Origin of the sequence: Pseudomonas bubulae (genome assembly GCF_037023725.1) — a bacterium.
Classification (GTDB): Bacteria; Pseudomonadota; Gammaproteobacteria; order Pseudomonadales; family Pseudomonadaceae; genus Aquipseudomonas; species Aquipseudomonas bubulae.
The window spans coordinates 1,448,033-1,676,285 of sequence record NZ_CP146077.1; the positions used below are offsets into that span (position 1 = coordinate 1,448,033).

206 protein-coding genes, 7 tRNA genes, 1 other RNA gene, 1 pseudogene and 1 riboswitch (2 of these 216 cut by a window edge) are annotated in these 228,253 nt (G+C 58.6%); of the genes and pseudogenes, 129 read left to right on the forward strand and 86 right to left on the reverse strand.

All coding sequences use genetic code 11. From position 1 onward, the window contains the following. Positions 1–283: the beginning of an endonuclease/exonuclease/phosphatase family protein gene (locus V6L81_RS06725; RefSeq protein WP_095018410.1), read on the reverse strand. 800 nt of this gene lie to the left of the window's left edge; 283 of the gene's 1,083 nt are visible here — the first part of the coding sequence; its start codon is at positions 281–283; its stop codon lies beyond the left edge, outside the window. A 91-nt stretch (positions 284–374) separates the two neighbouring features. Then, on the reverse strand, positions 375–1,034 hold the full coding sequence (locus V6L81_RS06730) for a YciC family protein (protein WP_094999402.1): 660 nt from the start codon (positions 1,032–1,034) through the stop codon (positions 375–377). Between the two features lie 175 nt (positions 1,035–1,209). Here V6L81_RS06730 and V6L81_RS06735 point away from each other — a divergent pair, with 175 nt between their 5' ends. The 5 genes from V6L81_RS06735 to V6L81_RS06755 all read left to right on the forward strand — a co-directional run bounded on the left by V6L81_RS06735 (position 1,210) and on the right by V6L81_RS06755 (position 5,558). Further along, complete coding sequence (locus V6L81_RS06735; protein ID WP_094999401.1) at positions 1,210–1,878, forward strand: DUF2076 domain-containing protein; 669 nt, start codon at positions 1,210–1,212, stop codon at positions 1,876–1,878. Positions 1,879–2,002: 124 nt separating this feature from the next. After that, the gene (locus V6L81_RS06740) at positions 2,003–2,479 is read left to right on the forward strand and encodes an NYN domain-containing protein (protein ID WP_094999400.1); all 477 of its coding nucleotides are present in this window, start codon (positions 2,003–2,005) and stop codon (positions 2,477–2,479) included. 28 nt (positions 2,480–2,507) lie between these two features. Then, the gene (locus V6L81_RS06745; protein WP_095018408.1) at positions 2,508–3,119 is read left to right on the forward strand and encodes a PolC-type DNA polymerase III; all 612 of its coding nucleotides are present in this window, start codon (positions 2,508–2,510) and stop codon (positions 3,117–3,119) included. 143 nt (positions 3,120–3,262) lie between these two features. Further along, positions 3,263–4,153, forward strand: coding sequence for a drug/metabolite exporter YedA (gene yedA, locus V6L81_RS06750; RefSeq protein WP_094999398.1), 891 nt, complete (start codon positions 3,263–3,265; stop codon positions 4,151–4,153). Positions 4,154–4,220: 67 nt separating this feature from the next. Then, positions 4,221–5,558 carry a DEAD/DEAH box helicase gene (locus V6L81_RS06755; RefSeq protein WP_094999397.1) on the forward strand — a complete coding sequence of 446 codons (1,338 nt, stop codon included), beginning with the start codon at positions 4,221–4,223 and terminating at the stop codon, positions 5,556–5,558. A gap of 86 nt (positions 5,559–5,644) precedes the next feature. Here the strand turns inward: V6L81_RS06755 and V6L81_RS06760 are convergent, their stop codons facing one another. Then, positions 5,645–6,886 carry a TIGR03862 family flavoprotein gene (locus tag V6L81_RS06760; protein ID WP_338660568.1) on the reverse strand — a complete coding sequence of 414 codons (1,242 nt, stop codon included), beginning with the start codon at positions 6,884–6,886 and terminating at the stop codon, positions 5,645–5,647. 223 nt (positions 6,887–7,109) lie between these two features. Beyond that, positions 7,110–8,030, reverse strand: a complete 921-nt coding sequence (locus tag V6L81_RS06765; RefSeq protein ID WP_095018406.1) for a histone deacetylase — start codon at positions 8,028–8,030, stop codon at positions 7,110–7,112. Between the two features lie 91 nt (positions 8,031–8,121). On the opposite strand from V6L81_RS06765, the gene V6L81_RS06770 reads away from it, so the two are divergent. The 3 genes from V6L81_RS06770 (at position 8,122) to V6L81_RS06780 (ending at position 10,233) form a co-directional block, all read left to right on the forward strand. Then, the gene (locus V6L81_RS06770) at positions 8,122–8,691 is read left to right on the forward strand and encodes a GNAT family N-acetyltransferase (RefSeq protein WP_338660569.1); all 570 of its coding nucleotides are present in this window, start codon (positions 8,122–8,124) and stop codon (positions 8,689–8,691) included. 85 nt (positions 8,692–8,776) lie between these two features. After that, positions 8,777–9,646, forward strand: a complete 870-nt coding sequence (tesB, locus tag V6L81_RS06775) for an acyl-CoA thioesterase II (RefSeq protein WP_094999393.1) — start codon at positions 8,777–8,779, stop codon at positions 9,644–9,646. Beyond that, positions 9,643–10,233, forward strand: coding sequence for an HAD family hydrolase (locus V6L81_RS06780; protein ID WP_095018403.1), 591 nt, complete (start codon positions 9,643–9,645; stop codon positions 10,231–10,233). Before tesB ends, V6L81_RS06780 begins: the two co-directional genes overlap by 4 nt. A 166-nt stretch (positions 10,234–10,399) precedes the next feature. On the opposite strand, the gene V6L81_RS06785 is transcribed toward V6L81_RS06780, so the two are convergent. Further along, positions 10,400–11,386: an alpha/beta hydrolase gene (locus V6L81_RS06785; protein ID WP_338660570.1), complete on the reverse strand. Its 987-nt coding sequence runs from the start codon at positions 11,384–11,386 to the stop codon at positions 10,400–10,402. Continuing rightward, a complete protein-coding gene (locus V6L81_RS06790) occupies positions 11,387–12,280 on the reverse strand; it encodes a neutral zinc metallopeptidase (RefSeq protein ID WP_095018401.1) in 894 nt (297 codons plus the stop codon). A gap of 201 nt (positions 12,281–12,481) precedes the next feature. Here V6L81_RS06790 and pcaQ point away from each other — a divergent pair, with 201 nt between their 5' ends. From pcaQ to pcaG, 3 genes are all read left to right on the forward strand, one after another. Further along, complete coding sequence (pcaQ, locus tag V6L81_RS06795; protein ID WP_094999389.1) at positions 12,482–13,411, forward strand: pca operon transcription factor PcaQ; 930 nt, start codon at positions 12,482–12,484, stop codon at positions 13,409–13,411. Between the two features lie 98 nt (positions 13,412–13,509). Then, entirely contained in the window at positions 13,510–14,229 is a 720-nt protein-coding gene (gene pcaH, locus V6L81_RS06800) for a protocatechuate 3,4-dioxygenase subunit beta (RefSeq protein WP_016779340.1), read from the forward strand. A gap of 11 nt (positions 14,230–14,240) precedes the next feature. Further along, a complete protein-coding gene (gene pcaG, locus V6L81_RS06805; protein ID WP_153380654.1) occupies positions 14,241–14,846 on the forward strand; it encodes a protocatechuate 3,4-dioxygenase subunit alpha in 606 nt (201 codons plus the stop codon). 65 nt (positions 14,847–14,911) lie between these two features. Here pcaG and V6L81_RS06810 read toward each other — a convergent pair whose 3' ends face one another. Further along, positions 14,912–15,796 carry a DMT family transporter gene (locus V6L81_RS06810; RefSeq protein ID WP_338660571.1) on the reverse strand — a complete coding sequence of 295 codons (885 nt, stop codon included), beginning with the start codon at positions 15,794–15,796 and terminating at the stop codon, positions 14,912–14,914. Between the two features lie 23 nt (positions 15,797–15,819). After that, positions 15,820–17,148 (reverse strand): MFS transporter, encoded by a 1,329-nt coding sequence (locus V6L81_RS06815; protein ID WP_094999385.1) that lies wholly within the window; start codon positions 17,146–17,148, stop codon positions 15,820–15,822. Positions 17,149–17,392: 244 nt separating this feature from the next. On the opposite strand from V6L81_RS06815, the gene quiC reads away from it, so the two are divergent. The 9 genes from quiC to V6L81_RS06860 all read left to right on the forward strand — a co-directional run bounded on the left by quiC (position 17,393) and on the right by V6L81_RS06860 (position 29,914). Next, complete coding sequence (gene quiC, locus V6L81_RS06820) at positions 17,393–19,303, forward strand: 3-dehydroshikimate dehydratase QuiC (protein ID WP_095021299.1); 1,911 nt, start codon at positions 17,393–17,395, stop codon at positions 19,301–19,303. Between the two features lie 67 nt (positions 19,304–19,370). After that, positions 19,371–20,048: a TetR/AcrR family transcriptional regulator gene (locus V6L81_RS06825; protein WP_338660572.1), complete on the forward strand. Its 678-nt coding sequence runs from the start codon at positions 19,371–19,373 to the stop codon at positions 20,046–20,048. Between the two features lie 103 nt (positions 20,049–20,151). Further along, a complete protein-coding gene (locus V6L81_RS06830; RefSeq protein ID WP_095039261.1) occupies positions 20,152–20,658 on the forward strand; it encodes an RNA polymerase sigma factor in 507 nt (168 codons plus the stop codon). Positions 20,659–20,747: 89 nt separating this feature from the next. Beyond that, on the forward strand, positions 20,748–21,746 hold the full coding sequence (locus V6L81_RS06835; protein ID WP_095039260.1) for a FecR family protein: 999 nt from the start codon (positions 20,748–20,750) through the stop codon (positions 21,744–21,746). Between the two features lie 128 nt (positions 21,747–21,874). After that, a complete protein-coding gene (locus V6L81_RS06840; protein WP_404824658.1) occupies positions 21,875–24,646 on the forward strand; it encodes a TonB-dependent hemoglobin/transferrin/lactoferrin family receptor in 2,772 nt (923 codons plus the stop codon). 102 nt (positions 24,647–24,748) lie between these two features. Continuing rightward, entirely contained in the window at positions 24,749–25,378 is a 630-nt protein-coding gene (locus tag V6L81_RS06845) for a heme acquisition protein HasA (protein ID WP_338660573.1), read from the forward strand. A 149-nt stretch (positions 25,379–25,527) separates the two neighbouring features. Continuing rightward, on the forward strand, positions 25,528–27,273 hold the full coding sequence (locus tag V6L81_RS06850; RefSeq protein ID WP_338660574.1) for a type I secretion system permease/ATPase: 1,746 nt from the start codon (positions 25,528–25,530) through the stop codon (positions 27,271–27,273). Beyond that, on the forward strand, positions 27,270–28,598 hold the full coding sequence (locus V6L81_RS06855; RefSeq protein WP_323166053.1) for an HlyD family type I secretion periplasmic adaptor subunit: 1,329 nt from the start codon (positions 27,270–27,272) through the stop codon (positions 28,596–28,598). The genes V6L81_RS06850 and V6L81_RS06855 overlap by 4 nt, the downstream gene beginning before the upstream one ends. A 29-nt stretch (positions 28,599–28,627) precedes the next feature. Beyond that, positions 28,628–29,914 carry a TolC family outer membrane protein gene (locus V6L81_RS06860; RefSeq protein ID WP_095027013.1) on the forward strand — a complete coding sequence of 429 codons (1,287 nt, stop codon included), beginning with the start codon at positions 28,628–28,630 and terminating at the stop codon, positions 29,912–29,914. 118 nt (positions 29,915–30,032) lie between these two features. On the opposite strand, the gene trmA is transcribed toward V6L81_RS06860, so the two are convergent. Both trmA and V6L81_RS06870 read right to left on the reverse strand, forming a co-directional pair. After that, the gene (gene trmA / locus V6L81_RS06865) at positions 30,033–31,121 is read right to left on the reverse strand and encodes a tRNA (uridine(54)-C5)-methyltransferase TrmA (protein ID WP_338660575.1); all 1,089 of its coding nucleotides are present in this window, start codon (positions 31,119–31,121) and stop codon (positions 30,033–30,035) included. Then, a complete protein-coding gene (locus V6L81_RS06870; RefSeq protein WP_094999374.1) occupies positions 31,118–32,413 on the reverse strand; it encodes an NCS2 family permease in 1,296 nt (431 codons plus the stop codon). The genes trmA and V6L81_RS06870 overlap by 4 nt, the downstream gene beginning before the upstream one ends. Before the next feature lie 210 nt (positions 32,414–32,623). Here V6L81_RS06870 and V6L81_RS06875 point away from each other — a divergent pair, with 210 nt between their 5' ends. After that, positions 32,624–33,061 carry a DUF4879 domain-containing protein gene (locus tag V6L81_RS06875; RefSeq protein WP_094999373.1) on the forward strand — a complete coding sequence of 146 codons (438 nt, stop codon included), beginning with the start codon at positions 32,624–32,626 and terminating at the stop codon, positions 33,059–33,061. Positions 33,062–33,163: 102 nt separating this feature from the next. Here the strand turns inward: V6L81_RS06875 and V6L81_RS06880 are convergent, their stop codons facing one another. After that, positions 33,164–34,393, reverse strand: a complete 1,230-nt coding sequence (locus V6L81_RS06880; protein WP_095018390.1) for an MFS transporter — start codon at positions 34,391–34,393, stop codon at positions 33,164–33,166. 392 nt (positions 34,394–34,785) lie between these two features. Between V6L81_RS06880 and V6L81_RS06885 the strand changes: the two genes are divergently transcribed. Genes V6L81_RS06885 through V6L81_RS06895 form a run of 3 tightly spaced genes read left to right on the forward strand, consistent with a single transcriptional unit; the run spans position 34,786 to position 37,461 of the window. Continuing rightward, positions 34,786–36,225 (forward strand): cytochrome ubiquinol oxidase subunit I, encoded by a 1,440-nt coding sequence (locus V6L81_RS06885; protein WP_094999371.1) that lies wholly within the window; start codon positions 34,786–34,788, stop codon positions 36,223–36,225. Between the two features lie 3 nt (positions 36,226–36,228). Beyond that, positions 36,229–37,236 carry a cytochrome d ubiquinol oxidase subunit II gene (gene cydB, locus V6L81_RS06890; protein ID WP_095018389.1) on the forward strand — a complete coding sequence of 336 codons (1,008 nt, stop codon included), beginning with the start codon at positions 36,229–36,231 and terminating at the stop codon, positions 37,234–37,236. Between the two features lie 57 nt (positions 37,237–37,293). Further along, positions 37,294–37,461 carry a DUF2474 domain-containing protein gene (locus tag V6L81_RS06895; RefSeq protein WP_016779358.1) on the forward strand — a complete coding sequence of 56 codons (168 nt, stop codon included), beginning with the start codon at positions 37,294–37,296 and terminating at the stop codon, positions 37,459–37,461. A 180-nt stretch (positions 37,462–37,641) separates the two neighbouring features. Here V6L81_RS06895 and V6L81_RS06900 read toward each other — a convergent pair whose 3' ends face one another. Continuing rightward, positions 37,642–38,766 (reverse strand): class I SAM-dependent methyltransferase, encoded by a 1,125-nt coding sequence (locus tag V6L81_RS06900; RefSeq protein WP_153400096.1) that lies wholly within the window; start codon positions 38,764–38,766, stop codon positions 37,642–37,644. 152 nt (positions 38,767–38,918) lie between these two features. Beyond that, a complete protein-coding gene (locus V6L81_RS06905) occupies positions 38,919–39,632 on the reverse strand; it encodes a LuxR family transcriptional regulator (protein WP_338660576.1) in 714 nt (237 codons plus the stop codon). Positions 39,633–39,999: 367 nt separating this feature from the next. On the opposite strand from V6L81_RS06905, the gene V6L81_RS06910 reads away from it, so the two are divergent. Further along, a complete protein-coding gene (locus V6L81_RS06910; protein ID WP_094999367.1) occupies positions 40,000–40,776 on the forward strand; it encodes a ferredoxin--NADP reductase in 777 nt (258 codons plus the stop codon). A 70-nt stretch (positions 40,777–40,846) separates the two neighbouring features. On the opposite strand, the gene mscL is transcribed toward V6L81_RS06910, so the two are convergent. Then, entirely contained in the window at positions 40,847–41,260 is a 414-nt protein-coding gene (mscL, locus tag V6L81_RS06915) for a large-conductance mechanosensitive channel protein MscL (RefSeq protein WP_338660577.1), read from the reverse strand. Positions 41,261–41,526: 266 nt separating this feature from the next. On the opposite strand from mscL, the gene katB reads away from it, so the two are divergent. The 6 genes from katB to yjiA all read left to right on the forward strand — a co-directional run bounded on the left by katB (position 41,527) and on the right by yjiA (position 48,693). Continuing rightward, on the forward strand, positions 41,527–43,068 hold the full coding sequence (gene katB, locus V6L81_RS06920) for a catalase KatB (RefSeq protein ID WP_095018387.1): 1,542 nt from the start codon (positions 41,527–41,529) through the stop codon (positions 43,066–43,068). A gap of 71 nt (positions 43,069–43,139) precedes the next feature. After that, positions 43,140–43,670: an ankyrin repeat domain-containing protein gene (locus tag V6L81_RS06925; protein ID WP_095021252.1), complete on the forward strand. Its 531-nt coding sequence runs from the start codon at positions 43,140–43,142 to the stop codon at positions 43,668–43,670. Positions 43,671–43,715: 45 nt separating this feature from the next. Beyond that, positions 43,716–45,083 carry a DNA repair protein RadA gene (gene radA, locus V6L81_RS06930; protein WP_083369766.1) on the forward strand — a complete coding sequence of 456 codons (1,368 nt, stop codon included), beginning with the start codon at positions 43,716–43,718 and terminating at the stop codon, positions 45,081–45,083. Between the two features lie 215 nt (positions 45,084–45,298). Beyond that, a complete protein-coding gene (locus tag V6L81_RS06935) occupies positions 45,299–47,365 on the forward strand; it encodes a carbon starvation CstA family protein (RefSeq protein ID WP_094999363.1) in 2,067 nt (688 codons plus the stop codon). 15 nt (positions 47,366–47,380) lie between these two features. Continuing rightward, positions 47,381–47,578 (forward strand): YbdD/YjiX family protein, encoded by a 198-nt coding sequence (locus V6L81_RS06940; RefSeq protein ID WP_007937254.1) that lies wholly within the window; start codon positions 47,381–47,383, stop codon positions 47,576–47,578. A gap of 146 nt (positions 47,579–47,724) precedes the next feature. Continuing rightward, complete coding sequence (gene yjiA, locus V6L81_RS06945; RefSeq protein WP_094999362.1) at positions 47,725–48,693, forward strand: GTPase; 969 nt, start codon at positions 47,725–47,727, stop codon at positions 48,691–48,693. A gap of 100 nt (positions 48,694–48,793) precedes the next feature. On the opposite strand, the gene V6L81_RS06950 is transcribed toward yjiA, so the two are convergent. From V6L81_RS06950 to V6L81_RS06960, 3 genes are all read right to left on the reverse strand, one after another. After that, positions 48,794–49,348 carry a hypothetical protein gene (locus V6L81_RS06950; RefSeq protein WP_095018384.1) on the reverse strand — a complete coding sequence of 185 codons (555 nt, stop codon included), beginning with the start codon at positions 49,346–49,348 and terminating at the stop codon, positions 48,794–48,796. A 142-nt stretch (positions 49,349–49,490) separates the two neighbouring features. Then, positions 49,491–50,744: a serine hydroxymethyltransferase gene (gene glyA / locus V6L81_RS06955; protein WP_088378929.1), complete on the reverse strand. Its 1,254-nt coding sequence runs from the start codon at positions 50,742–50,744 to the stop codon at positions 49,491–49,493. Between the two features lie 98 nt (positions 50,745–50,842). Next, positions 50,843–54,706 (reverse strand): EAL domain-containing protein, encoded by a 3,864-nt coding sequence (locus V6L81_RS06960; protein ID WP_338660578.1) that lies wholly within the window; start codon positions 54,704–54,706, stop codon positions 50,843–50,845. A 256-nt stretch (positions 54,707–54,962) separates the two neighbouring features. Between V6L81_RS06960 and ettA the strand changes: the two genes are divergently transcribed. Continuing rightward, on the forward strand, positions 54,963–56,630 hold the full coding sequence (ettA, locus tag V6L81_RS06965) for an energy-dependent translational throttle protein EttA (protein ID WP_094999360.1): 1,668 nt from the start codon (positions 54,963–54,965) through the stop codon (positions 56,628–56,630). A 282-nt stretch (positions 56,631–56,912) separates the two neighbouring features. Beyond that, a complete protein-coding gene (gdhA, locus tag V6L81_RS06970) occupies positions 56,913–58,250 on the forward strand; it encodes an NADP-specific glutamate dehydrogenase (RefSeq protein WP_094999359.1) in 1,338 nt (445 codons plus the stop codon). 46 nt (positions 58,251–58,296) lie between these two features. Here the strand turns inward: gdhA and V6L81_RS06975 are convergent, their stop codons facing one another. The 3 genes from V6L81_RS06975 to V6L81_RS06985 all read right to left on the reverse strand — a co-directional run bounded on the left by V6L81_RS06975 (position 58,297) and on the right by V6L81_RS06985 (position 61,026). Continuing rightward, the gene (locus V6L81_RS06975) at positions 58,297–58,590 is read right to left on the reverse strand and encodes a chorismate mutase (RefSeq protein WP_095021253.1); all 294 of its coding nucleotides are present in this window, start codon (positions 58,588–58,590) and stop codon (positions 58,297–58,299) included. A gap of 14 nt (positions 58,591–58,604) precedes the next feature. Beyond that, on the reverse strand, positions 58,605–60,458 hold the full coding sequence (locus V6L81_RS06980) for a DUF4105 domain-containing protein (RefSeq protein WP_094999357.1): 1,854 nt from the start codon (positions 60,456–60,458) through the stop codon (positions 58,605–58,607). A gap of 79 nt (positions 60,459–60,537) precedes the next feature. Next, positions 60,538–61,026 carry a DUF3015 domain-containing protein gene (locus tag V6L81_RS06985; protein WP_029611228.1) on the reverse strand — a complete coding sequence of 163 codons (489 nt, stop codon included), beginning with the start codon at positions 61,024–61,026 and terminating at the stop codon, positions 60,538–60,540. A gap of 273 nt (positions 61,027–61,299) precedes the next feature. Between V6L81_RS06985 and V6L81_RS06990 the strand changes: the two genes are divergently transcribed. Together V6L81_RS06990 and V6L81_RS06995 are read left to right on the forward strand one after the other, a co-directional pair. Continuing rightward, positions 61,300–63,738 (forward strand): Lon protease family protein, encoded by a 2,439-nt coding sequence (locus V6L81_RS06990; protein ID WP_094999356.1) that lies wholly within the window; start codon positions 61,300–61,302, stop codon positions 63,736–63,738. Positions 63,739–63,996: 258 nt separating this feature from the next. Beyond that, positions 63,997–64,308, forward strand: a complete 312-nt coding sequence (locus V6L81_RS06995) for a hypothetical protein (RefSeq protein WP_094999355.1) — start codon at positions 63,997–63,999, stop codon at positions 64,306–64,308. Positions 64,309–64,316: 8 nt separating this feature from the next. On the opposite strand, the gene V6L81_RS07000 is transcribed toward V6L81_RS06995, so the two are convergent. Continuing rightward, positions 64,317–66,149, reverse strand: a complete 1,833-nt coding sequence (locus V6L81_RS07000) for a hypothetical protein (RefSeq protein WP_095024964.1) — start codon at positions 66,147–66,149, stop codon at positions 64,317–64,319. A gap of 142 nt (positions 66,150–66,291) precedes the next feature. Between V6L81_RS07000 and V6L81_RS07005 the strand changes: the two genes are divergently transcribed. Both V6L81_RS07005 and V6L81_RS07010 read left to right on the forward strand, forming a co-directional pair. Next, entirely contained in the window at positions 66,292–66,780 is a 489-nt protein-coding gene (locus V6L81_RS07005) for a TIGR00645 family protein (RefSeq protein ID WP_016779412.1), read from the forward strand. Between the two features lie 124 nt (positions 66,781–66,904). Beyond that, positions 66,905–67,522, forward strand: coding sequence for an FKBP-type peptidyl-prolyl cis-trans isomerase (locus tag V6L81_RS07010; protein ID WP_016779413.1), 618 nt, complete (start codon positions 66,905–66,907; stop codon positions 67,520–67,522). A 62-nt stretch (positions 67,523–67,584) separates the two neighbouring features. Here the strand turns inward: V6L81_RS07010 and V6L81_RS07015 are convergent, their stop codons facing one another. The 3 genes from V6L81_RS07015 to V6L81_RS07025 form a co-directional block, all read right to left on the reverse strand. After that, positions 67,585–67,857 carry a hypothetical protein gene (locus V6L81_RS07015; protein ID WP_094999353.1) on the reverse strand — a complete coding sequence of 91 codons (273 nt, stop codon included), beginning with the start codon at positions 67,855–67,857 and terminating at the stop codon, positions 67,585–67,587. Between the two features lie 190 nt (positions 67,858–68,047). Next, positions 68,048–68,389 carry a zinc ribbon domain-containing protein YjdM gene (locus V6L81_RS07020; RefSeq protein ID WP_094999352.1) on the reverse strand — a complete coding sequence of 114 codons (342 nt, stop codon included), beginning with the start codon at positions 68,387–68,389 and terminating at the stop codon, positions 68,048–68,050. Between the two features lie 122 nt (positions 68,390–68,511). After that, positions 68,512–69,480, reverse strand: coding sequence for a polyprenyl synthetase family protein (locus V6L81_RS07025; RefSeq protein ID WP_095021257.1), 969 nt, complete (start codon positions 69,478–69,480; stop codon positions 68,512–68,514). Between the two features lie 240 nt (positions 69,481–69,720). On the opposite strand from V6L81_RS07025, the gene rplU reads away from it, so the two are divergent. From rplU to V6L81_RS07050, 5 genes are all read left to right on the forward strand, one after another. Then, positions 69,721–70,035: a 50S ribosomal protein L21 gene (gene rplU, locus V6L81_RS07030; protein WP_007901869.1), complete on the forward strand. Its 315-nt coding sequence runs from the start codon at positions 69,721–69,723 to the stop codon at positions 70,033–70,035. 34 nt (positions 70,036–70,069) lie between these two features. Then, positions 70,070–70,345 (forward strand): 50S ribosomal protein L27, encoded by a 276-nt coding sequence (gene rpmA / locus V6L81_RS07035; protein ID WP_003443913.1) that lies wholly within the window; start codon positions 70,070–70,072, stop codon positions 70,343–70,345. A 197-nt stretch (positions 70,346–70,542) separates the two neighbouring features. Continuing rightward, a complete protein-coding gene (cgtA, locus tag V6L81_RS07040; protein ID WP_094999350.1) occupies positions 70,543–71,769 on the forward strand; it encodes an Obg family GTPase CgtA in 1,227 nt (408 codons plus the stop codon). Between the two features lie 123 nt (positions 71,770–71,892). After that, entirely contained in the window at positions 71,893–73,011 is a 1,119-nt protein-coding gene (gene proB, locus V6L81_RS07045; protein WP_338660678.1) for a glutamate 5-kinase, read from the forward strand. A gap of 14 nt (positions 73,012–73,025) precedes the next feature. Beyond that, positions 73,026–73,487: a CreA family protein gene (locus tag V6L81_RS07050; protein WP_094999349.1), complete on the forward strand. Its 462-nt coding sequence runs from the start codon at positions 73,026–73,028 to the stop codon at positions 73,485–73,487. 274 nt (positions 73,488–73,761) lie between these two features. On the opposite strand, the gene rpsT is transcribed toward V6L81_RS07050, so the two are convergent. Next, entirely contained in the window at positions 73,762–74,040 is a 279-nt protein-coding gene (gene rpsT / locus V6L81_RS07055; RefSeq protein ID WP_003443902.1) for a 30S ribosomal protein S20, read from the reverse strand. 250 nt (positions 74,041–74,290) lie between these two features. Between rpsT and murJ the strand changes: the two genes are divergently transcribed. From murJ to ispH, 6 genes are all read left to right on the forward strand, one after another. Further along, on the forward strand, positions 74,291–75,829 hold the full coding sequence (murJ, locus tag V6L81_RS07060; RefSeq protein WP_095018378.1) for a murein biosynthesis integral membrane protein MurJ: 1,539 nt from the start codon (positions 74,291–74,293) through the stop codon (positions 75,827–75,829). A gap of 118 nt (positions 75,830–75,947) precedes the next feature. Beyond that, positions 75,948–76,898 (forward strand): bifunctional riboflavin kinase/FAD synthetase, encoded by a 951-nt coding sequence (gene ribF, locus V6L81_RS07065; RefSeq protein WP_094999347.1) that lies wholly within the window; start codon positions 75,948–75,950, stop codon positions 76,896–76,898. Beyond that, positions 76,895–79,726 carry an isoleucine--tRNA ligase gene (gene ileS, locus V6L81_RS07070; RefSeq protein ID WP_095018377.1) on the forward strand — a complete coding sequence of 944 codons (2,832 nt, stop codon included), beginning with the start codon at positions 76,895–76,897 and terminating at the stop codon, positions 79,724–79,726. Before ribF ends, ileS begins: the two co-directional genes overlap by 4 nt. Further along, positions 79,719–80,237: a signal peptidase II gene (gene lspA, locus V6L81_RS07075; RefSeq protein ID WP_094999345.1), complete on the forward strand. Its 519-nt coding sequence runs from the start codon at positions 79,719–79,721 to the stop codon at positions 80,235–80,237. Before ileS ends, lspA begins: the two co-directional genes overlap by 8 nt. Then, complete coding sequence (gene fkpB / locus V6L81_RS07080) at positions 80,230–80,667, forward strand: FKBP-type peptidyl-prolyl cis-trans isomerase (protein ID WP_086795845.1); 438 nt, start codon at positions 80,230–80,232, stop codon at positions 80,665–80,667. Before lspA ends, fkpB begins: the two co-directional genes overlap by 8 nt. A 65-nt stretch (positions 80,668–80,732) precedes the next feature. After that, on the forward strand, positions 80,733–81,680 hold the full coding sequence (gene ispH / locus V6L81_RS07085; protein WP_094999344.1) for a 4-hydroxy-3-methylbut-2-enyl diphosphate reductase: 948 nt from the start codon (positions 80,733–80,735) through the stop codon (positions 81,678–81,680). Here ispH and V6L81_RS07090 read toward each other — a convergent pair. After that, positions 81,677–82,198 (reverse strand): GspH/FimT family protein, encoded by a 522-nt coding sequence (locus tag V6L81_RS07090; RefSeq protein WP_238705557.1) that lies wholly within the window; start codon positions 82,196–82,198, stop codon positions 81,677–81,679. The two genes, ispH and V6L81_RS07090, sit on opposite strands and share 4 nt — an antisense overlap. 234 nt (positions 82,199–82,432) lie before the next feature. On the opposite strand from V6L81_RS07090, the gene pilV reads away from it, so the two are divergent. Genes pilV through thiO form a run of 5 tightly spaced genes read left to right on the forward strand, consistent with a single transcriptional unit; the run spans position 82,433 to position 85,454 of the window. Then, a complete protein-coding gene (pilV, locus tag V6L81_RS07095) occupies positions 82,433–82,675 on the forward strand; it encodes a type IV pilus modification protein PilV (protein WP_094999343.1) in 243 nt (80 codons plus the stop codon). Next, positions 82,672–83,355, forward strand: a complete 684-nt coding sequence (locus V6L81_RS07100; RefSeq protein WP_095023418.1) for a PilW family protein — start codon at positions 82,672–82,674, stop codon at positions 83,353–83,355. The genes pilV and V6L81_RS07100 overlap by 4 nt, the downstream gene beginning before the upstream one ends. 10 nt (positions 83,356–83,365) lie before the next feature. Continuing rightward, the gene (locus V6L81_RS07105; RefSeq protein ID WP_095023417.1) at positions 83,366–83,908 is read left to right on the forward strand and encodes a PilX N-terminal domain-containing pilus assembly protein; all 543 of its coding nucleotides are present in this window, start codon (positions 83,366–83,368) and stop codon (positions 83,906–83,908) included. 10 nt (positions 83,909–83,918) lie between these two features. Then, positions 83,919–84,320, forward strand: coding sequence for a type IV pilin protein (locus V6L81_RS07110; protein ID WP_095023416.1), 402 nt, complete (start codon positions 83,919–83,921; stop codon positions 84,318–84,320). Between the two features lie 33 nt (positions 84,321–84,353). Next, positions 84,354–85,454: a glycine oxidase ThiO gene (gene thiO / locus V6L81_RS07115; RefSeq protein WP_095018372.1), complete on the forward strand. Its 1,101-nt coding sequence runs from the start codon at positions 84,354–84,356 to the stop codon at positions 85,452–85,454. 154 nt (positions 85,455–85,608) lie between these two features. Here thiO and V6L81_RS07120 read toward each other — a convergent pair whose 3' ends face one another. Together V6L81_RS07120 and V6L81_RS07125 are read right to left on the reverse strand one after the other, a co-directional pair. Then, positions 85,609–85,839 (reverse strand): PP0621 family protein, encoded by a 231-nt coding sequence (locus tag V6L81_RS07120; protein ID WP_094999338.1) that lies wholly within the window; start codon positions 85,837–85,839, stop codon positions 85,609–85,611. A gap of 118 nt (positions 85,840–85,957) precedes the next feature. Beyond that, positions 85,958–86,971 (reverse strand): outer membrane protein assembly factor BamD, encoded by a 1,014-nt coding sequence (locus tag V6L81_RS07125; protein ID WP_094999337.1) that lies wholly within the window; start codon positions 86,969–86,971, stop codon positions 85,958–85,960. Positions 86,972–87,119: 148 nt separating this feature from the next. On the opposite strand from V6L81_RS07125, the gene rluD reads away from it, so the two are divergent. The 9 genes from rluD to V6L81_RS07170 all read left to right on the forward strand — a co-directional run bounded on the left by rluD (position 87,120) and on the right by V6L81_RS07170 (position 92,506). Further along, positions 87,120–88,082: a 23S rRNA pseudouridine(1911/1915/1917) synthase RluD gene (gene rluD, locus V6L81_RS07130; RefSeq protein WP_094999964.1), complete on the forward strand. Its 963-nt coding sequence runs from the start codon at positions 87,120–87,122 to the stop codon at positions 88,080–88,082. Then, a complete protein-coding gene (gene pgeF, locus V6L81_RS07135) occupies positions 88,079–88,813 on the forward strand; it encodes a peptidoglycan editing factor PgeF (protein WP_094999336.1) in 735 nt (244 codons plus the stop codon). The genes rluD and pgeF overlap by 4 nt, the downstream gene beginning before the upstream one ends. A 120-nt stretch (positions 88,814–88,933) precedes the next feature. Then, the gene (gene clpB / locus V6L81_RS07140) at positions 88,934–91,501 is read left to right on the forward strand and encodes an ATP-dependent chaperone ClpB (protein WP_094999335.1); all 2,568 of its coding nucleotides are present in this window, start codon (positions 88,934–88,936) and stop codon (positions 91,499–91,501) included. Positions 91,502–91,807: 306 nt separating this feature from the next. Continuing rightward, positions 91,808–91,883, forward strand: a tRNA-Asn gene (locus V6L81_RS07145). A gap of 9 nt (positions 91,884–91,892) precedes the next feature. After that, positions 91,893–91,969, forward strand: a tRNA-Pro gene (locus V6L81_RS07150). A 5-nt stretch (positions 91,970–91,974) separates the two neighbouring features. Then, a tRNA-Lys gene (locus tag V6L81_RS07155) sits at positions 91,975–92,050 on the forward strand. A gap of 92 nt (positions 92,051–92,142) precedes the next feature. Continuing rightward, positions 92,143–92,219 (forward strand) — tRNA-Pro (locus tag V6L81_RS07160). Between the two features lie 119 nt (positions 92,220–92,338). Continuing rightward, positions 92,339–92,414 (forward strand) — tRNA-Asn (locus tag V6L81_RS07165). A gap of 16 nt (positions 92,415–92,430) precedes the next feature. Next, positions 92,431–92,506 (forward strand) — tRNA-Lys (locus V6L81_RS07170). A gap of 118 nt (positions 92,507–92,624) precedes the next feature. Here V6L81_RS07170 and V6L81_RS07175 read toward each other — a convergent pair. Both V6L81_RS07175 and glsA read right to left on the reverse strand, forming a co-directional pair. Further along, positions 92,625–94,157: an amino acid permease gene (locus V6L81_RS07175; RefSeq protein ID WP_095001626.1), complete on the reverse strand. Its 1,533-nt coding sequence runs from the start codon at positions 94,155–94,157 to the stop codon at positions 92,625–92,627. 15 nt (positions 94,158–94,172) lie between these two features. Then, positions 94,173–95,126: a glutaminase A gene (glsA, locus tag V6L81_RS07180; protein WP_095001625.1), complete on the reverse strand. Its 954-nt coding sequence runs from the start codon at positions 95,124–95,126 to the stop codon at positions 94,173–94,175. A 171-nt stretch (positions 95,127–95,297) separates the two neighbouring features. Here glsA and V6L81_RS07185 point away from each other — a divergent pair, with 171 nt between their 5' ends. Continuing rightward, the gene (locus V6L81_RS07185; RefSeq protein ID WP_095001624.1) at positions 95,298–96,695 is read left to right on the forward strand and encodes a glutamate decarboxylase; all 1,398 of its coding nucleotides are present in this window, start codon (positions 95,298–95,300) and stop codon (positions 96,693–96,695) included. A gap of 147 nt (positions 96,696–96,842) precedes the next feature. Here V6L81_RS07185 and V6L81_RS07190 read toward each other — a convergent pair whose 3' ends face one another. The 4 genes from V6L81_RS07190 to V6L81_RS07205 all read right to left on the reverse strand — a co-directional run bounded on the left by V6L81_RS07190 (position 96,843) and on the right by V6L81_RS07205 (position 99,592). Next, positions 96,843–98,144, reverse strand: a complete 1,302-nt coding sequence (locus V6L81_RS07190; protein WP_095001623.1) for an NAD(P)/FAD-dependent oxidoreductase — start codon at positions 98,142–98,144, stop codon at positions 96,843–96,845. Positions 98,145–98,210: 66 nt separating this feature from the next. Next, the gene (locus V6L81_RS07195; RefSeq protein ID WP_088378952.1) at positions 98,211–98,384 is read right to left on the reverse strand and encodes a DUF3094 family protein; all 174 of its coding nucleotides are present in this window, start codon (positions 98,382–98,384) and stop codon (positions 98,211–98,213) included. A gap of 54 nt (positions 98,385–98,438) precedes the next feature. Beyond that, a complete protein-coding gene (locus V6L81_RS07200; RefSeq protein WP_095020318.1) occupies positions 98,439–98,966 on the reverse strand; it encodes an MOSC domain-containing protein in 528 nt (175 codons plus the stop codon). Then, positions 98,963–99,592, reverse strand: coding sequence for a DUF1780 domain-containing protein (locus V6L81_RS07205; protein WP_095001620.1), 630 nt, complete (start codon positions 99,590–99,592; stop codon positions 98,963–98,965). Before V6L81_RS07205 ends, V6L81_RS07200 begins: the two co-directional genes overlap by 4 nt. Positions 99,593–99,701: 109 nt before the next feature. On the opposite strand from V6L81_RS07205, the gene V6L81_RS07210 reads away from it, so the two are divergent. Beyond that, on the forward strand, positions 99,702–100,391 hold the full coding sequence (locus V6L81_RS07210; RefSeq protein WP_095032559.1) for an energy-coupling factor ABC transporter permease: 690 nt from the start codon (positions 99,702–99,704) through the stop codon (positions 100,389–100,391). A 112-nt stretch (positions 100,392–100,503) separates the two neighbouring features. Here V6L81_RS07210 and yacG read toward each other — a convergent pair whose 3' ends face one another. From yacG to V6L81_RS07230, 4 genes are read right to left on the reverse strand one after another with little or no spacing between them, the layout of a single operon-like run. Beyond that, positions 100,504–100,707, reverse strand: coding sequence for a DNA gyrase inhibitor YacG (gene yacG / locus V6L81_RS07215; RefSeq protein ID WP_016779444.1), 204 nt, complete (start codon positions 100,705–100,707; stop codon positions 100,504–100,506). Continuing rightward, a complete protein-coding gene (gene coaE / locus V6L81_RS07220) occupies positions 100,704–101,327 on the reverse strand; it encodes a dephospho-CoA kinase (protein ID WP_095020319.1) in 624 nt (207 codons plus the stop codon). The genes yacG and coaE overlap by 4 nt, the downstream gene beginning before the upstream one ends. 1 nt (position 101,328) lies before the next feature. Beyond that, entirely contained in the window at positions 101,329–102,195 is an 867-nt protein-coding gene (locus V6L81_RS07225; protein WP_338660579.1) for an A24 family peptidase, read from the reverse strand. Then, the gene (locus tag V6L81_RS07230; RefSeq protein WP_095032556.1) at positions 102,192–103,409 is read right to left on the reverse strand and encodes a type II secretion system F family protein; all 1,218 of its coding nucleotides are present in this window, start codon (positions 103,407–103,409) and stop codon (positions 102,192–102,194) included. The genes V6L81_RS07225 and V6L81_RS07230 overlap by 4 nt, the downstream gene beginning before the upstream one ends. 211 nt (positions 103,410–103,620) lie before the next feature. On the opposite strand from V6L81_RS07230, the gene V6L81_RS07235 reads away from it, so the two are divergent. The 4 genes from V6L81_RS07235 (at position 103,621) to V6L81_RS07250 (ending at position 106,361) form a co-directional block, all read left to right on the forward strand. Then, the gene (locus V6L81_RS07235; protein ID WP_095001615.1) at positions 103,621–104,028 is read left to right on the forward strand and encodes a prepilin-type N-terminal cleavage/methylation domain-containing protein; all 408 of its coding nucleotides are present in this window, start codon (positions 103,621–103,623) and stop codon (positions 104,026–104,028) included. A gap of 157 nt (positions 104,029–104,185) precedes the next feature. Continuing rightward, positions 104,186–104,261: transfer RNA gene (locus V6L81_RS07240), tRNA-Thr, on the forward strand. Positions 104,262–104,376: 115 nt separating this feature from the next. Further along, positions 104,377–105,867: an AlkA N-terminal domain-containing protein gene (locus tag V6L81_RS07245; protein ID WP_338660580.1), complete on the forward strand. Its 1,491-nt coding sequence runs from the start codon at positions 104,377–104,379 to the stop codon at positions 105,865–105,867. A 2-nt stretch (positions 105,868–105,869) separates the two neighbouring features. Continuing rightward, a complete protein-coding gene (locus V6L81_RS07250; protein WP_095001608.1) occupies positions 105,870–106,361 on the forward strand; it encodes a methylated-DNA--[protein]-cysteine S-methyltransferase in 492 nt (163 codons plus the stop codon). Positions 106,362–106,483: 122 nt separating this feature from the next. On the opposite strand, the gene nadC is transcribed toward V6L81_RS07250, so the two are convergent. Then, positions 106,484–107,332 (reverse strand): carboxylating nicotinate-nucleotide diphosphorylase, encoded by an 849-nt coding sequence (gene nadC, locus V6L81_RS07255; RefSeq protein WP_095001607.1) that lies wholly within the window; start codon positions 107,330–107,332, stop codon positions 106,484–106,486. Between the two features lie 402 nt (positions 107,333–107,734). Here nadC and V6L81_RS07260 point away from each other — a divergent pair, with 402 nt between their 5' ends. The 3 genes from V6L81_RS07260 to ampE all read left to right on the forward strand — a co-directional run bounded on the left by V6L81_RS07260 (position 107,735) and on the right by ampE (position 110,657). After that, positions 107,735–109,177 (forward strand): DUF1631 family protein, encoded by a 1,443-nt coding sequence (locus V6L81_RS07260; RefSeq protein ID WP_370824315.1) that lies wholly within the window; start codon positions 107,735–107,737, stop codon positions 109,175–109,177. An 83-nt stretch (positions 109,178–109,260) separates the two neighbouring features. After that, positions 109,261–109,824: a 1,6-anhydro-N-acetylmuramyl-L-alanine amidase AmpD gene (ampD, locus tag V6L81_RS07265; RefSeq protein ID WP_095001605.1), complete on the forward strand. Its 564-nt coding sequence runs from the start codon at positions 109,261–109,263 to the stop codon at positions 109,822–109,824. Then, complete coding sequence (ampE, locus tag V6L81_RS07270; protein ID WP_095001604.1) at positions 109,821–110,657, forward strand: regulatory signaling modulator protein AmpE; 837 nt, start codon at positions 109,821–109,823, stop codon at positions 110,655–110,657. Before ampD ends, ampE begins: the two co-directional genes overlap by 4 nt. Positions 110,658–110,714: 57 nt before the next feature. On the opposite strand, the gene V6L81_RS07275 is transcribed toward ampE, so the two are convergent. Together V6L81_RS07275 and cra are read right to left on the reverse strand one after the other, a co-directional pair. After that, entirely contained in the window at positions 110,715–111,497 is a 783-nt protein-coding gene (locus tag V6L81_RS07275) for a TatD family hydrolase (RefSeq protein ID WP_095001603.1), read from the reverse strand. Positions 111,498–111,499: 2 nt separating this feature from the next. Continuing rightward, complete coding sequence (cra, locus tag V6L81_RS07280; RefSeq protein ID WP_095001602.1) at positions 111,500–112,495, reverse strand: catabolite repressor/activator; 996 nt, start codon at positions 112,493–112,495, stop codon at positions 111,500–111,502. Between the two features lie 339 nt (positions 112,496–112,834). Here cra and ptsP point away from each other — a divergent pair, with 339 nt between their 5' ends. Genes ptsP through V6L81_RS07295 form a run of 3 tightly spaced genes read left to right on the forward strand, consistent with a single transcriptional unit; the run spans position 112,835 to position 118,385 of the window. Then, positions 112,835–115,696, forward strand: coding sequence for a phosphoenolpyruvate--protein phosphotransferase (gene ptsP / locus V6L81_RS07285; RefSeq protein ID WP_095026378.1), 2,862 nt, complete (start codon positions 112,835–112,837; stop codon positions 115,694–115,696). Then, entirely contained in the window at positions 115,696–116,637 is a 942-nt protein-coding gene (gene pfkB / locus V6L81_RS07290) for a 1-phosphofructokinase (RefSeq protein WP_338660581.1), read from the forward strand. Before ptsP ends, pfkB begins: the two co-directional genes overlap by 1 nt. An 11-nt stretch (positions 116,638–116,648) precedes the next feature. Then, entirely contained in the window at positions 116,649–118,385 is a 1,737-nt protein-coding gene (locus V6L81_RS07295; RefSeq protein WP_095038603.1) for a PTS fructose-like transporter subunit IIB, read from the forward strand. A gap of 452 nt (positions 118,386–118,837) precedes the next feature. Here V6L81_RS07295 and V6L81_RS07300 read toward each other — a convergent pair whose 3' ends face one another. Together V6L81_RS07300 and V6L81_RS07305 are read right to left on the reverse strand one after the other, a co-directional pair. Then, positions 118,838–121,384 (reverse strand): sulfite reductase flavoprotein subunit alpha, encoded by a 2,547-nt coding sequence (locus tag V6L81_RS07300; RefSeq protein WP_338660582.1) that lies wholly within the window; start codon positions 121,382–121,384, stop codon positions 118,838–118,840. A gap of 118 nt (positions 121,385–121,502) precedes the next feature. After that, positions 121,503–123,815 (reverse strand): TonB-dependent siderophore receptor, encoded by a 2,313-nt coding sequence (locus V6L81_RS07305; RefSeq protein WP_338660679.1) that lies wholly within the window; start codon positions 123,813–123,815, stop codon positions 121,503–121,505. 218 nt (positions 123,816–124,033) lie between these two features. Between V6L81_RS07305 and V6L81_RS07310 the strand changes: the two genes are divergently transcribed. The 4 genes from V6L81_RS07310 (at position 124,034) to V6L81_RS07325 (ending at position 127,929) form a co-directional block, all read left to right on the forward strand. Continuing rightward, a complete protein-coding gene (locus V6L81_RS07310) occupies positions 124,034–124,714 on the forward strand; it encodes a Fe2+-dependent dioxygenase (protein ID WP_338660583.1) in 681 nt (226 codons plus the stop codon). Between the two features lie 3 nt (positions 124,715–124,717). Further along, positions 124,718–125,479, forward strand: coding sequence for a tetratricopeptide repeat protein (locus V6L81_RS07315; protein WP_095018272.1), 762 nt, complete (start codon positions 124,718–124,720; stop codon positions 125,477–125,479). A gap of 155 nt (positions 125,480–125,634) precedes the next feature. Next, on the forward strand, positions 125,635–126,900 hold the full coding sequence (locus V6L81_RS07320; protein ID WP_338660584.1) for an alpha-xenorhabdolysin family binary toxin subunit A: 1,266 nt from the start codon (positions 125,635–125,637) through the stop codon (positions 126,898–126,900). 15 nt (positions 126,901–126,915) lie between these two features. Next, complete coding sequence (locus V6L81_RS07325) at positions 126,916–127,929, forward strand: alpha-xenorhabdolysin family binary toxin subunit B (protein WP_095018273.1); 1,014 nt, start codon at positions 126,916–126,918, stop codon at positions 127,927–127,929. A gap of 39 nt (positions 127,930–127,968) precedes the next feature. Here the strand turns inward: V6L81_RS07325 and V6L81_RS07330 are convergent, their stop codons facing one another. Then, positions 127,969–129,132, reverse strand: coding sequence for a type III PLP-dependent enzyme (locus V6L81_RS07330; RefSeq protein ID WP_095001593.1), 1,164 nt, complete (start codon positions 129,130–129,132; stop codon positions 127,969–127,971). A 413-nt stretch (positions 129,133–129,545) separates the two neighbouring features. After that, positions 129,546–131,780: a TonB-dependent siderophore receptor gene (locus tag V6L81_RS07335; protein ID WP_095025460.1), complete on the reverse strand. Its 2,235-nt coding sequence runs from the start codon at positions 131,778–131,780 to the stop codon at positions 129,546–129,548. A gap of 184 nt (positions 131,781–131,964) precedes the next feature. Between V6L81_RS07335 and V6L81_RS07340 the strand changes: the two genes are divergently transcribed. The 4 genes from V6L81_RS07340 to V6L81_RS07355 all read left to right on the forward strand — a co-directional run bounded on the left by V6L81_RS07340 (position 131,965) and on the right by V6L81_RS07355 (position 136,154). Beyond that, positions 131,965–132,723 carry a response regulator gene (locus V6L81_RS07340; RefSeq protein WP_095001591.1) on the forward strand — a complete coding sequence of 253 codons (759 nt, stop codon included), beginning with the start codon at positions 131,965–131,967 and terminating at the stop codon, positions 132,721–132,723. Positions 132,724–132,742: 19 nt separating this feature from the next. After that, on the forward strand, positions 132,743–134,149 hold the full coding sequence (locus tag V6L81_RS07345; RefSeq protein WP_338660680.1) for an ATP-binding protein: 1,407 nt from the start codon (positions 132,743–132,745) through the stop codon (positions 134,147–134,149). A 181-nt stretch (positions 134,150–134,330) separates the two neighbouring features. Beyond that, positions 134,331–135,206 carry an alpha/beta fold hydrolase gene (locus V6L81_RS07350; protein ID WP_095001589.1) on the forward strand — a complete coding sequence of 292 codons (876 nt, stop codon included), beginning with the start codon at positions 134,331–134,333 and terminating at the stop codon, positions 135,204–135,206. Positions 135,207–135,245: 39 nt separating this feature from the next. Continuing rightward, positions 135,246–136,154, forward strand: coding sequence for a LysR substrate-binding domain-containing protein (locus tag V6L81_RS07355; protein ID WP_198417404.1), 909 nt, complete (start codon positions 135,246–135,248; stop codon positions 136,152–136,154). A gap of 21 nt (positions 136,155–136,175) precedes the next feature. Here V6L81_RS07355 and leuD read toward each other — a convergent pair whose 3' ends face one another. The 6 genes from leuD to V6L81_RS07385 all read right to left on the reverse strand — a co-directional run bounded on the left by leuD (position 136,176) and on the right by V6L81_RS07385 (position 141,834). Beyond that, positions 136,176–136,790 carry a 3-isopropylmalate dehydratase small subunit gene (gene leuD / locus V6L81_RS07360; protein ID WP_169916834.1) on the reverse strand — a complete coding sequence of 205 codons (615 nt, stop codon included), beginning with the start codon at positions 136,788–136,790 and terminating at the stop codon, positions 136,176–136,178. Further along, positions 136,787–138,208, reverse strand: a complete 1,422-nt coding sequence (leuC, locus tag V6L81_RS07365; protein ID WP_095031994.1) for a 3-isopropylmalate dehydratase large subunit — start codon at positions 138,206–138,208, stop codon at positions 136,787–136,789. Before leuC ends, leuD begins: the two co-directional genes overlap by 4 nt. Before the next feature lie 168 nt (positions 138,209–138,376). Then, the gene (locus tag V6L81_RS07370) at positions 138,377–139,534 is read right to left on the reverse strand and encodes a betaine/proline/choline family ABC transporter ATP-binding protein (protein WP_095001585.1); all 1,158 of its coding nucleotides are present in this window, start codon (positions 139,532–139,534) and stop codon (positions 138,377–138,379) included. Then, complete coding sequence (locus tag V6L81_RS07375; RefSeq protein WP_095001584.1) at positions 139,531–140,184, reverse strand: ABC transporter permease; 654 nt, start codon at positions 140,182–140,184, stop codon at positions 139,531–139,533. Before V6L81_RS07375 ends, V6L81_RS07370 begins: the two co-directional genes overlap by 4 nt. Before the next feature lie 14 nt (positions 140,185–140,198). Further along, positions 140,199–141,092, reverse strand: coding sequence for a glycine betaine ABC transporter substrate-binding protein (locus V6L81_RS07380; RefSeq protein ID WP_095001583.1), 894 nt, complete (start codon positions 141,090–141,092; stop codon positions 140,199–140,201). Between the two features lie 25 nt (positions 141,093–141,117). Next, on the reverse strand, positions 141,118–141,834 hold the full coding sequence (locus tag V6L81_RS07385; RefSeq protein WP_095001582.1) for an ABC transporter permease: 717 nt from the start codon (positions 141,832–141,834) through the stop codon (positions 141,118–141,120). A 339-nt stretch (positions 141,835–142,173) separates the two neighbouring features. On the opposite strand from V6L81_RS07385, the gene V6L81_RS07390 reads away from it, so the two are divergent. After that, complete coding sequence (locus V6L81_RS07390; RefSeq protein ID WP_016779471.1) at positions 142,174–143,757, forward strand: peptide chain release factor 3; 1,584 nt, start codon at positions 142,174–142,176, stop codon at positions 143,755–143,757. Between the two features lie 306 nt (positions 143,758–144,063). Further along, the gene (locus tag V6L81_RS07395; RefSeq protein ID WP_095024055.1) at positions 144,064–144,348 is read left to right on the forward strand and encodes a hypothetical protein; all 285 of its coding nucleotides are present in this window, start codon (positions 144,064–144,066) and stop codon (positions 144,346–144,348) included. Positions 144,349–144,511: 163 nt separating this feature from the next. On the opposite strand, the gene V6L81_RS07400 is transcribed toward V6L81_RS07395, so the two are convergent. From V6L81_RS07400 to V6L81_RS07440, 9 genes are all read right to left on the reverse strand, one after another. Further along, on the reverse strand, positions 144,512–145,486 hold the full coding sequence (locus V6L81_RS07400) for a peptide ABC transporter ATP-binding protein (RefSeq protein ID WP_095001579.1): 975 nt from the start codon (positions 145,484–145,486) through the stop codon (positions 144,512–144,514). Continuing rightward, a complete protein-coding gene (locus tag V6L81_RS07405; RefSeq protein WP_095001578.1) occupies positions 145,486–146,454 on the reverse strand; it encodes an ABC transporter ATP-binding protein in 969 nt (322 codons plus the stop codon). Before V6L81_RS07405 ends, V6L81_RS07400 begins: the two co-directional genes overlap by 1 nt. 10 nt (positions 146,455–146,464) lie before the next feature. Beyond that, a complete protein-coding gene (locus V6L81_RS07410; protein ID WP_095001577.1) occupies positions 146,465–147,376 on the reverse strand; it encodes an ABC transporter permease subunit in 912 nt (303 codons plus the stop codon). A 10-nt stretch (positions 147,377–147,386) separates the two neighbouring features. Further along, on the reverse strand, positions 147,387–148,397 hold the full coding sequence (locus tag V6L81_RS07415) for an ABC transporter permease subunit (protein ID WP_095001576.1): 1,011 nt from the start codon (positions 148,395–148,397) through the stop codon (positions 147,387–147,389). Between the two features lie 74 nt (positions 148,398–148,471). Beyond that, positions 148,472–150,067 (reverse strand): ABC transporter substrate-binding protein, encoded by a 1,596-nt coding sequence (locus tag V6L81_RS07420; protein WP_095001575.1) that lies wholly within the window; start codon positions 150,065–150,067, stop codon positions 148,472–148,474. A gap of 88 nt (positions 150,068–150,155) precedes the next feature. After that, complete coding sequence (locus tag V6L81_RS07425; RefSeq protein WP_095024053.1) at positions 150,156–151,520, reverse strand: OprD family porin; 1,365 nt, start codon at positions 151,518–151,520, stop codon at positions 150,156–150,158. Between the two features lie 281 nt (positions 151,521–151,801). Beyond that, the gene (locus V6L81_RS07430; RefSeq protein ID WP_095001573.1) at positions 151,802–153,400 is read right to left on the reverse strand and encodes an ABC transporter substrate-binding protein; all 1,599 of its coding nucleotides are present in this window, start codon (positions 153,398–153,400) and stop codon (positions 151,802–151,804) included. Between the two features lie 297 nt (positions 153,401–153,697). Then, positions 153,698–155,323 (reverse strand): ABC transporter substrate-binding protein, encoded by a 1,626-nt coding sequence (locus V6L81_RS07435; RefSeq protein WP_095001571.1) that lies wholly within the window; start codon positions 155,321–155,323, stop codon positions 153,698–153,700. A 414-nt stretch (positions 155,324–155,737) separates the two neighbouring features. Further along, positions 155,738–156,454 carry an SIMPL domain-containing protein gene (locus V6L81_RS07440; protein ID WP_338660585.1) on the reverse strand — a complete coding sequence of 239 codons (717 nt, stop codon included), beginning with the start codon at positions 156,452–156,454 and terminating at the stop codon, positions 155,738–155,740. A 382-nt stretch (positions 156,455–156,836) separates the two neighbouring features. Between V6L81_RS07440 and V6L81_RS07445 the strand changes: the two genes are divergently transcribed. The 5 genes from V6L81_RS07445 (at position 156,837) to V6L81_RS07465 (ending at position 161,397) form a co-directional block, all read left to right on the forward strand. Next, the gene (locus tag V6L81_RS07445; RefSeq protein ID WP_095001569.1) at positions 156,837–158,099 is read left to right on the forward strand and encodes an ATP-binding protein; all 1,263 of its coding nucleotides are present in this window, start codon (positions 156,837–156,839) and stop codon (positions 158,097–158,099) included. After that, positions 158,092–158,652: a response regulator transcription factor gene (locus tag V6L81_RS07450; RefSeq protein WP_016779485.1), complete on the forward strand. Its 561-nt coding sequence runs from the start codon at positions 158,092–158,094 to the stop codon at positions 158,650–158,652. The genes V6L81_RS07445 and V6L81_RS07450 overlap by 8 nt, the downstream gene beginning before the upstream one ends. A 140-nt stretch (positions 158,653–158,792) precedes the next feature. Then, positions 158,793–160,508 (forward strand): ABC transporter ATP-binding protein/permease, encoded by a 1,716-nt coding sequence (locus V6L81_RS07455; RefSeq protein WP_338660586.1) that lies wholly within the window; start codon positions 158,793–158,795, stop codon positions 160,506–160,508. A gap of 55 nt (positions 160,509–160,563) precedes the next feature. Next, entirely contained in the window at positions 160,564–161,058 is a 495-nt protein-coding gene (locus tag V6L81_RS07460; protein WP_095001567.1) for a hypothetical protein, read from the forward strand. A gap of 51 nt (positions 161,059–161,109) precedes the next feature. Next, positions 161,110–161,397, forward strand: a complete 288-nt coding sequence (locus V6L81_RS07465; RefSeq protein WP_095001566.1) for a PA4642 family protein — start codon at positions 161,110–161,112, stop codon at positions 161,395–161,397. 262 nt (positions 161,398–161,659) lie between these two features. On the opposite strand, the gene mqo is transcribed toward V6L81_RS07465, so the two are convergent. Then, on the reverse strand, positions 161,660–163,168 hold the full coding sequence (mqo, locus tag V6L81_RS07470) for a malate dehydrogenase (quinone) (RefSeq protein WP_095001565.1): 1,509 nt from the start codon (positions 163,166–163,168) through the stop codon (positions 161,660–161,662). A gap of 693 nt (positions 163,169–163,861) precedes the next feature. Further along, positions 163,862–164,095: a hypothetical protein gene (locus tag V6L81_RS07475; protein ID WP_095018287.1), complete on the reverse strand. Its 234-nt coding sequence runs from the start codon at positions 164,093–164,095 to the stop codon at positions 163,862–163,864. 156 nt (positions 164,096–164,251) lie between these two features. Here V6L81_RS07475 and V6L81_RS07480 point away from each other — a divergent pair, with 156 nt between their 5' ends. Beyond that, positions 164,252–164,836 (forward strand): YajG family lipoprotein, encoded by a 585-nt coding sequence (locus V6L81_RS07480; RefSeq protein ID WP_095001563.1) that lies wholly within the window; start codon positions 164,252–164,254, stop codon positions 164,834–164,836. Positions 164,837–164,894: 58 nt separating this feature from the next. On the opposite strand, the gene V6L81_RS07485 is transcribed toward V6L81_RS07480, so the two are convergent. Continuing rightward, the gene (locus tag V6L81_RS07485) at positions 164,895–165,101 is read right to left on the reverse strand and encodes a hypothetical protein (protein ID WP_016779492.1); all 207 of its coding nucleotides are present in this window, start codon (positions 165,099–165,101) and stop codon (positions 164,895–164,897) included. Between the two features lie 146 nt (positions 165,102–165,247). After that, positions 165,248–166,414: a 1-acyl-sn-glycerol-3-phosphate acyltransferase gene (locus V6L81_RS07490; RefSeq protein ID WP_095020337.1), complete on the reverse strand. Its 1,167-nt coding sequence runs from the start codon at positions 166,412–166,414 to the stop codon at positions 165,248–165,250. A 105-nt stretch (positions 166,415–166,519) separates the two neighbouring features. On the opposite strand from V6L81_RS07490, the gene V6L81_RS07495 reads away from it, so the two are divergent. The 4 genes from V6L81_RS07495 to V6L81_RS07510 are packed head-to-tail and all read left to right on the forward strand — an operon-like array spanning position 166,520 to position 168,506. After that, positions 166,520–166,702: a CPXCG motif-containing cysteine-rich protein gene (locus V6L81_RS07495; protein ID WP_095001561.1), complete on the forward strand. Its 183-nt coding sequence runs from the start codon at positions 166,520–166,522 to the stop codon at positions 166,700–166,702. A gap of 12 nt (positions 166,703–166,714) precedes the next feature. Further along, the gene (locus V6L81_RS07500; protein ID WP_095001560.1) at positions 166,715–166,975 is read left to right on the forward strand and encodes a putative signal transducing protein; all 261 of its coding nucleotides are present in this window, start codon (positions 166,715–166,717) and stop codon (positions 166,973–166,975) included. A gap of 51 nt (positions 166,976–167,026) precedes the next feature. Then, positions 167,027–167,653, forward strand: a complete 627-nt coding sequence (locus tag V6L81_RS07505) for an SOS response-associated peptidase (RefSeq protein ID WP_095001559.1) — start codon at positions 167,027–167,029, stop codon at positions 167,651–167,653. A 34-nt stretch (positions 167,654–167,687) separates the two neighbouring features. Beyond that, entirely contained in the window at positions 167,688–168,506 is an 819-nt protein-coding gene (locus V6L81_RS07510) for a M48 family metallopeptidase (RefSeq protein WP_095001558.1), read from the forward strand. 105 nt (positions 168,507–168,611) lie between these two features. Here V6L81_RS07510 and V6L81_RS07515 read toward each other — a convergent pair whose 3' ends face one another. The 3 genes from V6L81_RS07515 to V6L81_RS07525 all read right to left on the reverse strand — a co-directional run bounded on the left by V6L81_RS07515 (position 168,612) and on the right by V6L81_RS07525 (position 171,452). Then, positions 168,612–169,196: a TMEM165/GDT1 family protein gene (locus tag V6L81_RS07515; protein WP_086799543.1), complete on the reverse strand. Its 585-nt coding sequence runs from the start codon at positions 169,194–169,196 to the stop codon at positions 168,612–168,614. A 91-nt stretch (positions 169,197–169,287) separates the two neighbouring features. Further along, positions 169,288–169,407: riboswitch (yybP-ykoY riboswitch) on the reverse strand. A 50-nt stretch (positions 169,408–169,457) separates the two neighbouring features. Next, complete coding sequence (locus V6L81_RS07520) at positions 169,458–170,456, reverse strand: class I SAM-dependent methyltransferase (RefSeq protein ID WP_095001557.1); 999 nt, start codon at positions 170,454–170,456, stop codon at positions 169,458–169,460. 30 nt (positions 170,457–170,486) lie between these two features. Continuing rightward, positions 170,487–171,452, reverse strand: coding sequence for a 2-hydroxyacid dehydrogenase (locus V6L81_RS07525; RefSeq protein ID WP_169916806.1), 966 nt, complete (start codon positions 171,450–171,452; stop codon positions 170,487–170,489). A gap of 80 nt (positions 171,453–171,532) precedes the next feature. Between V6L81_RS07525 and V6L81_RS07530 the strand changes: the two genes are divergently transcribed. The 3 genes from V6L81_RS07530 to V6L81_RS07540 all read left to right on the forward strand — a co-directional run bounded on the left by V6L81_RS07530 (position 171,533) and on the right by V6L81_RS07540 (position 174,939). Then, positions 171,533–172,162, forward strand: coding sequence for a LysE family translocator (locus V6L81_RS07530; protein WP_016779501.1), 630 nt, complete (start codon positions 171,533–171,535; stop codon positions 172,160–172,162). A gap of 141 nt (positions 172,163–172,303) precedes the next feature. Then, complete coding sequence (locus V6L81_RS07535) at positions 172,304–174,061, forward strand: DUF1302 domain-containing protein (RefSeq protein WP_338660587.1); 1,758 nt, start codon at positions 172,304–172,306, stop codon at positions 174,059–174,061. A gap of 155 nt (positions 174,062–174,216) precedes the next feature. Next, a complete protein-coding gene (locus tag V6L81_RS07540; RefSeq protein WP_095001554.1) occupies positions 174,217–174,939 on the forward strand; it encodes an OmpA family protein in 723 nt (240 codons plus the stop codon). A gap of 208 nt (positions 174,940–175,147) precedes the next feature. Here the strand turns inward: V6L81_RS07540 and V6L81_RS07545 are convergent, their stop codons facing one another. Further along, positions 175,148–175,582 carry a YhcB family protein gene (locus V6L81_RS07545; RefSeq protein ID WP_016779504.1) on the reverse strand — a complete coding sequence of 145 codons (435 nt, stop codon included), beginning with the start codon at positions 175,580–175,582 and terminating at the stop codon, positions 175,148–175,150. Between the two features lie 139 nt (positions 175,583–175,721). Between V6L81_RS07545 and V6L81_RS07550 the strand changes: the two genes are divergently transcribed. From V6L81_RS07550 to zapE, 3 genes are all read left to right on the forward strand, one after another. Then, positions 175,722–176,357: an alpha/beta hydrolase gene (locus tag V6L81_RS07550; protein WP_095001553.1), complete on the forward strand. Its 636-nt coding sequence runs from the start codon at positions 175,722–175,724 to the stop codon at positions 176,355–176,357. A 24-nt stretch (positions 176,358–176,381) separates the two neighbouring features. Next, the gene (locus V6L81_RS07555; RefSeq protein ID WP_095001552.1) at positions 176,382–177,737 is read left to right on the forward strand and encodes a tryptophan--tRNA ligase; all 1,356 of its coding nucleotides are present in this window, start codon (positions 176,382–176,384) and stop codon (positions 177,735–177,737) included. A gap of 91 nt (positions 177,738–177,828) precedes the next feature. After that, positions 177,829–178,923: a cell division protein ZapE gene (gene zapE / locus V6L81_RS07560; RefSeq protein WP_095001551.1), complete on the forward strand. Its 1,095-nt coding sequence runs from the start codon at positions 177,829–177,831 to the stop codon at positions 178,921–178,923. 42 nt (positions 178,924–178,965) lie between these two features. On the opposite strand, the gene V6L81_RS07565 is transcribed toward zapE, so the two are convergent. The 3 genes from V6L81_RS07565 to V6L81_RS07575 all read right to left on the reverse strand — a co-directional run bounded on the left by V6L81_RS07565 (position 178,966) and on the right by V6L81_RS07575 (position 182,368). Further along, entirely contained in the window at positions 178,966–179,988 is a 1,023-nt protein-coding gene (locus tag V6L81_RS07565; protein WP_095001550.1) for an asparaginase, read from the reverse strand. A 135-nt stretch (positions 179,989–180,123) separates the two neighbouring features. Further along, the gene (locus tag V6L81_RS07570; protein WP_169916835.1) at positions 180,124–181,059 is read right to left on the reverse strand and encodes a GlxA family transcriptional regulator; all 936 of its coding nucleotides are present in this window, start codon (positions 181,057–181,059) and stop codon (positions 180,124–180,126) included. A 268-nt stretch (positions 181,060–181,327) separates the two neighbouring features. Beyond that, positions 181,328–182,368 (reverse strand): NADP(H)-dependent aldo-keto reductase, encoded by a 1,041-nt coding sequence (locus V6L81_RS07575; protein ID WP_095001548.1) that lies wholly within the window; start codon positions 182,366–182,368, stop codon positions 181,328–181,330. A gap of 246 nt (positions 182,369–182,614) precedes the next feature. Between V6L81_RS07575 and rplM the strand changes: the two genes are divergently transcribed. From rplM to V6L81_RS07610, 7 genes are all read left to right on the forward strand, one after another. Continuing rightward, positions 182,615–183,043: a 50S ribosomal protein L13 gene (gene rplM / locus V6L81_RS07580; RefSeq protein WP_007917032.1), complete on the forward strand. Its 429-nt coding sequence runs from the start codon at positions 182,615–182,617 to the stop codon at positions 183,041–183,043. A gap of 14 nt (positions 183,044–183,057) precedes the next feature. Further along, positions 183,058–183,450, forward strand: a complete 393-nt coding sequence (gene rpsI, locus V6L81_RS07585) for a 30S ribosomal protein S9 (RefSeq protein ID WP_003216038.1) — start codon at positions 183,058–183,060, stop codon at positions 183,448–183,450. Positions 183,451–183,705: 255 nt separating this feature from the next. After that, positions 183,706–184,299, forward strand: coding sequence for a ubiquinol-cytochrome c reductase iron-sulfur subunit (gene petA / locus V6L81_RS07590; protein ID WP_083369776.1), 594 nt, complete (start codon positions 183,706–183,708; stop codon positions 184,297–184,299). Further along, entirely contained in the window at positions 184,299–185,510 is a 1,212-nt protein-coding gene (locus V6L81_RS07595) for a cytochrome bc complex cytochrome b subunit (RefSeq protein WP_016779512.1), read from the forward strand. Before petA ends, V6L81_RS07595 begins: the two co-directional genes overlap by 1 nt. Further along, a complete protein-coding gene (locus V6L81_RS07600; RefSeq protein WP_095020341.1) occupies positions 185,510–186,289 on the forward strand; it encodes a cytochrome c1 in 780 nt (259 codons plus the stop codon). The genes V6L81_RS07595 and V6L81_RS07600 overlap by 1 nt, the downstream gene beginning before the upstream one ends. Before the next feature lie 186 nt (positions 186,290–186,475). Beyond that, a complete protein-coding gene (locus V6L81_RS07605; RefSeq protein ID WP_016779514.1) occupies positions 186,476–187,093 on the forward strand; it encodes a glutathione S-transferase N-terminal domain-containing protein in 618 nt (205 codons plus the stop codon). A 17-nt stretch (positions 187,094–187,110) separates the two neighbouring features. Next, a complete protein-coding gene (locus V6L81_RS07610) occupies positions 187,111–187,524 on the forward strand; it encodes a ClpXP protease specificity-enhancing factor (protein WP_095001547.1) in 414 nt (137 codons plus the stop codon). Positions 187,525–187,577: 53 nt separating this feature from the next. On the opposite strand, the gene V6L81_RS07615 is transcribed toward V6L81_RS07610, so the two are convergent. From V6L81_RS07615 to V6L81_RS07630, 4 genes are all read right to left on the reverse strand, one after another. Next, positions 187,578–188,159, reverse strand: a complete 582-nt coding sequence (locus V6L81_RS07615) for a BON domain-containing protein (protein ID WP_095001546.1) — start codon at positions 188,157–188,159, stop codon at positions 187,578–187,580. Continuing rightward, on the reverse strand, positions 188,156–188,749 hold the full coding sequence (locus V6L81_RS07620; RefSeq protein ID WP_095001545.1) for a phosphoheptose isomerase: 594 nt from the start codon (positions 188,747–188,749) through the stop codon (positions 188,156–188,158). Before V6L81_RS07620 ends, V6L81_RS07615 begins: the two co-directional genes overlap by 4 nt. A gap of 134 nt (positions 188,750–188,883) precedes the next feature. Beyond that, positions 188,884–189,249, reverse strand: a complete 366-nt coding sequence (locus tag V6L81_RS07625; RefSeq protein WP_095001544.1) for a YraN family protein — start codon at positions 189,247–189,249, stop codon at positions 188,884–188,886. Then, positions 189,249–191,021, reverse strand: coding sequence for a penicillin-binding protein activator (locus tag V6L81_RS07630; protein WP_338660588.1), 1,773 nt, complete (start codon positions 191,019–191,021; stop codon positions 189,249–189,251). The genes V6L81_RS07625 and V6L81_RS07630 overlap by 1 nt, the downstream gene beginning before the upstream one ends. Positions 191,022–191,256: 235 nt before the next feature. Here V6L81_RS07630 and rsmI point away from each other — a divergent pair, with 235 nt between their 5' ends. From rsmI to lpxC, 18 genes are all read left to right on the forward strand, one after another. Next, the gene (rsmI, locus tag V6L81_RS07635; protein ID WP_095001542.1) at positions 191,257–192,111 is read left to right on the forward strand and encodes a 16S rRNA (cytidine(1402)-2'-O)-methyltransferase; all 855 of its coding nucleotides are present in this window, start codon (positions 191,257–191,259) and stop codon (positions 192,109–192,111) included. 140 nt (positions 192,112–192,251) lie between these two features. Continuing rightward, positions 192,252–192,605, forward strand: an RNA gene (gene rnpB, locus V6L81_RS07640) — RNase P RNA component class A. A gap of 358 nt (positions 192,606–192,963) precedes the next feature. Further along, on the forward strand, positions 192,964–193,419 hold the full coding sequence (mraZ, locus tag V6L81_RS07645; protein ID WP_095001541.1) for a division/cell wall cluster transcriptional repressor MraZ: 456 nt from the start codon (positions 192,964–192,966) through the stop codon (positions 193,417–193,419). Continuing rightward, positions 193,416–194,363: a 16S rRNA (cytosine(1402)-N(4))-methyltransferase RsmH gene (gene rsmH / locus V6L81_RS07650; RefSeq protein WP_165446504.1), complete on the forward strand. Its 948-nt coding sequence runs from the start codon at positions 193,416–193,418 to the stop codon at positions 194,361–194,363. Before mraZ ends, rsmH begins: the two co-directional genes overlap by 4 nt. Next, on the forward strand, positions 194,360–194,653 hold the full coding sequence (ftsL, locus tag V6L81_RS07655) for a cell division protein FtsL (RefSeq protein ID WP_019823808.1): 294 nt from the start codon (positions 194,360–194,362) through the stop codon (positions 194,651–194,653). The genes rsmH and ftsL overlap by 4 nt, the downstream gene beginning before the upstream one ends. Then, on the forward strand, positions 194,650–196,398 hold the full coding sequence (locus V6L81_RS07660) for a penicillin-binding protein 2 (RefSeq protein WP_095018295.1): 1,749 nt from the start codon (positions 194,650–194,652) through the stop codon (positions 196,396–196,398). The genes ftsL and V6L81_RS07660 overlap by 4 nt, the downstream gene beginning before the upstream one ends. Continuing rightward, positions 196,398–197,861, forward strand: coding sequence for a UDP-N-acetylmuramoyl-L-alanyl-D-glutamate--2,6-diaminopimelate ligase (locus tag V6L81_RS07665; protein WP_095018296.1), 1,464 nt, complete (start codon positions 196,398–196,400; stop codon positions 197,859–197,861). The genes V6L81_RS07660 and V6L81_RS07665 overlap by 1 nt, the downstream gene beginning before the upstream one ends. Then, positions 197,854–199,221 (forward strand): UDP-N-acetylmuramoyl-tripeptide--D-alanyl-D-alanine ligase, encoded by a 1,368-nt coding sequence (murF, locus tag V6L81_RS07670; protein ID WP_296300832.1) that lies wholly within the window; start codon positions 197,854–197,856, stop codon positions 199,219–199,221. The genes V6L81_RS07665 and murF overlap by 8 nt, the downstream gene beginning before the upstream one ends. Continuing rightward, complete coding sequence (gene mraY / locus V6L81_RS07675; RefSeq protein ID WP_095001537.1) at positions 199,221–200,303, forward strand: phospho-N-acetylmuramoyl-pentapeptide-transferase; 1,083 nt, start codon at positions 199,221–199,223, stop codon at positions 200,301–200,303. The genes murF and mraY overlap by 1 nt, the downstream gene beginning before the upstream one ends. 5 nt (positions 200,304–200,308) lie before the next feature. Further along, positions 200,309–201,655, forward strand: coding sequence for a UDP-N-acetylmuramoyl-L-alanine--D-glutamate ligase (gene murD / locus V6L81_RS07680; protein ID WP_095001536.1), 1,347 nt, complete (start codon positions 200,309–200,311; stop codon positions 201,653–201,655). Beyond that, positions 201,652–202,866, forward strand: coding sequence for a putative lipid II flippase FtsW (gene ftsW / locus V6L81_RS07685; protein ID WP_095001535.1), 1,215 nt, complete (start codon positions 201,652–201,654; stop codon positions 202,864–202,866). The genes murD and ftsW overlap by 4 nt, the downstream gene beginning before the upstream one ends. Continuing rightward, entirely contained in the window at positions 202,856–203,926 is a 1,071-nt protein-coding gene (gene murG / locus V6L81_RS07690) for an undecaprenyldiphospho-muramoylpentapeptide beta-N-acetylglucosaminyltransferase (protein WP_095001534.1), read from the forward strand. The genes ftsW and murG overlap by 11 nt, the downstream gene beginning before the upstream one ends. Further along, positions 203,919–205,379 (forward strand): UDP-N-acetylmuramate--L-alanine ligase, encoded by a 1,461-nt coding sequence (gene murC, locus V6L81_RS07695; protein WP_095001533.1) that lies wholly within the window; start codon positions 203,919–203,921, stop codon positions 205,377–205,379. Before murG ends, murC begins: the two co-directional genes overlap by 8 nt. Continuing rightward, positions 205,376–206,332 (forward strand): D-alanine--D-alanine ligase, encoded by a 957-nt coding sequence (locus V6L81_RS07700; RefSeq protein ID WP_088379010.1) that lies wholly within the window; start codon positions 205,376–205,378, stop codon positions 206,330–206,332. Before murC ends, V6L81_RS07700 begins: the two co-directional genes overlap by 4 nt. Positions 206,333–206,336: 4 nt before the next feature. Further along, positions 206,337–207,203 carry a cell division protein FtsQ/DivIB gene (locus tag V6L81_RS07705; protein ID WP_095001532.1) on the forward strand — a complete coding sequence of 289 codons (867 nt, stop codon included), beginning with the start codon at positions 206,337–206,339 and terminating at the stop codon, positions 207,201–207,203. Positions 207,204–207,218: 15 nt separating this feature from the next. Then, positions 207,219–208,478, forward strand: a complete 1,260-nt coding sequence (gene ftsA / locus V6L81_RS07710) for a cell division protein FtsA (protein WP_016779533.1) — start codon at positions 207,219–207,221, stop codon at positions 208,476–208,478. Positions 208,479–208,551: 73 nt separating this feature from the next. Further along, complete coding sequence (ftsZ, locus tag V6L81_RS07715; RefSeq protein ID WP_095001531.1) at positions 208,552–209,766, forward strand: cell division protein FtsZ; 1,215 nt, start codon at positions 208,552–208,554, stop codon at positions 209,764–209,766. Positions 209,767–209,878: 112 nt separating this feature from the next. After that, positions 209,879–210,790, forward strand: a complete 912-nt coding sequence (lpxC, locus tag V6L81_RS07720) for a UDP-3-O-acyl-N-acetylglucosamine deacetylase (protein ID WP_019823785.1) — start codon at positions 209,879–209,881, stop codon at positions 210,788–210,790. Positions 210,791–210,840: 50 nt separating this feature from the next. On the opposite strand, the gene V6L81_RS07725 is transcribed toward lpxC, so the two are convergent. The 8 genes from V6L81_RS07725 to V6L81_RS07760 all read right to left on the reverse strand — a co-directional run bounded on the left by V6L81_RS07725 (position 210,841) and on the right by V6L81_RS07760 (position 222,257). Next, positions 210,841–212,385, reverse strand: a complete 1,545-nt coding sequence (locus V6L81_RS07725) for a diguanylate cyclase (protein ID WP_306419315.1) — start codon at positions 212,383–212,385, stop codon at positions 210,841–210,843. A gap of 35 nt (positions 212,386–212,420) precedes the next feature. Continuing rightward, positions 212,421–213,914, reverse strand: coding sequence for a GGDEF domain-containing protein (locus V6L81_RS07730; RefSeq protein WP_150629212.1), 1,494 nt, complete (start codon positions 213,912–213,914; stop codon positions 212,421–212,423). Positions 213,915–213,999: 85 nt separating this feature from the next. Continuing rightward, positions 214,000–215,319 (reverse strand): OprD family porin, encoded by a 1,320-nt coding sequence (locus V6L81_RS07735; protein ID WP_095020347.1) that lies wholly within the window; start codon positions 215,317–215,319, stop codon positions 214,000–214,002. Between the two features lie 191 nt (positions 215,320–215,510). Next, positions 215,511–215,735: a hypothetical protein gene (locus V6L81_RS07740; RefSeq protein ID WP_095001528.1), complete on the reverse strand. Its 225-nt coding sequence runs from the start codon at positions 215,733–215,735 to the stop codon at positions 215,511–215,513. A 229-nt stretch (positions 215,736–215,964) separates the two neighbouring features. Further along, the gene (locus tag V6L81_RS07745) at positions 215,965–217,362 is read right to left on the reverse strand and encodes a heavy metal sensor histidine kinase (protein ID WP_338660589.1); all 1,398 of its coding nucleotides are present in this window, start codon (positions 217,360–217,362) and stop codon (positions 215,965–215,967) included. Then, positions 217,337–218,011: a heavy metal response regulator transcription factor gene (locus tag V6L81_RS07750; RefSeq protein WP_095001527.1), complete on the reverse strand. Its 675-nt coding sequence runs from the start codon at positions 218,009–218,011 to the stop codon at positions 217,337–217,339. The genes V6L81_RS07745 and V6L81_RS07750 overlap by 26 nt, the downstream gene beginning before the upstream one ends. A gap of 8 nt (positions 218,012–218,019) precedes the next feature. Then, the gene (locus tag V6L81_RS07755) at positions 218,020–221,115 is read right to left on the reverse strand and encodes a multidrug efflux RND transporter permease subunit (protein WP_095018300.1); all 3,096 of its coding nucleotides are present in this window, start codon (positions 221,113–221,115) and stop codon (positions 218,020–218,022) included. Beyond that, positions 221,112–222,257, reverse strand: a complete 1,146-nt coding sequence (locus V6L81_RS07760; protein WP_095018301.1) for an efflux RND transporter periplasmic adaptor subunit — start codon at positions 222,255–222,257, stop codon at positions 221,112–221,114. Before V6L81_RS07760 ends, V6L81_RS07755 begins: the two co-directional genes overlap by 4 nt. 270 nt (positions 222,258–222,527) lie before the next feature. Here V6L81_RS07760 and V6L81_RS07765 point away from each other — a divergent pair, with 270 nt between their 5' ends. The 3 genes and pseudogenes from V6L81_RS07765 to V6L81_RS07770 all read left to right on the forward strand — a co-directional run bounded on the left by V6L81_RS07765 (position 222,528) and on the right by V6L81_RS07770 (position 224,494). After that, positions 222,528–222,755, forward strand: coding sequence for a hypothetical protein (locus V6L81_RS07765; protein ID WP_095001524.1), 228 nt, complete (start codon positions 222,528–222,530; stop codon positions 222,753–222,755). Between the two features lie 152 nt (positions 222,756–222,907). Continuing rightward, positions 222,908–223,189 (forward strand): annotated as a pseudogene (locus V6L81_RS24185) (PAS domain-containing protein); the annotation flags it as partial. A gap of 258 nt (positions 223,190–223,447) precedes the next feature. Then, positions 223,448–224,494 (forward strand): methyl-accepting chemotaxis protein, encoded by a 1,047-nt coding sequence (locus V6L81_RS07770; protein WP_370688595.1) that lies wholly within the window; start codon positions 223,448–223,450, stop codon positions 224,492–224,494. Here the strand turns inward: V6L81_RS07770 and V6L81_RS07775 are convergent. The 3 genes from V6L81_RS07775 to norR all read right to left on the reverse strand — a co-directional run bounded on the left by V6L81_RS07775 (position 224,491) and on the right by norR (position 227,634). After that, positions 224,491–224,964 (reverse strand): GNAT family N-acetyltransferase, encoded by a 474-nt coding sequence (locus V6L81_RS07775; protein WP_095024040.1) that lies wholly within the window; start codon positions 224,962–224,964, stop codon positions 224,491–224,493. The genes V6L81_RS07770 and V6L81_RS07775 overlap by 4 nt on opposite strands. Before the next feature lie 5 nt (positions 224,965–224,969). Then, positions 224,970–225,869: a chemotaxis protein gene (locus V6L81_RS07780; protein ID WP_095001521.1), complete on the reverse strand. Its 900-nt coding sequence runs from the start codon at positions 225,867–225,869 to the stop codon at positions 224,970–224,972. Positions 225,870–226,086: 217 nt separating this feature from the next. Beyond that, on the reverse strand, positions 226,087–227,634 hold the full coding sequence (gene norR / locus V6L81_RS07785) for a nitric oxide reductase transcriptional regulator NorR (protein WP_095018304.1): 1,548 nt from the start codon (positions 227,632–227,634) through the stop codon (positions 226,087–226,089). Between the two features lie 154 nt (positions 227,635–227,788). Here norR and hmpA point away from each other — a divergent pair, with 154 nt between their 5' ends. Then, positions 227,789–228,253 carry the 5' portion of an NO-inducible flavohemoprotein gene (hmpA, locus tag V6L81_RS07790; RefSeq protein ID WP_095018305.1) on the forward strand. The gene runs 708 nt beyond the window's last position, so only the first 465 of its 1,173 coding nucleotides appear in the window; its start codon is at positions 227,789–227,791; its stop codon lies beyond the right edge, outside the window.

Genomic DNA, 228,253 nt, shown 5'->3' on the forward strand with positions numbered 1-228,253 from the left:
CATCAAGGCTGAAAGCCATGTCTTCCCGGGTGGGGCGGGTGTCAGGGCCGCTGCCGTCAGCCAGGTTGTACCAGAACACATAGCGCTTGCCGGCCAGGTACTGGATGTTCCACGTCATTACCTTGAGCGCCTGGCCTGGTACCAGCACCGGGGCGGTGCCAGGGCACGTCAGGGGCAGCACCTCGCGGGCACCGGGCCGCCATGTAACGCTATAAACCAGACATGCCAGCAGCGCTGAGATCAGCAGCAAACCTGATGCGGTGCGGCGTAATAAACGTGACATGAGCTCGACTTAATAACGTTACAGGGAAGGCTCGAACATACCCGACGGCAGTGCGGCCTTCCAAGGTTCTTTGTGTAGGAAATTTCTGTTTTTATAGTTCTGACTTTTCGCTGATCAACATAAATAAACGAAACAGTACGACGGAAACAAACAACTGCAAGAAGCTGTTGGCGCTATCGAGTGCCAGCGATAGCAGTGTGTTGTCGTCCTTGGAAAACAGGGTGTAACTGAATTCCTTGAGCAACATCAGAGGGCCCAGTACGGCCAGTATGCAAACGAAAATCCGCCAGAAATGCCCGCGGGTCAGGGTGAAGCTCGATTTCATGGCCGCCAGCGGAGCATCACCACGCAATACCAGTCGGTACTCGGAGAAGGCCAGTACCACGGTCAGGAAAATGCCCGGAATAAAAAACATCGACAGCCCCAGCACGATCAGCAGCGTGCTGATTGCCGAGAGCAGGGCGAACTTGGGCCAAAGATTAACCGCCGAGGCCAGCAGGTCGCGGTTGCGCGGGCTTTCGCCCTGGCTGCGGGCATCGAGAAACAGGATCAGGGCGGCGGTGTACAGAGGGTACAGCAGCAGCCCGACAACCAGGCCATAACCGGGCGATGCATCCGGGCCTGCGGCGTTGTCGACAATGTGCTGCAGCACAGCTTCAAGGATGACCAGCGGCAGGCACAGCGTTACGATCTGGCTCAGATTGCGCTGGAAGAAGTACAGGGAGTCGCGAAGAACAGTCAGCGGATTCATTGGCAGTTGTCAGCAGTCAAGAGCGGTGCGTCACTTTAACCGATGAGACGCCAAGATGAACAAAAGTTCACGCAGGCCTGATGCTGTTGAAACGGGTTGTAGTGCCCCAATAACGCGTTTGAGCTTCTGCGTAATGCAAGGGGCAGGTTTCTATCTGCAATCGAAAGAGGTTGTCATGAACAGCGAAGAGCAAAGCCTGATTGACGGGTTGTTTACACGGTTGCAGCAGGCCGAGGCAGGATCAGCCCCGCGCGATGCCCAGGCCCAGGCGCGGATCAATGAACATCTGGCGCGTCAGCCTGCGGCAACGTACTACATGGCTCAGGCGCTGCTGGTGCAAGAGGCTGCGCTCAAGCAACTCGACCAGCAGAACAAGCAATTGCAGGCAGAACTGGCTCAGGCGAAGGCTGCTGCGGCACCTGCGCCATCTGGGGGGAGCTTTTTGTCGGGACTTTTTGGCGGTGGCGATCGGGTATCGGCTCCCACGCCCGGCCCAACGTCGGGCACCGGGGGTTGGCGTGATGGCCCGGCAGCGGCTCCTGTCGTGGCCCCTCAACCAGCAGCAGCGGCGCCGGCCCCAGCATTGGGCAGCGGCTTTTTGGGCGGAGCCCTGAAAACGGCAGCGGGTGTGGCGGGCGGCGTGATGCTGGCGCAAGGCATCAGTAGCCTGTTCCACCACAATCAGCAGCCGCAGATTGTCGAGGAAATCATCGAGCAACCAGGTTCTGTCAGCGACGCTGGCTGGGGCAGCGGCAACCAGCAGTACGCCAATAGCGGCTCGGGAATTGAAGACGTCGGCCTGGACGATGACGGCTTCTTTTCTGACGACGACTCCTACGTTTGAGTCCATCGCTCGGTGCCTTATTGCACGCCGGGCGGTTTATCCGCGCAAACCCCCGGCAGGCTGGCATACTGCAGCCTTGTTTTTCAGTCGCGTGCCCGCTGCCCGGGCGCCATGAGGTTTGCCGGTGAAAAAAATTGCGGTCTTCGCGGATGTGCAGAACCTTTATTACACGGTTCGCCAGGCCTATGGCTGCCATTTCAATTACGCCGCCCTGTGGGCTGATATCAGCAAGCGCGGTGAAATTGTCGAAGCCTATGCCTATGCGATTGACCGGGGTGACAGCAAGCAGCAGCAGTTTCAGCAGATCCTGCGCAACCTCGGTTTTATCGTAAAACTCAAACCCTATATCCAGCGCAGCGATGGCTCGGCCAAGGGCGACTGGGATGTGGGCATTACCATCGATATCATGGACTCGGCAGCCAATGTCGACGAAGTGGTACTGGCCTCGGGTGACGGTGATTTCGACCTGCTCCTGGAGCGTATTGCCAGCAAGCATGGGGTTGAAACCGTGGCCTACGGTGTGCCCGGTCTGACGGCCAATTCATTGATTCGCGCTGCCAGCCGCTATGTGCCGATTGAAGGCAATTTGCTGCTTAAGTAACCCTTATTTTTTACAGGATTGACCAGGTTTGGAACGCATCGCGGTAATTGACTTTGAGACCACCGGCATCTCCCCGAGCAGCACCTGCCGGGCCACTGAAATTGCCGTGGTGATTCTTGAGCGCGGTCGCATTGTCGAGCGTTATCAAAGCCTGATGAATGCCGGTGTGCGGGTGCCTGGGTTTATCGAGCAGTTGACCGGCATCAGCAACGCCATGTTGCGCACCGCGCCGTCGGCTGAGCAGGTGATGAACGAGGTCAACGAGTTCGTCGGCATTACCCCGTTGCTGGCGCACAATGCTGCGTTTGACCAAAAATTCTGGGATTTTGAAATGGGCCGCATCAAGCGCACCCGTTTACAGAACTTCGCCTGTTCATTGTTGCTGGCGCGTCGCCTGATGCCTGCGGCGCCTAACCACAAGCTGGGCACGCTGACCACCTTTGCCGACTTGCCCCACACCGGCAAAGCTCACCGGGCCATGGCCGATGCGGAAATGGCGGCCAACTTGACGGCTCACCTGGCTGAGCAACTGCGCCAGAAGCACGGGTTACGTGAATTGAACCACGACCTGTTGTGCAGCTTGCAGAAAGTCCCGGCGGCGAAGATCAATGAGCATCTCAAGCGGTATCGCGGGTTTTAAAAGCGACCCTCTCCCTTTGGGAGAGGGCTATTTGATCTCCATCGAAAAGTGTACGGCCCCTTTTGGTGCGTTCTGTTACTTATTATTTCCCGGCGCCCTGTCTAAACTCTCCAGTCCCCTGCCTCTGCCCTTGAGCTGCCTTCATGCCTGCCGCACGTCGTTTTCCGCTACAACTGATCGGTGCTTTTTTTGCCTTGTACATCATTTGGGGCTCGACTTATCTGGCTATCCGCATCGGTATTGAGTCCTGGCCGCCGTTGATGATGGCTGGCGTGCGCTTCCTGATTGCGGGCAGCCTGATGTATGGCTTTATGCGCTGGCGCGGTGCCCCCGCACCCACTGCCGTGCAATGGCGTTCGGCAGCCATGATCGGCTTTCTGTTGCTGGCGTGCGGCAACGGCGGTGTGACCCTGGCCGAACACTCGGGCGTAGCTTCCGGCGTCGCCGCCCTGGCCGTAGCCACCGTGCCCCTGTTCACCCTGCTGTTTGGTTACTTCTGGGGCAACCGCAACACCCGCCTGGAATGGGCCGGGATTGTCCTGGGGCTGATCGGCATCGGCATGCTCAACCTGGGCTCCAACCTGCAGGCCAGTCCAATGGGCGCGGCAATGGTGATCTTTGCCGCCGCGGCCTGGGCCTTTGGTTCGGTGTGGAGCCGCCACTTGCCACTGCCAGCAGGGCCAATGGCCAGCGCTGCGGAAATGCTCACCGCCGGTGCCGTATTGCTGGCGGGCAGTCTGCTCAGTGGCGAGCGCATGACTCAAATGCCCACCGCTGCAGGCTGGGGTGCGCTGCTGTATCTGGTGTTCTTCGGCTCGATCATCGCCTTCAGCGCCTATATGTACCTGCTTAAGAATGTGCGGCCGGCGGCGGCCACCAGCTATGCCTACGTCAATCCGGCGGTGGCGGTCATGCTGGGGATTGCCTTTGCCGGCGAGAGCATCGGTTTTGAGGAGTGCCTGGCCATGGCGGTCATCATCAGTGCGGTGGTGTTGATCGGTTTGCCACAGTGGCGCAAGCAGAAACCGGCCTGAATTAGGGTAAACTGCGCGCCATTGCAACTTATGCACCCACGCGCTGACCTTTTTCGACGGTATCCCCATGACATTCGCCACCCTTGGCCTGATCGAACCCCTGCTGCGCGCCCTTGAGACGCTCGGCTACAAGACCCCAACCCCGGTTCAGGCCCAAGCGATTCCCGCAGTACTGGCTGGTCGCGACCTGATGGCTGCGGCCCAGACCGGTACCGGCAAAACTGGCGGTTTCGCTTTACCGTTGCTGCAGTCGCTGACCATGGAAGGCCCGAAAGTGGCCAGCAACTCGGTGCGTGCACTGGTGCTGGTGCCGACCCGCGAACTGGCCGAACAGGTTCACGAAAGCATTCGCCAGTACGCCGAACACCTGCCGTTGAGCACCTACGCGGTGTACGGCGGTGTCAGCATCAACCCGCAAATGATGAAAATGCGCAAAGGCGTTGATGTACTGGTGGCCACACCGGGCCGTCTGCTGGACCTCTATCGCCAGAAAGCGATCAAGTTCAACCAGCTGCAAACCCTGATCCTCGACGAAGCTGACCGCATGCTCGACCTGGGCTTCTCCGAAGAGCTGCGTGATATCTACCGCGCCTTGCCGAAAAAGCGTCAGACCCTGCTGTTCTCGGCGACCTTTTCTGACGCGATCCGCCTGTTGGCCGAGCAGATGCTCGACAATCCGCTGAGCATCGAAGTCAGCCCGCGCAACGTGGCGGCCAGCAGCGTCAAGCAGTGGGTCATCCCGGTCGACAAAAAGCGCAAGGCTGAGCTGTTTTTGCACTTGTTGCGCACCCAGCACTGGAAGCAGGTCCTGGTGTTCGCCAAGACCCGCAACGGTGTCGATGAATTGGTAGGCAAGCTGCAAGGTCTGGGGATCAACGCTGACGGTATTCATGGCGACAAGCCACAGGCCACGCGCCAACGGGCGCTGGACCGCTTCAAGGCCAGCGAAGTGCAGATTCTGGTGGCTACCGATGTGGCTGCCCGTGGCCTGGACATCGAAGACCTGCCGCTGGTGGTCAACTTCGACCTGCCCATCGTGGCCGAAGACTATATTCACCGTATTGGTCGCACCGGTCGTGCCGGTCAGAAGGGCGAAGCCATTTCGCTGGTCTGTGCTGATGAAGTGAACATGCTGTCGGCGATCGAGATGTTGACCCGTCAGACGTTACCACGCCACGAAGAGCAGGATTTCGAGCCTGAGCACCGAGTGCCTGAAACTGATGCTTCGGGGCAGGTGATCAAAAAGCCGAAGAAGCCGAAAAAACCGAAAACCTCGGGCGGTGGCGGCAAGCGCAACCTAGGCAAATGGGTGGATAGCGGCGAAGCAGCACCCGCCGAGCCATCGGTAAAGCCGGTGCGCAAAGTGCCTGTATTCAACACCGGCCCGCGCAAGCGCAAGCCGTAAGCCCGCTCGAGGCTAAAAACTCCAACTGTGGGAGCGAGCCTGCTCGCGAACGGCCTTCGCGAGCAGGCTCGCTCCCACAGGGACGGTCAACGTTTAGCCTTCAACCAGCTTAATACCCCTAACCCTGCGGCACGACCACTGGCAAAACAGCCCGTGAGCAAGTAGCCGCCGGTGGGTGCTTCCCAATCCAGCATCTCGCCTGCACAAAACACGCCGGGTAATTGCCTGAGCATCAGATTTTCATCCACAGCCTCGAACCGCACGCCACCGGCGCTGCTGATGGCTTCGTCCAAGGGGCGGGCTTTTATCAGCTTCAACGGTAGCGCCTTGATGGCCTGAGCCAGTTGCGCCGGGTCATTGAAGCATTCTGCAGGCGCCAGCTCGCGCAACAGCGCCGCTTTTACCCCATCAATCCCCAGCTGGCTGTGCAAATGCTTGCTCATCGAGCGTGAGCCGCGGGGTTTGGCCAAGGCTGCCTGGATTTTATCCACAGGCTTGCCCGGCAGCAGGTCGATCAGGATCGTCGCTTCACCCTGTTGATTGATCGCTTCACGAATCGGCGCCGACCAGGCGTAAATCAAGCTGCCTTCAATGCCTGTGGCGGTAATCACGCATTCGCCCAGGCGCGGCGTGCTGTGTTCCAGGGCAATGGCGATGTTTTTCAGCGGGGCGCCGGCGAACTTGCTGCGCAGCACCTCGCTCCAGCCCGCCACATCAAACCCGCAATTGCTCGGCTGCAAGGGGGCCAGGTCAACACCGCGTTCAGCCAGCAAGGGCATCCAGGCACCGTCCGAGCCCAGTCGCGCCCAACTGCCACCGCCCAGGGCCAGTAGCACCGCGTCGGGGTTGAGCTGCTTTTGGCCTTCGGGACTGTCCACCAACAACTGGCCATCGGCCTGCCAACCCAGCCAGCGGTGGCGGGTGTGGATAACTACACCGGACTCGCGCAGGCGCTTGAGCCATGCGCGCAGCAGCGGCGCGGCTTTCATATCGGTGGGGAACACCCGGCCGGAACTGCCGACAAAGGTTTCGATCCCCAACTCATGAATCCACTGGCACAACCCATCGGCATCGAAGGCGCGCAGCAACGGTGCCATCTGCGGTGCGCGTTCGGCGTAGCGCGACAGGAAAGCCGGGTAGGCTTCGGAATGGGTGATATTCATGCCGCCGACCCCGGCCAGCAGAAACTTGCGGCCCACCGACGGCATGCCATCGTAGAGATCGACCTTCATCCCCGCCTGACTCAACACTTCGGCGGCCATCAAACCGGCGGGGCCACCGCCAATAATGGCGACGTGACGGGAAGGGAGTGTGGAGGGTTCAGTCATGGCAGGGCTGCAAATCGGCGAAATAGGCCGGGCATTCTACCTGACTGGGCGGAGCAGATCCCCTGTAGCAGCAGCCTTCGTCCCTCGGCAGCTGCTACAGAGATAGCGATGGCTGTACGAAAAACATACAGCCTTCTGGAGGCCATGTTCTCTGTGCCCTGCAGGCGCTTTCACTCAGGTTATCCACAGGCAGTTCCACAGGCATTGTGGGTAAAATCACACCTCAGTGACAACCTGATGACAGCCAGACCTTCTGTGCACTGTGATGCAATATCCCGTGGCGGCGCGCCAGGGCCTTGCGATCCTTGCTGTATCCGCCGCCAATCACCCCGACCACCGGTATGTCGCGACCCAGGCAGTGGCGCATCACGCTCTCGTCACGGGCCGCCACACCTTCATCGGTGAGCTTCAAATAGCCCAGGGCGTCGTCTTTATGCACATCGACCCCGGCGTCATACAGCACCAGATCCGGTTGATACAACGGCAGCAGGTAATTGAGCGCCTCGTCCACCACTTGCAAATATTCAGCATCGCCCATACCCATAGGCAGGCCGATGTCCCAGTCGCTTTGCGCCTTGCGTGCCGGAAAGTTTTTTTCGCAGTGCAGGGAAACGGTAATGGCATCCGGCGTATGTTCAAGAATTCGCGCAGTACCGTCGCCCTGATGCACATCGCAGTCAAAAATCAGTACGCGGTTTACCCGGCCGCTTTCCAGCATATAGCGGCTGATGATCGCCAGATCGTTGAAGATGCAAAAACCCGCCGGGTGATCGTAGTGCGCGTGATGAGTGCCGCCCGCCAGATGGCAGGCCAGGCCGTGCTCAAGCGCCTGCTCGGCGGCCAGCAGAGATCCGCCCACGGCGCGAACGGTACGTCGCGCCAGTGCCTCGCTCCAGGGCAGGCCCAGGCGGCGTTGATCTTCGCGGGCCAGCTCGCCTGCCATATAGCGCTCGATATAGCTGCGGTCATGGGCCAGGGCGAGGATATCCACAGGGCATAATTCGGGACGCAGCAGCTCTGCATCAAGGGTCAGCCCGGAGTCGACCAGGTGATCGCGTAACAGGCGGAACTTATCCATAGGAAAACGATGCTCCGCTGGGAACTGCGGGCTGTAGTCATCGTGGTAAATCAGCGGCACTGGCATAGGGATTTTCGCGTCGTAACGAGCGCTGGATATTACCAGCGCTGTACACTCTCATCATATGTAAAGCCCGGTAACAAATCGGAGAGGACGGATGGAGCAGATCAAAGAGCTCGAAAGTGCCCGTTTGCACTTGCGCCCCTGGCGTGACACAGACTTGGCCGAGTTCGCTGCCATGTGCGCCGACCCTCAGGTGATGCGCTATTTTCCGGCGCCCCTGAGCCGCCTTGAAAGCGCCGCGCTGATTGGCCGGGTTCGTGGTCACTTTGCCGAATATGGCTACGGGGTATGGGCATTGGAGCGCAAGGACACCGGTGCCTTTATCGGCTTTACCGGGCTGATGAATGTGTCGTTCGAGGCGCCGTTTACCCCTGCCGTAGAAATCGCCTGGCGTCTGGCTCCCGAACACTGGGGCCTGGGTTACGCCAGTGAGGCGGCCTGGGCCGTGTTGCGCTGCGCCTTTGATCGCCTGGCCCTGGACCAGGTGGTGTCGTTTACCAGCGAGCTGAACCTGCCCTCGCAAAAAGTCATGCAGGCGATTGGCATGCAGCACGATGTCGACGGTGATTTTGAACACCCCTTGCTGCCCGCAGGCGACCCGCTCAGACCCCATGTGCTGTACCGGATCACGCGGGCACAGTGGCTGGAAACCCTGTACGGCTAGGCGGTGTGTTTAGCGGCGCAAGCCGAAAATTTTGACCTGCGTAACGAAGATTACGACGGTAATGCTCTGTGTGAGGAGAATCTGAATGAGCCAAGTGTTGGATGATCTGGTCAATTTGCTGACCCTGGAACCGATCGAAGAGAACCTCTTTCGCGGCAGCAGTCAGGACTTGGGCTTTCGCCAGTTGTTCGGTGGTCAGGTGCTCGGTCAATCGCTGTCGGCCATGAGCCAGACGGTTGAAGACGCCCGCCACGTGCATTCCATGCACGGCTATTTCCTGCGCCCTGGTGATGCCGGTTTGCCCGTGGTGTATCAGGTTGATCGCGTGCGGGACGGCGGCAGCTTCAGCACGCGCCGGGTGACCGCGATCCAGAAGGGCCAGCCGATTTTTACCAGCAGCGCCTCGTTTCAGTACGACGAAGGCGGTTTTGAACATCAGACGACTATGCCTGACGTTGTGGGCCCTGAGAATCTTCCCTCGGAACTGGACATGATGCGCCTGCGTGCGCACCTGATCCCCGAGTCGATGCGGGAAAAACTGCTGTGCGCCAAGCCTATCGAGTTCCGCCCGGTGGTAGGAGAAGACCCGTTCAACCCCAAGGTTACTGATCCGATCAAGTACGTGTGGTTTCGCGCCGACGGCACCTTGCCCGATACCCCGGCGCTGCATAAGTACCTGCTGGCCTACGCCTCGGACTTCGGCTTGTTGACCACGTCCTTGCTGCCCCATGGCAAAGGGGTATGGCAAAACGATATGCAGGTCGCCAGCCTTGATCACGCACTGTGGTTCCATGCCGACCTGCGTGCCGATGACTGGTTGCTCTACGCCATGGACAGTCCATGGGCGGGCAATTCCCGTGGATTCTCCCGTGGCAGTGTCTACAACCGCGCTGGCCAACTGGTGGCTTCGGTCACGCAGGAAGGGTTGATCCGCCATCGCAAGGACTGGGCATGACACTCAAGGACGTCAAACACTGGGTTTTCGACATGGACGGCACCCTGACTGTTGCCGTGCATGACTTTGCCCTGATCCGCCGTGAGCTGGAGATCCCGGCGGATGCCGATATCCTCACTCATCTCAACGGCCTGCCCACCGAGGTGGCGGCGGCCAAACACGCCTGGCTGCTGGAGCATGAACGCGAGCTGGCACAGGCCTCCACCGCCGCGCCGGGCGCGGTTGAGCTGGTGCGCGACCTGGCGGCTCGTGGCTGTCGTCTGGGGATACTGACCCGAAATGCCCAGGAGCTGGCGCATATCACCCTCAAGGCCATTGGCCTGGGCGAATGCTTTGCGCCCGAGGATGTACTGGGCCGGGACAACGCGGCGCACAAACCCGACCCGGACGGCCTGCTGCAACTGGCGCGGGCATGGGATGTAGCAGCGGCGAACATGGTAATGGTGGGGGATTACTACTTTGACCTGGCGTGTGGTCGCGCGGCAGGCAGCAAAACCGTACTGGTCAATGTTCCTGAAAACCCGTGGCCGGAACTGACCGACTGGCATGCCAAAGACTGCTACGCGCTGCGCCGGTTGCTCGGTTAACGAAATACGCGTAGCAGCTGCCGAAGGAACGAGGCTGCGTTCGACGGCGAAGCCGTCGTAAATCCAGGCAGCGCGGTGAGTCAGTTAAACCGTGCACTCAGACTTCACGATCGCTTTGCAATCGAACGCAGCCTCGTTCCTTCGGCAGCTGCTACAAAGGGTGCTCTTACTCGCCAAACAACGCCTTCTGACCTTCAGGCGAGGTAAACATCTGATCGCCGTTGTGCCCCACCCCGGGCACTTCAATCAACCGTTGATTGAGCCCTTGTGGATGGCGCTGGGTCAAATACTCAAAGTAGTTCTTGCCCCTTACCAGCCTGAACGCCCCCTGGGCCTCGGCTTCGCAGCCTTTATCAAGCGCCGGGTGGTTGGGGTCGATGTCCTTGGCGCCTAGCAGATAGGTAATGTCGCGCTCTATATAGGCCTGTTCCAACTGTCGGTGTTTTTGCCCATCTGCGTAGGCTGGCAGATCCTTGAGCCCGTATTTCCAGGTATTGAAGCCCGGGCAGTTTGCAGCATCAAAGGTCGGAATCGGTCGCTGTGCATTGAAGTAGGCATAAGAAGACGGGTTGGCCACTACATAGCGCACCTTGATCCCGTCTGCCTGCAAGGCCTTGTCGGCCTGGGTGGTCAGGGCATAGCGCTGCACCACTTGGGCGCCGCCGGAGTGCCCGGCAATCACCACCTCGCGCAAGGCCGGGAAGCGCTTGCGGTCATCAAGACGCTCAAGGATCTGATCCAGTGCCGCGTAGGAACTCAGTGCCTGGGGGCTCACAGCAGGGGCACCGGCCATCCATTCATTGGCATGCCAGCGCAGCACATTGTCGGGCAAGGTATGGCGCGAGCCATCGCTTTCATTGAGGAACTGCGGTGCAATGACCAGGGTTGTGGACAGCTGCCCGGCCTGCGTCGCGGCTTGCTCGGCGCTGTGTAAATACGTCTGGGCGTTGCGCAGACGACCATGAATCACGATCAGTGCGCGTTGCACCTGAGGCAGTGGCTGTTTCCAGTCCTGACTCACCCCGACACTCAACTCGCCGGGGCCGATCTTGAGATGTTCGGGGCTGAGTTCTTTAACTCCGTGCTCGGCTGCTTGAACCACAGAGCAGGCCAGCATCAGGCCTATTAATGAAGCGATAGAGCGTATTCCCATTTAAAGCCTCGCTGCCGAGAAGGTATCGCACTGGTTGATATTGCCTTGGGCAAAACCGGTCTTGAACCACTTCACCCGTTGTGCCGATGTGCCGTGGGTAAAAGAGTCCGGCATCACACGGCCCTGGCTTTGCTGCTGCAAGCGATCATCGCCAATGGCATTGGCGGCGTTCAAGGCCGATTCTATATCGCCTGCTTCCAGCCAATTGTGACGTTTTTGCGCAAGGTTGGCCCACACCCCGGCCAGACAGTCGGCCTGCAATTCCTGGCGCACCAGCAAGCCACCATCGCCTTCCATACGTTTGCCTTGTTGACGGGCCATCTGCATTTTCGACGACACGCCCAGCAAGGTCTGCACATGATGGCCAACTTCGTGAGCGATCACATAAGCCTGGGCAAAATCGCCAGCAGCCTTGAAGCGTTGGGCCATTTCCTGGAAGAAACTCATATCCAGATAGACCTTCTGGTCGGCCGGGCAATAAAACGGCCCGCTGGCAGCTGTTGCAAAGCCGCAGGCCGAATTGATCTGGCCGCGAAACAGCACCAGGGTCGGGTCTTTATAGCTGCGTCCGGCTTGCTGAAACACTTGGCGCCAGGTGTCCTCTGTGTCACCCAGAATCGCCCGTACAAAATCGGCCTGCTCGTCATTGGCCGCCGGTGCGCGACCGGCTGGCTGGGTGACCTGAGGCGAAGACTGTTCGGTGAGCTGGCCGCTTAACTGTCCGAGGATCTGCATGGGGTCCTGCCCGGTCAACAAACCGATGCCAACAATCACCACCACGGCCATCAAACTCAGACCTTTGCCGCCGCCTAACCGCATCCCGCCACCACCACCGGTGCCTTGATCGCGTACGTCTTCGACATTATCGCTACGTCGACCTTTTTTCCAAAGCATGGGGGAGTCCTCTGATAAATCGTGTGTTCAAGTGTTGTTGCTGAGTCGGGACAATGCCAGCCCGGCTGTCAGACGTTTCTTGGGTGGGGGGCGAGTATGGCATTGCGCTAAAAAGACCTGAACGCCTTAATACAGTTCCGGGCATCGGGCTGAAGTGGTTGAATACGCCACGCCAATCCCCGCCCCGGAGTTGTTAGCCCTGTGAATATCGATACCCGTATCAAGTACCGCCACCTCGTATGCTTTTTGGAGATGGCGCGCCAGGGCAGCCTGGCGCGGGCGGCGGATGTGCTGGCGGTAAGCCAGCCAGCGATGTCAAAAACCCTCAAGGAGCTTGAGGAGTTACTGACGGTCAGCCTGTTTGTACGCAGTAAAAGCGGGGTCACCCTGACCGAGGCCGGGGTGGCCTTTCTGCGTTATGCGACACCTTCGGTGCAGGCCTTGCGGGAAGGTGTGAATGCTCTGCGGGGTGGCGAATACGTGGGCGGTACGGTGCGTCTGGGGGTGTTGTCGACGGTAGAAAGCCTGCTGATACCCGAGTTGGTGCAGCGCCTGCACGCCAGGCATTCGTCGCTGGTGGTGAGCGTCGTGACCGGGCCCAGCGCCTATCTGTTATCGCAGTTACGGGTAGGCGATGTCGATTTGGTAGTGGGGCGCATGACCGATAGCCCGGAAATTCAGGGTATGAATTTTGAGCATCTCTACAGCGAATCCATGACCCTGGTGGTGCGCGCAGATCACCCCTTGATCCGGGGACCGCTGGACCGCAGCCAGCTGGAAAATTACCCGCTGGTTTTGCCATTGGCCAACACCACCATTCGCACCTTTGCCGACAGCCTGTTTGTGCAGTGCGGCATCAGCCAGTCCCGCCAGCGCCTGGAAACCCTGTCGATCACCCTCAGCCGGCGTTATGTGCTGCGCAACGATGCGGTGTGGATCGCCCCGCTGGATGCCGTGCGCCTGGACCTGGCCAGTGGCGAGCTGCAAGAAATCGACCTGGGCCAGCGTGAGCCGGGCGGTTCGATCGGTATTTGCAGCAACGCCCATGTGCCGATGTCGGTGGCAGCGCAAGGGTGTGTCGAGGTTTTGCGTGAATTGGGCCAAGCTTACGGCGAAGGCATTTATCCATAATCATTTGGTTATGGATAGGCCTGGCCTTTTCAATAGTCGTTACGCCCCTGTTGGTTAAAACTGGCGCCCAGCCTTTATAAAAACAACAGGAGATCGACATGTCTGATGCAGACAGCCGGCGCTTTATCATCCGTGACCGCAACTGGCACCCCAAAGCTCTGACCCCTGACTACAAGACTTCCATTGCCCGTTCCCCGCGTCAGGCGCTGGTGAGCATCCCGCAATCGGTGAGTGAGACCAGCGGGCCTGACTTTTCCCACCTTAAGTTCGGCAAGTTCGACAACGACTTGCTGCTGAATTTCAATAATGGCGGTTTGCCGATAGGCGAGCGGATCATCCTTGCAGGTCGCGTGCGCGATCAATATGGCAAGCCGATTCCTCATACCTTGGTGGAAATCTGGCAGGCCAACGCTGGCGGTCGGTATCGTCACAAGAACGACCGCTACCTGGCGCCGCTGGACCCAAACTTCGGCGGCGTGGGCCGCACCTTGACCGACAGTGAAGGTTATTACAGCTTTCGCACTGTCAAGCCAGGGCCTTACCCGTGGCGTAACGGGCCTAATGACTGGCGCCCGGCGCATATCCACGTTTCCATCAGTGGCCCCTCGATTGCCACGCGCCTGATTACCCAGCTGTACTTCGAAGGTGATCCGATGATCCCCATGTGCCCGATCGTCAAATCGATTACCAACGCCGATGCCGTGCAGAGCCTGATTGCCCGGTTGGACATGGGCGCGGCCAATCCGATGGATTGTCTGGCCTATCGTTTTGACATTGTGCTGCGCGGTCAGCGCCAGACTCACTTCGAAAACTGCTGAGGAGCCCCGTCATGCCTATCGAACTGCTACCGGAAACCCCATCGCAAACTGCTGGCCCCTACGTGCATATCGGCCTGGCGCTGGCTGCGGCCGGCAACCCGTCGCGTCCAGAGGAAATCTGGAGCGAAATGGCCAGAACCGATGCTGCGGGCGAGCATATTGTGCTGTTTGGCAACGTTTATGACGGTAATGGCCACCTGGTGCGCGACTCTTTTCTGGAGCTTTGGCAAGCCGACCATAAAGGGGTCTATGACGAAAACTTCGACTCGGAAAAAGCTTTCAACAGCTTTGGTCGCACCGCCACCACCTTCGATGCGGGTGAGTGGACACTCAATACCATCAAGCCGGGCGTGGTGAACAACGCAGCTGGCGTGCCGATGGCGCCGCATATCAACGTGTCGCTGTTTGCCCGGGGTATCAACATCCATTTGCAGACGCGGCTGTACTTTAGCGATGAGCCAGAAGCCAATGCCAAGTGCCCGGTGCTTAACCTGATCGAACAGCCGCAACGGCGTGAAACCCTGATCGCCCAGCGTTGCGAAGTAAATGGCAAAACGGCCTATCGGTTTGACATCCGCATTCAGGGCGAAGGCGAGACGGTGTTCTTCGACTTTTAAAAGGATATGAGGCAAATGCAAAATCTGTAGCAGCTGCCTCGTTCCTTCGGCAGCTGCTACGGGAATTATGTGCGGCTGCGCCGCTGCTGCCACGCCGCCGCCAACCCGCTGACACAGATAATCGCAATACCGACCCGGCTGGCCAGGTCAGGGGTGTGGTCAAATAGCAACCAGCCCAATATCCCCGAGAATACGATCTGGCAGTAACTGAATGGCGCCAGCAATGCCGGTGCAGCAACGCGAAACGATTGGGTCAGCAGCAAGTGCGCAGTCATGCCCAGGCTGCCCAAAGCCAGCATTTGCAGGCCATGGGTCAGGGTTGGCGTTTGCCAGAAAAAAGGCACCAGCGCACTCATCACCAGCACATTGAACAGCCCGGCAAAAAAGTTGCTGGTGGTAGGGCTGTCGTACGCGCTGAGTTTGCGCGTGAGGATTTGATAGCAGCTAAAGCACAACGCCGCCGCCATCGGCAGTAACACCGCTGGGGTAAACAGTTCGCCACCCGGGTGGATGATGATGACCACGCCGATAAAGCCGCACACCACCGCCAACCATTGCCCCCGCGTGACCGTCTCGCCCAGCAGCGGCCCGGACAAGGCCGCTACCAGCAGCGGTGCCAGAAAGTTGACCGCGGTATTTTCAGCCAGCGGGATAAACAGCAAGCCATAGGTGAAGAACAGGCCCGAGCCCAGCAGGCAGATAGCCCGCAACACCTGAAGCAAAGGCCGTTTGCTGCGCAGTACACGCAACCCCGACTGCGGCAGAAAGATCCCTGCCATCAATACGGTATGCACCAGGTAACGCGCCCACACCACCATCACCACCGGGTAAAAACCACTGAGGTACTTGGACAGCGCATCATGGCTGGAGAACAGCGCTGTGGCCGTCACAATCAGCAAGATGCCCTTCAAGGGTTGGTTCACCCCCGAAAGGGGTGTGGGTAATGTCATCGAATACCTCGGTGTTCTATGCGCTAAACCTGCGGGATTTTTCGCGGTGCCATGAAGTACATCCACACTAACGCAATGAAGTACATCGCTGGAATCATGGTGAACAGCAAGGTGTAATTATTGTTGGTGACCGTCAGCACATAGCCCACGAACTGGGTCATAAACATCCCGCCGATCGCAGCGCACATGCCGCCAAAGCCGAACACGGTGCCCATCATATGTTTGGGCGTGTAGTCCATCACCATGCTCCACACGTTGGCCGTCCAGGCCTGGTGCGCACCCAGGGCCAGGGCAATGGCGCCCACTGCGACCCACAGCTGGCTGGAGCCTGCGGCCATCACCACGCCGATGATGCTGATGGCACACAACAGCATCGACACCAGGCGCGCCTTGACTGCCGCCATGCCGCGTTTGATCAGAACCGATGACAGGATTCCGCCGCCCACACTGCCAAAGTCGGCAGTGATGTAGATGATGATCAGCGGGATGCCCATTTGCGTCACGCTGATACCCAGGTTGTATTGCTGGTTCAGGAACGGCGGCAGCCAGTACAGGTAGAACCAGAACACCGGTGCCGTCATGGCGTAGGACAAGGCGAATGCCCATGTGCCGCGCATCTTGAGGATGGTGCCGAACGAGACGGTGGTTTGCTCAGGCTCTTTCTCTTGTTGGATGTAGTCCAGCTCGGCCTTGGTGACGGTCGGGTGCTCTTCCGGGTTGTAGTACTTCAAACCCCAGAAGATCAGCCAGATACCGCCCAAGGCTGCCATGCACAAAAAGGCCGCCTGCCAGCCCCACACATGCAGTACCAGCGGCAACATCATCGGCGTGAACATGGCGCCTACGTTGGTGCCGGCGTTGAAGATGCCGCTGGCCACGGCGCGCTCGCTGGCCGGGAACCACAGGCGCGTGGTTTTTACGCAGGCCGGGTAATTGGCGGCTTCAGTGATGCCGAGGATAAAGCGGCAGATCATAAAGCCCACCGCCGAAGTAGCCAGGCCATGGGCGCCGGTGGCCAGGCTCCACAGCAACACGGCGCAGAAGAACACGCGCTTGACCCCGACACGGTCGATCAGTCGGCCTTGCAGCACGAAGCCGATGGCGTAGCCCACCTGAAACCAGAAGTTGATGTTGGCGTAATCCATCGCCGTCCAGCTCATCTCCTTGGCCAGGATCGGTTGCATTACGCCCAGGGCAGCACGGTCGATAAAGTTGAGGGTGGTGGCGAAAAACACCAGTGCGAGCATGCCCCAACGGGTTTTGCCAGTCGCCAGGGTGCCGCGAATCTTGTCACCGATTCCTGCGTTTGGAGCATGGGCAGAAGTGGTGCGTGCAGTCGGAGAAGGGACCATGGATGTTTACCCGTTTCTTGGAATTTTTATGTGGTGTTGCACAACAAGTGACGCAGGGAGTACGGGCTTGATGGTGGCGAGTGGACAAAAAGTCGTCAATTCAAGATAGGCCATATTGTTCGATAATCGCACGCAAAACTAACCGGTTGGTACAGATTGGTTGCTCAATAATAGGGCGCCCCTAATAATCAAGCCATTAAGAAATGCCGTCGCCTGCAGGCTGCGCCAATCCTGGGAGTTATAAATGAAGCGTTCGATCGCCACGGTTTCCTTGAGCGGCACCCTGCCGGAGAAGCTCGATGCCATTGCGGCGGCAGGTTTTGACGGGGTCGAAATTTTTGAAAACGACCTGCTGTATTATGACGGCAGCCCCCGAGAGGTGCGTCAGATATGTACCGATCTGGGGTTGGAAATAAGCCTGTTTCAGCCGTTTCGTGATTTTGAAGGCTGCCGCCGCGACCGTTTGGCCCGCAACCTCGACCGCGCCGAACGCAAGTTTGACCTGATGCAGGAGCTGGGCACCGATCTGGTGCTGGTGTGCAGCAATGCCGCAACGGATTCGGTGGGTGACCGGCAGATTCTGCTCGATGACCTGAGCCTGCTCGCCGAGCGCGCCGGGGCGCGCAATCTGCGTATTGGTTACGAAGCCCTGGCCTGGGGCCGTCACGTAAACACCTGGCAACAGGTCTGGGACCTGGTGCGCGAGGTCGATCACCCCAACCTCGGCGTATTGCTCGACAGCTTCCACACCCTGTCCCTCAAGGGTGACCCGAGTGGCATTGCGCAGATTCCCGGTGACAAAATCTTCTTTGTACAGATGGCAGACGCCCCGATTCTGGCGATGGATGTGCTGGAGTGGAGCCGTCACTTCCGCTGTTTCCCGGGGCAGGGCGAGTTCGATCTGCCAGGCTTCCTGGCACCGATCATACAAAGTGGCTACACCGGGCCGCTGTCGCTGGAGATCTTCAACGACGGTTTTCGCGCCGCTCCGCCCCGCGCCAATGCGGCCGATGGCTTGCGTTCGTTGCTGTATCTGGAAGAGAAAACCCGCGAGCGGCTTGCCCTGCAAAATGCCCCGGTCGCTACCTTGGAGCCATTGTTCGCCCCGCCCGCTGCCAGCCCGTACGACGGCATCGAGTTTCTCGAATTTGCTGTGGATGAAAGCCAGGGCGCGCAACTGACCCACTGGCTCGAGCGCCTGGGTTTCAGCAAGGCCGGGCAGCACCGCTCAAAAAATGTGAGCTTGCTGCGCCAGGGTGATATCAACCTGATCCTCAACGCCGAACCCTATTCTTTTGCCCATAACTTTTTTGAGGCCCACGGTCCGTCTTTATGTGCCACTGCCATTCGGGTGCAAGACAGTGCCAGCGCACTGGCCCGTGCCGTGGCCTACAAGGGGCAGCCTTATCGCGGGCTGGTCGGCCCTAACGAACTGGAGCTGGCGGCAGTGCGTGCGCCCGATGGCAGCCTGATTTATCTGGTGGACAAAGACGCTACCGGCAAGCCGTTGTATGAATCTGACTTCAACCTCACGTCAGCCCCATCACCCCAGGGCGGCCTTAAACGCATCGATCATATGGCGATGGCATTACCCGCCGACAGCCTCGACAGCTGGGTACTGTTCTATAAGAGCCTGCTGGATTTCGAAGCCGATGACGAAGTGGTGCTCCCCGACCCCTATGGTCTGGTAAAGAGCCGCGCGCTGCGTAGTCGTTGCAGCTCGATTCGCTTGCCGCTGAATATCTCCGAGAACAGAAACACCGCCATCTCACATGCTCTGTCGAGTTATCGCGGCTCGGGTGTGCACCATATCGCCTTTGAGTGTGACGACCTGTTCGCCGAAGTCAGCCGCGCCAAAGCCGCAGGCGTGCCGCTGCTGGATATCCCGCTCAATTATTACGACGACCTGGCTGCACGCTTCGATTTCGATGACGAATTCCTGAGCAAACTGGCCTATTTCAACGTGCTGTATGACCGCGATGCCCAGGGTGGCGAGCTGTTTCATGTGTACACCGAGGCGTTTGAAGGGCGGTTTTTCTTCGAGCTGCTGCAACGCAAAAATGGCTATGCCGGGTATGGCGCGGCGAACGTTGCGGTGCGCCTGGCGGCGATGGCCAAGTCACGCAGTGGTGCGGTGCGTCAGGCAAAGTTGTAGGGCGACTTCCTTCATGGGGCGGGGCGCCCCATAATCCCGGGCACTCCAACCTGGCCGTGAGCCTTAAATGACCAATACTCCAGAAGTCGATACCGGCGCCACGGCACCGCTAGTCGAACCGCGCAAAAGCCGTAAGAACAACCCTGAAAAGACCCGGGAAAATATCCTGCAAGAAGCCATTGTAGAGTTCGTCGAACAAGGCCTGGCGGGGGGGCGGGTGGATGCGATTGCCGAGCGCACTAAAACCTCCAAGCGCATGATCTATTACTACTTCACCAGCAAGGAGCAACTCTACGTCGAGGTGCTGGAGAAGTTGTACGGCGAAATCCGCAGCATCGAAAGCTGTTTGAATCTGGATCAGCTTGAGCCGGTTCTGGCGATTCAACGACTGGTGGAATTCACCTTCGACCACCACGACATGAATGCGGATTTTGTGCGTATCGTCAGCATCGAAAATATCCACAAGGGTGAATACATCAAGCGCTCCGAAGGCATCAAGGCCATGAACGACACGATTGTGCAGGCACTTGAAAAGATCCTGCAGCGTGGTGTGGAACAAAAAGTGTTCCGCGCCGGGCTCAACCCGCTGGATGTGCATTTGCTGGTCAGCTCGTTCTGTTTTTACCGCGTATCAAATCGCTACACCCTGGGTGAAATTTTCCAGGTCGACTTCTCTGATCTGCAGGTCAAGCAGCGTCAGCGCGACATGATGTGTGATGCCGTATTGCGCTATTTGCAGGCGTGAACAGGCGGCACACTTTGTACTAATGAAACACAATACCAATTGAAAATCATTCTCGACAAAAAGTAAGATAGCGGCCCCTTTCCTTCATGCTCAGGGAGTCGGTTTGTTGGATACGGATCTCAAGGGCTTGTTCCTCAAGCATGCCAGTACCCTGCGCGGGTATCTGGCGCGCAAGGTACGAGACCCACAGCTGGCCGCGGACCTGGTGCAGGAAAGTTTTCTGCGCATGGCCGAGCGTGGCCGCAAAGAGCACATCGACAACTCCCCCGGTTACCTCTATCGCATTGCTGGCAACCTGCTGGTCGATCACATTCGTCAGGAAACCCGGCGCAAGACCGATACGGTCCCCCATGAAGCACTGGCCGAAATCGAAGACGAAATGGCAGGGCTGGAGGCCCAGGCGATGGCTGAACAACAGCGCATGGCTTTAAAGCAGGCATTGTCCGAATTGCCCGAACGCACCCAGGAAATCTTCCGTCTCAACCGCATCGAGGGCATGACCCATGCTCAAGTTGCGCGCCATCTTGAAATTTCTGACAGCTCGGTGCAAAAGCATCTGTCGAAAGCCTTGGCTTACGTCATGCAGCGTCTACAAGAGCCCGAGAAATAACTTTCAAATATGTGGATGAACGGCTTACTGGGTTTTAGCCGGCGAGACGTCACTGCTTATATATAACGAGAAATAGAGATTCACACCTGATGAGCCAAGGCCCCGAACAGCAGAGCATTACTGAAGCGGCCGCCGAGTGGGCGGTGCGTCTGCACGCGGGTGCGTTGAGCGAGGAGGCGCAGGCGCAACTGGAGCAGTGGCTGGCGGCCGATAAGCGCCATCCAGAGGCCTTGCGCTTTGCCGAGCAGACCTGGGCAGCGCTGGGGGATTTGGCGCTGGAGCCGCGTCCTGTAGCCCATCGCCAGCGACCAGCAGAAGCCCGACCCGCGCCGGTGAGCCGACGTCGACGGCCGTTGCGCTGGGCCGGACGTGCTGCAGTGCTGTCGTTGGTAGTCGCAGTTGGCTGGTTTAGCGGCCCGACGATACTGATACAGATGCAGGCCGACTACCGCACAGGTGCGGGAGAAATCCGCACGGTTCAGCTCGACGACGGCAGCTCGGTACAGCTGGATGCCTCCAGTGCCATCAGCATCGACTACGACACTGGCGAGCGGCGTATCAGCCTGCTGGCGGGTTCGGCGGTGTTTGACGTGGCGCCCATGGGCGAAGCCGAAACCCGGCCTTTTGTGGTGCAAAGTGCGGGCGGGCGTACCCGAGCGCTGGGCACGCAATTTGTGGTGGGCCGCGAGAGCCGCGATCAGGCGTGGGTCGGCGTGCTGCAACACAGCGTTGCCGTGAGCCTGCAAACGCCGCCGGCCCAAGGCGCAGCGCAGCAAACCCTTGAGGAGGGCCAGAGCGCCCGCTACAGCGCAGCGCAGGGTGTAGAAAAACTGCCCGGTTTCGACTTGAGCGCAGCCACCAGCTGGCGCCGTGGTGTGCTGGTATTTGACCGCCAGCCATTGGGCCATGTGATCGAGCAGCTCAACCGCTATCGCCCCGGCCAGATCATCTTGGCCAACCCGGCCCTGGCCAGTCGACAGGTCAGCGGCGTATTCCGCCTCGAAATGCTCGACAGCGCCCTGCACACCCTTACCCAGGAGTTGCAGGTGCAGCGCGTCGAACTGGCGGGCGTGAGCCTGGTGTATTGAGCCACCACAAAGCTCTGCAGCGCTTTTTGAAAATTAATCGCAAAAACCTTTACTGAATTTTCCCCCATCTTACGTCTTGCTATTGAGATTCATTCGCAAAGCAGCTCGTAAGCCTGGGGAAAATAAAAATGATGGGTAGTCAGCGCAAAGGGGTGCAATCCGCAAGTCGGTTAGCCTTTGCAGTTCATGTCGGGATTGTCGCCCTGTTGGCGGCGCAAATGCCGGTGCAGGCCGCAGAAAAAGTCAGCAGCGCCGTTCAGCAAGAATTTATCGCCTTCCATATTCCGGCCCAGCCGCTGGACAAGGCCGTGCTGATCTTCGCCGAACAGGCGGGCCTGCAAGTGCTGTTTGACAGCCAGATGCTGCGCGGCCTGAGCTCCGTGGCGCTGAATGGCGACCTTGGCGTGCAGGAAGGCCTGGCGCGCTTGCTGGGCAACAACCCGGTGGAATATCGCTTTACCGGCGAGCGCCAGATCACCCTGACCCGCGTCAGCGGCGAACACAACGGCGCCCTGGCCCTGGGCACCACCTCGGTGACGGCCAGTGAGGGTAATACGGCGGATTGGGTTTATCAGACGCCTGAAGGGGTGTCCGTGATTACCAGCGAGCAAATCAACAAGCGCGCCCCCCGCCACACAGCCGACATGCTCGAAGAAACCCCCGGTGTCTACACCGCAGTAGACCAACGCGACCCAGGCTTGTCGGTCAATATCCGGGGTCTTCAGGACTATGGCCGGGTCAACATGAACGTTGATGGCATGCGCCAGGACTTCAGCGTCAATGGTCACCAGCATCGCAATGGCGTGATGCTGATCGATCCGCAGATGATCTCAAGTATTGAAATTGATAAAGGCACTCAGTCGGGCATGGGCGGTGCTGCAGTACTCGGGGGGATCGCCACCTTTAAAACCATCGAAGCCAGTGATTTTTTGAAAGATGGCAAAGAGTTCGGCGGACGTATCCGGGCAGGTAGCGGTATCGGTGAATTGGGCAACGGTACTTATTTCAACGGTGGTGGAGTGTTCGCCATTGGAAACGACATTGGCGATGCCTTGTTTGCCTACAGTGAACGACACTTCGGCAACTACCGTAGTGGCCGGCAAAACGCTGACAACCTGGGGGATGAAATCCGCGTCAAAAAAACTCGCCGCGAAGCCTGGAACAACTGGCTGAACAATGAGGTGGGGGATGCAGGCAGCGTGACGCGCTCGCAGATGGTCAAGTTCGGCCTCAACTTGCCCAATGATCAGCGTGTACAACTGAGCTATCTGAATACCGACAGCGACAGCAATGATTCATGGACCTACGCGATCAACAACGAGACGGACTATGACTACGTCCGCCATAGCAAGAACAATCTGGGCACCGCCAACTTCGGGCTGGACTACAGCTTTAATCCCGACAACGAACTGATCGATTTCAAGGCCAAGCTGTATTACGTCACCACTGAACTGGTGCGTTCCAACGCCGGGCACCAGACGAGCGAAGTAAGGAACAACTACGACCCGTACAAGGACTATTTCCGTACCGATACCTGGGGGCTGCAAGGCGAGAACACCTCACGCTTCAACTTCGATACCTACGGTCTTTTGACCTGGAATTATGGCCTGGAGATGTACCAGGACACCTTCAAGCCAAAGAGCAATAAAGTTGCGGCCTTGAGTGAAGCGGTAAAACCTTATGTTGATGGTGCCGACCCTTCTGGCAAACGCACTATGGCCAGCCTGTTCAGCAATCTGGAGTACAACTACAACGACTGGCTGACCCTCAATGGTGGCTTGCGCTATGACCGTTATCGTCTTGAAGGCAAGACGGGGATGACGCTGTATCGTCAAGAAATCATTCGGTATGAGAATGGTGTGCCGGTGGTTAATCTGGATCCGGCAAAGCGTGTCGAAGATACCTACGACCTGGACGAAGAGAGCGGCCAGTTTTCACCGACGTTCGGTCTTGCGATCAAGCCGGGTGTGGACTGGCTTCAGTTGTATGCACGTTGGGGCAAGGGATGGCGCCCACCGGCGGTGACCGAAGTATTGATGACGGGGCGGCCTCATGGCGGCAATGCCCCTGAACGGGTGTTCCCAAACCCCTTTCTCAAGGCAGAGGAATCCAGAGACTGGGAAGTCGGCTTCAATATATTTAAAGAGTCGTTATTTTTTAATAATGACCGTCTGGGTATGAAGGTTTCTTATTTTGATAACCGAATCAAGAACTTTACGTTTATGCAGTACGGTATCGCGCTGCCTGAAGCATCAAATAATTTTGGTGATCTGGCATACGTTAATAACTTGAATGATACCCGTTTTAGGGGGCTTGAGTATCAGCTCAACTATGATATGGGGCGTGCGTATACCAATTTAAGCTACACCCATATGATTGGTGCTAACGATTTTTGTGCAAATGATCACTATCTTGGGGGCGCCAAAAAAGCCGGAAAAATCCTGAAGAGTTATTTGGAGCGTTATGTAAAGCCGGATGGGACAATGGGCTTTAGAAAAGTGAGCGAGTATGAGTACCTGGATGATGATAAAAGCAACAGCTACGTCGCGTGCGGCGGGATCATGGGCAGCGCGGCGCATATGCCCGCAGACCGGGGATCTTTAACCGTTGGTGCACGCTTTCTGGAGCGACGCCTGGACACGGGTATTCGTTTGCGCTATAGCCGCGGTAACGGTGCCGATATGAATGCCCATAACTATTACAGTATCGAGCAAGCGACCTGGCCTAAGTACAGTGTGTATGACCTGTATGCCAGTTACTGGCCCACTAATGATGTGAACCTCACGTTAGTGCTGGAGAACGCCACTGATGAGGCATATTTCGTTGCCATGGGCGATGCCAATAACTTGAGTTTGGCTCGGGGTCGTACATTGAGCGGAATGCTCGAATACAAATTTTAAAAAACAGCGATTCTGTCGTTGTTAAAGATTTTGCTCGTATTGAGCAAAAGCACGGAGACGTGTGCAGGTTGTCACTAAATCTATCAATGGAAGAAAGTAAATATGACTATCTCAGTAACTTACAACTCTCTGTACGGCGATATTTCGGTTAAGGATGTGTTAAGCGAATGGTCGACCGGTTTCCGCACTGCCGATCATGGCACAGTGAATACCGGTGGTTTCAACACCGGTGGTCGTGCAATGACAGGCGAGCAGTATGCAACTCAGGGTGCCAATGGTTCGAAATACGCCTTTGTGGCTGAGAGCAATACGGATAATGGTTTGAACTACGTGTTTAACCAGAAACTGTCTGCGGGCGACAACATGAACCACTACCTGTGGGGCAACCTGGATAACGTGCAGTTGGGTGAAGTGCTTGGCGGTGGTAAGGGCAGCGACTTTACCTTGGGCGACTACACCGCCTCCTTCAACGGCCTCGACCTGTCTGCCGCCAGCGATGCCGGCCGTGCGGGCAACGCTGTTCAGGACGTGATCTACGGCCTGATGAAAGGCGACGTATCGGGTCTGGAAGGCGTGCTCAACAACCTGCTGAGCGGGTTCGGCCTGAGCACCGATTCAACCTTCGACCAACTGGCGGCAGCTGGCCTGGCTCACGCCGATGCACCACTGGCGGCTGATATCAGCCTGGTGGGCGTGCTGGATGTGGCTCAGGACTGGGCACTGGCGGCGTAACTCCCGCCCACCTCAGTGAACTCCAATCCTGTGGGAGCCGGGCTTGCCCGCGATGGCATCGGCATGGTCTGGCAGTCAGACCGCGCCGCTTGCATCGCAGGCAAGCCAGCTCCCACAGGGTTTTCGGCCCATATCCTCGGAACCTTTCCATGACCCGGCCCAAAGCCAACGAGATGCTGGCTGCCTTGACGGCCTACAAACGTGCTTTTTTCAATATCGGCCTGTTCTCGGCCGTGATCAATTTACTGATGCTGGCCCCGGCCCTGTACATGCTGCAGGTATATGACCGGGTGCTGGCATCGGGCAATCAAATGACCCTGTTGATGCTGACGCTGATGATCCTCGGCCTGTTTGGCCTGATGGGGGCGTTGGAGTGGGTGCGTAGCCAGGTGGTGATCCGCCTCGGCACGCAGATGGACATGCGCTTGAATCAGCGCGTCTACGACGCCGCTTTCGAGGCGCAATTGCGCACCGGCAGTCCGGCAGCAGCGCAGGCGTTGAATGACCTCACCAGCCTGCGCCAGTTCGCGACGGGCAATGCGCTGTTCGCGTTTTTCGACGCGCCGTGGTTTCCGGTGTATCTGTTTGTGATCTTTATGTTCAGCCCCTGGCTGGGGCTGTTGGCCCTGGGCGGCGCGGTGCTGTTGATGATTCTGGCGTGGGTCAATCAACACGTTTCCCAAGCGCCGCTCAAGGCCGCCAGCGAGTTGTCGGTGCAGGCCACCCAGCAGGCCAGCGCGCATCTGCGCAATGCCGAGGCCATTGAAGCCATGGGCATGCTCGACACCTTGCGCGGGCGTTGGCTGGCGCAGCACACGGTCTTTTTGGCGCAGCAGAATCTGGCCAGCGAAAAAACCGCCACCGTCAGTGCCTGGTCCAAGGGCGTGCGTCTGGCCCTGCAATCCCTGGTGCTTGGCCTCGGTGCCTTGCTGGCGGTGCAGGGGCAGATCACGGCCGGGATGATGATTGCCGGCTCCATTCTGATGGGCCGGGTGTTGAGCCCCATCGATCAGTTGATCGGCGTGTGGAAACAGTGGAGTTCGGCGCGGCTGGCCTATCAGCGTCTCGAAGCCTTGCTGCACAGCTATCCGGCTCGGGCGCAACGCATGGCTTTGCCCGCGCCACGGGGCGAGCTGGCGATGGAGCAATTGAGCGCCAGTGCGCCCGGCACCCGTCGCGCCACCCTGGCCAACCTGAGTTTTACCCTGCCGGCCGGGCAGGTGCTGGGGGTGATCGGGCCTTCTGGTTGCGGCAAGTCAACCCTGGCCCGGCTGCTGATCGGCGTATGGCAGCCGCTGGCGGGCAAGGTGCGGCTGGACGGTGCCGAGCTGTCGCAGTGGGACAAACACCAGCTTGGCCCGCACTTGGGTTATTTGCCCCAGGACATTCAGCTGTTTGCCGGCACCATCGCGCAAAACATCGCACGCTTTGCCGAGGTGGATGCCGACAAGGTACTGGCCGCCGCGCAACTGGCGGGTGTGCATCAGCTGATTCTGCAATTGCCCGACGGTTATGAAACGCGCCTGGGCGAGGGTGGCGCTGGTTTGTCCGGCGGGCAGAAGCAGCGCATCGGCCTGGCCCGCGCGCTGTACGGTCTGCCTGCGGTGATCGTGCTCGACGAACCCAACTCCAACCTCGATGAAGCCGGGGAGCAGGCCTTGTTGCAGGCCATTACCCAGCTCAAACAGCACAAGCGAACCCTGATTTTGATCACCCACAAACCCAATGTGCTGACCCTCACCGACCAACTGTTGATCCTGCGCGAAGGCCAGCTACAAGCCTTTGGCCCCACGGCCAAGGTGCTCGGCGCGCCCGCTGCAGTTAAACCTGCGGCGCCCAAGCCGGCGATGAACGTGAGCTACCGGCTCGGCACGGCAGAGGCGAACAAAGCATGACGCAGTTAAATGCCAAGGCCGTTGGCGACAGCAATGTGCTGCAACTGGATGACACCCGATATGCGCGCCTGGGCTGGTTGTTGATGCTCGGCGGCTTTCTCGGATTTCTCGGCTGGGCCGCATTGGCACCGCTGGATAAGGGCGTTGCGGTGTCGGGCAAGGTGATGGTTTCGGGCCATCGCAAAGTGGTGCAACACCCCAGCGGCGGGATTGTTGAGCGCATCGATGTGCGCGACGGCGACAAGGTGGTCGCAGGCCAGGTACTGATTCGCTTGAAGGAAACCCCGCTGCTGGGTCAGGCCCAATCCTTGCGCAGCCAGTTTTATGGCTCGCTGGCCAGTGAAGCGCGGCTTAATGCCGAGCGCGACGGTGTGGCCAGTGTGAGCTTTCCCACCGAGTTGACGGCATTGGCGAGCGAGCCGGAGGTGGCGTCCAATCTGGCTTTGCAACGGCAATTGTTCGATAGCCGGCGTCAGGCATTGCTGCTGGATCAGCAGGGTATCGATGAAAGCATCGCGGGCGCCGAGGCGCAGTTGCGTGGGGTACGTGACTCCCAGGCCAGCAAGGTTCTGCAACGCACTGCCCTGACCGAGCAGTTGCTGGGTTTGCGTGAGCTGGCCCGTGAAGGCTATATCCCGCGCAATCGCCTGTTGGACAGCGAGCGGGTGTACGCCCAGGTGCTGGGTTCGATCAGTGAAGACTACGGTCGCATCGGCCAATTACAGCGACAAGTGCTGGAGATGCGTCTGAAAATTCGGCAACTGGCCGAGGAGTATCAAAAGGAAGTGCGTACGCAACTGGCCGATACCCGGGTTCGCACTGAAGACCTGCGCAATCGGCTGGCGTCGGCCGAGTTTGAGTTGGCCAACAGTCAGTTGCGCGCACCGGTGGCCGGGATTGTGGTGGGCCTGGATGTGTTTACCGAAGGTGGGGTGATCAAGCCCGGTCAGGCGCTGATGGAAATCGTGCCCCAGGGCGAGCCCCTGCTGGTCGAGGCCCGGGTGCCGGTCGAGCTGGCCGACAAGGTGCACGCCGGGTTGCCGGTGGAGCTGATGTTTTCGGCCTTTAGCCAGAGCACCACGCCGCGGGTGGCGGGGGAAGTGATGCTGGTGTCGGCGGATCGCCAGGTCGATGAACGCACGGACGAGCCGTATTACACACTGCGTGCCCAGGTCACTGAAGCAGGCATGGCCCAGTTGGCAGGGTTGCAGATTCGCCCGGGCATGCCGGTTGAGGCATTTGTGCGCACGGGCGAGCGCTCGATGCTCAATTACCTGTTCAAACCGCTGCTCGACCGTACTCACATGGCATTGGTGGAAGAATGACCGTGCGCCAGTTTGTATGTGGATTATTGATGGTGTGCACGGGGCCGGTGCAGGCATTGGGGTTGCTGGACGCCTACGATCTGGCCGTGCGCAATGACCCGACCTTCCAGGCCGCCATCGAAGAGCGTGCCGCCGGTGAGGAGAACCGCGCCCTTGGCCGCTCCGCGTTGCTGCCGACCCTGTCGTGGAACTACAACAACTCACGCAACGAGTCTGAAGTCACCCAGGCCAGCACCCGGACCGATCGCGACTACCGCAGTTATGCGGCAACCTTGACCTTGCAGCAACCGCTGCTGGACTACGAAGCCTACGCACGATTCCGCCAGGGCGCGGCGCAGGCGTTGTTTTCTGATGAACGCTTTCGCAGCAAAAGCCAGTATCTGGCGGTGCGGCTGCTTAATGCCTATAGCCAGGCCTTGCTGGCACAGGAGCGCATTGAACTGAGCCGTGCGCAAAAGCGTGCTTTTGCCGAGCGTTTGCAGCTTAACCAGCGATTGCTCAAGGGCGGCGAGGGCACCCGCACAGATGTGCTGGAAACCCAGGCGCGCCTGAGCATGGCGGTGGCCGAAGAAATCGAGGCGCAAGACAATCAGGACGCTGCCCTGCGGGAGCTGGAGGCGATGCTTGGCGAGCCGTTGCAGATCGAGCAGCTGGCCCCGCTGGCGGCGCACTTTGTGATTGCGCCGCTGGAGCCGCAGCGCTTTGAAAGCTGGCGCGAACTGGCACTGGCCAATAACCCGGAACTGGCCTCGCAGCAGCATGCGCTGACCTCGGCTGAGTACGAGGTGGAGCGCAAGCGGGCCGGGCACTTACCCAAACTCAGCTTGTATGCCAGCAGCCGTCAGACCAGTTCTGACTCCGAAAGTACCTATAACCAGAAATACGACACCAACAGTGTCGGCATTCAGCTCACCGTGCCGTTGTTTGCGGGGGGATCGGTGTCGGCATCGACCCGCCAGGCCGCGCGGCAATTGTCCCAGGCCCAGTATGAACTGGACGCGCAAACAGCCAGCACGCTGGTGGACCTGCGCAAGCAGTACAACCTCAATAGCAGTGCTGCGGCCAAGGTGCGGGCCTATGAAATGGCGGTGGAGTCCGCCGGTGCCCTGGTGCAGGCGACGCAGAAAAGCGTGAGTGGCGGCGAGCGGGTCAATCTGGATGTGCTGGATGCCGAGCAGCAGTTGTTCAGTGCCAAGCGGGATCTGGCCGAGGCACGCTATGCGTATTTATTGGCACGGGTACAGCTCAGGTATTACGCGGGGGTATTAAACGAGGGGGATTTGCGGCAGGTGGCGGGGTATTTTCGGGCCCATTAAACATGGCCATATTGCGGCCTTACCATCGCGGGCAAGCCCGCCCCCACAGGTATTGCGCTGATCCTGTGGGAGCGGGCTTGCTCGCGATTCGGTCGACACGGTGTATCAGAACCTGTGTTTACCGACGAACCAGCAACACACCCGATTCCATATGGTGCGTCCACGGAAACTGGTCAAATACCGCGCAGCGCTCGATACGGTGAGTATCGTGCAGTTGGGCGATATTCTCGGCCAATGTCGCCGGGTTGCACGAGATATACAGGATGTTGTCGAAACGGCGGGTCAGCTCACAGGTGTCCGGGTCCATGCCCGCGCGAGGCGGGTCGACGAAGACGCTGCCGAACTCGTAGCTTTTCAGGTCGATGCCCTGCAAGCGACGGAACGGACGTACTTCGTTCAGGGCTTCGGTCAGCTCTTCGGCCGACAAGCGTACCAGCGTGACGTTATCCACAGCGTTGTCGCGCAGGTTGTTCAGCGCGGCGTATACCGACGTCTTGCTGATTTCGGTGGCAAGTACCTTACGCACACGGGTAGCCAGCGGCAGGGTGAAGTTGCCGTTGCCGCAATACAGCTCCAGCAGATCATCCGAACGCTCGCCCAGTGCGTCGTATGCCCAATTGAGCATCTTCTGGTTGACCGTACCGTTTGGCTGGGTGAACGCGCCTTCAGGCTGTTGATACGTGAAGGTGCGGCCTGCCACTTCCAGCTTCTCGACTACATGATCGCGGCCAATCACAACACGTTTGCCCTTGGAGCGACCGATCACGCTGATATCCAGGTCTTTGGCCAACTGCTCGGCGGCGGTTTGCCAGCGCTCGTCCAGCGGGCGGTGATAGCACAAGGTGACCATTGCATCGCCTGCCAGGGTGGTCTGGAACTCCACCTGGAACAACTTGTGGCTCAGGGCCGAACTGGCTTGCCAGGCAGCCTTGAGCTGGGGCATCAGTTGGTTGATGCGCAGGCTGGCGATCGGGAAGTCTTCGATCAGGATCGGTGTGCGCTTGTCGTCCTGGGCAAACATGGCGTAGTGACGCTCACCACCCTCGCGCCACAGACGGAACTCGGCCCGCAGGCGAAAGTGCTTGAGCGGCGAGTCGAACACCTGCGGCTCAGGCGCATCGAAGGGCGCCAGCAGCTCACGCAGACGGTTGGCCTTGGCTTCAAGCTCAACGGCGTAGGTAGCAGAATCAAACGGCAAGGCACTCATGCGTTAAACCAACCCAGCTTGACCACAAACAGAACCGACAAAATGATCAGCGGTGCATTCAACTCGCGGGCGCGGCCCGACAGCAGCTTGATCACGGTCCAGGAAATAAAGCCGAAGGCGATGCCGTTGGCGATGGAGTAGGTGAACGGCATGGCCAGGGCGGTGATTACCACCGGGGCGGCGACAGTTACGTCGTCCCATTCGATTTCTGCCAGGCCGCTCATCATCAGTACGGCCACGAACATCAGCGCAGGCGCGGTGGCGAAAGCTGGAACGCTGGCCGCCAATGGCGAGAAGAACAGCGCCAGCAGGAACATGATGCCAACCACAATGGCGGTCAGGCCGGTACGGCCACCGGCGCTCACGCCCGCTGCCGACTCGATGTAGCTGGTGGTGGTCGAAGTGCCCAGCAGCGAACCGGCCATGGCCGCGGTGCTGTCGGCGATCAGGGCGCGGCCCATTTTCGGCATGTGGCCGTCCTTGCCCATCAGCCCGGCGCGCTTGGCAACGCCGATCAGGGTGCCGGAGTTGTCGAACAGGTCAACAAACAGGAAGGCAAAGATCACGCTGATCAGGCCGATATCCAGCGCGCCTTTGATATCCAGCTGCAGGAAGGTCGGAGCCAGGGAGGGCGGCATCGACACGACACCACCGAAATCGGTCACGCCCATGGCAATCGAGGCAATGGTCACGGCCAGGATGCCAATCAGCACCGCCCCGCGCACTTTCATCGCTTCAAGGGCCACGATCAGGGCAAAGCCCAGGGAGGCGAGGATCACTTTTGGCTGAGCCAGATCGCCCATACCTACCAGGGTAGCCTTGTTGGCAACCACGATACCGGCGTTGCCCAGGGCGATCAGCGCCAGGAACAGGCCGATACCGGCGGCAATGGCCGAGCGCAGCGGTAGCGGGATGCTGTTGATGATCCATTCGCGGATGCGAAAGATCGACAGCAGGAAGAACAGCACTGCCGAGATAAACACTGCGCCCAGCGCGACCTGCCAGGTATGGCCAAGGTGCAGCACCACGGTGTAGGTGAAAAAGGCGTTCAGGCCCATGCCCGGTGCCAGTGCAATCGGGTAGTTGGCGATAATGCCCATGGTGGCTGAACCGATGGCGGCCGCCAGACAGGTGGCAACAAACACGGCGCCCTTGTCCATGCCCGTTTCACCGAGGATGCTCGGGTTTACGAACAGGATATAGGCCATCGCCAGGAAGGTGGTGATACCCGCAAGTATCTCGGTACGCACATTGGTGTTGTGTGCTTTGAGTTGAAACAGCCTTTCCAGCATGCCAGTCCCCGTGGCGCCAAATGCGCCGTGATTAAATCGTTTTCAACAGCAAAGCACAGACGCGGACCGCCTGAAGATTTTCTGTCTGTCGGAAAAAGCCGCGCATCATACCAGCAGCTCGTGGATATGGCTGCTTTGGTTACCTTGCGAGGCCATGTTTTATAACCTTGATGTGGCAGGCATACTGCGTGCCAGTTTTCGGAGGGACCCATGAAGCACTTCATCAAACCTGTTTCAGCCTGTTTTGGCCTCTTTATAAGTGCCGCTGTCAGCGCTGCGCCTGCCATGCCTTTGAGCACTGTCGAGATCCTCAAGGTAGCGTCTGTTTCCTGTGCGGTGGAGGATGTGTCCGATGGTCGCGAGCAGACCCGCTGCGACCATAACGGCCCCCATATCAAGGTCTATGTGCTGGAGCGCGGTTACGGCGGCCAGCCCAATGTGACTCTGGACGGCCAGGAAGTGGATGGTGTACGGGCGCCGGTATGCAATCAGGGCGAGGGGCTGGTGGCCTGTAACGGTTCAGGCACCACCGTGGGGCACTTGTACACCTTTGATCTGGGTAACAAGAACGGTGGCTGGTTCGAGTTCAGTAACAGTTCGCTGGTACCGCCGCACAATCGGCTGGGTGTGAAGCTATATATAAGGTAGCAGCGGCTACAGAAAACCTCCGCCGTGGGAGCGAGCCTGCTCGCGAACGCTTTTCGCGAGCAGGCTCGCTCCCACGGAAGGGCTTGATCGGGAACAGAATATCTAGAGGGTATTGCGCTCTTCCACCATCCGGTCCCGATTGGCCAGCCCCGGGAACAGTTTTATCCACAGCCCGGTAACAATCAGCGTACCGACGCCGCCCAGCACGACAGCAGGCACTGTGCCCAGCCAGTGAGCCGTGGCCCCGGATTCAAACTCCCCCAACTGGTTGGACGCGCCGATAAACAGACCGTTAACCGCGCTCACCCGGCCACGCATCTCGTCCGGAGTCTCCAGTTGCACAAACGAAGCGCGAATCACCATGCTGATCATGTCCGCCGCGCCGAGTACCACCAGTACCGCCAATGAAAACCAGAACGAGGTCGACAGGCCGAAGGCGATGGTGGCAACGCCGAAGACCCCCACAGCGGTGAACATCACGCGCCCCACCTTGCGCTCCACCGGGAATCTGGCCAACCACAATGACATCAGCAAGGCGCCGATCGCCGGTGCCGAACGCAACATGCCCAGACCCCAGGGGCCGGTCAGCAGAATATCCTTGGCAAACACCGGCAGCAGCGCCGTGGCCCCGCCCAGCAGCACGGCAAACAGGTCCAGGGAGATAGCGCCCAGCACGTCCGGGCGACTGCGAATAAAACGAATGCCCGCCAGCAATGAGTCCAGCGTGGCCTTGGCCTTGTTCAACGGCAACTGACGGGCTGGCAGGTTGCTCATCAGCAGTGCCGCAATCAGGTACAGCGCCACGCTCGGGCCATACACCCACACGCTGCCAAAGGCATACAACAGGCCGCCAAACGCCGGTGCGACGATGGTGGCCGATTGCTGTGCCGCTTGTGCCGCCGCCACGGCCCGGGGAAACAGTTCAACTGGCACGATGGAAGGTAGCAGCGCCTGGGTGGCAGGCATTTCGAAGGAGCGGGCCGCGCCGAGCAAAAACGCGAGGATAAAGATCATTTCCCGGGTGATATGGTCGCTGGCACTGCTAATGGCCAGTGTCAGGGCAATCATCGCCTGCAGTGACTGGCACACGGCGGCCACCCTGCGGCGGTCATAGCGGTCGGCCACATGCCCGGTGTGCAGCATGAACAGCAGGCGTGGAGCGAACTCGATCAAGCCCACCCAACCCAGGTCCATCACGTTGCCGGTGAGCTGATAAAGGTTCCAGCCGATGGCCACTGTCAGCATCTGAAATGCACTGGCGGTGAAGATGCGGGCAAACCAGAAGGCCACAAAGGGTCGGTGATGGCGTAGCAGAAGGGGCTGGCTGGTCATGTGGGAGGATCGTGCTGAAGGGTTGGGGGAGGCCGAGATTATCACTGTTTTGTAACAAATAATGACTCAAAACATCATGATCTCCGGGAGCCTGATAAGGGATTTCTGCGATTCCCTGCACTTCTTGCAACGGTCTATATCAAGGGCTGAGGCATCGTGTCACGCGACAACAAACCACATTAGCCGTGTGTCAGGAATGGACTACTCTTTCCTCCATGCTTGATCCAGATCAAAACCTCTCCGGTTTTGTCTGAGTGGCCAGTCGGCCAGATCCCTTTTTGTTGTGGTTAAAAAGCGAGCAGCGATTCGCAGCGGCCATGGCTTGCGGGGAAGTTGGATTCGGGCGCGACGCTCGGGTCCTCAACGACCTGATACCTGATAGAGGAAGACTTATGTTCGGTTTGGAGGCTCTCGATCTCGCCCGAATTCAGTTCGCGTTTACCGTGTCGTTCCACATTCTTTTTCCCGCCATTACCATCGGTCTCGCCAGTTATCTCATGGTGCTCGAAGGCATGTGGCTGAAAACCCGTGACGACACCTACCGCGACCTGTACCACTTTTGGTCGAAGATATTCGCCGTCAACTTTGGGATGGGCGTGGTGTCGGGCCTGGTCATGGCCTATCAGTTCGGTACCAACTGGTCGAGGTTCTCGGACTTCGCCGGTGCTGTTACCGGGCCGCTACTGACCTATGAAGTACTCACCGCATTCTTCCTTGAAGCAGGTTTTCTGGGGGTCATGCTGTTTGGCTGGAACCGCGTCGGTCGCGGGATGCACTTTTTCTCGACCGTCATGGTGGCCATCGGCACACTGATCTCGACCTTCTGGATCCTGGCCTCCAACAGCTGGATGCAGACCCCGCAAGGTTTTGAAATCATCGATGGCCGAGTCATTCCGGTGGACTGGCTGGCGGTGATTTTCAACCCGTCGTTCCCTTACCGTCTGGCGCACATGGCCACGGCCGCCTTTGTTGCCACGGCATTTTTCGTCGGTGCCTCGGCCGCCTGGCACCTGTTGCGCGGTCGCAATACACCGGCCATTCGTCGCATGTTCTCGATGGCGATGTGGATGGCCCTGGTGGTTGCGCCGGTGCAGGCCTTTATTGGTGACGCCCACGGCCTGAATACCCTTGAGTATCAGCCGGTGAAAATCGCCGCGATCGAAGGTCACTGGGAAAACAAGCCGGGTGAACCGACGCCGCTGATTCTGTTCGGCATTCCCAACATGAAAACCGAGACCACGGACTACAAGATCGAGGTGCCATACTTGGGCAGCCTGATCCTGACCCATAGTCTGGACAAGCAGATCCCGGCCATGAAGGACTATCCGGCAGCGGATCGTCCGAACTCGACCATCGTGTTCTTCACCTTCCGCATCATGGTTGCGTTGGGCATGTTGATGATCTTTATCGGCCTGTGGAGCGTGTGGCTGCGGAAACGCGGCACCCTCTATGAGAACCGCTGGTTCTTGCGCCTGGTGCTGTGGATGGGGCCATCGGGCCTGATCGCGATCCTCGCGGGCTGGTTTACTACCGAGATTGGTCGTCAACCGTGGGTGGTCTACGGGCTGATGCGCACGGCTGATGCTTCGTCCAACCATAGCGTCACGCAAATGAGCATCACGCTGGTCATGTTTGTCGTGGTGTATTTCTCGCTGTTCGGTGTAGGTCTGGGCTACATGATGCGTCTGGTACGCAAGGGCCCGATCACCCACGAAGGCGATGACGAAACCCACGGTGGCCCAGGCCAGCAACGCACGCCTGCCCGTCCTCTGTCTGCAGCCCATGAGGGTACAGATGAAGGCCACAGCGACAGCCTGACGAAGGGGAATTGAGTCATGGGTATTGATCTGCCACTTATCTGGGCAATCATCATCATCTTCGGGATCATGATGTATGTGGTCATGGATGGTTTCGATCTGGGGATCGGCATCCTCTTTCCCTTTATCAAGGGCGAGAAAGATCGCGATGTGATGATGAACACGGTCGCCCCTGTCTGGGACGGTAACGAAACCTGGCTGGTACTGGGCGGCGCGGCGCTGTTCGGTGCCTTCCCGCTGGCCTACTCGGTCGTGTTGTCGGCGTTGTACCTGCCACTGATCCTGATGCTGATGGGCCTGATCTTCCGCGGCGTGGCCTTTGAGTTCCGCTTCAAGGCACGCCCGGAAAAACGCCATATCTGGGACAAGTCCTTTATCGGCGGTTCGCTGGTGGCGACGTTCTTTCAGGGCGTGGCATTGGGGGCCTTTATTGATGGCCTGCCGGTAGTCAACCGCCAGTACGCCGGTGGCGGGCTGGACTGGCTGTCACCGTTCACGGTGTTCTGCGGTATTGCCCTGATCGTGGCGTACGCCCTGCTGGGTTGCACCTGGCTGATCATGAAGACCGAAGGCGAACTGCAAGAGCGCATGCACAAACTGGGTCGCCCGCTGGCACTGGCCGTACTGGTGCTGATGGGCATTGTCAGCCTGTGGACGCCGCTGGCCCACACAGACATCGCGGCCCGCTGGTTTACCCTGCCTAACCTGTTCTGGTTCCTGCCGGTGCCGATCCTGGTGCTGGTGACCATGTACGGTCTGCTCAAAGCAATCGCGCGCAAGGCCCACTACACGCCGTTCCTGCTGACCCTGGTGCTGATATTCCTGGGTTACAGCGGCCTGGGCATCAGCCTGTGGCCGAATATCATTCCGCCTTCGATCTCGATCTGGGACGCGGCGGCACCGCCGCAAAGCCAGGGCTTCATGCTGGTGGGCACCCTGTTTATCATCCCGTTCATTCTGGGCTACACCTTCTGGAGCTACTACGTGTTCCGCGGCAAGGTGACCCACGAAGACGGTTATCACTAGTAGCAAGTGCCGCTGTGGCCTGAGGGCCACAGCCTTTTCCCCAAGAGGAGGCCCCACATGGCTGGCAAGGATTATCTACACGACGTGCAAGAATGCGAAAAGAAGCCTTTATGGCAACGCATAGGCTGGCTGCTGGTGATCTGGACCGGCAGTGTGGCCACCCTGGCAGTATTTGCCTGGCTGATCCGCATGTTCATGACGGCGGCAGGCATGAAAAGCCACTGACTTCCCATCCCGTTGCCTTGCGGCTACGGTTTTATGACCCGCTTCGGCGGGTTTTTTTTTGTACTGTCTTCTGTGGGAGCGAGCCTGCTCGCGATACAGGCGCTGCGCGCTTGTCGGTTCAATCGAGTCGGCGCTTTCGCGGGCACGCCCGCTCCCACAAGGGGCTTGCAAGGATCAGGTTTACTTGCGCGCCTTGAGGATCACGAACTTGGGCGTGGCGGCCACTTGCTCGACGCCACGGAACAGCTTGGCCAGCTTGCTGTGATAGCCCAGGTGGCGATTGCCGACGATATACAGCGCTCCGCCCACCACCAGCGCTTCACGCGCCTGCTGGAACATGCGCCAGGCCAGAAAATCCCCCACCACCTGTTGCTGGTGAAACGGCGGGTTGCACAGCACCACGTCCAGTGAGTCCGGTGCCTGGCTCGCCAGCCCGTCATCGGCCCGCACTGTCACTTCGCGATCACCCAGGGCCGCTTGCCAGTTTTCCCGGGCGGACTGCACGGCCATAAACGACTCGTCGACCAGCGTGTACTGCGCCTGCGGGTTGGTCAGTGCGCTGGCAATGGCGAGCACGCCGTTGCCGCAGCCCAGGTCGGCAACCCGGGCCGAGCCCAGGTTTTTCGGCAGGTGGGGCAGGAACGCCCGGGTACCGATATCCAGGTCTTCGCGGCAGAACACGTTGGCATGGTTGAGCAGCTCGATGGCCGGCTTGTCCAGTCGATAGCGGGTAGGGTAGGGCGAGGTAAATGGTCCCAGGCCCTGTGCTGTGGCGATCAGCAGCCGGGCCTTCTTGACCGCCAGCGAGGCATGCATCGGGCCGATATAATGCTCCAGCAAATCGCCAGCAGCCCGTGGCAGGTGCTTGACCATCGCGCCCGCGATCACTTGGGCACCCGGTGCCAGCTGACCTTGCAGGCGGATCAGTTGTTCTTCAAGCAAAGCCAGGGTCTTCGGCACGCGTACCAGCACGCAGTCGAATGGCCCTGCCAGTGGTTCACTGGCCGGAATGATCGAGACCGCATCGTAAGCATGGCCGTTGCGCACCAGGTTTTTTTCCAGCGCTTGCATGGCCAGGAAGGAGTCACTGCTGCTGGTGACCTGCATTGTGCCCACCAGGCTGATCGCCAGGGCTCCAAAGCTGTCATTGAGCACCAGCACCCGGCTGTTTGCGGGCAGCGCCTGTTCGGCCAAGTGATTAAGCAAATACTCATCCGCCGCATCAAAGGCCTGCAAGGGCTCGTTCTGCTGCTCGGGTTGGCGGATCAGGCGAAGTTGGGCGAAAGGGCTTTCTAGCACGGGCATTTATACAAACTCTGAGGAATCAACTGTTGCATGGCCTGCCCCTGAGGGCGTCTGGCAAGCAGAAGCGTCCGTGGGTTTTACAGGTGGCGGTGATTTTACTTTTTTTTACCGAAGATTACCTGATGGGTTTATTGCTGCTGCGCAGGGCAGGCCTACAACAGGCCTGACTTGGCCGCCATGACCACCGCGGAGGTTTTGTTGTTGGCCCCCAGTTTTTTCATGGCGCTGCTGATGTGAAAGTTCACGGTACGGGTGCTCAGGCCCAGAATCATGCCGATGTCGGAAGCGATTTTACCTTCGGCAGTCCATTTCAATATCTCCAGCTCGCGACAAGACAGGCGGATGATATGAATCTCCAGCCGGTGATGAAGGTGGCAGCGCTCGAGCATGGCACTGTGCAGTTGGTTGCAGAGCCACAACACATTGGCAGCCTTATCTGAAAACTCGTCCTCGGTGACTGGCGTGCTTTTTCTGGCGAGGCTCAACATGCTCACAGCGCCATTGGGGTCGTGTACCGATTGCGACCAGCCATAGGTCAGCCCGCAGTTTTGCGTGGCTCTCCACTGGTCAGGCGTCTCACGAAAGACATCAGAACTCCAGATAATGGGCAGGATCGATAACTGGCAGTGGGTCAGCAGAGGTTTTTTTTGCGAGAGGTGACCTTTTTCATATCTATCGACATAGTCATTTGGATAGTTTGTAATTACTTTGCTATTCGTTGTGATGTTTCCAAGGCGAGGAATCATTCGAAAGAAGAAATAGTCAAAGCCGTATTCTTCTATTCGTTTGAGTGTGTTTGAACAGAGTTCAGCCTCGCTTATGCAAGAAAGGTAATGGTTTTTACTGATTGAATGATGTGCGGTCATAAGGCGCTCCTGCGGCCCGGCAGTAAGTAAGCGGTGTTGTGAGATAGCCCGTTAAGAAGATTTTAGGTGCTGTTTCGAATAATGCTAATTATTCGAAAGTAGGGGTTGGTATGTGAAAACTTTGTTAGTTGTAGAGGTGGGTGCTCATGTAATAACAGTATCTAATTATACGTTTTCGGGTGTTTCTATATAGCAGTTGCGTGGGGTTAACGGCACCGGATCCAAAAGCTCAATGCAAAGCTATCTTTCCGGCTGCAGTCCGGGCGGTGTTTGCGATGCGGCTGGATGCCGTAAAGCCATCACAAACCATCGGTTTTTCTCAGGCCCTCTTTGCGCGACACTAGGGCATTCGCCATTGGAGTGCCCCATGACTGCCACTGCAGAAAAATTCACCCAACAGACGCTTCTCGACGTCACACCGCTGACGCCCAGCCTGTTCACGTTGCGTACCACACGTGATCCGGGTTTTCGCTTTCGCGCAGGGCAATTCGCCAGGCTGGGGGTGACCAAGGCCGATGGCAGCACGGTGTGGCGCGCCTATTCAATGGTCTCTTCCCCCCATGACGAGTTTCTGGAGTTCTTTTCGATCGTGGTGCCAGGCGGGGAATTTACCAGTGAGCTCAGTCGCCTGGAAGTGGGTGACACCTTGTTGGTGGAGCGTCAGGCCTACGGCTTCCTGACTCTTGACCGCTTTGTCGACGGTCGTGACCTGTGGCTGTTGGCAACCGGCACTGGTATCGCGCCTTTCCTCTCGATCCTGCAGGATTTTGAGGTGTGGGAAAAGTTCGAGCGCATCGTGCTGGTTTACAGCGCCCGCCATGCCTGCGAAATGGCCTATCAGGAACTGATCGCCGGGCTATGCAGCCGTGAATACCTGGCCGACTATGCGCACAAATTTATCTACATACCGGTGGTTACCCGGGAGCAGGTACCCGGTGCATTGAACGGGCGTATTACTGCATTGATCGAAAATGGCGAACTTGAACACGCCGCAGGTATTGAATTGAGCAGTGAGCACTCACGGGCCATGTTGTGCGGTAACCCGCAAATGATCGATGACACGCGCAAGTTGCTCAAGGCACGGGACATGCAGTTGAGTCTGAGCCGCCGGCCAGGTCAAGTTGCTGTTGAGAACTATTGGTAGTTGTTTTGTATTGTGTGTGACATGAAAAAACAAAGGCGCCCCTGAGGGCGCCGTTGTTTTTATTGAGCACTTATGACCGGTTATTTTGAACTTTGAGCAAGTCGCGAATTTCGCCCAGTAGTTCCTCTTCTTTAGAGGGCAGCGGTGGTACGCTCGGAGCGACCGCCTCTTCGCGTTTCAGGCGGTTGATTGCCTTTACACCCATAAAGATAGCGAACGCGACGATGATAAAGTCGATCACGCTCTGGATGAATTTGCCGTAGGCCACAACCACTGCTGGCGCATCGCCAACGGCGGCTTTCAGCGTAATGGCCAGGTCACTGAAGTCGACTCCGCCAATCAGCAACCCCAGTGGTGGCATGACCACGTCCCCCACAAAGGACGAAACGATTTTGCCGAATGCCGCGCCGATAATGATACCGACGGCCATATCGACCACGTTCCCTTTGACCGCGAAGGCCTTGAACTCACTTATCACGCCCATAGGTTATTCCTTGTTACAGATGAGGTTGGTGGGTGCAGTGTAAATCAGCATGGCTGATCTTGCCCGTACAGCTGTTTGCGGGTAAGCAATCGACCCGTTTGGCCGTGAGAAGTTTTCTATTGGCTTTCACTACGCGATTGAATGGCGCAATACCAGACCTTTTTCTCAATGGCCGGCTTGAGACCTTTCTATTTAGAGTTTGCGTTGCATGCCTCTAGCCTTTGGTCAGCGCTCCATTGCGCAACCAATAACCAGAGGACTTACGCATGACCACCCCCCTAGGCTTCGGCGCGCTTTCACAGCGCCGCCTGCTGTGTGTATTAAGCGCCAGCCTGCTGTCGGTTACAGCCCAGGCCGCCACACTGACCCGTGACAACGGTGCCGCTGTCGGTGACAACCAGAACTCCCAGACGGCAGGGGCCAATGGTCCGGTTCTGCTGCAAGACGTGCAGCTGCTGCAAAAGCTGCAGCGTTTTGATCGCGAGCGTATCCCGGAGCGAGTTGTTCACGCTCGTGGCACAGGCGCACACGGCACGTTTACAGTCACCAATGACTTGAGCGACCTGACCAAGGCCAAAGTATTTGCCAAAGGCGAAACCACCCCGGTATTTGTGCGTTTCTCGGCCGTGGTACACAGCGCCCACTCCCCAGAAACCCTGCGTGACCCACGGGGTTTTGCCACCAAGTTCTACACCGCGGACGGCAACTGGGACCTGGTGGGTAACAACTTCCCCACCTTCTTTATCCGTGATGCGATCAAGTTCCCGGACATGGTTCACGCCTTCAAGCCTGACCCGCGTACCAACCTGGATGACGACTCGCGCCGTTTCGACTTCTTCTCTCACGTACCGGAAGCCACACGCACCCTGACCGAGCTGTACTCCAACGCGGGTACCCCCGCCAGTTACCGGGAAATGGATGGTAACGGTGTACACGCCTACAAACTGGTCAATGCCAAGGGGGACGTGCGCTATGTGAAGTTTCACTGGAAGAGCCTGCAGGGGTTGAAAAACCTTGATCCGAAACAAGTGACGCAGGTTCAGGGCCAGGACTACAGCCACATGACCAACGATCTGGTTACGCATATCAATAAGGGGGACTTCCCCAAGTGGGACTTGTATGTGCAGGTCCTCAAGCCTGAAGACTTGAAAACCTTTGATTTCGACCCGCTGGATGCCACCAAGATCTGGCCTAACGTGGCTGAGCGAAAAGTCGGGCAAATGGTCCTGAACCGCAACCCGGCCAATGTCTTCCAGGAAACCGAGCAGGTCGCCATGGCCCCGGCCAACCTGGTGCCAGGTATCGAGCCTTCCGAAGACCGTCTGTTGCAGGGCCGGGTGTTTTCTTATGCCGATACGCAGATGTACCGCCTGGGTGCCAATGCCATGCAATTGCCGATCAACGCCCCCCGGGTCGCGGTAAACAATGGCAACCAGGACGGCGCGATGAACCTGGGCCACACCACGTCGGGGGTGAACTACCAGCCAAGCCGCTTGATGCCGCGTGAAGAGCCGCAAGCTGCGCGCTACAGCGAAATGCCATTGGCGGGTACTACCCAGCAGGCGAAGATTCAGCGTGAGCAGAACTTCAAGCAGGCCGGTGATCTTTACCGTTCATTCAGCCAGAAAGAGCGTCAAGATTTGATTGAAAGCTTCGGTGGTTCGCTGGCAACTACAGACGATGAAAGCAAGCACATCATCCTGTCGTTCCTTTACAAGGCCGACCCTGAGTACGGCACTGGCGTAGCCAAAGTTGCCAAGGGCGATCTGAGTCGGGTCAAGGCGCTGGCTGCCAAGCTGGCGGATTAACCCGCAGCCCTCACCCCGACCCTCTCCCTTTGGGAGGGGCTGGGTGAGGGCTTTTGATTCAGGAGAGAAGCATGCGAACGTTTATTTCCCTGGTCTTGCTGTTTTTCAGCGGCCTGAGCCTGGCCGATGGGGCCGACACCCGGGGCCAGCTTCAGGATTACTTTTTTGATGCCGCCCGTCGTGGCGATGTATCAATGCTCGATACCTTTATCGAGTCCGGCTACACCCTCGATATTCAAGACAGCAAAGGCTATACCGCGCTGATTCTGGCTGCCTATAACGGCCAGCCCGAGGCGGTGGAGCATTTGCTCAAGGCAGGCGCCAATGCCTGCGTGCAGGACAAACGCGGTAACACGGCCCTGATGGGGGCGATTTTCAAGGGTGAACTCAAGATTGCCCACCGCCTGATGGCAGCCGACTGCAACCCTGATCAGCGCAATGGTGCAGGGCAGACGGCGGCCATGTATGCAGGCCTGTTCCAGCGGGTCGAGTTGCTCAAGGATTTATCCCGCAAAGGGGCTGACCTGAATGCCGTAGATGCATCGGGCAACAGTGCCGCTCGGCTGGCCAATGGCGAAATCCGCATGCCCGTAGCGCGCTGACCAAAGCCTAGTGGGCTATCATCGCGGTTTTTCCGTGGAGTTCAGATGGCCAAGCCCAAGCGCATTTACGGCTGCACCGAGTGCGGCGCAACTTTCCCCAAGTGGGCCGGGCAGTGCGGCGAGTGCGGCGTCTGGAACACCCTGGTGGAAACCATCGTTGAAAGCGGGGCTGCGGCGCCGCCCAGCGGCCGTACCGGCTGGACCGGACAACAGGCCCAGCTCAAGACCCTGGCTGAAGTCAGCATCGAGGAACTGCCGCGCTTCTCCACCGCTTCTGGCGAGCTGGATCGGGTGCTTGGCGGCGGTCTGGTGGATGGCTCGGTGGTGTTGATTGGTGGCGATCCGGGGATCGGCAAATCCACCATCCTGCTGCAAACCTTGTGTCAGATGGCTACACGCATGCCTGCGTTGTACGTCACTGGCGAGGAGTCCCAGCAGCAAGTGGCCATGCGCGCCCGGCGCCTGGGGCTGCCGCAGGATCAGCTCAAGGTGATGACCGAAACCTGCATTGAAAGCATCATCGCCACTGCCAAGCTGGAAAAGCCCAAGGTCATGGTCATCGACTCGATTCAGACCATCTTTACCGAGCAACTGCAATCGGCCCCCGGCGGCGTGTCGCAAGTGCGTGAAAGTGCGGCCTTGCTGGTGCGTTATGCCAAGTCCAGCGGCACGGCGATTTTCCTGGTGGGCCATGTGACCAAAGAAGGCGCATTGGCCGGGCCGCGGGTGCTGGAGCATATGGTGGATACCGTACTGTATTTCGAGGGTGAATCCGACGGGCGGCTGCGCTTGCTGCGGGCAGTGAAAAACCGTTTTGGCGCGGTCAACGAGCTGGGCGTATTCGGTATGACCGACAAAGGCCTGAAGGAAGTTTCCAACCCTTCCGCAATTTTCCTTACCCGCGCCCAGGAAGAAGTCCCTGGCAGTGTGGTGATGGCCACCTGGGAAGGGACTCGCCCGATGCTGGTGGAGGTGCAGGCGCTGGTGGACGACAGCCATATGTCCAACCCGCGGCGGGTGACCCTGGGCCTGGACCAGAATCGTCTGGCCATGTTATTGGCCGTATTGCATCGACACGGCGGTATTCCAACCCACGATCAGGATGTTTTCCTGAACGTGGTGGGCGGGGTCAAGGTGCTGGAAACCGCATCGGACCTGGCGCTCATGGCCGCCGTGATGTCCAGCCTGCGTAATCGTCCGTTGCCCCATGATCTGCTGGTGTTCGGTGAAGTCGGCCTGTCGGGTGAGGTGCGCCCTGTGCCAAGCGGCCAGGAGCGGCTCAAGGAAGCGGCCAAGCACGGTTTCAAGCGCGCCATCGTGCCCAAGGGCAATGCGCCCAAGGAGTCGCCGCCGGGGCTGAAAGTCATTGGCGTTACCCGTCTGGAACAGGCGTTGGATGCGTTGTTCGAATAAGCGTTCAAAGGTGTAAAAAATCTGCAAGGGTTGGGCGCGGTATCGGGCTGACAGCCTGGGACAGACAGCGGCGTTGCACGGAAAAAATGTGCAGCACCGCCTGCCAAAAAACCGCAAAAGAAGGCTCTAGACCAATGTTGGGGGCTGGTCTTTAAAGCCAGTAGCGCTAAACTCCGGGTGCAGTCTTTCTTGTCCAACTGGCCGGAATTAAAAAAATGAATAATAAAAATAGCCTGCTCCGCCACATCCCGTGGCTGGTGCTGGCAATTGTAGGAGCCTGCGCCCTTGGCGTAGTGGCATTGCGCCGGGGCGAGGCGATCAACGCCTTGTGGATTGTTGTGGCAGCTGTTGCCATTTATCTGGTTGCTTACCGTTATTACAGCCTGTTTATCGCCACCAAGGTGATGCAACTGGACTCCAGCCGCGCAACACCTGCGGTGCTCAACAACGACGGTCTGGACTATGTGCCGACCAACAAACACATTCTCTTTGGTCACCACTTTGCCGCCATTGCTGGCGCTGGCCCTCTGGTCGGGCCGGTATTGGCCGCGCAAATGGGTTACCTGCCGGGCACACTCTGGCTGATCGCCGGCGTGGTACTGGCCGGTGCGGTGCAGGACTTCATGGTCCTGTTCATGTCCACCCGCCGCAACGGTCGCTCCCTGGGCGATATGGTGCGTGAGGAAATGGGCAAGATCCCGGGCACCATCGCGCTGTTTGGCTGCTTCCTGATCATGATCATCATCCTCGCGGTGCTGGCGCTGATCGTGGTCAAGGCCCTGGCCGAGAGCCCGTGGGGCATGTTCACGGTGATGGCGACCATCCCGATCGCGATGTTCATGGGCATTTACATGCGCTACATCCGCCCGGGCCGCATAGGTGAAATCTCCATCGTCGGTGTGCTGCTGCTACTTGGCTCCATCTGGCTGGGGGGCCAGATTGCGGCGAGCCCCGAGTGGGCGCCGGTGTTCACCTTTACCGGTACGCAAATCACCTGGATGCTCATCGGCTACGGCTTTGTTGCGGCGGTTCTGCCGGTATGGCTGGTACTGGCACCTCGTGACTATCTGTCGACCTTCCTCAAGATCGGCACTATCGTTGCGCTGGCCATCGGCATCCTGGTCACCATGCCCGAGCTGAAAATGCCCGCGCTGACCCAGTTCACCGACGGCACCGGCCCGGTCTGGAAAGGCGGCCTGTTCCCGTTCCTGTTCATCACCATTGCCTGCGGTGCGGTATCGGGCTTCCATGCGCTGATTTCTTCGGGTACTACGCCAAAACTGCTGGATAACGAAAGCAACGCCCGTTATATCGGTTACGGCGGCATGCTGATGGAGTCCTTCGTGGCCATTATGGCGATGGTTGCTGCTTCGGTGATCGAGCCGGGTGTGTACTTCGCCATGAACAGCCCGGCAGCGATTGTCGGCGGTGACGTGGTTACCGTTGCGCAAAACATCACCAACTGGGGCTTTGCCATTACCCCGGATGCGTTGACCGCGCTGGCCAAGGACATCGGTGAAACCACCGTCCTGGCACGTGCCGGCGGTGCACCGACCCTGGCGGTGGGTATCGCGCAGATCCTGCACAACGTGTTGCCGGGTGAAAACACTATGGCGTTCTGGTATCACTTCGCCATTTTGTTCGAAGCCCTGTTTATCCTGACCGCAGTTGACGCCGGTACCCGTGCCGGTCGCTTTATGCTGCAAGACTTGCTGGGCAGCTTTGTGCCTGCACTCAAACGTACCGAGTCCTGGGGCGCCAACTTGCTGGCCACCGGCCTGTGTGTGGCGATGTGGGGCTACCTGCTGTATCAGGGCGTGATCGATCCACTGGGCGGCATCAACACCCTGTGGCCGCTGTTCGGTATCTCCAACCAGATGCTGGCGGGTATCGCGCTGATGCTGGCAACCGTTGTGCTGATCAAAATGAAGCGCCAGCGCTACATTTGGGTGACCATGCTGCCAGCCGTCTGGCTGCTGATCTGCACCACCGTGGCAGGCTTTATCAAGCTGTTCGACGCCAACCCGGCAGTGGGCTTCCTGTCCCTGGCCAACAAATACAGCACTGCGCTGGAAGCCGGCCAGGTGATTGCCCCGGCGAAAAACATCGACCAGATGCAACATGTGATCATCAACGCCTACACCAACGCCGGTCTGACCGTGCTGTTTCTGTTCGTGGTGTTCAGCATTCTGTTCTTTGCGATCAAAGTGGGTGTCGCTGCATGGGGCAGCAAAGAACGTACGGATAAAGAGTCGCCGTACCAAGCCATGCCAGATGCTTGATAGAGGGTTGCAACCATGTTCAATGACCTGAGTCGCCTCGGTAAATACCTCGGTCAGGCCGCACGCCTGATGGTCGGCATGCCCGACTACGACAACTACGTCGAGCATATGCAAACCAAGCACCCGGACAAGCCGGTGATGAGCTACGAGGCGTTCTTTCGTGAACGCCAGGAAGCGCGTTACGGCGGCAAGGGCGGGCCCAAGTGTTGTTAACCCGTCAGGGCTGAGCTGTATCTGACTGTGGGAGCGGGCTTGCTCGCGATAAGAGCGGCGCGGTGTGTCAGTGACACCGTGTCGCCTGAATCGCGAGCAAGGCCGCTCCCACATTTGTTTTGGCGTTATGTTTAAGGAGGCACTGCATGACCTCTCCAATCCCCGTCACCATTCTCAGCGGCTTCTTGGGGGCCGGTAAAACCACCTTGTTGCGTTATTTGCTCAAGGCAGAACACGGCCTGAAAATCGCCGTGATCGAAAACGAATTCAGCGATGCCGGGATCGACACCCAACTGTTGGGGGACGAGCCGGTGCAAGTCATGACCCTGGCCAATGGCTGTGTGTGCTGCACCATCCACACCGACCTGACCAAGGCGCTGTACCTGCTGCTTGAGCGTCTGGACAATGGCGAAATTGCCTTCGACCGCCTGGTGATCGAGTGCACCGGCCTGGCCGACCCGGCACCGGTGGCGCAAACCTTTTTTATCGATGAAGAGCTGCGCGAGCGTTATCTGCTGGACGGCATTATTACCCTGGTGGATGCAGCCCACGCCGATGTGCATTTGAGTCAGACCATTGCCCAGGCGCAGATCGGTTTTGCTGACCGCTTACTGGTGAGCAAGCGCGATCTGGTGGATGACGCCACCTTTGATGCCTTGAGCGAGCGTTTGACCCGTATCAACCGCCGGGCGCCGATCCGCGTGGTTGAGCACGGCAAGATCGATCTGGCCGAATTACTGGATGTGCGCGGGTTTAACCTCAACGCAGACTTGGGGGGTGGCCTGAGCTTGCGCCCGGTACAGCCTGCGGCCTCTATCGACCGTATCTCCAGTCTGGTGCTACGCACCGATAAGCCGCTGGATATCGACAGCCTTAGCGCCTTCATGAACGAGCTGCTGGAAGAGCACGGCAAGCAATTGCTGCGCTACAAAGGCGTGCTGAGCATTGCCGGTGAAGATCGCAGACTGGTGTTTCAGGGGGTGCTCAAGTTGTATGGCTTTGATTGGGACACCGAGTGGGCCGAAGGTGAAGCCCGTGAAAGTGTGATGGTGTTTATTGCCGATGATTTGCCAGAGGCCAAGATTCGCGAGGGTTTTGCCCGGCTTGGGGTTTGAGTGATAGCTGACCCTCTCCCTCCGGGAGAGGGTCAGGGGCTTTTGATTTTTTTGTCTTACTGCAATAACAGCTATTTCGCACAACTTCACGGTTGTAAAATCAATAGGACACATTTCTTTCAATAATATTTAAAAGAAATACCATTTTTTTATGTTCGGCTGTTTCGCCAAGATAGTAATGAGGTGAGCCCTTGGCTTTTCTTACGCCGATATACTTGTTGTTATGGGTTTTAAGTGTGATGAGGGTATGGGGTTCACTCAAGTTCCTCTCTGTCACTGTTCGGTTGTTTTGATCGAGTAGTGTGAAGGCAAGTGGATGCTTTAGTGTCGGACTTCTCGCATAGAGTATATCCATATGGTTCATGGCCAGCCGGTGCCGGTCATACTGGCCAGGGTGTTTGATATGTATTTCATAGCCCTTGGCGGTATGCCGGAAATAAAGCTTGAGCGTAGCCTTGATCCCGCCTGTGGCGTGGGCTTGAATGCCCAAGGCTGCGGAGTCGTCCCTCAACTGTGGTTTGCCGGAGAAGACACCGCCACTGCCCAGCAAGTCAGTTACTATGACCGACTGGCCATGAAGAGCCCCTAAAAGATGAAGGTTATGGTTCGGTATATGCAAGGTGGCGATAAAGGAGTGTTGCGAATCGTTAGTCATTGTCTGAACTCTGCAGTTGATAAGAATGCATAAATTCAGACTAGGCTGTTATTGTTCGGGGGGAGCGGCCAAGTGTTTCAAAATAACAGATGCAATAAAAAGCCCGGCTTGAAAGCCGGGCTTTTTATTCAGCTATTTGCGATCAGTTGCCGTATACCGGCAGCTTGGCGCAGATGGCTTTGACTTTCTCGCGAACGGCGTCGATAACGGCTTCGTTGTTGATATCTGCCAGGATGTCGCAGATCCAGCCAGCCAGCTCACGGCACTCTTCAACTTTGAAGCCGCGAGTGGTGACAGCTGGAGTACCGAAACGCAGACCCGAAGTGACGAACGGGGAGCGTGGATCGTTTGGTACGGAGTTTTTGTTTACGGTGATAAAGGCTTTGCCCAGAGCAGCGTCGGCGTCTTTACCGGAGATTTCCTGCTTGATCAGCGACAGCAGGAACAGGTGGTTTTCAGTACCGCCCGAAACCACGTCAAAACCGCGCTCGATAAATACCGAAGCCATGGCCTGAGCGTTTTTTACCACTTGTTGCTGGTAAGCCTTGAACTCTGGTTGCAGAGCTTCTTTGAAGCACACGGCCTTGGCCGCGATAACGTGCTCCAGCGGGCCGCCTTGCGAACCCGGGAAAACAGCCGAGTTCAGCTTTTTCTCGATGTCGGCGTTGGCCTTGGCCAGGATCAGGCCACCACGTGGACCGCGCAGGGTCTTGTGGGTAGTGGTGGTCACTACGTCAGCGAATGGAACCGGGTTCGGGTAAACGCCAGCAGCCACCAGACCGGCTACGTGTGCCATGTCCACGAACAGGTAGGCGCCAACCTTGTCCGCGATAGCGCGGAAACGTGGGAAGTCCAGAACCTGCGAGTAGGCAGAGAAGCCAGCCACGATCATTTTTGGCTTGTGCTCAACGGCCAGACGCTCAACTTCGTCGTAGTCGATCAGGCCATTGGCGTCGATGCCGTACTGGATGGCGTTGTACAGCTTGCCCGAAGACGAAACGCTGGCACCGTGGGTCAGGTGACCGCCGTGAGCCAGGCTCATGCCCAGGATGGTGTCGCCAGCCGACAGCAGGGCCAGGTAAACGGCGCTGTTGGCCTGGGAACCGGCGTGCGGTTGAACGTTGGCGTAATCGGCGCCGAACAGTTCTTTTGCACGGTCGATAGCCAGTTGCTCTACCACGTCTACGTATTCGCAGCCGCCGTAGTAGCGCTTGCCAGGGTAGCCTTCGGCGTATTTGTTGGTCAGAACCGAGCCTTGAGCTTCCATCACCGCTGGGCTGGTGTAGTTTTCCGAAGCGATCAGCTCAATATGTTCTTCCTGGCGCTGAGCTTCTTGCTCCATGGCGGCAAAAAGGTCGGCGTCGAACTTGGCAAGTGTCAAATCACGGCTGAACATGGCGGTCCTCAAGGATCGGGGGCAGAAAAGGAGGGCATTCTAACTCAATGGGTTTTATCTGGCATATGAATGCGATTCACGGTGAGCAACTATGAGCTTCAAGCTTGTAGATCCGCGCTTGCCGCTTGCAGTTGCTCCACCAATTGGCCCGCCGGCATCGGTCGCCCGAACAGATAGCCTTGCACTTCGTCGCAACCGTGTTCACGCAAGAAATCCAGCTGCTCGTGGGTCTCTACACCTTCGGCGATTACCGCAAGGTTCAGGCTGTGGGCCATGGCGATAATGGCCCTGGCGATTTGCGCGTCCTGCTCGCCGGAGGGCAGGCCGTCGACAAAGGTACGGTCGATTTTCAGTACGTCGATGGGGAATTGCTTGAGGTAGTTGAGCGACGAATAACCGGTGCCAAAGTCGTCCACGGCAATGCTCAGGCCGAGGTTTTTCAGGCTGGCCAGGATATGCAGCGCTTCGCTGACCTCGCGCATGAGGATGCTTTCGGTCAGCTCAAGCTCCAGGCAGGCCGGGGACAGGCCGGTTTCCTTGAGGATATTGGCAATGCGCGTACCCAACTGGCCGTCGGAGAACTGGCGCGCCGATATGTTGACCGAGACTTTGGGTACGCGAACCTTGGCCTGATGCCAGAGCTTGAGCTGGCGACAGGCCTCGGCCAGCACCCAGTCGCCGACTTCGACCACCAGCCCCAGTTCTTCGAGTACCGGGATAAAGTCGCCGGGTGGCACCAGCCCGCGCCTTGAGTGATTCCAGCGCAACAGTGCCTCAACGCCGGTCAGACGTTTGCCGTCGCCGCTGAACTGCGGCTGGTAATAAAGAATGAATTCCTGCTGCTCCAGGGCATGACGCAGGTCGCTTTCCAGTTCAAGGCGCTCAAGAGCGCTGGCGTTCATGTCTGCCTGGTAGAACTGGAAGTTATTTTTGCCGCGCTCCTTGGCGTGATACATCGCGGTATCGGCGTTTTTCATCAACTGGCTGAGTTCGTTGCCGTCTTGCGGGCTCAAGGCAATACCAATACTGGCGGTTACAAAGAACTCGCGGCTTTCGAGTACAAAGGGCTTTACCAGACTGGCGAGGATCTGTTCGGCCACATTGATAGCGCGGTTCAAGGCCTTCTGACGGGTGGTGCGAGGCTGCAGAAGCAGGGTGAACTCGTCACCGCCCATGCGCGCCACAGTATCGTCGTCACCCACACAGGCAAGCAGGCGGATGGCCATGTCCTTGAGCATGCGGTCGCCGGCTGCGTGGCCCAGGGAGTCGTTGATCGGTTTGAAGCGGTCGAGGTCAAGAAACATCAGCACCACCCACGACTTGTTGCGCTCGGCCTGTTGCAGCGCGGTGTGCAGACGGTCCTGGAACAGGGTGCGATTGGGCAGGTGAGTCAGGGCGTCGTAGTAGGCCAGGCGGTGGATTCGCTGTTCGCTGGCCTTGCGCTCGCTGATATCACTGAAGAAGCACACATAGCTGGCCAGATCGCCTTCATCATCGAGCACTGCCGTGATGCCGACCCAGGCCGGGTAGTGTTCGCCGTTCAGGCGCTTGAGCCAGACTTCACCCTCCCATGTGCCGTGCAAATGCAGTTGCTTGAGCACATAGGCGAGGTGTGCGCGTTGTTGGTCATCGACAGTGAGCATGCTTGGTAGCTGGTCGAGGACTTGTGCGACGGCGTAACCGCTGACCCGGCTGAAAGCCTCGTTGGCTTGCACGATATAGCCTGCAGGGTCGGTAATAAGGATGGCCGAGGTGGAGTGTTCAAAAACCGTGGCGGCCATGCGCAGGTCTTTTTCGGCACGGCGTTGCTGGCTCATGTCGCGACCAACACCCAGAATGCCTTCAAAACCGTCGTCTTCATCCCATACCAGCACCAGGCGCAGTTCGATGGGCACCTTGTGCCCGTCAGCGCGCAGGCAGTCGAACAGAAACAGCTGGGTTTGTACCTGGGCACGCAAAGCCGACAGTTGCTGGGGCTTGTGCAGTGCGCCACGGATACGCTCGATCAGGTTGTAGATACCCTCCAGCTGTTGCGGCGTGGCAATAATAGACTGCCAGCCATTGTCGAATACCCATTGTGCGTCATAGCCCAGTACAGTCTGTATGGAGGGGCTGAGGTAGTTCATGCGCAGCGAGCTGTCAGTGGAGAAAATCACGTCGCTGATGCTTTCGGCCAGCATCCGGTAGCGTTGCTCGCTGTCGCGCAATGACTCGCTGGCTTCGATCTGGTCGGTGATGTCCTTGGCCACCCCTACAATTCGCGAGACTTGATCACCGGTATGACGGGCAAAGGCTTGCTCACGGATGTCAAAGCGCCGCCAGGTGCCCTGCTGATGGCGAAACCGCAGTTGGCATTGCATCAGTTGCTTGTAGCCGTTTTCCTGCTGCTCTTTGCGCAACTGGTGATAGCGCTCGGCGTCTTCAGGGTGCAACAGCAACTCCCAGAAGTAAGCGCCCATTTCCTGCAGTTCAACAGCGCTATAGCCCAGGGTCTGGCCAAGGTGATGGTTGCTGAAAATGATCCGCTGGCTGATTACATTTTGTACATATAGATGGTCGGGAACGGTTCGCACCACATCGGACCAGAAGCTTTCGCGCTCTTGCAGGGACAGTTCGATCAACTTGCGGCTGGTGATATCACTGATGCTCAAAATGACTGCATGGTAGTCCTGCTGATCCACAGGCAGACGCAGCACCAGCCATAAGTGCTGGTCGCGACCGCTGGCATCGGTCAGTTTTATTTCCAGCTCAAGCTGTTGCTGCTGGTCGAGCACGGCCTCGACGACCTGATAGCCAATGGCTGAACTGCTCAGCGGGCAGCCGTTGATCAGCTTGTGCCAGGCACCTTCTCCTGAATCGACCTCCAGCAGTTGCATGGCTACCTGGTTGACTTCGGTGATGCGCAGTTGCTCGAATAACTGGCGACGATGTTCCGGATGATCGCTGAGCCAATGCTTGAGGACATCAGTGTCATGGAGTTTTTCGCGCTCAAGAAACCCTGGCAGGCTGGACAGGTCGAGCACGCAGAGGGCGACCCCGGTGCCTTCAAAAATATCGTGGTAACGCCGGCGGCCTTCATGCAACTGGCGCTGGCGGCGGCGCATGTTCAACAGCGCCATAATGGGCAGCAACGAAAACACCAAGCCGAGCAGGCATTTGCCGATCAGTCCGGGCAGTAGCTGCTCGATTGCCTGACGGTCATTGAACAGCCCGCGCAGTTGCCAGTCGCTGTGGCTGATAGCTGCCAGCAGTACGGTGTCGTCTTCATCGCGCTGGCTCAGGGCCGAGGGGGGCGAGACGTTTTTATCCGCGCGGCTGAGTACCTTGCGGGTCTGGCTGTTTTCCACCAGCCACTGCGGCCGGTTGCTGCTGTTGGCGTTCTGATGCGTGAGGTTTTGCAGCAGGTCCGGGCTCATGCGCAGCAGCCAGTAGCCGTCGATGGCGCCGCTGGGCTGGCGCAGCAACAGGTAGATGATGCTGGCATCACTGTTGTTGCTGAAGTAGTAACCTTCAGTGCGGTTGCGCGACGGGCTGCGTTTGACCCAGTCGGCCAGATACGCAGCGTCGGGGCTGGTCCCGGTACTGTCGAGCAACACTTCGCCGGCTGGACTGAGCAGGGCCAGGCTTTGCAGGGATGGCAAGGACTGGCCCAGTTGCTTGACCAGCGCCTGTTGCTGGCGCTGGTTTCTTGGCGACTTGTCTACGGGCAGCAGATTGAGCGCGGTTTCGGCCCGCAAGGCCATGCTCAGGCCGATATGGTCGGCCAGGTCGGCGCTGTAGTTGATGCTGGTCTGGCGCTCTTGCTGCAGGGTTTCCTGAAACTGCTCGACCAACAGCCAGAACAGCATCGCCAGCAGCAGTAAAACCAGGGTCGCCAATGCACTTTTCAACGTTCCGCGCACAGGTGTCCCGAGTAATTGGCTGGACGCTTTGACACGAGTGGGCGGGGTGACATTGGGCAACTTGTGATCCTGCGATTTGGCGGCAATGGCGCGAGGCCCCCTAAAGGCGCCAAGCATGCCTTGGGTTGTGGCAAAGTGCCAGTCCTCTGGTCTGCGCTGGTTTGCCCTGCATCACGCATTCAGGTAGATTCTGGGGTCTACATTTGTGCTTTTTCTGCGAGCAGGCATTGATCTCGATCAGTCCCTGACTTTCTGCTATGGCCTGATCCGGGCATTGCTCGCGCCTTATTCACCCGTCACTGACCCTAGGTTATCCATGGCTCAATACGTTTTCACCATGCATCGGCTGAGCAAAGTTGTTCCGCCGAAGCGGGAAATCCTGAAAAACATCTCCCTGTCGTTTTTCCCGGGGGCCAAAATCGGCGTACTCGGCTTGAACGGTTCGGGTAAATCCACCCTGTTGAAAATCATGGCAGGCGTTGACACCGAGTTCGACGGCGAAGCCCGTCCGATGCCGGACCTGAACATCGGTTACCTGCCGCAGGAACCGCAGCTGGATCCGAGCAAAACCGTACGCGAAGTGGTTGAAGAAGCCGTTAGCGTGATCAAGGACGCTCAGGCGCGTCTTGATCAAGTGTATGCCGAATATGCCGACCCTGATGCCGACTTCGACAAGCTGGCCGCAGAACAGGCCAAGCTCGAAGCGATCCTGCAAGCAAGCGACGGGCACAACCTTGAGCGCCAGCTGGAAGTTGCAGCCGATGCGCTGCGCCTGCCGGCCTGGGATGCCAAGGTAGAGCACCTGTCGGGTGGTGAGAAGCGCCGTGTTGCCCTTTGTCGCCTGCTGCTGTCGGCCCCGGACATGCTGCTGCTCGATGAACCGACCAACCACCTGGATGCCGATTCGGTCGCCTGGCTGGAGCACTTCCTGCACGACTTCCCGGGTACCGTGGTTGCGATTACGCACGACCGTTACTTCCTGGATAACGTAGCGGGCTGGATTCTGGAGCTTGACCGCGGTGCGGGCATTCCTTACGAGGGCAACTATTCGGGCTGGCTGGAAGCCAAGTCCGATCGTCTGGCCCAGGAATCCAAGCAGCAGTCGGCCCATGAAAAGGCCATGAAAGACGAGCTGGAATGGGTTCGCAAAGGTGCCAAGGCGCGTCAGTCCAAGTCCAAGGCCCGTCTGCAACGTTTCGAAGAACTGCAGTCGCAGGAATTCCAGAAGCGCAGCGAAACCAACGAAATCTACATCCCGGCCGGTCCGCGCCTGGGTGACAAGGTTATCGAGTTCAAGAACGTCTCCAAGGGTTACGGCGATCGCGTGCTGATCGACAACCTGTCGTTCGCCATGCCCAAAGGCGCCATTGTTGGCGTGATCGGTGGTAACGGTGCCGGTAAATCGACCCTGTTCCGCATGCTGATGGGCAAGGAACAGCCGGATTCGGGCAGCATCGAAATCGGTGAAACCGTGCAACTGGCGTGCGTTGACCAGAGCCGTGACGACCTGGATGGCAGCAAGACGGTGTTCCAGGCGATTTCTGACGGTTCCGATGTGATCCGTATTGGTAACTATGAAATCCCGTCGCGTACCTATGTAGGTCGTTTCAACTTCAAAGGTGGCGATCAGCAGAAGTTCGTCAAGGATCTGTCCGGTGGTGAGCGTGGTCGTCTGCACCTGGCCCTGACCTTGAAAGAGGGCGCCAACGTGCTGCTGCTCGACGAACCGTCCAACGACCTTGACGTTGAGACATTGCGTTCGCTTGAAGAAGCACTGCTGGACTTCCCTGGCGCCGCCATTGTGATCTCTCACGATCGGTGGTTCCTTGACCGCGTCGCGACTCACATCCTGGCGTACGAAGACGACTCGCAGGCGATCTTCTTCGAAGGTAACTACACCGAGTACGAAGCTGACCGTAAAAAGCGCCTCGGCGAAGCGGCTACCCTGCCGCACCGTGTGCGTCACAAAAAACTGGCCCAGTAAGGGCGGTTTGCATCACAGAACGGCGCCTTCGGGCGCCGTTTTTTTTGCGCATCACAAACCTTGCCCGCTCCCACAATGGGATTTTGGCGTTTATAAGTTGGTGCGAAACTGGGTACAAGAAGTATTTTTTTGGTGCGCAAAAGCCCGATAAATCGGTGCTATTTATATAAATGCACCATTTAAATTCATAACTGCGACATTTTGCGCTGTCGCGGTGCCACATGAATTGATAAAGTTCCGGTCAATCTCCGTTTAACGACAATAAATTTGCCGAGACTTACCATGATCGAATCCGTCGACCAGTTCCTTGCCCGCCTGAAAAAACGTGACCCGGACCAACCAGAATTCCACCAGGCAGTGGAAGAGGTCCTTCGCAGTCTGTGGCCGTTTCTTGAAGCCAATCCGCATTATCTGACTTCAGGGATTCTTGAGCGCATTTGCGAACCAGAGCGTGCGATCGTGTTCCGCGTTTCGTGGGTAGATGACGAAGGCAAAGTGCGGGTTAACCGCGGCTTCCGTATCCAGATGAACAGCGCCATTGGTCCGTACAAGGGCGGTCTGCGTTTTCATCCGTCGGTGAATCTGGGCGTCCTCAAGTTTCTGGCCTTTGAGCAAACCTTCAAGAACTCCCTGACCTCCTTGCCCATGGGCGGCGGCAAGGGCGGTTCGGACTTCAACCCCAAGGGCAAGAGCGACGCCGAAGTCATGCGTTTCTGCCAGGCCTTTATGAGCGAGCTGTATCGCCATATCGGTTCGGATGTTGATGTGCCAGCAGGCGACATCGGTGTCGGCGCCCGCGAAATCGGCTTTATGTTTGGTCAGTACAAGCGCCTGAGCAACCAGTTCACCTCCGTGTTGACCGGCAAAGGCATGAGCTACGGTGGCAGCCTGATCCGTCCTGAAGCTACTGGCTTTGGTTGTGTGTACTTCGCCCAGGAAATGCTCAAGCGCAGCGGTCAGCGCATCGACGGCAAGCGCGTGGCGATTTCGGGCTCGGGTAACGTGGCGCAATACGCCGCGCGCAAGGTCATGGACCTGGGCGGCAAGGTTATTTCGCTGTCGGATTCCGAAGGCACGCTGTATTGCGAAGCCGGTTTGAGCGAAGAGCAGTGGGAAGCGCTCATGGAACTGAAAAACGTCAAGCGCGGCCGTATCAGCGAGTTGGCGGGGCAGTTCGGGGTTGAATTCCTGGCAGGGCAGCACCCGTGGAGCCTGGCGTGTGATATCGCGCTGCCATGCGCTACCCAGAATGAACTGGACGCTGAAGCGGCCCGTACGTTGCTGGCCAATGGCTGCGTGTGCGTGGCTGAAGGTGCGAACATGCCGACCACCCTGGAAGCGGTCGATCTGTTTATCGAAGCCGGTATTTTGTTTGCACCGGGCAAGGCATCCAACGCCGGTGGCGTGGCGGTGAGCGGGCTGGAAATGTCGCAAAACGCCATGCGTCTGCTGTGGACGGCCGGCGAAGTGGACAGCAAGTTGCACAACATCATGCAGTCGATCCACCACGCTTGCGTGCACTACGGCGAGGAAAACGGGCGGATCAACTACGTAAAAGGCGCGAACATTGCCGGTTTCGTCAAAGTTGCCGACGCAATGCTGGCGCAGGGCGTGGTGTAACCCCATCCTGTGGGAGCGGGCAAGCCCGCTCCCACATTGGGGCTGTCTATTTTGCAAGCGTCTTGTGTTCAGCCAGTTCCTGTTCGATAAAGGCCGCGATCATGGCGCGGTAGACGCTTTCAGTGACGTCCGGGTTGGCGCCCAGCTCATCGGCCAACGTCCGCACCTTGCCAATCACCTGCTCAACCCGCTGCGGCGCCCTGACCGCATCGCTGTCTTTTTTAAACCGCGCCGCCTGCGATACGTAAGCCCCGCGCTCGGCGATCAGGCCGACAATCTGGTGATCCAGCCCGTCGATTTTCTCGCGCACCTGCTCGAGGGAATCACAATTAACAACCATGTCTTGAAAACTCCTTAGTAGTGATACCACTTCAGCTCCAGCATCACTTCGTTGATAGGGGTGGTCAGTTTGCTGAACTCACGCTGTGCGCTCAGGCGCAGACCAAGATTTCGCGAAACTTCCCATTGCTGATTAAGGCTCAGGCTACGACGGACTTCACCGTTGGTGAAGTAGTCGCCCTTGGCTTCCAGGCTCAGGTTGCCCACCGGGTTACGCCAAAGAAGCCCGGTATTGAAGCCCGCTGCCGGTGACACAAACGCCGCGAAGTCGTTGTTGTGCTCGATGCGTACCGTACCGAGAGCGAAACCGAGCATATTGTCCGCCAATTGCCAGGTGCCGCCTGCACCGCCATTGACATGACTGACCAGGTTTTCGTCGCCATGTTTGCCGAGTACCCGTTCCAGCCCGCCGCCCACTTGCCATGACCAGGGTTGCAGCAGGTCATTGCGCGGGGTCAGGGAGCGGATATTGGCCAGGTCCAGTTGTTGCACTTGCCACTTGTTGCCTTCGTACTGGCGCAGTTTCAGTTGCAGAATTTCAATCTGCGCGCCCAGGGGAAAGCCCGGTGCGTTGTCGTTGAGGTCGTGGTAAGCCATGCGCAGGCCATATTCGGCAAAGGCCTTGTCGTCACGGCTACCGGCGCCCAGCTGCCAGGTGCGCGACTCGTGGCCGTTTTCAGGCAGTTCGGGTTTGTCGACTTGCAGTTCTGGCGCGGGGTTCTGATTGATCGCCCGTAGCAGTTCGAAACTGCGCTGCGAGCGTGCAGGATCGCGCTCAAGGCCATTGGCCCGGTACCGCTCAAGCCGGTAAGCCGCGTCGATAATCAACGCCTGGCGCGCTTTGGGCAGCGCCTTGAAGGCCGGGGTTTGCAATTGGGCCTGATCGGCGCTGACCTGCAATACCCATTGCTGCTCTTCTGGATCGAGGGCCTTGGCCCGGTCCAGCAGCTCCCGTTCGCGGGACGGGCGGTACTCGATACTTTCAACCAGTCCGGCTTCCTTGACCGCTTTCACGGTGTCGGTGGGGATCGCGGTCAGCGGAAACTGGGTGGTCAGTTGCAGGCCCGGGCGGGCCACTTGCAGCAGCTCCAGCAGGCGGTAGGAGCAGTTTTCGTCGAAGAAGAAATAGTCGAACTGGATCTGTTTGAGTTCCCACACATGTTCAACCATGCGTTGGGTTTCTTCGGGTGTCAGATTAAGGCGGTATTCCCACAGGTCGCGGTTTTCAAGGCTCCGGTACTCCGAGAGTTTCTCTTGATAGGGCACCAGGGCGAACAGGCCCGGATAGCCACCGGCCAAGCCCTTCCAGGCGTACAGGATGCTGTTGTCGGAACCTTCGATATAGGCACCGAAGTTGATCGCGTAGCTGAGCAGGGCGGTCTTGTTGTCCTGCACATCGGCCTGGTCGATGCGTAACAGGGTATGGCCGAACATGGAGGACGGGCTGTTGAGGTAGGCCGCCGGGAAAATCATCACCGTGCTGTGGGGTGCCACGTCCTTGAACCATTGGCTGAACTCTGCGCATTCGGCCTTGGGCAGATCGGTCAGATTCAGTTGGGCCTTGAGCCAGCGGGTACGGGCCGGGTACACGCACTGCGGGTGTTTGTCGCCCAGGCTCAAGGGCGCATACAACGCCTCAACCGTGGCACGCAGTTCGGCATCAGGGTGATGGGCACCCTCGGCGGCGAGAAAGAATTTGTCGTCGCTGACATAGCTTCGCCAGCCGCTCAGCTTGCCGGCTTCGTAGTGCCCCAGCGAAATCCAGAAAGGGTCGTTGGCCAACTGCTGCACACGTTGATCGTCGATATGGGGTGCGGCATACAGCGGGGCGCAGGCACAGAGCGCCAGATAGGCAAGGCGTTTGAGCATGTTCGGCAACTGTTGTCAGACGAAGAGAAGTGAAGCAGGAGAATACCCGCTCCGAGAGGAGCGGGCGGGTCTCATTTACTTACGCCGCGGTGGCGTATTTGGCCAGGCGTGCATCGCCCTTGAGGATGGCCAGAGTATTGCTGTGTACGTCTTCAGCCGTGACATCGGCTTTGCTGAAGATTTGCTGGAAGTGCTCGTGGGTGACGGCGGCGAAATGCTCGCGGTCTTCAGGGGCGACGCCCAGTACCACCGCGTAGGTGGTCAGTGCTTCGCCATTGCCTTTGGCCATGTCTTCGGACAGCTCGTTCATCATGCCATTCATGGCAATCCACGATTTGCCGCCGTAAGTCAGGGCGTCCTTGGTGGTACAGCCGTTGGTGCCGGAGGTCATGCCGAAGGTGGCGTTGCCGGACGTGCCGTTTGTGGTGGATGCCAGGAAGTGGGCAGGAGTGCCGCGCTGGCCTTCAAACAGCATGTTGCCCCAACCGCAGTTAGGGCCGCCCGGTGCCTGGGCCATGGCGTTGAGGGAAACAACTGTAAAGAGAGTACCAAGAAGAATCCGTTTCATAAGCTTTGTTCTCTATAGGTATGCAACCAATGGACAAGGGTTTCTGGCCCTGAAGCGCCAGTACGGGCCGGTTATACCGTCCAGCCGCGTAACAGCTTGGAGTCTAGGCACGATCGGGGGGTTCCGTGGCTTTTTGTAAAACAATCGCTGTTGCTGCACATTTTTGGCCCCTAAACATTGGGGGGCGTGCTTTCCCGTGTTGTTCGCCTTGCCAGTGATGTACAGCCAGCGCCAGAATGCTGCCATCTGCCCCGCCCGATGTAAGGAAGCCCGATGCCTGATTCTGTTGCCACCAGCTTGCGTCTAGCGCCTGATGCGCTAACCCGTCCTTTTTCTGCTGAACAGTTCAGCTTCTCGAACACCAATGATCTGGAGCCTTTTCGCGGCATTCTCGGCCAGGAACGTGCGGTCGAGGCCTTGCAGTTCGGCGTGGCCATGCCACGTCCGGGTTACAACGTTTTTGTCATGGGCGAGCCGGGAACCGGTCGTTTCTCGTTCGTCAAACGCTACCTCAAGGCCGAGGGCAAGCGCCTGAAGTCGCCGAGCGACTGGGTCTACGTCAACAACTTCGATGAGCCCCGTGAGCCGCGAGCCCTGGAGCTGCCGTCCAGTAGCGCTGGTGCCTTTATTGGCGATATCAATCACTTGATCGACAACCTGCTGGCGACCTTCCCGGCAGTGTTTGAACACCCGACGTATCAACAACGCAAAAGCGCGATCGACCGCGGCTTCAATCAGCGTTACGACCGTGCGCTGGATGTGATCGAGCGTCTGGCCCTGGAAAAAGGCGTGGCGCTCTATCGCGACAGCAGCAACGTGGCATTTACGCCGATGAGTGATGGCAAGGCGCTGGATGAGGCCGAGTTTTCGCAATTGCCTGAGGCTGATCGTGAACGCTTCCATGAAGATATTTCCGAGCTGGAGGAGCGACTGAACGAAGAGCTGGCCAGTCTGCCGCAGTGGAAGCGTGAGTCGAACAATCAGCTGCGCCAACTGAACGAAGAAACCATCACCCTGGCCCTGCAGCCGTTGCTGTCGCCGTTGTCGCAAAAATACGCCGAAAATGCCGCGGTTTGCGGTTATCTGCAGGCGATGCAGGTTTACTTGCTGAAAACCGTGGTCGAGCAACTGGTTGACGACAGCAAGACCGACGCCCAGGCGCGCAAGCTGCTTGAAGAGCAGTACCTGCCGAGCCTGGTGGTAGGGCAGCCGCTAAGCGGCGGTGCGCCGGTAGTGTTCGAGCCGCACCCGACCTACGACAACCTGTTTGGCCGTATCGAATACAGCACCGACCAGGGCGCGCTCTACACCACTTATCGGCAGTTGCGTCCGGGCGCCTTGCACCGTGCCAATGGCGGCTTTTTGATTCTTGAAGCCGAGAAAATGCTCAGCGAGCCTTTTGTCTGGGATGCTCTCAAGCGTGCCCTGCAATCACGCAAGCTGAAGATGGAGTCGCCGCTGGGTGAAATGGGGCGCCTGGCCACCGTGACGCTCAACCCGCAGGTCATCCCCCTGCAGGTCAAGGTCATCATCATCGGTGCCCGCCAGCTGTATTACACGCTGCAGGACCTGGATCCGGACTTCCAGGAAATGTTCAGGGTTCTGGTGGACTTCGACGAAGATATCCCGATGGTTGATGAGAGCCTTGAGCAGTTTGCCCAGTTGCTCACTACACGCACTTCGGAAGAAGGCATGGCACCGCTGACCGCCGGTGCGGTGGCGCGGCTGGCGACCTACAGCGCGCGTCTGGCCGAGCACCAGGGACGTTTGTCGGCGCGTATTGGCGATCTGTTCCAACTGGTCAGCGAAGCGGACTTCATCCGTCACCTGGCGGGCGATGAAATGACCGATGCGGGTCATATCGAGCGTGCGCTCAAGGCCAAGGCCACCCGTACCGGACGAGTCTCGGCGCGTATCCTGGATGACATGCTGGCGGGGATCATCCTGATCGATACCGATGGCGCGGCCGTGGGCAAGTGCAACGGCCTGACGGTGCTGGAAGTCGGCGACTCGGCCTTTGGTGTGCCTGCGCGGATTTCCGCCACGGTGTATCCGGGCGGCAGCGGTATTGTCGATATCGAGCGCGAAGTTAACCTGGGGCAGCCTATCCACTCCAAGGGCGTGATGATTCTGACCGGATACCTGGGCAGCCGTTATGCCCAGGAGTTCCCGCTGGCGATTTCGGCCAGCATCGCGCTGGAGCAGTCCTACGGTTATGTCGATGGCGACAGTGCGTCGCTGGGGGAGGCCTGTACGCTGATTTCGGCACTGTCAAAAACCCCGCTCAAGCAGTGTTTTGCCATTACCGGCTCGATCAACCAGTTCGGCGAAGTGCAGGCCGTGGGTGGGGTCAACGAGAAAATCGAAGGCTTCTTCCGACTCTGCGAAGCACGCGGGCTGACAGGCGAGCAGGGCGCGATCATTCCGCAGGCCAACGTGGCTACCCTGATGCTGGACGAGAAGGTGCTGCAGGCAGTGCGTGATGGCAAGTTCCACGTCTATGCCGTGCGTCAGGCCGATGAGGCCCTGAGTTTGCTGGTGGGTGAGCCTGCGGGAGAGCCGGATGCAGAGGGACAATTCCCGGAAGGCAGCGTCAATGCCCGGGTAGTCGAGCGGTTGCGGGTGATTGCTGAAATGATCAACGACGACGACCTCAAGGAAGCCGAAAAGGAGTTGCTGGCGGAAGCCCTGGCAGCGAAAAAACCGGCCTGATCCCTTAAAGCGAAACCTGTGGGAGCGGGCTTGCTCGCGATGCGAACGACGCGGAGGAATGGTTACACCGCGGCAATCCAATCGCGGGCCAGCCCGCTCCCACAAATCTGCGATGCCAATCGACAAAGCCGTTGGTCATTGTTGACTTTTCATACGCAAATTTTCTTCTATTCTCAGGTCATGGACACCACTGTCGTCACCGGATCGATGCAGCCCGTAGTCTGCGGCTGAAGACAGACTCTACCGAGGGTCGCCGTCATGTCGCGCAACCTTTGCCTTACTCGCCAATGCTTGGGCCTGGTGACCCGTATTGAATGCAGCATTCGACCGCTGGCAGGCAACAACGGGATGTGGACACTGCTCTTCGCCGCCGGCCTGGCAGGCGAACAACCCTCAACGATCAAGGCGCAGGGCCCGTTTCCCGGGCCGTTCGTGGCCGAAACCATTCTTGAATCAATCGTTGAAAGCCTGACCCTGCATGGCTATGAACTCGCCAACGACCCGCAGATCTGGTGCCTGCATGTGCAGGCCCAGTTGCGGCAGATCAATGGCGGGCGTTGCCACGGCTAGGCAGCGTTTTATTGTGGCGTGCTGGCTTCAGGGGCTTTGTCGAGTTTGACTTCAAATCCGTACTCGACAGGGTTCAGCGCGGTGCGGGCATAGCTTTCCAGTCGGGTCGGCTGGCCATAAAAGTAGTGCACGTCAAATACGGCCGCCCCATCGGGTTCGCTGCTATGGCTGACTGCGGCCACTTCCTTCAGATAATTACCCGTGTCGTCCTTGGCATAAAAGCGCCAGGCCTCGGCCGGGAACACTTTTTGATCAACGATCAGGGCATTGCCCTTGAGTTCAAGGCCTTTGGGCAGGCGGGTGATATCCAGCTCTTGCTTGTCGATGTCGGCAATAAACAGGGGGATTGAGCCCACCGCATAGGCTGGCGTTTCGGGGAACAGGTTGAGGTCGTAGGTGATAACGCCTGCATGCGGGTCGACATCGAAGGCTTCGGCGGGCAGTTCCAGTGGCTCGCTGCGATTACCGTTGTCGTCTTCAGCAAAAAAGGTCACCGGCGCGTCAGACGTGTCCGGGAGCGTACCGAGCATTTCACCGTTGAAAGTGGCAGGGTGGCTGAACTCAAGGGACGCGGCACTGGCATCGTCCACTGACTGGCTGATCACCACGCTTTTTTCCAGTTGCTCGGGTGCCAGCGTGGCGTCTTTCAAATAGTTGGCGGCCTGATCGTCATACACCACGACGTTGAGCGGCAGGGGCTGTATGTCTTTGCCCAGCACGTTTTTGTCCAGTGTACGCACAGGCAGGTCGAGGGACTTGCGGGTGACATTGGCGGTGGAGAAATCGAGCACGTTGATGTCGACATTTTCCACTGTACCGTTGAAGTACACCTTGCTGTAGTGATGCGGGTGCTGCTGATCGAAGGCCTTTTGCTCGTTATCCAGTTGTTGCTCGAAAGCGTCACTCCAGGCAGTTTGCTTGAGCATTTCGGCCAATTGCTGCTGATAAAACGCCAGTTGTTCGGCGTTTTCGTTGATTGAGCCTGAGCGTGTCAGGAACTGCCCGGTACGGTCGCGGGCCTGGATGATCAGCGGATTGAGCGGGGTGTCACGCACTTGTTCGGCCAGTGCAGCGCTGTTGACGATATCCACTTCGGCAAAGTTCTTGCCCAGTGCCAGCAGGGTTACGCTGATCGTGCCGTGGGTGCTGGTTTTACCCACGTCCTTGGCAGTGAGGTTGAAATTGACCACTTTGCCCGGCGCGATGACTTCGACTTTGCCGTGCAGTGTCAGGGGTTGAGGTTGTTGGGTGTTGGCGGTTTCAACCCCGTCGATATAGGGGTAAGTGACGGTCAGGTCGTCAGGGTTGCTCAGGTTGGCGCTGGAGGGGCTCAGCTGGATGCCGGGATCGCTCTCGGACCATTCCGGCGCAAAAGGCACCTCTTGCTTGTTGCTCAGGGTTACCGACTGCCATTCCAGCGCATGGGGGAACGGGAACTCGGATGCACTGTTAAGCGGGAACGGGAAGACCGGCTCCAGGTCCGTCAGGTAATCGGAACTTGTATTTTTGCGCAGTACAAACAAACCGTTGATATAGGTATCGGTAAGCGCCTGGCTGCTCGGGTAGTGCTTGAGCACCGCCAGGTCGTCGGCACCGTATTCGGTTTCTATCGGCTTGTCTTGCAGCTTGAGGCGTGCCCGTTCGAGCAACAACAAGGAGCCGCCGAGGTCGGCCACAGCATCCTTGAGCTGCTGATCCTTGATCCCGTCCAGGCTCTGTTCGAACGCTGCGCTGCGTTCCTCAAGGCTGGCCTGCTGATGTTCGTCGTCAGGAGAGCAGCCGCCGACAGCGAGCAAAGCCATCGAAAGCCCAAAACAAGCCAGGGGGAATCGCAGATCCATGGTTCGGTTTTCCTGTCCGTAAACAATGCTGAGAGGGTGGACACTAGCAGAAAATGTTTTTACAGGCTGTTTCCAAGCCTTTAACACAGTGCTTTTCGCACTGATATACTCGCGCCCATTTTGTAATAGCCTGTGAGATTCAATGGAACGCTTTATCGAAAACGCAATGTACGCCTCGCGCTGGATTTTGGCGCCTATTTACTTCGGGCTCTCACTGGGCCTGCTGGCTTTGGCATTGAAGTTCTTTCAGGAAGTGTTTCACGTAATCCCCAACGTGTTTGCGCTAACTGAGTCTGACTTGATCCTGGTCATTCTGTCGCTGATCGACATGGCGCTGGTAGGCGGTTTGCTGGTCATGGTGATGATTTCCGGTTATGAGAACTTTGTTTCGCAACTGGATATCGACGAGCACAAGGAGAAGCTCAGCTGGTTGGGCACCATGGACTCCACCTCGCTGAAGATGAAAGTCGCGGCATCGATTGTGGCCATTTCGTCGATCCACCTGCTGCGGGTGTTTATGGACGCGCGCAATATCGAGACCGAGTACCTGATGTGGTACGTGATTATTCACATGACCTTTGTGGTGTCGGCGTTTGCAATGGGCTATCTGGACAAGCTGACCAAACACTGAAGCCAACCCCGGGCTGCGAAGGCTTTGGGGGCTGTGGTAGTCTGCTGGCCCTTTTTTGGTTCAGGGTGTTCGGGGTCGCGGTTGACGCGGCTTCTTTCCGGCCCCTCCACAGCGGAGCAGTGTTATGTCCGAAGTAAATCTGTCGACCGACGAAACCCGCGTCAGCTACGGCATTGGCCGCCAGTTGGGCGACCAGTTGCGCGACAACCCGCCACCTGGCATCAGCCTGGATGCAATCCTGGCTGGTCTGACTGACGCCTACGCAGGCAAGGAAAGCCGTGTAGGCCAGGAAGAAATGTCGGCTAGCTTCAAGGTGATCCGCGAGATCATGCAAGCTGAAGCCGCTGCCAAGGCAGAAGCTGCTGCGGGCGAAGGCAAGGCTTTCCTGGCTGAAAATGCCAAGAAAGACGGTATCACCACCCTGGCTTCCGGCCTGCAATTTGAAGTGGTAACCGCGGGTGAAGGCGCCAAGCCATCCCGTGAAGACACCGTACGTGTTCACTACCACGGCACCCTGATTGATGGCACTGTGTTCGACAGCTCCTACGATCGTGGTCAGCCGGCTGAATTCCCGGTTGGCGGCGTGATCGCTGGCTGGACTGAAGCCCTGCAACTGATGAACGCCGGTAGCAAATGGCGCATCTACGTGCCGAGCGAACTGGCCTACGGCGCCCAGGGCGTTGGCAGCATTGCTCCGCACAGCGTGCTGGTATTCGACGTAGAGCTGCTGGACGTTCTGTAAGAACCCCGCGTTTTAACGTTGGCTGCGGGTTTGCTGGCAAACCCGCAGCTACACCGGTGCCGTCATATCTGTATCTTGGCGTGGTGCGGGTGAGTGTCAGTCGTGCCGCAAGGGCGCAATGCCCGGGCATAGCAGAACAGAAACAGATTGCGCACCAACTCCTTGAGCACCACCGGCTCGCTGGAATTGAGGCCGTTGAAATCCAGGTCGCCCTGATCCTGTAGCTCGCTTAGTGCTTCTTCTTCCAGTACCGCACAGACTTCCCCGGTTTCCCGATGCAGGATTCGCAGATAAGGGTGTGGACGGTCCAGCCAGGCATCAATTAAATAAGTCATGGTCGTCATCTCCTTGATGAATACCAATGAGAATAATTCTTATTCAATTAATAGCAAGTGCCTATTGGCGGATTTCTGATCTTTCTGCGTTAGAACTGCTGGGGATCAAGGTTGCTGGCTTTTTGATGTTGCTGGGCGGGGGAGGGTGTAGCACCTTCCTGCGCAGGGCACAGGAAGGCATGCAGCAGAATCAGACCTTGCGTACGAACTCGGATTTGAGTTTCATCGGGCCAATGCCATCGATCTTGCAGTCGATATCATGGTCGCCGTCGCACAGGCGGATATTCTTGACCTTGGTGCCCACTTTAACCACCAGGGAAGTACCCTTGATTTTCAGGTCCTTGATCACGGTGATGGTGTCACCGTCGGTCAGTACGGTGCCTGCGGAGTCTTTGTAGACTTTCACGTCATCGGCTGTTTCAGCGTCGCCACTGGCAGACCACTCGTGGGCGCATTCCGGGCAGATCAGCTGGGCGCCGTCTTCGTAGGTGTATTCGGAATTGCATTTTGGGCAGGGTGGCAACGTGCTCACTCAAAGCTCCTTAAGAGTCAGGATGGCTAAAAGGCACGTATTGTATAGGGTTTTAGTGCGAGGCGGGTAATGGCGGGGCAGATTGACCCTGTGGGAGCGGGCTTGCCCGCTCCCACAGGCAGTCAGTGCGTGCGTGCTACAGCAAACTCGCTCAGCTCAACCAGCGCATCGCGGTATTCGCTTGGCGGCAAGGCTTCGAGGCACACAATGGCGCGGGCCACGAAGTCGCGAGCCAGCCGGGCGGTGTAGTCCAGGGAACCAGAGGCCTCAACGGCTTCGCGAATGCTCTCCAGGTCCTCGATACCGCCTTTCTGGATCGCTTTGCGCACCAGGGCTGCCTGTTCAGGCGTACCTTCACGCATGGTGTAGATCAGCGGCAGGGTCGGTTTGCCTTCGGCCAGATCGTCACCGACGTTCTTGCCCAGGGTTTCGGCATCGCCACGGTAGTCGAGCAGGTCGTCCACCAGCTGGAATGCCACGCCCAGGTGATCGCCAAAGGTGCGCAGCGCTTCGCTCTGTTCCGGCGTGGCACCGGCCAGCGCTGCAGCGCTGTGGGTCGAAGCCTCGAACAGCATCGCGGTCTTGCCGCGGATGACTTCCATGTAGGTTTCTTCGGTGGTGCTGGCGTCGCGCACTTTGGACAGCTGCAATACTTCGCCTTCGGCGATGATGCGGGTGGCTTGCGACAGGATTTTCATCACTGGCATCGAGCCCAGCTCAACCATCATCTCGAAGGAGCGCGAGTACAAAAAGTCGCCGACCAGTACGCTGGGGGCATTGCCCCAGGTAGCATTGGCAGTCTTGCGGCCACGGCGCATGCCCGACATGTCGACCACGTCGTCGTGCAGCAGGGTGGCGGTGTGCAGGAACTCAATGGTGGCGGCCAGCAGGCGCAAGTCGTCGCCTTCGCGACCCAGGGCCTTGCCACACAGCAACACTAATAAAGGACGCAGGCGCTTGCCGCCGGCCGAAGTAATGTAGTCGCCGATTTTTGAGACCAGCGGTACGCGTGAAGTCAGCTGCTTCTTGATGATGCCATCGACGGCGCTAAAATCGTCCGCCACCGCGCGGTAGAAAGCTTGGGGTTGCATCAGCGACAGGTGCTCCAGAAGGGTTGCGCGGCATGCTAGGTCGGGGGGCTGGGCCTGTCAAGGCGGATGGACGGCCCCTTGCAAGCCTGACTTGCCTTGCGTACAATCGCGCACCCTGAACTTCCTGGGCAGCACCTGCCTTACGCAATTGCATCTGGGCCGTTCCAGCCCCATGCAGCCATGCCAGCCAATACCTTTACCTATAAAGCGCTGGGTGAGCAGGATTATCGGAGAAATACCATGTCGTACGCAGTAATCGTTACTGGTGGCAAGCAATACAAAGTAGCTCCAGGTGAATACCTGAAGATCGAAAAACTGGAAATCGCTACCGGCGAATCCGTAACTTTTGATCGCGTTCTGTTGGTCGCCAATGGCGATGACGTGAATATCGGCGCTCCAGTTGTACCTGGCGCCACTGTTGTGGCTGAAGTGATCTCCCAAGGTCGTCACGATAAAGTCCGCATCATCAAGTTCCGTCGTCGTAAGCACCACATGAAGCGTATGGGCCACCGCCAGTGGTACACCGAGATCAAAATCACCGGTATTCAGGCTTAATTTCAGCCTAATTCCTCACTAGGAGAATTGACTCATGGCACACAAAAAAGCTGGTGGTAGTACCCGTAACGGTCGCGACTCAGAAGCCAAACGCCTTGGCGTGAAGATGTATGGCGGCCAGGCTATCATTCCGGGCAACATCATCGTGCGTCAGCGCGGCACCCAATTCCACGCTGGCTACGGCGTTGGTATGGGCAAAGATCACACCCTGTTCGCGAAAGTGGAAGGCGTGATCAAGTTCCAGGTTAAAGGCGCCTTCGGTCGTCGCTATGTAAGCATCGTTCCGAAGACTGCAGTCGTCGCGGCGTAATAGCTTGGTAGCTGGAAGAGCCCTGTCTTGCGACGGGGCTTTTTCGTTTGTGGGGTGAGTCTCTTGCAAAACTGTTTGTATGGGCTGCTGGCGCTGGATTTAACGGTCGTTGATTGAGGTCGCTGCGCTCATTTTTGCAAGAGTCTTATGTCTTGGTTTTTATCGGCTCGTCCTGATGACGAGAGGCGCGTTTTGTTATGAAGTTTGTAGATGAAGTATCGATCAAAGTAAAAGCAGGCGACGGTGGTAACGGTTGCATGAGTTTCCGTCGTGAGAAGTTCATCGAAAACGGTGGGCCAAACGGTGGTGATGGCGGTGATGGCGGCTCGATCTACATGGTCGCCGACGAAAACCTCAACACCCTGGTTGACTACCGTTACACCCGTCACTTTGACGCCCAGCGTGGCTCGAATGGCGGCAGTACGGATTGCACCGGTCGCAAGGGTGAGGATCTGGAGCTGCGTGTTCCGGTCGGCACTACCGTGATCGACGCTGGCACCCAGGAAATCATTGGCGACCTGACCAAGGCCGGCCAGCGTTTGCTGGTGGTGCATGGCGGTTGGCACGGTCTGGGTAATACCCGATTCAAATCCAGTACCAACCGTGCGCCACGCCAGACCACGCCGGGTAAGCCGGGTGAGCAGCGTGACCTGAAACTGGAGTTGAAGGTGTTGGCTGACGTTGGCCTGTTGGGCTTGCCGAATGCCGGTAAAAGTACCTTTATTCGTTCGGTGTCTGCGGCCAAGCCAAAAGTGGCGGATTATCCGTTCACCACCCTGGTGCCAAACCTGGGTGTGGTCAGCGTGGATCGCTGGAAGAGCTTTGTGATCGCCGATATTCCGGGTCTGATCGAAGGGGCTTCCGATGGTGCTGGCCTGGGGATCCGTTTCCTCAAGCACCTGGCGCGTACCCGTCTGTTGTTGCACCTCGTTGACATGGCGCCGGTTGAGGGTAGCGAGAGCGCTGCTGATACCGCGGAAGTCATCGTTAACGAACTGACCAAGTTCAGCCCGTCGCTGGCTGAGCGTGATCGTTGGCTGGTGCTGAACAAGTGCGATTCGCTGCCACAAGACGAGCACGAAGCGCGCGTCAAGGAAGTGGTTGATCGCCTTGAGTGGACTGGCCCGGTTTACGTGATCTCGGCCATTGCCAAGATCGGTACCGAAAAGCTGTGTCACGACATCATGCGTTATCTGGAAGATCGTGCTGATCGTCTGGCTGCTGACCCTGCCTACAAGCAAGAGTTGGCCGAGCTGGATCAGCGTATCGAAGATGAAGCGCGTGCGCAGTTGCAGGCGCTGGATGACAAGCGTGCCCTGCGTCGCAGCGGCGTGAAGAGCGTCCATGACATCGGTGAAGATGACTGGGACGAAGAAGATGTTGATGATGAAGATGGTCCGGAAATCATTTACGTCCGCGACTGATTCGTTGCAGTAAACTACAGCGCCGCTCAATGAGCGGCGTTTTAGCATCTACGATTTGGTAATCAAAAATAATTCCATGGGTGGCGCTCGGTCGCGCTGCTCTCAGGCATAGGTTGGATGATGATGCGGAGCAAGGTGACGGGTGCGCAGCGCTGGGTCGTGAAGATCGGCAGCGCGTTGCTGACAGCGGATGGCAAGGGCCTGGATCGCGCGGCGATGGGCGTTTGGGTTGAACAGATGGTGGCGTTGCACGAGGCTGGCGTAGAGCTGGTGCTGGTGTCTTCGGGTGCGGTTGCGGCCGGAATGAGCCGCTTGGGCTGGACGGTGCGACCGAGTGCCATGCACGAGCTGCAAGCTGCTGCGGCTATTGGTCAGATGGGGTTGGTGCAGGCCTGGGAGTCGAGCTTTGCCGAGCATTCCCGGCATACCGCGCAGATCCTGCTGACCCATGACGATCTGTCTGATCGCAAACGCTACCTCAATGCCCGCAGCACCCTGCGTGCGCTGGTGGAATTGGGCGTGATCCCGGTCATCAATGAAAATGACACGGTGGTCACGGACGAAATCCGCTTCGGTGACAACGATACGCTGGCCGCGTTGGTGGCTAATCTGGTCGAGGCTGATCTGCTGGTGATCCTGACCGATCGCGACGGCATGTTTGATGCTGATCCGCGCAACAATCCTGATGCCAAGATGATCTACGAGGCGCGTGCCGATGATCCGGCGCTGGATGCAGTGGCAGGCGGTACCGGTGGTGCGTTGGGGCGTGGCGGCATGCAGACCAAGTTGCGTGCGGCGCGCCTGGCGGCGCGTTCCGGTGCGCACACGATCATTGTGGGTGGGCGTCTGGAGCGGGTGCTGGATCGTCTCAAGGCGGGCGAGCGAATGGGTACCTTGCTGTCCCCGGAGCGTGGCCTGCTGGCTGCGCGCAAGCAGTGGCTGGCCGGGCACTTGCAGACCCGTGGCACGCTGGTGCTGGATGAAGGCGCTGTGGCGGCCTTGTCCAAGGGCAATAAAAGCCTGTTGCCTGTAGGGGTCAAGGCGGTTCAGGGCGGTTTCCGTCGTGGCGAGATGGTGGTGTGCGTCGCGCCGGACGGGCGGGAGATCGCTCGTGGCCTGGCGAACTACAGTGCTGCCGAGGCGCAAAAAATTATCGGGCAATCGTCGGATGCGATTGTCGGTTTGTTGGGTTATATGGCGGAACCTGAGCTGGTTCATCGCGATAACCTGATTCTGGTTTGAATTTGAGGTGTGGTATGCGCTTGATTGGCGGTTTATTGGGTTTGATGTTGGCGATGCCGCTAATGGCCTCGGCGGAAGAAATTGGCTCGGTGTCGACGGTCTTCAAATTTGTCGGGCCTAATGATCGTATCGTCGTAGAAGCATTCGATGATCCCAAGGTAGATGGCGTGACTTGCTACCTTTCTCGTGCCAAGACGGGTGGCATGAAAGGTGGTCTGGGTTTGGCTGAAGATCGCGCCGAGGCGTCGATTGCCTGCCGTCAGACCGGGCCGATCAGCTTCAAGGGTGACCTGAAAGAGGGTGATGAGGTGTTCAAGGAGCGGACTTCGCTGGTCTTCAAGACCATGCAGGTGGTGCGTTTCCTGGATAAAAAGCGCAATACGCTGGTGTATCTGGTGTACAGCGACCGTCTAATTGAAGGTAGCCCGCAGAATGCGGTGACGGCAATTCCGATTTTGCCGTGGCCACACGAGTAACGGTCTTCAAGAAAAGCCGCGCTGGTCGCGGCTTTTTATTGTGCGGATTTTACCGGCTCTGTAGCAGCTGCCGAAGGAACGAGGCTGCGTTCGGCGGCGGAGCCGTCGTAAAACCGGGTTTTGCTGTGTGTCAGACAAGCTTGGGTTTGAATATTTGCGGTCGCTGCGCAACCGAACGCAGCCTCGTTCCTTCGGCAGCTGCTACAAGGGTGTCGCTTAAATCGCAGGCAATAAAAAACCGACCCTAAGGTCGGTTTTTTAAAAAGCTTATCGCTTAAGCAGCAGTCGCAAGGTTCAACGCCTTGACGTGGCCATTCAGGCGGCTCTTATGGCGAGCAGCTTTGTTCTTGTGGATGATACCTTTATCGGCCATACGGTCGATAACAGGAACAGCCAGAACATAAGCAGCTTGCGCTTTAGCAGCGTCTTTTGCGTCGATGGCTTTAACTACATTCTTGATGTAGGTACGAACCATGGAACGCAGGCTGGCGTTGTGGCTGCGACGCTTCTCAGCCTGTTTTGCACGTTTTTTGGCGGAAGGTGTGTTGGCCACCGTCGAGCTCCTCGAAAGACTTTTGGGAAATAACAAACAAAATAGGCCGCGAATCATGCCGATGACGAGAACTCTTGTCAAGGGCGTTTGATGCGATCCGCTGAGTGGTGGATCGAGGCAGACGGGATATTTATTTCCGGCGCTTGACCTGTAAACTCGCGAGCTTGGCTCTGTGCTGTTGCGGCGCGCAGTATCGCATAAGTGGGCGCTTTGTTCGCCTGCTCTTTCTCTATAGGCAAAAACTCTTTCAATGAATTTGCTCAAGTCGTTGGCTGCCGTCAGCTCAATCACCATGATTTCCAGGGTTCTGGGCTTCATTCGCGACACCATTATTGCCCGTGCCTTCGGTGCCGGAATGGCCACGGATGCATTCTTTATTGCCTTCAAACTGCCAAACCTGCTGCGCAGGATCTTCGCCGAGGGCGCTTTTTCCCAGGCCTTTGTGCCGATTCTGGCTGAGTACAAAAGCCAGCAGGGCGAGGAGGCGACCCGCACTTTTGTCGCTTATGTCGCCGGGCTTTTGACCCTGGTGCTGGCCATTGTCACCGTGCTGGGCATGGTGGCGGCCCCCTGGGTCATCTGGGCAACGGCCCCGGGGTTCGCCACGACCCCTGAAAAATTCGAGCTCACCAGCGACATGCTGCGGGTCACCTTCCCTTATATCCTGCTGATCTCGCTGTCATCCCTGGCGGGGGCGATCCTCAATACCTGGAACCGTTTTGCGGTGCCGGCCTTTGTGCCGACCCTGCTTAACGTCAGCATGATTGTGTTTGCGTTGTTCCTGACGCCGTATTTCGATCCGCCGGTGATGGCTCTGGGCTGGGCCGTGCTGGTGGGTGGTCTGGCGCAGTTGCTGTTTCAACTGCCACACCTGAAAAAGATCGGCATGCTGGTGCTGCCAAGGCTCAATTTGCGCGATACCGGCGTGTGGCGGGTGATGAAACAGATGCTGCCAGCCATCCTTGGGGTCTCGGTCAGTCAGATCTCTCTGATCATCAATACGATATTTGCCTCATTCCTTGTGGCTGGATCGGTGTCATGGATGTACTACGCGGACCGTCTAATGGAGTTGCCTTCAGGAGTGCTGGGGGTGGCGCTGGGCACCATCCTGCTGCCAACCCTGTCCAAGACCTACGCCAACAAAGACCGTCAGGAGTATTCGCGTATTCTCGACTGGGGCTTGCGCCTGTGTTTTGTGCTGGTGCTTCCATGTTCCCTGGCGCTGGCCATCCTGTCCGAGCCGCTTACCGTTTCGCTATTCCAGTACGGCCAGTTCACGGCGCTGGATGCGGCCATGACCCAGCGTGCATTGATCGCTTATTCGCTGGGCCTGCTCGGAATCATCATTATCAAGGTGTTGGCGCCAGGCTTTTATGCACAGCAAAACATTCGCACGCCAGTCAAAATAGCGGTATTCACCCTGGTGGTGACGCAGTTGCTCAACCTGGTCTTTATCGTTCCGTTGCAGCATGCGGGGCTGGCGTTGGCCATCAGCGTAGGCGCCTGTATCAATGCCGGGCTGCTGTTCTGGCAGTTGCGCCGGCAAAAGCTGTTTGTCGCCCAGCCGGGCTGGACCAAATACCTGTTCAAGCTGGTGCTGGCCGTAGCCGTGATGTCGGCGGTATTGCTGGGCTTGATGCACCTGATGCCGGCCTGGGATCACGGCAATATGCTGGAGCGCTTTATTCGTCTGGGCGGCTTGGTTGTCGCGGGCGTGCTGGCGTATTTCGGTATGCTGCTGCTGTTGGGGCTGCGTTTGAAGGATTTCGCCCGCAAGTCACTTATGTAAGCTAATGACGGGTCAGACGTCGATTTTGTCGAATTGACCCGATTTGCCTTGCGCTGTTGCCTGTCGTACTGGGCCGGGTGTGGTTATAATCGACCACTTTATGAGCAAGAAGCGCGTTATGCAGCTGGTTCTAGGCCTTCACAATCTGCGGCCCCAGCATCGGGGCTGTGTCGCCACTATTGGCAACTTTGACGGTGTACACCGTGGTCACCAGGCTATCCTGGGCCGGCTGCGTGAGCGTGCACTGGAGTTGGGCGTGCCCAGCTGCGTGGTGATTTTCGAGCCGCAGCCGCGCGAATTCTTCGCCCCGGATACGGCTCCTGCACGTCTGGCCCGGTTGCGCGACAAGCTGCAACTGCTGGCAGACGCCGGAGTCGACCGGGTGCTGTGCCTGGCGTTCAATCAACGTCTGTGCAAGCTCAGCGCCGCCGAATTCGTCGATACCATTCTGGTCGACGGCCTGGGCGTGCAGCATCTGGAGGTCGGTGACGACTTCCGTTTTGGCTGCGATCGCGTCGGCGATTTTGACTTTTTGCAGCAGGCTGGCCAGATGCAGGGTTTCACCGTCGAGGCGGCGCAAACGGTTGAGCTTGATGGCGTACGCATCAGCAGCACCAAGGTGCGTGATGCTCTGGCCAGTGCCGACTTCTCCCTGGCAGAGCGTTTGCTGGGGCGCCCTTTTCAAATCGCTGGCCGGGTATTGCACGGGCAAAAACTGGCGCGCCAGTTGGGCACGCCGACCGCCAATATCCAGCTCAAGCGTCGTCGTGTGCCGTTGACCGGGGTGTACCTGGCCAGCGTCGAGATCGACGGTAAAACCTGGCCCGGCGTCGCCAATATCGGCGTGCGGCCAACCGTAGCAGGGGATGGCAGCGCCCATCTTGAAGTACATCTGTTGGATTTCGCCGGCGATCTGTATGGTCGGCGTTTGAACGTGGCATTCCACCACAAGCTGCGTGATGAGCAGCGTTTCGCCTCCCTGGAGGCGCTCAAGACGGCGATCAATGCGGACGTCGCCGCCGCCCGAGCCTTTTGGCTGGGTCAACCGCTTAAAAAGAGCCTGAAATGACCGACTACAAAGCCACGCTAAACCTCCCGGACACCGCCTTCCCAATGAAGGCCGGCCTGCCACAGCGCGAACCGCAAATTTTGCAGCGCTGGGACAGCATTGGCCTGTACGGGAAGTTGCGCGAGATTGGCAAGGATCGTCCGAAGTTCGTACTTCACGACGGTCCTCCGTACGCCAACGGCACTATCCATATCGGTCATGCGCTGAACAAGATTCTGAAAGACATGATCATCCGCTCCAAGACCCTGTCGGGTTTTGACGCGCCGTATGTGCCGGGCTGGGATTGCCATGGTTTGCCGATTGAACACAAGGTCGAAGTGACCCACGGTAAAAACCTGAGCGCGGATAAAACCCGCGAGCTGTGCCGTGCCTACGCCACCGAGCAGATCGAGGGGCAGAAGTCCGAGTTCATCCGTCTGGGTGTGCTGGGTGATTTCGCCAACCCGTACAAGACCATGGACTTCAAAAACGAAGCCGGTGAAATCCGTGCTTTGGCTGAGATCGTCAAGGGCGGTTTTGTGTTCAAGGGCCTCAAGCCGGTGAACTGGTGCTTCGATTGCGGTTCGGCCCTGGCTGAAGCTGAAGTTGAATACCAGGACAAGAAGTCTGCGGCCATCGACGTTGCCTTCCCGGTTGCCGACGAAGCCAGGCTGGCCGAGGCCTTTGGCCTGGCGGCACTGAGCAAACCTGCTTCGATCGTGATCTGGACCACCACCCCGTGGACCATTCCGGCCAACCAGGCGCTTAACGTACACCCGGAATTCACCTACGCGCTGGTCGACGTGGGCGACAAGTTGCTGGTACTGGCTGAAGAGCTGGTCGAATCGAGTCTGGCGCGTTACAACCTGCAGGGTTCGGTCATCGCCACCACCACTGGCTCAGCGCTTGAACTGATCAACTTCCGTCACCCGTTCTATGACCGTCTGTCGCCTGTTTATCTGGCCGACTACGTTGAGCTGGGTGCTGGCACTGGTGTGGTTCACTCGGCTCCAGCCTACGGCGTAGACGACTTCGTGACCTGCAAAGCCTATGGCATGGTCAACGACGACATCATCAACCCGGTGCAAAGCAATGGCGTTTACGTGCCGTCGCTGGAGTTCTTCGGTGGCCAGTTCATCTGGAAGGCCAACCAGAACATCATCGACAAGCTGATCGAAGTCGGTTCGCTGATGTTCACCGAGACCATCAGCCACAGCTATATGCACTGCTGGCGCCACAAGACGCCGCTGATCTACCGTGCCACCGCCCAGTGGTTTATCGGTATGGACAAGCAGCCGACTGATGGCGATACCTTGCGCACCCGTGCGCTGCAAGCGATCGAAGACACCCAGTTCGTTCCGGCCTGGGGTCAGGCGCGCCTGCACTCGATGATCGCCAACCGCCCGGACTGGTGCATCTCGCGTCAACGCAACTGGGGCGTGCCGATCCCGTTTTTCCTGAACAAGGAAAGCGGCGAGCTGCACCCGCGCACCGTCGAAATGATGGAAGAAGTGGCCAAGCGCGTTGAAGTCGAAGGCATCGAGGCGTGGTTCAAGCTGGATGCTGCCGAGCTGCTGGGCGACGAAGCGCCGCTGTACGACAAGATCAGCGATACCCTGGATGTATGGTTCGATTCGGGCACCACGCACTGGCATGTTCTGCGCGGTTCGCACCCGATGGGTCACGAGACCGGCCCGCGTGCCGACCTCTACCTTGAAGGCTCCGACCAGCACCGTGGCTGGTTCCACTCGTCGTTGCTGACCGGTTGCGCCATCGACAACCACGCTCCGTACCGCGAGCTGCTGACCCACGGTTTTACCGTGGACGAAGCGGGCCGCAAGATGTCCAAGTCGCTGGGCAACGTGATTGCACCGCAAAAGGTCAACGACACCCTGGGCGCCGACATCATGCGTCTGTGGGTTGCCTCGACCGACTACTCGGGCGAAATCGCGGTTTCCGACCAGATCCTGCAGCGCAGTGCGGACGCCTACCGACGTATCCGCAATACCGCACGCTTCCTGCTGTCGAACCTGACCGGTTTCAATCCAGCCACCGACATCCTGCCTGCCGAAGAAATGCTGGCACTGGACCGTTGGGCGGTGGATCGTGCGTTGCTGCTGCAACGTGAGCTGGAGCTGCATTACGGCGAATACCGTTTCTGGAACGTGTACTCCAAGGTGCACAACTTCTGCGTTCAGGAGCTGGGCGGTTTCTATCTCGACATCATCAAGGACCGCCAGTACACCACCGGCGCCAACAGCAAGGCTCGCCGTTCGTGCCAGACCGCGCTGTTCCACATCTCTGAAGCGCTGGTGCGCTGGATCGCTCCGATCCTGGCGTTCACCGCTGATGAGTTGTGGCAGTACCTGCCGGGCGAGCGCAACGAATCGGTCATGCTCAACACCTGGTACGAAGGCCTGACTGAACTGCCGGAAGGCACCGAACTGGATCGCGCCTACTGGGAGCGAATCATGGCGGTCAAGGTTGCGGTCAACAAGGAAATGGAAAACTTGCGCGCAGCCAAGGCCATTGGCGGTAACTTGCAAGCAGAAGTGACCTTGTTCGCCGAAGATCAGCTGGCTGCTGATTTGTCCAAGTTGAGCAACGAGCTGCGTTTCGTGTTGATCACCTCCACTGCCAGCGTTGCGCCTTTTGCGCAGGCTCCAGCAGATGCCGTGGTTACCGAAGTGGCTGGCCTCAAGCTCAAGGTGGTCAAGTCGGCCCATGCCAAGTGCGCCCGTTGCTGGCACTGCCGTGAAGACGTCGGCGTTAACCCCGAGCACCCTGAAATCTGCGGTCGTTGTGTAGACAATATCAGCGGCGCTGGTGAGGTACGTCACTATGCCTAATACCAGCACTACCGGGCGCTTCGGGCGCCTGGGCTGGCTCTGGTTGACTGTGCTGGTCCTGGTCATTGACCTGACCAGCAAGGTCTACTTCGACAATTCGCTGCAGATGTACCAGCAGATTGTGGTGATTCCCGACCTGTTCAGCTGGACCCTGGCTTACAACACCGGTGCGGCCTTCAGCTTCCTGGCGGACAGTGCCGGCTGGCAGCGCTGGCTGTTTGCCCTGATCGCGGTCGTGGTCAGTGCCGTGCTGGTGGTCTGGCTCAAGCGTCTGGGGCGCAATGACACCTGGTTGGCCATTGCCCTTGCCCTGATTCTGGGCGGCGCACTGGGTAACCTGTATGACCGTATTGTCTACGGTCATGTGGTCGATTTCATTCTGGTGCATTGGCAAAATCGCTGGTACTTCCCTGCGTTCAACTTCGCCGACAGTGCGATTTGCGTAGGTGCCGTGATGCTGGCACTGGATATGTTCAAAAGTAAAAAGCCCGAGGAACCCGCTCATGACTGAGCAGCGTATTGGTCAGAACACGCAGGTCACTCTGCATTTTGCTTTGCGTCTGGAAAATGGCGACACCGTTGACAGCACCTTCGACAAATCCCCGGCCACTTTCAAGGTGGGTGATGGCAGCTTGCTGCCAGGGTTTGAAGCGGCGTTGTTCGGTTTCAAGGCGGGTGACAAGCGCACACTGGAGATTCTTCCGGAAAACGCCTTTGGCCAGCCTAACCCGCAAAACGTGCAGATCATTCCGCGTTCGCAGTTCAAGGACATGGAGTTGTCGCAAGGTTTGCTGGTGATCTTCAACGATGCGGCCAATACCGAGCTTCCGGGTGTGGTCAAAGAGTTCGATGACGAGCAAGTCACCATTGATTTCAACCATCCGCTGGCAGGCAAAACCCTGACCTTCGACGTGGAAATCAAAGACGTTCAAGCGCTGTAATCCAGTGCCCGGCTGCGGCCGGGCCTGATTGGCATTATTTTTCTGCGCGTCCCACGAGGCCCAGCATGCATATCAAACTCGCCAACCCCCGTGGCTTCTGCGCCGGGGTGGACCGTGCGATTGAAATCGTCAATCGTGCTCTGGAAGTTTTCGGTCCGCCTATCTATGTTCGCCACGAAGTGGTGCACAACAAATTTGTCGTTGAAGACCTGCGTTCCCGTGGCGCTATTTTCGTCGAAGAGCTGGATCAGGTGCCGGACGACGTCATTGTGATATTCAGTGCCCACGGCGTTTCCCAGGCCGTGCGTACAGAGGCTGCCGGGCGTGGTCTCAAGGTGTTCGACGCGACCTGCCCGCTGGTGACCAAGGTGCATATCGAGGTCGCGCGCTATAGCCGTGATGGCCGTGAGTGCATTTTGATTGGCCATGCCGGTCACCCGGAAGTCGAAGGCACCATGGGCCAGTACGACGCCAGTAATGGTGGCGCGATCTACCTGGTCGAAGATGAAAAGGATGTTGCGAACCTGCAGGTCAAAGACCCGGAAAAACTGGCCTTTGTAACCCAGACAACCTTGTCGATGGACGACACCAGTCGTGTGATCGACGCCCTGCGTTCGCGCTTCCCGGCCATTGGCGGACCGCGCAAGGACGATATCTGCTATGCCACGCAAAACCGTCAGGATGCGGTCAAGCAACTGGCTGATGAGTGCGATGTCGTGTTGGTAGTGGGCAGCCCGAACAGCTCCAACTCCAACCGCCTGCGCGAACTGGCGGAGCGTATGCAGACCCCCGCCTACCTGATCGACGGTGCTGAAGACCTGCAAAAAAGCTGGTTCGACGGCGTAAATAGCATCGGTATCACCGCCGGTGCATCGGCCCCAGAGGTACTGGTACGTGGCGTGATTCAACAGCTGCATGCCTGGGGCGCAACCGGTGCCGACGAGCTGGCCGGCCGTGAAGAGAATGTTACGTTCTCCATGCCCAAAGAGTTGCGCGTTCGCGCCATTACCTAAGCGTGCCTGCATAAGGCCTGTGCAGTTTTATCGCTGCGCAGGCTGATGCGCCCGCTCTTGGCCAGCACCACTTGATAGTGGCTCTGTGCAGTCCTTGCCTGACAAACATGCAGTGTCCCGGCTTGAAAGGCGCCTCCAACCAGTTGTGGCTCGCCCAGCGGGTTGAAGCGCACATACCGTTTAACCGGTGTATTGCCCGCAATGGGTATGCGCCCACTGCCCTGTGACTCGACCAGCACCGGGTTGCCCTTGTCCAGATGGCCTTGGCCGCTCAAGTCCAGAATCGTCCTCCAGCCTCGGCTCCAATCTTCTTCGTACGGATAAACCACCACAAATTGTTGGCGTAGCAGTGCTTGTGCGCGTGCATTGCGCAGGCTGCTGGCCAGTTGTTCGGCAGTGATCTGGCGCTGATGATGCTCGACAAGGGCGCTATAGGCCGGGCTGGCAAAACGGGCCGTAAGCGCCACGATCGTCAGCGTCAGTAGCAGCTGGATCAGACTCATGCCACGTTGATGCATAGCGTCCTCCCTGGACGGTTCAAGTGTGTTTTCTCTGTATAGCGAACTCTGGCACTACAGGTTCACGGCAATGGTTTCATCATGTTTTCTGACCGTTAACAGCTTACGAAGTCAGGCGAAAAATCCGGCTGGTTTGCTTGGCTTCGTCCTGCCGTGCAGAGCAGCGGGGGAGGCTAGGCTTTTGTCTGGGCGGCACAGGGCGTGCCGTCGAACCCTCTGATATGGACGATTCGGATGCCTCGATTAGTTAAAAGTCGACAAGACGGGATGAGCTTGATCGAAGTGCTTATCGCGCTGTTGATTCTGTTTATCAGCCTGATGGGCTCTGCTGCTATGCAACTCAATGCCTTGAAACATACGGCAAGCGCGCTGATAAGCACCCAGGACAGTTTTATTGCCTACAGCAGGCTGGATCAGATGCGCGCGGAGGTCGTCCACCCCTTGTCGAGCGGTCATGCCGGGGCCGGGTCATCATGAGCAATCCCCGTTCAGGTTTTGGCCTGATCGAGCTGATGGTGGCTCTGGCGCTGGGAGTGCTGGTAGTGCTGGGCATGACGCAGATTTTCTCAAGCAGCCGCGAGGCTTACTTAAGCCAGCGGTCGTCGGCAAGGCTGCAGGAGGATGCGCGTTATGTGCTGAGTAAACTGGCTCGGGAGATTCGCATGGCGGGCATGTTTGGCTGCCTGTCAGTCGATCGTATTGTTGATGCGCCCACTGTTTTTAAGACACCGGTCTCCTGGCAGAGGGGGGTGTTGCGCATGATCAGTTCGGACGTAGCGCTTCAGGCTGCCAAGCCTGACTGGACTGTGGTCTCGGACTGCACAAGTTTCGCCCGGGCCTATCCCGGGGCAAGGTCGTTTTTGGCTCCCGGTGAAACGGCATTTCCCGTGCGTGAATTGTTTTACCGTCATGAGCACGGGCAGTTAAAGATCGGGCCCAATAAAGCGGTCCTGCTCGATAATGTGGCTGCCTTTGACGTGAGTTTTGGCGTGGCCGGGACGGCAGGTTCGCACTCCGTGCTGCGTTATGAGAGTCGTCTGGTCAAAGGTTCCAGTCTGCGCAGCATCCGTATCGGCCTGACATTGCGAGACCGCGCCGGGCGGGTCAAGGACCAGGTCTATCAGTTGGAAATCGCTTTGCGTAACCGGCTGGCTTAGGGCACGCATCATGCCTTTGCCATTGATTTATCAGCGCGGCATGGCACTGCTGGTCAGCCTGGTTTTCATGCTGTTGCTGAGCCTGATCGGGATGGCTGCAATGGTCAGTGCGACCCTTCAGGAAAAAATGTCTGCAGGCGTTCAACATGCCAACCACTCATTTCAGGCCGCAGAAGCGGCGCTTGGCAGTGGGGAGGCCTGGCTTCAGATCCAAGGGGGCAGGGTATTGCCTTGCACTTCGCCAGCAAGCTGTAACCCGCCCCCAGAGGCGCGTACTCAGGCTGTGCCAGGCATCGATCCGGCCTCCGGGGTACGTTGGATAAGCGTTGCGAACGGGCTGTATGGTGTTCAGAACCTTGGGCCAAGCATTACGCCAGCCCATTTACCAGTGACCACCACTACCCGTTTGTATCGAGTTACCGGTATTGGCTGGCACGGGCAGTCGCGCACCGTACTGGAGAGTATTTATGCGCGTTATCAAGGGCCGGATAACGCTTCGCAAGAGCGTGTTGCCAGGGGTTTTCACCGGGTCATGTGGCGACAGCTGCAATAGGACGCACGAAATGTACAGGTATGTAGCAGGTTTTACCCTGATCGAACTGATGATCGTCGTGGTTATCACCGGTATCCTTGGCGCATTCGTTTATCCGTTGTACGGCGATTATGTAAAGCGGGCTTACCGCTCTCAAGTTGTTGTCCTGTTGACGGAGCAAGCCCAAAGTCTTGAGCGCTTTTACACAAAGAACGCGGTATATAGCGGTATGAAAGACCTTAGTTCAGGCAATCAGCACTACGACATCAGTGCCGATCTCGTCGACCACGGCTACTGGCTGAAGGCGACGCCCAAACAAGGTTCGGCAATGGCGGGGGATTCGTGCGGGAGCTTTACGCTGGCTCACACCGGTATGGCAACGATAACCCAGGCCGCCCCTGGCCTGACAATGCAGCAGTGTTGGGGGCGCTAACGATTGATTTTGAATGACGGGCTGGATTAACAGATGGCTAGGCAGCAACGGGTGGTGATTGTCGGGGGCGGTGTCATAGGCCTGCTGACTGCGTTTAATCTGGCGGCTGATGTAGAGCAGGTGATTGTGCTGGAGCGTGGCGGGGCGGGCCAGGAGTCCTCCTGGGCCGGCGGCGGTATTGTTTCGCCGCTTTATCCGTGGCGCTATAACTGTGCTGTAACGGCCCTGGCGCACTGGTCTCAGGACTTTTATCCGCAATTGGCCGAGCGTCTGTTTGCTTCGACGGGTATTGATCCTGAAGTACACACCACCGGGCTGTACTGGCTGGACCTGGATGATGAGGCTCAGGCGCTGGAGTGGGCCGGGCGCGAAGGGCGACCTCTGGGGGCGGTCGATATGTCGGCAGTCCATGATGCCGTGCCCGTGCTGGGCGGTGGTTATGCACACGCAATTTATATGGCTAATGTGGCCAATGTGCGGAATCCGCGGTTGGTGAAATCGCTGAAGGCTGCACTGCAGGCGATGCCGAATGTCACTGTGCATGAGCAGTGCGAGGTGCTCGGTTTTGTTCGCGAAGGCGAAAGAGTTTGCGGGGTCAATACGGCCCGGGGTGAGATTCGCGGCGACGAGGTGGTGTTGTCGGCCGGGGCCTGGAGCGGTGAGTTGTTGAGCGGGCTGGGGCTGGAGTTGCCTGTGGAGCCGGTCAAGGGGCAGATGATCCTGTACAAATGCGCATCTGACTTTTTGTCGTGCATGGTGCTGGCAAAAGGGCGTTATGCCATTCCCCGCCGCGACGGTCATATCCTGATCGGTAGCACGCTGGAGCATGAAGGCTTTGATAAAACCCCGACCCTTACGGCCCTTGAGAGCCTCAAGGCCTCGGCAGTCGAATTGATCCCGGCCCTGGCCGATGCTGAAGTGGTGGGGCACTGGGCTGGGCTGCGGCCAGGTTCGCCCGAGGGCATTCCGTATATTGGGCGGGTGTCAGGTTTTGATGGTCTGTGGCTCAACTGCGGGCACTATCGCAACGGTCTGGTATTGGCACCGGCGTCCTGCCAATTATTCGCGGACTTGCTGCTGGGGCGTGAGCCGATTATCGACCCGACGCCTTATGCGCCAGAGGGGCGGATTTAAGCGGCTACAAACACAGAGGGATTTCTGTCGATACTCTGTTGTAGATCAAGCCCTATTGTGGGAGCGAGCCTGCTCGCGAACGACCTTCGCGAGCAGGCTCGCTCCCACAGTTGCCGTTTTCCTGTCGTAGCCTGCGGCAGCGACCGCAGGTGGCTTAACCCCTTGGTTTTGGCCCTTGCTCCAGATGCTGCTGGGTGCAATACCACTCTTGTTGCTGGCTCAGGGCGCGGTCACGGGGCAGGTGTACGCCACAGTGGGCGCAGCGCACCATTGGCTGAGCGCTCGGGTCGACCGGTTTTTTGGTCGCGGCCATACCGGTCTTGTATTTGCGCCACAGCCAAACGCCTGCAGCAATCAGCGCTGCCCAGATCAGTAAACGAAGCATGGTAATTCGCTATTCGAGAAAAGATGCACCAGTTTAGCCAAGGACCTGGCAGGCGCACAGCGGTAAATCAAACATAAAAAAAGAGCTCCGAAGAGCTCTTTTTTTATGTGCTAAACGATCAGTCGAACAGGCCCAGGGTCATGTAGCTGAACCAGGAGCGGCTTTTACCTTCAGCTTGCGGTTCTTCGATGATGTCGCCATCGGCATCCTTTGGCTTCAGTTCTGCCGGGATTGCATCCTTGGCATCCTGGTACTGCTTCTGGATATCCATGTTTGCACGGGTTTCACCCGGTGGCAGCGGTGTGCTGGATTCGATCAGGCCCAATGTGGCCTTGCTCAGCCATGAACGGTTGTCCGACTCGGAAACCTGCGGCACAAACTGGCCGTCTACCAGGCTCGGGTGGTCCGGGTAGTTGGTCTTGAGCACTTCAAGGCTGGTGTTGGCCAGCTGGTCGAGATGCATGCGCTGGTAGGACTCAACCATTACCGCCAGGCCGTCGCCGACCGAAGGAGTTTCCTGGAAGTTTTCGACCACATAGCGGCCACGGTTGGCAGCGGCTACATAAGCCTGACGAGTCAGGTAGTAATCGGCTACGTGGATTTCATACGCTGCCAACAGGTTGCGCAGGTAGATCATGCGCTGCTTGGCGTCGGGTGCGTAGCGGCTGTTGGGGAAGCGGCTGGTGAGCTGGGCGAACTCGTTGTAGGAGTCGCGTGCAGCGCCCGGGTCACGCTTGCTCATGTCCAGCGGCAGGAAGCGCGCCAGCAGGCCAACGTCCTGGTCAAAGGAGGTCAGGCCCTTGAGGTAGTAGGCGTAGTCAACGTTCGGATGCTGTGGATGCAGGCGGATAAACCGTTCGGCAGCCGACTTGGCCGCTTCGGGCTCGGAGTTCTTGTAGTAGGCGTAAATAAGTTCAAGCTGGGCCTGGTCGGCGTAGCGACCGAACGGGTAGCGTGACTCAAGGGCCTTGAGTTTGGCGGTAGCACTGGTATAGCTGTGGTTGTCCAGGTCGGCCTGTGCCTGCTGGTACAGCTCCACTTCGCTGAGGTTTTCGTCAACGACTTCTTTAGTCGACGAGCAAGCGGCGGTCAGTGCGAGGATGGCGATCAGCAGCAGGTGTCTCACTTGCATGGCGGCTTGCGTCCCTATGACGGCCGCTGTCTTGGGCGGGTCCGTCCTGTTATGATGAGTGCCCCGTGAAAAGCCTCGGGGCAAAAGACGCCGTATTTAACCACAAGCGCGCAGCCGAAACCAAAGGCTTGGCGCGGTCCTGATGAGCATGTCCGAGAAAATTCAACTTCGCGAAGAGGTGCCGTCCGAACTGGGTGGCCAACGCCTCGATCAAGTCGCCGCACAATTATTCGCTGAGCACTCGCGCTCGCGCCTTTCCGCCTGGATCAAAGACGGCCGCCTTACTGTGGACGGAGCCGTCATACGCCCCCGTGACATCGTACACGGCGGTGCCATCCTGGAGCTGACTGCAGAGCAGGAAGCCCAGGGTGAGTGGATCGCTGAAGACATCCCCCTGGATATCGTCTACGAAGACGATGACATCCTGGTCATCAACAAGCCTGCGGGCCTGGTGGTGCACCCGGCTGCAGGGCATGCCAGTGGTACTTTGCTCAATGCCTTGCTGCATCACGTACCGGACATTATCAATGTGCCGCGTGCGGGGATCGTGCATCGCCTGGACAAGGACACCACCGGTCTGATGGTGGTCGCCAAGACCATTCAGGCGCAGACACAACTGGTTACACAGTTGCAGAGCCGCAGTGTCAGTCGTATCTATGAGTGCATCGTTATCGGTGTCGTGACCGCCGGGGGCAAGATCGACGCGCCTATCGGCCGTCACGGCCAGCAGCGCCAGCGCATGGCGGTAATGGAAGGCGGCAAGCAGGCGGTCAGTCATTACCGTGTGCTTGAGCGTTTCCGTTCCCACACCCATGTGCGGGTAAAGCTGGAAACCGGTCGTACGCACCAGATTCGTGTGCATATGTCTCATATCAACTTCCCGTTGGTCGGAGACCCTGCCTACGGCGGTCGCTTCCGTATTCCGCCGTCTGCCAGCGTGACGATGGTCGAGTCCCTGAAAAACTTCCCGCGTCAGGCGCTCCATGCCCGTTTCCTCGAGCTGGATCATCCGACGACCGGTAAGCGCATGAGCTGGGAATCAGCACTGCCTGACGACTTTGTCTGGCTGTTGACGTTGCTCAAGCAAGACCGTGAGGCATTTATCGGGTGAACACCTTCCTGATTCCTGACTGGCCAGCGCCGGCAGGCATCCGGGCCTGTGTGACCACCCGTGCGGGCGGCGTCAGTGTGGCGCCGTTCGACAGCTTCAACCTGGGCGACCATGTAGGCGACGACCCTGTTGCCGTTGCGCATAACCGCCATCGCCTTACCCATATTTTTGACGTACAGCCCGCCTGGCTTAGCCAGGTTCACGGGGTTGTGGTCGCACCTGCCAATCCCGAACTGATTGTTGAGGCCGATGCCAGCTGGACGGCCACCCCCGGTATTGCCTGTACGGCAATGACGGCGGATTGTTTGCCTGCATTGTTCTGCGATCGTGCTGGCACTCGTGTTGCGGCAGCCCATGCCGGTTGGCGCGGGCTGGCGGCCGGGGTGCTTGAAGCCGCCGCACTAAGCCTCAATGTTGCGCCACAGGAGCTGCTTGTGTGGCTGGGGCCGGCCATTGGCCCCAAGGCATTTGAGGTCGGGGCCGAGGTGCGGGAGGTCTTTGTAAAAGACATGCCCCAGGCCGAAGCCGCCTTTGTGCCCAGCATCAATGCCGGGCGTTTTATGGCCGATATCTATGAGCTGGCGCGTTTGCGTCTGGCCCGCTTCGGTATCACGGCTGTGTACGGCGGGGGTTTTTGCACCGTGACCGACCCGCGTTTCTTCTCCTATCGGCGCAGTCCCAATACTGGCCGCTTCGCATCACTGGTTTGGATCGAAAGACCGTCCAGCTGATCTGCGTCATTTTCCAAACGCTTGAAACTCTCGTAATCGCCCGCATCTACTATGGTATCTGGCAGGTTTCTTCATTCAGGAGTTTCCATCCCTCCGGCCTGCTCATAAGGAAGGTGACGAATGCGTATAGATAGATTAACCAGCAAGTTGCAATTGGCGTTGTCCGATGCTCAGTCATTGGCCGTTGGCCTCGATCATCCGGCCATCGAGCCTGCGCACTTGATGCAGGCATTGCTGGAACAGCAGGGCGGTTCGATCAAGCCGTTGCTGATGCAAGTCGGTTTCGATGTAAACAGCCTGCGTAAAGAGCTGACCAAAGAGCTCGATCAGCTGCCAAAAATTCAGAATCCGACTGGCGACGTAAACATGTCGCAGGATTTGGCACGTCTGTTGAACCAGGCGGATCGTCTGGCGCAGCAAAAAGGCGACCAGTACATCACCAGCGAAGTTGTATTGCTGGCGGCGATGGACGACAACAGCAAGCTGGGCAAGTTGTTGCTGGGTCAGGGCGTGAGCAAGAAAGCCCTGGAAAATGCCATCAACAACCTGCGTGGCGGCGAAGCGGTCAATGACCCGAACGTTGAAGAGTCACGCCAGGCGCTGGACAAGTACACCATTGACCTGACCAAGCGCGCCGAAGAGGGCAAGCTCGACCCGGTGATCGGTCGTGACGATGAAATTCGTCGCACCATTCAGGTCCTGCAGCGCCGTACCAAGAACAACCCGGTACTGATCGGTGAGCCTGGCGTGGGTAAAACCGCGATTGCCGAAGGTCTGGCACAACGGATCATCAATGGCGAAGTGCCTGACGGCCTCAAGGGCAAACGTCTGCTGTCCCTGGACATCGGTGCGCTGATTGCCGGTGCCAAGTTCCGCGGTGAGTTCGAGGAGCGCCTGAAAGCAGTGCTTAACGAGCTGTCGAAGCAGGAAGGGCAAGTCATCCTGTTTATCGACGAATTGCATGTCATGGTTGGCGCCGGTAAAGGCGAGGGTGCCATGGATGCGGGCAATATGCTCAAGCCTGCACTGGCTCGCGGTGAGTTGCACTGCGTGGGTGCGACCACGCTCAACGAGTACCGCCAATACATCGAGAAGGACGCAGCACTTGAGCGTCGCTTCCAGAAAGTACTGGTGGACGAGCCGAGCGAAGAAGACACCATTGCGATCCTGCGTGGCCTCAAAGAGCGTTATGAGGTTCACCACAAGGTAGCGATTACCGACGGTGCGATCATTGCGGCGGTCAAACTCAGCCATCGTTACATCACCGACCGGCAGTTGCCGGACAAGGCGATTGACCTGATGGACGAGGCTGCCAGCCGTATCCGCATGGAGATCGACTCCAAGCCTGAGGTACTGGACCGTCTTGAACGTCGCTTGATTCAACTGAAGGTTGAAGCCCAGGCGTTGAAGAAAGAAGAAGACGAGGCCGCGAAAAAACGCCTCGAGAAATTGCAGGAAGAAATCGAGCGTCACGAGCGCGAATATTCGGACCTCGAAGAGATCTGGACCTCGGAAAAAGCCGAAGTGCAGGGCTCTGCCCAGATCCAGCAGAAAATCGAGCAGGCGCGCCAGGAGCTTGAAGTGGCCCGCCGCAGCGGCAACCTCAACCGCATGGCCGAGTTGCAGTACGGGATCATCCCTGATCTGGAACGCAGCCTGCAGATGGTCGACGAGCACAGCGGCAAAACTGAAAACCAGTTGTTGCGCAGCAAAGTGACTGAAGAGGAAATCGCGGAAGTGGTATCGAAGTGGACGGGTATCCCGGTCTCCAAGATGCTCGAAGGCGAACGCGACAAGCTGATGAAAATGGAAAGCCTGTTGCATGAGCGCGTGATTGGCCAGGACGAGGCCGTAGTGGCTGTGTCCAACGCCGTGCGGCGCTCCCGTGCCGGCCTGAGTGACCCGAACCGTCCTAGCGGCTCGTTCATGTTCCTCGGCCCGACCGGTGTGGGTAAAACCGAGTTGTGCAAGGCGCTGGCCGAGTTCCTCTTTGATACTGAAGAGGCGATGGTGCGGATCGATATGTCCGAGTTCATGGAGAAACATTCCGTGGCTCGACTGATTGGTGCGCCACCAGGCTATGTGGGCTACGAAGAAGGCGGTTACCTGACCGAAGCGGTACGGCGCAAGCCTTACTCGGTGATCCTGCTGGATGAAGTCGAGAAGGCTCACCCGGACGTGTTCAACGTGTTGCTGCAAGTGCTGGAAGACGGTCGCCTGACTGACAGCCACGGCCGTACCGTGGACTTCCGCAACACGGTGATCGTGATGACCTCCAACCTGGGCTCTGCACAGATCCAGGAGCTGGTGGGCGATCGCGAGGCACAGCGTGCAGCGGTGATGGATGCGGTCAGCACCCACTTCCGTCCGGAGTTCGTGAACCGGATCGACGAAGTGGTGATCTTCGAGCCTCTGGCCCGTGATCAGATTGCTGGCATCGCCGAAATCCAGTTGGGTCGTCTGCGCAGTCGTCTGGCTGAGCGTGACTTGAGCCTTGAGCTGAACCAGGATGCTCTGGACAAGCTGATTGCGGTTGGTTACGACCCGGTTTATGGCGCACGCCCTCTGAAACGTGCGATCCAGCGCTGGATCGAAAACCCGCTGGCACAACTGATCCTGTCCGGTCAGTTCTTGCCTGGCACCACCGTGACAGCCAGCGTGAAGGACGACGAAATCGTCTTCGCATAAGGTTTGAAAGCGGTGTTTTAAGAGAGGCCTCGCTTTGCGAGGCCTTTTTTTTCTAGGGTGTTGATCTGTAAGGAAAACGCTTGTAATATGCGCCCCGCAGCAAGCAACCCGTAATAGCGACTTGGCCCAAACCGAGAAGCCCGCTGGAAGAGCTAAGTAATTGTCTTCTAACGAAAAATAAGGGTTGACAAGGCTTTTAAAGCTTGTAGAATAGCCGACCTCAGAGACGCCAACGCAGCGATGCGAAGAACTCGAAGAGTGTTGCTAAGCAGTAAGGCAACAACGTTACAAATTGAAATATGTAGTTCCGCGATAGCTCAGTTGGTAGAGCAAATGACTGTTAATCATTGGGTCCCTGGTTCGAGTCCAGGTCGTGGAGCCATTTTCAAGCCGGGGTATAGCGCAGTCCGGTAGCGCGCCTGCTTTGGGAGCAGGATGTCAGGAGTTCGAATCCCCTTACCCCGACCATTTTTGGGTCGTTAGCTCAGTTGGTAGAGCAGTTGGCTTTTAACCAATTGGTCGTAGGTTCGAATCCCACACGACCCACCATTTTTGGCTCCAGTTCGCTGGGGTTAGATCTTAAGATCAGAGGCCAAAAGCACTGATCGAAGAAGGCGCCTCTTGAAGGTGCTTTTTTTTACCGGGGTATAGCGCAGTCCGGTAGCGCGCCTGCTTTGGGAGCAGGATGTCAGGAGTTCGAATCCCCTTACCCCGACCATTTTCTGCCCGGCAGTAATGGGTATAGAAAATAAGGCGCTGATGCCAGTTGCATCAGAAGCCATAAAAGAGCGTCCTTACGGACGCTTTTTTATTGTTGTAAAAGTTGAAATATGCAGTTCCGCGATAGCTCAGTTGGTAGAGCAAATGACTGTTAATCATTGGGTCCCTGGTTCGAGTCCAGGTCGTGGAGCCAGTTTCAAAGAATTTTTGGGTCGTTAGCTCAGTTGGTAGAGCAGTTGGCTTTTAACCAATTGGTCGTAGGTTCGAATCCCACACGACCCACCATGTTCGGCTCCAGTAGCCATAAAAAAAGCGTCCATTGGACGCTTTTTTTATGCCTGTAGGAAACGTAACCCTGTAGTCGCAGCCTTCGTTCTTCAGCAGCTGCTACGAGGTTTTTGCTTCAGCTTGGGTTTGCAGCCTTGTTGTCCGCGTCCTGAAGATCCTGCAGCGCGGCCGAATACTGATCTGCTTCTGCCTTGGGCACCATCTGCCATGACGGCTTGCGCAATGCATAGAAGATAAACGGCGGCACGCCTGCGACGATCAATCCCAGCAACAAAATCCCCGCATATTCGAAAAACGGCATGCTGCTGAAGCTGTTGGGCGGAATAAAGCCGAAAATTAGCGCCACGCAGGTTGAAAACAACCCCAGGTAGCACCAGCCATGCAGCCCCTTGAGCACATAGCCGCGTTTTACATTGGGCTGTGTTTTACGCAGTTTCATGGCCGCCATAAACATGAATACGTAGATGATCAGGTACATCAGCGCAGCCATCGCACTGATCATCCAGAAGGCATCGGATACATTGTCGAGAAAGATGTAAATCGTCGACAGCAGCGTGACGATAACGGCCTGTAAATACAGAATGTTTTTTTGCACGCCTTTTTTGTTCACTTCCTGCATCACAGGTGGAAGCATTCCGGCCTTACCGACGAACAGCAAGCCGGTAGACGGCCCGGCAGTCCAGGCCAGTACCCCGCCCAACGCACCGATAATCAGCAAAATGGCCATGATCGGGGTTGCCCATGGCATGTCGAAGCCCTGGAAGAACGCAGCGTAAGCCTGGATAACCCCGGCGGTAAGGCTGGTTGAGTCAGCGGGTACCACCAGCGAAATCGCCACCGTGGGCGGGATAAACACCAGCAGGATCATAAAGAAGGCCAAGAGAATCGCCCGGGGCATTTCCTTTTGCGGGTTACGCAATTCACGGGCGTGAATGGCGTTCATTTCGATACCGGCAAACGCCAGGAAGTTACTCACAATCAGTACCAGGCCGGTAATGGCGCCGGTAAATTCCTGCCAGAAGTCCGGGTGCAGGTTGCGCGAGCCGGATTTGACTGTGGAGTGGGTATCGAAAATGGCCGGGATCAAGGCATCCCAAGTCAACGGGGTGGCTGATTTATGCCCCAGCACCAGCCAGGCGACGCCGAGCAAAACCAGCAGCGCGGCGGGTAATGCGGTGCCCAGCAGCATGAACCATGACGTCAGCTTCGACAGTGCTGTCAGCCCGTTAAGTGCCACAAATGTCGATAGCCAGTATAAAACGATGATGACGGCGGCAGTAAATACACCGCTTTTGGCCAGTTCAGGGTTGATCAGATACGCCATGGTGCTGGCGCCAAACCCGAGCACAATCGGGTACCAGACCACCACTTGTACCCACATGAACCACATGATGAAAAAGCCCGGGCGGTCGCCGTAGGCTTGTCTTACCCAGCCATAAATCCCGCCGTTCCAGCCTGTGCCCAGTTCAGAGGCGACCAGGGATACCGGAATGAAAAACAGCAGTGCGGGGATGACATAGAGAAAGACCGAGCCCAGACCATAGACGGCCATGCTGGGTAACGAACGAATACTGGCAACAGCGGCAACCATCATAAAGCAGATGGTCAGCCAGGACATGTAGGTTTTAGCTTTGCTGGTGGTAGCCATAAGTATCCCGCTCCCTTACGCGAATTCGTGCAACAGGCTCAGATTGAGCGTGCGGCTAAGGTATTCGGCGGCCAGTTGACCGCGAACGCTGTTACCGGCTCCGTCCAGTGGCGGGGCAAAGGCGGCGATGGCGCACACCCCCGGAACCACCGCCAGAATGCCGCCGCCGACCCCGCTTTTTCCCGGCAGGCCGACTTTGTAGTACCAGTCTCCGGTGGTGTCATACAGGCCATTCAGGGTCATCTCGGAGAGGATTGGCGCCACGTTGTTGGCCCGAACCGCGCGTTTTCCGCTGATCGGGTTGACGCCACCATTGGCCAGGGTAGCGCCCATGGTCACCAGGTCATGGCAGGTGATCGCCACGGAACATTGACGGGTGTAGACGGCGCACACTTCCATCGGGTCGGCGTACATATAGCCGTAACTCTGCAATAGCCAGGCAATGCCGCGGTTGTGCTGGTTGGTCTTGGCTTCCGATTGATAAACCTCGTCGTTGACCGTCAGTTCACGCCCGGCGAAAAGGTTGTAAGTCGCCTGGATCTGGTCCCAGCGCGCTTGCGCCGTATCGGCTTCGAGGAGGCTGACAGTGGCCATGGCGCCTGCGTTTACAAAGGGGTTGAGCGGTCGGCCCTTATGCAGTTCCAGGGCAATCACCGAGTTGAACGGCTCACCTGTGGGGTCGCAACCGATCTTGCTGCGCAAGGCTTGCGGTCCCACTTCATCGAGTACATGGGCGAGGGTGAATACCTTGGAAATCGACTCGATGGCGAAGGCGTAATCGGTGTCGCCGACTTCTGCATGGGTACCGTCGCAGAACATGATGCTGATGCCGAACAGATGGGATGGCACTGAGGCCAGGTAAGGGATGTAGCTGGCGTTCTTGCCGTGCTGATTGCTGGCAAACCGTTGCAGGGACTGGTCCAGCGCCTGTTTTACCGTGCTGTCTACGGTCGTGGGTCTTTGCTTCATCGTGCTCGCTCCGTGAGTACTATCGAGAATCGAGACTATAGATCGGAAAATGCACGGTGGTCGGAAATCGGACGGCAGACCTCAAATGCTTGGCTATGCTGGCTGGGCCGAAGCTGAGCCAGAGTTGCAACGGCGGGCTCATAGATTGACCAATACTCAAGGAGAGTTCACATGGCACTGCACCGTATCAAGCGCAACAAGGACGTCGACCCCGTATTTGGTTCTTCTGCGCTGGCTCATGCCGCTGCAATCAAGCTGTTCCCCGAGGCTGAGCAAGCGCCGGGTGAGGTTTTCCAACTGGTCCACGATGAGTTGTATCTGGATGGAAACTCCAGGCAGAACCTCGCGACCTTTTGCCAGACGTGGGAAGAGGACGAGGTCCACAAGTTGATGGACCTGTCGATCGACAAGAACATGATCGACAAGGATGAGTACCCGCAGTCTGCGGAGCTGGAAAACCGCTGTATTCATATGCTGGCGGACTTATGGCATTCGCCGGAAGCGGCTACCACCATCGGTACTTCCACCGTAGGCTCCAGCGAAGCCTGCATGCTGGGTGGTCTGGCTGCATTGTGGCGCTGGCGTGCGGTGCGCAAGGCGGCAGGCAAGCCGACAACTACGCCGAATATGGTGTGCGGTCCGGTGCAGGTGTGCTGGCACAAATTTGCCCGTTACTGGGACGTCGAAATTCGTGAAGTGCCGATGTCGGAAGGGCATTGGTTTATGACCCCCGAGGACATGCTGGAGCGGGTCGATGAAAATACCATCGTCGTAGTGCCGACCTTTGGCCAGACGTTCACCGGGCTGTATGAAACCGTAAAGCCGTTATCCGATGCTCTGGATGACTTGCAAAAAAGCACGGGTCTGAATATTGATCTGCACGTCGACGGTGCAAGTGGCGCGATGCTGGCTCCGTTTTGTGCGCCGGATATTCTTTGGGATTTCCGCGTGCCGCGGGTCAAGTCCATCAGTACCTCCGGGCACAAGTTCGGCCTGGCTCCGCTGGGCGCGGGCTGGGTGGTTTGGCGGGATGAAAAGGAACTGCCTGAAGGGCTGGTGTTTCATGTGAATTATCTGGGGGGTGATATGCCTACGTTCGCCCTTAACTTTTCACGTCCGGCCGGGCAGATCATCTCGCAGTACTACAACTTCTTGCGTCTGGGGCGTGAAGGCTATGAGCGTATTCATTCAGCCTGCTACCAGACGGCACAGTTTCTTGCGGCTGAACTGGTCAAGGTCGGACCGTTCGAGATGCTCTATAACGGTGACCCGCAGCTGGGGATTCCGGCGTTGACCTGGCGTCTGAAGCCAGGGGCGAAAACTTCATATTCGCTGTATGACCTGGCAGACCGGTTGCGCACCCGTGGCTGGCTGGTACCTGCGTATAGCTTGCCGGCAAATGTCGAGAACGTAGTGGTGCAGCGGATTCTGGTGAAGCAGGGTATGTCGATCGACATGGCCAAGTTGTTGCTGGAGGACTTTGTGCGCGCGGTGAAATTCTTTGACGAGCATCAGCCCCACGGCTTTAAAGGCCGTGAAGCCGAGGCGGGTAATCACGCGGGGCGCTGATTACGCGGCGCTGTAGATACTCTGTTGTAGATCAAGCCCTATTGTGGGAGCGAGCCTGCTCGCGAACGACCTTCGCGAGCAGGCTCGCTCCCACAGTTGCAGTTTTTACTGTCGCAGCCTTCGGCAGCGACTACAGAGTAGTCGCACTTAGTGCAGTTTCAGGCGCGGCTCGGTGCCGCGTCCGATCCTGCTGCCCAGCATCAGCATCAAGGTGCGGAAGGTGCCGTACAGCGCCATCTGGTGCATGCGATATAGCGAGATGTAGAACATCCGCGCCAACCAGCCTTCCAGCATAACGGTACCCATCAGGCTGCCCATCAAGTTACCCACAGCCGAAAAGCTCGACAGGGAAATCAGCGAGCCATAATCGCGGTAGGTGTAGTCCGGCAGCTGAGTTTTACCTTCAATGCGCAATTTCAGCGACTTGGCCAGCAACGACGCCTGCTGGTGAGCAGCCTGGGCGCGAGGCGGCACCAGCTTGTCGGTGCCGGGTTGCGGACAGGCGGCGCAATCGCCAAAGGCAAAAATATTCTCGTCACGGGTGGTTTGCAGGGTAGGGCGTACCACCAACTGGTTAATGCGGTTGGTTTCCAGCCCGGCAATTTCCTTCAAGAAGCCAGGTGCACGAATGCCCGCAGCCCAAACCTTCAAACTTGCAGGAATCACCTGACCATCTTTGGTTATCAAGCTGTCAGCAGTTACTTCGCTGACTGCGGAGTTGGTCAGCACGGTGACCCCGAGTTTTTCCAGGGTTTTATGCACAGGCCCGCCGATACGGTCCGGCAGGGCAGGCAATACCCGTGGGCCCGCTTCGATCAGGGTGATATGCATGTTTTCCGGCTTGATCCGGTCCAGGCCATAGGCTGCCAGTTCGTGGGCGGCATTGTGCAGTTCGGCAGCCAGCTCGACTCCGGTTGCACCTGCGCCGACAATGGCCACGCTGATCTGTTCGAGCGTATCGCTTTGCCCTGCGTGGGCACGCAGGTAATGATTGAGCAGTTGCTGATGAAATTTCTCGGCCTGCTTGCGGGTATCGAGGAACAGGCAGTGTTCGGCCGCGCCTTTGGTACCGAAGTCATTGGTGGTACTGCCCACCGCAATCACCAGGGTGTCGTAACCCAACTCGCGGGCAGGTACCAGTTCCTGGCCGTTTTCGTCGAGGGTTGCCGACAATGAGATCTTTTTCAGTTCACGATCCAGCCCGCTCATGCGGCCCAGCTGGAACTGAAAGTGATTCCATTTGGCCTGGGCGACGTAGTTGAGCTCGTCTTCCGATGAGTTCAATGAGCCGGCAGCAACTTCATGCAGCAGCGGTTTCCAGATATGGGTCAGGTTGGCATCGACCAGCGTGACGCTGGCCTTGCCGCGCTTACCCAGAGTCTTGCCCAGGCGGGTCGCCAACTCCAGGCCGCCGGCGCCGCCGCCGACGATAACAATACGATGGGTCATGGATATCACTCACAAGGCTTGAAAAAAATTCTGTGCCTGAGTGGCCCCGGGCGAGCGCAATGCAGCTCATAGCGCCAGGTAACTCAGGAGGCGGCTCAAAAGGCCCATGCCGATCACCGCGATCACCACTATGGCAAGGAGCAGCCAGGGCCTGAAAGGGCGGCGCTCAACCTGATTTTGTGGCAATTGAAGGTACTCTTCGACACGCTTCAGATCATCGGGGTTCAGGCGACTGGGCATATTTTTGGCCTCGTCAAATAGACGTTGCTGGGTGTGTAAAAGCTACAGCATTGATCAACCGGGATGAAATGAAGCATAGCCGTGCGGGCCTAATGGCTCGACCCGCAGTTCGTCGTCTAGACGAATGATCCCGCTTTCGATTACCCGGGCCGTGATCCCGCCGTGGCCACGTACCGCCTGAAAAGTCCCCTGGCCCAGACGCTGCTCCAGTCGGGCACAAGGCTGACACCAGCCAGTGGTTTCGAAAATGGCCTGGCCAACCTTGAAGCGCCGGCCTTTGAGGCTGAACAGGTTGATTCCGCGGATCACCAGGTTGCGGCGCAAGTCCTGCGCCAGGATCGGTTGATCCGCCGTGCGCCCCAGCAGTGAGCTGATAACGGCCAGGTGTTCCCATTGTATCAGCGTCACCTGGCGGGCATTGCGGGCGCCGGGCCGGGCATGATCGCCGGTCAGCCCGGCTTCGCGGCGGGCTTCAACCGCGTCGAGTTCGAGCATGTCTGCCCGGGACTCGGGGCGTACGCCGATCCAGCACACGCGCCCGGTTTGCGGCACATTGGCAATAAGCGCCTGCAACGGGCTCACAGGCTGATACCCACATCAAAAATAATGCTGCGTCCCAGGTTGTTGCGCAAAAAATCCGGTGCGTCCGGTTGGGCAAACAGCACCCGGGCAAAGGTCGGCCCTACCAGCGACAGCGAGCGCCAGCCCTGGCGCAAATATTCAGTCGGCGGCGGAAAGTGGCTGTTAAGGTCCAGCACTTCGCGCTTGAGGCTGGAAAACGCAATGATATCCAGCTGCCCCAGGTCGATATCGCGCTCTTTGTAGTTAGTGGCTTTTTTATGCAGGGTGGGGCCCAGCCGCTGCAACAGCTTGCTCGCCGGAATCCGTTTGGGCCGTGCTTCGCGACGGACCAATTGGCTCAGGGAGTAGGCGCTGCGCCTGCGCTGCAGTTCCGCGCGCCATTCATCGTTCAGGCGCCGGCCCTCATCGAGGACAAAGAACACCTCAAAGCGTGCATCGCCGAACAGCACATCGGGAGGCTCCTGGCCCGCCTGCCGGAAGTCTTCACTGTGGTAGGGGATATTCAGGCCTTGCAACAGGCGCTGGCAGACCCAACGCTCACGCTCCCATTTGCGGGCATTGGATAAAAAGGCATTGGCTTGCTCGGCCTGAATGGTGAGCAGGCGTAAATAATCTGAGTCGTCCATGCACGCAGCTTAGCCTTGAAACAGGTGTTACTGAAAGTCCGGGTGTAGACTCAGTCGCATCCGACAGGGAGGGTTGAACGGTGTGTTTTGACAAGGCAGGGCAAGGCCGATGATAAGTACACAGGTGTTATCCACACAAACGCTGGTCATCGGCTGGCTGATCTATGTTCCCGTTGTGCTGTGGGCCATCTGGCGTGCTCCCTGGGTTGAGCTGTTTACCGATACGCGGCGCCAGCACCTGTTGTTTGGCACGGTGTTCGGGGTGTTTTTGCTCTGGCTGGTACGGCGTGACTTTGATGGCGGGGTGTCTTACCACTTTATTGGCCTGACGGTGGTCACGTTGCTGCTCGACTGGCCGCTGGCAGTGGTCGGTGCGCTTCTGGCGCAAGTCGGACTGGTGTTGCTGGGGCGTCAGGAGTTGGCCGCGATGGGTGTCAACGGCGTGCTGCTGATTCTGTTGCCGATAGCAGTGACCGAAGGGTGTGCGCGTATGGTCGAGCGTGCGCAACCGCGTAACCCCTTTGTGTATATCTTTTGCTCGGGTTTTTTTGCCGCAGCGTTGGCGGCGTTGCTGTGCATAGGGGCGGTGCTGGGTGTGTTGTGGCTGGACGGGTTGTTCGTCATGCCGTATTGGCTGGAGGACTTTGTCGGCTATCTGTGGCTGATCATCTTTCCCGAAGCGTTTATCAACGGGATGCTGGTAACCGCACTGGTGGTGTTCTGCCCGGAGTGGCTTGAGACCTTTAACCGCACCCGCTACCTGGCGGCGCCATGGAAGGATGATGGAGAAAAGCCGTAATCGCCGACGCAGGCTGCGAGATAAACCGCAGGGCCTGTGCTCTTTTAAAGCACGACCCCTTCGGGCTCGATCGCAGCCTTCGTACCTCGTCAGCGACTACAGGATTTGGCTTTTAATGTAAGCGCTCGCTCAGGTCTTCGGAAAACAGATCATCTTCAGCATCCGGGCTGACCGGGATCTTGTGTTCCTCGCTGGCCCAGGCACCCAGGTCGATCAGCTTGCAGCGGTCCGAGCAGAACGGGCGAAAAGCGTTGGTGGTATCCCATTGCACGGCTGTGCCACAGGTCGGGCAGTCGATGGTCATAGGTTTGGTCATGGTTGGCCTCCACGCAAAGTTAAATAAAAGTGATGCAGGCGCTCGACCTCAGTCTGCAGCGCCTTCAGATCCTTGTCATTGACCAGCACATCGTCAGCGTGACGAAGGCGATCTTCGCGGCTGGCCTGTGCCTTGAGAATGGCCTGGACTTGCTGTTCGGTGGTGTTGTCACGCACAAGGGTACGCTGCATCTGCAGGGCTTGCGGTGCATCGATCACCAGTACACGTTGAGTTGTGGTGTATTGGCCGGACTCGATCAGCAGCGGCGAAACCAGAATGGCGTAAGGCGATTTCGCCTGTGCCAGATTGTTTGCGATCTCTTCACGAATCAGTGGGTGCAGCAGTGCTTCAAGCCAGCGGCGTTGCTCGGGGTCGGTGAAGATCAGATGGCGCAATGCGCCACGATTGAGTTGCCCGTCGGCTTGCAGCACCTGTGCTCCAAAGTGTTCGGCAATACTGGCCAGCGCCGGGCGTCCCAGCTCAACGACCCAGCGCGCCGCATGATCGGCGTCCACCACATGTATGCCCAACGCGGCAAAGTGCTCGGCAGCGGCACTTTTACCACTGCCGATACCGCCGGTAAGCCCGAGAATCCAGGGTTTGGAGGGTGGAGTCATCATGTCAAACCGAAACCTGCCAATAGAAGCCGGTTATTTGACCACCCCAGAGCAATGCAATCCAGCCGGCAATTGCCAGATACGGCGCAAAGGGGATCGGGGTACTGGTTTTGGCCCGGCGCATGGCCAAAAGCCCCAGCCCCACCGTCGCCCCCAGCAGTGAAGAGAGCAGGAGGGTTAGCGGCAGAACCGCAACCCCGCCCCATGCCCCGAGTACGGCCAGCAACTTGAAATCGCCGTAGCCCATGCCGTCCTTGCCGGTGACCAGTTTGAATATCCAGAACACCGACCACAGGCTTGCATAGCCCAGCGCGGCCCCCCATACGGCCTGCCCCAAAGTGGTGAACAGGGAGAAGCTGTTGAGCAACAATCCCAGCCACAGCAGAGGCAAAACCAGCACATCAGGCACGATTTGATGCTCGATATCGATCAGGCAAATGCCGAATAACCCCCAGGTCAGCAGAAGCATCCAGCCCGCCTGGGCGCCAAAACCGAAATGCCAGGCGACAAAAGCCGACAATACCGCGCAGGTCAGTTCCGTAAGGGGATAGCGCAGGCTAATGGCACTTTTGCACTGCGAGCATTTACCACGCAAAAACAGGTAGCTCAGTAGCGGGATGTTCTCCCGTACGCGCAGCGAATGCCGGCAATTGGGGCAGTGAGAGCGCGGGCGCAGCAAGTTATACACAGGACCTTTGGCTGGCTCGGGCAAATCCAGCACCTCGCGGGCCTGGGCTTGCCATTCCTGTTCAAGCATTTTTGGCAATCGCCACGCCAGCACATTGATAAAACTGCCTGCCAGCAAGCCGAGTATCAGCGCGCAGGTAATAAAAGCGTCGGGGTGACGGCTCAGCAAATCAATCATGCTCATATTACCCGGCCAAGGTTGAATATCGGCAAGTACATGGCGATGACCAGCCCGCCAACCATGACTCCAAGTACCACCATGATTATCGGCTCCAGCAAGGTTGTCAGGTTGTCGACCAGAGTGTCGACCTCGCTTTCATAATAGGCGGCAACCTGGTCAAGCATGCTGTCCAATGTGCCGGATTCTTCGCCAATAGCTGTCATCTGGATTGCCATGCCCGGGAATACTCCGGCAGCGGCCATGGCCACATGGATCTGGCTACCCGTTGCAACCTGCTTCTTCAGTCGTAGCACCGCGTCTTTGTACAGGCTATTGCCAGTGGCGCTGGCTACGGAGTTCAGCGCTTCGAGCAATGGCACGCCGGCAGCCAGGGTCGTCGACAGCGTGCGGGCAAAACGGGCCATTGCTGACATGTGCAGCAGATTGCCCATGACGGGCAGTTTCAGCAGCCAGCGATCAACGCGCTGGCGCCAGGTTGCGCAGTGCTTGTAGCGATGGTGAAGGCCTGCAAGGGTGATGCCGCAAAAAAGCAGCAGCCACAGGCCATGCGCCTGAAGGCTGTCAGACAGGCCGATCACCCACAAGGTAAGCACTGGCAGTTGCGCGTCGAATGAGCGGAAAACGCCCTGGAACTGCGGAACCACTTCGATCAACAAAATGCCGCACACCGCCAGCGCGACCACGAGCACGGCGCTGGGGTAGGTCATGGCTTTTTTGATTTTCTTTTTCAGAGTGGCGGTCTTTTCCCTGTAGGTCGCCACCCGTTGCAGCAACACGTCCAGAGCCCCGGCCAGTTCGCCAGCTTCGACGAGGCTGCAAAACAGAGGATCGAAATGTGCCGGTTTTTTGCGCAGCGCCGCCGACAGGCTGGTGCCTGCGCCGATGTCTTGCTGGAGTTCGGTGACCTGCTGGCGCATGGCACGGCTCTCGAAACCGTTGGCGATAACCTTCAGAGCTTGCTGCATAGTTATGCCCGCGCTGATCAGGGTAGCCAGTTGGCGGGTGAACAGGGTGATATCCAGTGCCGTGACCGATTTGCCCGCATTCAGTGTGTGACTGTAATGGCGGCGGATTTTACTAACGGTAATACCTTGGCGGCGTAGCTGGACCCGAATCATTGTGTGGTGTTCCGCCGTGATTTGCCCGCTGGTTTTAATGCCATTTCGATCGGTGCCTTCCCACCGGTAAAGGCTGTTTTTAACGGCCTGTGTTGCCATGCATCGATCCTTGGAGCGCGGCGCGCCCGGCTGTGCTGTAAGCCCAAAGACTAGATGCACCGAGCCTTGACCCGGCAAGTTGAGAGTGACCAGAAGTGTCAGCGATGCAGTTGTGGAGCAACTGCCCACTAACCTTGATAGCCTGTGCGCACTTTTTTGCCTGCACAGCACTGCCTGGCACCTGTGGGTGCCCCTTTTCTGGAGACTTCATGTGAAACAACAACAAGGCTTCACCCTGATCGAACTGATGATTGTGGTTGCAATTATCGGTCTGATTGCTTCGTTCGCATTTCCGGCTTACCACGAGCACGTGATGAAGACCCGTTTTGCCGAGGTGAACACCATCAGCAATACCTACAAGACTGCCGTCGCCCTGTGCTACAGCCAGACCAATGATCTGATGGCCTGTGATGCGGGCACCAACGGCATCCCGGGGCCGGCCGAAGCGACGGAAAACCTGGCAGCGGGCATGACGGTAGTCGATGGTGTGATTACCATGGCGGGGACCCAGGCAGCAGGCGGCTGGGTCAGCGTATTGGTGCCGACCCCGAGCAATTCGGGGGGCACCCTGAACTGGACGCAAAATGGTACCTGCCTGGCCAGCGGTGCGTGCAAATAGCCCGCGATGGTCGTAATGCCGAGTGTGTGAAGCCTGGGCGCCAAGGGCTCAAGAATATCGCGATTTACCAACAACCTTGGTCAGCAGGCCCGCTCCTGCAGCGGCACACATGCGGCAATTGCCGGTTTTTGCCAGCGCTGCTAGTTTTACTGATACCGCCGGTGTAGCTCAGTCGGTAGAGCAGCGCACTCGTAACGCGAAGGTCGCAGGTTCGATTCCTGTCTCCGGCACCATTTAAAAAGCCATCCGGTCAATGCCGGGTGGCTTTTTCGTTCAGGGGCAGCACCAGGCACTTTGACGTCCGAAAATGGCGAGAATCGGCCAAAACGCGGTGCTATTCTGCGGACCATGAATACAGATAACCGCCTGTCAACGCCCAGTACCGCTGCCTGCGAAATCGCTCGCCTGAGCCGTGATGCGCGGTTTGACGGGGTGTTTTTCACTGCCGTACTCAGCACCCGGATCTACTGCCGCCCCGTGTGTCCGGCCCGTGCGCCAAAAGCCGAAAACGTGGTTTATTACCCCAGCGCGGCAGCGGCTCAGGCCCAAGGCTTTCGCCCCTGTTTGCGTTGTCGGCCCGAGCTGGCACCGGGTAATCAGCTTTGGTTGCAGGGCGAGCATCTGGTGTCGCGCGCCTTGACGCTGATTAATGAGGGTTACCTGGCAGAGCACTCGCTGGAAGAGTTGGCTGAGCGCATGGACATCGGTGCGCGGCAATTGCGTCGTCTGTTTGTTCACTATCTCGGGGCGCCGCCGATGGCCGTGCATTCCACCCGGCGCCTGCTTTTTGCCAAGCAACTATTGACCGAAACCGACCTGTCGATCACTGAAGTGGCAATGGCTTCCGGCTTTGGTAGTCTGCGTCGTTTCAATGCGGCTTTTGCCGAAGCCAATCATGCCGAGCCCCGTGCCTTCAGGCGCAGCCCGAAGACACGGGCAGACAAGGCGCTGGTGTTGCGCCTGGGCTATCGCCCGCCTTACGACTTTGCAGCCTTGCTGGGCTTTCTGCAGACCCGGGCCTTGCCCGGTATCGAACGGGTCGATGGCCACAGTTATCAGCGGGTGTTTGGCAGCCCTGAAGCTCCCGGCTGGCTGAGGGTCAGCGCCTGGCCGGGTGAGCAGCATGCATTGCAGCTGGAGCTGCGCAATGTGCCACCGGGGCAGATGCTGGCGGTGGTCACGCGGATTCGGCGCATGTTCGATCTGGATGCCGACCCGCTGGCCATCGCCGGTACCTTGAGTGCCAGCCCGCTGCTGGCGCCTGTGATCGGGCGTTATCCGGGGCTGCGATTGCCGGGGGGCTGGGACGGTTTTGAAGTGGCGGTGCGGGCCGTGCTGGGGCAGCAAGTCAGTGTGGCTGCAGCACGCACCCTGGCCAGTCGAATCGTGCAGCGCCATGGTGTTGCCATTGAAGCCGACAAGGGCTCGGGGCTGGATCGTCTGTTTCCCGGCCCTGAGCAGCTGGCCCAAGCCGATCTTGGGCAAATGGGCATAACCCAGGCGCGCATCAATACGATCCAGGGCATCGCCCGCGCCCTTGCACAAGGGCGTGTCGACTTCGCCGTGGAGCAACCCCTGGAGCGTTTTATCGAGCGCTGGGTACAACTGCCCGGTATTGGCGAATGGACCGCGCATTACATCGCCATGCGCGTGCTCAAACACCCAGATGCATTTCCGGCCGCCGATCTGATTCTGCGCCGTGAAGCCAACCCCCAGGGTGAGCCGTTAAGTACCAAAGCGCTGCAGGCACTGGCTGAAAGCTGGCGCCCGTGGCGGGCCTATTCCGTGATGTATTTATGGCGCGCAGCTACCGATTCGATTACAGCGCGCAAGGTGTGAACATGACGCAGATTTACTACGAACAAATGCCATCACCGATTGGGCCACTGTTTCTGGTCGCTGATGATGAAGGGTTGCGCGAAGTGCGTTTCGAGTTGGATCGCCGGCCCCATGTACCACAGGACGGGTGGGTGCATTCGCCACCAAAGCTTGCCGAAGTTCGCCGTCAACTGGAGGAATATTTTGCGGGTGAGCGTCAGACGTTCGACCTGTTTCTCAAGCCGCTAGGCACCGACTTTCAGCAGTCGGTATGGCAGGCCCTGACCACCATTCCCTTTGCGGTAACCACCAGTTACGGCCAGATTTCACAGCAGATCCATCGGCCCAAGGCGTCCCGGGCAGTGGGAGCGGCGAACGGGCGCAATCCGATCCCGATCATCATCCCGTGCCATCGGGTGATTGGCAGCAATGGCACCTTGACCGGTTTTGCCGGAGGTCTGGCAGCCAAGCAATGGCTGCTAGAGCATGAGATCAAGTGCCGCCGGCACGGCTGATGCAAAACCTGTGCTTTTTGTGGGAGCGGGCTTGCTCGCGATGCGGGCACCGCGGTGTATCAGGCGAACCCCAGTGATGCCATCGCGAGCCAGCCCGCTCCCACAGCAAAGGTGTGCAGGGCTTACAGGCTCAACCGCATCGACAGATCCACCGCCTTCACATCCTTGGTCATGGCGCCAATCGAGATGTAGTCCACGCCGGTTTCGGCGATCGGACGCAAGGTCGACTCGTTGATACCGCCGCTGGCTTCCAGCATGGCCTTGCCCGCGTTCAGGCGTACCGCTTCGCGCATGTCATCCATGCTCAGTTCGTCGAGCATGATGATATCCGCACCTGCCGCCAGCGCTTCATTCAGTTCTTGCAGGCTTTCCACTTCGATTTCAACCGGCTTGCCAGGGGCAATCTTGTGCGCGGCACTGATGGCTTGCGCGATACCGCCGCAGGCAGCGATATGGTTTTCCTTGATCAAAAAGGCGTCGTACAGACCAATACGGTGATTGTGGCAGCCACCACAGGTTACCGCGTACTTTTGCGCCATACGCAAACCCGGCAGGGTCTTGCGTGTGTCCAGCAGCTTGACCCGCGTATCGGCCACCTGATCAGCGAGGTGCTGGGCATGGGTGGCGACGCCTGACAGCATTTGCAGAAAGTTCAGCGCGCTACGTTCACCACTGAGCAGCGAGCGGGCCGGGCCTTCAAGATGAAACAGTACCTGGTCGGGGCTCACGCGATCGCCATCGGCCACCTGCCAATGCACGGCAACCCGAGGGTCAAGCTGGCGGAACACAGTGTCGACCCAGGCTGTGCCGCTGATCACTGCTGCTTCACGGGTAATGATCGTGGCTTTGGCCAGGCGCTCGGCCGGGATCAGCCGTGCGGTGATATCGCCGCTGCCAATATCTTCGGCTAACGCACGGCGCACGTTGGCTTCTATTTCGGCAGTGAGGTCGGCCAGGCGTAAATTCGGCATAACGAGCTCCACAAACAAAGTGCGCCGATTATAGGGGCATGCCACCGGTGAACCCAAGGTGTGCGAAGAGTCACATGCAAATACCTGCAATGTGCTGTTTTCGGCACTTTGAACATTAATTTGCACCTGCAATCACTCAAATGAAGAGTCCGCTGGTACAAGCGCCATCTTTTACAAGATAATCCGCCTTGCTATTGGCGCCATAGCTTTGACGTGCTGCCATTGCCCTAAATTCCGATTCACCGGCCAGTGCCCAATGCACTCGCCGGTTTCTGTTAGTGAGCGGCAAAAATGGCTCTGACCACGCGCGTTCACTGGCAAACGAAGAAATCCTTCCGGGAGGCCAGGATGCAAAATGACGGGAAAGTGGGGCCTGGGAGCAGGACCACTAAGGAGTTGGCGATGCACTCGCCGCTTACCCGCCTGCCTGTGATCCTGCTGCAGGTGCATGACAAGGCTGCGCAGCAGTTGCGCAACGAACTGCAGGTGCTGTTCGAAAATGCCGACCAGACCCTGTTTGAAATGGCCGACAAGGCGCAGAGCGATACCGATCAGAGCCTGTTCTTTGAGGCCATGCGCGATGTGCGGCTCAAACGAAAAAGCATTGAACGCGGTTTTCTTGAGCGTCTGTTCGATGCCTTTATCCGTCTGACCCTGCCTGATGTCAGTGAGCCAGCCCTGCAGGTCGTTCCCGCAGGGCATGCGGTGTTCTCGCTGATGGCCGATAACATTGAGCGCGCTCAGGTAACCAATGCAATGGTGACGAAGGTCCTGAGCCGCAACCAGCTGGCTTTGTGTCAGTTGAGCACACGCCTCAACACCCTGAGCTGCATGCCACTGGATGAACAGAACAACCCGCTGGGGCCGGCGATGCTGTGCGAATATTTTTTGCAGGCCGAACGTGACCAGGGCATGGACATCAAGGTCAAGCTGATCATGCTGCGCCTGTTCGACAAGTACCTGCTCAGTCAGACCGGGCAGCTGTACGCCGACGCCAACCAGCTGTTGATTGCCACCGGAGTGCTGCCAGATCTGTCGGACAGGGAGTCGTGCTGCGCCGCCAAAGCCGATATCCATGCCCAGGAGTTGCCAGGGGCGGGTGAGGATGCGAGTAACCTGATCGGGCTTTTGTTCGACTACATCAGCGATGATCGCAACCTTTCGCAGCCTTTGAAAAAACTGCTGGGGTTGTTGCGTGAACCCATGCTCCAGATCGCCCGGCGTGATCAGAACTTCTTCAGCTGTGACAGCCATCCGGCCCGGCGTCTGCTCAATGTCATGGCCGATGCAGCCATTGGCTGGGACGCCGGTGCCAATAGTTGCAACGATCCGCTGTACCGCAAGGTCGAGCACGTGGTGCTGCAATTGGCCCGGTACGCGGGCAATAATCCGGCGCTGCTTGAGTCGTTGCTGCATGATTTTTCGATGTTTACCCGCGGCGAGCGCAGCCGCACCGAGCTGCTTGAGCAGCGCACCCGTGATGCCGAACAGGTGCGCTGCCGCCCTGCGGTGCAGCGCAACCCGGTGCGCTCATGGCCTTCACCGGTTCTCGATGAGCAAGCTCAGTTGGGGTTGTTGTTGGTCAGTCAGCTGCGGGTTGGGGCCTGGATCGAACTGCAAGAAGATGAGACCACCCGCCTGCGTTGCAAGCTGATTACGATTCTTGAGCCGGACGGTACGCATATCTTTGTAAACCGTATCGGGGCCAAGGTGCTGGAAAAAAGCCGCAACGATTTAATCGTGCACCTGCGCAATGGCAGTATCCTGCTGGTCGATGACCGACTGTTGATCGATCGGGCTCTGGAGTCGGTGATAGACAGTTTGCGTCAGGCTGGCGGCGAGTAATCGCGTATAGCGCAGATTGCTCCCCATCGATGCGCGCATCGCGGCATACTGGGCCTTTGGTTTTGCCTGTTAAAGGAGCCTGTATGCAGATGGACCCCGCGAGCGGCTGGTTTCAAGGCGTGCGCCATTGCCCGTCACCCAACTTCAATGCGCGCCCGGGTGATGAAATCTCCCTGCTGATCATTCATAACATCAGCTTGCCGCCGGGGCAGTTCGCCACCGGTAAGGTCCAGGAATTCTTCCAGAATCGACTGGACGTCACAGAACATCCTTACTTTGAAGGTATAAGTGCCCTGCGCGTGAGCGCACATTTTCTGATCGAGCGTGACGGCACTGTTACCCAGTTTGTCTCCTGTTTTGATCGCGCATGGCATGCTGGCGTTTCGAGCTTCGAAGGACGTGAGACCTGCAATGATTTTTCTCTGGGCATTGAACTTGAGGGCACCGATGAGCTGCCTTTTACGGATGCCCAGTATCAGGCTCTGACAACCTTGACCCGACAGTTGCAGATGCAGTTTCCTGCCATTACCCGGCACAGGATTTGCGGCCATAGCGACGTGGCGCCGGGACGCAAGACGGACCCGGGACCGGCTTTTGACTGGACGCGTTTTCGCAGCGCGTTGCAGCACACAGGAGATAAACAATGAGTTTTGTGGTGTTACTGCTGGCGATTGTGGTCGAGAAATTCTCGGGGCTGCGTCAGCGTCTGCAGCGTGATGGCGGCTGGTTGCGCGAGTTGCACAAACTTGAAACCAGCCCAAGGCTTGGCAACAAGCCATGGTGGGTGTTGTTTATCCTGATTGCCTTGCCTGCGGCGGTGCTGGGCTTGCTGCTGGTGGTACTGCATCCGGTGGCTTATGGCCTGTTGGCACTGCCGATACATTTACTGGTGGTGATCTACAGCCTTGGGCGTGGAGACTTGCTGGGGGGGCTCGGGCCGTTTCGTGATGCCTGGCGTCGTGGTGATTTGCAGGCCGCCGCCCATGTTGCCGAGCGTGACCTGAGCATAAATGCGGACAGCGGTGAGCAATTGCTGGAGAGGGTGCAGGGGCATTTGTTATGGCAGGCCTACCAGAGCTTCTTTGCGGTTATTTTCTGGTACTTCCTGCTGGGACCGGTGGTGATCCTGAGCTATCGCCTGCTGGCCCTGGCGCAGGAGCACAGCCAAAACCCGGCGCTGGTGGAGCGTGCCGGGCAATTGCGCCATGCTTTTGACTGGTTGCCGGTGCGGTTGCTGGCCGCGAGTTTTGCCCTGGTGGGTAATTTTGCAGCGGTTAGCCGGGTGATGTTGCATGAGTTGCTGAGCTGGGACATCAGTGCTGCGCAGCTGATCAACAAAGCCGGCTGCGCAGCTGCTGAAATCCCTGCGCCACAGGCCGGGCCTGAGGGCGTGAGCAGCCTCGACACCCTGTGGGCCTTGCTGCTGCGGGCGGCGGTGTTGTGGTATGCGTGCTTCGCGGTGTGGGCGTTGTTGCTCTGAGATTACACAAGATCTGTAGCAGCCTCGCTCCTTCGGCAGCTGCTACAGGGGTATAAGTCAGCGCTTCCAGCCAAAGACTTCGCAGGCATTGGCTGTTGTCGCCTTTGCCAATTGCTCGGGGCTGATGCCCATTATCTCGGCCAGCGCCCGGCAAATATCAGGCAGGTACTGCGGGCTGTTGCGCTGGTTGGGGTACATGGCCGGGGCCATGCCGGGGGCATCGGTTTCCAGCACGATGGCGTCCAGCGGCAGATCAGGTAGCACTTTGCGCAAGCGCAAAGCTTGTGGCCAGGTGGCAGCCCCCCCCAGGCCCAGCTTGAATCCCAGTTTTATATATTCACGGGCTTCTTCGCGACTGCCTGAAAAGGCATGAACAATCCCGCCACGCTGAAGCTTGAAACGCTTGAGGGTGGCGATTACCTGCGCATGGCTGCGCCGAACATGAAGCAGGGCGGGCAGATTAAAGTCGGCGGCCAATTGCAACTGGGCTTCAAACAACTGTTGCTGGATCTGGCGGTCCAGCTCGGGCAAAAAGTAGTCCAGGCCGATCTCGCCCACAGCACACACCTGAGGATGCCCTGCCAGGCGGCTCAGCCATTGCCCCAGTTCAATCATATGCTCGGGGCGATGCTCATTGATGTACACCGGGTGCAGGCCAAACGCGGCATACAGTTGGCTGTCGGTTTGGATCAAGTCCCACACGCTCTGCCAATTACTCTGATAAACCCCCAGAACCACCATGCTTTCAACCCCCAGTGCCCGACTGCCCGCCAGTACCTGTGGGCGGTCGGCGTCGAACTCAGGGAAGTCGAGGTGGGTGTGGGTGTCGATCAGTTGCATACTCAGGCCTGGTGGATGCGCTGTTTGAAGTTACGGGCAATGGCATGGATGCCGGGTACGTAGTTTTGCTCTTCAATCGCCGCCAGGGCCAGGTTCAGGGCTGTTTCGGCAATCAGCTTGTGTTGTTGGCCCATAGCATTGACTGGCAGCGGCAGGAAGTCCAGCAACTGGGTGTCACCAAACGTGGCAAGGCGCAATGGCGGGCGCTGGGTCGGGTGCTCCAGCAACGCGTCGAACATCCCTTGCAACAGCACATATGAAGTGGTGATCAGCGCTTCGGGGAAGTGCCCCTGGCGTGCCAGCAAATCATCAATGATCCGCCGTCCACATTCACGGCTGAACGCACTGCCGTGTTCGATCAGGACCTCGCCCTTGAACCCTTCGACCGCTTGCTTGAAACCCGCTTCACGGGCCTGGCTGACGCTCAGTTCGGGGCGTGCACCGATCAACACAATCTGGCGCGGCAAAGGCTGCAACAGACTGCGGGTCAATTGCAGGCTGGCTTCGCAATCATCACTGATTACCGAGCAGAAGCGCTCCGGCTCCAGGGTCCGGTCGATGGCGATGATGGGCATGCCCAGGTCCTGCAACTGGCGGTAGCTGTCATCTTCTGCGGGCAAGCAGCTGGCTACGAACAGGGCATCGCAGCGACGGGCACGAAACAGCTTGAGCAATTGGCGCTCACTGTCCGGTGCATCGTCGGAGCTGGCGATCAGCAACTGATAGCCGCGGGCACGGGCGCCTTGTTCGAGCTGCTTGGCCAGGCGCGCATAACTCGGGTTTTCGAGGTCCGGCAGGATGAACCCCAAGGTGCGCGTGTGTCGGCTGCGCAGCCCGGCTGCCTGCGGGTTGGGAGTAAAGCCGTGCTCCTCGACCACCGCACGTACGCGCTCGACCGTGCTGCTGCTGATGCGCTGCTGTTCGGCTTTTCCATTGATGACATAGCTGGCAGTCGTTACGGAAACACCTGCCAATTGAGCGATATCACTGAGTTTCACGCCGAAAATTCCTTATTTTTTGTAGTACATGTCGACATTGTGAACAATCCTAACCGATAAAGGCAGCCGACCATCGTCTGTCATGGGTGCGCTGTATTTATTTGCGACATCTACCCGCTGCCGCCAGGCAATACGACAAGTTGGACTTCAAGCGCGGGCAATTATGCAGTAACGTGCCGGGTATTCTTGATTAAACGTTTCAGCCTGCGCATTTAAAGGCCTCGAACCCGGCAGTGATGTGCTTGCCACGCATCAACTGACGCAGCACGGGAAGAGCGACCTAAGCTGACTTAATTCAAAACAATACCGGTTGCCATTGAGTACCGGAAAGGAGAACGCATGCTCGAGCTCACCATAGAGCAGATATCCATGGGCCAGACGGCTGTGGACAAGTCTGCGGCGCTGCAATTGCTTGCCGATAAACTGGTCGCCGATGGCTTGGTAGCCGAAGGCTATCTGAGTGGCTTGCAAGCGCGTGAGGCTCAGGGTTCGACCTTTCTGGGTCAGGGCATTGCCATCCCCCACGGCACGCCCGAAACACGTGAGCTGGTGTTCACCACGGGCGTGCGCCTGTTGCAGTTCCCCGAGGGGGTGGACTGGGGTGATGGCCAGATGGTGTACCTGGCCATCGGTATTGCCGCAAAGTCCGACGAACATTTACGTTTGCTGCAACTGCTGACCCGTGCCCTGGGTGAAACCGATCTGGGCGAGGCCCTGCGTCGTGCCAGCTCCGCCGAAGCCTTGCTTAAACTGCTGCAGGGCGCACCACAGGAGCTGGCGCTGGATGCACAGATGATCGGCCTGGGTGTGTCTGCCGATGACTTTGAGGAACTGGTATGGCGTGGTGCCCGTCTGCTGCGTCAGGCTGATTGCGTGAGCAATGGCTTTGCTGCCGTACTGCAGCAAGTCGATGCGCTGCCGCTGGGCGATGGCCTGTGGTGGCTGCATAGCGAGCAAACCGTCAAACGTCCGGGGCTGGCGTTTGTGACACCAGACAAACCGATGCGCTATCTGGGCCAGCCGCTGAGCGGTCTGTTCTGCCTGGCCAGCCTTGGCGAAGCGCATCAGGCCTTGCTGGAGCGCTTGTGCGCGCTACTGATTGCCGGTCGTGGCCACGAACTGGGCAGTGCCACCAGCCGCCGTGCCGTGCTTGAAGTATTGGGCGGCGAGCTGCCGGCCGACTGGCCAAGTGCCCGTATTCCCTTGGCCAACGCCCACGGCCTGCATGCGCGGCCGGCCAAAGTGCTGGCGCAACTGGCGAAAAGTTTTGAAGGCGAAATCCGCGTCCGGATCGTCGATGGCCAGGATTCGGCGGTATCTGCCAAGAGCTTGAGCAAGCTGCTGAGCCTGGGTGCCCGTCGCGGTCAGGTGCTGGAATTTGTCGCCGAGCCGAATATCGCCAACGATGCGCTGCCTGCACTACTGGCTGCGGTCGAGGCGGGTTTGGGTGAGGAAGTCGAGCCGTTGCCGGCGTTGGCTGAAGCCGTGCCCGGTGTCGCCGAAATTGCCACGGTGCTTACCGCCCCGGCGGCTGGCAGCCTGGTGCAGGCGATTGCCGCATCGCCCGGCATTGCCATTGGCCCTGCCCATATACAGGTGCTGCAAACGTTCGATTACCCGCTGCGTGGCGAGTCTTCCGTGGTCGAGCGCGAGCGTCTGCAAAAAGCCCTGAGCGAAGTGCGCAAGGACATTGAAGGCCTGATTACGCGCAGCCAGTCCAAGGCCATTCGCGAAATTTTCATTACCCACCAGGAAATGCTCGATGATCCGGAGCTGACCGATGAAGTGGATTCGCGCCTCAAGCAGGGCGAAAGCGCCGAAGCGGCGTGGATGTCGGTGATCGAGGCCGCTGCGCGTCAGCAGGAGTCCTTGCAGGATGCGCTGCTGGCCGAGCGGGCAGCGGACCTGCGGGATATCGGCCGTCGCGTGCTGGCCCAGCTGTGTGGCGTCGAAACCCCGGCCGAGCCTGACCAGCCTTATGTGCTGGTAATGGATGAGGTCGGCCCTTCAGATGTGGCTCGCCTTGATCCGGCGCGGGTGGCAGGCATTTTAACCGCCCGCGGCGGTGCGACCGCGCACAGCGCCATTGTCGCCCGCGCGCTCGGTATTCCGGCCCTGGTTGGCGCGGGCGAAGCGGTGCTGCTGCTGGCGCCGGGCACTGAATTGTTGATTGATGGCCAGCGCGGTCGCCTGCACGTCTCCCCGGATGCCGACGCCTTGCAGCGTGCCACCCAGGAGCGCGACAGCCGTGAGCAGCGTTTGCTGGCAGCCTCTGCCCAGCGCCACGAACTGGCCGTGACCCAGGATGGTCATGCGGTTGAAGTGTTTGCCAATATCGGTGAGAGCAAGGGCGTCGCCACGGCAGTGGAGCAGGGCGCCGAAGGCATTGGCCTGCTGCGCACCGAACTGATTTTCATGGCCCATTCGCAAGTACCGGACGAGGCGACTCAGGAAGCCGAATACCGTCGTGTACTCGACGGCCTGGCTGGCCGGCCGCTGGTGGTACGCACGCTGGACGTGGGCGGCGATAAACCGCTGCCGTACTGGCCGATCGAGAAAGAAGAAAACCCGTTTTTGGGTGTACGTGGCATTCGTCTTACGCTGCAACGGCCGCAGATCATGGAAAGTCAGTTGCGCGCCTTGCTACGTTCAGCCGACAACCGCCCGCTGCGTATCATGTTCCCGATGGTGGGCAGCGTGGCCGAGTGGCGTGCCGCCCGTGACATGACCGAGCGTTTGCGCCTGGAAATTCCAGTGGCTGACCTGCAATTGGGGATCATGATCGAAGTGCCGTCGGCTGCCTTGCTGGCGCCCGTGCTGGCCAGGGAAGTGGACTTTTTCAGCGTCGGCACCAACGACCTGACCCAATACACCCTGGCCATCGACCGTGGCCACCCGACCCTGTCGGCCCAGGCTGACGGCTTGCACCCCGCGGTATTGCAACTGATCGATATCACCGTGCGTGCGGCCCATGCCCACGGCAAATGGGTGGGCGTGTGCGGCGAGCTGGCGGCTGATCCGCTGGCCGTGCCTGTGCTGGTGGGCCTGGGCGTGGATGAGCTGAGCGTTTCGGCGCGCAGCATCCCCGAGGTCAAGGCGCGGGTACGCGAGTTGAGCATGGATCGTCTGAAAACCCTGGCCGCCGAAGCGTTGAGCGTGGGCAGCCCGGATGAAGTTCGTGCGTTGGTGGAGGCGCTCTGATGGCCCGTATTCTGACTGTCACCCTCAACCCGGCACTGGACTTGACCGTGCGTCTTGGGCAACTGGCACCGGGGGAGGTTAACCGTAGCCCGCTGATGCTGACCCATGCTGCCGGCAAGGGCCTGAACGTGGCGCAAGTACTGGCCGATCTGGGCCACACGCTGACGGTAAGTGGCTTTTTGGGTGAGGATAATGCGCAAGCATTCGATGCCCTGTTCAAGCGTCGCGGTTTTGTCGATGCCTTTATCCGTGTGCCGGGCGAAACCCGCAGCAATATCAAGCTGGCTGAAGACGATGGCCGCGTCACCGACCTTAACGGGCCGGGGCCGCAGGTTGGCGCACAGGCGCAGCAAACCTTGCTCGATACCCTTGAGCGCATTGCTCCCGGGCATGACGCGGTCGTGGTGGCTGGCAGTTTGCCCCGAGGCGTCAGCCCGCAATGGCTGCACGATCTGCTGCTGGGCTTGAAGGCTCAGGGCCTGAAAGTGGTCCTGGACACCAGCGGCGAGGCCTTGAAGCAGGGCCTGGCAGCGGGGCCGTGGTTGATCAAGCCCAACACCGAAGAACTCAGCGATGCGCTGGGCCGCGATATCAGCGACCTTGCAGCCCAGGTTGCAGCCGCAACCGCTTTGCAGGCACAGGGCGTTGAGCACGTGGTGATTTCCCACGGTGCTGAAGGCGTGAACTGGTTCAGCCGTGGGCCGGCCTTGCAAGCGTTGCCGCCCAAGGTCAGCGTCGCCAGCACGGTGGGTGCGGGCGACTCACTGTTGGCGGGTATGGTCCACGGTTTGCTCAGCGGCCATAGCCCCGAGCAGACCCTGCGCACCGCCACTGCCATTGCGGCAATGGCCGTTACTCAGATCGGTTTTGGTATCAGCGATGCAGCGCACCTGGCGACGCTCGAAAGCGGCGTTCGCGTTCGCCCCCTGACAGAAGAATAAAAGGAATCCACATGAAATTAGCCATTGTGACGGGCTGCCCCAACGGCATGGTGACCAGCGTGCTGTGCGCCCGTTTGCTTGATGCGGCGGCTCAGCGTCAGGGCTGGAGCACCAGCGTTGAAGTCCACGACCCCAAGCACCCTGAACGTCAGTTATCGGCGGCGACCATCGATGAAGCCGAGTGGGTGTTGCTGGTCAGCAGTACGCCGCTGGATATGCAGCGTTTTATCGGCAAGCGTGTGTTCCAGAGCACGCCGGCCCAGGCCCTGCAAGATGTAGAGGCGGTGTTGCAGCGTGGCGTGGAGGAGGCCGAGGTCTACGTTGCACCTGCGCCAACAGCTGCTGTTGAAAACGCGCAGAAAACTCCAAAAATCGTCGCCATCACCGCCTGCCCGACAGGCGTGGCCCATACCTTTATGGCAGCCGAAGCCTTGCAGCAAGCGGCCAAGCGTTTGGGCTACGACTTGCAAGTCGAGACCCAGGGTTCGGTAGGCGCGCGCAACCCGTTGAGCGCCGAAGCCATTCGCGACGCCGATGTGGTGTTGCTGGCGGCGGATATCGAAGTGCCGACCGAGCGTTTTGCCGGCAAGAAAATCTACCGTTGCGGCACAGGCATCGCCCTCAAGCAAGCCGAAGCCACCCTGAACAAGGCGTTGAGCGAAGGCAAGCAGGAGAGTGCCGCCGCTGCGGGCGGGGCGCCTGCCAAGCAGGAGAAGGCCGGGGTCTACAAGCACCTGCTGACGGGTGTGTCCTTTATGCTGCCGATGGTGGTGGCAGGGGGGTTGCTGATCGCGCTGTCTTTCGTATTTGGCATTGAAGCTTATAAAGAGCCCGGCACGCTGGCGGCGGCGCTGATGCAGATCGGTGGCGATGCCGCATTCAAATTGATGGTGCCGCTGCTGGCGGGTTATATCGCCTACTCGATTGCCGACCGCCCGGGCCTGGCGCCGGGGATGATCGGCGGCTTGCTGGCGAGTACCCTGGGTGCGGGCTTTATCGGTGGGATTATTGCCGGTTTCATCGCCGGTTACTGTGCCAAGGCGATCAACCGTTATGCGCGCTTGCCGCAGAGCCTTGAGGCGCTGAAACCGATTTTGATCATCCCGTTGTTCGCCAGCCTGTTTACCGGTCTGGTGATGATTTACGTGGTGGGCAAGCCGGTTGCCGGAATGCTTGAAGGCCTGACCCACTTCCTCGACAGCATGGGCACCACCAACGCCATCCTGCTGGGTGTATTGCTGGGCGGGATGATGTGCGTAGACCTGGGCGGGCCGATCAACAAGGCGGCCTATGCGTTTTCGGTGGGGCTGCTGGCTTCGCAAAGTTATGCACCGATGGCGGCAACGATGGCGGCGGGCATGGTGCCGCCGATTGGCTTGGGTATTGCCACGTTCCTGGCGCGCCGCAAGTTCGCCCAGACTGAGCGTGAGGCGGGCAAGGCTGCACTGGTGCTGGGGCTGTGCTTTATTTCCGAAGGTGCCATTCCATTTGCTGCCAAGGATCCGCTGCGGGTGATTCCGGCGAGCATCGTGGGGGGCGCGTTGACGGGGGCATTGTCGATGTACTTCGGTTGCAAGCTGATGGCACCGCACGGTGGCTTGTTTGTATTGCTGATTCCAAACGCGATCAACCATGCGCTGCTGTACTTGTTGGCGATCGTGGCAGGTAGTTTGCTGACGGCGGTGGTGTACGCGGTGATCAAGCGTCCGGAGCCGGTTGAAATGGCGCTGGAGACGGCCAAAGCATAAATCAATCCCCGCTCCCACAATGTCACCGCAAATCCAGTGGGAGCTGGTTCGCCTGCGATGCAGGCACTGGGGTCTGTCAGGCAAACCGTGGCGATGCCATCGCGAGCAAGCCCGCTCCCACAATGTCACCGCAAATCCAGTAGGAGCTGGTTCGCCTGCGATGCAGGCACTGGGGTCTGTCAGGCAAACCGTGGCGATGCCATCGCGAGCAAGCCCGCTCCCACAATGTCACCGCAAATCCAGTGGGAGCTGGTTCGCCTGCGATGCAGGCACTGGGGTCTGTCAGGCAAACCGTGGCGATGCCATCGCGAGCAAGCCCGCTCCCACAATGTCACCGTAAATCCAGTGGGAGCTGGCTTGCCTGCGATGCAGATACTGGGGTCTGTCAGGCAAACCGTGGCGATGCCATCGCGAGCAAGTCCGCTCCCACAAGAGCTGAGCAGCTTGTCCGACTAGTACACATCCCGCCGATAACGCCCTTGCTCGATCAGCCTCTCTACCGCTTCTGCCCCCAGCATGTCGATCAGCGCTTGATCCACACCCGCCGCCATTCCCTGCAAACTGCCACAGATATAAATCGCCGCGCCTTGGTCCAGCCATTGGCGTACCTGCTCGGCAGACTCGCGCAAGCGGTCCTGCACATACACTTTCTGCGCCTGATCCCGTGAAAATGCCAGATCCAGCCGCGCCAGATCGCCACTGGCCAACCAGCCCTGCAGCTCATCGCGGCAATAGAAGTCGTGCTCGGCATTACGCTCGCCAAAGAACAGCCAGTTGCGCTGCTGGCTCTGGGCAATCCGAGCCTTGAGCAAGCTGCGCAGCCCTGCCAGGCCGGTACCATTGCCGAGGAGAATCATTGGCACCGGTTCGGCCGGCAAATGAAAACCGCTGTTGCGGCGCACGCGCAGGCTGATCGCCGAGCCGACTGCGGCATGTTCGGTAAGCCAGCCCGAACCGATGCCCAGGCTGCCATCAGCATGCCGCTCCTGACGTACGATCAACTCCAGCAGACCGTCCTGCGGGATCGAGGCAATGGAGTATTCGCGCATGTTCAACGGGATCAGTGCGTCCACCAGTGCCTGGGCGTGCATGCCCACAAGATGGCCGCGATTTTCCGGCAGTTGTCGGCCAGCCAGGGCCTGAGCCAAAGTTTCCTGCAGGCCATCGAGTTGCACCGGAGTGTCAGCCGACAGCCCCAGCCCCTCCAGGAAGTGCTCAACCGCCCAGCTCGATTGCCGCGGCATCACTTCCACCAGATCACCGGCCTGCCACAGGCTGTTGGTGTCAGGCGCGCTGAGCCCCAGCAGGTACACCCCCGAGCCACTGCTGCCGGGGTTGAGCAGCTTGCGCTCAGTCAGGGGCCAGTTGTTGTAACCAGGCGCCTGCCAGTTGGCATTCGGCGTGCCTCCGGTCAGTTGGCTAAGCTGCTGTTGCCATTGATGCAGGGCCTCGGCATCGCCGCTGTCCACCTCCACCGGGCTGAACAACGCTTGGGCACCGCGCTCGCTCAGCCAGTGCTGGATCCGCGTGGCAAAACCGCAAAAGTGCGGGTATTGACGATCGCCCAGTGCCAGCACCGAGTACTTGAGGCGGTTCAGTCCCAGAGGCTGGCCGAGGATCTTGCGTTCAAAGCCCCGCGCGCTATCAGGCGCTTCGCCATCGCCAAAGGTGCTCACCACAAACAGCGCGTTGCTGGCCTGTTGTAAATCGTTTTCGCTCAGGGCGGCCAAGGGCTGCACCCGTACCGGCAATCCGGCGGCTTGCAATTGCCCGGCGGTCTGCCAGGCCAGTTGCTCGGCAAAGCCGCTCTGGCTGGCAAAACCGATCAGCCAGGACGGCGTATCGCTGCTCGTAGCGGCAAAACCCTGGCGTGCCTGCTTGATCTGACGCTTTTTACGTCGACGGTCCAGATACAGCAACCAGCCGGTTATAAAGAACAGCGGCATGCTCAGGCTGGCTACGGTCACCAGCACGCGCCCGGTAATGCCCCAGTAACTGCCTGTGTGCAGCGCGTAAATGCTGGTCAGTAATTGTGCCTTGTAGGACTTGTCGTCATAACGATCGACTTTTTTGACGGCACCGGTGGCCGGGTCGAGCACAATCTGGTTGAACGCGCGCTCATGGGGTGAGGTGTTCAATAGGTAGAACACCGTGGCAGGCTGGCCGGCCACTGGCGGCATACGCACGTTGTACATGCTCAACTCAGGCCCGGCGGTTTTCTGGATGCTGGCCCAAATGGCATCGTAATCGGCGACCGGAGCTGGCCCGGCTGGCCCGCCCTGACCACGGGGGGCGCGACCGCCGCCCTGGCGCTGCTCGCCGCTCGGGGCATCGGACAGGAGTTTTTGCAGGCCCTGGTTGTACCACTCATAGGACCACGACAAGCCGGTCAGTGCGGCCAGCAGATAAAAGACCATGCACCAGGTGCCCGCCACGGCGTGCAGGTCCCAGTTGAAGCTGCGACCTTTTTTCGCCCAGTCCAGGGTCAGCCAGGTGCGCCAGTTAAGCGCCTGGCGCGGCCAGCGTAGGTACAGGCCCGAGAGGCAGAAGAACACCAGCATCAGGGTGCAGGCGCCGGTGATCTGGCGACCGCTCTGGCCCATGGCCAGGAAACGGTGCAATTGCAGCATCAGGTCGAAAAAGCCCTGGCCGTTGGCCTCGCCCTGATAGGTACCGGTATAGGGGTCAACATAACGCAACTGGCCACGACGCTCGCCCGGTGGCGGGGTGAAGAAGATGCGTGCAGCGGTGCCGCTGTCCACGCCCACCCAGAGCATGGCGACTTGCTTGCCCTCGGTGGCCTCGACCCTGCGCACCAGCTCGGCCGGTGGCAGCACGCCGCTGTCGAGTTTCTCGACCTTGAGCACTGAAGGGTTGAGCAAGTTCAGCAGCTCGTCCTGAAACGACACCGTGGCACCGGTTATCCCCATCAGGGCCAGAACCAGCCCGGCGGTTATGCCGAAAAACCAGTGCAGCTGAAACAGTGTTTTCTTGAACACAACGACCGCCTTGCTTGCTCAATTGAATTCATCACGGCGCAGTATGCCGTGTACGTCTTTTTACACACAAAAGCCCCGACCATTGAATGGACGGGGCCTGGTTCAGCTCAACTTCGAGTTAGAAGTGGAAGCTGGTGGTCAACAGGGCAGTACGGCCCGCTGCCTGGTTTGCAAAGTGAGTCGAAAAAGCTTTGTCGTAATAAGTCTTGTCGGTCAGGTTTTGCACGTTCAGTTGCAGATCGACGTTTTTAGTCAGTTTGTAGCTGGCCATTGCGTCATAGCGGGTATAGGACGGTACATAGGTCGAGTTAGCGACGCTGCCGAACACTTCATCCACGTAGAACGCCCCGCCACCTACAGTCAGTTTTGGCGTGATTGCATAGGTAGTCCACAGGCTTGCACTGTTTCGTGGAGTATTAGGCAGTTTGTTGCCATCGTTGGCCTTGTTCAGAGGGCCGCCGTCCTGCTGTTTGCCGTCCAGGTAGCTGTAACCTGCGAAGACTTGCCATTTGTCTGTGATTTTACCGGTTGCAGAGAGCTCGATACCGTCAACACGAGTTTTACCGGCGTTTTCATAAGACGTGCTGTCGACTTGAACGCGAGTGTTTTCTTTCTCTGTGCGGAATATTGCAGCTGCCAGGGACAGGCGGTCGTTGAGCACATCCCACTTGGTACCGATTTCGTAGTTGGTAGTTTCTTCTGGTTCCAGATCGCTGCTGGCAAAAGCACCGCTTCGCTCAGGTGAACCTGTTAAAGAGTTAGTTTCCATGCCTTCACCGAGCATTGAGCCAGGAGGCGTCGCCGACGTTGCATACGAAATATAGATGCTGCCGTTAGGGCGTACTTTCCAAACCAGCCCAAGCTGGCCGGAGAAGAAATCGCTCGTGTCGGAACCTTTGTAAGTAACTGGAGCCTTGGTTTTGGAGTCTACGCTGTGGGTCTTGTATTTGGTCTCGAAATGGTCATAACGCAGGCCCATGTTTAGCAGCCATTCTGGTGACAATTCCAGCGTATTCATGGCGTAAATTGCACGTGTAGTACTTGAAGTATTTGTGCCGTCATAATTACGAGAGATTGAACCACTCCATGGATCATTCGGAGTCGGATTGCCGAGCGAGGTGCAGTTGTAACCGCTTGGTGCTCCAATCATTGATTGGTCACAAGTTGTGGCTGTGGAGCCTTTCGTGTTTGTGTCCACGTTGTAAGTCGATCTTTTGCTGGTTTCGCGGCTAAGTTCGATACCCGTGGAAAAACTGTTTTTGAATCCCGCTATATAGACATCGCCAAACAGGTCTGTTTGGTTGGTTGTGGTGGCCGTGTTGCCCACGCGAGTGTTAGCTCTGCGCCATACGCTGCCGTTGTTAACGTTCCCCTTACTGTCATCAGGCTGCGTCAGGATGTAGTCCTGCATGCTATTGCCGTGACGAAGGGTGTTCTTGACGGTCAGGTTGTCATTGAAATCATGCTCAAACGCAAAGGTCGTGATATCCGCGCGGGTTTTGCGGAAATCACGGTCAGTCAGGCCGTAGAAGTTACTGCTGTCGCCGCCGTTGTTCGGTTTGTCCGGGCTTGCTGCGGTATGGGTTTTACCCACCGAGTAGCCATACGGAATACCTGAGTCAGGCAGATCGTTGCTTTCCATATGGTAGTAGTCGACGTTGAAGCGGGTATCGGTGCCCAGGCCAAAAGCCAGGGAAGGTGCAATACCCCATCGGTCATAATTGACGTTGTCCCGACCTGCGACGTTGCTTTCGTGGCTCATCAGGTTCAGACGACCCGCAACAGTGTCACTGAACTGGTAGTTGCCATCCAGGGTGTAGCGCTGGGTCTGATCCGAGCCCCATGTCCATCCGCCGTCCACGGAATTACCCAAGTGGGCTTTTTTGCTGACCATGTTAATGGTGCCGCCAGCCGCGCCGCGACCGCCGAAGGCCGAGTTAGGGCCCTTGGCAACTTCAATGTTCTCTACCGCGAAGATCTCGCGGCTCTGCGCGCCGGTGTCTCGCACGCCATCCAGATAGGTGTCGCCCTGAGCATCAAAACCACGGATAAAAGGACGGTCGCCCTGTGGGTTGCCACCTTCGCCTGCGCCGAAGGTGATGCCCGGTACGGTGCGTAATGCGTCCTGTAGCGAGGTAGCTGCTGTGTCTTTGATTAACTGTTGAGGGATGATGGTGATCGAGCGAGGGGTGTCGATCAGGGGGGCGGTGTACTTGGACGAGCTGGCTTTTTCGGTTTGATAAGACTGCTCGGTCTGTTCACCGGTAACCGTGGTCGCGCCAAGGGAAATACTGCTGCCCTGTGCCTTGCTGTCAGTGCTCTCGGCAGCCTGAACCATATGGCCTGCCGAGGTCGCGGTAATCGCGACACCGATGGCCGAAGCCAGTAAACGCGGTGAGCTGACGGGTATTTTTATTTGTTGGCGCGACATTTGAAGATCCCTTCCCCCAGAATTTGAGCCGCGAAATATATGGCAAACAATTCTGACTATCAATTGAGAGGCATTACTATTTGCGCTGAATTTACATTCTTTACAAATTGCCTTTACGGTTTTTTCACACTCGTTCGTCTATAGGTCTCTTAACAAAGTTTTACATAGACAATAAGAATCAATACCATTGCCATCCCTTTGCTATCAGGTATTGCGTCATGTTGCTGCATATCCCCGGCTTGTTCTCCCGTGAAGAGGTGCAGCGCATCCGTGAGGCGCTGCAGCAGACGCAATGGGCTGACGGTAAAATCACCGCCGGCTTTCAATCGGCCAAGGCCAAGCACAATCTGCAACTGCCCGAAGACCATCCCCTCGCCAAGGAGATCGGCGCGGCGATGGTAGACAGGCTGTGGAAAAATCCGCTGTATATGTCGGCGGCCCTGCCACACAAGGTCTTCCCGCCGTTGGTGAACTGCTACACCGGGGGCGGCAGTTTCGACTTCCATATCGACAATGCCGTGCGCCAGCCCAAGGGCAGCCCTGAACGGGTGCGTACTGATCTGTCGGCGACCCTGTTTTTCAGTGACCCCGAGGAGTACGACGGCGGCGAACTGGTGATTCAGGACACCTACGGTGTGCAGCAGGTCAAACTGCCTGCTGGCGATATGGTCTTGTACCCCGGTACCAGTTTGCACAAGGTCAATGCCGTTACCCGTGGGGCACGTTTTGCGTCGTTCTTCTGGACTCAGAGCCTGGTACGCGAGGACAGTCAGCGCACGTTGCTGTTTGAAATGGACGGCGCGATCCAGCAACTGACCCGTGACATTCCTGATCATCCTTCGCTGATCCAGCTCACCGGCACTTATCACAACCTGTTGCGTCGCTGGGCCGAGGTGTAATTCATGAGCTTTCAATTACGCCGCGAAGAAGTACTCAATGGTGACCAGCTGAGCGCCATGTTGAGCGAGAACCCGGCCAAAGCGGCCCAGGCCATTTTGATGGCGGCCAAAGAGGGCATCGTCGATGGTCAGGCGTTGCTGGGGCAGATCCTGCTCGACGGCCAGGGCATCGAGCGCGACCCGGTGCTGGCCAAGCGCTGGTTTCAGATTGCGGCCAATGCCGGCCACTTGATGGCCCGCAACATGCTGGGTCGCTGCTGGGAGCATGGTTGGGGCGGGCCCGTCGACTGCACCCTGGCAAGCCTGGAATATCGACAAGCCGCTGAAGCTGGACTGGATTGGGCGCTCTACAACTACGCCAACTTGCTCGCTACCGGTCGCGGCGTAACCCAAGACCAGAACGCGGCGTACCAGCTGTACCGGGTGGCGGCACAGGCGGGCCATGCCAAGTCGATGAACCTGCTGGGGCGTTACCTCGAAGAAGGCGAGCATTGCCCGGCCGACAAAGCCGAGGCCTGTCTCTGGTACGAGCGCTCGGCACGCGGCGGTGATTTTCGTGGCCAGTTCAGCCATGCCTCGGTACTGGCCGAAGACGGCAATATTGATGACGCGTTGCGCTGGTTCGAGCGTGCCCTGAATGGCGGCAATCTGAACTTCTTGCGGGTGACCCTGGGCACCCTGCTAGAGGCTCGGGAACCCCGTATCCGGGCACTGAGCGCTGCCTGGCAAGTGCGTATCGATGCCTTGCAGGGCAACAACGGCTGACCGTGATTACACCGTCAAAGTTAATGCTCGTACGCGGCTTTCAAGCGTGTCCTAGCCAATAACTGTTTATTCGGGTAATTATTCATTTTTATTTTTGTCCCGGTCTTACAGGTACTCGGGTAGTTCTGTTATTGATGGATGCTCTTTGAGAAGTGATGCTGTTCGAACAGGATCATTTTTTAAAGGGAATTAATATGCAGGTTGATAATAAGGCGTTCAGCAACAGTGCTGAGGAGGCCAGATCGCTTGAGAAAATGAGCGCTCTGGAAGCGGCTATCTATTTGCCATCGAATTATATTCAAATGCTGGCCGGTGAAAAAGATTCCGCTGTTTCAAAGGAAGAATTGGGTTTTATTATCCGGCGCAGTGATATTCACAGTGTTCGAGCCTATGTGAGTGAGTCACGCAAGTTACCCATGGACTACAACAAGATTGTGGCCTGGTTTGGTCTGGACACTACAAGTATTCCGGGGCTAGAACCCGCCAGTATTCAGTCTTTTCATCAACGCGTCGTGCAGCATGCCGGCAGCTGGTCGGCGCTCGAGCGGGAAACAAAGGAACTTGCTCGCCAACTGAACCGGTTCTCGGACAGTTTCATTACCCATGCCAATGGCATCATTGAGTTAATAAACAGGCTGGATTCCGATCGGCTGTTCTCTGGTGGGCTGGACGATCTGACGGCCGCGGAAACCGCGCAGTTGGCTGATGGGCTTAGCTCTACAGAGCTCAAGGCAGTCACCATCATGCGCGAACATGTAAAGTCGATCAAAAGCAGCACCGAGTCCTATATAAAAAGAGCCTACGCAGTGGGGGCATTGGCGGCCGAGTTTGAGCGCGTCCTGTCCGATGAGTTGACTCATGAAGTCAATGCCAAACTGGATGCCTATGCCAAAGCGGGCCTTTCCAGGGACCGTGAAACACTGACTGCGCGCATCAAAGAGCTGGACAGCGAAATCGAGCGATTGATAAGGGATTACAGGTCTCAGGTTTTGTACGGGCACTCAGGGATTTTTCTGGGGCCTATCGGCTTGGCTGTCACAGGCGGGATATTCGGGGTAAAGGCCGAAGCAATACGCACACGAAAAAACAAACTGATTGCCGAGCGTGACATTGCCAGGCAAGGCAGCCAGGAGCAAGAGCAACTCGCGATGGTGCTGGATGCCACCCAGCAGCGTTTTACCGACTTGCGCAGTCGCATGCTGGGAGCGGAAGAGGGCGCCAAGCGTCTGGCACAAGTATGGAGCTATATCAGTAACTACCTGGATGAAGTTGATCATGAATTGGGGTACGTGGATTCTTTTGCTCGCTTATACAAACTTAAAGTTGATTTTGCACAGCTGCTGAATCCGTGGAAGCGTGTTAAGGATTACAGCGTGCAAATATCCAATGCATTTAATGAGATTATTGAAAAGCGTATTTGAAAAGGAAGTCACAATATGAATGCGGGCGTCGATGAAGTGGAGTATGAAAACCCTGATATGCCAGGTGTTTTCAGCGGGCTAAAAAAGTTTAATGCTGTGGCGGTCAGTCATGAATACGATTTTATTCCATCGTTGCAGGAGCGTTTAAGCCTGGCGGCCAGATGCTTGAGTCGTGGTGCGCGCAGTATTGTCGACAAGGTGCGTAGCCTTGAAGTAATGGTGGACAGTGCGGGCTTTGATGAACTGGCGGAACAATGGGCAGCCATTCACACTCATGGCCCATTAACGCCAGAGGCTCGCACCTCTGCAATCCATATTCTGAATGAAACTTTCACTCAGCGAAGCCGGCGCCTGGTGAGTGCTGTTGCGGCGGCCAAAGCGCAAATAGCATTGCGTACTGCCGAAGGCGAGGGACTGAATCTCGAACACTATTCCGATCCGCTGCTGGCGTATGACGTGGCCAGGCTGGATGAACTGGAGCAACAGGCGATTACGCTGCAACTGGAAGAAGATCAATTGCGTGCGGACAAACAGGTTGTTGTCGCGGCTCTGGAGATCCTTCAGTCCAGGACCTGGCTTGATCATGCAAGGGATTTGCTGCCTGGTATTGAACAAATTCAGGTACTTGTGACAACAGCTGCAGTGGGAAAGGTCGAGGCGGATGTGGTGACTGCTGCCATTGAGCGTATAACGCAGTACCTGGGTTTTATTGACAGTGGGTACAGGATGTTTTCGCTGATTGAAGCACGCAACAAAATCACCGACAAACTGGCTGATTTGAGCATGCGTAAATCCAGGGACAAGTCAGACAGGCGCGTGCTCAAGGAGCGCGCTGAAAAAATAAGGCGTCACGCAGAGCTGGTTGAGGCGCGGGCGTACTGGGTCGACAACATGAAGCGGATTGCCAACGGGTTGACCGTGTTTTCCACTCGGGTCAATGCAGCCATTGATGCAAATGAACACTCGATGGTGCAAGCCTCGGCAGAGCTGGCGGGTTTTCTGCGTTTCTTACGGCACATCAGCCGATAGGGGCTGCCCCCCGCACGCTTGCGCGGGGGGGGCCAGTTGTTACAGGTAGAACGATTTCAGCGGCGGGAAGCCATTGAACTCAACGGCGCTGTAGCTGGTGGTATAGGCACCGGTCGACAACCAGTACAGGCGATCGCCGATGGCCAGGTTCAGGGGCAGGCCGTATTTGTAGTTTTCGTACATGATGTCGGCGCTGTCACAGGTTGGGCCGGCGATGACCACTTCTTCCATCTCGCCTTTCTTTTCAGTCCAGATCGGGAACTTGATGGCTTCGTCCATGGTTTCGATCAGACCAGAGAATTTGCCCACGTCGGTATACACCCAACGCTCGACGGCGGTGCGCGATTTACGTGCGACCAAAACCACTTCACTGACCAGGATGCCTGCGTTGGCGATCAGCGAACGGCCCGGTTCCAGAATGATTTCTGGCAGGTCGTCACCGAAGTCTTCTTTCAGGAAACGAATGATTTCTTCGGCGTAGGTTTCCAAGCTGTTGGTACGGGTGATGTAGTTGGCCGGGAAGCCGCCGCCCATGTTGATCAGCTTGAGGACGATGCCGTCTTCTTCTTTCAGACGCTCGAAGATCACCTTGACCTTGGCGATGGCTGCGTCCCACACGCTAATGTCACGTTGCTGCGAACCTACGTGGAACGAAATGCCGTAAGGCACCAGGCCCAGGTCACGGGCCAGAATCAGCAGGTCCATGGCCATATCGGTCTGGCAGCCGAATTTTCGCGACAGAGGCCAGTCAGCGGTGGTCGAACCTTCGGTAAGGATGCGCACGTAAATCTTGGCGCCCGGTGCGGCCTTGGCAATGTTGCGCAAGTCGGCTTCGGAGTCGGTGGAAAACAGACGCACGCCTTTCTCGTAGAAATAACGAATGTCTTTGGATTTCTTGATGGTGTTGCCGTAGCTGATGCGGTCCGGGCTGACGCCGCGGTCCATGACTTTATCCAGCTCATAGATCGACGCGATATCGAAGCTCGAACCTTTGTCGCGCAGCAGATCAATGATTTCGACGGCCGGGTTGGCCTTCACCGCGTAATACACCTTGGCGAATTCGAAGCCTGCGCGCAGGTCATCGTAAGCCTTGCTGATCATGGCGGTATCGATCACCACGAACGGTGTTTCCTGGGTGTCAGCGAACGCCTTCATTTTGTTGAAGGTGTCGCGCGCGTAATAGTCTTCGACCTGGATCGACATGCTGGGGAACTCCTGTGGCAAACGTCATCAATAAATGGGTGCAGCTGAACATCCTCCGTATCCCCACTTTGGTTCGCCTACTTCCCAAGGCATGTCCGCCGAAAGCAAATAAGGTAAATGGACCTTGCTGTCTCGTCGTCAGTACTTGAGCCGGATGGATCGTTTCCAGCATGGATGTTCGGCGCGAACTTTAGGGCGTGACTGCGCTTAGATCAACAAAAAATGTCGCAATTTTATAAGCCTTCGTCGTGGGGCCAAAGTGAGCCATTTAAGTAACCGACCTTGATGACGGTGTGATGTTCCCCCGGTGGCTTTTTTGGCCGTTGCCAAACAGACGAAGCCCGCCATTGGGCGGGCTTCGGTAGTTGCATGTTGAAGCAGGGCTTACCTTGGGGGAAGGAACAGGCCAGGTCTCAAAATGCAGTACTCAGGGTCAACGACAGGCTGCGCGGATCACCGTATATGGCGCCAGCGTAGAAGCCGTAGCGGGTGTAGTAGGTTTTGTCGAAGAGGTTGTTGGCGTTCAGGGTAACGGCCGTATCTTCGGTGAGGTCGTATTTGGCCATTGCGCTCCAGATGGCATAACCTGCCCAGGTCACATCGGTGGGGCCGCGGCTTACACCGTCTGTGGGAATGCCTGCCGGAGTAGAGGTGGCGCGAATGCTGGTTTGCGCGGTGACACCGGTACCCACGGTCAAGCGATCAAGAGCACCCGACAGGCGGTAGGTGGTTGAAGCCTTGAACAGGTGCGACGGGTCACTTTGGCCGTCGGCGTTTAGGCGACGAAAGTGCAAATAGGTGTAGCCACCGTAGACATTCCAGTTGGGCGTCAACGCGCCGGAGACTTCGAGGTCGATACCTTCTGTCTCTACGCCGGTGCCGGTCGTGTAGGCCTGGGCTCCGGTGGGCGTCAGGTTGGCGCCATCGGTCACTGCCTTGTTTTCCTGGCGGGTCAGGAAGTAGGCCGCTTGCGCATTGACCTGACCGTCAAACCATTCCCCTTTAATACCGGTTTCATAACTCTGGCCGCGAATCGGCTCGAGCTTGTTGCCGCTGGCGTTTTCTTCGCTTTGAGGGCTGAAGATATCGGTGTAGCTGGCGTACAGCGAGTAGGTGTCGTTGAGGTCATACACCGCCCCCAGGTAAGGCGTGACGATACCGTTTTGTTGTTGATTGCTGCGCACTCCGGCGGTCGACACCGTGGTGCTGCTGTAATCGCTGATGCGCGCGCCCAGGATCACCGACAACGGCTCGGTAATGCTCAGGCGGGTGGCCGCATACATGCCTTGCAGGCGGGTGGTGGTTTTGCTGTGCAGGCCGGTTTTGTAAGCGTTGATCCGGTAGTCGCTATCGACCCCGTTGTGCCAGTCGGTAATCGGGAAACCGTTGTTTGCCCGGAACTGGCACCCCAGCGCGCTAGGGCTGGTGCGGTCATCGCTGACCATATTGCAACGATATTGAGGTGACCAGGCGACGGTGCGACTGTCGTTGTAGCCGAACATGGCCTGGTGGGTGCGTCCGAACAGGCTGAAAGGTCCGGTCACGTCGACTTGTGCCGATTGCTGGGTCGTGTCGGTGGAGCTGTGCAGGCCATTGAGAATGGCCCCGCTACCATCCTGGTTCCAGTAACCGCCGAATGCTCCGCCACCTTTGGAGTTGACCTTGGCCAGCCCGCGGTGATTCAACGCATCGGTGGTGCTTTGCGCCGCTTTGACGTTGAGCGTCCAGTCATTATCAAAGCGATGCTCCAGCGAGCCGAACGCTGTACGCGTGGTGTACTCGCCAAAACTCCAGCTGGGCACCACGTTGGTGCTGCGCGGCAAGCTTGTTTTACTGCCATCGCCGTACCAGATAGGGATGTTCGCGCCCCAGCCGCCGCCCACGATCTTGTAGTACTCATATTGATAGCCGGCACCGAGGGTCGTGGCATCCGTCAGGTCAAACTCGACATTGGCCAGCGCGGCCCGCGAACGCTCGGACTGTTGATCGCGGAAAGAGTTGGCGTCCTCTTGCGTCATGACCAGGCGAGAGCGCAATCGGCCATCTTCAGACAAGGGCAGGTTCAGGTCAGCGCCCAGGCGTCGCTTGTCCCAACTGCCATAGGTGGCGTATGCACTGCCGCCGAACTCGTAGCCAGGGCGTTTGCGGATCAGGTTGACGGTGGCCGATGGGTCGCCGGTGCCGCCCAGCAAGCCATTGGCGCCGCGTACGATGTCGATACGCTCGTACATATCCATGTTCAGCGAGCTGCCTGCGCCACTGAAGTCCGAGCCGCCCTGAAACTGCAGGCCGTCGGTTTTCCAGTTGGTAATCGGATAGCCGCGTGCGCGGTACTCGGTGCGTCCGCCCACTTCTGACTTGCTCATGGTGACGCCGGGTGCGCTGTCCAGCGCTTGCTCGATATTGGTGATCTGGCGGTCTGCCATTTGTTCCTGGGTGATGGTGGTGACCGATTGTGGCGTTTGGCGCGGGGTGAGTTTCATGCCCGTAGAACTGGTGGTGCTCTTGACGGTGTAACCCAGTTGGCCGGTGTTTTCATCGGCTGATGGCTGGGTACCTTCGACATTCAGGGGGTCCAGTTCAATCGTCCCCGCTATTGCCGGTTGGCTGGCCAAGCCGACCATGGCGCTGAGGCTGATAGCGGCCATGAGGGCGGCCTGGTTGCGGGGTGCATTTCGGCGAGCCGGGGTGGTTAGCATCAAAGGTCGTGCTGAGAGATCCGTCATCATGCCCTGCGTTGTCATTGGTAATACTTCGTATTTGCAGATAATGTTTGGTAGCATTTTAGGTATCACGCCGCCAGGCACTATTACGGATATGTGTGGGTATGTAATGGAATGTAATGAGCGCCATGTTTTACCCACGTCAAAACCTCCCGTGGCCGCCAAAACGCTGTTGGTGGTGGATGACGATGATGAAATTCGCGAGTTGTTATGTGATTACCTGAGTGAGAACGGCGACCATGTGCTGGCAGCAGCCGATGGCCTTGAGATGTGGGCGCAGTTGGAGCGCCAGGCTGTCGATCTGGTCGTGCTCGACGTCATGCTGCCGGGAGAAGACGGCCTGAGTCTGTGTCGCCAGCTTCAATCGCGCCCCGGCCTTAGCGTGATCATGCTTTCCGCCAAGGGATCAGCGCTGGATCGCATCATTGGCCTGGAGGTTGGCGCCGACGATTATTTGACCAAGCCTTTCGAGCCCCGTGAGCTGGTGGCCAGAATCAAGGCGGTGCTGCGCCGGCAAGCACGGGCCGAGCCCATCGCGGATCGCCCGGTCACGACCCACCGCGACTTCGTCGGCTATCGCCTCGATTATGTAAAGCGCCTGTTACACACCCCGGGTGGCCAGACCCTGACCTTGCCGCGCTCCGACTTCAGGGTGTTGCGTGATTTGCTCCAGGCCCGTGAACAAGTGTTGTCGCGTGATCAATTGACACTCAGTGCGATGGGACGAGAATACTCGCCCGACGACCGCTCGATCGACATGTGTATCAGCCGTCTGCGCCAGCATTTCAAGGAGGGGCACGTCCAGATACTGACCGTGCGTAATGAAGGTTACCTGCTAAGTGTCTACAGCCCTGAAGCGGCGGTTTAACCAGGTGCGCGATGCTCTGGTGCGGGGGGTGATGCGCCTGTGGCCCAAAACCCTGTTCGGCCAACTGACGCTGATTCTGGTCAGCGGCACGCTGGCTATTCAATTGTTGTCGAGCAGCATCTGGTTCGATGTGCGCTATGCGCAAGTCCTCGAAGCGCCTGTCCGGTTGATGGCCAGCCGAACGGCACAATTGATTAACCAAGACCGTTGCATTGCGGGGCAACCCCAGACAGCACCGGCCAATTACACGGCCAGGTGCCTGGCCACGAAACCCGATACTCAACCCGGCAATGATCGCGCGGCCCGACGCACGGCTTTGCTGTTGAAACAGGCACTGGCGTATGAGTTGGGCTACGCGCCTGCGATTGAGATGCTAGAGGTCGACCTGACCGATGCATCCGGTCAGCCACTGGTCTGGCGCAGCCTTTTTGGCCTGCAAACGGCCACCGCCCATGTGGATTTCGCCGTGCCCCTGGCCGATGGTCATTGGTTGAGCATCGAGGGGCACGAGTTGCAGGGCTGGAGCGGCGAGTCAGCATGGGCGTTAATTGCCGACTACATTCTGCGGGTCTATGTGGTGCGCATTATCGGCGTCATCGGGATGTGCTGGCTGGCTGTGCGACTGTGCCTGCGCCCTCTTAAACGGCTCAGTGACGCCGCCAATGCGTTGGGCGATAACCTTGATCAGACGCCGTTGGCGATTGAAGGGCCTCTGGAAGTCCGCCAGGCCGCCCAGATGTTTAACACCATGCAGAAACAGATTGTCGCGATGGTCAATGACCAGAGTTTTTTCCTGGCGGCAGTGTCCCACGATCTGCGAACGCCGTTGACCCGCATGCGTTTACGCATTGAGCGGTTGAGCGATCTCGATCAGCGTGAGCGCTTGAAGCAAAACATTTATCAAATGGACAAGATGATTACTCAGGTACTCGTCTATCTGCAAAGTGCCAACCAACACACATGCCAGTTTATTGATCTCGACAGCGTATTGCGCAACCTGTGTACGGAGTTGTCGACACCCGCCGAGCCATTGCCTGTCAGCGGCCGGGGCGGGATGCTCTACGCAAACGGCGTGTTGCTGCACCGTTGCTTGCAGAACTTGCTGGTAAACGCGCAGGCCTATGCCCGGGAAATAACGATTGAGGTCGAGCGCTCGTCAAGCGGTGTGACATTGCGAGTCAATGATCGCGGGCCTGGTATAGCGCAATCTGTTCTGCATTCAGTCACCGATCCGTTCGTACGTGCGGATACCTCACGCAATGATCAATCTGGCGGTTTTGGACTGGGGCTTAGTATCGCCAGGCGCATTGCCGTCAGCCATAAGGGCAGCCTGGTGCTTGGTAATCGTGAAGGGGGAGGTTTGACCGCCTGTATTTTCTTGCCGCTCAGGGAGGGTGAGGGCGCAAGCGCTCAGGCAAAGGCTTGAGAGCAACTCAACAAGTCGCAACTTCAAAAGCCTTGATCCGGGGGTTGAGAGATCTATTTAAGTCACCGACCTTGATGCCGAGCTGATGTACCACACTTCATGAATCGAGCCGCCACGGTTTGGCCCTTGTCGCCGAATCTGGGAGCTCTAGCATGGGCTGACCATTAGAAGGAGCAGCCTCATGTTCGCCGGTTTTAACACAGTACAGCGCCAGGTCAATGGCGTGCAGATTGCCTTCCGGGTCGGCGGTCACGGGCCGGGGTTGCTGTTGATTCACGGGCACCCGCAGACGCACGTGATCTGGCACAAGGTTGCCGGGCAATTGGCCGAGCACTTCACAGTGGTCGTGGCCGATTTGCGTGGCTACGGTGACAGTGAAAAGCCCGAAGCGGTAGCCGACCATAGCAACTACAGCAAGCGTGAAATGGCCCGTGACTCGCTGAGGCTGATGAGCAGCCTGGGTTTCGAGCAGTTTTCGGTACTGGCCCATGACCGTGGCGCGCGAGTTGCCCATCGTCTGGCGCTGGACCATCCGCAGGCGATTACCCGCCTGGTCATGCTCGACATTGCGCCGACGCTGGCTATGTACGCGCAAACCAATGAGGCCTTTGCCCGTGCTTACTGGCACTGGTTCTTCTTGATTCGCCCGGCGCCGTTGCCTGAACGCCTTATCGAGGCCGATCCTGAACAGTACCTGCTCAGCGTGATGGGCAGCCGCAGTGCGGGCTTGCAACCGTTTACGGCCCAAGCGCTGGCTGAATACGTGCGCTGCATCAAACTGCCGGGCGCGGCGCGGGGGATCTGCGAAGACTATCGTGCCAGCGCCGGGATTGACCTTGAGCATGACCGCGAGGACATTGCCGCAGGTCGGTATTTGAATATGCCCGTGTTGCTGTTGTGGGGCGCGGAGGGCACGGTGGGGCGTTGTTTCGACCCGCTTGGCGAATGGCAGAAAGTCGCGACCGATGTGCGTGGCCAGGCGTTGCCGTCCGGGCACTACATTGCCGAAGAAGTCCCTGAACTGCTGCTTGAACATGTGCTGCCTTTTCTGCGCTGAGCTATTCTGTACGCTCTTGCCGCCAAGCCGCTCATGACCATGCCGCCAATAAAATACAGTGCGCCGTTGCCTGAAGACCTGCGGGTCTTCCTCACGGTGGTGCGCAAAGGTGGCTTTGCCGCAGCGGCAGAAGAGCTGGGGTTGTCTCCAGCCTATGTCAGCAAACGTATTCAAATTCTCGAAACTACCCTGGGCAGTCGCTTGCTGCATCGCACCAGCCGCCGTATCGCGCTGACCGATGACGGCGAGCGGGTGCAGCGCTGGGCGGTACGGATTCTGGATGATGTTCAGCAGCTACAGGATGAGCTGTCCGAAGCGCATTCGGCCCCGCGTGGACGCTTGCACGTATGCAGTACTTTCGGTTTTGGCCGCAACCATGTGGCGCCTGCCATTTCGTTGCTGGCCGAGCAGTACCCCGAGCTGGAGATTCGCCTCGACGTATTTGATCGAGTGGTGAATATCGTCCATGAAGGCTTCGATCTGGAGATTCATGTGGGCGATGACATTCCGGGCCAGCATATCGGGCGCCGGCTGGTGACCAACAATCGCGTGTTGTGCGCTTCCCCTGACTACCTCAAGCGCCGGGGTGTACCTCAACATCTGGAAGACCTGGGGCAGCACGATTGCCTGGTGCTTAAAGAGCGCGACAACGCGTTTGGCATCTGGCAACTGCAAGGCCCGGAAGGCGAAGCCAGCGTGCGCGTCAGCGGGCCGTTGTCGTCTAACAGTGGCGAGATAGTGTTGCAGTGGGCACTGGACGGGCGTGGCGTGTTGCTGCGCTCGATGTGGGATGTCAGGCCACTGCTGGAACAGGGCAGGTTGGTGCAGGTACTGCCTGAATACTGGCAAAGCGCTGACGTGTGGGCGGTGTACCCGACACGGCTGGCTAACTCGGGCAAGCTGCGGGTGTGTGTGGAGTTTTTGCAGAAGCAGTTGGGGCGGTTGTGACCTCTGCCGTGAGGGCGCTTTTCAGCTCAACCAAGGGTTGGCCTGCAAGTGCCGCTCTTGGAACTCGCGAATCTGCCGACTGCGTTGCAAGGTGCTGCCAATGGCATCCAGTCCCTGCAACAGCGCGGTTTTACGCAGACCGTCGATCTGGAACTCAACCGTTGAACCATCGGCCAGACAAATGCTTTGGCTCGGCAGGTCAACGGCAATTTCAGCCGTGTCTGCGTGGCTGACAGTGTGCCCTAGCGCCTGCACCTGCGCCTCTTCCAGGGTAATCACCAACACCCCGTTACGCTGGCAGTTGTCATAAAAGATCCCGGCGAAGCTGCTGCCAATCAAGGCCCGGATACCGAGTTGCTTCAATCCCCAGACTGCATGTTCCCGGCTGGAGCCACAGCCAAAATTCGGCCCGGTGACTAAAAAGCGTGCCTCTTTCCAGCCCGGCTGATTAAGGACGAACGCCGGGTTCGGCTCGCCCGAAGGCAGGAAACGCAGGTCAAAAAACAGACCGCGATCCAGTCCGTTGCGATCAATGCCTTTAAGAAACTGCTTGGGCATGATCACATCGGTATCGATGTTGGCCGCGAGCATCGGTGCTGCCTTGCCGCTGACGGTGGTGAAAGGTTGCATGCTCAGACTCTCCCTGACAGTTGGCGAACGTCGACCAGATGGCCGGTAATGGCGGCGGCCGCGACCATCGCCGGGCTCATCAAGTGGGTGCGTGCCCCGGCGCCCTGGCGGCCTTCGAAGTTGCGATTGGTACTGGAGGCGCAGCGGTCGCCGGGGGCGAGTACGTCATCATTCATGGCCAGGCACATGGAGCACCCGGACTGGCGCCACTCAAAACCGGCGTCGATAAAGATCGCGGCCAACCCTTCGGCCTCGGCCTGATCACGCACCTGAGTCGACCCCGGCACGATCATCGCCCGCACATGCGTGGCCACTTTCTGGCCGCGCACCACCTGTGCGGCGTCACGTAAATCTTCAATGCGGGCGTTGGTGCACGAACCGATAAAGGCATGGCTGATCACCACTTCATTGAGCGGCGCGCCAGCCTCCAGGCCCATGTAGTTCAAGGCCCGGCGCATGTCCTGACGCAAGATCAAGTCGCTGATCGCCTGCGGGTCCGGTACGCGGCTGCCAATGGCGGCGGCCTGATCGGGGCTGGTGCCCCACGTGACCATCGGTTGCAGGTCAGTGGCGTCCACTTGCACCTCTTGATCGAACTGCGCGTCGGGGTCGCTATAAAGCAGGCACCAATGCTCAACCGCTTGTTCCCATAACTCGCCTTGTGGGGCACGGGGTTTGTCTTTGAGGTAGGCGTACACCTTGTCATCGGGCGCCATAAAAGCACCGCGGGCACCGGCTTCCACGGCCATGTTGCAGATGGTCATGCGCGCTTCGACGCTCAATGCATCGATGGTCGAGCCGGTAAATTCAATGGCATAGCCGGTGGCGCCTGAAGCGCCGATTTTGGCGATCAGGGCCATGATCAGGTCTTTTGACGTCAGCCCCAGGCCCAGCGCGCCCTGGACGGTCACTCGCATGCTTTTCAGACGTTTGTAGACCAGTGTCTGAGTGGCCAGCAGGTGCTCGATTTCAGAGGTGCCGATACCAAAGCCGAAGGCACCCAGCGCGCCATAAGTCGTGGTGTGACTGTCGCCTGCGGCGATCATCATGCCGGGCAGGATGAAGCCTTGCTCGGGGGCGATAACGTGTTCGATCCCCTGGCGCTGGTCGAGCACATCGAACAGCTCGATGCCAAACTTTTCGCAGTTCTGTTGCAGATACGACACCTGCAAAGCGCCGCCTGCATCGGCCATGGCGGCCACGCGCACGGGGGCGGTCGGGTTCACATGGTCAACCACCGCCAGGGCGGTTTCCGGGCGCCACACTTCGCGCCCGGCTTCACGCAAACCACTGAAGGCTTGCGGGCTGGTGTATTCGTTAATGACCTGACGGTCTATGTATAGCAAGACGTGACCTTGATCATCGAGCGCGCACACGGTGTGCGCATCAATGTGCTTGTCGTAGAGGGTTTTGGCATGGGGCATGGTGATGGCTCGCAGCGGGAGGCGTGCGAACCATCATAAGGACGCGGGGAGCACCATCAATGGCGATGCAGTGATGGCTCAGAACATGATTCGTGTTGGATACAACAGGTTGTAGCCGCTGCCGCAGGCTGCGCAACCCGGCGCAGTCTGCGGCAGCGGCTACAGGGCTCAAGCGGAAGCTATTTCAGCCGGTGAAACAATGCTGGTCTTGGCGCCACGCGAACGACCCGAACTCAGGTACGCCGCAATCGATTCTTGCGTCACTTCGCCCTGGAACACGCGTTCGGCGTCCATCACCGGCAACCACGAGCGGTTGAACTCGTACATGCGCGACAGCAGGATGCGCAAATGTTCTTCCGACGCAGCGGTCGCGGTGAACTCCCGCAGGAACTGGCCACAGGTGCCTGTCTGGCGATGCAGGTCACGACGACGTACATACCCCAGTGCCTTGTTGTCGGCACAGGTGACCACCACATAGCGACGGTCCAGTTCGTCCATCAGCTCCAGGGCTTCGGCCACCGGGGTTTCCGGGCTCACCGATGGCGCGTTGTCCGCGGCATCTTCGGCCTTGACCAGCAGCAGGCGCTTGAGGGTGCTGTCCTGGCCGACAAAGTTGCTCACGAAGTCGTCCGCCGGGTGAGCGAGCAGGGTATCCGGGTGGTCCATTTGCAACAGTTTGCCGCCACGGAAGATGGCGATCTTGTCGCCCAGTTTGATCGCTTCGTCGATGTCGTGGCTGACCATGATTACGGTCTTGTTCAGCGCGCGCTGCATCTCGAAGAATTCGTTCTGGATCATCTCGCGGTTGATCGGGTCCACCGCACCAAACGGTTCATCCATCAGCAGCAGCGGCGCATCGGCCGCCAGGGCGCGAATCACGCCGATTCGTTGCTGCTGACCACCAGACAGTTCGCGCGGATAACGGTTGAGGTATTGCTTGGGCTCCAGCTTGATCATGCTCATCAGTTCGCGGGCACGGTCATGGCACTTTTGCTTGTCCCACCCCAGCAGGCGCGGAACGATGGTGATGTTCTCCTCGATGGTCATGTTGGGGAACAGGCCGATCTGCTGGATCACATAACCAATATTGCGACGCAGGGTTACCGGGTCGAGGTCAGTGGTGTCTTCGCCATTGATAAGGATCTTGCCCGACGTGGGCTTGATCAGACGGTTGATCATTTTCAGCGTGGTGCTTTTGCCGCAGCCCGAAGGCCCGAGGAATACGCAGATTTCGCCTTCATTGACGGTCAGGTTTACCGAGTCCACGGCCTTTACATCTTTGCCGTTGCTTTGGAATGTTTTGCTGAGGTTTTGAAGTTCGATCATTTGAGCAGTCCTTTTGGAGTCAGCGAGCGTTGCAGCCATTGCAGAAGCAGGTCGGCGATGATGGCCAGAACACTGACCAACACGGCGCCTACGATCAGCATCGACATGTCGCTACGGCTGATTGCAGCAAGAATAAGTACACCCAGACCACCGGCACCGATGGTGGCGGCAATGGTCATGACGCCGATGTTCATGACCACGGCGGTACGCACACCGGCCAGAATCACCGGCACGGCGATAGGCAGCTCAACCATGCGCAGGCGCTGGCTGAAGGTCATGCCGATACCGCGAGCGGCTTCGCGAATACCCGGTTCCACGCCGGTGAGGGCCAGGAAGGTGTTACGCATGATCGGCAGCAGTGAGTACAAAAACACGGCGGTAATGGCCGGCATAGGGCCAAGACCCTGGCCGAACTTCGAATAGAACGGCAGCAGCAGGCCGAACAGGGCAATTGACGGAATGGTCAGCAGCACCGTGGCGCTGGCTTGCAGCGGGCCGGCCAGCGACGGAAAGCGTGTCATCAGCACGCCCAGCGGCACGCCGATCAGGATTGCCAGAATCACGGCAATGCCGACCAGGGTGATGTGCTGCAAGGTCAGATGCAGAACAAGCGACCAGTCCATGTGGGAAAAGGCGTTTAAAAATTCCATGTCTTCTCCTCTTTTCAGTTCAGTGGATGCTGGCGCAGAAAGTCTGCGGCGACTTTGGACGGGCTTTCGTGGTTTACATCGACCCGGGCGTTGAGTTGACGCATGGTTTCATCGTCAAACAGATCGGCCAGTGGCTTGAGCAGCCCCGCAAGGTCGGGGTGCTGATCCAGGTAGGCCTGACGCACTACCGGCGCGGCGGTGTAGTCCGGGAAGTAGTGCTTGTCGTCTTCAAGCAATTTGAGATTGAAGGCGCTCAAGCGACCGTCCGTGGTGTAGACCAGTCCGGCAAACACCTGGCCGTTTTTCAGCGCGGTGTAGACCAGCCCGGCGTCCATCTGGCGGATATTGCGACGGGTCAGGTCCATGTCGTAGAGCTTGACCATACCCAGCAAGCCGTCGGAGCGGTTGGCGAACTCGGTGTCCAGGGCCACCAGCGCATTTTTGTTGTCCGGTTCGCGCATTGCCTTGTTCAGGTCGCTGATGCTGTTGATGCCCGGAAACGCTTCGGCCACCTTTTGTGGCAGTGCCAGCGCATAGGTGTTGCTGAACTTGGACGGATGCAGCCAGACCAGTCCTTGTTTAGCATCGACCTCTTTTACCCGGTCGTAGGATTGCTGGCTGTCGAGTTTGTCGGTGATGTGGTTGTAGGCCACCAGCGAAACGCCGGTGTATTCCCACACCATGTCCAGTTGCCCCGACTCCTGGGCCGAACGCGCCAGGCTGCTGCCCAGCCCGCCGGTGACCTGAGCGTTATAGCCCTTGCTGTTGAGGTATTGCGAAGTGATTTCCGCGAGCAGGGTTTGCTCGGTAAACACCCGCGCCCCAATGCGAATCAAGGGTTTTTCCGCAGCCTGGGCAATTCCTGCACACAGCAGGATGCAGCCTAGTAAAAAGCTAATTTTTTTCATGGTTATTCCTTTGCTCAGCCAGACCTTAAGCAGGTCGCAGACCGCGTTCCAACCACTGGCGGCTGATGAGTATCACCAGGCCGTCGAGCAGCAGTGCCAGCAGCGCAGTACAGGCGGCGCCGAGGATCAGTTGCGGCTGATTGTTGAGGGCAATGCCTGGAAAAATCAGGCTGCCCAGGCTGTTGGCGCCGATCAGGAACGCCAGCGGGGCGGTACCGACGTTGATCGCCAGTGCCACGCGTACACCGCCCATGATGATGGGCACGGCGTTGGGCAACTCGACCCGCCACAGCACCTGGCGCGGGGTCATGCCGATACCGACGGCGGCTTCCTTGAGCGAACCCTGGACGTTTTTCAAGCCTTCGTAGGTATTGCGCACAATGGGCAGCAACGAGGCGAGAAACAGGGCGAAGATGGCAGGGCCGCTACCGATGCCCAGGAAACCCAGGGCAATGGCCAGTACCGCCAGAGGAGGCACGGTGTTGCCGATGTTGAAGACTTGCATGAAGCGTTCCGCACGTCCGGCCATTGAAGGTCGGCTGAGGAAAATGCCGGCAGGTATCCCTACAAGGAGGGCGGCGAGCATTGAAGCGAGTACCAGGTACAGGTGGGCTTGCAGGTAGAACAACAAATCATCTTGATAGTGTTCGATAGTGCTGATGCCGATCCAGTGGACCAACAGGGCCAGAAGCGCGATAACGACCGCGCATCCTATAAGCCCTTTTCCATAGCGATTCGCCATAGACGGACTCCTTTTTTTTCAGTCGGCGAACACATCGTCGTGTGGCAAGGCCATTCCTGGCTGCCGGCAATATGTTCGCGAAGAGCAACAGGTGGTGGCGAAAATGCGCCCTCAACACCTGTCATTAGCGCAGCCTCGTCAGGCTAACTTGCTGATATTTCAGCCCCTGACGCTTTGTCGTATCAGGAGAGTGGACGCCTCCACTGTTTAAAAGGTTCACATTTTTTACGGCACATTGCCACCCTTGTCCGACGAGCCACGGTTCCAACGGTGGCTGTAGGCGCCTGATTTGAGCTATAATCCGCGCCCTTTTTTGAATCAATCGTCAGGCGATTTCCCATGACCAACCAGGCCGCCGAAGTCGCGAAACGCCGCACTTTCGCCATTATTTCCCACCCCGATGCGGGTAAGACCACCATCACCGAAAAGCTCTTGCTGATGGGTAAGGCGATTGCTGTCGCCGGTACGGTGAAATCGCGAAAGTCCGACCGCCATGCCACCTCCGACTGGATGGAAATGGAGAAACAACGGGGTATTTCGATTACCACGTCGGTCATGCAGTTCCCGTATCGCGACAACATGATCAACCTGCTCGACACCCCGGGCCACGAAGACTTCTCCGAAGACACCTACCGCACGCTGACCGCGGTCGACTCGGCGCTGATGGTCCTCGACGGCGGTAAGGGCGTTGAGCCACGTACCATCGCCCTGATGGACGTGTGTCGTCTGCGTGACACGCCAATCGTCAGCTTTATCAACAAACTCGACCGCGATATTCGCGACCCGATCGAGTTGCTGGACGAGATCGAAGCGGTCCTGAAAATCAAGGCGGCGCCGATCACCTGGCCGATCGGCTGCTACCGCGATTTCAAGGGTGTCTACCACCTGGCAGACGACTACATCATCGTCTACACCGCCGGTCATGGGCATGAGCGCACCGAAACCAAAATCATCGAAAAGCTCGATTCCGATGAAGCCCGGGCCCACTTGGGTGACGAGTACGATCGTTTTGTTGATCAACTGGAACTGGTTCAGGGCGCTTGCCATGAATTCAACCAGCAGGAATTTCTCGACGGCCAGTTGACCCCGGTGTTCTTCGGTACCGCACTGGGCAACTTTGGTGTCGACCATGTGCTCGACGCGGTAGTGGACTGGGCGCCGAAGCCGCTGGCCCGTGTTGCCAACGAGCGTACCGTCGAGCCGGTTGAAGAGAAATTCACCGGTTTCGTGTTCAAGATCCAGGCGAACATGGACCCGAAACACCGCGACCGTATCGCCTTTATGCGCATTTGCTCGGGCAAATACGAAAAGGGCATGAAAATGCGCCATGTGCGCACCGGCAAAGATGTTCGTATCGGCGATGCGCTGACGTTCTTCTCCTCCGAGCGTGAACAGCTCGAAGAGGCTTTTGCAGGCGATATCATCGGTTTGCACAACCACGGCACCATCCAGATCGGTGACACCTTCACCGAAGGTGAGAGCCTGAGCTTCACCGGTATTCCGCACTTTGCCCCGGAACTGTTCCGTCGCGTACGTCTGCGCGATCCACTCAAGTCCAAGCAATTGCGCCAGGGCTTGCAGCAACTGGCCGAAGAGGGCGCCACCCAGGTGTTCTTCCCGGAGCGCAGCAACGACATCATCCTGGGCGCCGTGGGTGTGCTGCAGTTCGACGTGGTCGCCAGCCGCTTGAAAGAAGAATACAAAGTGGAATGCTCCTACGAGCCGATCACTGTGTACTCGGCTCGCTGGATTGATTGCGACGATAAGAAGAAGCTCGAAGAGTTCAGCGTCAAAGCTGTGGAAAACCTGGCGGTGGACGGTGGCGGTCACCTGACCTATCTGGCTCCGACCCGCGTCAATCTGGCGTTGATGGAAGAGCGCTGGCCGGATGTGAAATTCCGCGCTACCCGTGAGCATCACTAAACACTTCGGTGTCTGGTTGAAATAAAGCGAAGCCCTTGGGCTTCGCTTTTTTTTGCCCGCGAACTTTATAGTCGCTGCCGAAGGCTGCGATCGCGCCCGAAGCAATTTACGACTGCTACGCAGCCGGACGCAGCCTCGCGCTGCTCGTCAACGGCTACAAGTGAGCGTATGGCCCATCACACAGTATCGACAAACGCGGCTGCGTTACTCCGAATGGGTATATCCCAGCCTGTGAGTTTCTGGAAAAGCTGAAAGGGGCGGACTAGGTTTAAAGGGTGCTTTTCTCACAACAGGATGGAAATCGCGATGAAGCTTTTTCAACGCATTGTGCTGTTGCTCAAGGTGCTGGTGCTGCTGACGGTGAGTGCCTCGGCGGCTTGGGCGAGCAACCCGCTGAGCAGCACGGGGGCCGGGTTTTCAGTAACAGGCGTGCCGGGGCCGACAATTCATGCCATCTACAAGTCGGATTCCGAACCTGGGGACCAGGGGCAGGGCGGCAGTTCGGGGGATGATGACCAGACCGATGGTGATGGCGGCGGTGACGGTGGGGATAACGGCGATGAGGGCGATGAAGGCGATAGCCAGACGTAATGCATTACCCCTATGTGTAGCAGCTGCCGAAGGCTGCGTTCGATTGCGAAGCAATCGTAAAACCTGAGCTTGCGGTATGTCTGTTACTCCGCGGGCCTCGATTTTACGACGGCTGCGCCGCCGAACGCAGCCTTCGTTCCTCGGCAGCTGCTACGGGTCGTGCTTAGCTCTGCAAAAACTGCTCCGCGTGATGGCAGGCAACCTGGCGGTTGTCGAGCAGGCGCAGTACAGGTTCGTCTGTGCTGCACAACTCGGTCGCATACGGGCAGCGCTTGTGAAAGGCGCAACCTGATGGCGGGTTCAGCGGGTTGGGCAGCTCGCCGACGATCTTGATTTTTGGCTTGAGCGGATCGGGGTGGATCGTCGGCGTGGCCGACAGCAGCGCCTGGGTGTAGGGGTGCAACGGCCGGGTGTAGATCTCTTCCTTGGGGCCCATCTCTACCGGGCGACCGAGGTACATCACCAGTACCGTGTCGGCCACATGTCGCACCACCGCCAGGTTGTGGGAAATGAACACGTAGGCAGTGTTGAACTCCTGCTGCAAATCCATAAACAGGTTAAGCACCTGCGCCTGGATCGACACGTCCAGCGCCGAGGTCGGTTCGTCCGCCACCAGCACCTTGGGTTGCAACATCATGGCCCGAGCCAGGGCGATACGCTGGCGCTGGCCCCCCGAGAACATATGCGGGTAGCGCTGGTAATGCTCGGGGCGCAAGCCGACCTGTTTCATCATGGCCTGGACTTTTTCGCGGCGCTCGCTGGCGCTCAGGCTGGTGTTGATGAGCAGTGGCTCGGCCAGTTGATCGCCGATTTTCTGCCGCGGGTTGAGCGAGGCGTAGGGGCTCTGGAACACCATCTGCACGTCTTTGCGCAGTTGTTTGCGCTCGGCCTTGTTGGCCCCTGCAACTTCTTGCCCGGCAATTTTCAGCGAGCCCGAGGAGGGCTCTTCAATCAAGGTCAACGCGCGGGCCAGGGTGGATTTTCCGCAACCGGACTCTCCCACCACGGCAAGGGTTTTACCGGCTTCCAGTTCAAATGACACGCCGTTGAGTGCGCGCACCAGCGCATGGCCTTTGAACATGCCACGGGATACTTCGTAGTGACGGGTTAGGTCGCGGGCGGTAAGAACAACAGTCATTACGCCACCTCCTGATTCAAGGGGAAGAAGCAGCGCACCTGGCTGTGAGCCTGTTGCTCCAGCGCAGGACGTTGTTGACGACATTGCTCTTGTACATACGGGCAGCGCGGTGACAGCAGGCAGCCTTTGGGTCGGTCATAGCGACCGGGCACGATGCCGGGCAAGGTCGACAGACGGGCAGCGCCCATGCTGTGTTCCGGGATCGCAGCCAGCAGCGCCTCGCTGTACGGGTGCGCGGGCACATCAAACAGCCCCGGCACGTTGCCGACTTCCACGGCCTGGCCGGCGTACATCACGCATACCCGCTGGGCGGTTTCGGCGACTACTGCGAGGTCGTGGGTAATCAGCACCAGGCCCATGTTCTGTTCGCGTTGCAGGCTCAGCAGCAGGTCCATTATCTGCGCCTGGATGGTTACGTCCAGGGCCGTGGTAGGTTCGTCGGCGATCAGCAGTTTGGGTTCACCGGCAATCGCCATGGCAATCGCCACGCGCTGGCTCATGCCGCCCGACAGTTGGTGCGGGTAGGCGTCCATGCGGCTGGCAGCCCCCGGGATTTCAACTTTTTCCAGCAGCTCGATGGCTCGTTTGCGCGCCGCCTTGGCGGACATTTTCAGGTGCAGGCGCAGCACTTCCTCGATCTGGAAACCCACGGTGTAGCTGGGGTTCAGTGCGGTCATGGGGTCCTGGAAGACCATCGCCATGTCCTTGCCGACGATCTGGCGGCGCTGACGCGCGCTGAGGGTCAGCATGTTCTTGCCGTCGAAGGTCAGCGCGTCGGCGCTGACGATACCAGGGTGCTCGATCAGGCCCATCAGCGCCATCATGGTCACGGACTTGCCCGACCCCGACTCACCGACAATTGCCAGTACTTCGCCTTTATCCACAGACAGGCTCAGGCCGTCTACCACCGGCACGGCCGTAGCGTCGCCAAAACGGACATTGAGATTCTTGATTTCTAACAGTGACATGGGAATCTCCTCAGGCGGCGTTCTTGAGTTTCGGGTCCAGCGCATCGCGCAGGCCGTCGCCCATCAGGTTGATTGCCAGCACGCTGAGCAAAATGGTCAAGCCAGGCAGGCTGACGACCCACCACGCGCGTTCGATATAGTCGCGGGCCGAAGCCAGCATGGTGCCCCACTCAGGGGTTGGCGGTTGTACGCCGAGGCCAAGAAAGCCCAGTGCTGCGGCGTCGAGGATCGCCGAGGAGAAACTCAGGGTGGCCTGCACGATCAGCGGCGCCATGCAGTTGGGCAGCACAGTGATAAACATCAGGCGCGGCAGACTGGCACCGGCCAGGCGGGCAGCGGTCACATAGTCGCGGTTCAGCTCGCCCATCACGGCGGCACGGGTCAGACGCACGTACGATGGCAACGACACCACGGCAATGGCGATCACGGTGTTGATCAGGCCAGGGCCGAGGATGGCGACAATCGCCACGGCCAGCAGCAAGGAAGGCAGGGCCAGCATGATGTCCATCAACCGCATGATGCCCGGGCCGAGAAGGCGCGGAAAAAAGCCGGCAAACAGGCCCAGGATCACGCCCGGAATCAGCGAGATGACCACAGACGACAAACCGATCAACAGCGACAGCCGTGAACCTTCGATCAGGCGTGACAGCAGGTCGCGACCCAGTTCATCGGTGCCCAGCAGAAATTGCCAGTTGCCGCCTTCCAGCCAGACCGGCGGGGTCAGCAGAAAGTCGCGGTATTGCTCACTCGGGCTATGGGGGGCGACCCACGGGGCGAAGATCGCGCAGAACACGATGATGGTCATGAAAATCAGACCCGCCACAGCGCCCTTGTTCCGGGAGAAGGCATGCCAGAATTCTTTGTACGGTGATGGATAAAGCAGGCTTTGATCCACTTCGGTCGTGCTTGGGGAGGTGCTCATGGTCAGGATCTCAGCGCTGGTGACGGATGCGTGGGTTGGCAAAGCCGTAGAGGATGTCGACTACGAAGTTGACCAGAATCACCAGGCAGGCGATTAGCAGGATGCCGTTTTGCACCACGGGATAGTCCCGGGCGCCAATGGCTTCGATCAGCCATTTACCGATACCGGGCCACGAAAAAATGGTTTCGGTCAGGACTGCACCGGCCAGCAGGGTGCCCACTTGCAGGCCGACCACGGTCAGTACCGGGATCAGGGCGTTGCGCAGGCCGTGCACGAACACCACGCGGGCGGGTGACAGGCCTTTGGCGCGGGCGGTACGGATGTAGTCTTCGCGCAGCACTTCAAGCATGGATGAGCGGGTCATCCGCGCGATCACGGCCAGCGGAATGGTACCCAGCACAATGGCCGGCAGAATCAGGTGGTGCAACGCGTCCCAGAAGGCTTCGGGCTCGTCGCTGAGCAGGGTGTCGATAAGCATGAAGCCGGTTTTGGGCTCTATGTCGTAGAGCAGGTCGATACGCCCGGACACCGGGGTCCAGCCCAGGCCCACGGAGAAGAACATGATCAGGATCAGGCCCCACCAGAAGATCGGCATCGAATACCCCGCCAGGGAGATACCCATCACGCCGTGGTCAAACAATGAGCCGCGTTTGAGTGCCGCGATCACTCCCGCCAGTAGCCCGAGGATGCCGGCGAACAACAGGGCGGCGCTGGCCAGTTCCAGCGTGGCGGGGAACAGTGCGGAAAATTCGCTCCACACGCTTTCACGGGTGCGCAATGACTCGCCCAGATCGCCATGTGCCAGTTTGCTGACGTAGTCGATGTACTGCTCGTGCAGCGGCTTGTTCAGACCCAGGCGCTCCATGGCCTGGGCGTGCATTTCAGGGTCTACCCGGCGCTCACCCATCATGACTTCGACCGGGTCACCCGGGATCATGCGAATCAGGGCAAAGGTGAGCAAGGTGATGCCGAAGAACGTGGGGATCAACAACCCCACTCGGCGGGCAATAAAACTAAACATCGTGTGGTGTTCCTTATCAGCCGGTCAGGCAGGTCCGCCGGGGTTGAGGTAAACCCTGGCGGGTTTTTATTGTTCTACTTCACCTGGGTTGTGGCGAAGTTGTTGTTGGTCAGGGGGCTAAGGGTATAGCCCTCGACGTTTTTGCGCATCGCCGTGAACAGCATAGGATGGGTTACGTTGATCCAGGGTTGGTCCTGATTAAAAATCATCTGTGCCTGTTGATAGAACTCGGCCCGTTGCGAGGGTTCAGTGATACCACGGGCTTTGGTGATCAGGCTTTCGAAGTCCTTGTTGCACCAGCGGGCGTAGTTCTCGCCGTTTTTGGCCGCCTCGCAGCTAAGCAGCGGGGTCAGGAAGTTATCCGGGTCGCCGTTATCGCCGCCCCAACCGGTCGACACCAGATCATGTTCGCCATTTTTGGCGCGTTTGAGCATTTCGCCCCATTCCATGACCCGGATATCCAGCTTGAGGCCGATTTGTGCCAGGTCGGACTGCAGCAACTGCGCACCCAGCATCGGGTTGGGGTTGGTCGGGCCGCCGCCGTTGCGGGTGAAGAGGGTCAGTACCGTGCCTTCAGGTACCCCGGCTTCCTTGAGCAAGGCCCGGGCCTTGTCCAGGTCGCGGGGCGGCCGCTGGATGCTGGTGTTGTAGCCCAGCATGGTCGGCGGGTAAGGGTTGACGGCCAGCAGTGCGTTGCCTTCGCCGTGGACGGAGTTCAGATAGGTCTGCTTGTCGAAGGCCATGTCGATGGCTTTGCGTACGCGCACATCGCTCAGGTACTTGTGACTGGTATTCATGGCGATATAGCTGGTCATCAGGGCGGCCAGCTCATCGACCTTGAGGTTGGGGTCCTTGCGGATGTTCTTGACCTCATCAGGCTTGGGGTACAGCGCGATCTGGCATTCGTTGGCCTTGAGCTTTTGCAGGCGCACGTTGCTGTCGGTGGCGATGGCGAAGATCAGCGCATCACTGGGCGGTTTGCCACGGAAGTAGTCCGGGTTGGCCTTGAAGCGTACCTGGGCATCCTTGTTGTAGCGCACGAAGATAAACGGGCCGGTGCCGATCGGCTTGGCATTGAGGTCGGCGGTTTTGCCGGACTTGAGCAACTGGTCGGCGTATTCGGCGGAGTAGATGGAATTGAACGGCATGGCCACGTCGCGCAGAAACGGCGCTTCAGGGTGGTTGAGAGTGATTTTTACCGTCAGGTCGTCAACTTTCTCGACGCTCTTGAGCAGGTCCTTGAAACCCATGCTTTCAAAGTAGGGGTAACCGACCAGCGACAGTTTGTGCCACGGGTGATTCGGGTCCAGCTGGCGCTGAAAACTCCAGACCACGTCATCGGCGTTCAGGGTTCGGGTCGGTTTGAAATAATCAGTGGTGTGAAACTTTACGTCGGGACGCAGGTGAAATGTGTATTCAAGCCCGTCCGGGCTGATGTCCCAGCGCTCGGCCAGGGCGGGCTCCACATCCGTGGTACCGGGGGCAAAGTCGACCAGGCGGTTGAGTATGGTCTCGGCCGAAGCATCGGCAGTCACGGCGGTGGTGAACTGAACGATGTCGAACCCTTCAGGGCTGGCTTCAGTGCAGACCACCAGGGTTTTCGCGCTGACACTCACAGTGGTGCAGAGCAGTGCCGCGGCCAGGGCAGTGCGTAGTGGGAATCTTTTCATTGCAACCCTCTCCAGAGTCGGGTGAGCCAGCGTAACGGCTGCGGCTGATTCGTCGAATCAGCCGCAGCCTTCGGGTTTGAGCAGTTTTTTACAGAATGTTGAACGGAATGGTGGTCACCAGGCGGAATTCGTTGATGTTGCCGTCAGACTGGTTTTTGCTGGCGCGGTGCGTGGTGTACGTCGCGCGAATCGCGGTGGCTTTCAGCGGGCCACTTTGGATTGCATAGGACGTGCCAACGCTGTACTCGTAATGGGTTTCGCCGTCCATGTTCTTCACGTCGTAGGCGGTGCCGGTGTACTTGGTGCCGTCGATATCCCAGCCGCGGGCGTGGTAGGCGTTGAACTTGAGGCCCGGAATGCCGTACTGCGCCATATTGATGCTGTAGGCCAGTTGCAGGGATTTCTCGTTCGGGCCGTTGAAGTCCGAGAGCAGGGAGTTGGCCAGGTAGATGCCGTTGGTTTCGTGCAGGTAGTCGAAGTACTCGTCGCCGACGATCTGCTGGAACGACAGGCTCAGGGTGTGGGCCTGGTGGGTCAGGGCGAAGGCCAGGCTGTAGGCGTCGTTGTTGATGTTGCCCAGGGCCTTGCTGCCGGTATCCAGGGTCTTGTAGTAGTTGAAGTTGGTATTCAGGCCCAGGGTGGCGTTGTCGCCCATGTCGTGTACGGCGCCGAAGTAGTACTGGTTCCAGAAGTCTTCAACGTGGGTCGCGTACAGCGTGGTCTTCAGGCTCTTGAACGGCTGGTAATTGAGGCCGGCGACGCTGGCGCGATCGGTTTCAACCCCGGTTGCGCCGTATTCGCTGCGGAACTTGCTCAGGCTCGACTCGGTTCGCGGGGACACGCGGTCAAAGGAGCCGGCATCGAACGACAGGTTGTTGAACTCTTCACTGTGCAGGCCCACCCCTTGAAAGCTGGAAGGCAGTGCGCGGTTACCGATCACGTCGATGGTCGGGCTGCTGAAGTTCTGTCGGCCTACGGTCAGCGTGGTGTTGGAGATGCGGGCGCTGAGGTTGGCCAGGCCCAGCTTGCTCCACTGGCCGACGGCGTCGCCGTCACTGTGGGTCAGGGTGCGGTTGTTTGGCCCGGCGATGTCCTTGGCGTCGCGGTCCAGGGCAATGGCGTTGTAAGCCGCGACCTGGGTGCTGAAGCCTACGGTGCCTTCGGTGAAGCCCGACTTGTAGTCGAGGATGGTGCCCTGTACCCAGTTGATCCGGCGCGGGGTGGATTCACGGGTGCCGTGGTTGTTGTAGCTGAAACGGTCATCGCGACGCTTGAGCTCGTTGGCGTACCAGTTGCGGGTAGTGCCGCCCAGGGTCTGGTCTTCGACAAAGCCCTTGGTCTCGCTTTGAGCGCTGCTGGCTTTGAGTTCGGTCGGCATGAATTCATCGGCATTGGCCATCGCAGTGATGCTGCTGATGGACAAGGCCAATAACGCGCGGCTGGTGAGTTTCATGGTTGAGGCTCCTCTTTGGTTTCTTCTTTTTATGGCCGGTCTTTTTTTGTGATGACTCGGCTGTTGTGAAACGATTTAAAGCATTGCAAACGTTTGCCTGGTGCAGATTTGGCGAAGTTTTAGCGGGCCATGGGTTAAGTGACCTGCTGAAAGAGCGGTGTTGTTAGTGATCTCTGTTGTGGGAGCGAGCCTGCTCGCGAAGGTCGTTGGCGATACCGCGCTGCTCTTGAGGACTTCGCGAGCAGGCTCGCTCCCACAGTGGCACTGCTCTATAGGAGTACTCAGTCCTTGAGGCTGACACCTGAGAAGGCGTTACGGCCAAAGGGGCTGACCGTGAACCCTTCAACTTTGGCGCTCAGCGGCTGGTTGACCGTGGAGTGCGCAATGGGGGTGATCGGCACCTGTTGCTTGAGCAACTGCTGGGCCTGTTTATAGAGCACTGTGCGCTGATCGCGATCGGTCACGACCTTGGCATTCTTGACCAGGGTGTCGTACTCCTTGTTGCACCACATGGAGTAGTTGTTGCCACCGATTGCGTCGCAGCTGTAGAGGGTGCCGAGCCAGTTGTCCGGGTCACCGTTGTCGCCGGTCCAGCCGATCAGGCTGATGTCGTGTTCGCCATTTTTGGTGCGTTTGATGTACTCGCCCCATTCATAGCTGACGATCTTGACCTTGAGGCCGATTTTTGCCCAGTCCGACTGCAGCATTTCGGCCATCAGCTTGGCGTTCGGGTTGTAGGGGCGCTGTACGGGCATGGCCCACAGGGTTATTTCGGTGCCGTCCTTGACCCCAGCGGCTTTGAGCAGCTCTTTGGCTTTTTCCGGGTTGTAGGGGGCGTCGGTAATGGTTTCGTCGTAGGACCATTGCGTTGGCGGCATGGCGTTGACGGCTTTTTGGCCTGCGCCCTGATACACCGCCTTGAGGATCTCGTCCTTGTTGACCGCCATGTCCAGGGCCTGGCGCACCTGCAACTGGTCGAACGGTTTGTGCTGCACGTTGTAGGCAATGTAACCGAGGTTGAAGCCGGGCTTTTCAATCACCTGCAGCTTCGGATCGGCCTTGAGGCCGGCAACGTCGGCCGGGCGCGGGTTGAGCGAGACCTGGCATTCGTTTTTACGCAGCTTTTGCATGCGCGCCGAGGCATCGACGCTGATCGAGAAAATCAGGTTGTCGAGCTTGACCTGGCTGGGGGCCCAATAGTCCTTGTTGGCGGCGTAGCGGATGTTCGAGTCTTTCTGATAACGCTGGAACACATACGGGCCGGTGCCGACAGGCTTCTGGTTGATATCGCTGGGCTTGCCGCTCTTGAGCAACTGGTCGGCGTATTCGGCCGACAGGATGGCGGCAAAGCTCATGGCCAGGTTTTGAATAAAAGCGGCGTCTACCGAGTTGAGTTTCATGACCACGGTCATGGGACCGGTTTTTTCGACGCTGGCGATGTTCTTGTCCAGGCTCATGCCGTTGAAGTACGGGAACTCGGTGGGGTAGGCCTTGCGGAAGGGATGGTCCGGGTTGAGCATGCGGTTGAACGTAAAGAGCACGTCATCGGCATCGAAGTTGCGGGTCGGGGTGAACCATTTGGTGGTGTGGAACTTGACCCCGTCACGCAGGTGGAACGTCCACGTCAGGCCGTCTTCGGAAACATCCCAGCTCGTTGCCAGGGCCGGAACGGCTGCGGTGCCACCTTTTTCAAATTCAGCGAGGCGGTTGTAAATGGGCTCGGCCGCGTCGTTGTCGGTGGCGGTGGTGTACTGCGCGGTGTCAAAACCGGCCGGGCTGCCTTCGGAACAAAACACCAGGCTGTTGGCTGCGTTTGCGAGTGGGCTGCCGGCAAGTACGCCGGCGCCGATCAATACTGATAAAACCAGAGGGTTGCGCATGGCGTTCCCTATCCTTTTTTTATTTTTGAGTCCTGAGCGCGCCTTGATCGAAGGCGTACGGTTCAGGGCGTCGATGCCATCAACTACTGCGCCTCACCCGCTGCAATAGACTGCCCTTGGCCGAAGTTAAGCAGCCGGCGCTCAGCAGTAAATACATGGGATCTGACAATCTTGTAGGAATCGTCTTGGCTTCCTATAGCCTCTGATGTAGTCAGATATGGCTTTAGGCTGTAGGTGATTTCCACCGTCCTGGTAGATAAGTGAATGCAGCCTTGTAGCCGCATTCACCGGTCCTTGTTATTTGCCGACGCTGACCCCGTAGAAGGAGTTCAGGCCAAACGGGCTGATCTTGAAATCTTCTACGTTTTTGCGCATCGGTTGATACACCGTCGAGTGTGCGATAGGTGTCATCGGAATCTGGCTTTTGAGTCGTTGCTGCGCCTGTTGGTACAGTTTTGTGCGCTCTGCAATATCGGTGGTGGCCTTGGCGGCTTTGACCAGTTTGTCGAACTCCGGGTCGCACCATTTGGAGAAGTTGTTGCCTTCCAGCGAGTCGCAGCCAAACAGGGTGCCGAGCCAGTTGTCCGGGTCACCGTTGTCGCCGCTCCAGCCAATCAGCATCGCGCCGTTCTCGCCGCCTTTGGAGCGCTTGATGTACTCGCCCCATTCGTAGCTGGTGATCTTGGCCTTGATGCCGATCTTGCTCCAGTCCGACTGCAGCATTTCAGCCATCAACTTGGCATTGGGGTTATACGGGCGTTGCACCGGCATGGCCCACAGCACGATCTCGGTGCCTTCCTTGACGCCTGCTTCCTTGAGCAGTTGTTTGGCTTTTTCCGGATCGAAAGGTGCGTCCTTGATGCTGGTGTCATAGGACCATTGGGTCGGTGGCATGGCACCCACCGCCAGTTGGCCTGCACCCTGGTACACCGAGTCGATGATCTGCTGTTTGTTCACCGACATGTCCAGGGCCTGGCGGACCTTGAGCTGGGACATCGGGTTTGGCTCGTTGCTGCCCTTGATCTTGTCCATCACGTTGTAGGCGATGTAACCGAGGTTGAAGCCCGCTTGATGGGGCATCTTCAGATTCGGGTCTTCACTCAGGGCCTTGAGGTCGGCCGGACGCGGGAAGAGGGTGACCTGGCACTCGTTCTTCTTGAGCTTCTGGACGCGTACCGAGGGGTCGGTGGTGATGGCGAAGATCAGGTTGTCGATCTTGACGTCTTCTGGCTTCCAGTAGTCCTTGTTGCCGGTGTAGCGGATGTTCGAGTCTTTCTGGTAGCTCTTGAACACAAACGGGCCGGTGCCGATCGGTTTCTGGTTGATGTCGGCAGGCTTGCCTTCCTTGAGCAGTTTGTCGGCGTACTCGGCGGACTGGATGGATGCAAAGTGCATCGCCATGTTCTGGATAAACGCGGCATCGACCGAGTTCAGGGTGAACTTGACGGTCTTGTCGTCGATTTTTTCCACCTTGGCGATGTTTTTATCCATGCCCATGTCGGTGAAATAAGGGAATTCGGTGGGGTAAGCCTTACGGAACGGCATGTCTTTGTCGAGCATGCGGTTGAACGTGAAGAGCACGTCGTCGGCGTTGAAATCGCGGGTTGGCTTGAAGTAAGGGGTGGTGTGGAACTTGACGCCATCACGCAGGTGGAAGGTCCATGTCAGGTTATCTGGCGAGACATCCCAGCTGGTCGCCAGGCCGGGCTCAACCTTGGTGCCGCCACGTTCGAACTGGCTCAGGCGGTTAAAGATGGTCTCGGCCGACGCATCAAAGTCAGTACCGGTGGTGTACTGGCCAGGGTCAAAACCTGCCGGGCTGCCTTCAGAGCAAAACACCAGGTTGGAAGCAGCGTGGGCGAAAGGTGCACTTGCCAACAGGCTGGCGCCTAGTAAAAACGGAATGACCGCGTGTTTGAACATGGTGGCCTCATGATTTTTGTCATTTTTGGTTTGAGGGCGACCTTATGAGTCGACCCGGCGATACTTATGCACAGCCCATACCCAATGCAATATGTGGAAGCAGTTGAAGCTTGAAAAGGTGGGACGATCGTACAGGAATGTCGCTTTTATATAACTTATGACGCATTTGATCGTTTGCGCATGGCATTTCGACTCATTTGCTTACATCTGCGGGGGGCTTTTGCGACCTTCTTGCACTGTTTTAGGACAGTGTTGTTACTAATCAATACCCCGGTGCGGGAAACATTGTTGTGAAGGGCAGCGCTGCTGCAGGTAATCACCTTAGAATTCTAGAACGATTGCAGGCGTTTTCCCGGGGGCATAAAAAAACCCCTGAAACGGTCTGGCTTCAGGGGTTGGCAGGGCGTATCAGGCTTACTGCATCTGCACTTCAATCACGCCATCGGCACTCATGCTGACTTCACTGGTGCCGGCTTCGACTTCCGGGGTAGGCGCCGAGTCCATCGCCGGGACTGCGGCCTTCATCATCATTGCGCTGCGCAGGTAAGGTTGCGGGTAGCCGTTGGTGTTGAGGTTCAGGTTGACGATCTTGTAACCCTTGCCGCCCAGGGCGTCGGTGGCCAACTGGGCGCGGGCCTTGAACGCATTGACAGCGTCCTTGAGCAGCGCGTCTTCGCTGGTTTTGCGCGTGGCATTGGCGACGGTGAACTGCATGCTGCCCATTTTCAGGGTTTGCATCAGATCGCCGGTGAGCTTGGACAGAGCTGCAAAATCGGTGCTTTCAAGGCGCAGTTCTGCGCGTTCACGCCAACCGGTGATCTTCTGGGTTTTGTTGTCGTAAATCGGGTAGCTGTTGCGATTGCCCTGGCGCAGGGTGACTTCCTTGACGGATTTGGCCTGGCCGATGGCTTTGTTCATCGACGTAGTGATTTCTGCGGCCAGCTTGGCGGCGTCGGTATTTTGCGCTTCGGTATAGAGCGTCACGATCATCAAGTCGCGAGGCACTTCCTGGCTGGCTTCGGCACGCAGGGAAATCTGGTTGTAATGAATGTCATCTGCCAGGGCCGGCAGGCTGGCAAGTGCGCCGATGCTCAGGGTCAAAAGGGCAGCGGTGCGTTGGAAGTTGGACATGGAAGCTCCTTGATTGAGAACAGCAATGGCCATATGACTCTAATCAGTGGCCATCAGTTCGCCCAATTACATTTTCGATACATATGGTCTCCACAGATTGCGTAGCAGCTGCCGAAGGAACGAGGCTGCGTTCGAGCGCGAAGCGGTCGTCAATGCTGAGAACCAGATTTAACTAATAGATCGCAATGTCTGATTTCGCGACTGCTTCGCAGACGAACGCAGCCTCGTTCCTTCGGCAGCTGCTACGAGGGCGTTTTTTACGCAGGCTTTTAGCCGCATTTTCATAAAAAACACTGTGGCTGTTTGCCGCACTTTTGCCTGCGGGGCCGCCTGCTTGGTTATACTCCCGGTGATCCGCCTGGAGCGCTCATCAGGAGAGCTCATGCTCGCCCCCGTTCAGTTATTGTCCGCAACACGCCAGAACCTCTGGCGTCTTACGTTTATCCGCATGTTGGTGCTGGCCGCGCAAGCGGGTTCAGTGGGCTTTGCCTATCTGTTCAACCTGCTGCCGCTGCCCTGGTTCCAGCTGAGTATCACCCTCGGTTTTTCCATGCTGTTGTGCGCGTTTACCGCAATCCGGTTGCGCACCACCTGGCCGGTGACTGAGCTGGAATATGCGCTGCAACTGGCCTGTGACCTGTTTATCCACAGTGCCCTGCTGTACTTTTCGGGTGGCTCGGCCAACCCGTTTGTTTCGTATTATCTGGTGCCGCTGACCATCGCCGCCGTCACGCTGCCCTGGCGCTATTCGCTGGTGCTGACCGGGATTGCGCTGGCGCTGTATACGCTGCTGTTGATGCAGTTCTACCCTATAGATACCGTGCCGTTCTTTCGCGAAAAGCTGCAGATTTATGGCATGTGGTTGAGTTTTGCGCTGTCTGCGGCCGTGATTACATTTTTTGCAGCCAAGATGGGCGAAGAGCTGCGCCGTCAGGAAGAACTGCGCGCCCTGCGCCGTGAAGAAGGCCTGCGCGACCAGCAATTGCTGGCCGTGGCCACGCAGGCGGCCGGTGCAGCCCATGAACTGGGGACGCCGTTGTCGACCATGAGCGTGCTGCTCAAGGAGATGCGTCGCGATCACCTTGACCCGGATTTGCAGGACGATCTGAGCGTGCTTCAGGATCAGGTCAAACTGTGTAAGGAAACCCTGCAGCAACTGGTGCGCGCAGCCGAGGCCAACCGTCGGCTGGCGATCGAGGTTCAGGACGTTACGCAATGGCTGGATGAGGCCCTGAACCGCTGGCACTTGATGCGGCCTGAAGCCACTTATCGCTTCCAGTGCCTGGGCCACGCGCCGGTTCCGCGCCTGGCGCCGCCACCTGACTTGACCCAGGCGCTGCTCAACCTGCTCAACAATGCCGCCGATGCCTGCCCGGAAGGGCTGGAAGTGACAGTCGACTGGGATGCGGTTGATCTGACAATCAGTATTCGTGACCACGGTCCGGGTGTACCGTTGGCCATCGCCGAACAAATCGGCAAACCCTTTTTTACTACCAAGGGCAAAGGCTTCGGTCTGGGCCTATTCTTGAGCAAGGCCAGCGTGACCCGCGCTGGCGGCTCGGTAAAACTCTACAGTCATGAGGATGGCGGTACGCTCACTGAGCTGCGCCTGCCACGTGTCGCCCGAGGAAATGAAAATGAGTGAAGAAATTCAGGTCGAAGGCGAAGAACTGCCGCATTTGTTGTTGGTAGATGACGACGCCACTTTTACCCGTGTGATGGCTCGCGCCATGAGCCGACGCGGTTTTCGCGTGAGCACGGCAGGTTCCGCCGAAGAGGGGCTGATCTTGGCACAACAGGATCTGCCCGATTTTGCCGCGCTGGATCTGAAAATGGACGGCGATTCCGGCCTGGTCCTGCTGCCCAAGCTGCTGGAACTCGACCCGGAGATGCGGGTGGTGATCCTCACCGGTTATTCGAGCATCGCCACCGCCGTTGAGGCGATCAAGCGCGGAGCCTGCAACTACCTGTGCAAACCAGCCGATGCCGATGACGTGCTCGCCGCCTTGCTGTCCCAGCATGCCGACCTGGAAACCCTGGTGCCGGACAACCCGATGTCGGTTGACCGCCTGCAGTGGGAACACATCCAGCGCGTGCTGGGTGAGCATGAAGGCAATATTTCGGCCACTGCCCGCGCCCTGGGCATGCATCGGCGTACCTTGCAGCGCAAATTGCAGAAGCGTCCGGTGCGACGCTGAACGGGAGCTGTAGCATTTGCATTGCGCCTTGCATGCTGACGGCTACAGCTTCTAACCTGTAACAAGACGTGTCCCAGCGTCGTGGGCCGGTTGTCCTGACCGGCTTGCAGGTTGCTCTTTACTCCGAACGAGCCTGAACGATGAATCAGAACGCCGAGCCTTCTGTCGTGAATGATGCTGTGCGTGGGGATTTCATCCCTCGGGTGTGGCGCCTCATAACCCCCTACTGGCGCAGCGAAGAACGCGCCAGGGCGTGGTTGCTGTTGATCGCCGTGGTTGCCTTGTCGCTGGTCAGCGTGGGCATTTCGGTGTGGATCAACCACTGGTACAAGGACTTCTACAATGCCCTGGAAAACAAGGACGCCAAGGCGTTCTGGAGCCTGATCGGCTACTTCGGCATCATTGCCGCGGCGGGTATTGTCGGCGCGGTGTATCGGCTCTATTTGACCCAGATGCTGACCATTCGCTGGCGCCGCTGGCTTACCGAGCAGCACTTCGCACGCTGGCTGGCCCACAAGAACTATTACCAGCTGGAGCAGGGCGGCTATACCGACAACCCTGACCAGCGCATCAGTGAAGATATCAATTCGTTCACCGACAGCACCTTGACCCTGGGCCTGGGGCTGATCCGTAACGTGGTCAGCCTGGTGTCGTTTTCGATCATCCTGTGGGGCGTTTCGGGCAGCATCGAAGTCTTTGGCATCACCATCCCCGGCTATATGTTCTGGTGCGCGCTGTTGTATGCCGCCGTGGGCAGTTGGCTGGCGCATCTGATCGGTCGGCGGCTGATTGGCTTGAGCAACCAGCAACAGCGCTTCGAAGCTGACTTGCGTTTCTCGATGGTGCGGGTGCGCGAGAATGCCGAGAGCATTGCCTTGTACAACGGCGAAGCCAATGAGCATGAGCAACTGAGCACGCGTTTCAACAAGGTCTGGAAAAACTTCTGGACGCAAATGAAGGTACAAAAACGCCTGACGTTTTTCACCGCCGGTTACTCGCAGATCGCCATTATCTTTCCGTTTATCGTCGCGGCCCCGCGTTACTTTTCCGGCAAGATCGAGCTGGGTGAGCTGATGCAAATCAACTCGGCCTTCAGCAATGTGCAAGAGAACTTCAGCTGGTTTATCGATGCCTACGTGACTCTGGCGGCATGGCGTGCCACCTGCGACCGGTTGCTGAGTTTTCGTCAGGCCATGACCGACAACGAGCAGCGCAGCCCGGCGATTGATGTGCAGCATCTGGGCGAAAACTTGCAGATCCATGACTTGAGCCTGGATCTGGCCGATGGTCGCCCGCTGCTGCGTGACGCCAGCCTGCAGGTGCAGGAGGGTGAGAGGCTGATGCTCAGCGGTCGCTCCGGCAGTGGTAAGAGTACCTTGCTGCGGGCGATGGGCGGGCTTTGGCCTCGAGGGGGCGGGGCGATCCGCATGCCCCGCGAGCGTGCGCTGTTTCTGCCGCAAAAACCCTACTTGCCCATAGGCACCTTGCGCGATGCCCTGAGTTATCCACAGACCGGGGACACCTACACCCTTGAGCGTTATGAAGAGGTGCTGCGTACTTGCCGGCTTGAGCACCTGATTCCCAAGCTTGATGAGATCAATCACTGGCAACGCTTGCTGTCCGGTGGTGAGCAGCAGCGCCTGGCTTTTGCCCGCGCGCTGCTGTATCGCCCGCAGTGGCTGTATATGGATGAATCAACCTCGGCAATGGACGAGGAAGACGAGGCCATGGTGTACCAGGCCCTGATCGATCAACTGCCGGGCTTGAGCATTGTCAGCGTGGGCCATCGCAGCAGCCTGGCGCGCTTTCATCCGCAGCATGTGCGGATCGTGGCGGGGCAACTGGTTGCACAGTAGAAGAGGCGGGCGCGCGACATGCTAGAGTGCTGCTTCCCGCTTTCTGGAACCTGACATGAGTCTTCTATTTCGCAGTGTTGCCCTGAGCCTGCTGCTGGCAAGCTTGCCTCTGGCGGCGGCTCCTGTGGCCACACCGCTGTTGCACGGGCAGTTTCTGCCTGCCGATGATCTGCAAGTGCGCAGCGAAGTGCCCGAGCAACAGCAGTTGATGCTGGTGACTTCGTACTCGGTGGTGGTGGGTAGCCAGCGCCAGTCCAATCAGCAGCCTATCCCGGTGACTTCGCCACTGCTGGTGCGCTTGAAGGGCAAGCCGATGAGCCAGGGCGCTACCGTGCGCCAGGTGCTGATTTCATTTGATGGCGAAAGCAAAAGCCTGAAAAAGCCCGTGTTCGACAGCAAGACGCGAACCCTGAGCTTGTCTTATCCACAGAGCCAGTATCGGGTCGTGATTGATTTGCTGCGCAATGACACGCTTTATGTCCAGTTCTTGACCTATGCCAATGGCCATATTTGGGCCGACTTGCATACCGGCAGCGTGCGCGCACGATAAGCCTTGGGTAAACTGCGGGCCCCGTGAAGTATCAACAGGCTGGAGCCGGACATGCGTAAAGACAAAAAGCAGTTGATTGGTGACGAGATCGGCGACGAGCAGATCAAGTTGTTCCTGGACTTTGAGCCTGTGGACGCTACTTCACCGTCGCTGCACAAACTGATCAAGGCTTATCGTGGCCTGCGCATCGATGACTTCGGGCGCTTCCTGGCTTTCTTCAAGGAAGCTGGCTACGACCTGGATGGCAAAGACGAACAGGGTCAGACGTTCGTGGACATCATCAAGGACCAGCGCAATGCTGACGACTACATCGAGCTGATCAACCAGGCTCGCGGTTGATCCACACCCTTTAGATACTCTGTTGCAGGTCAAGCCCTATTGTGGGAGCGAGCCTGCTCGCGAACGACCTTCGCGAGCAGGCTCGCTCCCACAGCTGCAGTGTTCCTGCAGCTGCTACGGATCTTGTTTCATGTTCTGATTCACGAGTTACCTTGCATTGGGCTTACGCCTTTGCAGTGCCCCGAATCAGGGCAACAAAAAAGCCCCTCGCCCTGAAACAGGGCGAGGGGCTTTTTATGACGCATGAAACGTCAATGTTGCATTAAGCGATACTGGTGCTGGCTGTTTTAGGCGTAACCAGTTCCAGCAGCTCGGAGTTGCGGGTGCTGATTTCGCGGTACAGGTCGGCGTCGGTTTCGAGGACCTTTTCCCGTGCAGGGAAGATTTCCTTGAGCTTGGTCGCCCACTCGCCCGTGGCTTTCTGCGCAAAGCAGCGCTCGATCAGGTCCAGCATGATCGAAACGGTTACCGAGGCGCCCGGCGAAGCCCCCAGCAGAGCGGCCAGCGAACCGTCTTTGGCCGCAACCAGTTCGGTACCGAACTGCAGCACACCGCCTTTTTTCGGGTCTTTCTTGATGATCTGTACCCGTTGCCCGGCAATCTCAAGACGCCAGTCTTCAGCCTTGGCCTGTGGATAGAAACGACGCAGGGACTCCAGGCGTTGTTCCATCGACTGGCGCACTTCGCTGACCAGGTACTTGGTCAGGTCCATGTTGTCGCGAGCCACGGCCAGCATCGGCCCGATATTGCCCAGACGGATCGACATCGGCAGGTCAAGGAACGAACCATGCTTGAGGAACTTGGTGGTGAAACCGGCATAAGGTCCGAACAGCAGCGACTTTTTGCCATCGACCACACGGGTGTCCAGGTGCGGCACCGACATCGGCGGAGAGCCGACGGCAGCCTGGCTGTAAACCTTGGCCTGATGCAGCTTGACCACTTCCGGGTTATCGCAACGCAGCCATTGGCCGCTGACCGGGAAGCCGCCATAGCCTTTGCTTTCTTCGATGCCCGAGGCTTGCAGCAGCGGCAAGGCCGCGCCACCGGCGCCCAGGAATACGAACTTGGCATCAACGTGGCGAGTATTGCCGCTGTTGGTGTCCTTGATGCTTACTGTCCAGCCGTTACCGTTACGCTTGAGGCCGGTGACTTTTTTGCTGTACTTGATCTGGGTGTCCGGTGCACTGGCCAGATGCTTGAGCAGTTGCTGGGTCAGGGCGCCGAAGTTGACATCGGTGCCATGTTCCACGCGGGTGGCCGAGATGAGCTGATCCGCAGGGCGGCCCGGCATCATCAGGGGCATCCACTCGGTCATTTTGGCCTTGTCTTCGGTGTATTCCATGTCGGCAAACGCATGGTGCTTGCTCAGCACGTCAAAGCGTTTTTTCAGGAACGACACGCCTTTTTCACCTTCAACGTAGCTCAGGTGAGGAACCGGGCTGATGAAGGACTTGCAGGAACCGAAGGTGCCTTTTTGCGCCAGGTAGGCCCAAAACTGTTTCGACACTTCGAACTGGGCATTGATATGCACAGCCTTTTTGATGTCGATCGAACCATCAGCCGCCTGCGGCGTGTAGTTCAGCTCACAAAGGCCGGCGTGACCGGTGCCTGCGTTGTTCCACGGGTTGGAACTCTCCGCAGCACCTGAGTCCATTTGCTCAACAACTTCCAGCTTAATGCCGGGGTCGAGCTCTTTGAGCAGTACGGCGAGGGTGGCACTCATGATGCCCGCCCCAACCAGTACTACGTCGACTGCTTCGTTATGCGCCATTAACGCGTCTCCAAAATCTACGGCACCAAATTGACGGCATAGCTGCCAGGTGTCCGGGGCGTGGTTCTGATTAGCCCCGGGCCACTCATGGCCAGGATCGCCATGTCCGATTCTTCGCAATTTCTTGCAACTTTAGCGGACGCCACCAACCGGGCCTTCAAGGTTCATATGAACGCATTTCAGTACTCGGGAGGCAATTCGACTTAATGTCTAGAGCGTCCGTTTGTGCAACCAAATCCGTAAGCGGACAGGCTTTCAGTCTCGTGCTGTGGAGCCGACTTCGATCCTGCTTGGTGAGGCAATATCAGACGCTAATGGTGCATGTTCAGACGCAAAACTTTTCATTTGCTCGCCACACTCTTGTGAAGTTGTGAAACCCGTTTTTTTCACGCTCTCTTGAAGACGTGAACCTCAAAAAAGGGCTACCGCACGCTGGGCACCGAACCAGTGGCCGAGCGTTGTGGCAGCTCTGGCAGACCATGCAGAAAGTGGGGGTTACGCAATGAAATTCAAGCGCGCCAGCTTCACATGATCTGTGTGGGCGGCTCTCTGTGGGCGGTTTTGGGGTGCCAATACAAGCGCATTAGCGATGTTGCGGGGCCCGATCAGGAGACGTCCTTATAATCGGGGGGAGATTGTAGCGAAGAAACGTGGGCAATTGATCCTGTTAAATGACTTTTATTGGTGCGCCGTTCAGAGGCCCGGCAGCGGGTGCCCTGACGAATGCCTTGCGGGCGAGGCAATACGGGCGTTGGCAGGTAGCACCTGGTGCAACCAGTTAAGGCGGATTTCTTCGATTTCGACCCAGCTGTCGCCGACCGGCGGTTGTTTGCACTGCTTGAAGGCCTGGCAGCGACCTGCCGAATCCAGGCGGGCGAAGCAGCGCTCGGGGCGGTTGAAGCCGAGCAGGGTCAAGAGCATGTTCATGGCGGCACCTGTTGAGTCAGTCGTCGAGACTATGCCCTGTGCAGGTGACATACGGATGAATTGGCGATGACAGGCGGGTGACGGCAAGCCGCTAGTTCGCAGGCGTCCGGCACCCTATACTGACGGCCTGTTATACCCAGTCCTGGAGAGATAAGCATGTTGCAACGCCTGTTGTTCGGTTTGATTACTGTGACCAGTTTGACCCTGGTCGGCTGCGCCCACAGCCCGCAACAACTCAGCCCGCAACCCAAGCTGACCACCCAGCTTGCGCCAGTGGGTCGTGGCCAGCCGGTGGTTGTGCGTGTGGTGGACGGTCGTCCTTCCCCAACCCTGGGGACCCGTGGTGGCATGTACCCCGAGACCAGCGCGATCAGCGTCAGCAGTGCCGACCTGGTTCCCAAGCTGCAAGCCCAGGCTGAAGCAGCCGTGCGCTTGCTGGGTTTCACTCCGACAGCCAATGCGATGAACGCGCCAACGCTGACCGTGACCCTGGCCGAACTCAAGTATCAGTCGCCCAAGGACACCATGTACGTGACTGAAGCCACCATTGGCGCGACCTTCCGTTCCGATGTGAAGAACGGTGGTCGTACCTACAGCGGCCGTTATGGCGCGTCCCTGGATCAGCGCTTCGGCATGGCGCCGAACCAGGAGACCAACACCAAGCTGGTGAGCGATGTGTTGAGTGATGCCCTGACCCGTGTGTTCAAGGACCCGTCCATCGGTCGTTTGCTCAGCGAGTAAGCCGGTAAAATAAAAAGCCCGAACTCAGTGAGCTCGGGCTTTTTTGTGTTCGAAACATTCAGGCCGCTTCGGCATACAGCTCCAGCCGGCTGACGCCGGTGAGCAGGTCTGTCTCGGGCAGGTCGGCATGGGCGTGGCCGCTCAGGGCGCAGTAAACCAGCCAGTGGCGGTCTTGCACGTTAAAGGCCAAACCCTCGATCAATGCCTGTTGTTCGTCGCTGGGCGCGATAAGGTAAAGGCGGTCCTGGTTTTCTGCGTGCAGCATGACAAGCTCCGTGTCGGTGTCGAGGGGCCACAGAGTGGCCTCTCAATATGACGATACGGTGACAGCAGAATTTAAGCCCTTCTGTGGGAGCGAGCCTGCTCGCGAACAACCTTCGCGAGCAGGCTCGCTCCCACGGGTTTATTGGGTTACAGCGCCAGGCCAGCCTTGATCCGATACTGGTTACGCACCGGCATCGCGTATTGCAGCACCAGATACGGACGGTGCTCGGCCGGGCAGGCGTCCAGGCGGCGTTGCCATTCTTCCTGGGCCTTGGCCAGTTCTTCGGCACCGAATACCTCTGCGGCCGTCGGCACTTGTAACTCGGGGTCGTGGTCGCTCCACTGCGCATACGCCAGGTAGTGCGCGGGGAACAGGCGGTAGCCACCGAGGATATGACGATCCATTTCGGCGGCCAGCAATTTGCTGTCTTCGAACAACTCGGTCACCGGCGCCCCGAAGTTCACGTGCACGCGACCCTTGTAGCCGGTAATGCCGTTGGCGATGCTGGTGTCGTCCTCGCCAGGAGCCTTGCTGTAGGTGCCGGTAGTGGCGCGGATAAACAGCTCGCGGGCCTTGGCCTGGTCACAGGGGTCGTATTCGTAGCTGATGGAAACCGGGGTCAGGTTCAATGACTGAATGACCTCGGCAAACGGCTCGTTTTTACGGCTCATATGAAACATCTTGAGGATCGCCGAATCGGTACGGTCATCACCGTCCTTGGCCCGGCCTTCAGCCTGGGCGATCCAGATTGACTGGCAGTCGTTGCGGATCGAGTGGTTGATGTATGCCGACAGCAGTTGATAAGCCGCGAGCTTTTCCCGGCGCCCGGTGATCGAGCGGTGCACGATAAAGCTCTTGTTCAGGCGCATCAGATCGCTGACAAACGGCTTTTGCAGCAGGTTGTCGCCAATGGCGATGCGCGGCGTTGGCAGGCCGGCGTGGTACACGGCGTAATTGACGAACGCCGGGTCCATCACGATATCGCGGTGGTTGGCCAGAAACAGGTAGGCGCTGCCGGATTTCAGTTGCTCGACGCCGGTATAGGTTACGCCGTCGGTGGCATGTTCGATGGTGCGATCGACGTACACCTCGACCTTGTCCTGCAGGGCCGCGACCGAATTGACGCTGGCGAACTCTTTGCGCAGGCGATGAGCTATAAGTGGTTTTAACAGCCAACCGAAAGCGCCGGCCAGGCGCGGAAAGCGAAAGTGGGTCAGGATATCCAGAAACGCCTTGTCGCTGAGCAGCCGGGCCAGCACTGCTGGTACTTCGGCGTCGTCGTAAGGTCGGATGCTATCGAATTGGCCCATCATGCTCTCTTGTTGGAAACGACTAGGGTTGGTACGCAGGGCAGGGCAAAAATAATAGCCCTGCTAATAGACCGGCGATTATACGCACAAGTCACTCTGGAGACCGCGATGCTTGAAACTGAACACTATGAATGCCCCTATTGCGGCGAGCCGGCTGAAGCGGTGCTCGACCTGTCGGGGGGTGATCAGAGCTACATCGAAGACTGCCCGGTGTGCTGTCGGCCGATCCTTTTTCACCTTCAGACCGATGGCCATGAATGGATGCTCGATGTACATACCGAGAATGAGTAGTGAGTGAAGACCATGCAACGCATCTACGAGCCGGAAAACCTGATGGAAGCCGAACTGTTGCTGGGCATGCTGGCCAGTGAAGGGGTCGAGGCCCGGCTACAGGGCCGTGATCTGGTCGGCGCCACGGGGGAGCTGCCGGTGTTCGGCTTGCTCGGCCTGGCGGTGGCCAATGATCGGGCGCAATACGCACGGGAGTTGATCGATGCGTACAATGCCGCGTCACCGGTGGCTGGTGATGAGCCTGAGAGTTTCCCCGATGTGCTGGATTGCTGATGCCAGCGACGGTTTATTCATTGCTATACAAAAGAAGAGTTGTGCTGCCCCATGTGTGGACGTTTTGCCCTGTTTCGCTGGAACCCTGCATTTGCAGCCTTGCCCGGTTTCCCGGCGGATCAGCAGGCCCAGTGGAATATTTCGCCGAATGATTCGGTATTGATTCTGCGCGCCGGTGCTGAGCCTGGCCAGCGAGAGCTGGCGCGAGCGCGCTGGGGCCTGACCCCGGCGTGGCTGACCGACCTGTCACGGACTCCGGCCCATGCCCGTGCTGAAACCGTGGCCGAGCAGCCCATGTTCCGCGATGCCTTGCGTGAGCGCCGCTGCCTGATCCCGGCCAACGGCTTTTATGAATGGCGCGGCACGACCCGTAAACGCCCCTACTGGCTGACGCCGGGTGAAGGCTCCTCGCTGTTTTTTGCCGGTATCTGGGAGGCATACCCCGTTGAGGGGCATGTGTGGCTGAGCACCGCCGTGATTACACAGGCAGCGGCCAGCCAGCGTCGCCCGCTGATTCTGGATGAGGCTGGCCAGCAGGCCTGGCTTGACCCTCAGACTCCGCTGCAGGCCTTGCAGGCACTGCTGGCCAGTGCGCAGATGCCGCTGCGAGAAAGACCGCTGGCCAATCTGGTCAACGATCCAAAACTCAACGCGCCCGAGTGCCTGACGCCGGGTTGAGATACGATACGCGCCATCTTTATGGAGATTTTTGATGGGTAAGTTAGCGGTAGTGTGCGCCGTGGGCGCCGGGTTGTTGCTGGGTGGATGCCAGGCGGTGAATACCACCAATGGCGGCGCCGTGGGCGTAGAGCGCAAGCAGTACATGTTCAGCATGCTGTCGAGCCAGCAGGTTGACCAGATGTACGCCCAGTCGTATCAACAGACCGTCAGCGAGGCGGGCACCAAGGGCGTCCTGGACAAGACCAGCGCCAACGCCAGGCGCCTGCAGGCGATCGCCAACCGACTGATTGCCCAGGCGCCGGCCTTTCGCCCGGATGCCGCGCAATGGAACTGGGAAGTCAACCTGATCAAGAGTGACGAGCTCAACGCCAACTGCGGCCCTGGCGGCAAGATCATCTTTTATAGCGGGATCATCGAGCAACTCAAACTGAGTGACGATGAAATTGCCGCGATCATGGGCCATGAAATTGCCCACGCCTTGCGTGAGCACGGGCGTGAATCCATGTCCAAGGCCTATGGCATCGAAATCGCCAAGCAGGGTGCTGGCGCCTTGTTGGGCCTGGGCCAGGACAGCCTGGGCCTGGCCGACACGGTGGTGAACTACAGCCTGACCTTGCCCAACAGCCGCAGCAATGAAAACGAAGCGGACCTGATCGGTCTGGAGCTGGCAGCCCGTGCGGGCTACAACCCGAATGCGGCGATCACCCTGTGGCAGAAAATGGCTCAGCAATCACAGAATGCGCCGCCTGAATTCATGAGCACCCATCCGGCTTCAAGCAGCCGGATTGCTGCGCTGGAGGCGGCCATTCCGAAGGTGATGCCGCTGTATCAGCAAGCGCCGAAATCGTGACGCTTGTTGTGGGGGCGGGCTTGCTCGCGATGGCGTCTACGCGGTTCAACTGAAAGACCGCAGTGCCTGTATCGCGAGCAAGCCCGCTTCCACACAAAGTGTGGGTTACACCCAGCCGCTGATCTGCATCGCCTTGTACACGGCCACTACAGCCAGTACTACGAACGCGGTGGCAGCCAGTCTGCGGATCAGGGTCAACGGCAGTTTGTCAGCGGCAAAGTTGCCCGCCAAAACCACCGGCACGTTGGCAATCAGCATGCCCAGGGTTGTACCGATAATCACCAGCCACAGATCCGGGTATTGTGCGGCGAGCATCACCGTCGCCACCTGGGTCTTGTCACCGATTTCGGCAATGAAGAAGGTGATCAATGTGGTCACGAACGGCCCGTACTTGCGTGCGGTGCTGGCTTCGTCGTCGTCCATCTTGTCCGGCACCAGGGTCCACAGCGCGGTGGCGGTAAAGCTCGCGGCGAGGATCCAGTGCAGCATGGCGTCGCTGAAGAACGTGCTGAACCAGGCGCCTACAGCACCGGCGGCGGCATGGTTGGCCAGGGTCGCGACCACGATACCGGCGATTATCGGCCAGGGTTTGCGAAAGCGTGCGGCCAGAATAAGGGCGAGCAGTTGCGTCTTGTCGCCGATTTCGGCCAAGGCAACGATTGCAGTAGGGACAAGCAGGGAATCGAGCATCATCAGGTGGTTTCCAGGGGCGGGTCGACACGGCTATGACACGTACAGCCTCCCCGCCCCGGGTAAGGTGTTCGTGTCATAGGTCTTGTCAAACCCCGGTCCGTCTGTGCGGACACCTGGGTCGCATACGCCATGGTCTGTTGACCAAGTATGTTGACGTATGCCGGACGAGCTTGACGCTCGTGGGAGACTACTCCCCTAGGACGGAGCGGATTCTGCCTAGGCAAATCCGATCCGGCAAGCTCTTATTTTTCCGCAGGCTTAACGGCGCTTGGCGCTGTAAATCCGGAAACCCTGGCCCTCGGCCTTGACCGTGCAGGCACCGAAATGCTCTTCGATCAGCGGTTGATATCGCAGGAAGCTGTTGGCGACAATCCGTAGTTCGCCACCTGATTTCAGATGCTTCACTGCTTTTTGCAGCAAGTTTTCGGTGGCGTGGTAATCGGTATGCACCCCCACGTGGAACGGCGGGTTGCTCAGAATCGTGTTCAAACCCATGGGCGCGGCGTCGATGCCGTTGCCGGTAATCACTTCCCCTTCCAGACCGTTGGCCGCCAGGGTCAAACGGCTGCTGGCGGTGGCGAAGGCATCCACGTCGAGCAGGGTGACGTTGTTGTGCGGGTAGCGGCGCTTGACCGCAGCCCCGAGCACACCCGCACCGCAGCCGAAGTCCAGCACGTGGCCGCTGGGCAACTTGTCCAGATGCTCAAGCAGCAGGGCGCTGCCGCGATCCAGGCGACCGTGGCTGAACACGCCCGGCAGGCTCACGACCTTGAGCGGGCCTTCGGGCAGCGGCAGTTCGTAATGTTGCGCCAGGTCGTGCAGTACCGGCACGGGCGGGGCGTTATCCACCGTCACTTGCCACAGCTGGCAATGCCGCGCGCTATCGAGTTTGCGCGGCTTGCCGAACGGGATCAGTTGCTTGGACGCGCCTTCAATGCCACCCTTTTTTTCACCGACCAGAAACACGTCGGCACCCGGCAGGCGGGCGGCCACGGCCTTGAGCACGTAGTCGCTCAGTTCCTTGGACTTGGGCAGGAACACCACGGCGGTGTCGAACGCCCGCTCAGGGATATCGACACCGAACTGCACACGCCCGGCAAAGCGGGCGTCGAGCGCGGCCTGGTCGCCGGCATGCCAGCACCAGCCATGGGCATCGGGCAGTTCGCCCAGCAGTTCGTCAGCGGGCAAGCCGACCAATAGCACCGAGCCTTGAAAGTATTCAGGCTGACGAAGCAGTACTTCACTGCGCGGATCCATAATCTGCTCCTCAAAAAGGGGCGCAGTCTATCAACTGACGACCCGCAGCGCTGTACCGTTGAAGAACGCTTCGGCATTTTGCGCCAGTTGGCCGACGATGCGCTGGCGTGCTTCACGACTGCCCCAGGCACTGTGCGGGGTGATGATCAGGCGCGGAATGTCGGCCCCCAGCAATGGGTTGCCGTCGCGTGGTGGTTCGACGCTGAGCACGTCGGTGGCCGCGCCACCCAGATGGCCGCTACGCAGGGCGTCGGCGAGTGCCTGTTCGTCGATCATGCCGCCACGTGCGGTATTGACCACAAAGGCCCCGGGTTTGAGCAGTGCCAGTTCGCGGGCGCCGATAAAATTACGCGTATGCTCGGTGAGCGGGCAGTGAAAGGTCAGCGCGTCGACCTGGGGCAGCAGTTCGTCCAGCGTCAGGCGCCCGGCACGGGCCGGGCGCCCCGGGATCTGGCCGATCAGCACGCGCATGCCGAAGGCTTCGGCCAGTTTCGCGACCGCACTGCCCAACTCGCCGTGACCGAACAGGCCCAGGGTCTTGCCTTCCAGCTCGACAATCGGGAAGTCCAGCAGGCAGAACTGCTTCGCTTGCTGCCACTGGCCGTCGGCCACGGCCTTGTTGTAATCGACCAGGCGCGTAGCCAGTGCCAGCAGCAGGCCGAGGGTGTGCTGCGCCACCGATGGCGTGCCGTAGCCCTGGCAGTTGGCCACGGTGATCCCCAGGGCTCGGGCGGCCTCAAGGTCGACGTTGTTGGTGCCGGTGGCTGCCACCAGAATCAACTTCAGCTCCGGGCAGGCAGCCAGGGTCTGGGCGTTGAGCAGCGCTTTGTTGCTGATGGCCACACTGACGCCTTGCAGACGCTCGATCACATTGGCTGGCGTGGTGTCTGCGCACAGCTGCAAGTCGCCGAAGCTGCGACGCAGCGGGTCGAGGTCGAGATCGCCCAGGTCCAGTGAGGTGTAATCAAGGAATACGGCGCGCTGAGTGTTAGTCATCAACTGTACCTTTTGTGCTGTGAAATGAAGGCGTAATGTGGCGAGCCTAACAGAAGAAACAATTTGTAATGGAGCCGTGCATGTACTGGACAGAATTTTTGACCGTAGCCTTGATTCACCTGTTGGCGGTGGCCAGCCCCGGGCCTGATTTTGCCGTGGTAGTACGCGAGAGCGTCACTCACGGCCGCCGTGCCGGGATGTTTACCGCGTTTGGTGTGGGCACGGCGATTTTTGTCCATGTCGGCTATTCATTGCTGGGTATCGGCATCATCGTGTCGCAATCGATTGTCCTGTTCAACGCCCTGAAATGGCTGGCAGCGGCTTATCTGCTGTATATCGGCATCAAGGCACTGCGGGCCAAACCGGCTGATCCTGCGGCGTTGGCGGCCAGCTTGCCGGTGGGCGAGCGCACGGCACGCGGGGCTTTCACGTCGGGCTTTGTGACCAACGGCCTGAACCCCAAGGCGACGCTGTTTTTCCTGTCGCTGTTTACCGTGGTGATCAACCCGCACACCCCGCTGTCGATCCAGGCCGGTTATGGCGTGTACCTGGCAGTGGCAACCGGTGTGTGGTTCTGCATGGTCGCGATGCTGTTCAGCCATCAGCGCGTGCGTACAGGCTTTGCCCGCATGGGTCACTGGTTTGACCGCACCATGGGGGCGGTACTGGTGGCGTTGGGCGTGAAACTGGCGTTTACCGAGATGCATTGACACACCTTGGTTCCGTAGCAGCTGCCGAGGAACGAAGGCTGCGTCCGGCAGCAGCTACGGGGAGATGGTCGGGTTCTTGTCAAAAACTGGATTTGCTTCATCCTTGCGGGCTTATTGCAGTGTGCCCACGGAGAAGTATCGATGTCCTCAGTCCACCGGTCCTGGCGCCGCGCCAGGCTGGCGCTGGCAGTCAGCCTTGCGTCGACGTCCGCTTGGGGCGTGAGCTTCAATGTCGGCCCGGTTGAGGGGCAGATCGATACCGAGCTGTCCATCGGCGCCAGTTGGTCCACCGCCAGGGCCGACAGCAAACTGATAGGCGCCAACAATGGCGGCACGGGGCAATCGGCCATTTCGGACGATGGCCGCCTTAACTTCAAACGCGGCGAAACTTTTTCGAAAATCTTTACCGGCATGCACGCACTGGAACTCAAGTACGGCGACAGCGGCCTGTATGTGCGCGGCAAGTATTGGTATGACTTCGAGTTGCAGGACGACAGCCGCCCCTTCAAGCCCATCAGTGACTCAGGCCGCCGAGCCAGCGCGCAATCGGCCGGCGCGCAACTGCTCGATGCGTTCGTTTACCACAACTACGCCATTGCCGATCAGCCCGGCGCAGTCCGCTTGGGTAAACAGGTGGTCAGTTGGGGCGAAAGTGCGTTTATCGGTGGCGGCATCAATGCGATCAACCCCACCGACCCTGCCGCCTATCGTCGGCCTGGCACTGAGTTCAAAGATGGCCTGGTGCCGGTCAACCTGTTCTATCTCTCGCAAAACCTGACCGACAACCTGTCGGCTGAAGCCTTTTTTCAGCTGGATTGGGAGCCGTCCGAAGCGGACAACTGCGGGACGTTTTTCTCCCGGTCAGACGTGATGGCTGACGGCTGCAGCGGCAATTACCGGGTCATGAGCAAGCGTTCGGCACTCGATGTGGCCGACCTCGCCGCGCTGACCGGTGCCGGGGTTGAGGTGAACGAGGAGGGCGTGCTGGTACGCCGTGGCGCCAATCGTTATGCGCGCAACAGCGGGCAGTTCGGGGTGGCGATGCACTATGTGTTCGAGCCGCTGGGCACCGAGTTCGGTGCCTACTTCATGAACTACCACAGTCGCGACCCGATCCCCAGCGCCAGCGCGGCGCCGCAGTCGGCCTATAAGGCGGCAGCAGGCGCCGGAGGGCTGGCGCCGATGGTTGTTGCCGGCAATTCGGGCTATTACGTTGAATACCCTGAAGACATCCGCCTTTACGGCCTGAGCTTCTCCACCACTTTATCCACAGGCACGGCCTGGAAGGGCGAGTTGAGTTACCGTCCCAATGCGCCGGTGCAACTCAACAGCAACGACTTGCTGTACGCCAATGTCACGTTGCTGCCCGGGCTTGCCGATGCATCGCCACTGAGCGTCACTCCCGGCGCAGATGTGCAGGGCTATCGGCGCAAGGAAGTCACCCGGTTCCAGACGTCCCTCAGCCATGTGTTCGACAACGCGATGGGTGCCGATCACCTGACCGTGACCGGTGAAGTGGGGGTGACCCGGGTTGGTGGCCTGGATAGCCCTTCAGGGCTGCGTTACGGGCGTGATCCGGTGTTTGGCTCTGAAGGTAATGACGGCTTCACCACGGCCACCTCCTGGGGCTACCGTGGTCGCGCAGTGTGGGAATACAGAAGCGTTGTTCCCGGGGTGAACCTCAAGCCCAATCTGGGCTGGTCCCATGATGTCAGCGGCTATTCGCCGGGGCCCGATGCCAGCTTCGAAGAGGGCCGCAAAGCCATCTCCCTGGGGCTGGAGGGTGACTATCAAAGCACCTACACCGGCAGCCTGTCGTACACCAATTTTTTTGGTGGGCGCTACAACACCCTCAGTGACCGCGACTTTGTGGCGCTGACGATGGGTGTGAAGTTCTAGGCCGGAATTTGTTGGGAGGCGTTCGGGCGACTATTGTTTGTGGGGTGCGAATGTTTACGACCCAAGGAATTTTTAACGTTGGTCGTGTTCCAAGATTTATAAAGGTCTAATGCCAATGGCCTTTGCCCCTAGAAAGATTGATCAGGAGCTTCACCATGTTCATTTCGCGTCGTTTGATTGTTGCTGCAAGTGCGGTGGCCTTGCTGGCTGGCTGCGCTACGCCTAACCCGTATGACAACCAGGGCCAGGGGTCTTCCGGGACGGGCTTGAGCAAGACTGCCACCTACGGTGGCCTGGGGGCTCTGGCGGGTGCTGTGGCGGGTGCTGCCATCGACCATAACAACCGTGGCAAGGGCGCGCTGATCGGTGCTGCCGTGGCAGGCCTGGGTGCAGCCGGTTATGGCTATTACGCCGACAAGCAGGAAGCAGCCCTGCGTGCGAGCATGGCCAACACGGGCGTTGAAGTTCAGCGTCAGGGCGACAACATCACCCTGGTGATGCCAGGCAACATTACCTTCGCGACCAACTCGGCCAACATTGCGCCCAGCTTCTATCAGCCGCTGAACAACCTGGCGAATTCGCTCAAGCAGTTCAACAACCAGAACCTGATCCAGATCGTGGGTTACACCGACAGCACCGGTAACTACAACTACAACATGCAGCTTTCCCAGCAGCGTGCGCAAAGCGTAGCGACCTACCTGACGTCTCAAGGTGTGAGCGGCCAGTACCTGTCAGTCAAAGGTATGGGCCCGGCTGATCCGATTGCCAGCAACGCCACCGCAGATGGCCGCGCACAGAACCGTCGCGTACAAGTGACACTGGCGCCAATCCCGGGCATGCAATACCAGCAGCCGGGTCAGGTGCAGCAGTACCCTTGATCATTACCTCGTAGCAGCTGCCGAAGGCTGCGTTCGGCTGCGCAGCAGTCGTAAACCCTGAGTGCGGGGTTTGGCTGATATTGCGACGACTTCGTCGTCGAACGCAGCCTGCGGCAGCGGCTACGGGGGGGGGCGCAAGACACACAACAAAAAGCCCCGCGATCCTTGCAGATCGCGGGGCTTTTTATTGGGCATCCGGCTGGGGAAATTACTTCTTCAGGCCGTAATGCTCATCCAGCATGCCAGGACCGTTCGGGCTTTTTGGTGCGTAGTCCAATGGCGGCTCGGTGCTGTGCGGCGGGGTGATGCGCTCGCGATGCGGTTGTGGCACATCCGGGTGCAGGGCAGCCAGCAGGCGTTGGCGAGTCTGCTCGTCCAGGGCCAAACGGTTGGCGCCCTCGGCGAGGTGTTCTTGCACGTCCTGATAGCTCTGTGTGAGTTTCTTCACCAGGTTGGCGGTGGTGTTGAAGTGGGTAACCACTTCACTTTGGTAACTGTCAAAACGTTCCTGGATGTCGTCCAGCTGACGCTGCGTGCGGTTAGGCACGGCATTGGGCAGCAGACGAGCAACCAGAAAACCAATGGCGACACCGGCAACCAGGGCGAGAGTCGGCAACAACCAAATCAAGAGCGAGTGTTCCACGAGTCCTTCCTCTATAAACGGCTTTGCTTTACGTTAACGGCTCGGACCTGCGCTGTATACCGCGATGCACTCGCAAATATGTCAGACAGAATCTATCAGCTAGACGAGTCGACCCAATCTGAGGTCACGGAGTTCCCTCTTGCTTACCCGCGAAACCCCCGTAGTAATTGCTGGCCCGGTCGGCCAACTGGAAGCCTTGTACCTTGATTGTGCTGAGCCAAAGGGCCTTGCGCTGCTGTGTCACCCCAATCCGGTACAGGGCGGCACCATGATGAATAAAGTGGTTTCGACCTTGCAACGCACTGCCCGCGATGCTGGCCTGATTACCTTGCGATTTAATTACCGCGGCACCGGCGCCAGTGAAGGCAGCCACGATATGGGCACCGGCGAAGTCGACGATGCCTTTGCAGCAGCCCGGTGGTTGCGCGCCAGACACCCTGACTTGCCGATCACCCTGTTCGGTTTTTCGTTTGGTGGTTTTGTTGCCGCCAGCCTGGGTGGTCGCCTTGAAGCCCAGGGCGAAAAGCTTGAGCGCGTGTTTATGATCGCCCCTGCGGTGATGCGTTTGCGTGACGAAGATGCCTTGCCACATAACTGCCCGCTGACCGTTATCCAGCCTGAAACCGACGAAGTGATCGACCCGCAGCTGGTCTATAACTGGTCAAACGACCTGTCGCGCCCCCATGAGCTGCTGAAAGTGGCAGAATGCGGACACTTTTTTCACGGCAAGCTGCCCGAGCTCAAAGAGTTGGTAGCGCCACGCCTTTCGAATTGATTGCAGCCTGATAAGCGATTACCCATGACCTCTCGTACTCGTATCCTCACCGGCATCACCACCACCGGTACGCCGCACCTGGGCAACTACGCCGGGGCCATCCGCCCTGCGATCGTGGCCAGCCGCGACCCCAACGCCGATTCGTTTTACTTCCTGGCTGACTACCATGCCCTGATCAAGTGCGATGACCCGCTGCGCATCCAGCGTTCGCGTCAGGAAATCGCTGCAACCTGGCTGGCGGCCGGCCTTGATGTCGAGCGTGTGACCTTCTACCGTCAGTCCGATATTCCGGAAATCCCCGAGCTGACCTGGCTGCTGACCTGCGTAGCGGCCAAGGGCCTGCTCAATCGGGCCCATGCCTACAAGGCCTCGGTAGACAAGAACCTGGAAAACGGCGAAGACCCGGATGCGGGCATCACCATGGGCCTGTACAGCTACCCGGTGCTGATGGCTGCGGACATTCTGATGTTCAATGCCAACAAGGTGCCTGTGGGGCGTGACCAGATCCAGCACGTTGAAATGGCCCGTGACATTGGCCAGCGCTTCAACCACCTGTTCGGCAATGGCAAAGAGTTTTTCGCCATGCCCGAAGCGCTGATCGAAGAAAGCGTGGCCACTTTGCCGGGTCTGGACGGTCGCAAGATGTCCAAGAGCTATGACAACACCATTCCGTTGTTCAGCAGCGCCAAGGACATGAAAAGCGCGATTTCGCGCATCGTTACCGACTCCCGTGCACCGGGCGAGGCGAAGGATCCGGACAACTCGCACCTGTTCACCCTGTACCAGGCATTCTCCACGCCTGAGCAGTCGGTTGAGTTCCGCAGCGAGCTGTTGCAGGGCTTGGGCTGGGGCGAAGCGAAAGAGCGCCTGTTCAAGCTGCTGGACGCCGAGCTGGGCGAGTCCCGCGAGCGTTACCACGACTTGATGTCGCGTCCTGATGATATGGAAGACATCCTGCTGGCTGGCGCCCAAAAAGCTCGCAAGATCGCAGCGCCTTTCCTTGTCGAATTGCGTGAAGCCGTTGGCTTGCGCTCGTTTGTCAGTGCCGCGCAAACCACTGCTGCGAGCAAAAAGAAAGCCGCCAAGGGCCCGCGCTTTGTCAGCTTCCGCGACGAAGACGGCAGCTTCCGTTTCCGCCTGCTGGCCGCTGCTGGCGAACAATTGCTGCTGTCGCGCAGCTTTGCCGACGGTAAAACCGCCGGTCAGGTGACCAAGCAGCTGCAATCCGGCGAGCCTCTGGATGTGCGCAGTGACGCGTTGAGCTTCAGTGTCTGGCTGGGCGACACCTGCGTGGCTGACAGCCCGGTATTTGCCGATGCCACAGCCAGAGATGAGGCAATCGAAGCGTTGCGCCTTGCGCTGGTACCCGTTCAAGACTGAGAAAGTGCGACGTTTCGTCTCAGGTTTGATTGCCATTCCCAAGGGTCGTCGCTACAGTGTCGGCCCGTTTTTGTTGCCTTGCTAACGAATTATGACGCCTCTAGAACGATATCAAGCAGATCTGAAACGCCCGGACTTCTTCCACGATGCCGCGCAGGAAAACGCTGTGCGCCATTTGCAGCGCCTGTACGACGACCTGGTCGCTTCCTCGCAGAGCAAGCCGGGCCTTTTCGGCAAGCTGTTCGGCAAAAAGGAGCAGACGCCGGTCAAGGGCCTCTACTTCTGGGGCGGTGTAGGCCGTGGCAAGACATATCTGGTCGATACGTTTTTCGATGCCCTGCCGTTCAAGGAGAAGGTGCGTACCCACTTCCACCGCTTCATGAAGCGCGTGCATGAAGAAATGCGCACCCTCAATGGCGAAAAGAACCCGCTGACCATTATCGCCAAGCGTTTTTCTGACGAGGCGCGGGTGATCTGCTTTGATGAATTCTTTGTGTCGGACATTACCGACGCCATGATTCTCGGCACCTTGATGGAAGAACTGTTCAAAAACGGTGTCACCCTGGTGGCTACGTCGAACATTGTGCCTGACGGTTTGTACAAGGACGGCTTGCAGCGTGCGCGCTTCTTGCCCGCCATTGCGCTGATCAAGCAGAACACCGAAATCGTCAACGTCGACAGCGGCGTCGACTATCGCTTGCGTCACCTTGAGCAGGCCGAACTGTTTCACTTTCCGTTGAACGAAGAGTCCGAGAAGAGCTTGAGAGAAAGCTTCAAGGCGCTGACTCACAACTCCAACAGGGCGATCGAAAACGATGATCTGATCATCGAGAACCGCACCATCCGTGCCTTGCGTACCTGTGATGATGTGGCCTGGTTCGAGTTTCGCGAGTTGTGCGACGGCCCGCGCAGCCAGAATGATTACATCGAGCTTGGCAAGATCTTCAACGCTGTAATCCTCAGCGGTGTAGAGCAGATGGAAGTGAAAACGGACGACATCGCCCGACGCTTTATCAACATGGTCGATGAGTTTTACGACCGCAACGTCAAGCTGATCATCTCGGCTGAAGTCGAGCTGAAAGACCTTTACAAGGGCGGGCGCCTGAACTTCGAGTTCCAGCGTACCCTCAGCCGTTTGCTGGAAATGCAGTCCCATGAATATCTGACGCGGGCGCACAAACCCTAGTCAAAAAAACGGCCTGCATTGCAGGCCTTTTTTATGCCCGCCTCAGGCCTCGGCGGCCTTGAACCCCAGGCGCTGCACGTACTTGGCAATGTCGCGGGCATGCCCGCAACCTATCAGCAGCCATATCAGGATCCGCGCCTTGTACGGGCAGAGAAACCCGCACATCAGCGCGCCGCGGTCGATCAGGTCCATCTCGCTGCCGATAAACCCGTAAGACGCTTCGGCGGTGGGGCCTGAGCCTGTTCGTGACGCCACCAGAACCGGAATTTCCGTGGTGACCTGTTCGATCAGGTCGACCCATTCGACACTGACATGCCCGGCCCCGAAAGCACTGACCACCAGCGCGTCATACCCCAGGGCCAGCACATGCTCCAGCAGTACCGTGTCGGCAGACAGTGTTGCTGGCAGCAATGCGACCTTGTGATGAATGCTGCGGGGCATGGGCAGGACAGTGCGTGCGCAGGCTTTGCGCAGATAAAGCACGCGATTTTCGAGCATTAGCCCGGCAGGGCCGAAAAACGGCGAGTTGAAGGCGTCCAGCGTTATTGATGAGCATTTGCGCACATGCAGCGGCTGGTGAATCTGGCCGTTCATTACCACTAGAACGCCTCGCTTGCGGCTCTGTGTATCGAGCGCAACCCTGGAGGCATCCAGCAGATTGGCGGGGCCATCTGCGCCGGGATGATCGCTGGGGTGCATGGCGCCGGTCAGCACAAGTGGCACATCGGCATCCCATAACAGGTCAAGGAAGAATGCAGTTTCTTCCAGGGTGTCGGTGCCTTGGGTGATGACGATGCCCAGCGCGCCCAGCTTCACTTGCTCCTGGGCCCAGATCAGCACTTCAAGCAGCAGATTGAAATCCAGGGAGGCGCTGGGAACCAGGCACAGGGTCTCGATATGAACGTCCAGCCCTTCGTGCAGCTGCGAAATGCCGTCAAGCAGTGCTTCGCCAGTGATCACGGGTTGTGCGCCTGAGCCGGGCTGTGTTGTGCGCATGCTCACGGTGCCACCCAGGGCTCCTATGGAAAGGATGGGCAGGGAGTTGTGATTGAGTCTTTGCGCCATGCTGCGTACCTCCGCCAGTGGCCGGTGAAGCCTCTTCTTGTGAGTGCCCCTGGTTGGAGGGCATTTCATCAGAGGCTTTTTGGGCTGGCGGAGAAATCAGATTGTTCCGCTTGGTGTGTAGTACAACGCTTAGATTTAAGCGACCTGATTGAGGCCTGCATGCAGGAACTGCTGACGATACTGGTTTGGTGAAAGCTCTGTGTGTTGGCGAAACAGACGCGCGAAGAAGCTTGCGTCGTCGTAGCCCACGTCATAGCTGATGGTCTTGATGCTTTTGCGGGTGGCCGAGAGCAGGCCCTTGGCGGTTTCTATGCGCAGGCGTTGCAGGTAGTGCAAGGGTTTGTCGCCGGTGGCCAGCTGAAAGCGGCGCATGAAGTTGCGGATGCTCATGCCGTGATCGCGGGCGACATCTTCAAAGCGGAACTTGTCGGCGAAGTGCTCTTCGAGCCAATGCTGGATTTGCAGGATGATCACGTCCTGGTGCAGCTTCTGGCCGCCAAAGCCGATGCGCCCCGGGGTGTAATTGCGCTGTACTTCGTAAAGGATGTCGCGGGCCACGGCCTGGGCGATATTGGCGCCGCAAAAACGCTCGATCATGTAAATGTAGAGGTCGCAGGCTGAGGTAGGCCCGCCGGCGCAATAGAGGTTGTCGGCGTCGGTAAGGTGTTTGTCCTGGTTGAGGTGCACCAGGGGGTAGCGCCGGGCAAAGGTGTCGAAGAAACGCCAGTAGGTGGTGGCCTCTTTGCCATCGAGCAGCCCGGCTTCAGCGAGCCAGAAGACTCCGGTGGCTTCAGCGCACAGGACAGCGCCACGGGCATGCTGTTCGCGCAGCCAGGGCAGTACTTGCGGATAGCGCTGGCAGAGGGTGTCGAAATCGTCACCGAAGGCCGGCAGGATAATGATGTCGCTATCCTCCAGGCCGCCGTCCACAGGGAGCACCACATTGCTGAAGCTGGTGGCCGGTTTGCCGTCGGGGCTGACAAGGCGTGTCTCGAAAGTGGGGGTCAGGCCTTGTCCCAGCTGCTTGCCGTGACGCAGGCTGGCGAGGTGAAAGAAATCCTTGGCATGCATCAGGGTCGACGCGAAAACCCGATCGATGGCCAAAATGCTGACACGCCGCAGCGGCGTGGAGAGTTGATTAGACATAGACATATTTTGATTATTCTTATAGGTGAAATTGGTCAACTTACGGCTGGATCGTCTTATGTTTTTTCCTGTGTGTCCAGAGGTTGCTGCTTTTGTAGCCGCGGGCTTGCTCGCGATGGCATCCATGGGGTTTCTCTGAAACACCGCGTCGCCTGCATCGCGAGCAAGCCCGCTCCCGCAAGGGGGCGGTGGGTCAAGGTGCCGGGTTTGGCTGGTCCTTGTGGATGGCGTCGATACCGGCCAGCACCTCATCCGACAGTTTCAGGTCGAAGCTGGCGATATTGCTTTCGAGTTGCTCCATGGTCGTGGCACCAATGATATTGCTGGTGACGAACGGTTGGCGGGTGACGAAGGCCAGGGCCATTTGCGCAGGGTCCAGGCCATGTTCGCGGGCCAGTGCCACATAACGCTCGCTGGCAGCCACGGCCTGCGGGTTTGAATAGCGCGAGAAGCGGCTGTAGAGGGTCAGGCGGCCTTTTGGTGGTTGGGCGCCGCCGCCGTACTTGCCCGAGAGCATGCCGAACGCCAGGGGCGAGTAAGCGAGCAGGCCGCACTGCTCGCGAATGGCGATTTCCGCCAGGCCCACTTCAAAGCTGCGGTTGAGCAGGCTGTAGGGGTTCTGGATCGATACGGCGCGCGGCCAGCCGCGACTTTCGGCCAGTTGCAGGAACTTCATGGTGGCCCACGGCGTTTCATTGGACAGGCCGATGTGACGGATCTTGCCGGCCCTGACCTGCTCGTCGAGTGCCTCGAGAGTGTCTTCCAGCGGGGTGAAGTCTTCGTCGGCGTTGTGGGTGTAACCCAACTGGCCGAAGAAGTTGGTGCTGCGCTCGGGCCAGTGCAACTGGTAGAGGTCGATCCAGTCGGTTTGCAGGCGCTTGAGGCTGGCGTCCAGGGCTTGCACGATATGGCTGCGGTTGTGCTTGAGGTGGCCGTCACGGATGTAGTCGATGCCGTTGCCGGGGCCGGCGATCTTGCTCGCCAGCACCCAGTCGGCACGATCACCGCGTTCCTTGAACCAGTTACCGATAAAACGCTCGGTGGTGGCGTAGGTTTCGGCCTTGGGTGGCACCGGGTACATTTCGGCGGTGTCGATAAAGTTGATGCCGGCATTTTTGGCGCAGGCGATCTGCTCAAAGGCTTCGGTCTGGGTGTTCTGTTCACCCCAGGTCATGGTCCCGAGGGCGATTGCGCTTACTTTCAGATCGGTACGGCCAAGCTTTCGGTAGTCCATCGGGTGCTCCTTCGGGTAAACAAACATAAAAGCAGGTTGTAATTTTTTGCGCAATCTGGATAATTGCCCACCTCTTTCTGCAGTGGAAGTGATGCGCCGCCTGCCGAAGAATCTTGCCGTTGAACGGACGCGCTGACCCGAGCCCCCGATAGCGTCTGTATCCGGCTGCCTTTGACTTGTCAAAGTACGCACTATTCAGTAAGATCCGCCGTCTAATTTACAGGGCGGCCCCTGAGGCTATAAAGAATGAAAACTTTTACTGCTAAACCAGAAACAGTAAAGCGCGACTGGTTTGTCGTCGACGCTGCTGGTCAGACCCTGGGTCGTCTGGCCACCGAGATCGCGAGCCGTCTGCGTGGCAAGCACAAGCCGGAATACACTCCGCACGTTGACACCGGTGACTACATCGTTGTTATCAACGCTGAGCAAATCCGTGTTACTGGTGCTAAAACCACTGACAAGATGTACTACTCTCACTCCGGTTTCCCGGGCGGGATTAAGTCGATCAACTTCGAAAAGCTGATCGCCAAAGCTCCTGAGCGCGTGATCGAGACCGCGGTTAAAGGCATGCTGCCTAAAAACCCACTGGGTCGCGACATGTACCGTAAGCTGAAAGTCTATGCGGGCGCTGCTCACCCTCATACTGCTCAGCAGCCCCAAGAACTGAAGTTTTAACGGAATAGTTCATTATGTCGGCGACTCAAAACTACGGCACTGGCCGTCGTAAAACCGCAACCGCTCGCGTTTTCCTGCGTCCGGGTACCGGTAACATCTCCATCAACAACCGCACTCTGGAGAATTTCTTCGGTCGCGAAACTGCCCGCATGGTAGTTCGTCAGCCGTTGGAACTGACTGAGACTGTCGAGAAATTCGACATCTACGTCACCGTGATCGGTGGTGGTGTAAGTGGTCAAGCTGGCGCAATCCGCCACGGTATCACTCGCGCACTGATGCAGTATGACGAAACCCTGCGTGGCGCTCTGCGCAAAGCTGGCTTCGTTACTCGCGATGCTCGTGAAGTTGAACGTAAGAAAGTCGGTCTGCGTAAAGCGCGTAAGCGTCCGCAGTACTCGAAGCGTTAATTCGCAGCTTCGTTCAAAAAAGCCCAGCCTCCTTCGGGAGCTGGGCTTTTTTTATGGGCGATGATTTAGCGGTGTGACAACTTGCCACATCCAGCAAACGCCTATACTACAAGGCCTGTAGCCGCCCCAGAGCGGTAATTACCTTGTAAGACTAGGGGCTTTTCATTACCATTCTGCAAAATTTTTATAAGTAATAGATGCATATTTAGTAGATGCCTGATTTAACAGGCCACAAAGCTGATGGGAGAGGACTGAATGAGCAATGACGGCGTAAATGTCGGCCGGCGTCGCTTCCTCGTAGCAGCCACATCCGTGGTGGGTGCTGCAGGAGCGGTGGGGGCGGCGGTCCCGTTCGTGGGGTCGTGGTTTCCCAGTGCCAAGGCGAAAGCCGCTGGCGCACCGGTGAAAGTGAATATTGCAAAGGTTGAGCCAGGTCAGCAAATGATTGCTGAATGGCGTGGCCAGCCGGTATTCATCGTACGTCGCACCGAGGAAATCCTGGCAAATCTGAAGAAGATTGAAGGGCAGCTTGCTGACCCGGATTCCAAGCAATCTGATCAGCCTGCTTATGTAAATCCGGAGCTGCGGTCGATCAAGCCAGAAATTCTGTTGTTGATCGGTATTTGCACCCACTTGGGTTGCTCGCCTACGTTCCGTCCCGAGGTCGCGCCGGTTGATCTTGGCAAGGACTGGGTAGGCGGCTATTTCTGCCCTTGTCATGGTTCGCACTATGATCTGGCCGGCCGCGTGTACAAGGCCCAGCCAGCGCCGCTGAACCTGCCAGTGCCGCCGTACTACTATGAGACGGACAACATTGTCGTCGTTGGCCTCGATGGGGAGAACGCGTAATGAGCAAGTTCATGGATTGGGTAGATGCCCGCTTCCCCGCCACCAAAATGTGGGAAGACCACCTCAGCAAGTATTACGCTCCGAAGAACTTCAACTTCTTCTATTTCTTTGGTTCTCTCGCACTGCTCGTTCTGGTCAACCAGATCGTTACCGGTGTGTGGCTGACCATGAGCTACACGCCATCGGCAGAAGAGGCGTTTGCTTCTGTCGAATACATCATGCGTGACGTCGAATACGGTTCAATCCTGCGCTTGCTGCACTCTACCGGTGCATCGGCGTTCTTTATCGTCGTCTACCTGCACATGTTCCGCGGCCTGCTCTACGGCTCTTACCAGAAGCCCCGTGAGCTGGTCTGGCTGTTCGGCATGATGATTTATCTGGCCCTGATGGCTGAAGCCTTTATGGGTTACCTGCTGCCTTGGGGGCAAATGTCCTACTGGGGCGCCCAGGTGATCATTTCGCTGTTCGGTGCGATCCCGGTTATCGGTAACGACCTGACCCAGTGGATTCGTGGTGACTACCTGATCTCCGGTATTACCCTGAACCGCTTCTTTGCCCTTCACGTCGTGGCCTTGCCTATCGTAATCCTGGGCCTGGTGGTGCTGCACATTCTTGCCCTGCACGAAGTCGGCTCCAACAACCCGGACGGCGTGGATATCAAGAAACACAAAGACGAAAACGGCATACCGCTGGATGGCATTCCCTTCCACCCGTACTACACCGTGAAAGATATCGTCGGCGTAGTGGTATTCCTGTTTATCTTCTGCTCGATTGTGTTCTTCTTCCCGGAAATGGGTGGTTACTTCCTGGAAAAACCGAACTTTGAACAGGCTAACGCCTTTAAAACGCCGGAACACATTGCCCCTGTCTGGTACTTCACGCCGTTCTACGCGATCTTGCGTGCCATCCCGGACAAGCTGCTTGGCGTGATTGCCATGGGCGCCGCGATTGCCGTGCTGTTCGTGTTGCCGTGGCTTGACCGCAGTCCGGTCAAATCCATGCGCTACAAAGGCTGGATGAGCAAGGTATGGCTGTGGGTGTTCTGCATCTCCTTCGTGATTCTGGGTGTGCTGGGTGTCTTGGCTCCTACCCCGGGCCGCACGCTGCTGTCGCAGGTGTGTACGTTCCTGTACTTCGCCTACTTCATTCTGATGCCGTTCTACACCAGGCTTGAGAAGACCAAACCGGTTCCGGAAAGGGTGACTGGCTGATGAAAAAGCTATTTGCTGTATTGATGTTCGCGGTAATGCCTGTGTTCTCCTTTGCGGCAGAGCAAGGCGTGCAGCTCGACAAGGTCGACATCGATGTTTCTGACAAGGCGGCCCTGCAGGATGGTGCGCGTACGTTCGCCAACTACTGCATGGGTTGTCACAGTGCCAAGTTCCAGCGTTATGAGCGGGTCGCTGATGACCTGGGCATTCCCCATGAGGTCATGCTCGATAACCTGGTGTTCACCGGTGCCAAGATTGGCGACCACATGAACATCGGCATGCAGCCTAACGATGCCAAGGCCTGGTTCGGTGCTGCACCGCCTGACCTTACACTGGTGGCCCGTGTGCGTGGCACGGACTGGCTGTACAGCTACCTGCGTGCCTTTTACGAAGACCCGTCGCGCCCTTGGGGTGTGAACAACAAAGTGTTCCCGAACGTGGGCATGCCCAACGTGCTGGCACCGTTGCAGGGTCGTCAGGTTATCGGTTGCAAGCAAGTACAGATCGTCGAAGACGGCAAGAAGCAGTATGATCCGCTCACCGGCACGCCTTTGACCCATGAAGCGTGCGACCAGCTGACAGTGCTGCCAAAAACCGGCGCCCTGACTGAAGAGCAGTTCGATGAGAAGATCAAGAACCTTGTGACCTTCCTGGCCTACTCGGCCAACCCGGTGAAGCTGGAGCATCAGCGCATCGGTACTTACGTGCTGATCTACCTGGCCTTCCTTTTTGTATTCGCTTATCTGCTCAAGCGCGAATACTGGAAAGATGTGCACTGATATAGTTACACGCAATGCTGTTAATCGTGCGCGCCCAAGGGTGTCTCTGAAAAGGTAACAGTGCAGGGCGGGTGACAGGCGGGGTCAATGACCTTGCCAGTCACCTGGCCTGTGGTTATCAGAGGCTTTCCTTGGGCGCGTTCGTTTTTCCGCTCCCGATAATTTCAACAAGCGAGGAGGACCGCCATGGGCGTGACCAATCGGTTGGCCTGTTACTCCGACCCCGCCGACCACTATTCCCACCGAGTGCGCATTGTGCTCGCAGAGAAAGGTGTCAGCGCCGAGATCATCAGTGTGGAGGCGGGCCGTCAGCCGCCGAAGCTGATCGAAGTGAACCCCTACGGCAGCCTGCCAACCCTGGTCGATCGTGACCTGGCGTTGTGGGAGTCGACTGTGGTGATGGAATATCTGGATGAGCGCTATCCGCATCCGCCGCTGTTGCCGGTGTACCCGGTGGCACGGGCCAATAGCCGTCTGCTGATTCATCGTATTCAGCGCGACTGGTGTGCGCTGGTCGACCTGATTCTTGATTCGCGAACCAAGGAGCCGGCGCGCGTGCAAGCCCGCAAGGAGTTGCGCGAGAGCCTGACGGGTGTTTCTGCATTATTTGCCGACAAACCTTTTTTCCTCAGTGATGAGCAAAGTCTGGTCGACTGCTGTCTATTGCCGATACTCTGGCGTCTGCCTGTTTTGGGTATTGAATTGCCGCGGCCAGCCAAGCCGTTGCTCGACTATATGGAGCGCCAATTTGCGCGTGAGGCTTTCCAGGCGAGTCTGTCTGGTGTCGAACGCGACATGCGCTAAAGCTTTAGGAGCCCTCGATGAATTCAAGTCGACCTTATCTGGTGCGTGCGCTCTACGAGTGGATCGTTGATAACGACTGCACTCCGCACATGCTGGTTAACTCTGACTACCCCAAGGTGCAAGTGCCTGCGGGTTTTGCCAGTGACGGGCAGATTGTCCTCAATGTTTCGCCAACCGCCGTGCGTCAATTGCACATGGACAACGAAGCAGTAAGCTTTGAGGGGCGCTTTGGTGGTGTACCACACACCTTGTACGTGCCTATTGCAGCCATTCTGGGCGTTTACGCCCGTGAGAACGGTCAGGGCATGGTGTTTGACCTGGAAGAGCCTCTCGAGGCTGATGACGAGGTTGAGCCGGGTGATGATAGTCCGCCGCCAGGCTCCGAGCCGCCGCGACCTACAGGCCGGCCAAGCCTGAAAGTGGTGAAGTAATAAAAAAGGCGACCTGAAAAGGTCGCCTTTTTTGTGTCTGGCAGCCGTGGCCGTCAGTCGATGTACTCAAACAGTTTGACGATTTTCTGCACCCCGGAAACACCTTGCACCAGGCTGGTGGCGCGGGCGGCCTCCTGTTTGGTGACCAGGCCGAGCATGTAGACGATACCGTTCTCGGTGACGATTTTGATGCGTGAGCCAGGGATGGCGCTGTCAGTCAGCATCTGGGTCTTGATTTTGGTGGTCAGCCAGGCGTCGTTGTTGCGCGCCAGGATTGACGAAGGAGCCATGACCTGCAGCTCGTTGTTGACCTTTTTCACCCGCTGGACTGAAGCTGCCGCCTGTTCGGCCTGGGCCTTGAGGTCTGCACGCGGGGTCTGGCCGGCCAGCAGCACGATACCGTTGTAGCTGGTGACGACGATGTGCGAACCGGTATCCAGATCCGGATTGGCCTTGGCCACGTTCACGGCGACCTTGGTTTCGATCAGCGAGTCATCGATTTTGCTGCCGAAGGTGCGGGTGCCGCGATCATCCTCGATAGGGGTGTCGCGGGTAGCGGTCAGTACCGAGCTGCAACCGGCGGTCAGACCAAGACACAGGGTCAGGGCTACCAGGCCTAGGCGATTTAAAGTCATTCTTCACTCCCGAACAGTTGGCTGTCGATCAGATCGCACAAGCAGTGGATCGCCAGCAGGTGGACTTCTTGGATGCGTGCAGTGACGCTGGAAGGAACGCGGATCTCCACGTCCTCGGGTAGCAGCAGCGAGGCCATGCCGCCGCCATCACGGCCCGTCATTGCGACCACGATCATTTCGCGATCGTGGGCCGCCTGGATGGCCTGGATGATGTTGGCCGAGTTGCCGCTGGTGGAAATGGCCAGCAGCACGTCGCCGGGCTGGCCCAGGGCGCGGATCTGCTTGGAGAAGATTTCGTTGAAGCTGTAGTCGTTGGCGATCGAGGTGATCGTTGACGTGTCGGTGGTCAGTGCGATGGCAGGCAGGCTCGGGCGCTCGCGCTCGAAGCGGTTGAGCAGCTCGGATGAGAAGTGCTGGGCGTCGCCTGCCGACCCGCCATTGCCGCACGAGAGCATCTTGCCTTCATTGAGCAGTGCGTTAACCATCACCTGGCTGGCTTGCTCGATATGAGGGGCAAGCACTTCCATCGCCTGCTGCTTGGTGTCGATGCTGGCCTGAAAAAGCTGGCGAATCCGGGATTGCATGTCCATCTATGTGACCTTAAGTAGGGCGGCTGGTCGGGCGTGAACCAGGTGTTCCTGGGTGACTTCCCGGCACAAGAATGTGCAGCCCGCAAAGCAAAGCAAAATCGTTGAAAAAGGGAGCTGGAATCGGCCTGGCAGCGCTACTGGCTGTCAAAGGCATTCCGTAGCCAGTTCAGTCGGGGTGTTGTGCTGTCCATCGTCACCACGTCAAAGCGGCACGGGTGATTGGCCCAGCGTGTCTGTTGCTGCAAGAAATGCTGGGCGGCAAGTATCAGTTTTTGACGCTTGCGGCCGTCAATACTGGCCAGTGCGCCACCCCATTGCGCATGTTGACGGTAACGAACTTCGACGAATACTACTGTATCGCCGTCAAGCATGACCAGATCCAGCTCGCCGCGCCTGCATGCCCAGTTCTGTGCCAGCAGGCGCAAACCCTGTTGCTCAAGATGCCGCAGCGCGAGGCGCTCGGCATCCTTGCCAGTTTGCTGGCTTGAGCGTTCGGGCATCAGTTGGCGGTAGCCGGCAGGCGTTGAGGCTGGCCATTGGCGAATTCGGCCCATTGCAGTTGACGTTCTACACGTTGGGTCGGGCTCATGCTCAAGCTGCCGGACATACCGTCGATCCGGCTGTCGGGCAGGGCTTTAAGCTGGCCCAGGCTCGGTGCCAGGCGATAGGCGTCGATACCCATCGCATACAGGCGGCCCAGGCTGCCGCCTGCTTGCGGCCATTGTGCGGTCACTTGCTGGCGTAGCGGGTTGTTCGGGTCGAGGAGCCAGGGGGTCTCGCAAAAACGGATGCCGTTCATGTCGTTGTACTGGTTCTGGTCGCCGCTGGCGCTGAATACGTGGGAGGTTGCGTATACCGGCAGATCACCTGCGTACTGGTAGTTCAGCGTGGGTTTGATCTGCTGGGCCTGCTGCGGGGTCGCGGCGAGGAACAGGAACTGCATGTCCTGGCGACGCGTTGGTTCGCTCGAGCCGCCGTTTTTGCGCAGTTGCACCAGATCGGCCACTTGCTGGGCGAGGGCTACAGGTTTGTCGATATGTTCAACGCCAACGACGGTGCCGCCATGGGCTTCCCATTCCTGGCGGAATGCCTTGAGCACGCGATCGCCCCACTCACCGACCGGGACCATGGCGCCAGCGCGGGTCAGGCCGTCGGCCCGGGCGCGGCGAGCCACTTCGCGGGCTTCGTCTTCAGCCGCCAGACCGAACTGAAACAGTTGCGCCGGGCCTTGGGTGCCCTCGCTGTAGTTCAGGGCCAGGGTGGTAATCGGCAGTTGCGGGCGGCTGTTCAGTTGCTTGACCAGGTTTTTTTCCAGTGGGCCAACCACCAGTTGCACGCCGTCGGCTTGTGCCTGGCGGTAGAACTCGTCCAGCGAGGTCAGGCGCGAGCTGTCATAGAACTGAATGCTCGGCGGGTTCTGGCCGGCTTGCTGGGCCTGATAATGTGCAGCCATAAAGCCATCACGCAGTGCTTTGCTCACCGAGGCCAGTTGGCCGTCCTGTGGCAGCAGCAGGGCGATCTTGGTCAGGGGCTGGCTGGCCAGCTCCTTGAGCTTGACCAGTGGGGTCGGCAGCTGGATAGCGGCCGGGTGGGCCGGGTTCTGTGCGCGCCATTGATCAATCGCGTTCTGTTGGTCTTGCAGGGTGCCGGCGCTTTTCACCGCCAGGGCCAGGGACATCCAGCCGCTCAGTACATCATTGCCCTGGGCGTGCAGTTGCTCGGCCGGCAAGCTGGCCACCAGTGCCCAGATAGCGTCGTTGTTGCTGTTGGCGGCATCGCCGGTCAGGTTCGGGCTCAGCGCTGCGCGTTCACGGGCGGCGGCCAGGGCCTGGCCGTCAGCCTCCAGGGCGCGGGCATGCAAGGTACGGGTGCGCACTTGCAGGTCGACGGGCAGCTCGCCCAGGATCGATGTGCTTGGATGATTCAGGGCGGCGACTGCGGCCTTGGGATCATTGCGGTTCATCGCCAGTTCGGCTGCCAGGGTGTTGGCAAAAACCTGTTGTGCGGTCTTGAGCTGGTCCAGCGGGACCATGGCCAGGATCTGCGCGGCGCGGGCGTTGTTTTGCTGGCGCAGGGCAAGGTCGGCTGCCGACAGGCGCAACAGGGCGGCCTTTTCCGGATTGGTGCTCTCGGTGGCCTGCTGGAGCAATTGCTCAAGGCTGGCATCCGGGGTCCGTGGAAGTTCGCCAAGGCTGGACGAGGGCGAGCTGGCGCAAGCCGCCAGCAGGGCAGCAAGGCAGAGGGCAGTGAACAGCCGCAGGCAAGCGATCATGTAGTGTTCCTGATACTCGATCAAATGAGTTGGGAAGTGTACCCAAGCACTGGCCGGGGCGCGATGTTAGAGGCAATAAAGCCTGAATTTAGATGCGTTATGTACGTTGTGGCATTAAAAGTTTACCCGGTTGGCGTTTTGCGGCCTGCAGGGTGGGTGCGTTCATGAGGTCTCTACGCGCTACAATGGCGCCTTTAACTCTTATGAGGTGTGCGTTTTGACTGCTCCAGGTGATATGAATTCCGTTCTTGGCTCACTTTATGTGGTGGCCACGCCCATCGGTAACCTGGACGACATCAGTGCGCGTGCGCTCAAGGTATTGCGTGATGTATCGCTGATTGCGGCCGAAGACACGCGCCACTCCCTGCGCTTGATGCAGCATTTTGGTATCTCCACGCCGCTGGGTGCCTGTCACGAGCATAACGAGCGTGATGAAGGCAGTCGGTTTATCCAGCGTTTGCTGGCGGGTGAAGATGTGGCATTGATCTCGGATGCCGGTACCCCGCTGATCTCCGACCCCGGTTATCACCTCGTGCGTCAGGCGCGTGCTGCCGGGATCAAGGTCGTGCCCGTGCCGGGAGCCTGCGCCTTGATCGCCGCCTTGTCGGCTGCGGGGCTGCCTTCTGATCGCTTTATCTTTGAGGGGTTCCTGCCGGCCAAGGCGGTTGGGCGTCGTTCGCGGCTGCAATTACTTAAGGAAGAGCCGCGCACACTGATTTTTTACGAGGCCCCGCACCGTATTCTTGAGTGCCTGCAAGATCTTGAATTGGTATTCGGGCCCGAGCGCCCGGCATTGCTGGCGCGTGAGCTGACTAAAACATTCGAGACGCTCAAAGGTTTGCCCCTGTCCGAGCTGCGCGCTTTTGTTGAAAGCGACAGTAACCAGCAGCGCGGCGAGTGTGTGGTTCTGGTTGCCGGCTGGACTGCGCCAGAAACGGAAGACGCGGTCAGCAGTGAGGCAATGCGTATTCTCGACTTGCTGCTTAAAGAAATGCCGCTCAAGCGTGCTGCTGCACTTGCAGCTGAAATAACCGGTGAGCGCAAAAACGTGTTGTACCAAGTTGCACTTGAAAAGCAGAAAAGTGAGTAACAATTGATATCGGGTGATGGCACTTTGATATTTCTTTGTGTTCTAGCCCGTGGCTAAAGGCCGCAAGTCAGGCAAATCAACCTGCCTTGCGGCTTTTAACGCTTGTTCTATACGCTCTGTACAGTTAATCTTCGCGCCGGAGAGTCGATTGGACAGTCGCTGCCCTCTATGAAAATTAGGGGGGGGAGGAAAGTCCGGGCTCCATAGGGCGAAGTGCCAGGTAATGCCTGGGAGGCGTGAGCCTACGGAAAGTGCCACAGAAAATAACCGCCTAAGCGCTTCGGCGCCGGTAAGGGTGAAAAGGTGCGGTAAGAGCGCACCGCACGACTGGCAACAGTTCGTGGCTAGGTAAACCCCACTTGGAGCAAGACCAAATAGGGTCCCAAGGCGTGGCCCGCGCTGGGACCGGGTAGGTTGCTAAAGATGTCCAGTGATGGCCATCGTAGACGAATGACTGTTCACGACAGAACCCGGCTTACAGATCGACTCTCCACCTTTTTTTCTTCTGTCTGCGCTGCAGGCAGATTGCTATATTCGCAATTGCCTTATCCCCCCCTGCAATTCATCGCAAGATTATTTCCCGACGTAATGCCGAAAAGTTCTTACTCTTAACAAACTACTTTAAGTTTGAAGTCCAGAGCTTTGAATTTGCGGCGCGTCGCGGGTCAAAAAATCTCTCCGCTTACTGCTCCACGTCTATTTCCCCTCCTAAATCTCCGTTATGTAAGGGTTTTCCTGTAGGCCGCTCCTTGACGGTGGTGTGGGCGCATTCCTATAGTGTGCATAAGTGGTGAAAAGTGGCGTGAAGTGGGTTTTTTAGACGTAAAACGCTAATATTTGGAGATGCGGCCAGTGTTTCGCGGAGCCAACGCAATCAGTCTCGATGCCAAGGGCCGTCTCGCAATGCCGAGCCGGTACCGTGACGAGTTGAATTTGCGCAGTTCCGGGCAACTGATCGTGACCATTGATGCCGTTGATCCCTGCTTGTGTGTGTACCCCCTCGATGAGTGGGAGTTGATTGAAACCAAGCTTCGGGCGTTGCCTTCGCTGCGTGAAGAAAACCGCCGCTTGCAACGTCTGTTGATTGGTAACGCCGTCGACCTTGAGCTCGATGGCAGTGGTCGTTTTCTGGTACCGCCCCGCTTGCGTGAATATGCCCGACTGGACAAGCGCGCAATGCTGGTGGGCCAGCTGAACAAGTTTCAACTGTGGGACGAGGATGCTTGGGAGGCGGTTTCTGCCGCTGACCTTGCAGCCATTCAACAACCGGGCGCGATGCCTGACGAACTGCGTGATTTAATTCTGTGACTATAGATAGCGGCTTCAACCACATCACCGTACTGCTCGACGAAGCCGTAGAGGCTCTCGCCGTACGCCCTGATGGATGCTATCTGGATGGCACCTTCGGTCGCGGCGGACATAGCCGCCTGATACTCCAGAAGCTGGGCCCTGAGGGGCGTCTGCTCGGGTTCGATAAAGATCCACAAGCGATTGCCACCGGGCAAGCGCTGGCGGCCGAAGACGGCCGCTTTGTCATTGTGCAGCGCAGTTTTGCGGAAATGGGATCCGAAATTGCCGAGCGCGGTCTGGCTGGCAAGGTCGACGGCGTGTTGCTTGATCTGGGTGTCTCTTCGCCACAGCTTGACGACCCGGAGCGCGGCTTCAGCTTTATGAATGACGGCCCGCTGGACATGCGTATGGACCCTGATCGCGGTATCAGCGCGGCCGAGTTCGTCAACACTGCCTCCCAGGAGGAAATCGCCCGCGTATTCAAGGAATACGGCGAAGAGCGGTTTTCCGGTCGCATGGCCCGTGCGGTTGTCGAACGTCGCGATATCAAGCCGTTCGAGCGTACAGGCGACCTGGCCGAAGTGCTGAAAGTGGCCAACCCGGCCTGGGAGAAGGGCAAGCACCCGGCGACCCGCACTTTCCAGGGCCTGCGCATTCATGTGAACAACGAACTGGGTGACCTTGAGGCTGGCCTTGAAGCTGCCCTTGAGTCCCTGGCTATCGGCGGCCGCCTGGTCGTTATCAGCTTCCACTCGCTGGAAGACCGCATCGTCAAACTGTTTATGCGCAAACTGGTCAAGGGCGAGCCCGACAACCTGCCGCGCGGCTTGCCCGTGCAGCACGTTGCCTTCGAACCGAAGATCAAGATTCATGGTAAGGCACAGACCGCGTCCGATGCCGAACTCAAAGCCAATCCGCGCTCGCGCAGCGCTGTCATGCGCGTCGCGGAGAAGCTTCGTTGAACAAGCTCTTCGCCAAACCACTTCCCGGCGGAAGTTTTTTCATGCTGCTGTTGTTTATTGGCGTGCTGGTTTCGGCTGTGGGCGTTTCGTATAGCGCCCACTGGAACCGCCAGTTGCTCAACACCCTGTACGGGGAGCTGAGCGTACGGGACAAGGCGCAGGCCGAATGGGGCCGCCTGATTCTCGAGCAGAGCACCTGGACTGCCCATAGCCGCATCGAAACCCTGGCCAGCGAACAACTGAAGATGCGCATTCCTGGCGCAGCAGAAGTTCGAATGGTGGCGCCATGATCAAACTCGAAGGCGCGCTCTATCCGTGGCGTTTTCGTGTGGTGCTGGCATTGCTGGCACTGCTGGTAGGTGCAATCGCGTGCCAGATCGTTTATCTGCAAGTTATCGACCATGACTTCCTCAAGGGCCAGGGCGATGCTCGCAGCTTGCGGCATATCCCTATCCCTGCACACCGTGGCCTGATTACCGACCGCAATGGCGAGCCTTTGGCCGTGAGCACGCCGGTGACCACCCTGTGGGCCAATGCCAAGGAAATGCAGGTTGCCAAAGACCGTTGGCCAGCCCTGGCACACGCGCTTGGGCAAGACCCCAAGGTGCTGACCGCACGCCTGGAACAGCAAGCCAACAAAGAATTTATCTATCTGGTGCGGGGCCTGACTCCCGAGCAGGGCCAGGTGGTGCTCGACCTCAAGGTGCCGGGTGTTTATGGCATTGAAGAGTTCCGTCGTTTCTACCCTGCGGGTGAGGTGACGGCGCATATGGTCGGCTTTACCGATATCGACGATAAAGGACGCGAAGGCGTCGAACTGGCCTATGACGAATGGCTGGCCGGGGTGCCGGGCAAGCGGCAAGTGATCAAGGACCGGCGCGGGCGTCTGATCAAAGACGTGCAAGTGACCAAAAACGCCAAGGCCGGCAAGACCTTGGCGTTGTCGATTGACCTGCGCCTGCAATACCTGGCCAACCGCGAACTGCGCAATGCGCTGGTCGAGAACGGCGCCAAGGCTGGCAGCCTGGTGATCATGGATGTGAAGACCGGCGAGATTCTGGCCATGGTCAACCAACCCACCTACAACCCGAATAACCGTCGCAACCTGCAACCGGCGATGATGCGTAACCGCGCCATGATCGACGTGTTCGAGCCGGGATCGACGGTCAAACCGATCTCCATGAGTGCCGCCCTGGAAACCGGGCGCTGGAAACCCACCGACAAGGTTGAGGTGTACCCGGGCACCTTGCAGCTGGGCAAATACACCATTCGTGACGTATCGCGCACTGAAGGTCCGGTACTCGACCTGACCGGCATCCTGATCAACTCCAGTAACGTGGGGATGAGCAAGGTGGCCTTCGATATCGGCGGTGAAGCGATCTTCCGCCAGATGGCCAAGATGGGCCTGGGCCAGGACACCGGTCTGGGCTTCCCGGGCGAGCGTGTGGGCAACCTGCCCAACTACCGTGAATGGCGCAAGGCGGAAACCGCGACCCTGTCTTACGGCTACGGCGTGTCCGTGACCGCGATCCAGCTGGTGCATGCCTTCTCGGCCCTGGCCAACAACGGCAAGCTCGCTCCGCTGACCCTGCTCAAGACAGACAAGGACAAACCTGTTCAGGCCGCTCAGGTCATGCCGGAGCAAGTCGCCAAGACGCTGCAGGGCATGCTCCAGGAAGTAATCGAAAACCCGCGTGGTGTATGGCGTGCCAAGGTTCCGGCGTATCACGTCGGCGGCAAGTCGGGTACGGCGCGTAAAACCACGGGTGGTGGGGTAAAAGGCTACGCAGTGAACTCCTACCGTTCCCTGTTTGCCGGCTTTGGTCCCATGAGCGACCCGCGGTACGCGATCGTCGTGGTGATCGATGAGCCGAGCAAGGCGGGCTACTTCGGTGGTCTGGTTTCGGCACCGGTATTCAGCAAAGTCATGTCCGGCACGCTGCGTCTGATGAACGTGATCCCGGATAACCTGCCAACGGCAGCGGAGCAACAAGCAGCGGCAGCCGCTGCAGCAGCCAAAGGAGGGCGTGGCTAATGTCCCTGAGCCTGAACAAGATTTTTCCTCACGCCGGTCACGATCTGCTGATCCGTGAACTGACCCTCGACAGCCGCAATGTACGCGCAGGTGATCTGTTCCTTGCGGTGCCTGGCGGCAAGCTCGATGGTCGTGAACATATCGCTGACGCCCTTAAGCGCGGCGCTGCTGCCGTGGCCTATGAAGTGGACGGCGCTGATGTGCTGCCTATCTCTGCCGTGCCGCTGATTCCGGTCAAGGGCCTTGCGGCCCAGCTGTCGGATATCGCCGGGCGTTTTTATGGTGAGCCCAGCCGGCATCTGAATCTGGTAGGTGTCACTGGCACCAACGGCAAAACCAGCGTCACTCAGCTGGTGGCCCAGGCGCTTGACCTGCTGGGTCAGCACTGCGGCATCGTCGGCACCTTGGGCACCGGTTTTTATGGCGCGCTGCAAAGTGGCCGTCACACCACGCCAGACCCGATTGCCGTACAGGCCATGCTCGCCGACCTGAAAAAGGCCGGGGCCAAAGCGGTAGCGATGGAGGTTTCTTCCCATGGCCTGGATCAGGGTCGCGTCAGTGCGTTGGCATTTGACGTCGCCGTGCTGACCAACCTGTCCCGCGACCATCTGGATTACCACGGCACGATGGAGGCTTACGCCGCCGCCAAGGCCAAGTTGTTTGCCTGGCCGGACCTGCGCTGCCGGGTGCTGAACCTGGACGATGAATTTGGCCGCCAACTGGCCGCTGAAAAGCATGAGTCGCGCCTGATCAGCTATAGCCTTGAGGACACAGGGGCCACCCTGTACTGCCGTGATGCCATCTTTGATGATGACGGTGTGCGGGCCACCGTAGTGACGGCACAAGGCGAGCATCTGTTGCGCAGCTCGCTGCTGGGACGCTTCAACCTGAGCAACGTACTGGCTGCCGTTGGCGCCTTGCTTGGGCTGGACTACCCGCTGGACGAAATTCTCAAAGTGCTGCCCAAGCTGGAAGGCCCGGTCGGTCGCATGCAGCGTTTGGGTGGCGGCAACAAGCCGCTGGTGGTGGTCGACTACGCCCACACCCCGGATGCACTGGAAAAAGTACTGCTAGCCCTGCGCCCGCATGCCAAGGGCCAACTGCTGTGCCTGTTCGGCTGCGGCGGCGACCGTGACCGCGGCAAGCGCCCGTTGATGGCGCAAGTGGTTGAACGTTTGGCTGACGGTGTTCTGGTGACTGACGACAACCCGCGCACCGAAGCACCGGGGCAAATTTTTGATGATATTCGTGAGGGTTTTGTCGCGCCGCAGGACGTCACTTTTGTCGCCGGTCGCGGTGATGCCATTGCGCAGTTGATCGCCGGTGCCAGCGCCGCTGACGTAATCGTGCTGGCGGGTAAAGGTCATGAGGACTATCAGGAAATCAACGGCGAACGCCATGACTTCTCTGATCTGGTCGAAGCCGAAAAAGCCTTGAACACTTGGGAGGCTGCCCATGCTTAAGCCTCTGTTGCTCAGTGAAGTGGCTGCTGCCCTGCAGGGGCGTGTGGTAGATGTCGACTGCCGTTTCAGCGGGGTCAGCATCGACAGCCGGGCGATCAGCAAGGGTCAGCTGTTTATTGCGCTGACCGGCCCGCGTTTCGATGGCCACGACTACCTCAATGAAGTGGCTGCCAAGGGCGCTGTTGCCGCGCTGGTTGAGCGCGAAGTGCCGGAGTCGGCGCTGCCGCAACTGGTGGTCAAGGACACCCGCGAAGCTTTGGGTCGCCTGGGTGCGCTCAACCGTGCCGGCTACGATAAACCGGTGGCGGCGATTACCGGCTCAAGCGGCAAGACCACGGTCAAAGAAATGCTCGCCTGCATTCTGCGCACCCGTGGCCCGGTGCTGGCGACCAAGGGCAACCTGAACAACGATCTGGGCGTGCCGCTGACGCTGCTGGAACTGACAGCTGAGCACACGGCTGCGGTTATTGAGCTGGGCGCTTCACGCCTCGGCGAAATTGCCTACACCGTGGCCATGACCCAGCCCCATGTCGCCGTGCTCAACAATGCCGGTACTGCCCACGTGGGCGAGTTCGGTGGCCCGGATAAAATCGTCGAAGCTAAGGGCGAAATCATCGAAGGGCTGAAGGCTGACGGAATCGCTGTCCTGAATCTGGATGACAAGGCATTCGCCATCTGGAAGAACCGGGCAGCGGGGCGCAAGGTGCTGAGTTTTGCCTTGAACAACCCTCAAGCCGATTTTTATGCCAGCGATCTGAGCCGTGACGCTCGCGGTTGCCCGGGCTTCACCTTGCACAGCCCGCTGGGTAGCGAGCAGGTCCAACTTAACCTGTTGGGCACCCACAACGTGGCCAACGCACTGGCCGCTGCGGCAGCTGCTCACGCCCTCGGCGTGTCGCTGTTTGGTATTAAAACCGGCCTTGAAGCCGTGTTGCCGGTAAAAGGTCGCGCTGTCGCGCAATTGACCGCCGCGGGCCTGCGAATTATTGATGACACTTACAACGCAAACCCCACCTCAATGTGCGCTGCCGTTGATATACTCGCCGCCTTTTCCGGCCGCACCGTCCTGGTGCTCGGAGATATTGGCGAACTGGGTGAGTGGGCGGAGCAAGGACATCGTGAAGTAGGCGCTTATGCCGCCGACAAAGTTTCAGCGCTCTATGCGGTGGGACCCATGATGGCTCATGCCGTCACTGCTTTTGGACACCAGGCTCGTCACTTCGCCAATCAGGCTGACCTGATCAAGGCGCTTCGCGCTGAGCACGAAACAAACACCACTATTTTGATCAAGGGCTCGCGCAGCGCTGCGATGGAAAACGTCGTTGCGGCTTTGTGCGGTTCCAGCGGGGAGAAACATTAATGCTGCTGCTGCTAGCGGAGTATCTGCAACAGTTCCATAAAGGCTTCGCGGTCTTCCAGTACCTGTCCCTGCGCGGGATCCTCGGGGTGCTGACCGCGTTGACCTTGTCGCTGTGTCTGGGGCCGTGGATGATCCGCACCCTGCAAAACCGTCAGATCGGCCAGTCGGTACGTAATGACGGCCCACAATCGCACCTGTCCAAATCGGGCACTCCGACCATGGGCGGTGCGTTGATCCTGTCAGCCATCGCCATCAGCACCCTGTTGTGGGCTGACCTGAGCAACCGTTATGTGTGGGTCGTGCTGATCGTGACCCTGTTGTTCGGCGCCATCGGCTGGGTGGATGACTACCGCAAGGTAATCGAAAAAAACTCCCGTGGCTTGCCAAGCCGCTGGAAGTATTTCTGGCAGTCGGTGTTCGGTCTGGGCGCGGCGATCTTCTTGTACGTGACAGCGCCAAGCGCGGTAGAAACCACGCTGATCCTGCCCATCCTCAAGGACGCCAGCATTCCGCTGGGCATTGGCTTTGTTGTTCTCACCTACTTTGTGATCGTGGGTTCGAGCAATGCGGTCAACCTGACTGACGGCCTCGATGGCCTGGCGATCATGCCCACCGTGATGGTCGGCGGTGCGCTGGGTATCTTCTGCTACCTGTCGGGCAACGTGAAATTTGCCGACTACCTGCTGATCCCTTATGTACCGGGCGCGGGTGAGTTGATTGTGTTCTGCGGCGCATTGATTGGCGCCGGTCTCGGGTTCCTGTGGTTCAACACCTACCCGGCACAAGTCTTTATGGGTGATGTTGGCGCACTGGCGCTGGGCGCAGCTCTGGGCACTATCGCCGTGATCGTGCGCCAGGAAATCGTGTTGTTCATCATGGGCGGTGTGTTCGTGATGGAAACCCTGTCCGTGGTGATCCAGGTAGCGTCCTTCAAGTTGACCGGCAAGCGGGTGTTCCGTATGGCGCCGATTCATCACCACTTTGAACTCAAAGGCTGGCCTGAGCCACGTGTGATCGTCCGCTTCTGGATCATTACCGTGATTCTCGTACTGGTCGGCCTTGCCACACTGAAGCTGAGGTAGAACCTGTGTCTCTGATCGCTTCTGACCACTTCCGCATCGTTGTCGGCCTCGGCAAGAGCGGCATGTCCCTGGTGCGCTTCCTGGCGCAACGGGGCGTGTCGTTTGCCGTGGCAGATACGCGGGAAAACCCGCCGGAGCTTGCCACGCTGCGCCGTGACTACCCGCAAGTGGAAGTGCGTTGTGGCGAGCTGGATGTCGAATTCCTGTGCCGCGCCGACGAGCTTTACGTGAGCCCCGGCCTGGCCCTGGCGACTCCGGCGCTGCAAGCTGCTGCTGCCCGCGGCGTGAAACTGTCGGGCGACATCGACCTGTTCGCGCGTAACGCGAAAGCGCCTATCGTGGCAATCAGTGGTTCCAACGCCAAAAGCACCGTGACCACCCTGGTCGGTGAAATGGCTGCGGCAGCCGGCAAGCGCGTTGCGGTGGGTGGCAACCTTGGCACGCCGGCACTGGACCTGCTCAGCGATGATATCGAGCTGTACGTGATGGAGCTGTCGAGCTTCCAGCTGGAGACCACCAACCAGCTGGGTGCTGAAGTGGCCACAGTGCTCAATGTCAGCGAAGACCATATGGACCGCTACAGCGGCCTGCCTGCGTACCACCTGGCCAAGCACCGGATCTTCCGTGGCGCCCGGCAGGTGGTGGTCAATCGTCAGGATGCCCTGACCCGCCCGCTGATGAGCGAAGGTCAGCCGTGCTGGACTTTCGGCCTCAGCGCGCCGGACTTCAAGGCCTTCGGCCTGCGTGAAGAAAACGGCGAAAAATACCTCGCTTTCGAATTCCAGAACCTCATGCCCGTGCGCGAGCTGAAAGTGCGTGGCGCACATAATCAGGCCAATGCCCTGGCTGCCCTGGCGCTGGGTCACGCGGTTGGTCTGCCGTTCGACGCCATGCTCGCCAGCCTGCGCAATTTCACCGGTCTTGAGCATCGCTGTCAGTGGGTGCGCGAGCTGGATGGCGTGAGCTACTACAACGACTCCAAGGCCACCAACGTCGGCGCGGCACTGGCTGCTATCGAAGGGCTGGGGATGGACATGGATGGCAAGCTGATCCTTATCGCCGGTGGCGACGGCAAGGGCGCGGATTTCAGCGGCTTGCGTGATTCGGTTGCCAAGCACTGCCGCGCGGCAGTGTTGATAGGTCGTGATGCGGGGCTGATAGCCGACGCCCTTGGCGATGCCGTGCCGCAAGTGCGTGCCGGTTCGCTGGACGAAGCCATCGCACTGAGCCGCTCACTGGCGCAATCGGGTGATGCAGTCTTGCTGTCGCCAGCCTGCGCCAGTTTCGACATGTTCAAAAACTACGAAGAGCGCGGCCAGTTGTTCGCTCGCGCCGTGGAGGTGCTGGCATGATGTTCGGCATCCTCAAACCTTATCCTTCACCGCTGATTACGGGCCGTGGCATTGACCTCGACTTCCCGTTGCTCGCCGGTTGCCTGGCCTTGCTCGGTCTGGGGCTGGTGATGATCACTTCGGCTTCGTCCGAAGTGGCGGCGTTGCAGTCGGGCAACACCCTGTACCACATGATCCGCCACCTGTTTTACATCGTGCTCGGCCTGGGCGCATGCATCATGACCATGATGGTGCCGATCGCGACCTGGCAACGCATGGGCTTCATGTTGCTGATCGGTGCATTCGGTTTGCTGGTGGCCGTACTGATCCCGGGCATTGGCCGTGAGGTAAACGGCTCGATGCGCTGGATCGGTTTCAGCTTCTTCAACGTGCAGCCTTCGGAGATCGCCAAGGTCTTTGTGGTGATCTACCTGGCGGGCTACCTGGTGCGTCAGCAGAAGGAAGTGCGGGATAGCTGGATGGGCTTTTTCAAGCCATTTATCGTGCTGCTGCCAATGGCCGGCCTGCTGCTGATGGAGCCCGACTTCGGAGCCACGGTTGTGATGATGGGCGCCGCTGCTGCCATGCTGTTTCTCGGTGGTGTCGGCCTGTTCCGTTTCGCTCTGATGGTGGCGCTGGCTGTCGGCGCGGTGTTCGTGCTGGTACAGGCACAGCCTTACCGCATGGCGCGTTTGATTACCTTTACCGACCCGTGGTCCGACCAGTTCGGCTCCGGCTACCAGTTGACCCAGGCCCTGATCGCCTTCGGTCGCGGCGAGTGGTTTGGTGTCGGTCTGGGCAACAGTGTGCAGAAGCAGTTCTACCTGCCTGAAGCACATACCGACTTCGTGTTTTCGGTACTGGCAGAAGAGCTGGGTGTTGTCGGCTCGCTGCTGACCGTGGCCCTGTTCGTATTTGTGTGTGTGCGCGGCATGTACATTGGCATGTGGGCCGAGCGCGCCAAGCAGTATTTCTCGGCTTATATGGCCTATGGCTTGTCGTTCCTGTGGATCGGCCAGTTCCTGATCAATATCGGGGTAAACGTCGGCTTGCTGCCAACCAAGGGCCTGACCCTGCCGTTCCTCAGTTATGGCGGCAGCTCGCTGGTGATTTGCTGCGTGTGCATGGGACTGTTGCTGCGCATCGAGTGGGAGAGTCGAACCCACCTGGGCAGTGAAGAGACCGATTTCAAAGAAAGCGACTTTGCAGAGGAGCCGACCCATGGGCGCTAACGTGCTGATCATGGCGGGCGGCACCGGTGGCCACGTGTTCCCGGCGCTGGCTTGCGCCCGCGAATTCGAAGCCCGCGGCTACACCGTGCACTGGCTCGGTACGCCCCGTGGCATCGAGAATGAACTGGTCGAGCCTGCCGGTTTCAAACTGCACCTGATTAACGTGGCGGGCCTGCGTGGCAAGAGCAAGCTGTCGTTGCTCAAGGCCCCTTTTGTACTGCTCAAGGCGCTGTTTCAGGCGCGCAGGATCATTCGTCAACTCAAGCCGGTGTGTGTGCTGGGTTTTGGCGGTTACGTGACCGGGCCTGGCGGCCTGGCGGCGAAAACCTGCGGTGTACCGGTGATCATTCATGAGCAGAACGCGGTAGCCGGTACGGCCAACCGCCTGCTGGTGCCGATGACCAGTCGGGTGTGCGAAGCCTTTCCCGGCACCTTTGCAGCCTCGCAGACGCTGCGTAGCACCGGTAATCCGGTACGCCCCGAGCTGTTTACCCTGGCGCCTCGGGCTGCGCTCGAAGGGCGCAAGGCGCGCTTGCTGGTACTGGGCGGCAGCCTCGGCGCCGAGCCGTTGAACAAGTTGTTGCCTGAAGCGCTGGCCAAGGTCCCGGCTGACGTTCGCCCTGAAGTGTTTCACCAGGCCGGCAAGCAGCATGACCGGATTACCGCCGAGCGTTATGCCGCGGTCGGCGTCGAGGCTGACGTACAGCCTTTTATCAAGGATATGGCCCATGCCTATGGCTGGGCCGACCTGGTGGTTTGTCGCGCAGGCGCGCTGACCGTCAGTGAACTGGCTGCGGCCGGTCTGCCTTCGCTGCTGGTGCCATTGCCCCACGCGATCGATGACCATCAGAGCCGTAACGCCGACTTTTTGGCACGCGAGGGCGCAGCCTTCCTGATGCCGCAAGCGACAACTGGCGCAGCCGAACTGGCTGCACGCCTGACAGAGGTTTTGATGCAACCGGAACGACTCAACAGCATGGCGGCCAATGCCCGCCGCCTGGCCAAACCCGATGCGACCCGCAACGTTGTAGATATCTGCCTGGAGGTGGCCAATGGTTGAGAATCAAAAAGCTATGCCACAACCGGAAATGCGCCGTATCCGTCGCATCCACTTCGTCGGTATCGGCGGTGTGGGAATGTGCGGTATCGCCGAAGTGTTGCTGAACCTGGGCTATGAAGTGTCGGGCTCGGACCTGAACGCTTCGCCTGTGACCGAGCGGCTCGAGTCCTTCGGCGCACACATTTATATCGGCCACCGCGCCGAGAACGCTGCCAACGCCGATGTGCTGGTGGTATCGAGTGCCGTGAATACCTCCAACCCCGAGGTTGCGAGCGCACTTGAGCGCCGCATTCCGGTGGTGCCTCGTGCCGAGATGCTGGCCGAGCTGATGCGCTATCGCCACGGTATCGCTGTTGCCGGTACCCACGGCAAAACCACTACCACCAGCTTGCTGGCCTCGGTGTTCGCGGCCGGTGGCCTGGACCCGACGTTCGTGATCGGTGGCCGCCTGAATGCAGCCGGTACCAATGCACAACTGGGTACCAGCCGTTACCTGATTGCCGAAGCTGATGAAAGCGATGCCAGCTTCCTGCATCTGCAGCCGTTGGTGGCGGTGGTCACCAATATTGACGCCGACCATATGGCGACCTACGAAGGCGACTTCAACAAGCTGAAGAAGACCTTCGTCGAGTTCCTGCACAACCTGCCGTTCTACGGCTTGGCCGTGCTGTGCCTGGACGATCCGGTGGTGCGTGAAATCCTGCCGCTGGTCAAGCGTCCGACCGTGACCTATGGCTTCAGCGAAAACGCTGATGTACGCGCGATCAATGTGCGCCAGCAGGGCATGCAAACCTTCTTCACCGTGTTGCGCCCTGACCGCGAGCCGCTGGATGTGTCGGTGAACATGCCGGGCAACCACAACGTGCTCAATGCCCTGGCCACCATCTGCATAGCCTCTGATGAAGGCATCAGCGATGAAGCCATCGTTCAGGGCCTGTCGGGCTTTGAAGGGGTGGGGCGACGCTTCCAGGTTTATGGCGAGCTGCCAGTTGATGGCGGCAGCGTGATGCTGGTCGATGACTACGGTCACCACCCGACCGAAGTCGCCGCGGTGATCAAGGCCGTACGTGGTGGCTGGCCGGAACGTCGCCTGGTGATGGTGTACCAGCCGCACCGTTTCAGCCGCACCCGTGACCTGTACGACGATTTCGTCCAGGTCCTGGCCGATGCCAACGTATTGCTGTTGATGGAGGTCTACCCGGCTGGCGAAGAGCCGATTCCCGGGGCTGACAGCCGCCAGCTGTGCCACAGCATCCGTCAGCGCGGCCAGCTGGACCCGATCTACATCGAGCGCGGCGTCGAGCTGGCGCCGATCGTCAAGCCGCTGCTGCGCGCTGGCGACATTCTGTTGTGCCAAGGGGCGGGCGATATCGGCCGTCTGGCACCGCAACTTATCAAGAGCCCGCTGTTCGCCGGCGCTGTTGCCGCTACCAGTGAAGGAAAGTTGAAATGACTGCTGCCTATGCCAATCTGTTCTCGACCATTGCCCCAGCCGATTTCGGCCGTGTGGCCGTGTTGTTCGGCGGCAAAAGCGCTGAGCGTGAAGTCTCGTTGAAGTCGGGCAATGCCGTGCTGGGCGCGCTGCAAAGCGCCGGTGTGGATGCCTTCGGTATCGATGTGGGCGATGACTTCATCACCCGTATCACCAGCGAAAAAATCGACCGCGCGTTCATCATCCTTCATGGTCGTGGCGGTGAAGACGGCAGCATGCAAGGCCTGCTGGAGTGCCTGGGCATTCCTTACACCGGCAGCGGCATCCTCGCGTCGGCCCTGGCCATGGACAAGCTGCGCACCAAACAGGTGTGGCACAGCCTGGGTATTCCAACGCCACGTCACGCAGTATTGAGCAGCGAAGCCGATTGTATTTCTGCGGCCAAGGAACTGAGCTTCCCTTTGATCGTCAAACCGGCTCATGAAGGTTCAAGTATCGGTATGGCCAAAGTGAGTAACGTGGACGAGTTGATCGTCGCGTGGGCCGATGCCAGCAAGTACGACTCGCAAGTGTTGGTTGAGCAGTGGATCACAGGTCCCGAGTTCACCATCGCCACCCTGCGTGACCAGGTGTTGCCACCGATTGCCCTGGGTACGCCCCACAGCTTTTACGACTACGACGCCAAGTACGTGGCCAACGATACCCAGTATCGGATCCCGTGCGGCCTCGACAGTGCCAAGGAACAGGAGCTCATGGACCTCACGGCGAAAGCCTGCGAGGCGATCGGCATTGCCGGTTGGGGCCGTCTGGACGTGATGCAGGACACCGCAGGCCAGTTCTGGCTGCTGGAAGTCAACACCGCGCCGGGCATGACCGATCACAGCCTGGTGCCGATGGCGGCCAAGGCGGCGGGTCTGGATTTCCAACAGCTGGTGCTGTCGATTCTGGCGGCAAGTTTAGAGGCGCGGGGTTAAGTCCATGCAAGGTGCATCGCTTCGTCATCAACCACCCGCTCCCGGCCGCAAGCCGGTGCCGCGTGGCGCCAGCCGGATGGTGGCGAAAGAGCCGATGTCGGTGCGTTTGCCAAAAGCCAATTTCGGCTTTTTGAAAGCGTTGTTCTGGCCGGTGCTGCTGGTGGCGTTGGGTTATGGCACCTATGAAGGTGCGCAGCGCCTGATGCCCTATGCCGACCGCCCGATCACCAATATCAACGTGCAGGGCGATTTGACCTATATCAGCCAGCAAGCCGTGCAGCAGCGCATTGCCCCTTATGTGGCAGCGAGCTTCTTTACGGTAGACCTGGAAGGCATGCGCACCGAGCTCGAGCAGATGCCCTGGATCGCCCACGCCGAAGTCCGTCGCGTGTGGCCCGACCAGGTGGTGATTCGCCTTGAAGAGCAACTGCCGGTTGCGCGTTGGGGGGATGAGGCACTGTTGAACAACCAGGGCCAGGCGTTCACCCCGCGTGAGCTGGCCAATTACGAACATTTGCCGCAGCTGTTTGGTCCACAACGGGCTCAGCAGCAGGTGATGCAGCAGTATCAGGTGTTGAGCCAGATGCTGCGTCCGATGGGCTTTTCCATAGCCCGGCTGGAGTTGCGTGAGCGCGGTAGCTGGTTCCTGACCACTGGAGCCGGTAGTGCAGGGCCCGGGATCGAGCTGTTGTTGGGGCGCGATCATCTGGTAGAAAAAATGCGTCGTTTCATAGCCATCTATGAAAAAACGCTGAAAGAACAGATTACAAACATAGCGCGCATCGATTTGCGTTATGCCAACGGATTGGCCGTCGGCTGGCGGGAACCTGTGGCACCCACGATAGCCCAACCCGCTGTCGCGAAGAATTAAGAAGAGGCAGGACCCATGGCAAATGTGCAAAGCGGCAAAATGATCGTCGGCCTCGATATCGGCACCTCCAAGGTGGTTGCGCTGGTAGGCGAGGTCGGTGAAGACGGCACGATCGAAATCGTCGGTATTGGCACGCACCCGTCCCGTGGCCTGAAGAAAGGCGTGGTGGTGAACATCGAGTCCACCGTGCAATCGATCCAGCGCGCCATCGAAGAAGCGCAGCTGATGGCCGGTTGCCGGATTCACTCGGCATTTGTCGGCGTGGCCGGCAATCACATCCGCAGCCTGAATTCCCACGGCATCGTGGCGATTCGTGATCGTGAAGTCAGCACCGCCGACCTTGAGCGCGTCCTCGACGCCGCCCAGGCTGTCGCGATCCCGGCTGACCAGCGTGTGCTGCACACCCTGGCGCAGGACTATGTGATCGATAACCAGGAAGGCGTACGTGAGCCACTGGGCATGTCGGGCGTACGTCTTGAAGCCAAGGTTCACGTCGTGACCTGCGCCGTGAATGCCGCGCAAAACATCGAGAAGTGTGTACGCCGCTGTGGCCTTGAGGTGGACGACATCATCCTTGAGCAGTTGGCATCGGCTTACTCGGTACTGACCGATGATGAAAAGGAACTGGGCGTTTGCCTGGTGGATATCGGCGGCGGCACCACCGACATCGCGATCTTCACCGAAGGTGCGATTCGCCATACGGCAGTGATCCCGATTGCCGGTGACCAGGTGACCAACGACATCGCCATGGCGCTGCGTACACCAACGCAATATGCCGAAGAAATCAAGATTCGTTACGCCTGTGCACTGGCCAAACTGGCCGGTGCCGGCGAAACCATCAAGGTGCCAAGCGTGGGCGATCGCCCACCCCGTGAACTGTCCCGTCAGGCCCTGGCCGAAGTGGTCGAGCCGCGTTACGACGAGCTGTTCACCCTGATTCAGGCCGAGCTGCGTCGCAGCGGTTACGAAGACCTGATTCCGGCGGGCATCGTGTTGACCGGTGGTACTTCAAAGATGGAAGGCGCGGTCGAACTGGCCGAAGAGATCTTCCACATGCCGGTCCGTCTGGGTGTGCCGCACAGTTTCAAGGGCCTCACCGACGTTGTGCGCAATCCGATTTATTCCACCGCTGTGGGCTTGTTGTTGTACGGGCTGCAAAAGCAGTCAGACGGTATTTCGATATCGGGTATCAGCAACCGCGACAACTACAGCAGTGACGAACAAAAAGCCCCTGTGCTTGAGCGCCTCAAGCGCTGGGTACAGGGCAACTTTTAAAGCTTGAGCTGTAAACAGATTCAAAGCGGTAGAAGTAGGCGAAAAAAACTAGAGAAATGAAAGGAGAGGGACCATGTTCGAACTCGTAGACAACATCCCGCAAAGCCCGGTAATCAAAGTTATCGGTGTTGGTGGTGGCGGTGGCAATGCTGTTAACCACATGGTTAAGAGCAACATCGAAGGCGTGGAATTCATCTGCGCCAACACAGACGCACAAGCGCTCAAAAGCATTGGTGCGCGTACCATCCTGCAACTGGGCACTGGCGTGACCAAGGGTCTGGGTGCCGGCGCGAACCCTGAGGTCGGTCGTCAGGCTGCCCTGGAAGACCGCGAGCGTATCGCTGAAGTGTTGCAGGGCACCAACATGGTGTTCATCACCACGGGCATGGGCGGTGGTACCGGTACCGGTGCTGCGCCGATCATTGCCGAAGTGGCCAAGGAAATGGGCATCCTCACCGTTGCGGTGGTGACCCGTCCGTTCCCGTTCGAAGGTCGCAAGCGCATGCAGATCGCCGACGAAGGTATTCGTCTGCTGTCCGAAAGCGTCGATTCGTTGATTACGATTCCGAACGAAAAACTGCTCACCATCCTGGGTAAAGACGCAAGCCTACTGTCTGCGTTCGCCAAGGCCGATGACGTACTGGCCGGTGCCGTTCGCGGTATCTCCGACATCATCAAGCGTCCGGGCATGATCAACGTCGACTTTGCCGACGTACGCACCGTGATGAGCGAAATGGGCATGGCGATGATGGGCACTGGCTGCGCCAGCGGTCCGAACCGTGCACGTGAGGCCACCGAAGCGGCCATTCGCAACCCGTTGCTCGAAGACGTGAACCTGGAAGGCGCTCGCGGCATCCTGGTAAACATCACCGCCGGCCCTGACCTGTCCCTGGGTGAGTACTCCGACGTGGGCAGCATCATCGAAGCCTTCGCTTCGGAACACGCAATGGTCAAGGTCGGTACTGTTATCGATCCGGACATGCGTGACGAGCTGCATGTCACCGTGGTTGCTACCGGTCTGGGTGCAAAAATCGAGAAGCCGGTCAAGGTTGTCGACAACACCCTGCAGGCTTCGTACGCAGCTTCGGCAGCACACAGCGCCCCTGTTCGTCAGGAAACCCGTACCGAGCGTCAGGAACAACCGGTGGTCAACTACCGTGATCTGGATCGCCCGACCGTGATGCGCAACCAGGCCCAGCAAGGCGCGACGACTGCTGCCAAGCTCAATCCGCAAGATGATCTGGATTACCTGGACATCCCGGCTTTCCTGCGTCGCCAGGCTGATTAATGAAATCAATCAGGGGTATTAAGGTGATTGGTGTTCAGCAAAGGCTCGGTCTGCTATTATCGCCAGCCTTTGTTGATACCAGTTCGCAATTTGCGCTGAAGCGGCCAATGCCATGATTAAACAACGCACCCTGAAAAATATTATCCGTGCCACAGGTGTCGGCCTGCACTCCGGTGAGAAGGTCTACCTGACCCTCAAGCCTGCGCCTGTGGACACCGGCATCGTGTTTTGTCGTGCAGACCTTGACCCTGTTGTGCAGATCCCTGCGCGCGCGGAAAACGTCGGCGAGACGACGATGTCGACCACGCTGGTCAACGGCGATGTAAAAGTAGACACGGTAGAGCACCTGCTCTCGGCCATGGCTGGCCTGGGGATCGATAACGCCTACGTCGAACTCTCCGCGTCTGAAGTCCCGATTATGGACGGTAGCGCCGGACCTTTCGTGTTCTTGATTCAATCTGCCGGCCTGGAAGAACAGGACGCGCCGAAGAAGTTCATCCGCATCCTGCGTGAAGTGACAGTGGAAGATGGCGACAAGCGCGCCACTTTCGTCCCTTTCGAAGGCTTCAAGGTGAGCTTCGAGATCGATTTCGATCACCCGGTTTTCCGTAACCGCACCCAAAGTGCAACCGTGGATTTTTCCAGCACTTCGTTTGTAAAAGAAGTCAGCCGCGCGCGTACCTTTGGTTTCATGAGTGATATCGAGTACCTGCGCAAGCACAACCTCGCACTCGGCGGTAGCGTGGAAAACGCCATCGTGGTCGACGCGGATGGTGTACTGAACGAAGACGGCCTTCGCTATGAAGACGAATTCGTGAAGCACAAGATCCTCGATGCAATTGGCGACCTTTACCTGTTGGGCAATAGCCTGATTGGTGAATTCAAGGGCTTCAAGTCTGGCCATGCACTGAACAACCAGCTGATTCGCAAGCTGCTTGAACAGACCGATGCGTGGGAAGTCGTGACCTTTGAAGATGCCAGCACTGCACCGATTTCGTATATGCGTCCGGTTGCGGCAGTTTAAGTAAAACTTCTTTCTCTAGTTTTTGAAGGCCACCCTCGGGTGGCCTTTTTTTATGTTTCGTTTTTAGGTTTCAGCGCATTCAGGCCGGTTTCATTGATATCCATCACCCGATTGCGCCCGCGTTTTTTGGCCTGATAAAGCGCTTTGTCGGCAGTGCTGAGCAGTTCTTCCCGGTCGTCGCCGGGTTTGGCGTAGCGGGTGCAGGCGCCCAGGCTCACAGTGAGTTTTTTGGTGGTGGGGTCGACCGGCTCCATTTGCTCAACCGCGGCGCGAATTTTTTCTGCCAGCAGGCGCGTGCCTGCCGCGTCGGTTTCGGTCAGCACCACCGCGAACTCTTCACCGCCGTAGCGGGCCACCAGGTCGGCGGGGCGTCGCACATTGGCCTTGATGACCCGGGCGACCTGGCGCAGGGCCTCATCCCCTGCCTGATGACCATAAGCATCGTTGAAGGGCTTGAAGTGGTCGATATCAATCATGATCAGTGACAGCGGCGCGCCTGTACGTTGTGCGCGGCGCCATTCCAGATCCAGGGTCTTGTCCAGCATGCGCCGGTTGGCCAGTCCGGTCAGCGGGTCGGTGGCGGCCAGGGCGGCGAGTTCGCCTTCGGCGCGCTGGCGCAGGCGCAATTCGCGTACCAGCAGCCAGGTCAGCCACAGCAGGCCCAGGCACAGCAGCAGGGTTGCGCTGCCGATCAACAGGGCCGTGTGTCGCCAGTTGCTGAATATATGCTCGGTGGACAAAGCCACCACCACCAGCAAGGGTAACTCGCTGACCTGGGCGAAGTTGTAGAGGCGCTGCAGGTGATAAATACCGGACACGGCGGTAAAGCTGCCGTGGCGCTCGGTCAGAAAACGCAGGAAGATCGGCGTGTGCCCCAGGTCCTGGCCGGTATAGAACATGGTGGTGGCCGGGTACTGGATCAGCATGATGCCTTCGCTGCTGACCAGGCTGATATTGCCCGTCGGGCCCAGGTCCAGGCCGCGAAACAGGTTCTGGAAGTAGCTCATCTTCATCAGGGCCACGGCGACGCCGCCAAACCTGCCGTCCGGGGTAGTGATCCTGCGGCTGAGTACCAGGCTCCAGTCATTGGGGGCATCGCTGGCAGGCAAGGGGCGGCTGATAAAGATGCCTTCATTTTGCCCCTTGAGATGAACCTTGAACCAGGACTGTTGGCGAGCGTTGTTGAGCAGGGGCTCGACCGGGCGTGAGCCGGCAATCACCTTGCCGTCGGCATCCAGCACAAAAAAACCGGCATTGGACGGCGCCTCGGCCGCTCTGTCGAAAAGCAGGGGTTGTTGCGTCTGCGGCGAAAGCGAGGCCAGCGCCTGGCTTTGCACCAGGCTGACCAGGCTGTTGAGCGCCGAGTCATAGATGGAAATGGTATTGCGGATATCACGGCTGATCAGCTGCACGATATTCAAGGCAGAGCGAGCCGCATCATCTTCGGTATTGCGGTATTCCCTGACCAGCAGGTAGCCGACGATGTTCACAATCGCAACCACCGACAAGGCGCTGGCCCAGACCAGCATGCGGCGGGTGATAACCGGTGTGCGCAGATGATATTTAATGGCTTGACCCTCTGAAGAAAAAACCATGTACAGCGGGCCTTTCATTCAAGGCTGGCACTCACTCAGGACAACTCTGCTGCACTGATTACGCAATTGCGCCCGGCCTTCTTGGCCTGATACAGGGCCTGATCGGCGCTGTTGATCAAGCCTGCTAGCTGGTCGCCCGGTTTAACCTGGCGGGTACTGACCCCCATGCTGGTGGTGAGCCGGCGATGGGAGGGCGTTAACGGTTCCAGTTGTTCGACGGCCTGGCGGATGCTCTGTGCCAGGTTGTACGCGCCACTGGCATCGGTATCGCTCAGCACCACTGCAAACTCTTCGCCACCATAACGGGCCGCCAGATCGGTGGAACGGTGCATGCACTGCTGGATAGTCCGTGCCACACGTTTCAAGGCCTCGTCACCGTCCTGATGGCCATAGGTGTCGTTGAAATTCTTGAAATGGTCAATGTCAAACATGATCAGCGACAGCGGCTTGCCTGAGCGCTGCGCCCGCCGCCATTCCTGTTCCAGGGTCTGGTCCAGCTTGCGGCGGTTGGCCAGCCCGGTCAGCGGGTCGGTGGTTGCCAGCGCTTCGAGCTGGCGCTCGGCGCGTTGACGCAAATGCAATTCACGACCCAGCAGCCAGGTGAGCGTAAGCAGGGCGCTACACAACAATAGCGTACCGATACCGACCAAAATGGCGTTGCGCCTCCAGGCGCTGAACACATCCTCAGTGGCCAGTGAGACCACCACAATCAACGGCAGGTCACCGACCTCGGAAAAATTGTACAGCCGCTCATCGCCATCAATGCTGGAGAGGGCGATAAAACTGCCTCTGTGTTCTTGCAGAAAGCGGACAAACACGGGGTTGTTGCTCAGGTTGGTGTGCGCGTCGGCGGATGCCGGTTCCGGATGCTGGGTCAGTGGCGTGCCATCGGTACTGATCAGACGGATAAACCCATGGGGTTCCAGGTCGAGCCTCTGGAACAGGGTCTTGAAATAATCCAGCTTCATCTGCGCCACCGCGACGCCGAGAAACCTGCCGTCAGGCCCGGAAATCCGCCGGCTGAAGCTGATGCAGCAAATGCCATCGTTTTCAGCTGAGTCAAAAGGGTGGGAGATAAACAGGTTGGGGCTGTTGGAGTCACGGTGTTCCACAAAGCTTGGCCAGTGGCTGAAGTTTTCTTTGGGGCTGACTTCAGTGCGTGAGTCGGCGACCAGGTCGCCTTGGGCATTGAGCAGGTAAAAGCCGCCATTGGCCGGGGTCTGTTCGGCTTTATCGAACAACAGCATATGTTTCAGCGGCAGGGAGACACTGTTCAGGTCGCTGCGTTTAGATACGTCGATCAGTGCGTTGAGCGCTGAGTCGTAGAGATTTACCGTGTTTTGAACGTCACGCCCGACCAACTGCACGATATTGAGGGAAGTGCGGATGGCGGCCAGTTCTGCGGTGCGGTGTTCGCGTACCAGCAGGAAGCTGACGATGCTCAGAATGGCAATGATTGAAACGCTTGTGGCGCCGATCAGCAGGCGTAGGGTCAGCACGTTACTGCGCAAGATATGCTTGATGGCCATGCTCATTGTCGCCCTGGGTTCGGCCCCATAAAATGAACGCAATCATATGAAAAGGCCAGCTTTACGCTGGCCCTTTGTTCATGGATTAAAACACATCAATAGGATAGTCGATGATCACCCGATACTCATCCACATCGCTGTCCACGCTCTGGTAGGCCGTGTTGCCGCGGTTGGTGGCCCAGCGCAGGGTCACTGCCAGATCCTTGGCCTTGCCTTCCTGGATCACGTACTTGAGGCCCAGGTCGCGTTCCCAGTGATGGGCGTTCTTGCCTTCCGGGTTGTACCAGTTGCTGTAGCCGATGCTGTCGGGGTCGGCCTTGGTCAGGTCCAGCTCACCCCGTGAATACGACGCACTGGCGGTCAGGCCGGCGATTCCGAGGCCGGCAAAGTCATACTCATATTGCAGCTTCCAGGAACGCTCGTTCGGGCCGTTGAAGTCCGAATATTGCTGCGAGTTGTCCAGGTAAACGCTGTCGCCCTGATAGATATAGTCGAAAGGCGTGTTGCCGTTGACCCGCTGGTACACCGCGGTCACCTTGTGGCCGTCAATGCCGAGGGCCAGGTGCAGGCTGAAGGTGTTGTTGTCGATATCGCCCAGCAGGGCCTTGCCGGTGTCCTGGGTGTGATAGTAGTGCAGGCCGGGGTTGAGGGTGATGCCCTCGCTCATCTCCCAGGTGTAGTCAAAGTCGTAGTAGTACTGGTTCCAGATGTCCTGCAACTGGGCGGCGTAGAGGTTGCTGGTGATTTCTGGCACGCCGCTCCAGGACGCGCCGGCCCAGGTGATGTGCTTGCTGCTCTGATCGCCCAGGTCACCGTAGGTGGTGGTCAGGCGGCGCATGCCGCTCTGGTTGTAAGGTTTTTCAAAACTGACCTGGCCGCCTTCGAACATCCAGCCTTCGAAGCTGGTGTTGGTCAGGCTGACACCGCGAAAGGTCTGCGGCAACATGCGGGTTTCACCGCCGGCTATTACCGGATTGGTGAGGAACATATCACCGGCTTTGAGCTCGGTATCAAAGGCGCGGATTTTCAGTGCGGCACCGGCAGACGAAAAGGCGGTAGGCGCTTTGCCGCTGCCATCACTGACTGGCAGGATGCTGCTGCCATCGGTGCCACCACCGCCATCGAGCTTGAGCCCGAGCAAGGCGTAGGCATCCAGGCCGAAACCTACCGTACCCTGGGTGAAGCCCGATTCGAACTTGCCGACAAAACCCTGGCCCCATTCCTTGCTGTCATCAGCATGGGGGCTGCGGATATCGTGGTTCATATAGTAATTGCGGGCGTGGATCTTAAGGCTGGAACCTTCGATAAAACCGTCTTTGGTTGAGTCTTCGTCGGCGTGGGCGTAGGTGGGGATCGTTGCAGCCAGGGCAATGAATAACGGACTGAGTTTGTGTGAGTACTTCACCAGTTTGTTGCTCCTTGAAAGTGGCGGCAGTTTTTATTTTCTTTGCAAATTCTGTTCTTGTTCGAAGGGCTCCCAGTGTTGGCAGCGCTTTTTTTAAAACAAAAAAAAGCCGCTATGATAGCGGCTTTTGAAACAGTCAGTCACATGTGTGACAGATGACCGACTGGGTCGGGAAGTCTGCGAGTGAGCAATCAGCTGTCTTTGGCTTGATCGGAAACACTGGCTTTTGCCTGTGTAGGCTGCGGTTTTGCGTCGTTTTGATGGCGTGCTGTCAGCTCTGCCTGATGCTGTTCAAACGATGCCGCGCGGGCCGCATTTTGTGCGACGAATGCAGGGGACTCTTCCGCCATGGCCAAAGGCGACAACAACAAAGACGACAAAACGAAAACGCTAGCCATACCCATACTGCTGGACATTTCAAAGACCTTCTTGCTTAGCAAGTGCTGTGTGATGGGTTAAATCTATAGCGCCAGGCAGGGGCGAAAAAGCCTTGTTTTAGACAAGGACTTTTGCGTTTTGAGTAACAAATGCGAGGGCCGTGGACTAGAGCCTCGGCAGCTACAGGAAAACTGCAACTGTGGGAGCGAGCCTGCTCGCTCCCACAATAGGGCTTGACCTGCAACAGAGTATCTACAGTGCTACAGGTCAAGCGGGCAGATCCAACCCGAATGTATTGCGCCCGCCGTCGCTGTGCACAAACACCTCGCCGCCATGCATCTGTGCAATCGCCTTGACGATGGCCAACCCCAGCCCGTGGTTGGCACCGCTGTTGTGGCGGGCCGCGTCCACCCGGTAGAAACGCTCGAACAAGCGCGGCAAGTGTTCTGCGGCAATCGGTAGGCCGGGGTTGCTGATGCTGATTATGGCCCGCCCGGAATTCTGCTCGATCGACACCTCGATCGCTTGCCCGGCTTCGGTGTGCTGCACGGCATTGTTCAGCAAGTTGATCAGCGCCCGGCGCAGGTGGGGTTTTTCGATATTGACCCGGGCATCGCCGCTGACCCGCACCACAACCCGGGCGTCTTCAAGAATAAACTCCAGATATTCCAGGGTGGTCGCCACTTCATCAGCCAGGGAGGCGCTCGACAGCTTGCAGGCCTTGCTGCCCTGATCGGCGCTGGCCAGGAACAGCATGTCGTTGATGATGCTGCGCAGGCGCTCAAGCTCTTCGAGGTTCGACTGCAGCACTTCAAAGTAATGCTCGGCCGAACGCCCCCGCGTCAGCGCCACCTGGGTCTGGCCAATCAGATTGGTCAGCGGCGAACGCAGTTCATGGGCCACATCCGCATTGAATGACTCCAGCCGGGTCCAGGCCTGCTCGACGCGGTCCAGGGTCGAATTGAAGGCACTGACCAGTTGGTCCAGCTCCGGAGCCAGCGGTGCCAGGTGCAAACGCCCCGACAGGCGCGGCGGAGCCAGCTTTTGCGCTTCTTCAGACAGCTTGATCAGCGGCTTGAGGCCGATGTGCGCCACCCAATAGCCGAGCAATGAGGCCAGCAGTACGCCAATCGTTGCCAGACTTATCAGGGCAAGCAGCAAGTGATGCTGGGTCTGGCGAAAGGTCTGGGTATCGATGGCAATCAAAAAGCGCAGCGCCGGACGCTGCTCTTTGGCTGGAATTTCGCTGATCAATACTTTGAACGGGTAGGCCTGGCCGGGCAGGCGCAAGTCCCGCACGCCCACGGGTCCTTGGGCAAATTTGCGCACGGCTGCCTCGGGGTTGCCGTACTCATAGGCCGGGTCTGAACTGATCGCCCAAAACCGGATGCGTTTGTCCTCTTCGCTGAGCAGCTTGAGCTTGGTGCTCATCTTGGCCCAGTGCTCGGCGTTGCCGTAGCGGTTGATCGATGACTCAAGCACGCTGTAGCGGGCATCCAGCTCCGCTTCAGGCAGGCGGCCGATACTTTTGTCGACCTGCTGGTACAGCGCTCCACCAATCAGCACAAACACCAGCAACGCCACCAGGGCGAACATTGCGCTCAGGCGCATGGCGATGGAGTTCAGGGCGGCGGGGCGCTTAAACACTGCGCCGCTCCAGCACATAGCCCATGCCGCGAATGGTGTGCAGCAGCTTGTGTTCGAATGGCCCGTCGAGCTTGGCGCGCAAGCGCTTGATCGCCACTTCGACCACGTTGGCGTCACTGTCGAAATTGATGTCCCAGACCATCTCGGCAATGGCGGTCTTGGACAGGATCTCGCCCTGACGACGGGCCAGCACGCTGAGCAATGAAAACTCCTTGGCGGTCAGGTCCAGGCGGGCTCCGGCGCGGCTGGCCTTGCGGCTGATCAGATCTATCCACAAGTCGTCGACGGTCACTTGCACCGGTTCGTGACCGCCGCTGCGGCGGGTCAGGGCTTGCAGGCGGGCGACCAGTTCCAGGAACGAGAACGGTTTGCCCAGGTAATCGTCGGCGCCTTCGCGCAAACCGCGTATGCGGTCTTCCACCCGTTCGCGGGCGGTGAGCATGATCACCGGGGTTTGCTTGCGCGCGCGCAAGGCCCGCAGTACGCCAAAGCCATCGAGGCCAGGCAGCATCACATCGAGCACGATCACGGCGTAATCGCTCTCCATTGCCAGGTGCAGACCTTCGATGCCGTCGCGGGCCACATCCACTGTGTAACCCTGCTCGGTCAGGCCGCGGTGCAGGTAGTCGGCGGTTTTTTCTTCATCTTCAATAATCAGAACGCGCATGACCCGCCTCAGTGATTCGTCGCCAGCAAGCTGACGGGTTTGGAACGATGGAACAGTCGTTCAAGCCACAAGTATATGACCGGCGTGGTAAACAGCGTCAGCGCCTGGCTCACCAGCAGCCCGCCGACTACGGCAATCCCCAGAGGCTGGCGCAGTTCGGCGCCGGTGCCGTAGCCCAGCATCAGCGGCAGGGCGCCGAGCAGCGCGGCGAGGGTGGTCATGATGATCGGCCGAAACCGCGTGATACACGCCTGGTAGATGGCCTCTTCGGGGCTCAGGCCACGGGTGCGCTGGGCATCGAGGGCAAAGTCGATCATCAGGATGCCGTTTTTCTTGACGATACCGATCAGCAGCACCAATCCGATCAGCGCCATGATCGAGAAATCCTGGCCACATATCCACAGCATCAGCAGCGCGCCAAGCCCGGCCGAGGGCAGGGTGGAGATGATGGTCAGCGGGTGTACAAAGCTCTCGTACAGCACCCCCAGAATGATATACACCGCCACCAGCGCCGCGAGGATCAACCAGGGCTGGCTGGCCAGCGAACTTTGAAAGGCCTGGGCGGCGCCCTGAAAGTTGCCACTGATGGTGCCGGGCATGCCGATGTCGTTTTTTGCCTGATTGAGCATCAGCACCGCATCGCCCAGGGCCACGCCGGGGGCGAGGTTGAACGACAGGTTGGCGGCCGGGAACATGCCGTCATGGCTGATGGACAACGGCCCGCTGATGGGCGCATCGACCCTGGCCACGGCCGACAGCGGCACCATTTCCCCGGTCAGCGGCGAGCGCAGGTAGAAGTAATTGAGGCTTTCGGCCTTGCCGCGCTGCTGCGCGTCGACTTCCAGAATCACGTTGTACTGGTTGGTCTCGGTCTGGAACTCATTGACCTGGCGCTGACCGAAGGCGTCGTACAGTGCTTCATCGACATCGGTGGCGGTCAGGCCAAAGCGCGCCGCCGCATTACGGTCAATGCTGATATGGGTGATGCTGCCCCCCAGTTGCAGGTCGTTGGACAGATCTCGAAAGGCCGGATTGGCGCGCAGTTTTTCGGTCAGGCGCTGGGTCCAGGTGGTGAGCGTCGGACCATCGTTGCTCTTGAGCACATATTGATACTGACTACGACTGGGGCCCGAGCTGAGGTTGATATCCTGGCCGGCACGCAGGTACAGCACGATGCCAGGCACCTTGGCCAGTTGCGGGCGAATGCGGTCGATAAATTCGCTGGCCGACACGTCGCGCTGGCCGCGGTCCTTGAGGGCAATCCAGAAGCGGCCGTTGGCGATGGTCTGGTTGCTGCCGGTCACGCCCACGGCATGGGAGAACGCCTGCACGGCCGGGTCGTTGCCGATGATCTCGGCCAGCGCCAGATGCTTTTGCGTCATGTCCGGGAATGAAATGTCGGACGCCGCCTCGGTGGTGCCGAGTACAAAGCCGGTGTCCTGCACCGGAAAAAAGCCCTTGGGGATCAACACATAGCCGGCGATAGCCATGGCCAGGGTCACGGCGAAAATCCCCAGCATCAATCGCTGATGCGCAAGGGCCCGCTTCAGGCCTTTTTCATAGAGGCCCAGCAGGCGCTCGCCAAAGCCCGGCCTGGCATCGGGCTTGTGTTCCGGTGTGCGCATAAACAGCGCGGCCAGTGTGGGCGCCAGGGTCAGCGATACCACCACGGAAATCATGATGGTCGAGGTCGCGGTCAGGGCGAACTCCTTGAACAACCGCCCGACCACCCCGCCCATAAACAGCAGCGGGATAAACGCGGCCACCAGTGAGACGCTGATGGATACCACGGTAAAGCCGATCTCGCTGGAGCCCTTGATCGCTGCGTCGCGCATGCTTTCTCCGGCTTCCAGATGGCGGTGGATGTTCTCCACCACCACAATCGCATCGTCCACCACAAAGCCCACCGCCACCACAATGGCCACCAGCGTCAGGTTGTTGAGGCTGAAGCCCAGCACATACATCAGTGCGAAACTGGCGATCAGCGACACGCCGAGTACCGCCGACACAATCAGCGTGGCCGACCACTGGCGCAAAAACAGCGCCATCACCGCAACCACCAGCAGCACGGCGATCAGCAGGGTGATTTCCACTTCATGCAGGGAGGCGCGAATGGTCTTGGTGCGATCGCTCAGCACCGTCACTTCGACCGAAGCCGGGAGCATGGCCTGCAGACCGGGCAGGGCGGCCTGGATGCGGTCTACCGTGTCGACGATATTGGCCCCCGGCTGGCGCGAAATCACCAGGTTGAGCCCCGGCTGGTGGCCCGACCAGGCCTGTACGTAGTCGTTCTCGGAACCGTTGATAACCCGTGCCACATCCCGTAGCTGCACGGGGGCGCCATCCTTGTACGAGACGATTAACTGGCCATATTCATCCGCGTCGAACAACTGGTCGTTGGTCGACAGCGTAGAAATGCTCGACGGGCCATACAGCGCGCCCTTGGCCAGGTTGAGGCTGGTTTGCTGGATCGCCAGGCGGATATCGGCCAGGGTCAGGCCGATGGCCGCCAGCTTGTCGGCCGAGGCCTGGACGCGGATCGCCGGGCGTTGCTGACCGGTGATATTGATCAGGCCCACACCATCAATCTGGCTGATTTGCCGGGCCAGCAGGGTTTCGACGTAATCGCTCAGTTCAGTGCCTGGCATCTGCAGCGAACTGATGCTGAGGATCAGTACCGGGCTGTCGGCCGGGTTGACCTTCTTCCAGGTCGGCAGGGTCGGCATGTCCTTGGGCAGTTTGCCGGACGCGGTGTTGATCGCTGCCTGAACCTCTTGCGCGGCGGTGTCGATGCTTTTGTCGAGGGTGAATTGCAGGGTCAGGGTGGTCGAGCCCAGGGCGCTGCTGGAGGTCATCTGGGTCATGCCGGGGATGGCGCTGAATTGCACCTCCAGGGGCGTTGCCACCGAAGACGCCATGGTGTCCGGGCTGGCGCCGGGCAATTGCGCAGATACCTGGATGGTCGGGAATTCCGCCTCGGGCAAGGGCGCCACGGGTAACCGGGGAAAGGCAATCAGCCCCACCAGCACCAGGGCGAAGGTCAGCAATACCGTGGCGACCGGGTGATCGACACACCAGGCGGACACCGAGCGGCTGCGGGTCATGGCTGCACCCGGGCAGCCGTTGGCCCGCTCAGGACTTCAACCCGCGAGCCGGACTTGAGCCGCGACTGGCCATCGCTGACCAGTGTGTCGCCGGGGTTGACGCCGGTGATGATGCTCAGTTCGGTGTCCTGAAAAGTCAGCTGCACGGGAACGGTTTCGACCTTGTCGCCGCTGACCCGGTAGACGAAGTAATTATCCAGCCCGCGCTGCACCACTTGCGGTGGCACCACCAGCGCGTTGCGGTCCAGTCCGGTCTGGATTTCGACATTGACCAGCTGGCCCGGCCACAAGCTTTGCGTGGAGTTGTCGAACTGAGCCTTGGCCTTGATTGTGCCGGTGGTTGCCGAGACCTGATTGTCGATCAGGCTAAGGCGGCCCTCGCCCAGTTGCGTGCCGCTACTGCCGGTATTGCCGACAAAGGCTTTGACCCGGGCCGGTTGTTTGGCCGTGAGCAAGTCGTGGAGCAGGGGCAAGTGCTGCTGGGGCAGGGAAAACTCCACGGCAATGGGGGCGATCTGGGTCACGGAAAACAGCCCCTGGGCATCGCTGACCCTTAGAAAGTTACCCGCATCTACTGCGCGAATGCCCACGCGCCCGCTGACCGGGGACTGGATTTGCGTATAGGACAACTGCACCTGTGCCGCGGCAATCGCCGCCTGATCACCCTGGGCCGAAGCCTTGAGCTGATTGACCAGGGCTTGCTGCTGATCGAGGGTTTGCCGGGACACGCCATTGTCCACGCTCAACAACTGATAGCGCTTGAGGTCGGCCAATGCGACCTGCAGTTGCGCCTGGTTCTGTCCCAGTTGAGCCCTGGCCTGATCCAGGCTGGCCTTGATCGAGCGGTCATCGAGAGTAGCCAGCAGGTCGCCAGCCTTGACCGTCTGGCCTTCCTTGACCCGAATACCCGTGAGGATGCCGTCGATTTGCGGACGTATGATGACGCTGTGCAGCGACAGTACGGCGCCAATCCCGTTGATATAGCGCGGTACATCCTGTTGCAGGACTTGCACGACCCGCACCGGCACTGGCGCGCTACCTGCCGATTTGCCGGGCGCCGGGCGATTGAGCCACCAGACGCTGCTACCCATCAGGGCAATCAGCAGCGTGCCCAGCAAGATTTTTTTGGTTTTATTGGGCATGCCGGATAGACGCCGTGTGCGTGGAATGGGGGCTTATAGAAAGGTTATAGCGTGTGGACCCGGTCATAACGGTGACGGCTAACTGACATTTGTGACAGCTTTAAGGTTTGTAGCAGCTGCCTCGTTCCTTCGGCAGCTGCTACGTCACGGGTTTTCACCGCGGGTTGGATTATTTTTACGACCAGCGAGTGCAACCTATACAGGGTGCGCAGGTATACTGGGCGGTCTTGCGCCATCCGGCCTGTTTATTTCCCGTATATCGGAGCTTTCATGACTTCTCCTACACCAACGACCGCTCCTGATGCCGTGAGCACCGAGAACCTCGATACCCCGGAAAAACCGGTCATTCCTGCGTTCACTTTTCCGTTCAAGCCATCGGAGTTTGCCAAGGCCAAGTCCCAGGGCAAGGCGTACTACCAAAAAAGCGGCCTCGGCGGTCATGATAAAACCCCTAACGCGCCCCCTCATGGCACCCGCAAAACCATGGGTAAACGCTAATTTTATGCCCTAAAAAGTGGCAATATGCCATTAGTGTTTGTTCAGGCCTGATTAACTCCTTTAGTCATGCGCCAGATCAGTATTTGCTTAATAGGTGCGCTTAGAGTCGACGACCCTGCCGACTCTTCTCTAATAATCCGAGCGCGCCCGTCATGAAAATCAATCTACCGATTACCGGCCGATCCGTTGATTTTGCCCCCGACGCCAACATCCTCTCCACCACTGATCTCGACAGCACCATCACCTACGCCAACCCTGACTTTATCGAGGTCAGCGGTTATGAACTGAGCGAGTTGCTGGGCACCCCGCACAACCTGCTGCGCCATCCCGACATGCCGCCCGCCGCTTTCAGCCATATGTGGCAGACCCTCAAGGCGGGGCGCTCGTGGATGGGGATGGTGAAAAACCGTTGCAGAAACGGTGATCACTATTGGGTCAGCGCCTATGTCACGCCGGTGATGAAAAATGGCGAGACCGTCGAATACCAATCCGTGCGTACCCACCCGACTCCTGAACGTGTCGCAGTCGCCGAGGCCCACTACGCCGCTCTACGCTCGGGGCGCAAGCCGCTGTTGCCGGCCGGCTTGCGCCTTGGCTTGGGGGGCAGGCTGGCATTGTTTGTCAGTGCCGTATTTGGCGCCGTTACAGCCGTGGGCACGCTGTGGCTGGCCAGCGTTGACGCACAGGCCGGGCTGTTGATCTGGCTGCTGGGCAGTCTGTTGAGTTCGCTGGCCATTGCCTGGTTGCTGCGGCCTTTGCATGCATTGACCCGTCGCGCCAAAGGCGTTGGCGACAATCCGTTGAGCCAGCAGATTTATACCGGGCGCCGTGATGAGTTCGGCCAGATCGAGTTTGCCCTGCATATGCTTGAGGCCCAGGTCGGCGCTGTGGTGGGGCGTATCGGTGATGCCTCGCAGCGATTGGCCGGGCACGCCAGCGAACTGGTTCAGCATCTGCAAAGCAGCCATGCCAGCACCTTGAATCAACAGTTGGAGACCGATCAGGTGGCCACTGCTATCAACGAAATGGCGGCGAGTGTGGCGCAGGTAGCGATCAACGCCCAGCAGGCGTCGCAAGCAGCCGATCGGGTGCAAAGTGAAACCCGTGAAGGCCATCAGCTGGTGACGCAGAGCCGCAGCACGGTGCAGCACCTGGCGACGGAGCTGGAGCGAGCCACCGAGGTGGTGCATCACCTGGAAAGTCACAGCAGCGATATTTCCTCGGTGCTGGAAGTGATCCGCAGTATTGCCGAACAAACCAATTTGCTGGCGCTCAACGCCGCTATCGAAGCGGCCCGCGCAGGTGATCAGGGCCGCGGCTTTGCCGTGGTGGCCGATGAGGTTCGTGGTCTGGCCCAGCGTACGCAGCAGTCGACCAGTGAAATCCAGGCCATGATCAGCGCTCTGCAAGAAGGTGCCCGGGCGGCGGTGCAGGTCATCCAGCAAAGCAGTGAATACGCTCAGAGCAGTGTCAATCAGACCCAACTGGCCAGTTGCGCGCTGGACGGGATCAGTGCACAAGTTCAGAAGATCACCGAGATGAGTGTGCAGATCGCCTCGGCGGTCGAAGAGCAAAGCGTGGTCAGTGAAGATATCAACCGTAATATCGCCGGGATTCGCAGTGCCTGTGACGTCACTGTGGATGCCGGGCAACAGAGCCATCGCCATTCAGGGGATGTCGCCGAGCTGGCCGCAGGTTTGCGCTCGCTTGCGCAAGAGTTCTGGCAAACCCGGCGCTAAAGCGCCTCGCGCTGGATCAGGGTCATGCCGTGCTTGTCGTACAGGCGCCGGGCGTTGTGGTTGTGCTCCATGACCTTGAGATCCAGGCAAGCCTCACGGCGCTGGCGGAAAACGGCAAAGACATGGTTGAGCAGTGCGCCGCCCAAGCCCCGGCCCCGGTGGTGCGGGTGTACCGCCAGATCCTTGAGGTAGGCGCTGGTCCAGGCCTGGGCAACCGCAACGGCCTTGCCCTCCAGGAGGATCACAAAACACAGTGCGGGATCGTACTCGGGGTCATGTTGCAGGCCGTATTGCCAGTCCTGCAGGGTTTGCATGCTGCCGGTGCCGTCGGTATGGCTCAGGCTGATCAGGGCATGTACCGGTTGCAGCAGCTCCTCGGTGAGCGTTACCAGGGTGAAGCCCTGGGGCCAGTGGGCCGGTGGCAATGGCTGGCGCAAATCTTTGCGCAGCAACAGGCAATACTGGCTCATGCTACTCAGTAACCTTGCTCGGCAACCGTGCGCGCGGCGAGGATCAAGCACTGTGTAAGCTCCGGCGAAGAGAACTTGGTCAGCACCGCATTGGCCCCCGCCAGGCGCGCCTTTTCGCTGTTCATCGCACTGTTGAGCGAGGTGTGCAGCAGCACATACAGATGGGCAAAGTCCGGGGTGTCGCGCACGGTACGGGTAAAGGCGTAGCCATCCATTTCCGACATTTCGATATCCGACACCAGCACGTTGATCTGATCCGGCGTGCCTTGCAGCTCCAGTAACCGCTCGATGGCTTCCTTGGCGCTGCGTGCGGTGTGGCAATGCAGGCCCAGGTTGCGCAGGGTAATGACCGACTGTTGCAGGGCCACCTGACTGTCATCCACCACCAGAATGCGGGCATTGGCCAGCAGTTTTGACTCTTCTTTACTGAGGCTGTCGCTGGCGTCCTCGACCTTGGCCGGGGCGATGCCGTGGATCACTTTTTCGATATCCAGCACTTGCACCAATACACCGTCGACCTGGGTCACACCGGTGATATACGAGCGCTTGCCGGAGCCGTAGGGCGGCGGACGGATATCGGTGCTCAGGCAGTGCACGATTTTGCTCACCGCCTGCACATGCAGCCCCTGTTTGGAGCGGCTGACATCGGTGACGATCAGGCAACCAGCGTCCGGGTCGAGCAGCGGCTGCTCGCCGATGGCACGGCTCAGGTCGATTACCGACAGTGCCGCGCCGCGCAACACGGCGATGCCTTTAACATTGGGGTGGGACTCGGGCATTTTGGTCAGCGGCGGGCAGGGAATGATTTCACTGACCTTGAGCAGGTTGATCGCCAACAACTTGCCGCTGCGCAGAGTGAAGAGCAGAAGGGAGAGTGAATCTGCGCGGGCATTGTTCGATGACATAAAAATCTTCTGTGCTGGGAGCGATACGGGGTTATCGACCTGAATGTTACGGGCTTTAACCGGTCGGCATAAATCCCCTTGTAGATACTCTGTTGCAGGTCAAGCCTTATTGTGGGAGCGAGCCTGCTCGCGAACGACCTTCGCGAGCAGGCTCGCTCCCACAGTTGCAGTGTTCCTGCAGCTGTCGAGCCTGCGCTCCTCGGCAGTTGCTACGGGATCAGGGTTTCAGGCCCAACCGTTTGGCCATGCGGGCCAGGTTTGCCCGGTCAAGCCCCAGCTCCCGCGCCGCACTGGCCCAGTTGTGCTGATGGCGTTCCAGGCAGGTGCTGATCAGCTGGCGCTGGTAATTTTCAGTGGCCTGGCGCAAGTCGCCCACGGCATCCGGCAGGTTCTGGGGGGCGATCGGCGCAGCGCTGGCGCCGGAGGTCGGCAAATCCAGATCCGCCGCCGTCAGGGTCAGGATGCGCGGCCGCGTGCTGCAATTGCCCAAGGCTTTAAGGGCGCTGCGGCCAATCAGGTGTTCCAGTTCGCGCACATTGCCCGGCCAGGAATACTGCACCAGCGCCGCCTGCGCGTCGGGACTCAGGCGCAGGCTGCCCAGGCCCATGCGCGAGCGGTTTTGCTCCAGAAAAAAGCCGCTCAGCAGCAACACATCACGGCCGCGTTCGCGCAAGGCTGGCACCCTGAGCGGGTAAACGCTAAGGCGATGGTAAAAGTCGGCGCGGTAGCGACCGCTGCGCACTTCTTCGGCCAGGTCGCGGTTGGTGGCTGCGATCAGGCGTACGTCGACCCGGTGCTCCTGATCCGAGCCCAGGCGTTGCAACTGCCCGCTTTGCAGCACCCGCAACAGCTTGGCCTGCACGGTCAGCGACAGCTCGCCCACTTCATCCAGAAACAACGTGCCACCGTTGGCAAGCTCGAACTTGCCGCGTCGGTCGTTGGTGGCACCGGTAAAGGCACCGCGCACATGGCCGAACAGTTCGCTTTCAACCAGCGTGTCGGGCAAGGCCGCGCAGTTAAGGCTAATCAGCGGTTTGTCTGCCCGTGGCGAGGCTGCGTGAATGGCCTGGGCCACCAGCTCCTTGCCGACACCGGTTTCACCGGTTATCAGTACCGTCAGATCGCTGCCGCCCACCAGGGCAATTTCTTCCAGTAAGCGTTTGTGCACCTTGCTCTGGCCGATCAGCTCCTTGTTGGGCGAACCATTGGCTTGCCGATAGAGTTCGGCCTTGCGCTGCTCATCCTCGACCCGCAATGCCAGCCGTTCGATCCGTTGAGCCACATTGACCGTAGCGGCAGCCAGGCTGGCAAAGGCCTGCAGGTCATCCAGCGAGACCGGCTCGAAGCGTTTGGAATCCAGTGCGTCAAGGGTTAGCAGCCCCCATGGGCGCTCTTCTACAAACAGCGGGCAGCCCATGCAGTCGTGGACTTCCAGGTGTTCGGCCAGCCCGTCGACCAGGCCGTCGTAGGGGTCTGGCAGTTCGCAGTTGCTGGGGAAACGGGTGGGGCCTGGACTTGCGAGCAAAGCCTGAAAGCGCGGGTGCTCGCTGACTTTGAAGCGCCGCCCCAGGGTGTCCAGGCTCAAGCCATCAACAGCCAACGGCACCAGCCATTCGCCATCCAGTCGCAGCAGGGCTGCGGCATCGCAAGGCAGCAGGGTGCGCAGCGCGTGCAGCAAGCGGCGATAGCGTTCGCTCTCGGGCAGATCACGGGACAGATCGTCCACCAGCGGCAGCAGGGTGGTCAGTAGCAGTTTTGCAGTCATTTTGACCTCGCGTAGTCATTATGACTGTATAGTAACTCGTGTCAAAATGACTATGTTTGTATTAACTTGCTGATTTTAAAGGGTTTAATTGTTGGCACGGAAACTGATAAGTAAAGGGTAATTGTTGAAGCCTACGTGCTCAGGAGTCACCCATATGCTTACTGCTCAGGATCGTGCCATCGTTAAATCTACCGTGCCACTGCTGGAAAGCGGCGGTGAAGGGCTGATTACCCACTTCTATCGCATGATGCTCTCGGAATACCCGCAAGTGCGTTCGCTGTTCAACCCGGCCAACCAGGCCAGTGGTGACCAGCCGCGAGCACTGGCCAACGGCGTGCTGATGTATGCACGGCACATCGATCAGCTGGACCAGTTGGGCGATCTGGTGGCCCGGATCATCAACAAGCATGTTGCGTTGCAAATCCTCCCTGAGCACTACCCAATTGTTGGCAGCTGCCTGCTGCGGGCTATTGAAGAAGTGCTGGGCAGCGACATCGCGACCCCGCAAGTGCTCAGCGCCTGGGGAGCGGCCTACAACCAGTTGGCCGATATCCTGATCGGTGCCGAAGCTGCCATCTACGACGAAAAAGCTGCAGCACCTGGCGGCTGGCGCGGCGGG

Coding starts and splice junctions, on each gene's coding strand:
- katB (WP_095018387.1), top strand. CDS start 41,527: ATGACCACCCCCCTAGGCTTCGGCGCGCTTTCACAGCGCCGCCTGCTG.
- V6L81_RS07380 (WP_095001583.1), bottom strand. CDS start 141,092: ATGAAAAAAATTAGCTTTTTACTAGGCTGCATCCTGCTGTGTGCAGGA.
- V6L81_RS07245 (WP_338660580.1), top strand. CDS start 104,377: ATGAATACAGATAACCGCCTGTCAACGCCCAGTACCGCTGCCTGCGAA.
- V6L81_RS07630 (WP_338660588.1), bottom strand. CDS start 191,021: ATGATCGCTTGCCTGCGGCTGTTCACTGCCCTCTGCCTTGCTGCCCTG.
- V6L81_RS07540 (WP_095001554.1), top strand. CDS start 174,217: ATGTTCATTTCGCGTCGTTTGATTGTTGCTGCAAGTGCGGTGGCCTTG.
- V6L81_RS07110 (WP_095023416.1), top strand. CDS start 83,919: ATGTACAGGTATGTAGCAGGTTTTACCCTGATCGAACTGATGATCGTC.
- V6L81_RS07230 (WP_095032556.1), bottom strand. CDS start 103,409: ATGGCAACACAGGCCGTTAAAAACAGCCTTTACCGGTGGGAAGGCACC.
- V6L81_RS07775 (WP_095024040.1), bottom strand. CDS start 224,964: ATGAGCCAGTATTGCCTGTTGCTGCGCAAAGATTTGCGCCAGCCATTG.
- V6L81_RS07575 (WP_095001548.1), bottom strand. CDS start 182,368: ATGGACTACCGAAAGCTTGGCCGTACCGATCTGAAAGTAAGCGCAATC.
- V6L81_RS07525 (WP_169916806.1), bottom strand. CDS start 171,452: ATGACTAACACTCAGCGCGCCGTATTCCTTGATTACACCTCACTGGAC.
- V6L81_RS07605 (WP_016779514.1), top strand. CDS start 186,476: ATGGGCGTGACCAATCGGTTGGCCTGTTACTCCGACCCCGCCGACCAC.
- V6L81_RS07480 (WP_095001563.1), top strand. CDS start 164,252: ATGTTGCAACGCCTGTTGTTCGGTTTGATTACTGTGACCAGTTTGACC.
- V6L81_RS06985 (WP_029611228.1), bottom strand. CDS start 61,026: ATGAAACGGATTCTTCTTGGTACTCTCTTTACAGTTGTTTCCCTCAAC.
- V6L81_RS07370 (WP_095001585.1), bottom strand. CDS start 139,534: ATGATCGAACTTCAAAACCTCAGCAAAACATTCCAAAGCAACGGCAAA.
- V6L81_RS07615 (WP_095001546.1), bottom strand. CDS start 188,159: ATGACTTTAAATCGCCTAGGCCTGGTAGCCCTGACCCTGTGTCTTGGT.
- nadC (WP_095001607.1), bottom strand. CDS start 107,332: ATGCCGAATTTACGCCTGGCCGACCTCACTGCCGAAATAGAAGCCAAC.
- V6L81_RS07595 (WP_016779512.1), top strand. CDS start 184,299: ATGAGCAAGTTCATGGATTGGGTAGATGCCCGCTTCCCCGCCACCAAA.
- V6L81_RS07010 (WP_016779413.1), top strand. CDS start 66,905: ATGTCCGAAGTAAATCTGTCGACCGACGAAACCCGCGTCAGCTACGGC.
- V6L81_RS07100 (WP_095023418.1), top strand. CDS start 82,672: ATGAGCAATCCCCGTTCAGGTTTTGGCCTGATCGAGCTGATGGTGGCT.
- ileS (WP_095018377.1), top strand. CDS start 76,895: ATGACCGACTACAAAGCCACGCTAAACCTCCCGGACACCGCCTTCCCA.
- lspA (WP_094999345.1), top strand. CDS start 79,719: ATGCCTAATACCAGCACTACCGGGCGCTTCGGGCGCCTGGGCTGGCTC.
- V6L81_RS07330 (WP_095001593.1), bottom strand. CDS start 129,132: ATGTCGATCCAGGTCGAAGACTATTACGCGCGCGACACCTTCAACAAA.
- V6L81_RS06810 (WP_338660571.1), bottom strand. CDS start 15,796: ATGACATTACCCACACCCCTTTCGGGGGTGAACCAACCCTTGAAGGGC.
- rpsI (WP_003216038.1), top strand. CDS start 183,058: ATGTCGGCGACTCAAAACTACGGCACTGGCCGTCGTAAAACCGCAACC.
- rplM (WP_007917032.1), top strand. CDS start 182,615: ATGAAAACTTTTACTGCTAAACCAGAAACAGTAAAGCGCGACTGGTTT.
- rluD (WP_094999964.1), top strand. CDS start 87,120: ATGTCCGAGAAAATTCAACTTCGCGAAGAGGTGCCGTCCGAACTGGGT.
- V6L81_RS07725 (WP_306419315.1), bottom strand. CDS start 212,385: ATGGTTTTTTCTTCAGAGGGTCAAGCCATTAAATATCATCTGCGCACA.
- V6L81_RS07340 (WP_095001591.1), top strand. CDS start 131,965: ATGGAATGTAATGAGCGCCATGTTTTACCCACGTCAAAACCTCCCGTG.
- murG (WP_095001534.1), top strand. CDS start 202,856: ATGGGCGCTAACGTGCTGATCATGGCGGGCGGCACCGGTGGCCACGTG.
- V6L81_RS07530 (WP_016779501.1), top strand. CDS start 171,533: ATGTACTGGACAGAATTTTTGACCGTAGCCTTGATTCACCTGTTGGCG.
- V6L81_RS06905 (WP_338660576.1), bottom strand. CDS start 39,632: ATGACCGCACATCATTCAATCAGTAAAAACCATTACCTTTCTTGCATA.
- V6L81_RS07465 (WP_095001566.1), top strand. CDS start 161,110: ATGCGTAAAGACAAAAAGCAGTTGATTGGTGACGAGATCGGCGACGAG.
- V6L81_RS07520 (WP_095001557.1), bottom strand. CDS start 170,456: ATGGATCCGCGCAGTGAAGTACTGCTTCGTCAGCCTGAATACTTTCAA.
- V6L81_RS07440 (WP_338660585.1), bottom strand. CDS start 156,454: ATGTCCAACTTCCAACGCACCGCTGCCCTTTTGACCCTGAGCATCGGC.
- trmA (WP_338660575.1), bottom strand. CDS start 31,121: ATGAGTGCCTTGCCGTTTGATTCTGCTACCTACGCCGTTGAGCTTGAA.
- V6L81_RS07385 (WP_095001582.1), bottom strand. CDS start 141,834: ATGGCGAATCGCTATGGAAAAGGGCTTATAGGATGCGCGGTCGTTATC.
- V6L81_RS07450 (WP_016779485.1), top strand. CDS start 158,092: ATGAGTGAAGAAATTCAGGTCGAAGGCGAAGAACTGCCGCATTTGTTG.
- V6L81_RS07355 (WP_198417404.1), top strand. CDS start 135,246: ATGCCGCCAATAAAATACAGTGCGCCGTTGCCTGAAGACCTGCGGGTC.
- V6L81_RS07765 (WP_095001524.1), top strand. CDS start 222,528: ATGACTTCTCCTACACCAACGACCGCTCCTGATGCCGTGAGCACCGAG.
- V6L81_RS07405 (WP_095001578.1), bottom strand. CDS start 146,454: ATGTCACTGTTAGAAATCAAGAATCTCAATGTCCGTTTTGGCGACGCT.
- V6L81_RS07665 (WP_095018296.1), top strand. CDS start 196,398: ATGTCCCTGAGCCTGAACAAGATTTTTCCTCACGCCGGTCACGATCTG.
- V6L81_RS07250 (WP_095001608.1), top strand. CDS start 105,870: ATGACGCAGATTTACTACGAACAAATGCCATCACCGATTGGGCCACTG.
- V6L81_RS07310 (WP_338660583.1), top strand. CDS start 124,034: ATGTTGCTGCATATCCCCGGCTTGTTCTCCCGTGAAGAGGTGCAGCGC.
- pcaG (WP_153380654.1), top strand. CDS start 14,241: ATGCCTATCGAACTGCTACCGGAAACCCCATCGCAAACTGCTGGCCCC.
- V6L81_RS07205 (WP_095001620.1), bottom strand. CDS start 99,592: ATGGACGACTCAGATTATTTACGCCTGCTCACCATTCAGGCCGAGCAA.
- V6L81_RS06975 (WP_095021253.1), bottom strand. CDS start 58,590: ATGGTTGTTAATTGTGATTCCCTCGAGCAGGTGCGCGAGAAAATCGAC.
- V6L81_RS07430 (WP_095001573.1), bottom strand. CDS start 153,400: ATGCGCAACCCTCTGGTTTTATCAGTATTGATCGGCGCCGGCGTACTT.
- V6L81_RS07350 (WP_095001589.1), top strand. CDS start 134,331: ATGTTCGCCGGTTTTAACACAGTACAGCGCCAGGTCAATGGCGTGCAG.
- V6L81_RS07090 (WP_238705557.1), bottom strand. CDS start 82,198: ATGCATCAACGTGGCATGAGTCTGATCCAGCTGCTACTGACGCTGACG.
- V6L81_RS07505 (WP_095001559.1), top strand. CDS start 167,027: ATGTGTGGACGTTTTGCCCTGTTTCGCTGGAACCCTGCATTTGCAGCC.
- yjiA (WP_094999362.1), top strand. CDS start 47,725: ATGACCTCTCCAATCCCCGTCACCATTCTCAGCGGCTTCTTGGGGGCC.
- V6L81_RS06765 (WP_095018406.1), bottom strand. CDS start 8,030: ATGCCAGTGCCGCTGATTTACCACGATGACTACAGCCCGCAGTTCCCA.
- V6L81_RS07485 (WP_016779492.1), bottom strand. CDS start 165,101: ATGCTGCACGCAGAAAACCAGGACCGCCTTTACCTTATCGCGCCCAGC.
- V6L81_RS06870 (WP_094999374.1), bottom strand. CDS start 32,413: ATGCTGGAAAGGCTGTTTCAACTCAAAGCACACAACACCAATGTGCGT.
- V6L81_RS07225 (WP_338660579.1), bottom strand. CDS start 102,195: ATGAGCATGATTGATTTGCTGAGCCGTCACCCCGACGCTTTTATTACC.
- V6L81_RS07740 (WP_095001528.1), bottom strand. CDS start 215,735: ATGTCCAGCAGTATGGGTATGGCTAGCGTTTTCGTTTTGTCGTCTTTG.
- glyA (WP_088378929.1), bottom strand. CDS start 50,744: ATGTTCAGCCGTGATTTGACACTTGCCAAGTTCGACGCCGACCTTTTT.
- V6L81_RS06755 (WP_094999397.1), top strand. CDS start 4,221: ATGACATTCGCCACCCTTGGCCTGATCGAACCCCTGCTGCGCGCCCTT.
- murC (WP_095001533.1), top strand. CDS start 203,919: ATGGTTGAGAATCAAAAAGCTATGCCACAACCGGAAATGCGCCGTATC.
- V6L81_RS06995 (WP_094999355.1), top strand. CDS start 63,997: ATGTCGCGCAACCTTTGCCTTACTCGCCAATGCTTGGGCCTGGTGACC.
- norR (WP_095018304.1), bottom strand. CDS start 227,634: ATGACTGCAAAACTGCTACTGACCACCCTGCTGCCGCTGGTGGACGAT.
- V6L81_RS06935 (WP_094999363.1), top strand. CDS start 45,299: ATGAATAATAAAAATAGCCTGCTCCGCCACATCCCGTGGCTGGTGCTG.
- V6L81_RS06760 (WP_338660568.1), bottom strand. CDS start 6,886: ATGACTGAACCCTCCACACTCCCTTCCCGTCACGTCGCCATTATTGGC.
- mscL (WP_338660577.1), bottom strand. CDS start 41,260: ATGGGCGTGATAAGTGAGTTCAAGGCCTTCGCGGTCAAAGGGAACGTG.
- V6L81_RS07210 (WP_095032559.1), top strand. CDS start 99,702: ATGATAAGTACACAGGTGTTATCCACACAAACGCTGGTCATCGGCTGG.
- radA (WP_083369766.1), top strand. CDS start 43,716: ATGGCCAAGCCCAAGCGCATTTACGGCTGCACCGAGTGCGGCGCAACT.
- proB (WP_338660678.1), top strand. CDS start 71,893: ATGCGGAGCAAGGTGACGGGTGCGCAGCGCTGGGTCGTGAAGATCGGC.
- V6L81_RS07700 (WP_088379010.1), top strand. CDS start 205,376: ATGACTGCTGCCTATGCCAATCTGTTCTCGACCATTGCCCCAGCCGAT.
- V6L81_RS07565 (WP_095001550.1), bottom strand. CDS start 179,988: ATGGCGCAAAGACTCAATCACAACTCCCTGCCCATCCTTTCCATAGGA.
- mraY (WP_095001537.1), top strand. CDS start 199,221: ATGCTGCTGCTGCTAGCGGAGTATCTGCAACAGTTCCATAAAGGCTTC.
- pcaH (WP_016779340.1), top strand. CDS start 13,510: ATGTCTGATGCAGACAGCCGGCGCTTTATCATCCGTGACCGCAACTGG.
- V6L81_RS07600 (WP_095020341.1), top strand. CDS start 185,510: ATGAAAAAGCTATTTGCTGTATTGATGTTCGCGGTAATGCCTGTGTTC.
- V6L81_RS06815 (WP_094999385.1), bottom strand. CDS start 17,148: ATGGTCCCTTCTCCGACTGCACGCACCACTTCTGCCCATGCTCCAAAC.
- V6L81_RS06940 (WP_007937254.1), top strand. CDS start 47,381: ATGTTCAATGACCTGAGTCGCCTCGGTAAATACCTCGGTCAGGCCGCA.
- V6L81_RS06885 (WP_094999371.1), top strand. CDS start 34,786: ATGTTCGGTTTGGAGGCTCTCGATCTCGCCCGAATTCAGTTCGCGTTT.
- V6L81_RS07515 (WP_086799543.1), bottom strand. CDS start 169,196: ATGCTCGATTCCCTGCTTGTCCCTACTGCAATCGTTGCCTTGGCCGAA.
- V6L81_RS07335 (WP_095025460.1), bottom strand. CDS start 131,780: ATGGCCGCTATCAGCCTCAGCGCCATGGTCGGCTTGGCCAGCCAACCG.
- V6L81_RS07475 (WP_095018287.1), bottom strand. CDS start 164,095: ATGAACATGCTCTTGACCCTGCTCGGCTTCAACCGCCCCGAGCGCTGC.
- V6L81_RS07455 (WP_338660586.1), top strand. CDS start 158,793: ATGAATCAGAACGCCGAGCCTTCTGTCGTGAATGATGCTGTGCGTGGG.
- V6L81_RS07760 (WP_095018301.1), bottom strand. CDS start 222,257: ATGCCCAATAAAACCAAAAAAATCTTGCTGGGCACGCTGCTGATTGCC.
- ftsA (WP_016779533.1), top strand. CDS start 207,219: ATGGCAAATGTGCAAAGCGGCAAAATGATCGTCGGCCTCGATATCGGC.
- V6L81_RS07395 (WP_095024055.1), top strand. CDS start 144,064: ATGAAGCTTTTTCAACGCATTGTGCTGTTGCTCAAGGTGCTGGTGCTG.
- V6L81_RS06855 (WP_323166053.1), top strand. CDS start 27,270: ATGACGCAGTTAAATGCCAAGGCCGTTGGCGACAGCAATGTGCTGCAA.
- V6L81_RS07195 (WP_088378952.1), bottom strand. CDS start 98,384: ATGCCCAGTCGCCTGAACCCCGATGATCTGAAGCGTGTCGAAGAGTAC.
- V6L81_RS07705 (WP_095001532.1), top strand. CDS start 206,337: ATGCAAGGTGCATCGCTTCGTCATCAACCACCCGCTCCCGGCCGCAAG.
- V6L81_RS07315 (WP_095018272.1), top strand. CDS start 124,718: ATGAGCTTTCAATTACGCCGCGAAGAAGTACTCAATGGTGACCAGCTG.
- pilV (WP_094999343.1), top strand. CDS start 82,433: ATGCCTCGATTAGTTAAAAGTCGACAAGACGGGATGAGCTTGATCGAA.
- V6L81_RS07390 (WP_016779471.1), top strand. CDS start 142,174: ATGACCAACCAGGCCGCCGAAGTCGCGAAACGCCGCACTTTCGCCATT.
- rsmI (WP_095001542.1), top strand. CDS start 191,257: ATGAATTCCGTTCTTGGCTCACTTTATGTGGTGGCCACGCCCATCGGT.
- V6L81_RS07730 (WP_150629212.1), bottom strand. CDS start 213,914: ATGGCCATCAAGCATATCTTGCGCAGTAACGTGCTGACCCTACGCCTG.
- clpB (WP_094999335.1), top strand. CDS start 88,934: ATGCGTATAGATAGATTAACCAGCAAGTTGCAATTGGCGTTGTCCGAT.
- V6L81_RS06825 (WP_338660572.1), top strand. CDS start 19,371: ATGACCAATACTCCAGAAGTCGATACCGGCGCCACGGCACCGCTAGTC.
- V6L81_RS07415 (WP_095001576.1), bottom strand. CDS start 148,397: ATGTTTAGTTTTATTGCCCGCCGAGTGGGGTTGTTGATCCCCACGTTC.
- V6L81_RS06835 (WP_095039260.1), top strand. CDS start 20,748: ATGAGCCAAGGCCCCGAACAGCAGAGCATTACTGAAGCGGCCGCCGAG.
- ribF (WP_094999347.1), top strand. CDS start 75,948: ATGCAGCTGGTTCTAGGCCTTCACAATCTGCGGCCCCAGCATCGGGGC.
- murJ (WP_095018378.1), top strand. CDS start 74,291: ATGAATTTGCTCAAGTCGTTGGCTGCCGTCAGCTCAATCACCATGATT.
- V6L81_RS07185 (WP_095001624.1), top strand. CDS start 95,298: ATGGCACTGCACCGTATCAAGCGCAACAAGGACGTCGACCCCGTATTT.
- gdhA (WP_094999359.1), top strand. CDS start 56,913: ATGATCGAATCCGTCGACCAGTTCCTTGCCCGCCTGAAAAAACGTGAC.
- V6L81_RS07625 (WP_095001544.1), bottom strand. CDS start 189,249: ATGCCCGAACGCTCAAGCCAGCAAACTGGCAAGGATGCCGAGCGCCTC.
- quiC (WP_095021299.1), top strand. CDS start 17,393: ATGAAGCGTTCGATCGCCACGGTTTCCTTGAGCGGCACCCTGCCGGAG.
- glsA (WP_095001625.1), bottom strand. CDS start 95,126: ATGAAGCAAAGACCCACGACCGTAGACAGCACGGTAAAACAGGCGCTG.
- yacG (WP_016779444.1), bottom strand. CDS start 100,707: ATGACCAAACCTATGACCATCGACTGCCCGACCTGTGGCACAGCCGTG.
- V6L81_RS07050 (WP_094999349.1), top strand. CDS start 73,026: ATGCGCTTGATTGGCGGTTTATTGGGTTTGATGTTGGCGATGCCGCTA.
- V6L81_RS07755 (WP_095018300.1), bottom strand. CDS start 221,115: ATGACCCGCAGCCGCTCGGTGTCCGCCTGGTGTGTCGATCACCCGGTC.
- yedA (WP_094999398.1), top strand. CDS start 3,263: ATGCCTGCCGCACGTCGTTTTCCGCTACAACTGATCGGTGCTTTTTTT.
- V6L81_RS06840 (WP_404824658.1), top strand. CDS start 21,875: ATGATGGGTAGTCAGCGCAAAGGGGTGCAATCCGCAAGTCGGTTAGCC.
- V6L81_RS06990 (WP_094999356.1), top strand. CDS start 61,300: ATGCCTGATTCTGTTGCCACCAGCTTGCGTCTAGCGCCTGATGCGCTA.
- ftsW (WP_095001535.1), top strand. CDS start 201,652: ATGATGTTCGGCATCCTCAAACCTTATCCTTCACCGCTGATTACGGGC.
- coaE (WP_095020319.1), bottom strand. CDS start 101,327: ATGATGACTCCACCCTCCAAACCCTGGATTCTCGGGCTTACCGGCGGT.
- V6L81_RS07445 (WP_095001569.1), top strand. CDS start 156,837: ATGCTCGCCCCCGTTCAGTTATTGTCCGCAACACGCCAGAACCTCTGG.
- cydB (WP_095018389.1), top strand. CDS start 36,229: ATGGGTATTGATCTGCCACTTATCTGGGCAATCATCATCATCTTCGGG.
- V6L81_RS07190 (WP_095001623.1), bottom strand. CDS start 98,144: ATGACCCATCGTATTGTTATCGTCGGCGGCGGCGCCGGCGGCCTGGAG.
- V6L81_RS06730 (WP_094999402.1), bottom strand. CDS start 1,034: ATGAATCCGCTGACTGTTCTTCGCGACTCCCTGTACTTCTTCCAGCGC.
- V6L81_RS07435 (WP_095001571.1), bottom strand. CDS start 155,323: ATGTTCAAACACGCGGTCATTCCGTTTTTACTAGGCGCCAGCCTGTTG.
- V6L81_RS07025 (WP_095021257.1), bottom strand. CDS start 69,480: ATGCAACCCCAAGCTTTCTACCGCGCGGTGGCGGACGATTTTAGCGCC.
- V6L81_RS06895 (WP_016779358.1), top strand. CDS start 37,294: ATGGCTGGCAAGGATTATCTACACGACGTGCAAGAATGCGAAAAGAAG.
- lpxC (WP_019823785.1), top strand. CDS start 209,879: ATGATTAAACAACGCACCCTGAAAAATATTATCCGTGCCACAGGTGTC.
- V6L81_RS07400 (WP_095001579.1), bottom strand. CDS start 145,486: ATGACTGTTGTTCTTACCGCCCGCGACCTAACCCGTCACTACGAAGTA.
- pfkB (WP_338660581.1), top strand. CDS start 115,696: ATGGCCCGTATTCTGACTGTCACCCTCAACCCGGCACTGGACTTGACC.
- V6L81_RS07745 (WP_338660589.1), bottom strand. CDS start 217,362: ATGTGCTGGAGCGGCGCAGTGTTTAAGCGCCCCGCCGCCCTGAACTCC.
- cgtA (WP_094999350.1), top strand. CDS start 70,543: ATGAAGTTTGTAGATGAAGTATCGATCAAAGTAAAAGCAGGCGACGGT.
- ettA (WP_094999360.1), top strand. CDS start 54,963: ATGGCTCAATACGTTTTCACCATGCATCGGCTGAGCAAAGTTGTTCCG.
- rplU (WP_007901869.1), top strand. CDS start 69,721: ATGTCGTACGCAGTAATCGTTACTGGTGGCAAGCAATACAAAGTAGCT.
- V6L81_RS06850 (WP_338660574.1), top strand. CDS start 25,528: ATGACCCGGCCCAAAGCCAACGAGATGCTGGCTGCCTTGACGGCCTAC.
- V6L81_RS07320 (WP_338660584.1), top strand. CDS start 125,635: ATGCTGTTCGAACAGGATCATTTTTTAAAGGGAATTAATATGCAGGTT.
- V6L81_RS07620 (WP_095001545.1), bottom strand. CDS start 188,749: ATGGACATGCAATCCCGGATTCGCCAGCTTTTTCAGGCCAGCATCGAC.
- V6L81_RS06950 (WP_095018384.1), bottom strand. CDS start 49,348: ATGACTAACGATTCGCAACACTCCTTTATCGCCACCTTGCATATACCG.
- V6L81_RS07510 (WP_095001558.1), top strand. CDS start 167,688: ATGGGTAAGTTAGCGGTAGTGTGCGCCGTGGGCGCCGGGTTGTTGCTG.
- V6L81_RS07780 (WP_095001521.1), bottom strand. CDS start 225,869: ATGTCATCGAACAATGCCCGCGCAGATTCACTCTCCCTTCTGCTCTTC.
- zapE (WP_095001551.1), top strand. CDS start 177,829: ATGACGCCTCTAGAACGATATCAAGCAGATCTGAAACGCCCGGACTTC.
- V6L81_RS07490 (WP_095020337.1), bottom strand. CDS start 166,414: ATGATGGGCCAATTCGATAGCATCCGACCTTACGACGACGCCGAAGTA.
- V6L81_RS07260 (WP_370824315.1), top strand. CDS start 107,735: ATGCACTCGCCGCTTACCCGCCTGCCTGTGATCCTGCTGCAGGTGCAT.
- V6L81_RS06785 (WP_338660570.1), bottom strand. CDS start 11,386: ATGGGAATACGCTCTATCGCTTCATTAATAGGCCTGATGCTGGCCTGC.
- V6L81_RS06875 (WP_094999373.1), top strand. CDS start 32,624: ATGAAGCACTTCATCAAACCTGTTTCAGCCTGTTTTGGCCTCTTTATA.
- V6L81_RS07750 (WP_095001527.1), bottom strand. CDS start 218,011: ATGCGCGTTCTGATTATTGAAGATGAAGAAAAAACCGCCGACTACCTG.
- V6L81_RS07570 (WP_169916835.1), bottom strand. CDS start 181,059: ATGCATGCCAAGGATTTCTTTCACCTCGCCAGCCTGCGTCACGGCAAG.
- V6L81_RS07410 (WP_095001577.1), bottom strand. CDS start 147,376: ATGAGCACCTCCCCAAGCACGACCGAAGTGGATCAAAGCCTGCTTTAT.
- ptsP (WP_095026378.1), top strand. CDS start 112,835: ATGCTCGAGCTCACCATAGAGCAGATATCCATGGGCCAGACGGCTGTG.
- V6L81_RS07610 (WP_095001547.1), top strand. CDS start 187,111: ATGAATTCAAGTCGACCTTATCTGGTGCGTGCGCTCTACGAGTGGATC.
- ampD (WP_095001605.1), top strand. CDS start 109,261: ATGCAGATGGACCCCGCGAGCGGCTGGTTTCAAGGCGTGCGCCATTGC.
- V6L81_RS06900 (WP_153400096.1), bottom strand. CDS start 38,766: ATGCCCGTGCTAGAAAGCCCTTTCGCCCAACTTCGCCTGATCCGCCAA.
- V6L81_RS07295 (WP_095038603.1), top strand. CDS start 116,649: ATGAAATTAGCCATTGTGACGGGCTGCCCCAACGGCATGGTGACCAGC.
- V6L81_RS06790 (WP_095018401.1), bottom strand. CDS start 12,280: ATGCTTTGGAAAAAAGGTCGACGTAGCGATAATGTCGAAGACGTACGC.
- V6L81_RS07120 (WP_094999338.1), bottom strand. CDS start 85,839: ATGCTTCGTTTACTGATCTGGGCAGCGCTGATTGCTGCAGGCGTTTGG.
- ampE (WP_095001604.1), top strand. CDS start 109,821: ATGAGTTTTGTGGTGTTACTGCTGGCGATTGTGGTCGAGAAATTCTCG.
- V6L81_RS07460 (WP_095001567.1), top strand. CDS start 160,564: ATGAGTCTTCTATTTCGCAGTGTTGCCCTGAGCCTGCTGCTGGCAAGC.
- V6L81_RS07495 (WP_095001561.1), top strand. CDS start 166,520: ATGCTTGAAACTGAACACTATGAATGCCCCTATTGCGGCGAGCCGGCT.
- V6L81_RS07500 (WP_095001560.1), top strand. CDS start 166,715: ATGCAACGCATCTACGAGCCGGAAAACCTGATGGAAGCCGAACTGTTG.
- petA (WP_083369776.1), top strand. CDS start 183,706: ATGAGCAATGACGGCGTAAATGTCGGCCGGCGTCGCTTCCTCGTAGCA.
- V6L81_RS06910 (WP_094999367.1), top strand. CDS start 40,000: ATGACTGCCACTGCAGAAAAATTCACCCAACAGACGCTTCTCGACGTC.
- V6L81_RS06860 (WP_095027013.1), top strand. CDS start 28,628: ATGGTGTGCACGGGGCCGGTGCAGGCATTGGGGTTGCTGGACGCCTAC.
- V6L81_RS07375 (WP_095001584.1), bottom strand. CDS start 140,184: ATGGAATTTTTAAACGCCTTTTCCCACATGGACTGGTCGCTTGTTCTG.
- V6L81_RS06780 (WP_095018403.1), top strand. CDS start 9,643: ATGACACTCAAGGACGTCAAACACTGGGTTTTCGACATGGACGGCACC.
- V6L81_RS07000 (WP_095024964.1), bottom strand. CDS start 66,149: ATGGATCTGCGATTCCCCCTGGCTTGTTTTGGGCTTTCGATGGCTTTG.
- V6L81_RS06770 (WP_338660569.1), top strand. CDS start 8,122: ATGGAGCAGATCAAAGAGCTCGAAAGTGCCCGTTTGCACTTGCGCCCC.
- V6L81_RS07125 (WP_094999337.1), bottom strand. CDS start 86,971: ATGCAAGTGAGACACCTGCTGCTGATCGCCATCCTCGCACTGACCGCC.
- V6L81_RS07535 (WP_338660587.1), top strand. CDS start 172,304: ATGTCCTCAGTCCACCGGTCCTGGCGCCGCGCCAGGCTGGCGCTGGCA.
- fkpB (WP_086795845.1), top strand. CDS start 80,230: ATGACTGAGCAGCGTATTGGTCAGAACACGCAGGTCACTCTGCATTTT.
- V6L81_RS07425 (WP_095024053.1), bottom strand. CDS start 151,520: ATGAAACTCACCAGCCGCGCGTTATTGGCCTTGTCCATCAGCAGCATC.
- V6L81_RS06880 (WP_095018390.1), bottom strand. CDS start 34,393: ATGACCAGCCAGCCCCTTCTGCTACGCCATCACCGACCCTTTGTGGCC.
- V6L81_RS06845 (WP_338660573.1), top strand. CDS start 24,749: ATGACTATCTCAGTAACTTACAACTCTCTGTACGGCGATATTTCGGTT.
- V6L81_RS07660 (WP_095018295.1), top strand. CDS start 194,650: ATGATCAAACTCGAAGGCGCGCTCTATCCGTGGCGTTTTCGTGTGGTG.
- V6L81_RS07005 (WP_016779412.1), top strand. CDS start 66,292: ATGGAACGCTTTATCGAAAACGCAATGTACGCCTCGCGCTGGATTTTG.
- mqo (WP_095001565.1), bottom strand. CDS start 163,168: ATGGCGCATAACGAAGCAGTCGACGTAGTACTGGTTGGGGCGGGCATC.
- V6L81_RS07420 (WP_095001575.1), bottom strand. CDS start 150,067: ATGAAAAGATTCCCACTACGCACTGCCCTGGCCGCGGCACTGCTCTGC.
- V6L81_RS07175 (WP_095001626.1), bottom strand. CDS start 94,157: ATGGCTACCACCAGCAAAGCTAAAACCTACATGTCCTGGCTGACCATC.
- rpmA (WP_003443913.1), top strand. CDS start 70,070: ATGGCACACAAAAAAGCTGGTGGTAGTACCCGTAACGGTCGCGACTCA.
- thiO (WP_095018372.1), top strand. CDS start 84,354: ATGGCTAGGCAGCAACGGGTGGTGATTGTCGGGGGCGGTGTCATAGGC.
- V6L81_RS07275 (WP_095001603.1), bottom strand. CDS start 111,497: ATGCAACTGATCGACACCCACACCCACCTCGACTTCCCTGAGTTCGAC.
- ftsZ (WP_095001531.1), top strand. CDS start 208,552: ATGTTCGAACTCGTAGACAACATCCCGCAAAGCCCGGTAATCAAAGTT.
- leuC (WP_095031994.1), bottom strand. CDS start 138,208: ATGCCCCATGCCAAAACCCTCTACGACAAGCACATTGATGCGCACACC.
- murF (WP_296300832.1), top strand. CDS start 197,854: ATGCTTAAGCCTCTGTTGCTCAGTGAAGTGGCTGCTGCCCTGCAGGGG.
- V6L81_RS07015 (WP_094999353.1), bottom strand. CDS start 67,857: ATGACTTATTTAATTGATGCCTGGCTGGACCGTCCACACCCTTATCTG.
- tesB (WP_094999393.1), top strand. CDS start 8,777: ATGAGCCAAGTGTTGGATGATCTGGTCAATTTGCTGACCCTGGAACCG.
- V6L81_RS06925 (WP_095021252.1), top strand. CDS start 43,140: ATGCGAACGTTTATTTCCCTGGTCTTGCTGTTTTTCAGCGGCCTGAGC.
- ispH (WP_094999344.1), top strand. CDS start 80,733: ATGCATATCAAACTCGCCAACCCCCGTGGCTTCTGCGCCGGGGTGGAC.
- V6L81_RS07305 (WP_338660679.1), bottom strand. CDS start 123,815: ATGTCGCGCCAACAAATAAAAATACCCGTCAGCTCACCGCGTTTACTG.
- V6L81_RS06735 (WP_094999401.1), top strand. CDS start 1,210: ATGAACAGCGAAGAGCAAAGCCTGATTGACGGGTTGTTTACACGGTTG.
- V6L81_RS06980 (WP_094999357.1), bottom strand. CDS start 60,458: ATGCTCAAACGCCTTGCCTATCTGGCGCTCTGTGCCTGCGCCCCGCTG.
- V6L81_RS07555 (WP_095001552.1), top strand. CDS start 176,382: ATGACCTCTCGTACTCGTATCCTCACCGGCATCACCACCACCGGTACG.
- V6L81_RS07105 (WP_095023417.1), top strand. CDS start 83,366: ATGCCTTTGCCATTGATTTATCAGCGCGGCATGGCACTGCTGGTCAGC.
- V6L81_RS07325 (WP_095018273.1), top strand. CDS start 126,916: ATGAATGCGGGCGTCGATGAAGTGGAGTATGAAAACCCTGATATGCCA.